The following is a 230,686-nucleotide window of genomic DNA, read 5'->3' as shown; positions in this document are numbered from 1 at the left end:
CGCCGAAACCGCAGTGGCTGGAGTTCGTGGTCACCAGCAAGGCACGCACCGCCATCCGCCACCAGCTCAAGCAGCTGGAACACGAAGATGCCGTGCAGCTGGGCCATCGCATGCTCGACCGTGCGCTGGAAGCCATGGATTCCTCGCTGGAACGGCTGCCGAAGGGGCGCCTGGATGCGTTCCTGGCCGAGCATCGCTTCCCGCGCCTGGAGGCCCTGCTGGCCGAAGTCGCGCTGGGCAACTGGATGCCGACCCAGGCCGCGCAGGCACTGATGGCCTACGCCGAACTGCGCGGTGGCCCGCATTCGCGCCACCACTCGCAGGAAAAGATCCTGATCAACGGCAGTGAGCGTGGCGTGGTCACCTTCGCCGGCTGCTGCCAGCCGATTCCCGGCGACGAGATCATGGGCTACCACACTGCCGGCAAGGGCATCGTGGTGCACCGCATGGACTGCCCGAACCTGGCCGAACTGCGCAAGTCGCCCGAGCGCTGGGTGCCGATCGGCTGGGACACCACCGTCTCCGGCGACTACGATACTTCGCTGGTGGTGGAAGTGGAGAACGGCACCGGCGTGCTGGCGCAGCTGGCGGCCGCCATCGCGCAGAGCCACTCCAACATCGAGCGCGTGGACTACCTGGACCGCGACTTCAACGCCGCCGTGCTGGCGTTCAACATCCAGGTGCGTGACCGCAACCACCTGGCCGAAGTGATGCGCCGCCTGCGCCGCCTGTCGGTCGTGCAATCGGTACGCCGCCAGTAACGCGAACCCGGTAGTGCCGGCCGCTGGCCGGCAACCGCACGATGCCGCCCGGCGTCCATCGGGTTGCCGGCCAGCGGCCGGCACTACCCTCATCTGTGCAGGGTCAAAGCCGCCCCCACCCGGTACAATCACCGCTCTGTTTCCCCCAAGCTCCGGAGCGACCCATGTCCCGCCAGATCATCAACACCGAAAAGGCTCCCGCCGCCATCGGCCCGTACTCGCAGGCCGTGCGCGCCGGCAACACCGTGTACTTCTCCGGGCAGATCCCGCTCGACCCGGCCAGCGGCGACATCGTCGGCGCCGGTGATGTCGAAGCCCAGGCCCGTCGCGCCTTCGACAACCTCAAGGCCGTGGCCGAAGCCGCTGGCGGCTCGCTGGACAAGGTCGTGCGCCTGGGCCTGTACCTGACCGATCTGGGCGAGTTCGCCAAGGTCAACGCGGTCATGCAGGACTACTTCCAGGCGCCGTACCCGGCCCGTTCCACCATCGAAGTGTCCGGCCTGCCGAAGGGCGCCAACTTCGAGGTCGACGCGGTGATGGTCATCGACTGACCGCCACGTGGCACGCAAGGCGGCGGTCACCCCGGTCCTGTCACCGTCCGGCGAAGCATCCCTGGCGATGCTCGCTGGCGTGGGCCCGGCCGTGGCCGCCAAACTGCAGGCGCGTGGCCTGGCCACCCTGCAGGATCTCTGGCTTCACCTGCCGCTGCGCTATGAAGACCGCACCCGGCTGACCCGCATCGAAGACCTGCGCAACGGCGTGCCGGCGCAGGTGGAAGGACGGGTGGTCGCGGTCGAACGCGGCATGCGCTACCGGCCGATGCTGAAGGTGGCAGTGGAGGACGAGGGGCAGGGCACCCTGGTGCTGCGCTTCTTCCATTTCCGCCAGCAGCAGGTCGGCCAGTTCGCGGTCGGCAACCGGCTGCGCTGCTTCGGCACGCCCAAGCCCGGCCATCTCGGCCTGGAGATCGTCCACCCCAGCTACCAGGTGCTGGGCCGCAATGACGATCCCGAACTCGGCGACCGCCTCGACCCGGTGTATCCCACCGTCGAAGGCGTTGGCCCGATGACCATGCGCAAGCTGATCGGCCAGGCCCTGGACCGCCTGCCCGAGGAAAGCACGCTGGAACTGCTTCCCAGTGGCTGGCTTGACGGTCTCAAGCTGCCCTCGCTGCGCAGCGCGCTGCTGACCGTGCACCGGCCGCCGCCGGATGCCGACCTGGCCGCGCTGGCGGCAGGCACCCATCCGGCGCAGCGTCGCCTGGCGATGGAAGAGCTGCTGGCGCACCACCTCAGCCTCCGTCGCCAGCGCATCGCATTGCAGGCGCATCACGCGCCGCCGCTGGCCGGCCCCGGCAAGCTGGCCAAGGCACTGCTGAAGCAGCTGCCGTTCGCGCTGACCGGTGCGCAGGCACGCGTGTTCAAGCAGATCCGCGAGGACCTGTCGCGGCCCAGCCCGATGCTGCGTCTGGTGCAGGGCGACGTCGGTTCCGGCAAGACCGTGGTTGCCGCGCTGGCGGCGATGCTGGCGGTGGAGCAGGGCAAGCAGGTCGCATTGGCCGCGCCCACTGAACTGCTGGCCGAACAACACCTCAACAACCTGCGCGGCTGGCTGGAACCGCTTGGCGTGCGCATCGCCTGGCTGGCCGGCAAGGTCACCGGCAAGGCGCGCGCCAAGGTGATGGAACAGGTCGCCAACGGCGAGGCGCAGGTGGTGGTCGGTACCCACGCGCTGATGCAGGACGCGGTGGTGTTCCAGGACCTGGCCCTGGCCATCGTCGATGAGCAGCACCGATTCGGCGTGCACCAGCGCCTGGCCCTGCGCGACAAGGGCGCGGGCGGCAACAGCGTGCCGCACCAGCTGGTGATGACCGCAACGCCGATTCCGCGCACGCTGGCGATGTCCGAGTACGCGGATCTGGACGTGTCGGCCATCGACGAACTGCCGCCCGGCCGCACCCCGGTGCAGACCGTGGCACTCAACAACGACCGTCGCCCCGAGCTGATCGAGCGCATCGCGCTGGCTTGCCGGGAAGGGCGGCAGGTGTACTGGGTGTGCACGCTCATCGAGGAAAGCGAAGAGCTGGATGCCACGCCCGCGCAGGCCACCTACGAATCACTGCAGGCGCTGTTGCCGGGCGTGCGCGTCGGGCTGGTGCATGGCCGCCTGAAGGCGGCCGAGAAGCTGGCGACGATGGTGGCGTTCAAGGCCGGCGAGATCGACCTGCTGGTCGCGACCACCGTCATTGAAGTGGGCGTGGACGTACCCAATGCCTCGCTGATGGTGATCGAGAACGCCGAGCGGCTGGGCCTGGCCCAGCTGCACCAGCTGCGTGGCCGTGTCGGCCGTGGTTCGGCCGTGTCGCGCTGCGTGCTGCTGTACCAGGCGCCGCTCTCGCAGATGGCGCGCGAGCGCCTGCAGACCATGCGCGAAACCAACGATGGTTTCGTCATCGCCGAGAAGGACCTGGAGCTGCGCGGCCCCGGCGAACTGCTCGGCACCCGCCAGACCGGACTGGCCGGATTCCGCATTGCCGACCTGGCCCGCGACGCCGGCCTGCTGCCCGGCGTGCACGACCTCGCCGAACGCCTGCTGGCCCAGCAACCCGCGTTGGCCGACCGCGTGGTGCAGCGCTGGATCGGCACCGCCGTGCGCTACGCCTCGGCGTAATGCCGCTCAGGTGGGTGTCGACCTTGGTCGACACATCCACGCGGCGCGCGTGAGTCGAGCATGGCTCGACTCTACAGAGAGCCTTTTCGATGAATTCGTAGATGTGTCGACCAAGGTCGACACCCACCAACAGCAGCAGAAATCTGTCGAAGGCGGGGTGGGTCCGGTGGCGGGGGTGTCCGCGGCATGGATGCCGCGGCCAAGCCCCCAGGGATGGGTTTACGGCGTCCCCCGTCATCGGACCCACCCCGCCATCCCCCAGGAAACCAGCTTTTGCCGTTGCTCTGGCGTTTGTCGTTGATTCGGCGGGTGCAGGGCGCAGCCCTGCCAGAACCCCCGTCCCCCCGTACTTGCAACGGTCATCATCCCGGTCCACACTTCGTTGCCGATCTGAAGACGGCAACGATGACCCACAAGATCCCCCTGTTGATCGACACCGACCCCGGTGTGGACGACGCCCTGGCCCTGCTGATGGCCTTTGCCGATGAACGGCATGACGTGGTCGCCCTGACCATCGCCGCCGGCAATGTCGGCCTGCAGTACACCGTCCGCAACGCCCTCAAGCTCTGCGACATCGTTGGCCGCGCCGACGTGCCGGTATTTGCCGGCAGCCCGGATCCGCTGCTGCATCCCTCCGTCGACGCTGCCCACGTGCATGGCCGTGATGGTTACGGCGACGTGGATCTGCCGCCGCCGAGCCGCCAGGCCGAAGCCGAGCACGCTGCGCTGGCCATCCTGCGCCTGTCGCACGAACACGCCGGCGAACTGATGCTGGTGATGCTCGGCCCGCTGACCAACCTGGCGCTGGCGCTGAAGCTGGACCCGACCCTGCCCCAGCGCATCAAGCGCATCGTGGTGATGGGCGGCGCGGTCACCTGCCACGGCAACATCACCCCGGCCGCCGAATTCAACATCGCGTTCGACCCGGAAGCGGCGCATGTGGTGTTCACCTCGTTCAAGCACCTGCTGGTATCGGACTGGGAGGCCACCGTCGCCCATGGCCTGCCGCTGCAGGATGCCGAGAAGTGGCTGCAGGCCGATTCCGATCGTGCCCGCTTCTACGAGCTGATCTCGCGCAAGACCCGTGGCCTGTCCGAAGACAGCAAGGGTGGCCGCTGGTACACCGCCGACGCGGTGGCCATGGCCTGGGCGTTGAACCCGGAAGGGCAGTTGCAGGTCGAGTCGCGGCCGCTGAACGTGGAACTGAACGGCACGTTCAGCCGCGGTGCCACCATCGTCGACTGGAACCGCCAGACCGGCCAGCCGGACAACTGTGATCTGCTGATGGCCTACGACCAGCAGCGTTTCGAGGCCCTGGTACGCCAGGCCCTGGGCGCGGACTGACGTCGATGTCCCGGTACCGGTTGCCCCGGGCGGCAACCGGTGCTTATAATGCCGCTCTTGACCACCAGCCCATTTACGGTGTGAGCCCATGAAGGCCGATATCCATCCGAACTACCGCGACGTCGTCTTCCATGACGTCACCTCCGATTTCAAGATCCTGACCCGCTCGACCATGGCGACGAAGGAAACCATCCAGTGGGAAGACGGCAACGAATACCCGCTGGTCAAGGTTGAAATTTCCTCGGCTTCGCACCCGTTCTACACGGGCAAGCACAAGGTCATCGACACCTCGGGCCGTATCGACAAGTTCCAGAAGCGCTACGCGCGCTGATCTGTCGATCCAGCTTCGAACCGACGGCCGCGCTCTGCGCGGCCGTTTGTTTTTCCCCACCGCCTGCCCAACGGGCGTTTGGATGGACGGAACACTGCGTTCGTGTGACAACGCTTTTGCCGATCCGGGCCGCTCAATGGCCGGGTTCTGGCCGCCTGTCGTCTACGACTTCTGTCTAGCGCCGGGCAAATGCTGCTGTGCGATAATGGCGTGATCCCCGGCACAGGCCGAGGACGTCATTCACGTGCCTGACCAATGCGCTTGGGCAGGCGCCTTCCCATGAAGGAGCGCACACAGTGTCCGATCTTGATCAGGTCACGCTCAACGCCGGCGATAAGTCCGTCGTTCTGCCCGTCATCAAACCCACCCTTGGCAACGACTGCGTCGACATCGCGAAGCTGACCAAGGAAACGGGGTATTTCACCTACGATTCCGGCTTCACCGCGACGGCCAGCTGCAAGTCCGCCATCACGTACATCGACGGCGACAAGGGCGTGCTGCTGTATCGCGGCTACCCGATCGAACAGCTGTCGGAAAAGTCGAGCTACGTCGAAGTGGCCTACCTGCTGATCAACGGCGAGCGCCCGAGCGCCGAGCAGCTGAAGGCCTTCACCGACGAGCTGGCGGCCGAAGCCAATGTCGATGAGTCGATCAACACCCTGATCGGCAGCTTCGCCAAGGATGCCCACCCGATGGCCATCCTGACCGCCGCCATCGCGCAGCTGTCGGGCATCTACCACGCCTCGCTGGACCTGTCCGACGCCGAACAGCGCCGCCAGGCTGCCGTGCGCCTGATCGCCAAGGTGCCGACCCTGTCGGCGCTGATCTACCGCCACGGCAAGGGCCTGCCGGCCAACAAGCCGGACACCTCGCTGGATTACGTCAGCCGCTTCCTGAAGCAGACCTTCGAGTCGGCCGACGGCCAGTACGAGCTGAACCAGGACGTGGTCAAGGCGCTGGACCTGCTGTTCATCCTCCACGCCGATCACGAGCAGAACGCGTCGACCTCGACCGTGCGCCTGGTCGGTTCGACCGGTGCCAACCCGTATGCGTCGGTCGCTGCAGGCGTCACCGCGCTGTGGGGTCCGGCCCACGGCGGTGCCAACGAAGCCGTGCTGAAGATGCTGGAAGAGATCGGCACCGCCGACAACGTCGAGTCCGCCGTGCTCAAGGCCAAGGACAAGGCCTCCGGTTTCCGCCTGATGGGCTTCGGCCACCGCGTCTACAAGAACTTCGACCCGCGCGCCAAGGTCATCGGTGAGATGACCGGCAAGGTGCTCAAGCAGCTGGGCGTGCAGGATCCGCTGCTGGACGTGGCCGTGAAGCTGGAACAGGCCGCGCTGCAGGACGAGTACTTCGTCGCCCGCAAGCTGTACCCGAACGTCGATTTCTACAGCGGCATCATCTACAAGGCGCTGCAGATCCCGACCGAAATGTTCACCGTCATGTTCGCCCTGGGCCGTACCTCCGGCTGGGTGTCGCATTGGCTGGAACAGCAGGTCGATCCGGAAATGAAGATCGGCCGTCCGCGCCAGGTCTACACCGGCAGCGACGTGCGCGACTACCAGGGCTGATCGCCCGCAGTAGGTTGTGCTGAAGACGCCCCGCATCCGCGGGGCGTTTTTTTTATGCGTCGCTATGGCTGGCGCCAACCTTGGTTGGCATATGTCCGGCACAAACCATCCACGCATGGCGTGGATCTACCGACGCCCGCGCTCTGGTAGGTGCCAACCTTGGTTGGTACGCATTCGGCCCAAACCATCCACGCATGGCGTGGATCTACCGATGCCCCCGCTTTGGTGGGTGCCAACCTTGGTTGGCACGCTTTCGGCCCAAACCCTCCACGCATGGCGTGGATCTACCGACGCCCGCGCTTTGGTGGGTGCCAACCTTGGTTGGCACGCTTTCGGCCCAAACCCTCCACGCATCGCGTGGATCTACCGGGCTCGACGGGCGTTGAACCAGCACCGCGCCAAGACCGCGTGATTCAAGGGTCTCATCCGCTTCACAACGGCTCGCGCAGCCTCAGGACGCCAGCTGCATTCGCAGCCCTTGAAATGGAGCGTCCATCCCGATGAGTACCCGATTTGATCCACCCGAGCGCGGACCGCTCGGCCCCGACGTTGCGACCGTCGTCACCGCCCCCATCGTTCCGCCCGCCAGCGAAAGCGCGGTGTCCTGGGGCGCGATTTTCGCTGGCGCCGTCGCTGCCGCCGCACTGTCCCTCATCCTGCTGATTCTCGGCGTCGGCCTCGGCCTGTCGTCGGTGTCGCCGTGGTCGTTCGAAGGTGTCAGCAAGGAAACCTTCGGCTGGTCCAGCATCGCCTGGCTCACCTTCACCGCGCTGGCTGCGTCGGGTCTGGGTGGCTACCTGGCCGGTCGCCTGCGCACCAAGTGGACGCTGATCCACGGCGATGAAACCTACTTCCGCGACACCGCGCACGGCTTCGTGTCGTGGGCCGTGGCCACGCTGCTCACCGCCGGCCTGCTGACCTCGGCCATCGGTGGCGTGCTGGGTGCGGGCGCCAAGGTTGCTGGTGCCACGGCCGGTGCAGCCGCGTCGACGGCAGGCGTGGTCACCGCAGCAGCAGGTACCGCGGCTGCAGGCAATGCGCAGGAAGGCGACCTCAACTACTGGGTCGATTCGCTGTTCCGCAGCGCGGCTCGCCCGGCGCCGGGCGCACCGGACGCAGGCGCGCCGCCGGCACCGGGTGCGATGAACGATCCGGCCGCACCGCCGCCGCCGGCCGTACCGAACGCCGGTCCGCGTCCGGCCGGCATGACGCCGCCGCCGCGCCCGATGGCGGGTGGCCCCGGCGGCGATCGCCGCGAGGTGCGTGCGGAAGTGAACCGCATCATCGTCAACAGCCTGCAGGGCGATGGCCTTGACCCGGCCGATACCCAGTACCTGTCGCAGCTGATTGCCCGCGAAACCGGCATGAGCGAAGCCGAAGCGCAGGCCCGCGTGACCGACGTGCAGACACGCATGCGTGCGGCGCTGGAGAAGGCCAAGACCACCGCCAAGCAGGCCGCCGACGATGCGCGCAAGGCAACGGCGTACGCCGCGTTGTGGCTGTTCATCACCCTGCTGATCGGCGCCTTCTTCGCCAGCCTCAGCGCCACCTGGGGCGGCCGTCGCCGCGACCTGTAATTCCTATTGCTTCAGGAGAACGGATATGAAGATGTTGCTGCTGTGGCTGCTGGGCGTTCCGATCCCGCTGCTGATCCTGTACGCGATCTTCTTCTGATGATTGCGTAGCGCGTGAATCCTCAGGCCGCCGCAGGGCGGCCTGAGCCATTCTGGACTGGGTGTTTCATGATGTTTGCGCAGAGCAATGAGAAATGTTGCAAAAACAGGTTGAGAGATATTGAGTAATTCGCAAACCTTGAGCGGCTTCAAGAATTCTCAACAACGTTCAGCGTTTTAGGAATGCTTGAATGGTTTGTGGGGCAATGGATTCCTAACATTCTCTCCGTCGCCCGCAACCACCTCCGCGGGCGGCGCTTCCCTCCTCTTTCAGGGGAGGGAAGCTTTCACGTTCCCTGTCCGAGAGAGACACGCCCCATGAACGCCATCCTCAAGAAAGCCGCGCTCGCTGCAGCGCTGGCTACCGCTTCACTGTCTGCGCATGCAGTCGAAACCCGAATCTCAGTCTATGCCAATGTCGATTCCACACTCGCCTTCCAGCAGGAAGACGGTACTGCGCTGCCGGATACGATTACCTTGAACTACCACCCCGAATTGACCGGCACTGGCGGACGTGTTGGTGGCCTGCAGGAGTGGAAGCTGGCGACGCGCATCTTCACCAACGACGAAGACAAGGATATTGAAGTCAGCCTGCGTACTGCGCTGGAGCTGGTGCCGACGCTGGGCTTTCCCGGCGCCACGCAGGTGCCGATGACCGTCAGCCTGGACGACGTCGAGCTGACCACGGCAAGCCAGGACTTCAAAGCTGCCGATCTCTTTGATGGCGCAGTTCCGGGTGTGTCGAAGCCGCTGGATCTGAAGATCACACAGACCACCCCGGGCCCCCTTGCTGCTGGCACGTACAACGGCATGGTCGCCATCGTGATGGCCCAGAAGACCGGCACCCCGTAAGCAATCCGCCGGCCTGTGCACACAGGCCGGCCTTCCAACGCGATTTCCCCCAATGAACTTTCCCGCACCCGCCGTGACCCGGCTGGCGATGGCGCTCGCCCTGGCGTTGGCGCCAATGCTGGCCCACGCCCGCAGCGTCCCCGCTGGCTTTGAAGATCTGGTGGAAGGCCAGACCGAGCAGCTGGATGTCAGCCTGTTCGGCCAATCGGCCGGGCTGTCGCCGGTGCGGGTGACGCTGGACGAGGTGCAGCTGCTGGAGCCGCAGCGCGTGGCCCAGGCGCTGGGCCTTTCCACGGAAGCGCAGGCCGCACTGCTGCCGGCGCTGTCGCAGCCGATGCCCCGCAACAGCCATCTGGCGTGTCGCTTTGGCGGCGCTGCGGCCGGCTGCGGCTACATGGCACCGCCGGAAGATCCCGCTGATGTGCGCGCGCTGTATGACGAAGGCGAAGGCGTGCTGCGACTGTTCATTGCCCAGCAGTGGATCCCCGGGCAGACGCCGGATGCGCATCGCTTCCACAACGTCACCGCCAACGCGGAGAACGCCTGGCTGCACCGGCAGACCTTCAACATCAGCGGCGGGCGCGACTATCAATCATTGAGTGCGCAGGGCGCAGGCACGCTGGGCTTGTTCAAGCGCGGCCACGTAGCAGGCGAGTGGAACTACAACCGCCAGCACTACCGCCGCAGCGGCAGCCGCGATGATTTCCAGCTGGACAGCGCGTATTACCGCCACGACCTCGGCCAGGAGCACTACCTGCAGATCGGCCTGATGGACCGGCGCAATCTGTCCAGCACCCAGGGCGGCACCTTTGCGTTCGGCATGCTGCCGCTGGACCGCTTCCGTGGTATGCGTGCCGGCACCACCTACGCCTATGTGGATGCCGACGGTGCGATGCAGGCCTCGCCGCTCACCGTGCTGCTGGCACGCGATGCGCGCGTGGATGCCTTCGAGGGCGAGCGGCTGCTGCAGACCTTCTATCTGCAGGCCGGCGTCAATCAGCTGGATACCCGCAGTTTCCCGATGGGCAGCTACAGCGTCACCCTGCGCATCTACGAAGACGGCGTGCTGGTGCGCAGCGAGGATGCGCCGTTCGACAAGGGCGGTGACTGGACCGATACGCGCCTGCAGTGGTTCGTGCAGGGCGGGCAGCGCGACGAGCGCCGCAGCCGCAGCGGTGACGGCGAGCACGCGCTGCAGGCAGGTGTCCGCTTGCCTCTGGCGCGCGACCTGGCGCTGACCGCAGGCGTAGCCGACATCGCCGGTTTCAGCTATGGCGAACTGCGGCTGGACGTGCGCCGCCAGTTCGCGACCCAGGATCTGCGCGGTGCCTTCAGCGTGCTGCGTGGCAGTGATGGCAGCAGCGGCCAGCAGCATCAACTGTCGTACCGCCGGCGTGCCTCGTGGAATCTGTACCAGCAACGCATGCGCGGCAATGCCTGCCGCTTCCAGGATGACGGCCGGGACCGCCTGGGCTGCAGCGACTCGCTCAGTGGCTCGATGTCGCTGCCGTTGGCCGGAGGCAGTGCCTACGTGGGCTATACGCGCCGCCAGACCTGGCGCCCCGCGCAGGCGTTGCCTGGCTTTGATGAAGATCCCCTGGAGGGCCTGCTGCCGTGGCTGCCGCCCGACCCGCTGCGCCCGCGCCGCGAAGCCCAGCGCAGCCGCACCTGGCAGGCCAGCTACAGCCGTACTGATCGCTGGGGTGAGTTCAGTGTGTCCAGCCGTGCCGGCATATGGCAGCAGCACAACGACGGCAACACCAACACGCCCTCCAGCCGCGACAGGGGCGTGTTCCTCAGCTTCGCCCTGAGCCGCCTGCAGAACGGCGAGCGTGGCAGCTCGCAGCGCCGCTACGCCGTGGATGCGCGCCAGCCCGAACACCAGCGCCCGGACGTGACCTACAGCGTGGCGCAGAGCCTGCGGCAGGAGGTGGATGCCACCTACCGCGAAGCGAACGCCGAACTACGTGCCACCAACAATGAGCGCTACAGCGCAACCGTGGGCGGCCAGCTGCAGAACCCCTGGGGCCAGACCGGCATCACCGTCGGCGGTTATCGCCAGCCGGGCCGCAGCGAGTTTTCCTACAGCGCCAACCATGCCTCCAGCTTCGCGCTGAGCCGTCGCGGTCTCTACTGGGGCGGCGGAGCCACCGCCGATGCCGGCCTGGCCGTGCAGGTGGACGACACCGACGACTTCGACCTGCGTGGCGTGGCTGCCGAACTGCAGGTGGGGGGCTCGCGCCGCCAGCGCCTGAATCTGGGCGAGCGCCGGCTGATGCCGCTACAGGCCTACCAGTCGCACCGTGCCGACCTGCAGGATGCCAGCACCGTGGATGGCATCGCCTCGGTGCGGGTGAGCGGCGTATCCGGCATGCGCCCGTTGTTCCTGTCGCCCGGCCGACTGGTTCGGATGCCGGTGCCGATCGAGGTGACCTACACCTTCGTCGGCAGTGCCCGCGATGTCGCCGGACTGCCATTGGGCGGCGCGCGCATTCTCAACGCACCGGTCGCCGGCACCAGCGCCAACGGCGGCTTCGTGGCCGACTTCCCGCGCAGGGAAAAGATCCTCTACCTGCTGCAGGACGACCGCCTGCTGCAGTGCCCGCTGCAGGTGCGCGAACGCCGCAGCGTGGTGCTGCTGGTGGGCGCGGTGCAGTGCGAGCCGCTTGCGGTGGCGCAGCTGCCGGCGGAGATCCGCCAGCAGGCACGGGTGACCCGTCTGCTGCAGGAACAGGCCTTGATCGCGGTTGTACCGCAGACCGCTGCTACAGGAGAAACGCCATGAACCGGCGTGTGGTGTTTGCTTGGATGTTGGTGAGTGCGTTGGCCGTGGTGGTGCCGAGGGCCTTTGCACAGCGGCCGCCGCAGATGGATCCGCCGACCGGCGTGATCACCCAGGACATCGTGATGAGTTGGGATCGCTCGGCGATACCGGCAAGTATCGAGTTGTGGCCGGAACGAACATTGATTGCGCATGATCATCTTGATCTATCGAAGCAGTATGGCGCGCTGTTCTTTACGTGTGCGTCCGCGAGCGACTCTGTGACGGGGCGGTGCGCGGTTGAGGATACCCACGCTACCGACGTAAGCGTACTCAGCACAGTGCCGACTTCGATGGCGGAGCAGCGGAGTGGTCTGCGACAGGACACCGAGGTATCTGCAGGCTTGCAGCGCATCGATATAAATGGTGCCTGCTCGGCTGGGTATTGGAGCGCGGAAATTCAAACGGCACATTCGTCTTTCGGACATGATTGCTTTGGCACCCCGCCTGTTGGAACGGGCGGGATTCTGAAGTTGGATAGCCGCAGTCTCCAGCGCCTCACCGCAGGCCACTGGACGGGCACCCTCGAACTTCGCTTGCGCCGCCCGCCATCCGAGCACCTTGCCACCTACGTCTTCAACTTCGATTTCACGGTCACCGATTACGACGCGGTCTCGATCTACCTGCCGGCCTTTGAGTACGGCAACGCCCACGTCAACCTGGATCTGCGTTACGACCCGATCGCCAGGGTGATCGGCGGACGCAAGGACGTCGATATGTGCCTGTACGACGGCGTCGGCTCAAGTAGCGAGTACCTGGGCGTTACCGTGCGCGACGCCGGCCCTCACCCGGCCGGCGGTGATGGCTTCTCGGTCTGGCATCCGGACACCACTGGTGACGAGAGCGAGCGCGTGGACTTCGACGTGCTGCTCGACTACGCCGGCAACAAACGGCGCATGCGCAATGGCGTCGAGGAGCAACTGCACGGCGTGGACAGCGTCGCGCTACGCCCGGTGAAGCTGCCCAAGCTCGATCAGCCAGTGTTCTGCGTGCCCACGCCGTTGACCCTGCTCACGCCGCAGTTCCCTTCCAGCAGCAAGCGCCAGGGCGTCTATACCGGCGAACTGAAGGTCGAACTGCGCGTGCCCACGGCTCGCCCCTGATCTCCTCCACGGAATCTCCCATGAAAAAGATTGTTCTCTCCCTGCTGCCGTTGGGCCTGCTGGTTGCACTGCCTGCTCAGGCCAACCTGACCATCCATCCCATGCGCACCTCGATTGAAGGAAAGCGCAGCGCGCAGATCCGCGTGTATTCGCAGTCCAACCAGCCGCAGTACGTGCAGGCCGCGCTGCGGCGCATCGACAACCCGGCCAGTGAGAACGAGCGCGAAGTCGAGGTGGAGCCACACGAGGCCGCCATCACCATCACCCCAGGCAAGTTCGCGCTGTCTGGAGGTGGCAATCGCCTGATCCGCCTGATCCCGCTGCAGAGCGTGGAAAAGGAAACCGCCTACCGCATCTATTTCGAGGGTGTACGCGGGCCGGAAGAGATCGAGCGCGAAGGCGAGGGCACATCACAGGCCAACGTGGGCGTCAGCCTGGTCTGGGGTGCCCTGGTGAACGTGCTGCCCGCCGATGGTGAGGTGGCGCTGCGCCTGCAGGGCAACACCCTGCACAACACCGGCACGCTGCGCGTGGGCATCACCAGCGTGGCTGAGTGCAGCAGTGCCGGCGCCTGCACCGCCCACGACGTCTCGCACAGCCTGTACCCGGATGCCGCGCTGGAACTCCCGTTCCAGCCCAAGCCCGGCAGCACCCTGCAGCTGCGCTATCGCCTCACCCGCGACGGCTACCGCGAGCACGTGCAGACCGTCGCCGGCTCGGCAGGCTGATCCGATCCCATTCCTGGCGCGCGCCGGTGCGTGGGCCATTTTTTCCCGTGTTGTTAAGGAGCTTCAATGAACCGCATCTATCGACGTATCTGGAATGCCACCCGGCGCTGCTGGGTGGTGGCCAGTGAACTGAGTTCACCGCGCGGAAAGCCGGCACAGACACGGGTGCTGATATCAGCGCTCCTGTTGACGGCAGCCAGCACTGCCTCTGCTGCCAACCATGTGGATAACGCTGAGGTATCCATAGAGGAGCCAGAACGCCTTGAAGTACAGAAGGAGCGCATTCTGCTGATGTCGGCTCCGCCCGTGAATGCAATGGTCTCGGCCGCCATCGCACCACGCGGACTGAACTACCAGATGGCGATTGTCACCAGTGGCAACTACGCCGATGCAGTGGTCAGCGGACAAGACACGCTCGCGCTGGGCTCGCGCGCTCGAATCAGCGGTACCGAATCCACCGCAGTGGGAAACTACGCCACGACCAGCGGTGGTTACGCATCCGCGTTCGGGCACGAAGCTCAGGCCACCGGCAGCCATAGTACAGCGGTGGGTCGGTCTTCGCGTGCCACCGTCAAAGGTGCAACAGCGCTCGGCCAGGATGCGCAGGCAAGATCGGAGAATGCAATCGCGATCGGCAGCGGTGCGTATGCCAATGACACGAACTCTGTTGCAATTGGCGCGAACTCTTTGAGCTCCGGTTCCAATACGGTTTCAGTAGGCAGGAGCGGGGGGGAGCGTCGGATTACAAATGTACGTGACGGCAGCAACGGCACTGATGCGGTGAACGTGAATCAGCTTGCCAACACCAATCGCAACGTCGCCACGGCATACGATATGGCGAGTACCGCCAGGAATACGGCAACGTCAGCGCAGACGACGGCGAACGCAGCGCAGACCAAGGCCACCACAGCACAGAACACGGCCAACACTGCGCAGACCACGGCCAATACTGCGCAGACGAAAGCCAACACCGCGCAAACCACTGCCAATGGTGCCAAGACCAGTGCCGATACGGCGCTCGGCAAGGCCAATACCCTCTCGGCGTTGCTCAGCCAGACGGCCAACAACGGCAACGTACGCATCGGCGGTGGCAACAGTGGCACGACCCTTGACGTTCGCAACAGTGGGAACAACAACCGCCAGATCACAGGCGTGGCCAAGGGAAAGGTCGATTCCACCAGTTCTGATGCCGTGAACGGTCAGCAGCTGAACGAAACGCATGGTGTCGCTTCAAGCGCTGCGTCTTCCGCAAAGGCGGCGATGAGCAAGGCGGAGGCTACAGCCACCCAGCTGGGTAGCGCTACGCTCGCGATTGGCCAGAGCGCGGACGCCAGCGCGACATACGGCACTGCGGTTGGCGGCAACGCCAGCGCAGGCGATTACGCCGTGGCCATCGGCAACCAAGCGCAGGCCAAGGAAATGTACTCAACGGCACTGGGCCGCTCTGCCAATGCGGGATCAAGGGCCGCGACTGCGCTGGGCAACAGTAGCGCCGCGGGCGGGTCGGGCAGCACGGCCGTCGGCTACACGGCCAAATCCGCAGGCACCAATGCGGTCAGCCTTGGCTATGACGCCAAGGGCACTGGTGCGTACTCTTCGGCGCTCGGCGCATCTGCAAGTGCCACGCATAGCCGGTCGGTTGCACTGGGTAGTGGTTCAGAAACCACCGGTATTGACCAGGTGTCTGTGGGTAATGCCACTGTGCAGCGCAAGATCGTCAACATGGCAGATGGCCTGGTCGCCTCTGGCAGCATGGAGGCGGTGACGGGCAACCAGCTGTTTGAGACTCACGCCACGGCTGTAAGCGCAAAGACTGCTGCTGATGCCGCACTGGGCCAGGTGAAGGCCTCGACCTATCTGACGGCACACGGAGTTGCGGGCAACGACTCCAACAAAGCGCAGGCGACGGGAGCCGGTGCACTGGCCAGTGGCATCTACACGGAGGCAAAGGGCAGTTCAGCCCTTGCAATGGGCAACTCGGCCAAGGCGCTGGCCAACAACGCGATTGCGCTGGGCGCAGGCGCTTCCGCCCGCCATGCGGGCTCGGTCGCGCTGGGTTCCGGATCGCAGACCACCGCTGAGGATCAGGTCTCCGTGGGCAGTGCCAGCAAGGGGCGCAAGATCGTCAACGTCGCAAAGGGCGACGTGTCCGATACCAGCAACGAGGCGGTGACCGGCGCACAGCTGTTTGCTACCAACGAGATGGCCCGTGGTGCTGAAACCCTGGCTCAGGGCGCGGTAACCGCTGCGGACAATGCGGTGGCCAAGGTTACGGTGCTGGAGGGGTTGGTGCGTGAAGATGGACCGTCGGGCAGTGTTCGCTTGGGTGGGAGCAACTCCGGTTCCGTGCTGGATGTTCGTAACAAGAGCGATGGCAAGCGGAAGATCACTGGGGTTGCGGAAGGCGCGCTTGTCGCTGGAAGTGCGGATGCTGTGACGGGCGGGCAGTTGGCGGCAACCAACGCTAACGTGGCTGGTGCTGAGAGGTCGATTGCCGATGTGGCCGCGCGCGTTGAGGGCGCATCCAGGCATGTTGCGGTGGGCACCCCCATTGATGATGAAAAGGCTCAGGCGGGGCGCCTCGGCGTTGCGATCGGTGACTCCGCATATGCAGCGCCATCAAAGGATGGAGCTGTTGCGCTTGGCAGCTACGCTCGGGCGGAAGGAGAGGACTCAGTAGCGCTGGGGCGGGCGTCGTGGGTGCAGGACGCGGCAAGCCGTGGATTTGCGCTCGGCTCCCGTTCAGTAGTTGAGGAAGTAGGTGGCCTGGCGCTAGGCTCCAGTAGTTCAGTCAGGAAGGGCGCTGCGAACGCAGTTGCTATTGGTGCGGGCTCAAGTGTGTCGGAAAGCGAGACGGTGTCATTCGGCAACGGCACGCTCAAGCGGCGTCTGATCAATGTTGCTCAGAGCACTGTGGATGACAGCGCCGCCACCGTAGGCCAGCTGAAAGGCACTCTCGCCACCCTCGGTGGCGGCGCGAAGCTGGACGCTTCTGGCAACGTGACCGCCCCCACCTACACCGTGCAGAACACCCGCCAGCACACTGTAGGCGACGCACTCACCGTCCTCGATGGCGCGGTGGTGCGCACTTCCTCCCGGATGGACCGCGTCGAAGGCCAGCTTCGCTCAGTCTTCCAGGACACCGCCACCGCCCGTGCCGATGGCTTCAACCAGCTCACCCTTGCCGGTGCGCAGGGCATGGTCATCTCCAACGTGGCCAACGGCCTGATTGCTGCGGGCAGCCGCGAAGCGGTCAACGGCGGCCAGCTGCACGCGGTGCAGCAGCAGCTCAGTGGCCGCATCGACGGGCTGGAACAGCGTGTAGACGGCCAGGGCCCGGCGCCGCAGTCGCGTGCCATGGCGCTGGCATCCACCGAGCAGGACGCAGTGGTACCCACGCCGCCCGCCACGCAGGACGACAAGGTCGTCGCCGATGCCGGCAACGCACCGAAGTCCTCGCCCGCGCCGCAACCCAAGGCTGAAGCGCCGGAATCGCCCGAATCGCCGAAGCCGCAGGTCGACACCGCCGAGCTGGAGAAGATGCTGGCCCGCGCCAACGATTACAGCGATGGCATCGCCCGCGAAGTGGATGCGCGCCTGAACAAGATGGACAAGCGCTTCAACCGCATGGCGGCGATGAGCAGCGCGCAGACCGCGATGGCGATGAACACCGCCGGCCTGGCCACCTACAACCGCCTCGGTGCGGGCGTGGGCTATGCCGAGGGCGAATCGGCGATGGCCGTGGGTTACCAGCGCGTGTTGAACGACAAGGGTTCGGCCACCTTCAGCCTCAATGGTGCGTTTACCAACAGTGGTGAGCGTAGCGTGGGCGTGGGTGTGGGTATCGGCTGGTAAGCCATGGAGCCCCGGCGTGGTGCGCGTAGCGAGCCCTGCCGCGCCGGGGCGCTTGCCGAGGAGAAGGCGATGTACGGATGGGTACGCCAGTTCATCAACTATCGCAGCTTCTACCTGTGGCGCGCGCGCTATCGGTACTACACGCGCAATGTGGACGGCTGGATGCTGTCCAGCGCGCTGTGCCTGGCGTGCCTGGCGATGGTGCTGTGGTACTGCTGGCGGGTGGCGAGCGTGCCGCCCCCACGCGTGCATCCCGAAGCGGCAGCGCTGCGCGTGGAGAACATCACCCATGAGGCCATCCGCCGCATCGTGCGGGTGCGGCACGGTGGCAGCGTGCCTGGCGAGATGTTCAGCACGCCCGAAGAGGTCCGCGCCGGCACACTGCGCACGCTGCAGGTGCGGCAGCTGCTGGACAGTGCAGAGGCATGGCAACTGAAGGCCCACCTGCTGGCCGACATGGCCGACTACATCACCGCCACCGGAAGCTGTTTCCCCTACGAGTGCTGGCGGGTGATCCATCGCCTGGAGCTGCTGCGGACGGCGCAGGCGGAGAACGCGGCGATCAACGAGGCGCTGGCGTCGGTGCTGGCCGAGCCGTTGGACAGGATGCCGAACCTCGATGGCGGTGAGCGCACGCGCGTGCAGAGCGCCTGGTCGGATACGTTCGGAGATGCCTACAACCAGACCTGGTTGCTGGGGGATCTGCAGGCCATGCACGCACGGATGATGCTGGAATACCCGCAACGGGCGGGCGCGCCGTGGCTGGCGCGCTTGCTGACCGGGGATGCGGAAGAGCCGCACCTGTACCCTCTCTAGCGTCGAGCCATGCCCGGCTGCTTTTTGGTCGGGTACCCGGATATCCGAAGCAAAGTGCGGACCGACGGTCCGCACCCACCATAGGCCGCGAGAGACTGCGGCCCCCTTATCCGCCGATGTAGGCGGTGATCTCGGCCTCGGCCAGCACCTGCCGCAGCTGTGCCACGGAGGCACGCCGCATCGGCTTCTCGTCCACCGGCGACAGTGGCGCCTGGCGCAGGGCGTCATAGGGCAGCACCGCCAGGTCGAAGGTCAGCTCTTCGGCACTGAATACCCAGACCGGCACGTCGAGGCTGCGCTCGCGGTCCATGCGCAGCCGGCGCGTGCGCGATTCGGCGGGAATGCCGTGCTCGTCCAGGAAGCGGTGCACGGCCTCCGGGTCGTCGCTGTGCAGGTGCAGCTGCACGGGGCTGTTGGCGTCGGCGGTGCCCTCCAGCACCGGGCCGGCCAGGCGCGGGGCGAAGCCGTGCAGGAACTCCAGGGCGCGCATCGCGGCTTCGCGGCGGCGCTGCAGTTCGTTGCCATGCTGCGGCCCTGAGAACAGCCGCTGGTACTCGCGCAGGGCGTCCTCGATCTCGGTGTTGCGGGGCAGGGAGGCATCGTCGTGGATGCCGAGGCGGCTGGCGGCCTTCAACTTGGCCTGGTGGTAGTCGCGGATGCCGCCTTCGGCCATCAGGCGGGCGGCTTCGTGGGCGAGGCGGTGACGCCGCTCGCGGGTCTGGCTGGCAGCATGCTGGCGCGCGCGATGCATGCGATGACTCCTGTTGCGACCTGGCTACAGACTAGCGCACGGATGTGACATCTGCGTGGGTATTTCGCGGAGGTGCCAACCAAGGTTGGCACCCACCAACGCTCTGGTAGGTGCCGACCTTGGTCGGCACGGGGCGCCAACCAAGGTTGGCAGCTACCAGGGGCGGCATCTGTGCCAACCCAAGGTCGGCACCCACCCGGACCCTTCCTCAGAAGATATCGAACGCGGCGGCGTCGGCCTGCGGCGTATTGAGGTTCAGGTCGTAGTCGGTCAGGCGGTCCATGTCTTCCACCTTCACCCACTCGGTCGCGCCGTTGAGGGTGGCCTGGACCATGCCGCTGGGCGGGTCGTTCTGCGCGATCGGGGTGTCCTTCAGCGCGGTGCGCATGTAGTCGATCCAGATCGGCAGGGCGGCCTTGCCACCGTATTCGCGGTAGCCCAGCGAGCGGAAGTCGTCGCGGCCGACCCACACGGTGGTCACGTACGGGCCGCCGAAACCGGAGAACCAGGCGTCGCGGTGGTCGTTGGTGGAGCCGGTCTTGCCGCCCACGTCCTCGCGGCCGAGCACCTTGGCCTGGACGCCGGTACCGCGCTGGACCACGTCGCGCATCATCGACACCAGCTGGTAAGCGGTGCGGGCGTCGATCGCACGCGGGGCGGTGCGGGCATCGGGGTTGGCCGGTACGGCAGCGGTTTCGGTCTTGGCTTCGGCCTTGGCTGCCGCAGCGGGGTCCACCTTCGGTGCCGGGGCACCGAAGTTGAAGCCGTCCACGACCTGGTTGACCGGCTGGTCGCTGCTGCCGGCGCACTCGCGGCAGGCCAGCGCCGGGTTTTCCTTGAACACCAGGTTGCCGTCACGGTCGTTGACCTGGTCGATCAGCCAGGTGTCCACGCGCGAACCGCCATTGGCGAACACGGCGTAGCCACGGGCCACCGACAGCGGGGTGAGCGAGGCGGTGCCCAGCGACATCGACAGGTTCGGCGGCAGTTCCGATTCGGCGAAACCAAATTCGCTGATGTACTTACGCGCGTAGTCCACGCCCATGCCGTCAAGCAGGCGCACCGAGACCAGGTTGCGCGACTGCACCAGTGCTTCGCGCAGGCGCATCGGGCCGCGGAAGCCGCCGCCGTCGTTCTGCGGGGCCCAGGTCTTGCCGCGGCGGTCGCGGAACACGACCGGGGCGTCGAGCACGATCGAGGCCGGGTTGTAGCCCTTGTCGAAGGCGGCCGCGTAGACGAACGGCTTGAAGCTCGAGCCCGGCTGGCGACGGGCCTGGGTGGCACGGTTGAACTTGTTGCCGGAGAAGCTGAAGCCACCGACCAGCGCCTTCAACGCGCCGCTGTGGGCATCCAGCGAGACCAGCGCGGACTGGCCGCGCGGCAGCTGGTCCAGCAGCCACTCACCGTCCTTGGCGCCGGCACGTACGCGCACGATGTCGCCGCGCTGCACCAGCTTGCCCGGGGTCTTGTTGGTCCACTTGGCGGCGCCGGCCGGCAGCACGATCTCGCTGCGGTTGGCCAGCACCACGGTGGCGCTGCCGTCGGCGCCGGTGCTGGCGACGATCGCCGGCAGCAGGCCGGACTGGCCGAACATGCCGCGCAGGTGCTCGGCGAGGGCGGCGGCATCTTCGCCGGCCCCCACCTGGACCTGCTTCTCCACGCCGTGCCAGCCGTGGCGGTGGTCGTACAGCAGCAGGCCATCGCGGACGGCCAGGTTGGCGGCGGTCTGCAGGGTCGAGTCGATGGTGGTGGTGACGTGGTAACCCTTGTTGACCACGTCGCCGCCGAAGCGGGCGATCATTTCCTGGCGCACCAGTTCGGCCACGTAGGGGGCATCGACCTGCACCGGCGGCTCGTGCGCGCTGGCATGCATCGGCACTGCCTTGGCGGCGTCGGCCTCGGCCTGGGTGACGAACTTCAGGTCGGCCATGCGCTGCAGCACGTAGTTGTCGCGGCGCTGGCGGGCACGCTCCGGGTTGGAGATCGGGTTGCCGGAAGAGGGGAACTTGGGGATGCCGGCCAGCGAGGCCATCTCGTCCAGGTTCAGTTCGCCCAGCTTCTTGCCGTAATAGAACTCGGCGGCGGCGGCCACGCCGTAGGCGCGGTTGCCGAAGAAACTCTTGTTCAGGTACAGCTCGAAGATCTCGTCCTTGCTCAGCTCGGACTCGATCTTCCGCGCCAGCAGGATCTCGGCCAGCTTGCGGGTATAGCTGTACTCGGAGCTGAGGAAGAACTGGCGGGCGACCTGCTGGGTGATGGTCGAACCACCCGGCACGCGCTTGTCGTTGGTGGTGGCCAGCAGCCACACCGCGCGGCCGATGCCCATGTAGTCCACGCCGCCATGCTCGTAGAAGCGGGCATCCTCGGTGGCCAGGAACGCCTGCTTCAGGCGCTCGGGCACGTCCTTCATGGTGACCGGGGTACGGCGGGTCTCGCCGAACACCGCCATCAGCTTGCCGTCGGCGGCATAGACGTACATGGGCTCCTGCATCTCCACGTCGCGCAGGGTCTGCACGTCGGGAAGCTTGGAGGATACGGCGTAGTACAGACCGCCCACGGCGGCCGCGCCGATCAGCGCCAGGACCAGGACAATCAGGAAGATCCAGCGCAGCCAGCGGCGGAGTCGAGTCATCGGGTTCAGATTCCGATTGCGAATTTCGTGGTCGCAGAGTATAGATTACGCAAGGTGGCGGCTGGGGTCGGCACTGGGGAGCGCAAGGGGAACTGCCAGGGGCTGCAACGTGAATCCGTGAGGGACTTCACAGCAGGGCCGTTGCCATTTGCTAAGAATACGTTATTAATGCTCGGACGCAGGTCTTGTGTCCAAGTGCCCGTCGGCAGGGGAGAAACCGTGGGGCTCATCCCAAAAAGTCAGTCGCCGCTTGTAGGCGTCGACATCAGTTCGACTGCGGTAAAGCTTTTGCAGCTGTCCCGCAGCGGCAATCGTTTCCGTGTGGAACACTATGCTGTGGAACCACTTCCGCCGAATGCGGTGGTGGAGAAGAACATCGTGGAGGTGGAAGCGGTCGGTGAGGCCATCCGCCGGGCGATGAACCGTTCAGGCAGCAAGGCCAGACTGGCCGCTGCCGCCGTCGCCGGGTCGGCGGTGATCACCAAGGTGATCCCGATGCCGGCCGAGCTCGACGAGAACGACATGGAAGCCCAGATCGAGCTGGAAGCGGTCAACTACATCCCGTATCCGATCGAGGAAGTGAACCTGGACTTCGAGGTGATCGGGGCGATCCCGAACAACCCCGAGATGGTGCAGGTGCTGCTGGCCGCGTCGCGTTCGGAGAACGTGGAGCTGCGCCAGTCGGCGCTGGAGCTCGGTGGCCTGCAGGCCAAGGTGATGGACGTGGAGGCCTTCGCGGTCGAGAACGCCTACGCCCTGGTCGCCAGCGAGCTGCCGGTGTCCATCGACGGTGTCGTCGCGCTGGTCGACATCGGCGCGACCATGACCACCCTCAATGTCCTGCGCGGCGGCCGCAGCCTGTACAGCCGCGAACAGGTGTTCGGTGGCAAGCAGCTGACCGACGAGATCATGCGCCGCTATGGCCTGAGCTACGAGGAAGCCGGCCTGGCCAAGCGCCAGGGCGGGTTGCCGGAAAGCTACGAGATGGAAGTGCTGGAACCGTTCAAGGAAGCGACGGTGCAGCAGATCAGCCGCCTGCTGCAGTTCTTCTATGCAGGCAGTGAGTTCAACCGCGTCGATCACATCGTGCTGGCCGGCGGCTGTGCCGTGCTGGGTGGCCTGCCGGAGATGGTCGAAGAACAGTTGGGCGTGCCGACCGTGGTCGCCAACCCGCTGGCACAGATGACCCTGGGCCCGAAGGTGAACGCGCATGCGCTGGCCCAGGATGCCCCCGCGCTGATGATCGCCACCGGTCTGGCGCTGAGGAGCTTCGACTGATGGCACGCATCAATCTATTGCCCTGGCGCGCCGAGCGGCGCAAGCAACGCCAGCGTGAGTTCTACGCAATGCTGGGCATGGCTGCGATCGGTGGCCTGCTGCTGTCGCTGCTGATCTGGTTCTACTACGACCGCCAGGTGAGCGGCCAGATGGATCGCAATGCCTATCTGTCGGCCGAGATCGAGAAGGTCAAGGAACAGAACAAGGAGATCGACCGCCTCGATGCGCAGAAGGAACGCCTGCTGGCACGCAAGAAGGTGATCGAGGAACTGCAGGCCAAGCGCTCGCAGATGGTCCATCTGTTCGATGCGCTGGTGCGTACGATTCCCGATGGCGTGGTGCTGACCGCACTGAAGCAGGAAGGCGACGTGCTGACCCTGGAAGGCCGTACCCAGTCCAACGCCCGTGTTTCGGCCTACATGCGCAACCTGGACACCTCCGGCTGGATGACCAATCCGGAGCTGTCGATCATCGAGGCGCGTGAGCCGGAGAAGGACAAGGACGGCAAGACCGGTCCGGTCACCGACATCAAGGCACTGCCGTACGTGTTCGTGGTCAAGGTGAAGCTGCCGGCACAGAGCGAAGAAGTTGCGGCGACGCCGGGCCTGAACGCAGATGGCACGGTTGTTTCGGCACCCTCGGCTGCGGTGACCCCGCTTGCCGCAGGCCCGGACGCCGCCACACCTGCCACGCCTGCCGCCCCGGCTGCGGCTCCGGCCGCGAATGCGCCAGCACCGGCTCCGGCCGCGCCTGCCGCGACGCCGGCCACCGCACCGGCCAAGCCGAACCAGCCGGCAGCACCGGCTGCCAAGCCGGCGCCGAAGCCTGAGGGAAGCCGCCTGGCGCAGCCGCCGCAGGCCTTCATCGCGCTGCTGCAGGGGGACCGCGCATGAGCCAGAAGATCGATCTGAAGAACCTCGATTTCAACGACATCGGTAACTGGCCGCAGAAGGCCAAGATCGTCTTCTGCTCGGTGCTGGCGCTGGTGATCATGTTCCTGGCGTGGATGCTGCTGATCAGCGGCAAGCGCGAGGAACTTGCTGGCCTGGAATCGAAGGAAGTCGAGCTGCGTTCCGAGTTCACCAAGCAGCAGGAACGCGCGGTGAACCTGGCCCCGCTGAAGCAGCAGCTGGCGCAGATGGAGCAGGTGCTGCAGCAGATGCTGCGGCAGCTGCCGAGCAAGACGGAAATGCCCGACCTGATCATCGACATCTCGCAGACCGCGTTGTCCAGCGGCCTGGCCAACGAGCTGTTCGAGCCCGAGCAGGAGCAGGTCAAGGAGTTCTACGCCGAGAAGCCGATCAAGCTGCGGATGGTGGGCAGCTACCACCAGTTCGGCGCGTTCGTCAGCGGCGTGGCATCGCTGCCGCGGGTGGTGATCCTGACCATGCACGACATCAACCTCAAGCCCAAGGACAAGTCCAAGGGCAACGTGCGTAGCGGTGCGCTGGAGCTGTCCGGCACGGTCAAGACCTATCGCTACCTGGACGAGACCGAAGTGCAGGCGCAGCAGGCTGCTGCCGATGCCGAGGCGAAGAAGAAGGGCAAGGGGGGCAAGAAGTGATGCGCACGTACATCGCACGCGGTGCAATGGCGTTGGCGGTCCTGTTGCTGGCCGCCTGCGGCCGCGGCGTGACCAGCACGCCCGGCGACGCCCCCAACCTGGAAAAGTGGGTGGAAGGCGAGCGGGCTCGGCCGGCGCAGCCGCTGGAGCCGCTGCCGGTGATGCAGCAGTTCGAGACCTTCGAGTATTCGGCGCAGGGCATGCGTGACCCGTTCACCGATGCCTGGACCAATCCGCAGCAGGGGAATGGCGGATTGCGTCCGGATCCGAACCGGCGCAAGGAGCCGCTGGAAGGCTTCCCGCTGGACGCACTGGACATGGTCGGCACCATCGGCACGGGTGCAGGCGTCGTCGCGCTGGTGATGGGGCCGGACAAGGTGACCTACCGGGTGCGCCCGGGCGGTTACCTGGGACAGAGCGACGGGCGGATCACGGCGGTCTTTGAAGACCGCGTGGAGCTGATCGAACTGGTGCCGGATGGTGCGGGCGGCTGGCTGGAACGGCCGGCAACGCTCTCGCTTGAAGATCAATGATCGTTTACTGGGGATAGCACGATGACCTTTCACCAAGCCAAGGGGCTGCGTCCCATCCGGCGCTCTACCTTGAACCGTGTCAGCGCGTTGGGAGTCGCGCTGATGCTGGCCTGCGCTCCGGCGCTGGCTGCCACGCCGGCGGAAAAGCCGGCCGGCGCCACCGTGGCCGCGGCCGTCGCACCGACAGGCCTGTCGGTGGCGAAGATTGATTTCAAGCGCGGCGATGATGGTGCCGGTCGCCTGATCGTCCAGTTCGACGGGCAGGGTGCGGTGCCGGACCTGCGCACGCAGGGCAACAGCGTGGTGGTCGATGTCGGCAACGCCCGGTTGCCGGCCAACCTGCAGAAGCCGATGAACGTCACCGACTTCGCAACGCCGGTGCAGCGCATCGACGCCAAGCCCTCCGGCGCGGGTACCCAGCTGGTCCTGAGCACCGGCGGTGCGGTGGATTCGCTGGCCTACCAGAGTGGCAACGAATACGTGGTCGAGATCAGCCCGCGTCAGGCGCCGGCGGCAGTCGGTGCGGTCACTGCGGGCAGCGTTGCGCAGGCCGCCAAGGCCGTGGGCCAGCGCGGTTTCACCGGCAAGCCGGTGACCTTCAACTTCCAGGACGTGCCGGTGCGCACCGTGCTGCAGTTGATCGCCGAAGAATCCAACCTCAACGTGGTGGCGTCCGATTCGGTGCAGGGCAATGTGACCCTGCGCCTGGTCAACGTGCCGTGGGACCAGGCGCTGGACATCGTGCTGCGGGCCAAGGGCCTGGACAAGCGTCGCGACGGCAGCGTGATCTGGGTTGCGCCGCAGGCCGAGCTGGCCAAGTTCGAGCAGGAGAAGGAAGACGCGCGCATCGCCATCGAGAACCGCGAAGACCTGGTTACCGATTACGTGCAGATCAACTACCACAGCGCCACGCAGATCTTCAAGGCACTGACCGAAGCCAAGGGTATCGGCGGCGGTGGCGGCAACGGCAGCAGCGGTGGTTCGGCGTCGCAGGAAGACAGTGGCTTCCTGTCCTCGCGTGGCCGCATCGTGGCCGACGAACGCACCAATACGCTGATGATCAGCGACATCCCGAAGAAGATCGCGCGCATGCGTGAACTGATCGGCGTGATCGACCGGCCGGTCGACCAGGTGCTGATCGAAAGCCGTATCGTCATCGCCACCGATACGTTTGCCCGCGAGCTGGGTGCCAAGTTCGGCATCAGCGGCAGCCGCGACAACGTGTACTTCAGTGGTGACCTGGAATCCAACCGCAAGACCCGCCAGTCGCAGGCGGATACCTCGGCCGCCAATGCCAAGGCCTATCGCGATTGGGAAGCGGGTGGCAGCGTTGGACCGGCACCGGTGCCGCTGCTTCCGGCCATCACCCGTGGCCTGAACTTCAACCTGCCTGCCGCTTCGACCGCCACCCCGGGCTCGTTGGCGCTGTCGATCCTCAATGCCGGCTACCTGCTGGACGTGGAGCTGTCGGCGATGCAGGAAGAGGCGCGTGGCGAAGTGATCTCCAACCCGCGCGTGGTGACCACCAACCAGCGTGAGGCACTGATCAAGCAGGGCAAGGAAATCGGCTACGTCACCATCAGTGGTGGCGGTACCGGCGGCGTCGCCACGCCCAACGTGCAGTTCAAGGAAGTGGTGCTGGAGCTGAAGGTGACCCCGACCATCACCAACGACAACCGCGTGTTCCTCAACATGCAGCTGAAGAAGGATGAAGTGGAGCGCCTGATCCAGCTGCAGGGCTATGGCACCGTGCCGGAAATCAACCGCCGTGAGGTCAATACCGCGGTGCTGGTGGACGATGGCCAGACCGTCGTGATCGGTGGCGTGTACGAGTTCACCGACCGCAGCAGCGTGAGCAAGGTCCCGTTCCTGGGCGACGTGCCGTTCCTGGGCAACCTGTTCAAGAAGCGCGGCCGCAGCAAGGACAAGGCCGAGCTGCTGGTGTTCGTCACGCCGAAGGTGCTGCGCGTGGCCAAGCAGAACTGAGCCGGTAGCACCTGTTGCAGGAAGAAGGGCCGCCTTGTGCGGCCCTTTTTCGTTGAGACCGGTCACGCGGTGCGCGAAGGGCTGTTCAGCCGTTCTTGATGTCAATCGCAGGGCACCCTGCGATGATGTCGGGAACCCGTGCCGTCCTGCGCCGGTCAAAGGCCCCCATGAACCTGCCTCCGCCGATGCCCGAAATCGTCCCGCCGCCGCCCGCGCCGGCCAGCTCCCGCCTGCACGCCGCCTTCAGCCAGCTGCGCGATGCGCTGTCAGCCGAAATCGTCGGCCAGTCCGCGCTGGTCGAGCGCCTGCTGATCGCGCTGCTGGCCGACGGCCACCTGCTGGTGGAGGGTGCGCCGGGACTGGCCAAGACCACGGCGATCCGTGCGCTGGCAGCACGTCTGGAAGCGGACTTCGCGCGCGTGCAGTTCACCCCGGACCTGCTGCCGGCCGACCTCACCGGCACCGAGATCTGGCGTCCGCAGGAAGGCCGATTCGAATTCGTGCCCGGCCCGATCTTCCACCCGATCCTGCTGGCCGATGAAATCAACCGTGCGCCGGCCAAGGTGCAGTCGGCGCTGCTGGAGGCGATGGGCGAACGCCAGGTCACCGTCGGCCGTCATACGTACGCGCTGCCATCGTTGTTCCTGGTGATGGCCACGCAGAACCCGATCGAGCAGGAAGGCACCTTCCCGCTGCCGGAAGCACAGCTGGATCGCTTCCTGATGCATGTGCGCATCGGCTACCCGGACCAGGCCGCAGAATCGGAGATCCTGCGGCTGGCCCGCGAGCGTGCCCGTGGCGCATTGGGCGAAGCCGCGCCGGCGCCGGAGAAGCTGCCGATGCAGGATGTGTTCGCGGCCCGTCGCGAAGTGCTGGACCTGCACATGGCGCCCGCACTGGAACGCTACCTGATCGAACTGGTGCTGGCTTCGCGCGATCCGTCGCGCTACGACGCCGGCCTCGGTCGCCGCATCGCGTGGGGCGCAAGCCCGCGAGGTTCCATCGCGCTGGAACGCTGCGCTCGTGCGCGCGCCTGGCTGGCCGGCCGCGATTTCGTCACGCCCGATGACGTGCGCGCGGTCGCCGCTGATGTGCTGCGCCATCGCGTGCTGCCCAGTTATGAAGCCACTGCCGAAGGCTGGGATGGCGAGCGCCTGGTGCAGGAGCTGCTGGCCCGGGTGCCGGCACCCTGAGCCTACGCATGACCGATCCATCCCCGGAATCCGCATCCATCGCCAGTGAGGGCGACGGGCTGCGCCCACAGTTGGCCGAACTGGTCGCGCTGCGTCGCCTGGCACAGCGACCGCCGCCGCCACGCCGCGGCCGTGCCGGCAATGCCGGGCAGGCGCCGTCGCCGCTGCGCGGGCGTGGCATGGAGTACGCCGAATCACGCGAGTACGTGGCCGGTGATGATGCACGGCATATCGACTGGCGGGTGACCGCGCGCACCGGTCGTGCCCACACCAAGCTGTTCCAGGCCGAGCGCGAGCGGGTCAGCCTGATCGTGGCCGACACCTCGCCGGCGCTGTATTTTGGCACTCGGGTACGCTTCAAGTCGGTACAGGCTGCACGCGCGGGCGCCGTTGCCGCCTGGTCGGCGCAGCGTCGAGGCGATCGCGTGGGCGCCCTGCGTGGCAGCGACCGCGAGCCACCGGTCGCACCCGCAGGCGGGCCGCGTGGTGTACTGCGCGTACTCGATGCGCTCACCCGCTGGTACGCGCAGCCTCCCGCCGATGATCTTGGCCTCGAGCGCGCACTGGACCACGCCAGTCGCGTGCTGCGCCCCGGCGCGCGCATGCTGGTGCTGGCCGATCCGCAGCAGGCGGCGCGTATTGCGCCGGTGCGCTGGAGCGCGCTGGCCCAGCACCATGACCTCAGCTTGATTCTGCTGGTCGATCCATTGGAACTGCAGCCGCCATCGGCGGCGCTGCAGTTCCAGACCGCGCAGCAGCGCGTTGGACTCGACCTGCGCCGCAGCGACGTGCAGGCGCATTGGCACGCGCATTTCGTCGAGCCGCTGCAGGAACTGCGGCGCCAGCTCGGCGCACGCCGCGTCGATGTGCAGGTGCTGTCCACCGATGCGCCCAGCGATGCGTGGCTGGCCCCGGCGCCGACCGAGGTGCCGGCATGAGCGCCAACCTGCCGCTGCGCGACGTGCAGCTGCCGCCGGCCCCGTCGTGGTGGCCACCGGCACCGGGCTATCTGATGATCGGTGCGGCGGTGCTACTGCTGCTGGTGGTCGTCGCATTCGTGTGGTGGCAGCGTCGCCGCCGTCGGCAGCGCTGGTTGCAGCAGTTCGACAAGGAGCTGGCGGCCTGTACGGACGCCGCGGCGGAACTGGCGGCGATCGCCGGCCTGCTGCGCCGTGCCGCGCGCCAGGCACGGCCAGGCAGTGAATCGTTGCGCGACGACGCATGGTGGCAGCGCGTGGACCCGCAGAACACGCTGTCTGACGCACGGCGCAGCCTGCTGGCCGAGGGCGCCTATCGGCCACGCGTGGATGCCAACGAAGCAGCGGCCGTGCGCAGCTGGTCCCGCGCGCGCTATCTGGCAATGCTGCTGGAGCGTCGGCGATGAATCTGCTGGCGAGTTACTGGCCGTGGCCGGACCTGCAGCTGGCATGGCCGCTGGCGCTGCTGGCGTTGCCGTTGCCGCTGCTGATGTACGCGTGGAAGCGTCGCGCTGACCCCGGCGCGGCGCTGCGCGTGCCGTATGCCGCCAGCGAACTGGAAGCGCTGACCGGTGGTGGCCGCGTCGACGTGTCCTGGCTGCGTACCCTGCTGTTGTGGTTGGGCTGGTGCGCGCTGTGCGTTGCGCTTGCCCGTCCACAGCAACTCGGTGAGGCCATCACCCCACCGCAGCAAGGCCGGCAGATGATGCTGGCAATGGACGTGTCCGGCAGCATGAGTGAAGGCGATATGGTGCTGGGCGGGCAGGCCGTGGATCGCCTCACTGCAGCCAAGGCGGTGCTGGCCGACTTCCTCGACCGCCGCGCCGGTGATCGCATCGGCCTGCTGATCTTTGGTGACCGCGCCTACACGCTGACGCCCCTTACCGCCGACCTGGCCAGTGTGCGCGACCAGCTGCGCGACAGCGTGGTCGGCCTGGCCGGCCGCGAAACCGCCATCGGTGATGCCATCGGCCTGGCGGTGAAGCGCCTGCGCAGCCAGCCCGAAGGCCAGCGCGTACTGATCCTGCTGACCGACGGTGTCAGCAATGCCGGCGTACTGGAGCCGCTGCGCGCGGCCGAAGTTGCCCGCGCCGAGGGCGTACGCATCCACACCGTCGCGTTTGGCGGCGACGGCAGCATGCGCGTGTTCGGCATCTCCATTGCCGCCGACCAGGATCCGGTCGACGAGGCCACATTGAAGAAGATCGCGGGCATGACCGGCGGCCAGTTCTTCCGCGCACGCGATACGGCACAGCTGGCCGGCATCTATGCCGAACTGGACCGGCTGGAGCCGATCGCTGCGAAGGGACCGAGCCTGCGCCCGCGCGAGGAACGCTATGTCTGGCCGCTGGGCCTGGCGTTGTTGCTGGGCGGGCTGGCGTGGCTGTGGCCGGAGCGGCGCCGATGATCGCGTTGGCGTCGAATCTTCCCGACTGGAACGCGCTGCATTTCCTGCGCCCGGAATGGCTGTGGGCCCTGCTGGCGCTGCCGATGATCCTCGCGCTGACGCTGTACCGGCAGCGGCGCAGCGATGCGTGGCGGCAGGCGGTGGATCCCCACCTGTTGCCGCACCTGCTGGCGGCAGGCACGCGTCGTCGTACGCGCCTGCCGTGGGCGCTGCTGCTGGGCTGGACGCTGGCCTCGCTGGCGATGGCCGGGCCAAGCTGGCGGCAGCAGGCGCAGCCGATGTTCCAGGCCAGCGCACCGCTGCTGGTCGTACTGGATCTGTCCAGCCGGATCACCGCCACCGACCTGCCGCCGTCGCGGCTGCTGCAGGCGCGGGCCAAGCTGGGCGAGCTGCTGCGCGCGCGCAAGGGCGGCCAGGTCGGCCTGGTCGTGTATGCCGATGACGCCTATACGGTGGCGCCGTTGACCGATGACGGCAGCAATGTCGCGCTGTATCTGGATGCTTTGTCACCCGAGGTGATGCCGCGCGATGGACAGCGTGCCGATCGCGGTATCGACTGGGCGGCGCAACTGATGCGACAGGTGGCGGCGCTGCAGGGACAGATCCTGCTGGTCACCGACCAGGCCGACAGTGAGGCCGCGCTGGCCGCGGCCCAGGCACGCGGCCTGGGCCTGCAGGTTTCGGTACTGGGGCTGGGTACGCCGGCCGGTGCGGCCTATCGCGATGGCAATGGCCAGATCCGCCAGGCGGCGCTGGATGAGGGCAGCCTGCGCGCTGTGGCCACCGCAGGTGGCGGGCGCTATGCACGCATCGCTGCCGACGATAGTGACCTGCGTGCGCTGGGGGTACTGGATGCACGCCAGGGCACGGCGGCGCAGCGGCCGGGCGAAGGCAAGCAGTGGCGCGATGAAGGCTTCTGGCTGCTGCCGCCGTTGATGCTGCTGGCGCTGCTGGCATTCCGCCGCCGCGCGATGCTGGCCGCGGTGCTGGCCGTTGGCCTGCTGCCCTGGATGGGGGATGTGCAGGCGCAGGCGCCAGCAGCGCCCGCACCGCCGCCCGTGCAGGGCACCCTGTGGAAGCGTGCTGACCAGCTGCAGCACCAGCGCCTGGCCGAAGGTGTGCAGGCGTACCGTAACGGCGACTTCGCCGGTGCACGCAAGCAGTTCGAAGGTATCGACAGCGATGCCGGCTGGTACAACCTGGCCAACGCACTGGCGCGCCAGGGCAACTACGATGAGGCCATCGCCGCTTACGACCGCGCGCTGGCGCTGCACCCGGGCATGGCCGATGCAGTGGCCAACCGTGCCGTGGTCGATGCCGCGCGCAAACGCACGCAGTCGGGTGGCCAGGGCCAGGGTCAGGATCAGCGGAAGCCACAGCAGAGCGGCCCGCAGAAACAGCAGAACGATTCGCAGGGCAAGCAGAATCCGCCAGGCCAGCAACCGCAGCAGGGGCAGAAAGACCCCGGGCAGGGCCAGCCGCAATCGGGGCAGCAGGGCCAGCCCAGGCAGGGCGAGGACACATCCACGTCGAGCCCGCAGCCCGGCGAGCGCGGCCGCGATGGCCAGCAGGCAGCCCCGCAGGTGGAAGATGCCAAGGCGCAGGCGCAGGCCGACGAGCAGCAGCGCCAGCGCATGCAGCAGGCAATGCAGCAGGCACGTGAAGGCAAGGGCGAACAGGATGGCAAGCCCGTGCCAGGCAGCGAAGGCACCACCCCGCGCCAACGCGAGGAGCAACAGGCCGTGGAGGCGTGGATGCGACGCGTACCTGATGATCCGGGCGCGCTGCTGCGAGCCAAGTTCCAGCTGGAAAACGAACGCAGGAAGAGGGAAGGGCGATGACGCGGGTGATCAACATGCACGGGCGCTGGCCCCGGCAGGTACTGGCAGCGCTGCTGCTGTGGCTGCCGCTGCTGGCCTGGGCGCAGCCGCGCGCCTGGCTGGACCGCGATCGCATTGCAATGGGCGATACGGTCACCCTCAATGTCGAGAGCGATCAGGGCGCGCCAGACTTCACGCCACTGCGTACCGACTTCGATCTCAGCGCGCAGACCAGCAGCCGCCAGGTGGAGTGGAGCAACGGCAGCATGCAGCAGCGCAACCTGTACGGCGTGGCGCTGACGCCGCGACGCAGTGGTGCGCTGGTGGTTCCAGGCCTGCAGGTGGGCAGTGTGCGTACCGCGCCGCTGACCCTGCAGGTGGACGCGGCCGCCGTGGCGGGCCCGGACAGCACTGCGATGGCTTTCATCGAGATGGTTGTCGATGACGAAACGCCATACGTGCAGCAGAGCGTGGGCGTGGTGGTGCGGTTGTACTTTGCTTCGCAGCTGGCGTCGGGTGAACTGGTGCTGGATACCCCGGCGGGCGCGTCATTGCAGCGCGTGGGCGATGACCGCACCGATGTGCGCCAGGTCAACGGGCGCCGCTACAACGTGGTCGAGCGCCGCTTCCTGCTGATCCCCGAGCGCAGCGGCGCATTGCGGTTGGCCGGTGCGCGCTTCAGCGGGCGCAGTGCCGGTGGCTTCTTCGACGACTTCTTTGGCGGGGGCGACGGCCGCATGAATGCCACCGGCGCCGACCGCACGTTGCAGGTACAGGCACAACCGGCGCAGGCGCCGCAGCCGTGGCTGCCGCTGCAGAGCCTGCAGTTGCGCTATACCAGTGCGCCGACCAGCGCCCGCACCGGTGAGGCCGCCAACGTGGTGGTCGAAGCGGTTGCCGACGGCGCGACGCGCGCGCAGTTCACCGATCTGCCGGTGCCGGATGTCGGCGCCAATGCGCAGGTGTTCGCCGAACCGGCACAGTACGAAGAGACCTTCAACGGCAGCACGCCACGCCTGAAGATCACCCGCCGCTATTCGATCGTGCCGCGGCAGCCGGGTTCGCTGGTGGTGCCCGGCCCGCGCCTGCCCTGGTGGGATGTGCGCAGCGGCAAGGCACAGGAAGCAACGCTGCCGGACCTGACGCTGACGGTTGCGGCGGGCAATGGCGGCGGCAATACCTCGCCGGCTCCGTTGCCGCCGATCGACACCGACGCCGCGCTGCCCGGCACCGATGGCCAGGACAGCCGCATCGCGGCCACCGACCCGCGCGCCAGCGGCATGGCCGAGCGCCCATGGCCCTGGATGGGCGCGGCGATCGGGCTGGCGCTGCTGTGGCTGCTGACCCTGCTGTGGGGCTGGCAGCGTGGCCGTCGCCCGCGTGCAGCGGCGCCTGTCGCAGGCACGTCCGCTGTGCCGACTGTGCCGACTGTGGCGAGCGGACGTGCCGGCCTGGCCGAACTGCGCCGCGTGCTCGATGGCGAGGGCTTCGACCAGGTGGAAGCACAGCTGTGTGCGATGGCCGGTGTCGAACGTATCGAGCAGGTCATCGCGCGTCTGGACGATCCGGAGCAGCGCCAGGTGTTGCAGGACCTGCAGCAGGCGCGCTGGGGCGGGCAGGGTGATCCGGCGGCGCTGCGTACGCGCCTGCGCACGGCCTTCCGTGACGGACCGCACTGGTCGGCAGCTGCGGGAGCCGCTGACACTGGCCTGGCGCCGCTGTATCCACCGCGGCGAACCTGAACCGGCGCCGCTTGCGCGCTTTGTTAGAGTGCATTCATTTTTCGAGGAAACCCGCGTATGACAGCAGCTGCTGCCGACAAGAAGAAGTTGCCCCTGCACTGGAAGATGGGCATCGGCTTTGCGATCGGCCTGGTCCTGGGACTGACCGTGCACGCCCTGGGTGGCAGCGTCGAGGGTCTGCAGGGCGGTGCCAAGTGGGTAATGGACTACGTCACCACCCCGGCTTCGGGCCTTTTCCTCAATCTGATCTTCATGCTGATCGTGCCGCTGATCTTCTCGGCGCTGATCATGGGCGTGTCGGAGATGGGCGACATCCGCGCCCTCGGCCGTATCGGCTGGAAGACGCTGGCCTATACCGTGCTGCTGTCCGGCATTGCGGTGGGCATCGGCCTGGTGCTGGTCAACGTGCTCAAGCCGGGTGCCGGCGTCGACCCGCAGGTCGCGGCGATGATGCTGTCGGAGAACGCCGAACGCAGCAAGGAGATCGTGGCCGGCATCCATGGCACGCCGAAGGGCATGGACATGCTGCTGTCGATCGTGCCGAGCAACGTGCTGCAGGCCGCGTCTGACAACGGCGCGATCCTGTCGCTGATGTTCTTCGCGCTGATGTTCGGCATCGGCATGGTGCTGACCGACAACGAGAAGGTCGCCCCGCTGCGCCGCGCCATCGAAGGCGTGTTCGAAATCTCGATGACCCTGATCAACCTGGTCATCCGCCTGGCTCCGTACGCGGTGGCCTGCTTCATGTTCAACCTGGCCGCGCTGTTCGGCTTCGAGCTGATCATCCGCCTCGGCGCCTACGTGGGCGTGGTGGTGCTGGCGTTGGGCCTGCACATGATCGTGACCTACGGCACCGCCGTGTGGCTGTCGGGCCGCTCGCCGCTGTCGTTCTTCCGCGATACCCAGGAAGCGACGGTGATGGCGTTCTCCACCGCCTCCAGCAACGCCACCCTGCCGACTGCGCTGCGCGTGGCCGACCAGATGGGCCTGCCGCAGCGTGTGTCGCGCTTCGTGCTGACCGTGGGCGCCACCGCCAACCAGAACGGCACCGCGCTGTTCGAGGGCGTGACGGTGATCTTCCTGGCCCAGTTCTTCGGCGTGGACCTGAGCATCGGCCAGCAGTTCATGGTGATGGCGGTGTGCATCCTCGGTGGCATCGGTACCGCCGGCGTGCCGTCGGGCTCGCTGCCGGTGGTGGCGATGATCTGCGCGATGGTCGGCGTGAACCCGCTGGGCATCGGCCTGATCCTGGGCGTGAACCACTTCCTGGACATGTGCCGCACCGCGCTGAACGTGACCGGCGACCTGGCCCTGACCACGCTGGTGGCCAAGGGCGAGTCCCACGACGGCCCGGCGCTGGGTCCGCAGCAGGACTGAGCCCAGATTCCCGCCCCTGGGCTCCGGGGGCGGTAGTGCCGGCCGCTGGCCGGCAACTGCATGATCTTCATTGAGTTCTGCGCAACTACCGGCCAGCGGCCGGCACGACCGGGTAAGCTGGAACTGACCCCTGCCCGGTGACTATGGGACAATAGGCCGCCCGCACGTCCGCGGCCGCCTCCCGATTCCGACAGAACCATGACGCAGCCTACCCGTCGCCAGTTGGCCAACGCCATCCGCTTCCTTGCCGCCGATGCGGTTGAAACCGCAAAGTCCGGCCACCCCGGCATGCCCATGGGCATGGCCGACATCGCCGAAGTCCTCTGGAACGACTACCTCCGCCATAACCCGAGCAACCCGCACTGGTTCAACCGCGACCGTTTCGTGCTGTCCAACGGCCACGGTTCGATGCTGCAGTACGCGCTGCTGCACCTGAGCGGTTACGACCTGCCGATCGAGCAGCTGAAGCTGTTCCGCCAGCTGGGCAGCCACACCGCCGGCCATCCGGAGCGCCACGAGACCCCGGGCGTGGAAACCACCACCGGCCCGCTGGGCCAGGGTTTCGCCAACGCCGTGGGCTTTGCCCTGGCCGAGAAGCTGCTGGCACAGCGTTTCAACCGCCCGGAGCTGGAAGTGGTCGACCACCGCACCTGGGTGTTCATGGGCGATGGCTGCCTGATGGAAGGCGTCTCGCATGAAGCGGCGTCGCTGGCCGGCACCTGGGGCCTGCACAAGCTGGTCTGCTTCTGGGACAACAACCACATCTCCATCGACGGCAACGTCGAGGGCTGGTTCACCGACAACACCCCGGAGCGTTTCGAGGCCTATGGCTGGAACGTGGTCCGCGATGTTGATGGCCACGACCCGGACAGCATCAAGGCCGGCATCGAGGCCGCGCTGTCGCAGAGCGACAAGCCGACCCTGATCTGCTGCCGCACCACCATTGGGTTTGGTTCGCCGAACAAGGCGGGCAAGGAATCCAGCCACGGCGCACCGCTGGGCAAGGACGAGCTGGAAGCCACCCGCAAGCAGCTGGGCTGGGAATACGGTCCGTTCGAGATCCCGCAGGCGATCTACGACGGCTGGCGCGCCAATGGCGCCGGCACCCTGCGCCAGGCCGAGTGGGAACAGCTGTTCGACAAGTACGCCAGTCAGTATCCGGCGGAAGCGTCCGAGCTGACCCGCCGTTCGCACGGCGAGCTGCCGGCCGACTTCGTTGCCAAGGCCGATGCCTACATCGCCCAGGTGGCCGCTGAAGGCCCGACGATCGCCTCGCGCAAGGCCTCGCAGCTGGCCATCGAAGCCTTCGCCCCGCTGCTGCCGGAAATCGTCGGCGGCTCGGCCGACCTGGCGCACTCGAACCTGACCCTGTGGAAGGGCAGCAAGTCGGTCGCCAGCGACGACGCCAACGCCAACTATGTGTACTACGGCGTGCGCGAGTTCGGCATGACCGCGATTGCCAACGGCCTGGCGCTGCACGGTGGCTTCATTCCGTTCGACGCCACCTTCCTGGTGTTCAGCGACTACGCCCGCAATGGCGTGCGCATGAGCGCGCTGATCCCGGCCCATGCCATCCACGTCTACACCCACGACTCGATCGGCCTGGGCGAAGACGGCCCGACCCACCAGCCGGTGGAGCACTTGGCCTCGCTGCGCTACATCCCGAACAACGATGTGTGGCGCCCGTGCGATGCGGTCGAGTCGGCAGTGAGCTGGAAGGCCGCGATCACCCGCCAGGATGGCCCGAGCTGCCTGGTGTTCAGCCGCCAGAACCTGCCGCACCAGCCGCGCAACGCCGAGCAGATCGCCCAGATCGAGCGCGGCGGCTACGTGCTGGCCGATGCCGCCGGTACCCCGGACGTGATCCTGATCGCTACCGGTTCGGAAGTCTCGCTGGCGACCGAAGCCAAGGCCCAGCTGGATGCGGCCGGCCTCAAGACCCGCGTGGTCTCGATGCCGTCCACCGACGTGTTCCTGCGCCAGGATGCGGCCTACCGTGAATCGGTGCTGCCGAACGCGGTGCGCAAGCGCGTGGCCGTGGAAGCCGGCGTCACCGGCTTCTGGCGCCAGTTCGTCGGCCTGGACGGTGCGGTGATCGGTATCGACACCTTCGGCGCCTCGGCCCCGGCCGACCAGCTGTACAAGCACTTCGGCATCACCACCGCCCACGTGGTGGAAGCGGCGAAGTCGCTGTAAACCGCCTCGCGGTGCAACAAGGGAAAGGCCGGCACACGCCGGCCTTTTCTTTGCCGCAAAAAAGGGGACGGAGGGAATTAAGTCGTTTGTGCACAAACGACTTAATTCCCTCCGTCCCCTTTTTTTCAGGCGGTGCGCGCCAGTGCCAGGCGCAGCAGGCGTGCGTCCAGGCGCTCGGCGAAATCCTTCGGTGCCTGCAGGTCCATGCGCTGCAGGTACACCGCATCGCCATCACCGGCCGGTTGGCGCAGCGCTGCCCAGACGGTGCGCAGCTTGTCGCCACGGGTCTGCGTATTGGCCTTCAACCAGCCCAGCGCCTTCACCAGCACCTGCTCGATCTCGTTGAAGTCGCTGCCCAGCGGATAGTCCGGAAGGCTGCCATCGGCGCGGAACGGTGCCAGTGCCGCAGCCAGTGACTGCGGCGTGTTGCGCTGCAGGCGTTCGGGATCCGGCGGCGTGGCCCTCAACAGCTTGCGCGCGGCATGCGCCTGCTGCAGCAGGCCGGCCTGGAACCGTGCCTCGGTGATCGCGGCCATCGCCTGCACGCAGTCCTCGTCGGTCAATCCGCGCAGATCGGCAATGCCGTATTCGTTGAGGTAGATGTCGCGCAGGTGGCGCGGGATGGTGGTGTGGCCATAGTTCCAGCGCACGTTGGATTCGCGCTGGCCCTTGTCGTCGCGCGCGGCGCGGAACATCAGCACGCTGCGGGCTTCCGGCAGGGCATGTGCCATCGCCACGAAGTTGTACTGGCCGCCCACGCCGGATACCACGCGGCCGTCATCCAGCGCATCCGACACCGCCGCGCCCAGCGCGGTGGCCATCATGCAGGAGTTGAAGAAGCGCGCATGGCGGCGCTGCAGGCGCTCCAGCATCTCGTTGCCGCCGTACAGCTGGTTGATCTCGCTGATGCGACGCATGCCGATCGCGCGGCATTCGTCTTCCGGCAGGGTGCGCAGCCATTCGTAGAACTCCGGCGAGCCGAGGTAGAACGCGCCGTGCAGGTACTCGCCCTCGGCAGCCAGCGTGGCATGGTCGATCGACAGCGTGCTGCCGTTCTCGATGCGCTGCATCAGCGCGAGATCGTCGTGCACCTTGCGCTTGATCACCCCGGTCTGCACCAGGCGGCGGAAGCCCTCGTTGAGCATCTCGCTGCAGCCATACAGGCCTACTTCGAACGGATCCAGGCCACCAATCTCCTGCACCAGCGGGTGGCGGGCCAGCTGTGGATCGAGTGCGTGCAGCACGCGGCGGTAGCGTGCGTTGTCGGTATGGCGCAGCACCAGTGCGTGGCTGAGTGCATCGGCCAGCGTGCCGATGCCGATCTGCAGCGTGCCGCCATCGCGCACCAGGGTGCTGGCATACAGGCCAATGGCATAGTCGGCATCGGCAACCGGCTGGCGCGGCAGGCCGAACAGGGCCGGGTACGGCGGCGGCGGGGTGATCACCAGATCGAAGAACGACACATCGACCGTGGCCGAGCCGCCCAGGTAGGGCAGCTGCGGATCGATCTCGGCGACCAGCAGCGGGCGCGGCAGTCCGCGCGCGGCGATGGCATCCAGCGTGTCCTGGGTGATGTCGTTGTTGCATGACAGCGAGAGCCTGCGGTCATCCGGGCGCATCGCCACCTTCTGCACGATCACCTGCGGCGCGCGCTGGGCGACCGCATCGGCGGCGTGGGTATAGTTCAGGCTGGTATAGCTGGACTGCGCCTGCCGCGAACCGAGCAGGGCGCCGGACTGCATGTAGAACTCTTCCACCTGCACATGGGACGGCAACGCGTCGCGCGCGATCGCATCGGCATAGGCCAGGCGCGGGAAATCGTCGCCGAAATGGCGCTGCGCGAACGGGGCCATGAAGCGCGCTTCCAGGCCATTGCCGCGCGCCTTCGGCGGGTTCAGCGACAGCGCGGTATACAGCTGCAGTGGCCGCGACGGATCCTGCTCGACGCGTGCATACAGCGCATTGAGCAGCCGATGCGGCTTGCCCAGTGCCAGTGGCGCCCCGATCCGCAGCGGCCCGTCCACGCGCGCAAACAACCAGTCGACGGCGGCGTCCAGGTCGGTGAGGTGTTCGGTCATGCGCGGTGGTCCTGCGAGTAGGGGAGTGCTGGCATTACAGCATGTCGGGCTTGAACCGCCGTCGACGCGAGATTTCGGCGCCAGACACCATGAACTGCCCATCGCCCCGGTAATGCACCGTGCGCGGCAGCTTTGGGCGTGGTGCAACATGGGCCCGCACGATTTCCCAGATGAACAGGTTGCTTGATTCCACCTGGCTGTCGTCATGAAGGCGGCATTCGAAGCACGAATGACATTGCCCTACCAGAGGTGCACCGACCTCGCGCGCGGGCTGTGCATCGAGCCCGAAACAGGCGAACTTGTCGACCTCGCGGCCGCTGCAGTTGCCGATGTCCACGACCGTATCGAGCAGCTCCACGCCGGGAACATTGATCACGCACTCGCCGCTGCCCCGCGCCAATGCGTGGCTGTGGTTCTCGTGCCACAGGTAGGTGGCGACCAGCGAAGGCGAGAAGCCCATCACCATGTGCCAGCCCATCGTCATCAGGTTGCGCTGGCCGCGCCACGCGGTGCTGACCAGCACGATCGGGCCGGGTTCGAGGAAGCGGCGGGCCTGCTCGACCGGGAAATCTTGCTTGGGCAGCGCTTTCATCCGGGGCCTCGGGCGGGAGGAACCGATGCTGGCGCAGCCGGGATGAACCTGGAGTCGAGGGGCTTGACATGAGGCTCGATTACGCGCGTAATCAGTTCGTCGATTACGGATGTAAACCATGACCCCGATCAGCGAAGCCGAAGCCGTTGTGATGGAGGTGCTGTGGCAGCAGGCACCGCGTAGCGCCGACGAGGTGGTGGCCGCACTGGCCCACCGCGACTGGGCCGAGCCGACCATCAAGACCCTGCTCAACCGCCTGCTGACCAAGGGCGCAGTCGCCGCCGAGCGCGATGGCCGGCGCTATCTTTACCGGCCGCTGCTACAGCGCCAGGCGTGGGTGGAGGCACAGAGCCAGGACTTCATCGGCCGCGTCTTTGAAGGCCGCGTGGCACCGCTGGTGGCGCACTTCAGCGAACGCGGCCAGCTGAGCGCGCAGGACATCGCCGAACTGAAGAAGCTGATCCAGGAGCTGGACCATGACTGAGCTGCTCGACGGACTGTGGCAGGCCAGCCTGTGGCTGGCGGTGGGCGTGGTCGTGCTGGCCACGCTGCGGCCGTTGCTGGTGCGGCTGGGGGGCGCTGGGTTGGCCTATCGCAGCTGGTGGTTGCTGCCCCTGCTGATGGTGGCGCTGCTGCTGCCGCTGCCCCGGGTTGCATTGCTGCAGCAGGTGCCGACGCTGCCGCTGAAGGTGATGCCCGGCGCCCTCGAGGGCGCGAGCGGTCATGCGCTGCCATGGGCCGGTCTGCTGCTGGTGGCCTGGGCACTGGGGATGGGCGTCTGCCTGCTGCGCGAGCTGCGTGCGCAGCGGCGCTTCGAGCGGCATATGGGCCCGCTGCGGCTGCGTGCCGATGGCAGCTGGCAGGCCAGCGGCGATCCCGGTCTGCCGGCGCTGGTTGGCCTGTGGCGGCCACGCATCGTGGTCGGCCCGGCGTTCGACCAGCAGTTCAGCGCACAGGAGCAGGACCTGATCCTGCAGCACGAGCGCAGCCACCGTCGCAATGGTGACCACTGGGCCAATGGTGCGCTGCTGCTGATGCGCACGGTGTTCTGGTTCCACCCGCTGTTGCCCTGGGCCGCAGGCCGTTTCCTGCGCGAGCAGGAACTGGCCTGCGATGCCCGCACCATGGCCCCGCAGCCCGCGCTGCGCGGCCTCTACGCCAGCACGCTGCTGAAGGCGCAGCTGGTCCATCCGGTTGCGCCCGCGGTGTGCCATTGGCGCAGCCAGCCCGTGTTGAAGGAGCGTATCGCCATGTTGAAGCAGTCCAAGCGGAAGGCATTGCCGTGGGTGTCGGGCCAGGTGCTGGTGGTCGGGGTGTGCCTGGGAATGGGAGCGGTGGCGTGGGCCAGCCAGGGCAGTACGGCGGGAGCGCCGAGGATCGGGGTCGAGCCGTTTGAACACGCTCAGGAGGACGCAGCCAGGGCCGGGTTGGACAGGCCCATCCAGGTCGACAAGATGCCGCCGCCGTCCTATCCGAAGTCTGCAATCGAACAGCGCCAGGTGGGCGTGGTGAACCTGCGCGTGGAGGTGGATGCGCAGGGGCAGCCCACCGAGGTGCGCGTGCTCAGCGCCACCAATCCGGGCGTGTTCGATGCCGTGTCGATGGCGGCTGCGCGCAGCTGGACCTATCGTCCGGCAATGAAGAACGGCAAGCCGGTGGCCGCTGCCGTGCGTATTCCGATCACCTTTGCGATGGACGACACCGAGGACACCCAGTGAAGTCTGCATCGCTGCTGCTGGCCGTACTTCTGGTGGGATGCGTGAGCCAGCAACGCCTGACCACGGTCGATACCCGCAATGAGAGTGTCGGCCACCAGCGGCTGCGGCCGGAGGCGGCGGGCGACAGCGGACAGGTGCAGGCGTATTCGCTGGGCGCCAGTGAGGGCTACCGGATGCCGCAGCTGTACGCGGCACCGGACCCGGAGGTCGGTGATCGTGATCCGCGCGCGGAGCTGGCACCCACCACCATCTGCCTGCAGGTGGTGGTGGACGCCGATGGCGGTGTGGAACGCAGCCTGCCATTGACCGATCGTGCTGAGTGCACAGCCGGGGCTGCACCTGAGAACGCGCCCTTGTTGCAGGCGGCTCAGGACGCGGTGGCGATGTGGAAGTACTCGTCCGCGGCGGTCTGCCATTTCGCGGCTGGCAAGGTGCCTGCCGACCGCGGGGATTGCCGGGGCGCCGAGCGCATCGAGCCGGTGGCGGTCACCCTGCAGTACGCCTTCACCTTCGAGATCGTGAAGGGCCAGCATGTGGTGCGGATGCAGGGCAAATGAGGCGCGTGACGCCTGACGGAATCCGGTAGCGCCGGGCCAGGCCCGGCGAGCACCGCAGCGTCGATCAGGCCCCGCCCTGGATGTTGGCCTTCACGGCCGGCTGCATCAGCTTGGGTTCTTCCAGCGTGGCATCGCGGGCCTGGCGCACGCTGACGAACTCCGCCTCGGCCACACCATCGTGCACGTGGATGTTGTGCGCGCGCTGTTCGCCGATGGTGGTTTCGTTGGCGAAATCACGGCCGCCCGGGCCATAGTCGTGGCAGACGAACACGCGGGTGGCATCGGGTAGCGCCAGCAGGCGCTGGATCGAGCGGTACAGCTGCGCGGCATCACCGCCCGGGAAATCGCAGCGGGCGGTGCCGCCGTCGGGCATGAACAGCGAGTCGCCGGTGAACAGCGCATCGCCGATCAGATAGGCGATGCTGTCGCTGGTGTGGCCGGGCACGGCGATCACCTGGCCGCGCAGTTCGCCAAGCGCAAAGGTTTCGCCATCGCTGAACAGGTGGTCGAAGATTTCATCGGCCGCCGGCAGCTGCAGGCCATAGCGCGGTGCGAAGGTGGCCTGCACCGCGCGGATGCCTTCGCCGATCGCCAGCGTGGCCTGCGGGAAGTGCTGCTTGAGCCGGCGCCCGGCCGACACATGGTCGGCGTGGGCGTGCGTTTCCAGCAGCCAGCGCAGCTGCAGGCCCTGCTGTTGGAGGGCCTGCAAGGCAGCGTGCAACGGCGATTCGCTGCTGGCGTCAGTATCCGGGTCGTAGTCCAGCACCGGGTCGATCAGCGCTGCCTCGCCGCTGGCCGGGTCGCTGACCAGGTAGCTGAAGGTGTTGCTGTCACGGTGGAAGAACGACTGCACCTGGACTGACATTGGAACGCTCCTCAGCGCGTGCCGAGCACGCGGTTCAGCAACTGCGCCAGGTTTTCACCGGCCAGTCGCAGCTGCGCTTCGGCCAGCGGCCGATAGCGCTCGGTGTATTCATCTCCGATCTTACGTGAGGCCGGATAAACGCCAGCCTGCATGGAGATGCGGCAGCTGGCCTCGGCCCACGTCTGCGGGTCGCGCTGCGGGTTGGACTGGCGCGCCAGCTTCGGCGCGCGCTGGCTCTGCAGCAGTGGCAGATAGCCGGCGTCGTCCAGCTTGCGGGTATTGAGCATGCCGCTGTCCCACAGCGAGTGCAGGTTGGTACCACGGTTGCCGAACTGCAGCTGGAAATCGTTGCCGCCCTTGTCGTGGGCATAGCCGGCATGCATCGGCTGGTGGATGTCGCCGACCAGGTGCACGACGAACTTCAGTGCCTGCAGGCGCTCGCCGTCGGTCAGGCTGCGGTCGCCGAGGATGGCGCTCTGTGCCTTCAGCGCCTCGACGATGCAGTTGCCGTTCTTGCAGTGCTTCGGGGCTTCGTAGTGGCAGTTGTCTTCGGCGATGTTGACGTAGTGCCAGCCGGCCGAGCGACGGCCGAGGCCCGGGTCCTTGGCGCGCAGCTGGTCGGCCCAGGGCGCGACGCTGGCCAGGGTGGCGCCCGGTTCGGTGGCCAGCAGGCGATCCACTTCGGCGCGGGCGGCAGGGGTGAGTCGGGCGTCTGCGACTTCGGCGACAAGGCGGTGGCCTTGCGCGCCCCAGGCATGGGCGGGGGCGGAGACGGACAGCAGGGCCGGCGCCAGGGCGGCGGCAAGGAAGAAGGAGTGCAGGGCTTTCATGCGCACATTCTAGCGGGGGGAGGTGGATTGAAGAGCGGCGCGTTCCTGTTCCGAAGTGGGAGTACAGCGGGAGGGGTTTACGGCGTGTCCCGGCTCCGCTCCCCGCCTTGCCCCAGCTCCGGAGCCGCTTCAGTCCCAGCAACAAAAAAGCCCCGGCGATCACCGGGGCAACATGCTGCGAGGGTTTTGCGTGTAGCGGGGGAGCGGGGGCGAAGCCCCCGCGCTCAACACACCGCTTAGAACTTGAAGACGTAGGACGCGCCGTAGACCAGCGGATCGATGTTGACCGTGCCGATCTTCTCGCCGTTCAACTTCACCTTGCTGTCGATGTCGATCCAGCGCATGTCCACGCGCAGGGCGCCCTTCTCGCCGATCGCGAAGTCCACGCCCGCATGCGCGGCCAGGCCCCACGAATCCTGCAGCTTCAGGCGGCTGTCCTTCAGCGCACCGGTGGTGTCTTCGCTGAAGAAGGTGGTGTAGTTCACGCCCGCACCGATGAACGGCGACACCTTGCCCTTGCTGTTGAAGTGGTACTGCAGGGTCACCACCGGCGGCAGCTGCTTGGTGCTGCCGACGCGGCCGAGGCCGTTGATGTTGATGTCGTGCTTGAACGGCAGCGCGGCCAGCACTTCGATGCCCAGGTTGTCGGCGATGAAGTACTCACCGGTGATGGTCGGCTTGACGTCGTTGTCGACGTCGACCTTCAGCGTGCCGCCGGCCAGCCAGCCGTTGTTCGACTTCGGCGCCACCTGGTGCACGCCGGCCGAAACGGTCCAGTCGCCCTTGGACTGGGCCATGGCGGGGGCGGCGGCGAGGGACAGGGCGGCGGCCAGGCCGGCCAGGATCAGGGGGGAGGTCTTGCGCATGGGGGGATCTCGTTGCTGGGTGGATGGGCCCAGTGTCGGCCTCACGCCGCGCTAACGCTTTGATCCGGATCAAATCCTGTCCGCCGGCCCTGTCCCGGGGGCGTTGGCCCACGGTGGCCAGCCCCGGTTTGCTAGACTTGTGGGCCCTATCCATCCCGCCGCACCTGTCGCGGCCGCAGGAGCTTGAGAACATGGCAATCAAGGTTGGTATCAACGGTTTCGGTCGCATCGGGCGCAACGTCCTGCGCTCGGCGGTGCTGAACTTCGGCGACGACATCGAAATCGTGGCCATCAACGATCTGCTGGAGCCGGACTATCTGGCGTACATGCTCAAGTACGACTCCGTGCACGGCCGCTTCAAGGCCGAGGTGTCGGTGCAGGGCAACGACCTGCTGGTCAACGGCAAGAAGATCCGCCTGACCCAGGAACGCGACCCGGCCAACCTGAAGTGGGACGAAGTCGGCGCCGACGTGGTGCTGGAAGCCACCGGCCTGTTCCTGACCAAGGAAACCGCGCAGAAGCACATCGATGCGGGTGCCAAGAAGGTGATCATGTCGGCCCCGTCGAAGGACGACACGCCGATGTTCGTGTACGGCGTAAACGACAAGACCTACGCCGGCCAGGCGATCATTTCCAACGCCTCGTGCACCACCAACTGCCTGGCCCCGCTGGCCAAGGTCATCAACGACAAGTGGGGCATCAAGCGCGGCCTGATGACCACCGTGCATGCGGCCACCGCCACCCAGAAGACCGTCGATGGCCCGTCCAACAAGGACTGGCGCGGCGGCCGTGGCATCCTGGAAAACATCATTCCGTCGTCCACCGGTGCGGCCAAGGCCGTCGGCGTGGTCATCCCGGAACTGAACAAGAAGCTGACCGGCATGAGCTTCCGCGTGCCGACCTCGGACGTGTCGGTGGTCGACCTGACCGTCGAATTGGAAAAGGAAGCCACCTACGCCGAGATCTGCGCTGAAGTGAAGGCACAGAGCGAAGGCCCGCTGAAGGGCATCCTGGGCTACACCGAAGACAAGGTGGTGGCCACCGATTTCCGCGGCGAAACCTGCACCTCGGTGTTCGACGCCGATGCCGGCATCGCCCTGGACGGCACCTTCGTCAAGCTGGTGACCTGGTACGACAACGAGTGGGGCTACTCGAACAAGTGCCTGGAAATGGCCAAGGTCATCGCCGCCAAGTAAGGCCGGTGTAGATCGAAGACGGACCCCGGCCTGGCCGGGGTTCGTCGTTTATGGGGCCAGCCCTGTCGTAGCATGGGGCGGTCGACCGCTGCCGCTGGGGCGCGGGATCGCAATGGAAGCACGCAATGGAAGCACTGATAGCCCTGGTCGTACTGGTCCTGCTGGCCATCCCGCTGCTGCTGGTAGTGGCACTGGTGATGATTGCCGGCCTGCGCCGTCGTGTCGCCGCGCTGGAAAGCGCGATGGCCGCCACGCCTGCTGCTGCCAGGCCGGCCGTCGCCACGCCCGCGCCTGAACGGCCGGTGGTCACGCCCGCGGCCAGTGCCGATCCACCGTTCCTGCGGCCGGTCGCTGCGGCTGCACCGCAACCCCCACAACCGCCGGTGCGAGAGGCTGCGCCCATCGAGGCGCCTGTCCCCCGTCCTGCTGCGCCGCCGCCGGTACCGCCGGTGCCGGTGCAGCCGCCGTTGCCGCCGGAACCTGCGCTGCCGAATTTCATCGAGCGCGGCATCGGTGCGGTCAAACGCTGGTTCACCGAAGGCAACGTACCGGTCAAGATCGGCATGCTGGTGCTGCTGGCCGGTGTCGCCGCACTGCTGAAGTACGTCAGCGACCAGGGCTGGTTGGTGCTGCCGATCGAGCTGCGCCTGGCCGGCGTCACCGTCGGCGCGTTGGGCCTGCTGGCGTTCGGCTGGCACCAGCGCGAGCGCCGGCGGATGTTCGCGCTGGCCCTGCAGGGCGGCGCCATCGGCGTGCTGCTGCTGACCATCTTCGCGGCGTTCAAGCGCTTCGAGCTGATTCCGCCGGGCTTCGCCTTCGCCAGCTCGATCGCGCTGGTGGCCGGGCTGTGCGTGCTGGCGGTGGTACAGAATTCGCGCACGCTGGCGGTGCTGGGCATCCTCGCCGGCTTCATGGCGCCGCTATGGCTGTCCACTGGCAGTGGCAACCACGTGGGCCTGTTCAGCTACTACGCGGTGCTCAACGCGGGCATCTTCGCCATTGCCTGGTTCCGCCCGTGGCGCGCGCTGAACCTGCTGGGCTTCGCCTTCACGTTCGGCATCGGTACGTTCTGGGGCGTGCTGCAGTACGCGCCGGACAAGTTCAGCAGCACCGAACCGTTCCTGCTGCTGTTCTTCGCGTTCTACCTGCTGATCCCGCTGCTGTACGCGCGTCGCCAGCCGGCCGGGCGGCGTGACCTGGTCGATGGCAGCCTGGTGTTCGGCACGCCGCTGGTCGCATTCTCGCTGCAGGCGGGCATGTTGCACGAGCAGCCGATGACGCTGGCGCTGTGCGCGCTGGGCCTGGCCGCGATCTATGCGGTGCTGGCGTGGGCGCTGATCAGGCGGGCGTCGTACACCGTGCTGGCGCAGTCGCATGCGGTGCTGGCAGTGGGCTTTGCCACGCTGGCGGTGCCGCTGGCGCTGTCGGCGCGCGCCACCGGCGCGGTATTCGCGCTGGAAGGTGCGGGCCTGGCATGGCTGGGGCTGCGCCAGAAGCGATGGTTGCCACAGGTGTCCGGTGCGCTGTTGCAGATCGGCGCTGCATTCGCCTTCGTGGCCGGCGGCGATCATTGGCACGAGGACCTGCGCTTCCTGATCAATCCCACCGCCATCGGCGCGTTGCTGCTGGCCGTGGCCGGCTTTGCGTCGGCCTGGAGCTACCAGCGCCGGTCGCGCCACGAGATCGCGCTGGTCTACTACCTGTGGGGCCTGTTGTGGTGGCTGGGTGGCCTGGTGCATGAGATCACCCGCTTCTTCCCGTACCGCACCGAAGTGGATGCGCTGCTGGTGCTGGTGGCGGTCACGGCATGGCTGGCCGCCGAAGCACAGCGCCGCCAGCCGGCCCGTGCGCTGGGCGTGACGGCACTGGCGATGCTGGCGTTGGGCTTCCCGCTGGCCCTGTTGCAGAGCGATGCCCACCACCAGCCGTTCGCCGGCTATGGCGCGCTGGCCTGGGCGTTGTTCGCGGTGCTGGGCGTGCGCACGTTGCTGTGCCTGCGCCAGGGTGGCAACACCGTGGCACGCATCGCGCAGTTCCTGTGGTGGCTGCTGTGGCCATCGCTGCTCTCGCTGCTGGCCCTGTGGGGCGGTGGCGAAGCGGGTCTGGCACAGGGCTGGACGACCCTGCTGGTCACGCTGCCGTGGCTGCTGATGGCAGCGCTGTCGTTGTGGCGCTGGAACATGCTGCGCTGGCCGCTGGGCGAAGCGTTCGACCGCGTACGCACGCCGCTGCAATGCGTGCTGTTCGGCCTGCTCTCGATCGGCTGGCTGCTGGGCCAGCTGTTGCCGGGCGACGCTGCCCCGCTGCTGTGGCTGCCGGTGCTGAATCCGGCCGAGCTTGCGCAGTGGCTGAGCCTGCTGCTGCTGGCGCGATGGCTGTACAGCGATCAGGCGCCGCAGGCACTGCTGAACATCCGCATGCCGTTGCTGTCACTGGCCATCTTCGTTGCGCTGACCAGCGTGGTGCTGCATGGCGTGCATCAGTGGGGCGGCCTGTCGTGGGACGCGTCGATGATGCGCTTCAGCCTGGCGCAGACCAGCCTGACCGTGTTGTGGAGCGTGCTCGGCGTGATCGCCTGGGTCTGGGGTTCGCGCCGCGGCCAGCGCGTGTTGTGGATGGTGGGCGCCGTGCTGATGGGGGTGGTGCTGGCCAAGCTGGTCATCGTCGATCGCCAGCACCTGGGCAACCTGCTGGGCATCGCATCGTTCATCGCCTACGGCCTGCTGTGCACGGTCGTGGGCTATCTGGCACCGGCTCCGCCGAGCGCGGCGCCGTCCGTGGAGGAAAAACAATGAGGAAGTGGAGCAGGGCGCTGCTGCCGGTGATGTTCGGCATGCTGGCTGCCGTCGTGGCGCAGGCTGCCGATTACCGCAGCCAGTACGCCGAACAGTGGCCGCTGACGCTGTCCAGCGCACAGTCCGGTGCATACAGGGTGGTCCTGGAACCGGCGATCTATCGCCGTGCCGGCGCTGCCGACCTGGGCGATCTGCAGGTGTTCAATGCGGCGGGGCAATCGTTGCCCTCGGCGCTGCTGGCGCCGGATCAGCCGCTGGCACAGCCGCCGGTGCAGCGGGAGCTGCCGTGGTTCGCACTGCCGCCGTTGGCCGAAGCACAGCGCAACGATCTGCAGCTGCTGACCGAACGCGATACCGATGGCCGCGTACGCCGGGTCGAGGCGCGCGTCGGGGGCGGTGCGGTGACGAACGGGCAGGGCGGTTGGCTGATCGACGCCAGCGTGCTCGGCCAGCAGCCGGTGGCGGCGCTGGTGCTGGACTGGGCCGATAGTGGCCAGCCCTTGCAGGCGCAGGTGCAGCTGGATGCCAGCGATGATCTGCAGCACTGGCGTGCGGTCGGGCGCGACATTCCGCTGGTGGACCTGCAGCGCGCCGGCAAGCGCCTGCTGCAGCGCCGCCTGCAGGTGGACGGTGAGGCACGCTACCTGCGCGTGCTCGCACAGGGCGATGCACGCCTGCCGACCCTGCACAGCGTGCTGGCTGAACTGCCGCCTGCCCCGGCCACGCTGCCGTGGGAATGGCTGTCGCTGGAGCCGGTCTCGAAGGGCAAGGGCGAATACACCTTCGAACTGGACGGGCGCTTCCCGGTCGCGCGTGCGGACGTGGCCAGCGCCGACAACAGCCTGGTGCAGTGGACGTTGTTCAGCCGCGACGATGAAAGCGCGGAGTGGCAGCGTCGCAGTGCGCCGTGGATCGCTTACCAGCTGCAGCAGGGCACGCAGGGCCAACGCCAGCAGTCGGCGGCCCAGTCGCTGGGGGGCGTGCATCGCGACCGCTACTGGAAGCTGGTCGCGAATCCTGCCGAAACAGCTACCGCGCCTACGCTGCGCCTGGGCTACCAGCCGGAGGTGCTGGTGTTCCTGAGCCAGGGCGCGGCGCCGTATGCCCTGGCCGTCGGCAGTTCGACCGCGCGCCGGATGGAGGCGCCGATCGGTGTGCTGATCGAGGAACTGCGTCAGCGCAATGATCCGTCATGGCAGCCGACGCTGGCGCGGCTGGAGGGCAGCCCGGAGCCGCTGGCCGGTGATGCGGCACTGAAGCCGCAGCACGATTGGAAATCGTGGTTGCTGTGGGCGTTGCTGGGGCTGGGTGTGTTGGTGGTGGGTGGGCTGGCGGTCAGCCTGCTTCGGCAGAAGCCAGCGCCTTCGGCGTAGTTGCCGGCGAACGGCGCAGCCCCTCGTGGGTGGCCGTAGCGTCGGTAGAGTCGAGCTTGCTCGACTGCAAAGCTGCGCTTGGCCGGGCGGGTGGGCTGGGCAGGGGACGCCGTGAACCCGTCCCTGGGGGCTTAGCCGCGCCATCCATGGCGCGGATACCCCTTCCCAGCCCACCCGCCCGGCCTCTGACAGTTTCCGGGTGCGTCCACCCACGGAAGAGAAAAAAGAAGAGCAAAAGCAAAAGCAGCTTGGCTGCGCGCTCCTTGTAGAGCCGAGCCCATGCTCGGCTCTCCATTTTTTTCCCGACACCAGAAATCGTTCCTGCTTCTGCCTTTGCCATCCGCTCTGCCTCATGAACCTGTCGAGGCCGGGGCGGTGTGGGCTGGCAGGGGTGTCAGCCGCATGGATGCGGCTGCCAAGCCCCCAGGGACGGGTTTACGGCGTCCCCTGCCAGCCCACACCGCCCCGGCCCACCCACAGCGTTACAAGGCGCCAGCGCTCTGGCTGTTGCTGTTGCCCTGCGCCTCTGCCTGCCGCAGGCATCGGCCCTCCCACCACCCGCACCCGATACAATGGCCGTCTGCCGTACACCGGCACCCCGTCCCCGAGCCAAAGAGTTGCCCATGTCCATCGTCCGCATGACCGACCTCGACCTCTCCGGCAAGCGCGTGCTGATCCGCCAGGATCTGAACGTGCCGATCGAGAATGGCCGCATCACCTCCGAACAGCGCATCACCGCTTCGCTGCCGACGCTCAAGCGCGCGCTGGAGCAGGGCGCGGCGGTGATGGTCACCTCGCACCTGGGGCGCCCGAAGGAAGGCGTGTGGAGCGAGGCCGATTCGCTGGCGCCGGTCGCCGCACGCCTGTCCGAGCTGCTCGGCCGCGAAGTGCCGCTGGTGCGCGACTGGGTCGATGGTGTCGACGTGCAGCCGGGCCAGCTGGTGCTGCTGGAAAACTGCCGTATGAACGTGGGCGAGGGCAAGGATGACGAGGCCCTGTCGAAGAAGTACGCCGCGCTGTGCGACGTGTTCGTGATGGATGCGTTCGGCACCGCGCACCGCGCCCAAGCCTCGACCCATGGCGTGATCCGCTTCGCTCCGGTCGCCGCCGGTGGCCCGTTGCTGATGGCCGAACTGGACGCGCTGGCAAAGGCGCTGGATGCTCCGGCCAAGCCGCTGCTGGCGATCGTCGCCGGCAGCAAGGTCAGCACCAAGCTGGAACTGCTGGCCAACCTGGTCGGCAAGGTCGATCAGCTGATCGTCGGTGGTGGCATCGCCAACACCTTCATCGCCGCCGCCGGCTACAACGTCGGCAAGTCGCTGTACGAACCGGACCTGCTGGACACCGCGAAGAAGATCGTGGCCGATGCCAAGGCGCGTGGCGCCGACATTCCGCTGCCGGTCGACGTGGTCACCGCCAAGCAGTTCCTGCCCGATGCCGTGGCTGAAGTGAAGGCGGTCGACGCCGTGGCCGAGGACGATCTGATCCTGGATATCGGCCCGCAGACCGCGGCGCAGTACGCGCAGCTGATCGAAAAGGCCGGCACCGTGGTCTGGAACGGCCCGGTCGGTGTGTTCGAGTTCGAGGCCTTCAGCAAGGGCACCGAAGCGCTGGCCCGCGCCATCGCCAGCTCGAAGGCGTTCTCCATCGCCGGCGGTGGTGACACCCTGGCCGCCGTCGACAAGTTCGATATCGCTGGCGATGTCAGCTACATCTCCACCGGCGGTGGTGCCTTCCTGGAGTTCCTGGAAGGCAAGACGCTGCCGGCGGTTGCCGCACTCGACGCGCGCGGCGCATGAGCGTCGACCCGCGCAAGGATGTCCTGTTCTTCGACCTGGACGGCACGCTGATCGATTCGCAGGTGGGTATCACCGCCTGCATCGCCTACGCGCTGCAGAAGATGGACCATCCGGTACCGCCGCAGGAGACACTGCTGGGCTGGATCGGTCCGTCGCTGCGCACCACCTTCGCGCCGTTGTTCGTTGAACCGGCGCGGGTGGAACAGGCGGTGGGCTACTACCGTGAGCGCTTCGACGCCGAGGGCTGGCGCGAGCACACGGTGTACCCGCAGGTGGAAGACACCCTGCGCACGCTGCATGGTCGCGGCCACCGCCTGGCGGTGGTCACCGCCAAGAACGAACCGCATGCGCGCCGCATCCTTGCCCACCTGCCGTTCGGCGGGCTGTTCGAGGAGATCATCGGTTCGACCCTGGACGGCTCGCGCAGCCACAAGCCGGAACTGGTCGGCGAGGCGCTGCGCCGGCTGCAGGTGCAGCCCGCACAGTGCTGGATGATCGGCGACCGCCGCATGGACATCGAAGGCGCGCGTCACCACGGCCTGCGCAGTGTCGGTGTACTGTGGGGCTTCGGCGGCGAAGCGGAACTCACCGACGCCGGCGCCGGCCAGTTGGCCCATGAGCCGGCACAGCTGGAAACCCTGCTGGCCTAGCTCCCTGTAGAGCCGGGCACGGGCTCGGCTCTACAGAACGCCCTGCGCCAGCGTATGTCCGGACCATGTCCGTTCCATGACCCGCGAAGTCAGGCAGCACAAGGCTGTAACCGTATACATGCGGCGTGAAGGATGTGCTAATTTCCGTTCTTTATCGGGAGAGGCCCCTTCACCATGTTCGAGCGTCAGCGTCGCACCAAGATCCTTGCCACCCTCGGCCCGGCCACTGATCCGCCGGGCGTGCTGGAGGATCTGTTCCGCGCCGGCGTCAACGTGGTGCGCCTCAACTTCAGCCACGGCGATCCGTCCGGCCAGGCCAAGCGTGCCGCCGAAGTGCGCGCCGCTGCGGCCCGCGTCGGCGTGGAAGTGGGCATCCTGGCCGATCTGCCGGGCCCGAAGATCCGCATCGAACGCTTCGCCGAAGGCAAGGTGCAGCTGAAGGCGGGCGACCGCTTCGACCTGATCGCCAGCGAGAACGCCGGCCCCGGCAGTGCCAGCCAGGTCGGCGTCAGCTACCTGGGCCTGCCGCAGGACGTGGGTCCGGGCGACGTGCTGCTGCTCGATGATGGCCTGATGCAGTTGCAGGTGGTGGAGGTGCAGGGCGAGCGCATCATCAACACCGTGCTCAACGATGGCGCGCTGTCCGACCGCAAGGGCCTGAACAAGCAGGGCGGCGGGCTGTCGCTGGGTGCGCTGACCGAGCGCGACAAGGAACTGATCGGCATCGTTGCCAAGATCGGCGTGGACTTCATCGCCGTGTCGTTCTGCCGCAATGCGCAGGACATGAATGATGCACGTGAGATTGCCGAATCGCACGGCTGCTATGCCGCGCTGGTCTCCAAGATCGAGCGCACCGAAGCCATCGAGAACCTGGAAGAGATCGTCGAAGCCAGCGACGTGGTGATGGTGGCGCGTGGCGATCTGGGCGTGGAGATCGGCGACGCCGAACTGCCCGGCCTGCAGAAGAAGATCATCAAGGCCTCGCTGGCGCAGAACAAGGTGGTGATCACCGCCACGCAGATGCTGCAGTCGATGGTGGAAAGCCCGATCCCGACCCGCGCCGAAGTGCTGGACGTGGCCAACTCGGTCATCGACGGTACCGATGCGGTGATGCTCTCGGCCGAAACCGCCGCCGGTGCCTATCCGGTCAAGGCCGTGGAAGCGATGGCACGCATCTGCCTGGGCGCCGAGCGCCAATTCCAGACCGAGACCGACTTCAACGCCTCGCCGCGCAACCTGGAGCGTGCCGACCAGGCCATCGCCATGGCCACCATGTTCCTGTCGCAGCACGTGGGCGTGCGCGCGATCGTGGCGATGACCGAATCCGGCGGTACCGCACGCTACCTGTCGCGTTTCCGCGCCAAGGCGCCGGTGTTCGCGGTCACCCGCCACGACGGTGCCCGTCGCCAGATGGCGCTGATGCGCGATGTCTATCCGATCAATTTCGACAGCCGCGGCCTGACCCCGCGCGAAGCCGCACGCGGCAGCATCCGCCTGCTGGTGGAATCGGAACTGCTGCAGGCCGGTGACCGCGTGGTGTTCACCAGTGGCGAGCACATGGAAACCCTGGGTGCGACCAACACCCTGCGCCTGCTGGAAGTGGGCGAAGACGGCCGCGCCAGCGGCCTGGGCGATCTGTAAGAGACGCACCGCATCGGGCCGGAACCCTGCGCGGGTCCGGCCCCCGGGGCCGGACGTCAACGTGGCTCTGGCCCGGTCGTGGCAGGTCAACGCCTGTCCTGCGCGGACATTGGAATCGTTTCCAGCCTGGCCTGCACGTCGGGGCAACCAGTGGCGGGGCTATACTTACGTTTTTCCCGCACCCGCCACAGGAAGTACATGAGCATCGAACAGCTGGCTGAAACCGCCCAGGCCATGGTTGCCCCGGGCAAGGGCATCATCGCGATCGACGAATCCACCGCTACCATCGCCAAGCGTTTCGCTGGTGTCGGTATCGAGAACACCGAGGAGAACCGTCGCGCCTACCGCGAACTGCTGCTGACCACGCCGAAGCTCAACGAGCACATTTCCGGCGCCATCCTGTACGACGAAACCATCCGCCAGTCGACCAAGGACGGCGTGCCGTTCGCCAAGTACATGGCCGACCACGGCATGATTCCGGGCATCAAGGTGGACAAGGGTGCGCACCCGCTGGCCGGCTGCCCGGGCGAGCTGGTGACCGAAGGCCTGGACGGCCTGCGCGAGCGCCTGCAGGAGTACTACAAGCTGGGTGCGCGCTTCGCCAAGTGGCGTGCGGTCATCAACATCGGTGAGAGCATCCCGTCGGGCACCTGCATCGAGTCCAACGCCCACGCGCTGGCCCGTTATGCCGCCCTGTGCCAGGAATGCGGCCTGGTGCCGATGGTCGAGCCGGAAGTGATCATGGACGGCGACCACGACATCGAGACCTGCTACGAAGTCACTGAAGCCACCCTGCGTTCGCTGTTCGATGCGCTGTACCAGCAGAACGTGCTGCTGGAAGGCACCATCCTGAAGGCATCGATGGTCATCTCGGGCAAGGGCTGCGACGAGCAGGCCGACGTCGAGGAAGTGGCCGAGTCGACCGTGATGTGCCTGAAGAGCACCGTGCCGGCGATCCTGCCGGGCGTGGTGTTCCTGTCCGGTGGCCAGAGCGACGAGCAGTCCACCGAGCACCTGAACGCGATGAACCAGCTGGGCAACCTGCCGTGGCCGCTGAGCTTCTCCTACGGCCGCGCCATGCAGCAGGCTGCACTGAAGCTGTGGGCCAAGGACATGAAGGGCAACTACGCCGCTGCCCAGAAGACCGTGTACGAGCGCGCCAAGGACAACGGCCTGGCCGCGCTGGGCAAGTGGAACGGCTGATCGGTTCCATCGCTGGATGAAAAGGCAGCGCCGGCATCACGCCGGCGTTTGCTTTTGCGGGTATCTTTTCCGCCCCCGCGTACCCGGCCGGTGCGTGGGCATTACATGGAAGGCCAAGGAGAAACAACATGCGTCTGGCAGCACTTACACTGACCGTTGCCGCGGTCCTGGTCGCCGGCGGTTGCAACCGCATCGGTGCGGGCATGGATGCGGGCAAGGCCGCACCGCTCGAATTCGACAAGCCGGTGTCCGGCGAGATCACCACGCGCAGCGGCATCAATTTCAACGACGGCAGCCATCACCAGCTTTACCAGATCAAGCTGGACGACAAGGACCTGGTCGGCCTGAAGCTGACCGGCAGGCTCAGCGGTTCGATCGCCGTGTTCAACAACGGCAGCCTGGTATCCACCAGCACTACCGTCTACGAGCGCGAAGGCGACGTCTCGCTGGCATTCCGCGCCAACGGTGGCGGCACCTACCAGGTGGCGGTCAATGCCGATGGCCCGTCCGCTTTCGGTCCGTACCGCCTGCGTGCCGAGAAGCTGAAGCCGTATGACGGCAAGCCGCTGGTGGGTAGTGGCGAAATCGTCGACATGCTGGATGGCGACGCGCAGGACTACACCCTGCAGGTGGAGAAGGAAGGCCTGTACGAGATCCGGCTGGTGTCGGATGTCTTCGATCCGGTGCTGAAGGTGTCCGGCCAGGGCGTGGATGCCGAGAACGACGATGGCGGCGACAGCACCAACTCGCGCCTGAGCCTGTCGCTGAAGCCGGGCAAGTACACCCTGAGCGCGCGCGGCCTTGGTGATGGCGTCAATGGCATGTTTACCCTGTCGGCCACCCGCATCGAACTGCCGGGCAATCTGGTCGAGCGCGATGGCACGCCACTGCCGACCTCGGGCAGCGCGTACACCATGCTCGACAACGAAGGTCGCCGCCGCTTCCTGCTGACCCTGGACCGTGCGGCCGACGTGCGCCTGGATGCGATCTCCAGCCAGGTCGACACCGTGCTGCGCGTGGTTGGCGCCAATGTCGAACTGTCCGACGACGATGGTGGCAATGGCACCAACGCGCGTCTGCAGGAAACGCTGCCGGCCGGCCACTACACCGTTGACGTGACCAGCCTGAACAACGGTGCCGGCCTGGTGGAAGTGCGCGTGCAGGTGGATGGCGCAAGCGCCGAGGGCGCCGCTGCCTCGGCGGCACGTGCCGCTGCCGACGCGGCGGCCGTCGCCGACGATGACGCTGCAGTGGAAGCGGCGAGCCGCTGAGGCAGATCCAACCCCTGTGTGGATGACATCGACGATGCAACGGAAAAGGCCGGGCAATGCCCGGCCTTTTCCTTTCCGCGGAATAGTGCGGCTCAATGTGCGGCAGCGAAGCCTGTATCGCCCAGCGGCGGCAGCAGCGGGCTGCGCGACTCGTTCTCCATGCTCTGCCCGGCTGCCGCCAGTGCCTGCTGGTAGGCCTTGGCCGTGGCGGTGTTGAACGCAACCAGCACGATGCGCATCGGCTGTGCATGGCTGCGCTGCCACGCCAGCGTTTCGGTCACCGCAATCTGCGCGGCCTGGTACAGCGGATAGCCGTACACGCCGCAGCTGATTGCCGGGAACGCGATCGACTGCACGCCCAGGGATTCCGCCAGCTGCAACGACTTCCAGTAGCAGTTGGCCAGCAGCGCCGGTTCGTCACGCTGGCCGTCGTGCCAGACCGGTCCCACCGTGTGCAGCACATGCCGCGCCGGCAATGCGTGGGCGCCGGTGGCGCGCACTTCGCCGGTCGGGCAACGCACGCCCGGGCGAAGCTCCGGCAACTGTTCGCATTCGGCCAGCAGTGCCGGGCCGGCGGCGCGATGGATCGCACCGTCGACACCGCCGCCACCGAGCAATGTTTCATTGGCCGCGTTGACGATCGCATCCACCGCCAGGGTCGTGATGTCGCCCTGCCAAACTTCGATCTTCATGCGTCCGTCTCCTGCCTGTGAGGTGATCCGCGCAGCATCTGCGCCGGCTGTTCCCACGGTAGGGGACAGGGCATCGATACTGCGTCATGACCGTCTCACGCGCTGCGATCCGACGGCCTTCACGCACGATGGCGGGCGGCGCCTTCATGCAGGCTGAAGCAGGTGGGGTTTGTGACGGGCGGCAGCGCCGGGCCATGCCCGGCGTTATGCGTCACGGCAGCCCGGCCAGCCAGTCGTCGTCAGACCCTTCGTTCACATCGGCAAACAGCGGCGTGGAGAAGTAGCGTTCACCGGTGTCCGGCAGCATGGCCAGGATCACCGAGCCCGGTTCGGCACGCGCGGCCACATCCAGCGCGCTGGCCACGGTGGCGCCGGCAGAGATACCGACGAAGATGCCTTCCTCGGCGGCCAGGCGGCGCGCGGTGGCGATGGCGCGGTCATCTTCGACCGACACCAGTTCATCCACCACATCGCGGTTGAGCACGTCGGGCACGAAGTCCGGCGTCCAGCCCTGGATCTTGTGCGGCTTCCAGTCATCGCCCTTGAGCAGAGCGGCGCCGGCCGGTTCGGTGGCGATGATGCGGGTCTGCGGGCGCGCGACCTTCAGCACTTCGCCCACACCGGTGAGCGTGCCACCAGTGCCCCAGCCGCTGACGAAGTAGTCCAGCCGCTTGCCGGCGAAGTCGCGCAGGATCTCGGCGGCGGTGGTGTTGCGGTGATACGCCGGGTTGGCCGGATTGGCGAACTGGCTGGCGAGGAACCAGCCATGCTCTTCGGCCAGTTCGCGCGCCCTGCGCACCATGCCGCTGCCACGTTCGGCGGCCGGGGTCAGGATCACCTTGGCGCCATAGGCGCGCATCAGCTTGCGGCGCTCCACCGAGAAGGTCTCGACCATGGTGGCCACGAACTTGTAGCCGCGCGCGGCGGCGACCATCGCCAGCGCCACCCCGGTGTTGCCGGAGGTCGCTTCCACGATCGTGTCGCCGGGCTTGAGCAGGCCACGTGCTTCGGCATCGAGGATGATCGCCAGCGCCAGGCGGTCCTTCACCGAGCCGCCCGGGTTGAACGACTCGACCTTGGCGTAGAGGCTGACCTGCGGTGGCGCCAGGCGCTGCAGCTTGACGATGGGGGTGTTGCCGACGGTATCGAGGATGGAGTCGTACAGGGCCATGGAAGCGCTCCGGAAACGGGGCCACGCCGGGCTTCGGCGGGCGAAGGGGGAGGGCTGGCTGTTCAGGCCAGCGGCTGCCGGCTGACCGTAGCGCCGGCATATGACGCCCGGAAATGACCAGATGCCTTTCTTAAACAACCTTTGGTTATAAGCTGGTGACGGCAATAGACCCTAGAGTGGACCTCCGCCCCCTTGCGCCCCCGCCTCCCATGACGCTGACCCAGCTGCGCTATCTGGTTGCCATCGCCGACGCCGAGCTGAACATCACGCTGGCCGCCTCGCGCGTGCACGCCACCCAGCCGGGCCTGTCCAAGCAGCTCAAGCAGCTGGAGGACGAGCTCGGCTTCCTGTTGTTCGTGCGCAAGGGGCGCAGCCTGGAATCGGTCACCCCGGCCGGGACCGAGGTCATCGCCCGCGCCCGCGCGGTGCTGGCCGAGGCCAACAACATCCGCACCTATGCCGCCAACCAGCGCCGCGAGAGCCAGGGCCAGCTGATCCTGACCACCACGCACACCCAGGCACGCTTCGTGCTGCCGCCGGCGGTGGCGGCGATCAAGCAGGCGTATCCGCAGGTCAGCGTGCATCTGCAGCAGGCCGGTGAAGCCGACGCGCTGGACCGCTTGAACCAGGGTGACGCCGATATCGCCATCATCAGCACGGCCGGTGGTGAACCGACCGATGGCATCGCCGTGCCGTTGTTCCGCTGGCGGCGTCTGGTGGTGGTGCCCAAGGGCCACCCGCTGGATCGTGCCGGCCGCGCGCCGGACCTGGCGGCGCTGGCCCGGCAACCGCTGATCAGCTACGAATCCTCGACGCGGCCGAATTCCTCGCTGCAGCGAGCCTTTGCTGCCCACGGCCTGGTGCCGGACCTGGCGCTGACCGCGCTGGATGCCGATCTGATCAAGACCTACGTGCGTACCGGGCTGGGTGTGGGCCTGTTGGCCGAGATGGCGGTCAGTTCCAATGATGAAGACCTGCGCTCGTGGCCGGCCCCGGCGCCGATCACCGAGTGCATCGCGTGGGCGGTGCTGCCGCGCGACCGCGTGCTGCGCGATTACGCGCTGGAGCTGGTGCATGTGCTGGCCCCGCAGATCGATCCGCGCGACCTGCGTCGGGTGCTGGATGGCAACCAGGCTGCGGCGTGGCCGGTTCCCCCGACCTGGGAGTCACTGACCCAGACCATCACGGTCTGAGGGGTGGGTTTTCGGCAGGGCTTGCAGCCCTGCACCCGCAGAATCAACGGCAACGGCAACGGCAACGGCAACGGCAAAAGCTTGCATTCCGTGGGATGGCGGGGCGGTGTCGGAGTGCGGGGACGCCGTAAACCCATCCATGGGGGCTTGGCAGCCGCTTGCTCGTGCGCGCGTTCCTGCGCACACGGCAAGACCGGGGTTGGGCGTCCTGCCCAACCCGCCCGAGGCATGCCTCGGGCCCATGCGGCTGACACCCCGCACTCCGACACCGCCCCACCTCTGACAGATTTCTACGACTGTCGGTGGGTGTCGACCTTGGTCGACACGGTGGATCCACGCCATGCGTGGATGCTTTTTGATTCCAATTCGAAATATTCGATTCCGATGGAGATTCATCCACGCATGGCGTGGATCTACTGCAGATCGCGGGAAACTGTCGAAGGCGGGGTGGGTCCGGTTGCGGGGGCGTGAGCCGCATGGATGCGGCGACCGAGCCTACATGGACGTATTTACGGCGTCCCCCGCAACCGGACCCACCCCGCCATCCCACGGATTGCGCGCTTTTGACGTTGACGTTGACGTTGATTCTGCGGGTGCAGGGCGCAGCCCTGCCGATACCCCCCTCCTGCGACGGTTCGTCGCACGGGCATCCCTGGACCCGGCTCTACACTAGCGGGGTGACCCGCCTGTCCCGCCCGCAGCGCCTTCTGCTCCAGCTCGCCGTCCTGGCGACGCTGCTGATGGTGCTTGCGCCACTGGTCAGCCGCGCGCTGCAGGCACCGCCGATGGATCATGCGGCAATGGCGGGCATGGACCACGCCGCCATGGGCCATGGCATGCAGGACATGGCCATGCCCGGGCACGATCACCACAGCGCAGCGCCGGCAACGCCCAGCCGCCCGGCCGACCCGCACGCCATGCATGGCGAAGCCTGCGAATACTGCGTGCTGGCCATGCGCCTGCTGCCGTGGCTGGCGGTGCTGGTGCTGCTGTTGCCGCTGCTGTGGCGGCCGCGGCTGGTGTTCCCGTGGTCGCAACGCGTGCTGCCCGCCGCGCGCTGGCCTGCGCATGCCGCGCGTGGCCCGCCGCGCCTCTCCATCGTCCGCTGATGTCCCTATCGAATCTGCCGCACGACGCCTGACCGGGCGCCGTGCGCGCGTGCGTACCCTGGAGCTGTTCCGATGAAAATGACTTCCCGCCCAGCGGGCGCCTGTGCGCGCCTGCCGGTTGCCCTTGGCCTGGCCGTGGCCGCGTCACTGGCCCACGCCGCGCCCGCCGACGAGGCGCGCACCCTCGACACGATGGTGGTGACCGCCGCCGCACCGTCTTCACCCCTGCACTGGGTGACCGATCCGCGCCTGCCGCGGCAGCCGGTACCGGCCAGCGACGGTGCCGATTACCTCAAGACCGTTCCCGGCTTCTCGGCCATCCGCAACGGTGGCACCAACGGCGACCCGGTGCTGCGCGGCATGTTCGGTTCGCGCCTGAACATCCTCAGCAACGACGGCAACCTGATCGGTGCCTGCCCGTCGCGCATGGACAATCCGCTGTCCTACATCTCGCCCGAAAGCTTCGACCGGCTGACCATCATCAAGGGGCCGCAGAGCGTGCGCTGGGGCGCCGGTGCCTCGGCTGGCACCGTGCGTTTCGAACGCGATACGCCGCGCTTCGAGGAACCGGGCCTGCGCGCCGACGCCAGTGCACTGGTCGGTTCGCGCAACCGCAACGACCAGGTGCTGGACCTGACCCTGGGCAACCCGACCGGTTACGTGCGCGCCAGTGGCAACCGTTCCGAAGCCGATGATTACAAGGATGGCCACGGTGATGTGGTGCCGTCGAAGTGGCGCAAGTGGAACGGCGACGTGGCCATCGGCTGGACGCCGGATGCCGACACGCTGCTGGAGATCTCCGCCGGTGCCGGTGATGCGATCGCGCGCTACGCCGGGCGTGGCATGGACGGCGCTGCCTTCGAACGCACCAGCTACGCCGCGCGCTTCGAGAAACGCAACCTGCCCGGCGCCTGGGACACGGTGCAGGCCAACGTGTACTACAACGAGGCCGACCACGTGATGGACAACTACACGCTGCGCACGCCGAATCCGCACAGCATGATGCCGATGCCGATGGCCTCCAATGTGGACCGCCGCACCCAGGGCGGCCGGCTCAGTTCCGAATGGCGCTGGCAGGACGTGCAGCTGGTGGCCGGTGTGGATGGTGAGGACAGCCGCCATCGCGGTCGCATGGGCACGGGCCGCGGCACCTACCGCCAGGCCGCCTGGGAGACCGATGCCAACTTCCGTCGCTATGGCGCGTTTACCGAGCTGACCCTGGGCGCCGGCACCGATCAGCGCTGGATCAGTGGCCTGCGCATCGATCGCGCCAGCGTGCGTGACGAGCGGCAGTCGATCCGCGGGATGATGGGGAACATGCCCAATCCGACCGCGGGCCAGCGTCGCAAGGAATGGCTGGGCAGCGGCTTCCTGCGCTACGAACAGGATCTGGCCGATGGCCTGACCTGGTATGCCGGCCTCGGTCGCAGTGAGCGCATGCCCGACTACTGGGAGCTGTTCTCGCCCGACCATGGCCCGGCTGGCGCGCTGAACGCGTTTGCCGGCATCCAGCCCGAGCGCACCACCCAGCTCGACGTCGGCCTGCAGTACAAGGGGCCGCGCGTGCAGGCGTGGGTCTCTGCCTATGCCGGGCAGATCCAGGACTACATCCTGTTCACCTACCACGGCAGCGGCATGATGGGCATGAGCCAGGCCAGCAACGTCGACGCACGCATTGCCGGCGCCGAGGCGGGGCTGGAAGTGAGCGTGGCCGAACAGTGGAAACTGGGGGGCACGCTGGCCTACGCCTGGGGCGAGAACCGCGACCAGCAGCGTCCGCTGCCGCAGATGCCGCCTCTGGAAGCGCGCCTGAGTGCGAACTGGGAAGGCCAGCGCTGGAGTGCCGGTGCGCTGCTGCGCGCGGTGACCCACCAGCACCGTGTCGCAGATGGCCAGGGCAATGTCGTCGCCCAGGACCTCGGACCGAGCGCCGGCTTCGCAACCTTCGCGCTCAATGCCGCCTACCGTTTCAGTTCGCAGCTGCAGCTCAGCGCGGGCGTCGACAATCTGTTCGACCGGGCCTACAGCGAGCACCTGAACCTGGCCGGCAGCGCCGACTTCGGCTTCCCGGCCGACCCGGTGCGCATCAACGAGCCGGGCCGCAGCGTGTGGATGAAGGTGAATTACCGGTATTGATCCCTTCGTGGCATCGGTAGCGCCGGGCAATCCCCGGCGCTGCAGGCGCGGCTGGATACACCCCGACACATGCCGACACTGCCCGCGGCAGCCTTGCACGGAACGGGTTCAAGGCGCTATCGCGGCCCTGGTTCCACGCCGGTAAACGCTTGGCACATACCGCTTTTGCAGGCGCTTGCCTACACTCGGCGGCCGTGGATCAATCAGGACCGTTCATGTTGGCTCGTATCGCTTCGACCCTGGCCCTTGGCCTCAGCCTGGCCGTGCTGGCCGGGTGCGCAGGCAAGCAGGAGGCCGCCGCGCGTCGGCAGGGCGAAGCGGTGCCGGTGACCGCGCAGGTGGTGCAGCCCACGCAGTGGAACGACACCCTGCAGGCACTGGGCACGGCCAAGGCGCGCGAGTCGATCAGCGTCACCGCCAAGGTCAGCGAGATTGTCGAGAAGGTGCACTTCGAAAGCGGCCAGCACATCGCCGCCGGTGCACCGATCGTGACCCTGCGTGGGCAGGCCCAGGAAGCGGCGCTGGTGCAGGCGCAGGCCACCTTCCACGAGGCCGACCAGCTGTACAAGCGCCAGCGCGAACTGGCCACGCAGCGCCTGGTGTCCAGCGCCACGCTGGATACGCAGAAGTCGATCCGCGATGCCGCTGAAGCGCGCGTGGCGCAGATGCAGTCGGACATCGGTGACCGTCGCGTGCGCGCGCCGTTCGCCGGCGTGCTCGGCATCCGCCAGGTCAGCCCGGGCACGCTGCTGACGCCGACCACGGTGATCGCCACGCTCGACGACATCGAACACATGCACATCGATTTCCAGGTGCCGGAAGTGGAACTGGCCGCGCTGGGCGTGGGTGACAAGGTCAGCGCCACCAGCGTGGCCTGGCCGGGCCGTACCTTCGAGGGCGTGGTCAGCACCATCGACGCGCGCATCGACCCGGCCACCCGCGCGGTGACCGTGCGCGCCGACTTCGCCAACGGCGACCACGCGCTGCGCCCGGGCATGCTGCTGGACGTGCGCCTGTTCCACCCCGAGCGCGCAGCGCTGGTGGTGCCGGAAATCGCCGTGGTGCAGGTCGGGCGCGATACCTTCGTCTACCGCATCAAGGCCGACGACAGCGTCGAACGCGTGGACGTGGTCACCGGGGCGCGCCGTGCCGGCGTGGTCGAGATCAAGCAGGGCCTGGAGGCCGGGCAGCGCATCGTGGTGGATGGCACCGGTAAGCTGCGCCCGGGCCTGAAGGTCGCTGCCAAGGACGCCGCACCGGCCAGTGGTGCCAAGCCGGCTGACGCGCCGGCGCCGTTCGCCGCCGAGGGCCACGGCGGATGAAGCTGTCCGACATCTCCATCCAGCGGCCGGTGTTCGCCGTGGTGATGAGCCTGTTGCTGCTGGTGCTGGGCGTGATGTCGTTCACCCGCCTGACCCTGCGCGAGCTGCCAGCCATCGATCCGCCGATCGTCTCGGTCTCGGTGGACTACACCGGCGCTTCGGCGGCGGTCATCGAAAGCCGCATCACCCAGGTGCTGGAAGATGCGCTGGCCGGCATCGAAGGCATCGATACGATCAACGCACGCAGCACCAACGGCCGTTCGCAGGTCAGCATCGAGTTCACCTCCAACCGCGATATCGAAGCGGCGGCCAACGACGTGCGCGATGCAGTCAGCCGCGTCGCCGACCGCATGCCGGAGGAAGCGCGCCCGCCGGAGATCGCCAAGGTCGAGAGCGATGCCGACCCGATCATCTGGTTCAACATGGTCTCCTCGACCATGGACACGCTGGAACTGAGCGACTACGCCGACCGCTACGTGGTCGATCGCTTCTCCAGCCTCGATGGCGTGGCCCAGGTCCGCATCGGTGGCCGCCAGCGCTACGCGATGCGCATCTGGCTGGACCGTGACCAGCTGGCCGCGCGCGGCCTGACCACCGGCGATGTGGAAACGGCGCTGCGCAACGAGAACGTGGAACTGCCGGCCGGCCGCATCGAATCGACCGACCGTGATTTCACCCTGCGCGTGGAGCGCAACTACATCAAGCCGGAAGACTTCGCGACCATCCCGCTGGGCAAGGGCCGCGACGGCTATGTGGTGCGCATGGGCGACGTGGCGAAGATCGAGCTGGCCTCGGCCGAACGCCGCGCCTACTACCGCAGCAACGGCGAGCCGGGCATCGGCCTGGGCATCGTCAAGACCTCCACCGCCAACTCGCTGGACGTGGCCCGCGTGGCGCGCGCGGAAGCCGAGCGGGTTGCGTTGACGCTGCCCAAGGGCACGCAGATCTTCGTCGCCTTCGACAACACCACCTTCATCGAGGCAGCAGTGGATCGCGTGTACGCCACGCTGGTCGAGGCGATGATCCTGGTGCTGGCGGTGATCTGGCTGTTCCTCGGCAGTTTCCGCGCCGCACTGATTCCTGCGGTGACAGTGCCGGTCTGCCTGGTGGCCGCCTTCATCGCGCTGTACGCGTTCGATTTCTCGATCAACCTGCTGACCCTGCTTGCGCTGGTGCTGTGCATCGGCCTGGTGGTGGACGATGCGATCGTGGTGGTGGAGAACGTGCAGCGCCGCATCGACCTGGGCGAACCGCCGCTGGTCGCCTCCAAGCGCGGTACCGCGCAGGTCGCCTTCGCGGTGATCGCCACCACCGCCGTGCTGGTGGCGGTGTTCCTGCCGGTCGGCTTCCTGGAAGGCAACACCGGGCGCCTGTTCCGTGAACTGGCGGTGGCGCTGGCGGCGGCGGTGGCGTTGTCCGCTTTCGTCGCGCTGACGCTGACGCCGATGATGGCCTCCAAGCTGCTCAAGCCACACACCGGGCAGGCGCCTCGCGGCCTGCATGGCTTCGTCAACCGCAACCTGGAGCGCCTGGCCGGCGCCTATGGCCGTGTGCTGGACCACCACGTCGACCGCACCTGGGTCTACCTGCTGGTGATGGTGGCCGCGCTGGCCGCCAGCTGGGGCCTGCTCAGGCTGCTGCCCTCGGAGCTGGCCCCGGCCGAAGACCGTGGCTCGTTCCAGATCATGATCGATGGCCCGGAAGGCGCCGGCTACGACTACACCGTGCAGCAGGTGCAGCAGGTGGAAGCGATGCTGGCCCCGCACGTGGGCGCGGACAAGCCGATCGTGCGCGCCAACCCGCGCGTGCCTGGTGGTTGGGGCGCCAGCGAGGAGATGCACACCGGCCGTGTCAGCATCTTCCTGCAGCCATGGCGGCAGCGCAGCGAAGGCACGCCGGACGTGGCCAACGAACTGCAGAAGGAACTGGACACCATCCGCGGCGTGCGCGTGCGCACGCAGGTGGGCGGGGGCCTGGTGCGCAGTGGCGGGCAGCCGTTCCAGATCGTGCTGGGCGGGCCGGAATACGCCGAAATCGCCCAGTGGCGCGACCGTATCCTGCTACGCATGGCTGACAATCCCGGCCTGGTCGGCCCGGACTCGGACTACAAGGAAACCCGGCCGCAGATGCGGGTGAACATCGACCGCCAGCGTGCGGCCGACCTCGGCGTGCCGGTCACCGCGATCGGTTCGGCGCTGGAAACCATGATGGGCTCGCGCCGCGTCACCACTTTCGTCGACAACGGCGAGGAGTACGACGTGCTGGTGCAGGCCGGCCGCGATGGACGCACCAGCCCGGCCGACCTGGCCGCGATCCGCGTGCGCGCCACCTCCGGCGAACTGGTGCCATTGTCCAACCTGGTCACGCTGAGTGAAGTGGCCGAGGCCGGCACCCTGAACCGCTTCAACCGCCTGCGCTCGATCACCATCACCGCCGGCCTGGCGCCCGGTTATCCGCTGGGCGAGGCCATCGCCTGGGCGCAGAACGTGGCCCGCGAGGAACTGCCGCAGTACGCGCAGGTGAACTGGAAGGGCGAGTCGCGCGAGTACCAGAGCGCCGGTGGCGCGGTGCTGCTGACCTTCGCCATGGCGCTGCTGGTGGTGTACCTGGTACTGGCCGCGCAGTTCGAGAGTTTCATCCATCCGCTGACCATCATGCTGACCGTGCCGTTGGGCGTGCTCGGCGCGCTGGTCGGGTTGTGGGTGAGTGGGGGTACGGTGAACCTGTTCAGCCAGATCGGCATCGTCATGCTGGTCGGCCTGGCCGCGAAGAACGGCATCCTCATCGTCGAATTCGCCAACCAGCTGCGTGACGATGGGCGCACGGTACGCGAGGCGATCATCGAATCGGCGATGGTGCGCCTGCGCCCGATCCTGATGACCTCGATCGCCACCGTGGTCGGCGCGGTCCCGCTGGTGGTGGCCGGTGGCCCGGGTTCGGCCAGCCGTGGCACGATCGGCATCGTGATCATCTTCGGCGTGACCCTCTCGACCTTCCTGTCGCTGTTCGTGGTGCCGGCGTTCTACGCGCGATTGGCGCCCTATACGCGTTCGCCGGAAGCGGTGAAGCGCGAGCTGGAGAAGCAGGAAGCCGCGTCGCCGTCGGTGGGCGGCCATGCCTGACCCGGCACAGCGCCTGTACGGCGACGGCTTCGTGCTGAGGCCGTGGTGCAGCGACGACCTGGACTCGTTGCTGCGCCACGCCAATGACGCCGAGGTGTCGCGCGGCCTGCGTGATCGCTTCCCGTACCCATACACCCGCGAGGATGGCGAGGCGTTCCTCGCCGGCCGTGTACTGGCGCCCGGAACGTTCAACCTGGCCATCGAGATCGACGGCCACGCCTGCGGCAGCATCGGTGCCCAGCAGGGCAGCGCCGAGCGCGCGCATATGGCCGAGCTGGGCTACTGGCTGGGGCAGGCCTACTGGGGCCAGGGGCTGATGACCCGCGTGGTCGGCCTGTTCGCACCGTGGGTGATGGACGAACTGCGCCTGTTCAGGCTTCAGGCCGGGGTGGTCGATTTCAACCTCGGTTCGGCCCGGGTGCTGGAAAAGAACGGTTTCCAGGAAGAGGGTATTGATCGCTGTGCGGTCTACAAGCGTGGCGTCCTGCACGACCTGCGCCGCTTTGCCCGGGTACGCATGCAGCTGCCCTGAGCGGCGAATTCCTTCTGGCGCTACCGCAGCGGCCTTCGATCAGGGAGAATCGACCGGTCCCCTCCAGCCGACGGGACGTCCTTACAACCCGCCGACTGGAGAGAGCGCGCGTGGAAGCTACCGTACATTTCATCAACAGCATCATCTGGAGCAAGGCACTGATCTTCATGTGCCTGGCCGCCGGCCTGTTCTTCAGCCTGCGCACCCGCTTCATGCAGATCCGTGGTTTCCTCGAGATGTGCCGCCTGACCGTGTCGGGTGAGAAGTCCGACGCCGGCGTGTCCTCGTTCCAGGCGCTGGCCATGTCGATGGCCGGCCGCATGGGCATCGGCAACATCGCCGGCGTGGCCACTGCCATCGCCTTCGGCGGCCCCGGTGCCATCTTCTGGATGTGGGTGATGGGCTTCCTCGGCGCGTCCACCTCGTACGTGGAATGCACCCTGGCGCAGATCTACAAGACCAAGGATGCCGAAGGCCGCTACCGCGGTGGCCCGGCCTACTACATCGAAAAGGCCATGGGCCTGAAGTGGTACGCGCTGGCCTTCGCCATCGCCACGATCATTGCGGCCGGCTTCCTGATGCCGGGCGTGCAGGCCAACGCCATCGCCGACAGCATCATCAACGCCTGCCGTGGCACCGCGCTGTGCGGCCCGCTGGACGGCCAGGCCTTCGGCATGGAATCGGTGCAGGCGCTGAAGCTGGGCATCGGCATCGTGGTGGCACTGCTGCTGGGCGTGGTGATCTTCGGTGGCGTCAAGCGCATCGCCAATTTCGCTGAAGTGGTGGTGCCGTTCATGGCCGCCGGCTTCATCCTGATGGCCATCGTCATCATGATCATCAACTACGATCGCGTGCCGGAGATGTTCGGCATCATCTTCAAGAGTGCCTTCGGCACCCACGCCGCGTTCGGCGCGATGATGGGCCTGGCGGTGGAGTGGGGCATCAAGCGCGGCATCTATGCCAATGAAGCCGGGCAGGGCTCGGGTCCGCACGCGGCAGCCGCTTCGGAAGTCTCGCACCCGGCCAAGCAGGGTTACGTGCAGGCCTTCGCCATCTACTTCGACACCATGATGGTGTGCACCGCCACCGCGTTCCTGATCCTGGCCAGCGGCACCTACAACGTGTACTCGCCGGCAGGCGCCAGCGCCCCGCCGATCTTCCAGGGCCTGGCCGGCATTCCGGAAGGCGCAGGCTATGCGCAGGCCGGCGTGGAAGCGGTGCTGCCGGGCTGGGGCTCGGCCTTCGTCTCGATCGCCATCTTCTTCTTCGCCTTCACCACCATCATGGCGTACTACTACATGGCCGAGACCAACCTCAGCTATGTGAACCACAACAAGAAGCGCCCGCTGACCGTGCTGGTGCTGCGCCTGGGCATCATCGGCATGGTGGTGTTCGGTGCGTTCCACAATGCGACCCTGGCCTGGGCGCTGGGTGACATCGGCGTTGGCCTGATGGCCTGGCTGAACATCATCGCCATCCTCATCATCCAGAAGCCGGCGATGCTGGCCCTGCGTGACTACGAACGACAGAAGAAGCTGGGCCTGGATCCGGTGTTCGACCCTGATGCCCTGGGCATCAAGAACGCCGATTTCTGGCGCCAGCGCAAGCAGGAGAGTGTGTAAGTGAACAACCCTTGGAACAACCGCCGCCCGTCCGCCCGTCCGCCGCGCGCAACACCGTTGCCGCGCCCGGAGGTGCCGGCCACGGGCGGTGGTGGGCGCGGCGGCAGCGACGAGCTGCGCCTGTACGGCCTGAATGCCGTGCTGGCCGCGTTCGACGCGCGGCCGCAGGCGCTGCGCAAGCTGTATCTGCTGGAGGCGCGCATTCCGCGCCTGCAGCCGCTGCTGAAGTGGTGCGTGGCCAACCGCGTGGGCTATCGCGTGGTCGAGGACGGCGATCTGAACAAGCTCGCCGGTACCACCCATCACGAAGGCGTGGTGGCCGATGTGCTGCGCGCACCGGCACTGCCGTTGGCGCAGTGGCTGCAGCAGGTCGGTGACGGCCCGGCGCTGGCGCTGTGGCTGGACGGCGTGGGCAATCCGCACAACCTCGGCGCGATCCTGCGCTCGGCAGCGCACTTCGGTGCCAAGGCGCTGCTGCTGCCCGAAAGCAGCACGCTGGCGCTGTCCGGTGCCGCCGCGCGCGTGGCGGAGGGCGGTGCCGAAGCGGTGCCGCTGGTGCAGCTGCCGGCCACCGCGCAGGCGATGGCACAGCTGCGGGATGCCGGTTTCGGCCTGGCCGCGACTCTGGTCGAGGGCGGTGACGATGTGTTCCGTGCGTCGCTTCCGGCGCGGCTGGTGTATGTGATGGGCGCCGAAAGCGAAGGCATGGACCGCAGCCTGGCAGGCGAATGCGACCTGCAGGTCTCGATCCCCGGCAGTGGTGCGGTGGAGAGCCTCAACGTGGCCTCGGCCACGGCCGTGCTGCTGGCGCAGTGGGCGAGCCGTCGCGACGGCTGATACTGCCGCGATACAGTCTCCTCGACGATCTGGACCCGGCCCTTGTGGCCGGGTTTTCTTTTGCGCGGTGCGGGAACAGGCGTGTCGCGCTGCGGGGCTGGCGCGCCAATCACTTCACCGCGTGTCGCATCAAGCACACTTGATCGATGATCAGATGTTTTTAGTAATTGTCTCATTGTCGAGCCATATCCCGCATCGCACGGTGGACGTCCATCCAACGTCGAACAGGAGTGGTTCCCATGCATCGAGTCAAACACCCCACGATGCGCGCATCCCTGCTGCTGGCCCTGTGTGCGCTCGCCGCACCGGCAGTGCAGGCCGATGAGCGAAGCCTGGACGGCATCAACTTCACCGGACCGCTGATCACCCCGAATCCGGCCGGCCTGCCGCAGGGCAACTGGTACATCGAGCCCTATCTGGTGCGGGTCGACAGCCGCGACCACTATGACGACAACGGTGACCGTCGCCGCAGCGCCGAGCGCAGTGGCGCGTGGGCAACCGTGGTGCCGATCATCTATGGCTTCAGCGACCGGGTGATGGGCCAGGTCAACCTCAGTGCGACACGTTCGGAATCCGGCAGTGCACGCAGCAGTGGATTCCGCGCCGGAGACACCACCGCACGGCTGCAGTACCTGTTGCAGGCGCCGAACGCCGATGGCACCCGCCCCGCCATCTCGGTCGCGCTGGTACAGCGCTTCAGCACCGGCAGCCATGACCGCATCACCGGCAATCCGCTCGATGCGCAGGGCGACGGCGTGCAGCGCACCACCGCTGCCCTGGGCGTGCAGCAGGTGGTGTGGCTGGGCAACGACCGCCCGCTACGGTGGCGGGCCCAGTTCAGTGCCGGCCCCGCTCCCTCGCGTACCGCCATTTCCGGCACCAGCGTCTACGGCACCGACGACAGCTTCCAGGGCCACATCGCGCGTGGCTCGGTGCTGGGGCTGTCGGTGGGCGCCGAGTACAGCTTCAATTCGCGCTGGGTGGGGGTGATGGAAATGTCCGCCAGCCGCGAGACCGGCCAGCGGCTGAGTGGTTTCGCACGCAACGACGCCGGTGTGATCGAACGCATCGATCAACGCCGCCCCGCCAGCCGCAGCGTCAGCCTGGCGCCTGCCGTTGAGTATCACTTCAGTCCCTCGCTGGGATTGATTGCCGGCGTCGAGTTCACCGTGGCCGGGCGCAACACCGGCCGCATCGTCAGCCCCCAGGTTGCCCTCGGCATGTTCTTCTGAGGATCCGCCGATGAGCATCGAATCCATCGTCAATGCGATCCTGGGCGTGGTCTGGAGCCCCTACCTGGTGGTGCTGTGCCTGCTCACCGGGCTGTACTTCAGCGTGCGTACCCGCTTCATCCAGCTGCGCGCGCTGCCGGACATGCTGCGCCTGGTGTTCCGCCACGAACGCTCCGAGTCCGGGGTATCACCGTTCCAGGCACTGTCGATCTCGCTGTCCAGCCGGGTCGGTGTGGGCAACATCGCCGGCGTGGCCATGGCCATCGCCTTCGGTGGCCCCGGTGCGATCTTCTGGATGTGGGTTGTTGCCTTTCTCGGTGCCTCCAGCGCCTTCATCGAATCCACCCTGGCGCAGATCTACAAGGACCGCGATGCCAAGGGCCAGTACCGCGGCGGGCCGGCGTACTACATCGAGAAGGGCCTGGGCCAGCGCTGGTATGCAGTGCTGTTCGCGCTGGTGACCGTGCTCGCCGGCGCCATGCTGGCAGGGACCCAGTCCAATGCCATCACCAGTGCGGTGAACGAAGCCTGGGATGTGCCGGTGATGACCACCACCGTGGTGCTGCTGGTGGTGCTGGGCATCATCCTGATCGGTGGCGTGCGGCGCATTGCACGGGTAGCCGAATGGGTAGTGCCGCTGATGGCCGTGGCCTACCTGATGGTTGCCGCAGTGGTAATGGTGCTCAACGCGGAAAAAGTGCCCGGCGTGATCATGCTGGTGTTGAACAGCGCATTCGGCGTGGACGCGGCCTTCGGCGCGATGATCGGCACCGCCATCCAGTGGGGCGTTCGCCGCGGCGTGCTGTCCAACGAGGCCGGCATGGGCAGTGGAGCGCATGCGGCCGCTGCCGCCGAAGTCTCGCATCCGGTCAAGCAGGGACTGGTGCAGTCGTTCTCGGTCTACATCGACACGATGGTGGTGTGCAGCGCAACCGCATTCCTGATCCTGTCCACCGGCCTGTACAACATCTACGACCCGGCGGTGAACGGCGTTCCCGATGAGGCCCGCCTGCTGCTGGCCCATCTGCCGGGTGTCGAGGCCGGGCCGCGCTTCGTGCAGCACGCCGTGGAATCGGCGCTGCCGGGCTTCGGCCGTTCATTCGTGGCGCTGGCGATCCTGCCATTCGCGTTCACCACCATCCTGGCGCTGTACTACATGGCCGAGACCAACGTCAGCTACCTGTGCCGGGATCGTCCTTCCCGGTGGGTGATGGGGGCATTCCAGCTGCTGTTCCTGGCAGTTGCCGGTTACTCGGCCGTGAACAGCGCAACGGTGGCGTGGTCGCTGGGCGATATCGGGGTGGGCCTGATGAGCTGGCTCAACATCATCGCCATCCTGCTGCTGCAGAAGCCGGCGTTGGCGGCATTGCGCGACTACGAACAGCATCGGCATGCCGGTACGGAACCATTGTTCAATCCACGGCGGCTGGGCGTGCGCAACACCCGTGTGTGGGAGGCCTGACAGGATCGGGTCAGATCCCTCGCCAAGGCGAGGGCTCCTGACCCGCGCCACGCCCTGTGGGTGCGCCATTGCCCGGTGGGTGCGAACCTCGGTTCGCACCGCTCTTCCCGCTGCGCTCGCCGGGCATGGCCCGGCGCCAGCGCATCATTCGTTCGGCGGCGTGGTCGCCTTGGCCTCGCTGCCGAAACCACCATCAGCTTCCGCGGCCAGGTACGCGAATACCGTGTAGGCAGCCACGTTCTGCGCCAGTGCCTTCGGGTCGATCTTGTCCAACGTGTCGTCGGCGGTGTGATGCAGGTGGAAGTAGTCCGAGCCATCCTGCGCCAGCCACGCCCACGCACCGCCCTTGGCCGCCAGCGGGCCGACATCCGGCCCCGGGCCGCCCTTGTCGGCCTGGTACTCGATGCCCAGCGGCTTCATCACTTCGGCGATCTGCCGGGTCGCTTCGCGCGAGCCTTCCGGGTTCGGCGAACCGGTGTTGAAGGCATAGATGCGGCCGGCACCGAAGTCGCTCTCGGCTGCCAGCTGATGCAGGGCCACGTCCTTGGCGTGCGCTTCGGCGTAGGCCTTGCCGCCGTACAGGCCCTGTTCCTCGTTGGCGAAGGCGATCACACGAATGGTGCGCTTCGGCGCCTGCTTGAGCTGGCCGATCAGGTGCCCGGCCGCCATGGTGATGCCCACGCCCGCGCCGTCATCGACCGCGCCGGTGCCCAGGTCCCACGAATCCAGGTGACCGCCGATCACCACCACTTCCTTCGGCAGGCTGCGCCCGGTGATCTCGCCGATCACGTTGTACGAGGTGGCCGTGCCATCCCAGCCGCAATCCAGCGCCACCTTCACCGTGGTGCTGCCACGAGCCAGCAGGCGCGCCAGCTGATCGGCATCGGGCACCGACAGTGCTGCCGACGGCACCGGCGTCAGGCCTTCATCGAAGCGGGTGATACCGGTGTGCGGCACGCGATGCGAGTCGGTACCCGCCGAGCGCATCAGGAAGCCGACTGCGCCCTTGCGGATCGCCTCCGACGGGCCCTTGCTGCGGATCGCGCCGCCACGGCCGTAGTCGCGGCCATCGCGGAACGGCAGCATCTGGTAGTCAACGAAGGCGATCTTGCCCTTCAGCGAGCCGGCCGGAGCCGCCTGCAATGCGGCCAGATCGGCAAAGCGCACCACCTCGGCTTCAACGGTGCCGCCCGGGCTGCCGCCCAGCGCGGTGATCTGCAGCGGCTGCGGGTTCCTGCCGGTCACGGCAGCATGTTCGCTGCGGCGTTCCCACTTCGGGAACGTCACCGGTTCCTTCCATACCTTGTCGAAGCCGAGTGCCTTGAACTTGGCTTCGGCCCAGGCCACGGCGCGGGCATCGGCTTCGCTGCCGGCGATGCGCGGACCGATCTCGGTGGTGAGCGATTCGACCACCTTCCAGCCGGTGTCGTCGGCCAGTGCCTGGTCGCGCAGTTGCGCGGCGGTGGCCAGCGAGGCGGGGGGCAGGGTGGTGGTGCGCGGCGCCGCGAAGGCCGGGGCGGCCAGCAGGGCGAGGGAGGATGCGATGGCAAGCACACGGCGACGCATGGACAACTCCGGGAAGGGACCTAAGCCTTGGAGCTTAACAGTCGTTCAGGCGTGCGCATGGGCGGGAGGTCATGGCTGGCGCGAACGCTGTTTTCCGCCACGTCCGGCAAAACGAAAGCCCCGCCGGGGCGGGGCTTTCGTGCGGTCGCGGTAGTGCCGGCCGCTGGCCGGCTCCCGCATGTTCCGATGTTGCCGGCCAGCGGCCGGCACTACCGTTCTGCGATCTTATTTCTTCAGGCTGTCACGGATCTCGCGCAGCAGCACCACTTCCTCGGCCGGTGCGGCCGGGGCGGCTTCCTGCTTGCGCGACAGGCGGTTGATCGTCTTCACCACCAGGAAGATGGCGAACGCCACGATCACGAACTGGATCAGCGTATTGATGAAGTCGCCATAGCCGATCACCACCGCCGGGATCTCCTTGCCGTCGGCACCGATGCTGGCCGGTGACAACGTCCAGGCCAGCTGCGAGAAGTCCACCTTGCCGATCAGCAGGCCCAGCGGCGGCATGATGATCTTCTCGACCAGTGCGGTCACGATCTTGCCGAAGGCCGCGCCGATCACCACGCCGACGGCGAGGTCGATGACGTTGCCGCGCATCGCGAATTCCTTGAACTCGGTGAGCATTCCCATTGTTGTTTTTCTCCGGTGGGGGAAGTGGACAGCGCGCAGGGTAACGCAGGTGATGTCAGCCGGCGATCACGCCGTGGCGCTCGGCCACGTTTTCCAGGCGGGCACTGAAGCGGTCGCCGGGCTTCAGCGCAGCCACCCCGGACGGGGTGCCCATGAACACCAGGTCGCCGGCGCGCAGCTGCCACAGCTTGGACAGCTCATGCAGGATCTCCGGCACGTTCCAGATCATCTGCTCGAGCAATGCCTGCTGCCGCACTTCGCCGTTGACCTCCAGCGACAGGTTCAGCGCGGCCAGGTCGCCAACCTCCGCGGCGTGCACGATCTCGCTGATCGGCGCGGAGGCATCGAAGCCCTTGGCCGCATCCCACGGATGGCCCTTGTCCTTGGCGGCCGCCTGCAGATCACGGCGGGTCAGGTCCAGGCCGACGGCATAGCCGTAGACCAGTGCATCGGCATCGGCCACGGCCAGCTCGCCGGCCGGCGCGTCACGGCCGATGGCCACCACCAGTTCCACTTCGTGGTGCAGGTTGGCGGTCGCCGGCGGATAGGGAATGGCATCGTCATGGCCGACCACGATCGCATCGGCCGGCTTGCTGAAGAACATCGGGCGGCCGCGGTCATCGGTGGCCGGCACCGCCGCGCCCATTTCACGGGCATGGTCGGCGAAGTTGCGGCCCACGCAGTAGATGCGGTGCACGGGGAAACTGCCGCCGCCCACGACCGGCACACGCGGCAGGGCTGCAGCAGGGATCACATCGGAGACATCGGACATGCGGGCATCCAGGAAGGGCGTGCCCGCAGTCTAGAACGCATGGCGCCCGCCGTCAGCGGGCGCGTAAGGCATGGATCAACGCGAGGCCGGCAACACCGGCTTGCGCACCACGCGGTACTCGCCCTCGACTACGGTCGGATCGACCGGACGGGCGGTGCCCGGCTTGCGCGAGGCCAACAGCTTCCACGCCAGGCCGACCAGGATCATCGCCGCACCGACGAACACGCCGATGAACACCATCGCGGCCAGGATCGCCAGGCCGAGCAGGCCTACGGCAACGCGCACCAACGGATGACGCGGCTTGCGCGGCGCGAACAGGGTGCGGAACTGGGTGAAGGCGGATGCGCGATTGAACATGGCGGCTCGATAGGCTGGGATCAGCGAAAACAGAGTATCGGGACGCGCCACTGTCATTGAGTGAAAAACTCGTTAAATATAGCCTGTGCTTATTACGAATCAATGACTTGCGTTCATCCTGCAGCCAGTCACCTGAGCAGGCGTGCGACAATGCCGCTTTACTGTCCGAGCCTTCGCCATGACTGCCGCTGCTGCCCTGATCGCCCTTGATGCCATTGCCGATGGCGCGTTTGCCGAGGTCGAAGCGGTGGTCGATGGCGATGCCGAGTCGGTGCTGCTGTATCGCGACGGCGCGCAGGTGCGTGCCTTCCTGAACATCTGCCCGCATGCCGGCCGTCGCCTGGACTGGGCGCCCGGGCAGTTCCTGAAGAGCCGCGAAGGCCATCTTGTGTGCGCCGCGCACGGTGCCTCGTTCGCGCTGGACAGCGGCGACTGCATCGCCGGCCCGTGCAAGGGCGACCGCCTGCGGGCGGTGCCGGTGGACGTGCGCGACGGCCAGGTCTACCTGGCCTGAGGCAACCGGCGTGCGAACCAAGGTTCGCACCCACAGGATCAATGGGTATCCAGAGATTCATCCACGCATGGCGTGGATCTACCGTGTCGACCAAGGTCGACACCCACCAGAGCAGGATGCCGCTCTGGCAGACCGCGGAAATCTGTCGGACCCATCCCGCCATCCCACAGGAAGCCAGCTTTAGATGTTGACGTTGCTTCGGCGGGTGCAGGGCGCAGCCCTGCCAACAAACCCAACCCTCAGAACATCAGGTTGATCATCAACACCACCACGCAGGTGTAGATCAGCGACAGTGGGCCGCCGACCCGCCACATCTCGCGCGGGGTGTAGTTGGCCGGACCGGTGATCATCGAGATCACCGGATTGGAGGCCGTCATCAGGTTGTTGGACGCCGACAGCGCAACGATCAGCGCGAATGCGGTCGGGCTGCCGCCGGCAGCCAGCGCCAGGTTCACCGCGATGGGGACCATCACGATGGTCGCGCCCACATGGCTGATCACCAGCGAGAACGCGGTGGTCAGCAACGCCAGCGCCACTTCCAGCACCCACAGCGGAATGCCGGTAGGCAGCTTGTCGATGGTGTGGCCGGCCACCCACGCCGCCGCGCCACTGGAGTCCATTGCCCAGCCCAGCGGAATCAGCCCGGCCATCATGAACACCGTCTTCCAGTTGATCGAGGCATAGGCCTCGTCCATGCGCAGCACGCCGGTCAGCAGCATGCCCGCCACGCCGGTCATCAGGGTCAGCGCCACCGGCAGCTTGCTGGTCAGCGCGATCAGGATGGTCAGCGCGAAGATCGCCATCGCGATCTTGAACTTGTGCGGGCGCTGCTCGCCGGTCGGGTAATCGGTCACCACCACGAAGTCGCGGCTCCTGGCGGCCTGTGCCAGGTCGGTCCAGATGCTGTGGAAGACCAGCATGTCGCCCGCACGCAGCTGCACGTCGCGCACGTCTTCGCGGATCACCTGCTTGTCGCGGTTGATCGCCAGCAGGCTGATGCCGCGCTCCTTGCGCAGGCGCAGGTCGGCCGCGCTCTTGCCGATCACGTTCGAGGTCGGCGGCACCACGGCCTCGGAAATACCGGCGCGGCTGGGATTGAACAGGTCGCCCAGGTGCTTCAGGCGCGAGGACATGCGCAGGAACTGATTCTGCGCGAAGTCGCTGATCTGCTGGCGCGGGCCCATCGCACCGAGCACGCTGCCGACCCAGATGCGCATCTCCGCCGGCGGCGCCAGGCGGGTGTCGTTGCCGGTCTTCAGGGCCAGCAGCAGCGGTGCATCGTGCAGGTTCTCCGCCTCGCCCAGGGTCATGCCGACCAGCGGGCTTTCGGCGCTGACCACCAGCTCGAACACATCGCCTTCGATGCCATAGGTCTTGGCAAAGTAGCTCTCGGTGCGCGCCGGGGTGACCCCGTCGTTGACCAGATTCTCTTCCTCGATCAGCTTGCGGTCGCCGTAATAGCGGAAGTACAGCAGCGAGGCGATCAGCAGGGCCACGCCGATCGGCAGCGGCGCGAACATGCGCAGCGGCTCGATGGTGGCCAGGCCCGAGGGCAGGTTGTTGTTGGCCGAGGCCAACAGGTCGTTCAGCAGGATCAGCGGCGAGTTGCCGACCATGGTCAGCGCGCCGCCCATCACGATCGCCGCCGAGATCGGCAGCAGCAGGCGCTGCAGGGTCAGCCCCGTGCGCGCGGCCAGCCGCGAGGCAACCGGCAGGTACAGCGCCATCACCGACGGGTTCTGCATGAAGGACGAGTTCAGGCCGGCGATGGCCGTGGTCATCATCAGCAGCCGCTGCTCGACGCCATGGCCGCGCCGCAGCAGCCAGGCGGCCAGCCGGTTCAGTGCCCCGGTGCGGTCCAGGCCCGCACCGAGGATGGTGGTGGCGATGATGCTCATCACCGCGTTACCGGAGAAACCGCCGAAGATCTCCTCCGGCGCGATCAGCCCGGTGACACCAAGCACCACCAGCACCACCAGCGCGACCACGTCGGCGCGGATGCGCTCGAACAGGAACATCGCCATCGTGAAGCCGACCAGCCCAAGCACGAGCTTCATGTCGTTGGTCAGCGTCAGCGCGGTATCCATGTGGGGCGCGGCGTCCTCAGGCGATCGTCAGGTGCGGTCGTACAACAGGTCCCAGACGCCGTGGCCGAGCTTCTGGCCACGGGTCTCGAAGTGGGTCTGCGGGCGCCAGTCCGGGCGCGGCACGCTGCCGCGCGGGCCGGCACGGTTGACCAGGCCGGCGGTGGCGTCGAGCACATCCCACATCTGCTCGGCGTAGTCCTCCCAGTCGGTCGCGCAGTGCAGGCGGCCACCCGGGCGCAGCTTGCGCACCAGCAGTTCGGCGAACGCCGGCTGCAGCAGGCGGCGCTTGTTGTGGCGCTTCTTGTGCCACGGGTCCGGGAAGTAGATGCGCACTTCATCCAGCGCGCCGTCGGCGATCTCGTTCTGCAGCACTTCCACCGCATCGTGGTGGTACAGGCGCACGTGGTCGGCGTTGTCGTCGGCCAGCGCGTTCAACAGCCGGCCCACGCCGGGGGCATGCACCTCGATGCCGATGTAATCGCGCGACGGGTCATGCTGGGCCGCGAAGCGCAGCGCGGCGCCGTTGCCGAAGCCGATTTCCAGCACCTTGTGCGCCGGGCGGCCGAAGGTGGCGTCCAGATCGCGCGGCTGGCCGTTGTAGTCGATGCCGAAACGCGGCCAGCGTTCGTCGAACGCACGCTGCTGGGCGGGAGTGAATCGGCCCTGGCGCAGCACGAAGCTGCGCACTTCACGGCGGCCTTCGCTGACGGTGAAGGGCTTGGGCGGGGCCTTGGAGCCGGCGCTGTCGAAAGGATTGGTCATCAGCCGATCAACCCATCCAGCGGGGAGGAGGCGCTGGCGTAGCGCTTGCGCGGGATGCGCCCGGCCAGGAACGCCTCGCGGCCAGCTTCGACCGCCTTGCGCATCGCGCTGGCCATCAGAATCGGGCTGCGTGCACCGGCGATGGCGGTGTTCATCAGCACGCCGTCACAGCCCAGCTCCATCGCGATCGCCGCATCCGAGGCGGTGCCCACGCCGGCGTCGACGATGATCGGCACCTTGGCGTCTTCGATGATCTGCAGCAGGTTGTACTTGTTCTGGATGCCCAGGCCCGAGCCGATCGGCGCGGCCAGCGGCATCACCGCGGCGCAGCCGATCTCTTCCAGGCGCTTGGCCAGGATCGGGTCGTCGGAGGTGTAGACCATCACCTCGAAGCCATCCTTGACCAGCTGTTCGGCGGCCTTGAGGGTCTGCACCACGTCCGGGTACAGCGACTTCTGGTCACCCAGCACTTCCAGCTTGGTCAGGTTGTGGCCGTCCAGCAGCTCACGGGCCAGGCGGCAGGTGCGCACGGCGTCCTCGGCGGTGTAGCAGCCAGCGGTGTTGGGCAGGATGGTGTAACGGTCCGGCGGCAGCACGTCCAGCAGGTTCGGCTCGCCCGGGTTCTGGCCGATGTTGGTCCGGCGGATGGCCACGGTGACGATCTGGGCGCCTGCAGCCTCGGTGGCCAGGCGGGTTTCTTCCAGGTCCTTGAACTTGCCGGTGCCGGTCAGCAGCCGCGAGCCATAGGTCTTGCCGGCGATCACCAGCGAATCGGGGGAGACATGAACGTTCATGGCGCGATTATCGCTTATCCGCCTGAAGATGGGGTCACGCAACCAAAGGTAGTGCCGGCCGCTGGCCGGCAGATGTGAGGCGTCAGGCCGCGTCGGATTGCCGGCCAGCGGCCGGCACTACCCGGAATGGTTTCAACCGCCGCCGAGCGCGTGCACGATCTCCACCACGTCGCCCTCGGCCAGGACATGCTCGCCATGGCGGCTGCGGCTGACGATCTCGCCGTTGACCTCCACCGCCACCCGGCGCTGCAGCAGCTGCTCGGCCTCAAGCAGATCGTGAAGGGTCGCCGAAGCGGGCAGGGTACGGGGTTCGCCATTGAGCTGGATGTTCATCAGCGCATTGTCGCTGATAGCCCTCCGGGATCGGAACCGTTGCAATCTGCGCCAGATGCCACGTCCTGCACAGCACGCTGGCGCAGGGCCGGGCGACAATCCATGCGGCGGCGCAGCGTGAGCAAAAGGCGGCGCGGTGAAACCATTCACCGTGCGCCGGCGTACGTCCGCCGGGTCCTCAACGATTTCCCCACAGGAGTTCTTTACATGCTGCTCAGCAAACGCCCGATCCGCTCCCTGATGGCGGCCGCGATCGCGCTGGCCGCGGTTCCGGCCATGGCAGGCGAATCCCCGTATACCCACGCGGTGTTCTTCGGCGACAGCCTGACCGACGCCGGCTACTTCCGCCCGCTGCTGCCGCCGGGCGTGCAGCCTGTCACCGGCCAGTTCACCACCAACCCGGGCTGGGTGTGGTCGCAGCAGGTGGCTAACTACTACGGTGTCAACGGCGCGCCCAATGGCAACGGCCAGAACGGTGACAACTACGCCGTGGGCGGCGCCCGCGTGTCGGTGGAAGGAAGCGGCGCCCTGGGTCCGATTCCCTCGCTGAAGTCGCAGGCTGCTCGTTACCTCGCCGCAAATGGCGGCAAGGCTGACGCAAATGCCCTGTATACCGTGTGGGGCGGCGCCAACGACCTGTTCGCGGCGGCGGCAGCGCCGGCACAGGCGCAGGCCATCATCGGCGCGGCGGTCACCGACCAGATCGCCCTGGTCGGCGCGCTCAAGCAGGCGGGTGCGCAGTACGTGCTGGTGCCGAACCTGCCCAACGTCGGCCTGACCCCGGCCTTCCGTGGCCCGAACGCCGGTGCCGCCACCGCGCTGTCGGCCGGTTACAACAAGGCCCTGTACGGCGGCCTGAAGCAGGCCGGCATCGAGTTCATTCCGCTCGACACCTTCACCGTGCTGGGCGAAGTGGCCGCCAACCCGGCCATGTACGGCTTCACCAACGTCACCAGTACCGCCTGCAAGATCGATCCGACCAATCCGACGCAGAGCATCCTGACCTGCAACCCGACCAGCTATGTCAGCCCGGATGCGGCCAATACCTATCTGTTCGCCGATGGCGTGCATCCGACCACGGCCGGCCACCAGCTGCTGGGCCAGTACGCGGTCTCGGTGCTGGAAGCCCCGCGTCTGCAGCAGGTACTGAGCCACTCGGCACAGACCATCGGCCGTTCGCGCGCCGACCAGGTCAGCATGCACCTGGGTGGGCGTCCGGCCGACGGCCTGTCCTGGTGGGGCGGCGTACGCGGCGATCTGCAGCGCTACGACCACGCCGACCTGTACGACGGCCTGGCGCCGGCCGGCCTGTTCGGTGTCGACTGGGCGCGTGACGGCATGGTGTTCGGCGGCTTCGCCGGCTTCGGCCGCCTCAATGCCGACTTCGGCAACAGCCGCGGTGACTTCACCCAGAAGGACACCACCGCCGGTCTGTTCGCCGGCTGGTATCACGACCGCATCTGGGTCAACGGCCAGGTCAGCTACACCTGGCTGTCCTATGACGTGAACCGCAAGGTCCAGCTGGGCCCGGCCACCCGCGAGCACGGCGGTTCGCCGGACGGCAGCAACCTGACCGCAGCGCTGAACGCCGGTTACGAGTTCGGCACCGAGGGCGGCTTCCGCCACGGCCCGATCGCCTCGGTGATCTGGCAGAAGGTGAAGATCGACGGTTACACCGAAAGCGCCGCGGCCGGCACCCTGGCCACCGCGCTGGGCTATGACCGCCAGAACGTCGATTCGACCGTCGGCCGCATCGGCTGGCAGGCCCGCTTCGACGGCGGTGCGGTCAAGCCGTACGCGCAGCTGACCTACGACCACGAGTTCGAAGACAACAAGCAGGCCAGCGCCTGGCTGCAGACCCTGCCGGAATTGGGCAGCTACCGCGTGCCAGGCCTGAACTTCGACAAGAACTACGCCACCGTCGTACTGGGTGCCCGTACCGAGATGTTCGGCCTGCAGAGCAACTTCGGCGTGAGTGCTTCGGCCGGGCAGAAACGTGCCCAGGACGCGACGCTGTTCGCCAACTTCAGCGGCAGCTTCTGATCCACGCGTCATCCCGGGCACCGTGCGGTGCCCGGGATGCCTGACAACAGCGCCGGACCGTGTCCGGCGCATGCGGCGCGGCCGACCATTGCGCAACACCGGCCCCAGCGCATAGACTTTCCACCGCAACGCGGGCGTAGCTCAATGGTAGAGCTGTAGCTTCCCAAGCTACTGACGTGGGTTCGATTCCCATCGCCCGCTCCATCGCACCTCCTTCTTTTGCACTGCAGATACGGGCTTTTGATGCCCGCTTTCGTGTGCCTGTCGATCCAACCTTGTGAGCGGCGTGCGGCATCACTAGAGTGAATGCTCCTTCACGCCGGATGATGACGTTGGGACAAGGAATGAGGATGCGGGCCATCTCACGATGGAACGCGGTTCTGCTGGCTCCAGTGCTGGCACTGGCACTTGCAACCACAGCGTGCACGGACAGCACAGCCCCTTCTGAAGCCGGAGATGCAGCGCGCGCCGCAATGGCCCCTGCCATCTCCGCCACAGGAGTCGCGAACTCCGGCATGGCGGCCAAGGGAAATGCGCCCGCCGCCTATCAGAAGTACTACGCCGCGCGGAACGTTCAACCGCTGATGGCGGACCTTGAATTCCTGTCCAGCGGCGGCGACGCAAACGCGAGTTTTGTACTCGGCCGCATTCATGACGACTGCGCCGTCATTCTTGATTGGGGTTCGCTCGCCGGGTTGGACATCGCGCAGGAGAAGAAGATCGCACTCCAGCGCAGCACAGCGTGGTTCAAGGCGCGGTGCGAGGGTATGTCCAAGGACGTTGTGAGTGGCATTCGCAATGCGAGACGCTACCAGGCGCTGGCAGTGAAGCAGGGGAGCCTCGCTGCACAGATCGAGCAGGCGGCGCCAGGGCTTCACCTGGCGGATCAGCATCTGTCGGTGCAGGACCACAAGACGTTTGTCGAAGCCGTGCTCATGCAGGATGACGGCGAAGCCTACATGGCGCTTGCGGCAACCATGGGGGAAGCGGCCTCCCACCGCATCCAGGAAATGAAGCCCTACAAGGTGGGCAGTCCCGTCGAGGAGGCCGCGTGGATGCTGGCGGGCTGCCGGAAGGGCGTGCCGTGCGGCGCCGATTCGCCCATCGTCCAGCGCATGTGCCGTGCCGGCGTGTGTGGTTACAACTCGCTTGAGGAGCTGTACAGCCATGGGGCGCTTGCGCCCGAGCAGATGCAACAGGCGCGCGCACGCATGGACGAGATCATTGCACTGTCGAAAGGTGTCTCCGGCGACGATGGCTCCATCGCCGGAGACGTTGCCGCGGGGCGGCCGATCAGTCGGAATTGAAGCCGGGCGCCAGCGGGCCAGGCAACGTGTGTTCCGGCCACGGCATCAACAAGGTGCAGGCGTCATACAGGCCGCAGAAGTCCTGCCGCAGGTCGGCCGGTACCCAGCCTCCGTAGCTGACCTCGGTCGAGTCGCCGTTGCAGGCATAGGTGACATCGATCCAGCGGGTGTTGGTATGTGAGGCAGCCCCCTGGTGCTGGGTTCTGCCGGTGCAGTAGCGCAGGCTCTGGCCAATCAGTGTGTTGTTGGCGTCGAAATAGAGCCGGGAGACTGCATGGGTGGGCGCGGCATGCACTTCGGTGGCGCCCCCCATCAGGCCAAACAGCAACAACAGCGGAATTCCCATTCGCATCTGTGGTTCTCCTTGGGTTGTGTAAGCCGGCCGTGTTCCTGTCCTGTGGCCGGCGTCGCCATCTTGGCACAGCCTCTGCAGCGGTGCTGGCGCCGGCCGGTGCGACATCATCCGTCCGCCACACGCGCGCGCTATGCTGCGCGCCTGCCGCCCGATCCCACCGCGATGAAGCTCGCCATCCTGTCCCGCAACAGTTCCCTGTATTCCACCCGCCGGCTGGTCGAGGCGGCGCGCGCGCGCGGCCACACCGTGCGTATCCTCGACCCGCTGCGCTGCTACATGCGCATCGCCGCCGATGGCTTCTCGATGCACTACAAGGGCCGGCCGATGACCGGCGTGGACATGGTCATCCCGCGCATCGGTGCCTCGATCACCCGCTATGGCACGGCGGTGCTGCGCCAGTTCGAACTGATGGGGGCGCGCACGCCCAATCCGTCCGATGCGATCCTGCGCTCGCGTGACAAGCTGCGCGCGCACCAGCTGCTGGCCGCCAAGGGCATCGACATGCCGGTCACCGTGTTCGGCGACAACCCCGACGACACCGTCGACCTGCTGTCCATGCTCGGCCCGCCGCCGCATGTGGTGAAGCTCAACGAAGGCACCCAGGGTCGCGGTGTGATCCTCACCGAGAAGGCCAGCGCCTCGCGTGGCATCGTCGAGGCGCTGCGCGGGCTGTACGCCAACTTCCTGATGCAGGAGTTCATCGGCGAGGCCAAGGGCGCGGACCTGCGCTGCTTCGTGGTCGGCGACCAGGTGGTGGCCTCGATGCAGCGGCAGGCGCCCGAGGGCGACTTCCGCTCCAACCTGCATGCCGGCGGTACGGCGGTGGCGGCCAAGGCCAGCCGGGCCGAACAACAGGTCGCGGTGCGCTCGGCCAAGGCGCTGGGCCTGTCGGTATGCGGGGTGGACCTGATCCGTTCCGCGCGCGGCCCGCTGGTGCTGGAGGTCAACTCAACGCCGGGGCTGGAGGGCATCGAAGCGGCGTGTGGGGTGGACGTGGCCACGCGCATCATCGAGCACGTGGAGAAGCTTAAAAAGCCCTGATTATTCAGTTGCTTATAAATCTCATGGGTTGGTGAGGCGAGGTTTAACATGCCTTTAATCGCCCCCGGCGTAGCCTTCAGCGAACCGCAGCTCTGCCTCTCAGCAGGATCGGTATCGGGATACAACTTCAGACCCAGGCGGGGGCACCGCCTGGGTCTTTTTTATGGGCCGGGCGCGGCGCTTGTGGAGGCGCCGTGACGGCCGTAGAGTGGCCTCCATCGTTCCTGGATGGATCGGAGGCAAGCGATGTATCGCGTCACCATGATCGCGTTGTTGCTGGGGCTGGCAGGCACGGCTGTCGCCAAGCCGGAAAAAGCCGTTGTACAGATGGACCGGCAGATGCCGGTGGCCGAACAGGTCCGGAAGGTCGAAAAGGCCCTGGACGACGGCGACTACAGTGAGATCTCCGCGGATGACCGCGCCCAGGTACGACAGGCACTTGCACGCATTACCCAGCGGATGGGGGACCACCAGACGCTGCAGGAACTGCCGCCGCAGGTCCAGAACGACGTCTTCAATGACCAGGAACGGGTCAATACCCTGCTTGCCCGGGCCCATGATGACAGCCGGCAGGTCTGCCAATACACCCGTACCACCGGCAGCAACATGCCCAAAAGCCGCTGCATGACCGTGGCCGAACGGCGGCGCATCGAGGAGAAGGGCAAGGCCCTGCTCCATGACCAGCGCACCTTCACCGACCTCTCGCCTCCCGGCAACCGCTAGGCCGTCCGCCGCCCCTGCGCTTGGCACTTGCTGGCGTGAAGGCGGTGCGAATACAGTCAGCGATCCATTCAAACAAGGATTCGTTTGTCATGAAGTCCCTCCTGATGTCAGCGGTGCTGTTCTCGGGGCTGACCCTGGCCACCGCCGCCTCCGCGTCCAAAGAGGCCGGTGAAGTCTTCATCCCCGGCAAGCCGCTGCAGCAGCAGATCGAGCGCATCGAAATCGAACTCAACGATGGCGAGACCTACAGCGAATTGAAGCAGACCGACCGCAGCCGCGTGCGCGAGGCGCTGGTGCGCATGCGTACGGCCGTCGAGCAGCATCCGAACCGCGATTCGATGCCTGAACAGGTGCGAACCGACGTCTTCAACGACCAGCAGATCGTGAACACGGTTTTGACACAGGCGCGTGAGGATAGTCGTCTAATATGCCAACGTGAAAAGGCGACGGGTTCGAACCGGTCTACGACGCAGTGCACCACCGTCGCCGAGCGCGCCCGGCAGAAGGACAGGGCACAGCGTGATATGAGCCAGGCCCAGCGCACCGGCAAATTCGTCAATTAGAGGTGACAGTGAGAATTCTGGTAATCGAAGACAACAGCGACATTGCGGCCAACCTGGGTGATTACCTGGAGGACCGCGGGCACACGGTGGACTTCGCGGCTGACGGGGTCACCGGCCTGCATCTGGCCGTGGTGCACGAGTTCGACGCGATCGTGCTGGATCTCAACCTGCCCGGCATGGACGGTATCGAAGTCTGCCGCAAGCTGCGCAATGAAGCGCGCAAGCAGACCCCGGTGCTGATGCTGACCGCGCGCGATTCGCTGGACAACAAGCTGGCCGGCTTCGATTCCGGCGCCGACGACTACCTGATCAAGCCGTTCGCACTGCAGGAAGTGGAAGTGCGTCTGAATGCCCTGTCGCGCCGCGGCAAGGGCGTGCAGACCCGCGTGCTGGAAACCGGCGACCTGGAGTACAACCTGGATACGCTGGAAGTGCGTCGCCAGGGCAAGCTGCTGCAGCTCAACCCGACCGCACTGAAGATCCTGCAGGCGCTGATGGAAGCCGCCCCGGCCGTGGTGACCCGCCAGGAGCTGGAAACCCGCGTGTGGGGCGAGGAACTGCCCGACTCCGATTCGCTGCGCGTGCACATCCATGGCCTGCGTGCGGTGGTCGACAAGCCGTTTGAAGTACCGCTGATCCAGACCCGCCATGGCATCGGATACCGCATCGCCACCCCGGAAGCCTGATTCGGTGGCAGCGAAAGGGGAGCGTCGGCGCACGCCTTACCGGCGGCGCCTGCGCAGCCGCATCATCGTCTCGTTCGTGTTGTTGGGCTTCTGCCTGACAACACTGTTCGCGTTCGCCACCAACTGGGCCCGCATGCGGGTGGAAAACCAGTTGGTGGAAGACGTGATCAACCACAACATCGAAGAGTACGCGCGTCGCTTCTACGAGCACCCGGGGCGCAACCCCGCTGTGCCGGTGCAGCAGATTCGCGCATACGCCTACTCGGCAGACAAGTTCGACAAAGCGCGCGAGTCCTGGCCGCAATGGGCCGATCTGCAGACCGGTAACTACAACCTGAGCGGCACCGACGAGCAGGGGCAGCCGTATGCCTACAAGCTGGCGGTGCGCAAGAGCGATGACGCCTGGTTCTTCCTTGCCTATGACATGACCGACAGCGTGCGCGGTGGCAAACAGCTCAACCGCGCGCTGGTGCTGTCGGTGCTGGTGTTCAGCGTGCTGTCGCTGGTGCTGGGCTGGTGGTCGGCGTCGAAGGTGATGAAGCCGGTCTCGGACCTGGCGGCGCGGCTGCGTGCCTATCGCGGCGGCACCAGCGATCCCGAACCGCTGGCGCCGCGCTTCCCCGACGATGAGGTGGGGCAGCTGGCACAGGCGCTGGATGATTACTCGTCGCGGTTGACCGAGGTGGTGCAGCGCGACCGCGAGTTCAATGCCGACGTCAGCCATGAACTGCGCACGCCGCTGGCGGTGATCCGCGGCGCCACCGAGCTGCTGCTGACCCGCCCCGGCCTGGATGAGAAGGTGCTGCAGCGCCTGCAGCGTATCCAGCGCGCCGAACAGCAGTGCAGCGACCTGATTGGCGCGTTGCTGCTGCTGTCGCGCAACGAGCGCGGGCAGGGCACCAGCAACGTGGCGCGGGTGGCCGAGCAGCTGCTGGATGCGCACCGTGCACAGCTGGGTGGCAAGCCGCTGGAACTGGCGCTGGAAGGCGAACGCGATCTGGTGATCGACGCGCCGGAAGCGGCCTTGTCGGTGGCCCTGGGCAATCTGATCGGCAATGCCGTGAAGTACTCGCAGGATGGCGAAGTGCGCGTGCACGTGAGCGCCAACGCGGTCTCGGTGACCGACAGCGGCCCGGGCCTGAGCGAAGAAGACGCGGCCAAGCTGTTCCAGCGTGGCTATCGCGGTACCCATGCCGGCCATTCGCAGGGCGGTGGCATCGGCCTGTCGATCGTCAGCCGCCTGTGCGATCTGTACGGCTGGCAGGTAAGCGTGCGCCCGGGCGGCGAGCGCGGTGTGATCGCCACCCTGACGTTCTCGCCGAAGCCGTTGTAAAGGCCCTTGCTTTGGTAGGTGCCGACCTTGGTCGGCACGAACCCTGCCGACGTTGCATCGCGCCCTGTGTCGCTTGTGCCACCGCATCACCCTCGCAAGGCCATCGATGCTCAGGCCCATCACGACACCATCGTGATCGTTACCGCGCCTGTTGCGTGTTCCAGTGCACGCATCCGCACGCTCGCGCCGCGCCTGCAACTTTCCTTGCAGACCAGCGCGTGCAGAGATGGCTTGATGGCGTGGCCGGGGCAGGTGCCCTGGCCGGGATTGGCGTCCTGAAAAAAACTCTCAACTCAAGCGCTCCGGATGGGCTGTGGACCATCATGGAAAATGCATCCTCTGCCTTTGCTTTGGCGGACGGTGCGTGGGGATTCATCAGAATCCGCTGGAGTCTTTTTCCTCGCGCTTGAGTTGTTGGGTCTCCGGTACGCCAACCCGCACCGTCCGCCACCCCGCATCTGCGGGTGGCCCGCCGACTGCGAGGAACACCACGATGTCTACCCGCCCGCTTTTCCCACAGCTGCACGCCCTGATCGGCGAAGCCGCCGACCTGCTGCCCACCGACGTCGCCGAGCGCGTCGAAGATCTGCTCGATGATCCCAAGGATCTGCTGCCCGCCCTGCTGGCCCGCATGGATGGTCGCGACGGCGCCGACGGCCGCAGGCTGGAAGTGCCGGGTGCCAGCCCGGCGCAGGCAACCACGATGGCAGGCCTCAGCCGCACGCTTGCTGGCCTGAACACCCTCATCCAGATACTCCACGCCGCCGAAACCGCGCGCGAGCAGGGCGGGTCCCGACAGCAGCTCGATCCGGATGTGGTCGATGGCCTGCTGCTGGGCGCCCGCGAACTGGCCCGCTACGCGCGCCTGCAGCTGGAGTAGAGCCACGTCACGCGTGAATCCGCGTTCCGGTAGTGCCGGCCGCTGGCCGGCAATTGAGTCGTCCAGTAGATCCACGCCATGCGTGGATTCGCTTCGGTAGTGCCGGCCGCTGGCCGGCAAACAGGCCTCAGCTCTCGGCCAACCTCAGATACCGCGCATGCAGCTGTTCCACCTGCACCTGCAGATCCTCCGGCGGCCCATCATTGGCCACTACGTCATCGGCCAGCGCCAGCCGCTGCGCACGGCTGGCCTGCGCGGCAATCATCCGGTCGGCCAGTGCAGCGTCGATACCATCGCGCTGCATCAGCCGGGCGTGCTGCACGGCCTCGGGGGCATCCACCAGCAGCACCCGGTCCAGCCATGGGTAGGCCTGCCGCCCGCCGACCTCGGTCAGCAGTGGAATGGCGGCAATCGCATAGGGGCTGGTGGCCTGCTCGCACTGCTCTTGCATCAGCAGGCGGATGGCCGGGTGGGTGATGGCTTCCAGCGCCACCCGTTCGGCCGGGTCGGCGAAGACGTGGGCGCGCAGGCGCGTCCGGTCCAGGCTGCCGTCGGCCAGCAGCATGTCAGCGCCGAAGCGTTCGGCGATGCGGTCCAGCGCCGGGCTGCCGGCGGCCACCACCGCGCGCGCGGCCAGATCGGCATCGGCCACCACGATGCCCAGCGCCTCGAAGCGCCGGGTCACCTCGCTCTTGCCGGCGGCGATGCCGCCGGTCAGGCCAACCACATACCGGCTCATGGGGAATCCCCTCAGCGCAGCCCGCTCAGGACCAGATACTGCTCCACCAACGGCCCGCCCCACATGAAGTACAGCCAGCCGGCGATGGCCAGATAGGGCCCGAACGGGATGGGGGTGGCGCGATCACGGCCCCGGCTGTACAGCCAGATCGAGCCGATGATGGCGCCCAGCACCGAGGACAGCAGGATGATCGGGAGGATGCCCTTCAGCCCGCACCAGGCACCGAGTGCCGCCAGCAGCTTGAAATCGCCGTGGCCCATGCCTTCCTTGCCGGTCAGCTGCTTGAACAGCCACCAGACTGCCCAAAGCGACAGGTAGCCCAACGCTGCGCCGATCAGCGCAGGCTTGGCCGGCATGTACAGGTTGTCGATGCTGCCTATCAATCCCAGCCACATCAGGGGCAGGGTCAACTGGTCCGGCAACAACTGGGTGCGCAGGTCGATGCCCGACAGGGCGATCAGGAAGCAGGTCAGCACGATGGCACCGAAGCCCTGCCAGCCGAAGCCGAACTGCCAGACGCAGGCCAGCACCAGCAGCGAGGTCATGGCCTCCACCAGCGGGTACTGCAACGAGATCGGCGCCTTGCAGTGGCGGCACTTGCCGCCCTGGATGATCCAGCTGAACAGGGGGATGTTCTCGTACCAGCTCAGCTTGTGCTTGCAGTGCGGGCAGTGCGAAGGCTCGACCACGATGCCCGGTGGGGGCGGCTCGTAGTAGTCGGGTTCCTCCAGGACCTCGCGCGCATCGCGCTTCCACTGCCACTCCAGCCGCTTGGGCAGGCGCAGGATGACGACGTTCAGGAAACTGCCCAGCAGCAGTCCCAGGGCGGCCGCGGCGGGGTAGCCGAGGCCGGGATGCTGGTCGAGAAAAGCCATGTATGTGTTATCCGACGACGGAAGCGAGCTTGAAGATCGGCAGGTACATGCCGATGACCATGCCGCCGACGATGGTACCAATGATCACCATGATGATCGGTTCCAGCAGGCTGCTCAGGGCGTCAACGGCATTGTTGACCTCCTGCTCATAGTACTCGGCCACCTTGAACAGCATCGCATCCAGGGCGCCGGCCTCTTCGCCGATACCGGTCATCTGGATGACCATGTGCGGGAACAGGTTGCGCTGCTTCATCGCCACATTCACGGGGTAGCCCACCGAGACATCGTCTCGCATGCGCAGCACGGCCTCCTCGTACACCGTATTGCCGGTGGCGCCGGCCACGATGCCCAAGGCCTCCACCAAGGGGACACCTGCTTTGAAGGTGACGGCGGTGGTGCGGGCAAAGCGCGCGATGGCACTGTTGTGCATCAGCTGCCCGATCACCGGTACCTTCAGGACCAGTCGGTCCATGTTGTGCTGCAGTTTGGGCGAGCGCTTGTAGGCGGCGATGAAGCCGAAGATGGAGCCGATGATGACGATCAGTATCAGCCACCACCACGACACCATGAACCGGGACAGGTTGACGATCATCTGCGTGAAGGCCGGCAGGTCCGCGCCGAAGCCCTTGAACACGTCTTCGAACTGCGGCACAACCCATACCAGCAGGATGCCGCTGACGATCAGTGCGACTGCCAGCACCATGGCCGGGTAGAACATCGCCTTGCGGATCTTGCCCTTCAGGGCTTCGATGTTCTCTTTGTAGGTAGCGACGGTATCCAGCACCGTCTCCAGTACACCGGCGCCTTCACCAGCCTTGACCAGATTCCGGTACAGCTCATCGAACTGAACCGGGTGCTTGCTGACCGCCTCGTAGAGCGACGAGCCGCCTTCGATATCGGTGCGGAGCGAGTCCACCATCTTCTTCATGCGCGGGTTCTTGTGCCCGCTGCCGATGATGTCCAGCGCCGATACGATCGGCACGCCGGATTTCATCATGGTCGCCATCTGGCGGCTGAAGAAGGCGATATCCTTCGGCGATATCCTGCTGCCTGCCGCACCGAAAAGCGGTTTGGGCTTGACCTTGACCTGGCCCGGGTTGATGCCCTGTCGGCGTAGTTCGGCCCTGAGCAGATTGGCGTTCTTTGCCATCTGCTCACCTTTCATCTTCACTCCGCGTTTGTCGGTCCCCTCCCAGACAAACGGCTGCAGCTCCGTGGTGCTGCGCGCCACGGGCTCCTTCTTGATCGCACTGCCACTGACAGACATATAGGCTCCCCAAGACCCGCCATCCCCAGCGGGCGTCTAGCCGTCGATGGTAGCCGGTTCATGGCCGTCTGGGCAGTTGGAAGGCGGCCCCAAGTGCGATTTCGTGCCGAGTGCCGGCCAAAGGTGACGCACTGCGTCACATTGCCGCGTCCATCGCAGATTCGGATATGGGGGGTTCCCATCCGCAGAATTGCTGCCATCATGGGCGCGGGGAAATCCAGGGGGAGGCGTGCCGGGGTTGGCACGCAACCTGCGTTGATCCACCCGCAGGGGGCAGGACCCGCTCAACCGGCCGCTGGCCGGACCGAACCTGTCCGCTGAAATCAACCACCACTATCTTGGGGATGTACCACAATGAAGAACCAGAAGGGCTTCACCCTTATCGAACTGATGATCGTCGTCGCGATCATCGCCATCCTGGCCGCCATCGCTCTGCCGATGTACCAGGACTACGTGGCCAAGTCGCAGGCCACCGCCGGCCTCGCCGAAATCACCCCGGGCAAGACCCAGGCCGAAGTGCTGCTGAATGAAGGCAAGCCTTTCGACAAGACTGCAGCTCAGCTTGGCCTGAAGAACTCGGATCGTTGCACCATTACCGTTGATGGTGATTCTGGCGCTGGCACCGCTTCGATCACCTGCGCGCTTGCTGGTAATGCAAAGGTTGCCAAGGGCTCGCTGGTCCTGGCTCGTGCTGCGGATGGCACTTGGTCCTGCACTGCCAACACTCTGGATGCCAAGTACATTCCGGGTGGCTGCAATGAGGCTAAGGCGCCGTAATCGGCTCGCCATCAGTCACACGTACAGGGGCCCCGCGATGCGGGGCTCTTGTTTATGGGGGCTGCAGCGTGCGGCTTTCGTGCCTGAAGTTGAAGCTTTGACAATCTGTTTTGGGGACAGACTCGTCATGAAACATCCAGATCAAGAGGGATTCACCCTCATTGAATTGATGATCGTCGTCGCGATCATTGCGATTCTTGCCGCAATTGCTGTTCCTCTCTATCAGGACTACATGGCCAAGGCACAGGTTGGCGCAGCGTTGGCAGATGTGCGTCCCGGGAAAACCACCATGGAACACGTGGCCCAAGACAGCAGGGATGCCAGCGTTGTAACGGCAGCCTATATCGGCTTGGTGCCGACACAGCGCTGCCCGACGATCGAAGCGAAGCTGGACAGTGCGGGTATCGGCAGCATTACCTGCACGCTGCAAGGTGGTAGCGCGGTGCAGGGCAAGGATCTGATCCTCCGCCGTGCGGCGGATGGCATCTGGAGCTGCGATGGCAGTGCCTTCGAAGCGCGGTATCGTCCGGCAGGCTGTTGAGTGAAATCCGGCCCGCCAATGGGATGTTGGCGGGTCGTTGACGGGGCTATCATGCCCGGGGGAGTCAGGATCATGCCTGCCGGGCCGGAAGGTTCAGGCATGGCAGTGTTGCTTATGGATGGGCAATGCCGACGGTCACGGGGCCGTGGCAGGTTCTGCTGCCCGGTGCTGCGCCTCTGGAAGGTGCGTGGTACCGCCAGACCCATGAGCCAAGGATTCATATGAATGCTGTAACCACCGCCAACCTCGTCGGCATCACCGGCCTGGCCCGCCGCCTGGTCCAGGACGGCGCCCTGGATGAAGCGGGCGCACGCGATGCCATGGCCAAGGCTGCTGCCGCACGCCAGCCCCTGCCGACCTGGTTCGCCCAGAACAGGGTGGTCGGTGCCGCGCAGCTGGCTGCGGCCAATGCGGTCGAGTTCGGCATGCCGCTGTTCGATGTCTCCACCTTCGACGCCAACCAGAACGCGATGAGCCTGGTCAGCGAGGAACTGCTGCGCAAGCACAACGTGCTGCCGCTGTTCAAACGCGGCGGCAAGCTGTTCGTCGGTACCAGCAACCCGACCCACTCGCTGGATGAGATCAAGTTCCACACCAATCTGGTGGTGGAACCGATCCTGGTGGATGAAGACCAGATCCGCCGTACGCTGGAGCAGTGGCATGCCAGCCACGACACGCTCGGTGACGCGCTGGGCGGTGACGACGATGGCATGGGCAACCTGGATGTAGCGGCGGGTGACGAGGACCTGGGCACCGGCGGTGATTCCGGCATCGATGCCAAGGGCGACGACACCCCGGTGGTGAAGTTCGTCAACAAGGTGCTGGTCGATGCCATCCGCAAGGGCGCCTCGGACATCCACTTCGAGCCCTATGAAGACGACTACCGGGTGCGCCTGCGCATCGACGGGTTGCTGAAGATGGTGGCGCGCGCGCCGGTGAAGTTGAACCAGCGCATCGCCGCGCGCCTGAAGGTGATGGCGCAGCTGGACATCGCCGAGAAGCGCGTGCCGCAGGACGGCCGCATCAAGCTCAACCTGTCCAAGACCAAGCAGATCGACTTCCGCGTGAGCACGCTGCCGACCCTGTTCGGCGAGAAGGTGGTGCTGCGTATCCTGGATGGCAGTGCGGCCAAGCTGGGAATCGACAAGCTGGGCTACGAGCCGGACCAGCAGAAGCTGTTCCAGGATGCCATCCACAAGCCCTACGGCATGGTGCTGGTGACCGGCCCGACCGGCTCGGGCAAGACCGTGTCGCTGTATACGGCGCTGGGCATCCTCAATGACGAGACGCGCAACATCTCCACCGCCGAAGACCCGGTGGAAATCCGCCTGCCCGGCGTCAACCAGGTGCAGCAGAACAACAAGCGCGGCATGACCTTCGCGGCGGCGCTGCGCTCGTTCCTGCGCCAGGACCCGGACATCATCATGGTCGGCGAAATCCGCGACCTGGAAACGGCGGAGATCGCGATCAAGGCGGCGCAGACCGGCCACATGGTGCTGTCCACGCTGCATACCAACGATGCGCCGCAGACCATCGCGCGCCTGATGAACATGGGCATCGCGCCGTACAACATCACCAGCTCGGTGACGCTGGTGATCGCCCAGCGCCTGGCGCGCCGCCTGTGTGGCAACTGCAAGCGCCTGGCCACGCTGCCCGAGCATGCGCTGCTGGCCGAGGGCTTCACCCAGGCGCAGCTGGATGCGGGCATCCAGTTGTACGAGGCGGTTGGCTGCGATGAATGCACCGAGGGCTACAAGGGCCGTACCGGCATCTACCAGGTGATGCCGATGACCGATGAGATCGCCACGATCGTGCTGGCCGGTGGCAACGCGCTGCAGATTGCCGAAGCGGCGCAGCAGATCGGCGTGAATGATCTGCGGCAGTCGGCATTGAAGAAGGCGGCTGCGGGCATTACCAGCCTGGCCGAGATCAATCGCGTCACCAAGGATTGAGGTAGATCCACGCCATGCGTGGATGCCGCGATGCATGAGGTTGCCGGCCAGCGGCCGGCACTACCGCTTGGGTCTGCGTTCGTGATCGGGATTGCGTGGTCCCGGCTCTACTCCATTCCCAGCTTCTTCAGCTTGTAACGCAGCGCACGGAAGGTGATGCCCAGCTGCGCGGCGGTGCGGGTCTTGTTCCAGCGGTTCTCTTCCAGCGCGCGCTGGATGGCGCTGCGCTCGAGCTGCTCGATGTAGGAGGGCAGGGCGGCGCTGCCCGGCTGCAGGTCGGCCACCGCCTCAGCGGGGGCGGCACTGCCGGGCGCGCGCGGCGCGTGCTGCGGCAGGCGCAGGTCATCGGCACCGATGCAGTCTTCCTCGGCCAGTGCCAGCGCACGTTCCAGGATGTTCTCCAGCTCGCGCACATTGCCGGGGAAGGCGTACTGGGCCAGTGCTTCCAGTGCCGACGGCGCCAGCAGCGGGGTAGCACGGCCATGGCTGCGGGCCAGCCGCGCCAGCACCGCGGCAGCCAGTTCCGGCAGGTCCTGGCGGCGCTCACGCAGCGGCGGCACCTTCAGTTCGATCACGTTGATGCGGTAGTACAGGTCGTGGCGGAAGCGCCCGTCCTCGACCAGTTCCGCCAGGTCGCGGTGGGTGGCCGAGAGAATCCGCACGTCCACTGGTTCCTCGTTGGGCGCACCGACCGCGCGCACCGATTTTTCCTGGATCGCGCGCAGCAGCTTCACCTGCATCTGCAGCGGCAGTTCGGCCACTTCGTCCAGGAACAGGGTGCCGCCATGGGCAGCCTGGAACAGGCCCGGCTTGTCGGCGTGTGCGCCACTGAAACTGCCCTTGCGATGGCCGAAGAATTCACTCTCCATCAGCTCGCCGGGGATGGCGCCGCAGTTGACCGGCACGAACGGGCCGGCCGCACGCGCACCCTGGGCGTGGATGGTGCGCGCGACCAGCTCCTTGCCCACCCCGGACTCGCCCAGGATGTAGACCGGCGCCTGGCTGCGCGCGACCTTGCCGATGGTGGTGCGCAGCACGTCCATGGCCGGCGAATCGCCAAGCAGGCGCGCGCCCTGTTCGGCACTGGGGCCGGGCGCGGGGCGTTCGGTGTTGTTGAGTTCCAGTGCGTGCTTGACCAGGCCGCGCAGCACCGAGATGTCCACCGGCTTGCTGACGAAGTCGAAGGCACCGGCCTTCAGCGCTTCCACCGCCAGATCCATGCTGCCGAAGGCGGTGATCATCGCCACCGGCGTGCGCGGATAGTGCTGGGCGATCTCGCTGACCAGTTCGATGCCGTTGCCATCCGGCAAGCGCATGTCGGTGATGCACAGGTCATACGGATTGCTGGCCAGCAGTTCACGTGCTTCGGCCAGGTTGGCGGCGGTACTGATGCGCAGCCCCATGCGGCCGAGGGTCAGTACCAGCAGTTCGCGGATGTCGCGTTCGTCGTCGACGACGAGGGCGCTGCGGGTTTCGTTCATGGGCGTGAAAGATAAACGAGGGGGCTGGATGCGACAAATGTTTGACGCACGGAATCGGAATCAGGTGGGCAACAGTGTGTGCGGACCGGGCAGCACCAGGCGGAAGCAGGAGCCACCGGCCGGCACCGGGATGTAGTCGAGCCGCGCCTGGTTGGCCCGGCACAGCTCGCGGGCGATATACAGGCCCAGGCCGGTGCCGTGCTCGGACGTGGTGAAGAACGGGCGGAACAACTGCGCGGCCACGCTCTCCGGAATGCCCGGGCCGCGGTCCATCACGTCGATCACCGCGCTGCGCTCGTGCTGGGCCACGCGCAGGCGCACCCGCGCCGGCTGCTGGCCGATGCGCCCGTACTTGAGCGCGTTGTGCACCAGCACGGTCAGCACCTGGTACAGGTGGCGGGTATCGACCTGGGCCATCACCGCGCTGTCATTGATGATCGGTTCGATGCTGTCCGTCTCCAGCGTCTGCCCCTGCTTGTACTCCAGCACGAAGCGGCGCACGAAGGCAGCCAGGTCCACGTTCTCGGGCGTGGCACGCTCGCGTCGGGCCAGCCCCAGCACGCTTTCGACGATGCCGTTGGTGCGCTGGCATTGCTGGCGGATGATCTGCAGCAGTCGGCGGTCGCTTTCGTTGAAGCCGGTGCCTTCCTCGAGCAGCTGCACGGCATAGTTGATGGCCGCCAGCGGGTTGCGGATCTCGTGGGCGAGGCTGGCCGAGAAGCGGCCCATCGCCGACAGGGTGAGCGATTCGGCGCGGCGGGACACCACGCTGGAATCGTCCAGGAACACCAGCGCCAGGTCGCTGCCGGCCAGCAGGCGGGCGAAGCGTGGCTGCACTTCCGGCTGGTCGGGGTTGAGCTGCAGCGGCAGTTCGTCCTGTGCCCAGCCATTGCGCCAGCGCTGCAGGCGGCGGGTCAGTTCCGGCGCGGCGCTGGCCAGGTCCAGGCGCCCGCTCTCGCCATTGCCGTCACTGTCGCCCAGCAGCATCGAGGCGGCCTCGTTGGCCAGGGTGATGCGGTTGTCGGCGTCCACCACCAGCACGCCGGTGCGCATGCGGCGGATGATCAGTTCGTTGATCTGGAACAGGTTGGCCACTTCGTCGCCGCGCTGGTTGGCCAGCTGCTGGTTGCGGCGGGCGCGGTTGCCGACCTGGTAGCTGATGAAGGCCAGCGCCAGGTAGCTGGTGGTGAACATCGCCAGCTCGGCCAGGGTGCGGGTGGGGTCGCCGCCTTCCAGCAGCTTCCAGGTGTATTCGACGCCGGTGGCGAGGCTGGCGGCCAGCGCCAGGCCCAGGCCCAGGCTGAGTGGCAGCAGGGTGGCGGCGGCGGCGATGTTGAACAGCAGCGACATCGAGATGCCGGCGCTGGCACCGGGCAGGGCATGTGACAACAGCGTGGCGGCAACGATGTCCACCAGCACGCCGCTGACCACGATCGGCCGCAGCCAGCGTTCGTTACGGCCGATCACCAGGGCCAGCAACGACAACGCCAGATAGATGACCGCGACCACATCGGCCAGCCGCGGGTGATGGGCCTCGCCGACCAGGCCGGACAGAGGGCTGTAGAGCAGGGCGGCGATGACGGTTGCGATCAGCACCCGGTACAGCGCGAAGAAATACAGCTCACGCCGCGGGATCGATTCGATGCGGTCGATCAATGAAGCACTGGGTGACACGCCGGAACTCCCCTTCTGGCTGCCTGGGTCTGGAATCTGCGATGCACCGGTCCGGCGTCCCCTGAAGCCGGGCCGGCGCGTCGCTTCTATGTGGCCCGTGGTGGAAGCGGTCGAGCAGGCTCGACGCTGCACACCCTGGCTGACCAGTATAGGGCCCCGCAAAGCGTGCCGTGGGCGTGGCCCGGATCGCGCATTTGGCCGCCCGCGGACACCGGTGGCCAGCGCGGGCCCGGGCGCAACTGCCTGAATGACGGTGGAAATCTGGCCGGGTCTGGCGTTTTGTACAGACTTCTTTGCGCCCCGGCGCTGGCTCGGCCACAATAGTGGGCCCGCCGCGGTCCATGCCGGCGCCCCGCCGGGGCCCTGAGGAATTGCGTGCGGTCGTTCCTATTCCCACGGTGACGCATGAATTTCCACGAATACCAGTCAAAACAACTGCTTGCCGAGTACGGCATCCCGGTCCCGGCCGGCAAGGTCGCTGCGACCCCGGACGAAGCGGTTGCCGCTGCCAACTCCCTGGGCCAGGGCCCCTGGATGGTCAAGGCGCAGATCCACGCTGGCGGCCGCGGCAAGGCTGGCGGCGTCAAGTTCTGCAAGACCACCGACGACGTGAAGGCCGCTGCGGCCAAGATGCTCGGCACCAAGATGGCCACCTACCAGACCGCTGGCGTTGAACTGCCGGTCAACCTGGTGCTGGTGACTACCGCCGGCGAGATCGTCAAGGAACTGTACCTGTCGGTGCTGGTCGACCGTGGCACCAAGACCATCACCTACATCGCCTCTTCGGAAGGCGGCGTGGAAATCGAGCAGGTCGCTGCTGAAACCCCGGAGCTGATCCACTCGCTGAACGTCGACTTCGTCGAAGGCGTGCAGGGTTACCACGGCCGTGATTTCGGCTTCAAGCTGGGCCTGACCGCCAAGCAGGCCGGCCAGTTCGCCAGCATCATGGTGAACCTGTACCGCCTGTTCAACGAAAAGGACCTGGCGCTGGTTGAAATCAACCCGCTGGCCATCCTGGACGACGGCAACCTGTACGCGCTGGACGGCAAGTTCGACAGCGACGACAACGCCGCGTTCCGCCAGAAGGCGCTGGTCGCCATGCGCGACAAGACCCAGGAAGATCCGACCGAAGTGATCGCTTCGGAACTGGACATCAACTACGTCACCATGGACGGCAACATCGGCTGCATGGTGAACGGCGCCGGCCTGGCCATGGCCACCATGGACGTCATCAAGCTCAACGGCGGCGAGCCGGCGAACTTCCTGGACGTGGGCGGCGGTGCCAACAAGCAGCGCGTGATCGAAGCCTTCAAGCTGATCCTGTCCTCGGACAAGGTCGAAGGCATCTTCGTCAACATCTTCGGCGGCATCGTCCGCTGCGACATGATTGCCGAAGGCATCATTGCCGCCGTGAAGGAAGTGGGCGTCAAGGTTCCGGTCGTGGTGCGCCTGGAAGGCACCAACGTGGAAGAAGGCAAGCAGCTGCTGCGTGACAGCGGCATGGCCATCATCCCGGCTGACAACATCAACGATGGCGCCAAGAAGATCGTTGAAGCTGTCAAGAACGCCGCCTGATACCGACACCAAGGAATTCCAATGTCTGTTTTGATCAACAAGAACACCAAGGTGATCGTGCAGGGCTTCACCGGCCAGCAGGGTACCTTCCACGCCACTCAGATGATCGAGTACGGCACCCAGGTTGTGGGCGGCGTGACCCCGGGCAAGGGTGGCACCACCCATATCGACCTGCCGGTCTTCAACACCGTTGCCGACGCCGTGCAGAGCACCGGCGCCAACGCTTCGGTCATCTACGTGCCGCCGCCGTACGCGGCTGACGCGATCCTGGAAGCCGCTGCTGCCGGCATCAAGGTCATCGTCTGCATCACCGAAGGCATCCCGGTGCTGGACATGCTGCGCGTCAAGAACGTGCTGACCCGTTCGCATCCGGACACCGTGCTGATCGGGCCGAACTGCCCGGGCGTCATCACCCCGGGTGAGTGCAAGATCGGCATCATGCCGGGCCACATCCACCAGCCGGGCAAGATCGGCATCGTGTCGCGTTCGGGCACCCTGACCTATGAAGCGGTCAAGCAGACCACCGAAGTCGGCCTGGGCCAGTCCACCTGCATCGGCATCGGTGGTGACCCGATCAACGGCCTGAACTTCGTCGACTGCCTGAAGCTGTTCAACGAAGACCCGCAGACCGAAGGCATCATCATGGTGGGCGAAATCGGCGGTGACGCTGAAGAAGCCGGCGCCGAGTACATCAAGAACCACGTGAAGAAGCCGGTCGTCGGCTTCATCGCCGGTGCGTCGGCTCCGGCCGGCAAGCGCATGGGCCACGCCGGTGCGATCGCCTCGGGTGGCAAGGGCACGGCGGAAGGCAAGTTCGCCGCCATGGAAGCCGCTGGCGTCGTCACCGTGCGTTCGCCGGGCGACCTGGGCGCTGCCATCGCCAAGCTGGTGAAATAAGAGTGTTGCCGGCCTCGGCCGGCACGCTCTTGTAGAGTCGAGCCATGCTCGACTTGCTCCAACAGAAAGGCCGCCTCCGGGCGGCCTTTCTGCGTCTGGCCCCGGCCATCCAGGCAAGCCCATCCACGCATGGCGTGGATCTACTGGGCAGGGTGCGGACACGGTGCGGCGCTACAATGGGCGCATTGCAACCACAGGCTGGATTCCCATGGCTTCGATCCGCATCGCGATGGCGCAGTTCGACTTCCCGGTCGGCGATGTCGCCGGCAACACCGAGCGCATCATCGAGATGATCGGCCAGGCGCGCGACGAGTACGGCGCCGAGCTGGTGATGTTCCCCGAGCTGGCCGTGAGCGGTTACCCGCCGGAGGACCTGCTGCTGCGCCCGGGCTTCCTGTACGAGTGCGAGCAGGCGATGGGCCGCATTGCTGCCGCCTGCCGTGGCGTGACCGCTGTGGTCGGCTGGCCGCAGGCCGCCGGCGCGGTGGTCTACAACGCCGCCAGCGTGCTGCGCGACGGCCTGGTCGAGCAGACCTACCGCAAGCGCGAGCTGCCCAACTACGCGGTGTTCGACGAGCGTCGCTACTTCGATGTGGACCCGGACGGCGGCAGCTGCGTGTTCGAGGTCAATGGGGTTCCGGTGGGGCTGCTGATCTGCGAGGATTTGTGGTTCGCCGAACCGCTGGCCGATACCGTGCGCGCCGGCGCGCAGCTGGTGGTGGTCCCCAATGCGTCGCCCTATGAGCGTGGCAAGCACGCCCAGCGCGACGCTGTGCTGGCCGCGCGTACCCGCGAGAGCGGGGCGGCGATCGCCTACCTCAACGTGGTGGGGGGGCAGGATGCGCTGGTGTTCGATGGCGCCTCGGTGGTGGCCGATGGCGACGGCACCGTGCACCCGGCGGCCGCTGCCTTCGTCGATCAGTGGCTGGTGGTGGACTATGACGGCCAGAGCCGCCGGTTCCTGCCGCACGTGTGGATGGACGACGGCGACGAGAGCATGGACGCGCTGGCCTGGCGTGCGGTGACGCGCGGCATCCAGGACTACTGCCGCAAGAACGGCTTCAAGAAGGTGTGGCTGGGCCTGTCCGGCGGCATCGACTCGGCCCTGGTGCTGGCGCTGGCGGTGGATGCGATGGGCGCGGAGAACGTGACCGCCGTGCGCCTGCCGTCGCGCTATACCGCTGGCCTGTCCAACGACCTGGCCGCCGAGCAGTGCCAGGCGCTGGGGGTGACGCTGGAAGCGGTGTCGATCGAGCCGGCGTTCAAGGGCCTGATGGAATCGCTGGCGCCGATGTTCGAAGGCACCACGCCGGACGTGACCGAGGAGAACCTGCAGTCGCGCAGCCGCGGCGTGATCCTGATGGCGCTGGCCAACAAGTTTGGCGGCCTGCTGCTGACCACCGGCAACAAGAGCGAGTACGCGGTGGGCTACGCCACCATCTACGGCGACATGTGCGGGGGCTATGCGCCGCTGAAGGACCTGTACAAGACCGAAGTGTTCGGCCTGTCCAAGTGGCGCAATACCGTGGGTGGCGCGCCGGTGATCCCGCCGGCGGTGATCAGCCGCCCGCCGTCGGCCGAGCTGCGCGAGAACCAGCTGGACCAGGATTCGCTGCCGGCCTACGACGTGCTGGACGGCATCCTGTACCGCTACATCGACCAGGAACAGTCGCGCGGGGAGATCGTGGCCGCCGGCTACGATGCGGCCGTGGTCGACCGCGTGCTGCGCCTGGTGCGCATCAGCGAGTGGAAGCGGCACCAGGCCGCGCCGGGGCCGAAGGTCTCGCGCCGCGCCTTCGGCCGTGAGCGTCGCTACCCGATCAGCAACGGCTACAAGGGCTGAGGCAGGGGTGCCGGGCGTGGCCCGGCCGATGGCTGGAGCCGGCCGCTGGCCGGCTGTTCCATGACCCTCGGACAGGCCATCGGGTTGCCGGCCAGCGGCCGGCACTACCGCTACAAAAGAAGAGGGCCCCTTGCGGGGCCCTTTCTCTTATTTCTTTTCCAGTCGCGCGTTGCGCTGGCCGGTGCTGGCGGACTTCTCGCCGGCGAACGGGTTCAGCTTGCGGATCATCCACGGGTACTTCGGCCACTTGCCTTCCAGCCACGGGTGGTCCGGCTGGTTCAGCTGCAGGACGCGGCGGGCGTCGTCGGCCAGGGTCTTGTTGCCCAGGTGGGTGTAGGAATCGGCCAGGACGGCGACGGCATCGTACTGGAACGCGCTCTGCGGGTAGGTTTCCAGCAGGTAGTTGGCGCGGCCGGCCGCCGAGACCCAGGCGCCGCGGCGCATGTAGTACAGGGCGTTGTCCAGCTCGTGCTGGGCAAACACGTCACGCAGTTCCAGCATGCGGCTGCGCGCATCGGCGGCGTAGCGGCTGTTCGGGTAGCGGTCGACCACGATGTTGAAGTCCGAATACGCCTGGTGCGGCGTGGACAGGTCGCGGCGGCTGGCATCCAGCGACCATACGCGGCGCAGGAAAACCGTACTGCGGTTGGAGTTGGCAAGACCGCGCAGGTAGTACAGGTACGCGATGTTGCGGTGGGTCGGGTAGGTACGGATGAAGCGGTCGATGCTGGACACCGCATCGTCGTGCTTGCCGGCCTTGTACTGGGCGTAGGCGGTTTCGATCATCGCCTGCTCGGTATAGGGACCGTACGGATACTGGGCCACCAGGCGGCGGAAGCTGGTCTCAGCACCGCTCCAGTTGCCACCCTGCATCAGCTTGTGGCTCTTCTCGTACAACTGTTCGACCGGCGTCCCTTCATCGGGGCGATCGCCCTTCTTGGCGCCACGGTGGCAGCCGGTGGCGGCGATGACCAGCACCAGCAGCAGGGCGGTGAGGCGGACGGGCGCGGAGAGCATGGCGGAGCGTCGGATCATGGGGTCGAGGCGGGACGCGGCTGGAATACGAAGGGTCGATGATAGCCTAGTGTCCTGTCCAGCGACTGAAACCGGCCGCCGGGACCCCAAAATTTCAAAGAATGCCCCCTGCCATGTCTGAACAACCCTCTGAATCGGCCCGCCAGGCCATCGTCCCCGACACCGCGGCCGGCCGTCGTTTCGACGCCGTCGTGGCCGAACTGTTCCCCGAATACTCGCGTTCGCGCCTGACCGAGTGGATCAAGGCGGGCGACGTCCTGCTGGATGGCGCCCAGGTGCGCCCGCGCGACCCGCTGCGCGGCGGCGAGGTGGTCACCCTCACGGTGGTGCTCGAGACCCAGACCGACGCCCAGCCGGAGGACATCCCGCTGGACGTGCTGTTCGAGGACGAGCACCTGCTGGTGATCAACAAGCCGGTCGGGCTGGTGGTCCACCCCGGCGCGGGCAACCACAGCGGCACCCTGGTCAATGCCCTGCTGTTCCGCGACCCGTCGGTGGCGGTGCTGCCGCGCGCCGGCATCGTGCACCGCCTGGACAAGGACACCAGCGGCGTGATGGTGGTGGCCAAGACCCTGGAGGCGCAGACCGCGCTGGTCGAGCAGCTGGCCGCACGCGACGTGCACCGCCAGTACCTGGCCATCGTGATGGGCGCACTGGTGGCCGGCGGCACGGCCGATGCGCCGATCGACCGCCACCCGCGCGACCGTCTGAAGATGGCCGTGCGCGAGGACGGCAAGGAAGCGATCACCCATTACCGCCTGCGCGAGCGTTTCCGTGCGCACACCGCGCTGGAGTGCCGCCTGGAAACCGGCCGTACCCATCAGATCCGCGTGCACATGGCGCATGTGCGCCACCCGATCATCGGCGACCCGCTGTACGGCGGCGCGCTGAAGCTGCCCAAGGGCGCCAGTGACGAGCTGGTGGCCGCGCTGCGCGGCTTCAAGCGCCAGGCCCTGCATGCCGAAACCCTGGAGTTCACGCACCCGATCACCGGCGAGCCGGTGCGCAACACCGCGCCGGTGCCGGAAGACATGCTGCACCTGATGAAGGTGCTGCGCGAAGACAGCGAAGCCTTCGCCGCACGCGAGCGGGACCGCTGGTGATGGCGGCCGCGCTGCCGTTGCTGCAGGCCGACTGGCCAGCGCCAGCAGGCGTCCATGCGCTGACCACGCGCCGGCATGGCGCGGGCATCTCGCCGGCACCGTTCGCGCAGTTCAACCTGGGCAACCGGCACGCGGCCGATGGTGATACTCCGGCCAATGTCGAGCACAACCGCCAGCTGCTGCAGCAGGGGCTGGCGCTGCCGTCCGCGCCGCATTGGCTGCGCCAGGTGCACAGCAGTACCGTGCTGCGCTTCAACGCTCCACCGGTGCCGGGCGCCAGTGAGCCGGTGGCCGACGCCGCGGTGACCTCGGTGCCGGGCGTGGTGCTGGCGATCCTGACCGCCGATTGCCTGCCGGTGGTGTTCGCCGCTGCCGATGGCAGCGAGGTGGGCGCGGCCCATGCCGGTTGGCGCGGGCTGGCCGACGGCATGCTGGAGGCCACCGTGGCCGCCCTGCAGACCCCGCCTGCGCAGTTGCGGGCCTGGCTGGGACCGGCCGCCGGGCCGGCAGACTACGAGATCGGCGAAGAGGTCTTCCACGCTTTTGTCGGGCATGACCCGGCTGCGGAGGCGGCTTTCGTGGCGACCCGGCCCGGGCACTGGAAGGTGGACCTGTTCGCCCTGGCCCGCCAACGGCTGCAGGCCGCCGGCATGGACCCGGCGCAGGTGCATGGCGGCACGGTGTCGACCATGGCCGACCCGGACCTGTACTCGCACCGGCGCGACCGTCGCACCGGGCGCATGGCGACGCTGGCCTGGATCGCGCGCTGAGTACGCCCCTGTTCGCGCGCGTGCTGGGGCCGGCCTTTGCCACCCTGGCAGCACCGGTACAGGCGCTGCATACCGCTGCGCTGCCCTGCCGCTACGTGGGGCAGGCGCGGATCGAGCGCGGACGGCACTGGCTGGTGCCGCTGCTGGCCGCCCTGGCGCAGTTGCCGAGGGAAGGCGAGGCACTGCCGACCGAAGTGGTGTTCAGTGCACACGGGCAGGGCGAACGCTGGGCGCGCCGGTTCGGCCGCTGGCCGATGGTGTCGCGGTTGTGGGCGCACGAGGGCCATCTGCGTGAGCAGCTGGGCGCGGTGCGTTTCGAGTTCGACCTGCAGGCCCGCGAGGGCGGCATCGATTGGTCGGTGCGCCGGGTGTGGGCGTTCGCGGTGCTGCCGCTGCCCACGCGCTGGTTCGGCGGCGTGCGCTGCCGCGAAGCAGGGCAGGGGCAGCGTTACACTTTCCGGGTTGATGTGACCTTGCCCTGGGCAGGAGCCCTGATCCGCTATGAAGGCTGGCTCGAACCGCAGTGAGACCGCCGCCGACGGCGCGGTGATCGTGTTCGACGGTGTCTGCGCGCTGTGCAACCGGTGGGTGCGCTTCCTGCTGCGTTTCGACCGCAAGGGGCGTTATCGCTTCGCGGCGATGCAGGGCACCCGGGGCAGTGCGCTGCTGCGCGCGCATGGACTGGATCCGCAGGACCCCAGGTCATTCCTGCTGCTGGATGCGCAGGGCGCATGGACCGACACCGATGCGATCCTGCGCGTGCTGGCCGGGTTGGGCGGCGCCTGGCGCCTGAGCGGTGTGCTGCAGTGGGTGCCGCGACGCTGGCGCGACGCGGGCTACCGGGTGCTGGCGCGCAACCGTTACCGCTGGTTCGGGCGCCACGACGCCTGCCTTCTGCCGGCGCCGGAACAGGCCGCGCGCTTCCTGGACTGAACAAAAAGGGGACGGAGGGAATTAAGTCGTTTATGCATAAACGACTTAATTCCCTCCGTCCCCTTTTTTCAGTCGAGCAGCCGGTAGCTGATGCGTCGATTCAGTGCACGACCGTGCTCGCTGCGGTTGTCGGCGATCGGCTGCTCCTGCCCGTAGCCGGTGGGAACCAGTGCGGCCGAGCCCACCCCTTGTTCCTGCAGTGCCTGGGCTACGGCGTCGGCACGCAACTGGCTGAGCTGCTGGTTGCTTGTGGCCGAACCGGCGCTGTCGGTGTGCGCGGCGACCTCCACGCGTGCACCGGCCGGGATTGCGCGCAGTGCGGAGGCAACGGTGCCGATCGTCTGCCGCGAGTCGCCGGTGAGCGTGGCGGTGCCGGCGTGGAACTTCAGGGTGGTCCGGTTCAGTGCTTCAATCCGCTGTGTGGGATCGGCGTGCGCCGGCAGCTGCGCCAGCGCAGCCAGTCCCGGTCCCCACAGGCCCGTCATGTCCAATGCCGCGAAGTCCTGGCGCAACCTGTGCGAGATGGCCAGCCGCTGCGCGTCCTCCATCAGCGAGGTGTCGATGCGCAGCTGCGATCCAGCGAATTCCAGCCGCAGTCCATCGCCCTGCAGCTGCGGAAGATCGGCAATCAGGCGATCCAGCCAGCGCGGCGCGCGTGCGCGTGGGTCCAATGTGATCCCGCCCTGCACGTTCTGCCGGCCGTGTACCGCCAACAGCGCGCTCCAGATACGGCGGCGATCCCCCTCGGTGGGCAGGTTGCCGTGCACCTGCATCTGTGTGCCGTGTTGCTGCAGGGACAGGTAGGCGTCGTGTTCGAGTGGAATGTCCGGCACCGTCCACAGGGGCGTGCGGGCCTTCAGCTGCAGCCACGTGGTGAGGCCGAGGACAACGACGATGGCCAGCAGCCACAACAGGCTGCGCACGGCCATCCCATACATCGCGCGCGATGGCACCGTGCCGGTCATGCGCCGGGGCGATGGGCCCGCGATGCTGCGATGGACAGGGGGGGAAGGCACCAGGCCGCCGGGCGCATCCATCAGCGTGACCACCCCGGGCAGAAGATGGCAGGCGACCACCCTGAAAGCACCGGGTGACATGCCACAGCGGTGCGCGATCATGGCCAGCGTATGTGCCCCCAATGCGCGTTCGAGCTCACTGGCGACGATGGGCAGCCGCAACGTTGCAGGTTGCCGCCAGGAATGAAAACGGGAGGCCAGGCCTGCCTGTTCAAACCGCTGCTGCAGACCGTCCAGGCCCCGGTGATGGGACGTTATCCAGACGCTGATGACTTCCACCATCCAGCGGGTGCGATGGCCCAGCTCCAGGCGTGTTGCGGCATCTTCGATGAAACGGTCGTACGCAGACATGCAGTGACTCCCCGGAATGTGATGTGCGTCGCGCCGCGCAGCAGGCGCGACGGATTGCGATATCTCTGGGGGCGCCACTCTGGGGAGCGCGCGTCAATGCATGGTGAAAGGCTGGCGGTGGTGCATCTTTCGTTCCGGCGGGCGACGCGACAGGGCGTGCGGCAGGGCACGATGAGGCCTTGTGCGACGCGAGCCTTGCGTGCCTGCCCGGGACGGCTGGGACGGGCAGGCGCGCCATTCTGCTGTTCGGCGAATGGTTTCAGGTGCACCTACTTTCGGGCTTAAAGCGACAATCTGCGAGCGCACATGGCGCTCTTCTGTCGCTTCATGGCTGGACTGGTGGCGCAATCCATCAGTTCTCCAGCGCGTCCAGGTAACTGCGCCGCCAGTGGTTGATGTCGTAGGTGCGCAGGTGGTCCATCATCGCGTGCCAACGTTCCTTGCGCCTGCGCAGCGACATCGTCGCCGCGGTGGCGATGGCATCGGCGACGCCGTCCAGGTCGTGCGGATTCACCAGCAGCGCCTGTTTCAGTTCATCGGCGGCACCGGCCAGCAGCGACAGCACCAGCACGCCGGGATCTTCCGGGTCCTGCGAGGCCACGTACTCCTTGGCCACCAGGTTCATGCCGTCGCGCAGGGGCGTTACCAGGCCCACCGCCGCCGCCCGGTAGAAGCCGGTGAGGGTGGCATGGGTGAAGTTCTGGTTGACGTAGCGCAGGGGTGTCCAGTCCGGCTCGGCGTGACCGCCGTTGATGTGGCCGGCGATCTGTTCCAGCTGGCTGCGCAGTTGCCGGTACTCGGTCACGTCGCCACGCGAGACCGGGGCGATCTGCAGGTAGGTCAGCGAGCCGCGCTGGTCGGGATGACGCTCCAGGTAGCGCTCGAAGCCGAGGAAGCGTTCGGGCAGGCCCTTGGAATAGTCCAGGCGGTCGACACCGATCGCCAGCTGGCGGTCTCGCAGGCTGTTGCGCAGATTCTTCACTGCGGCCTTGGTGGCGGCGGTGCCGGCCTGGCGTGCGATCAGGTCGGTGTCGATGCCGATCGGGAAGGCAGCCGCGCGGAAACGGCGCCCACCGGGGGCTTCCAGTTCACCGTTGTCGAGCACGCGGCCACCGCCGAACAGGCGCAGGTAGGTCTGGAAGCGATCGGCATCGCGCTGGGTCTGGAAGCCGACCAGGTCGTAGGCATACAGCGCGGAGAACAGGCGCAGGTGATCGGGCATCGCCTGCAGCAGGTCGGCCGAGGGCATCGGGATGTGCAGGAAAAAACCGATGCGGCAGCCGATGCCGCGTTCGCGCAGCAACGCACCGAGCGGGATCAGGTGGTAGTCGTGGATCCAGACGATGTCGTCCTCGCGCAGCAGCGGAGCGAGCTTGTCTGCGAACAACGCGTTGACCTTGTGATAGGTCTCACGGGTGCCACGGTCGTAGTCGACCAGATCCAGGCGGAAGTGCAGCAGCGGCCACAACGTGCGGTTGGCGAAACCGTTGTAGTAGCCGTCAACTTCGCGCTTGCTCAGGTCCAGGGTGACGAACTCGATGTCGCCGTCCTTCTGCGTGTGCAGCGTGCCACTGCCCTCGCGCACGCTCTTGCCGCTCCATCCGAACCACATGCCGCCGCGTTCCTTCAACGCGGCCAGCAGGCCGACCGCCAGGCCGCCGGCACGGTTCTCGCCGGGCACCGCCACGCGGTTTGAAACCACTACAAGGCGACTCACGATGCCTCCTGCCAGGACCGCGACAGGCGCATCGCGGCCGTGATCAGGCCGACGTGCGAATAGGTCTGCGGGAAATTGCCCCAGGCCTCGCCACTGTCGAAGGCCAGGTCCTCCGACAGCAGGCCCAGATGATTGCGCTGTTTCAGCAGCGTTTCGAACATCGCGCGCGCCTCGTCCAGGCGCCCGATCGCGGCCAGCGCGTCGATGTACCAGAACGTGCAGATGGTGAAGCTGGTTTCCGGCTCGCCGAAGTCATCCGGGGCGACGTAGCGATACAGCGAATTTCCGTGCTTGAGGTCGCGGCCGATGGCGTCGACGGTGGCGATGAAGCGGGCGTCCAGCGCATCGATGAAACCGATGTCGGCCAGCAGCAGCAGCGAGGCATCCAGGCGATGGCCACCGAAGGTATCGGTGAAGTGGCCCAGCTCCTCGCTCCAGGATTCGGCCATGATGCGCGCGTGGATGGTGTCTGCACGTTCGCGCCAGTAGCGGGCGCGGTCGTCGCGCTTCAGGCGCACGGCGATCTTGCACAGGCGGTCGCACGCCGCCCAGCACATCGCGCTGGTGTAGGTGTGCACCTCGGTGCGGCCGCGGAACTCCCACAGGCCCGCATCGGGTACGTCATGCAGGGCAAAGGCCTGTTCACCCAGGGGTTCCAGGCGGGCGAAGGTGTGCGCGTCGCCCGGGTCCTGCAGGCGGCGGTCGAAGAACAGCTGCGTGGAGGCCAGCACCACGCTGCCGTAGACATCGTGCTGGCGCTGCACCCAGGCCAGGTTGCCACGGCGCACCGGGCCCATGCCGCGATAGCCGGACAGGCTGGGCACTTCGTCCTCATCCAGCTTCGCCTCGAAGCCGATGCCGTACAGCGGCTGCAGCGTGCCGTCGGTGGTGGCCAGGTTGAAGATGTAGCCGAGGAACTGTTCCATCGTGCGCGTCGCGCCCAGGCGGTTCAGCGCACGCACCACGAACGCGGCATCGCGCAGCCAGCAGTAGCGGTAGTCCCAGTTGCGCACGCTGCCCGGCGCCTCTGGAATGGAGGTGGTCATCGCCGCGATGATCGCGCCGCTGTCCTCGTACTGGCAGAGCTTCAGGGTGATCGCGCTGCGGATCACCGCGTCCTGCCATTCCAGCGGAATGGACAGGTAGCGCACCCACTCGCGCCAGTAATCGCGGGTGCGCTGGAAGGCTTCCTGCACATAGCCGCTGATCGAGCGGTTGAGTGATTCATCGACACCCAGGATCAGGTGGATGGGATGGTTGAGTACGAATGGCAGGCCCTCGCGAACGAAGCGCACCGGCACATCGGTGGTCAGCCGCAGCACATGCTCGGGCAGGATCCAGCGCACGTGGTTGCTGCCCCAGGTGGATTCCGGCACGCGTGCACCCCAGTCCGCCAGAGGCCGCGCATGCACGGTGATGCGTGGGCTGCCGGCCAAGGGGCGCACCTGGCGGATCAGGCTGACCGGGCGGTAGAAACGGTCGTTCTGGCGCCAGCGCGGGGCGAAATCGAGGATTTCCAGTTCACCACCGTGCGCGTCGCGCAGCACGGTGCGCAGGATCGCGGTGTTGGTCAGGTACTCCTGTTCGCTGCTGGCGAAATCTTCCAGTTCGATGGCGAAGTCGCCACCGGTCTGCTGGTTGGGGCCGAGCAGCGCGCAGAAGGTGGGGTCGCCGTCGAAGGTGGGCAGGCAGCTCCAGACAACGCGGGCATGTTTGTCGACCAGGGCGCCGAAGCTGCCGTTGCCGACCACGCCCAGATCAAGATCGGGTTGGGTCATCACGCGGTACATCTCGTCGGTTGCGGCCGTGGGGGGGCCGGGTCAATAGGCATTCTCACGCAGCCAGGCGTGCACGCTGCGTATGTCGGGCAGCGCGAACACCGCCGCGCTGGGTTCACGTTCGCCCACCAGTACGCTCCAGCCATGCTGGCCGTTGGCGGCATCGAAGCCGAATTCGTCGGTGAGGTCATCGCCGAGGAACACCGGCAGGCGGCCGCGGAAGGGCAGGTACTGCATCATGCGGCGCACCGCGCGGCCCTTGTCGGTACCCACCGGGACGAACTCGACCACATGGTCGCCCGGTTGCAGGCGATAGCTGGTACGGCCGCGCACGTGGCGGTCGGCGAAGGCACGCACCTCGCTGGCCGCGTGCGGAGCGCCGCGCCAATGCAGCGCCAGGCCGACGCCCTTGTCTTCCACCAGTACGCCGGGATGGCCATGGGCGAAACGCATCGCCTGCTGGTGCAGTGCATGCAGCCACTCGGCGGTGTCATCGTCATGTGCGTCGCGCAGCACGCGACCATCCTCGCCGCGCAGCTCGTGGCCATGCAGGCCGGCGGCAGGCAGTTGCAACGGTGCAAACAGCTGGTCCAGCTGTTCGAGCGGACGACCACTGACCAGTGCCACGGCACCTTCCAGGCGGTCGCTGATGCGGCCGATGGCTTCACGCACATCCGGCAGCAACTGCACGGCGTCCGGGCGTGCAGCGAATTCGATCAGGGTGCCATCGACATCGAGGAACAACGCACAGGCGTCGTCCAGCAAGGGCGGTGGCGGACGCAGGGGGAGCGGTTCAGCCATGACGCCCAGCTTGCCAGCGCAGGCGTGTACGTGGGGTCGAGGTCAGGCTACGGCCTTGCTTCGGTGGGTGCCGACTGTTGGCCGGCACTGCAGGTCGGCCTGCATGGAACCCGGGCAGTGCGGACCAACGGTCCGCACCTACCCAAGGCAATCACCCGCAGAGCAATCACACCCCAGGCAATCAGAAGGTATAGCGGACGCGACCGTAGTAGTACGCGCCGTTGCTGCCGATCGGCGACAGCACGTCATACGGCAGGTTGCCGAAGTAGTGGATATCGCTGTTGGATCGATCCGGGTAGTTGTCGGTCAGGTTCTGGCCGCCGATGGCCACGCTCCAGCGCGGGTTGATGCGGTACTCCACTTCCGCATCCAGCTGCCATTCGGCCTGGTAGGTCTGGCGCGGGATGTAGCCATCACCGAAGTTGAACACGCGGGTAGCGCTGCCATAGCGGTTCACCCGCGTGCTCAGCGACCAGTGGTCGTTGCTCCACGCCGCCGAGACGCTGCCACGCGTACGCGGCGTGGCGTCGGTGAGCGTGTTGGTCTCTTCAATGCCGAACAACACGTAGTCCGGGTTCAGTGCACGCAGCTGTGCCGGCGTGGCCAGCACGTTCTTCAGCGTGGTCTTCGTGTACGCATAGGTGCCGGTCAACAGCAGCTGGCCATCGCCCAGCGACTGGCGCCAGTTGCTCACCAGTTCCGCGCCGCGGGTGCGGGTGTCGGCGGCGTTGACGAAGAAGCTGGCGCTCTGCAGGCCGCTGACACCGTAGTTGGCCGCCACGTAGTCGGTCAGCGCATCACCGGTGATGCTCTCCGACAATGCGATGCGGTCGTCGATGTCGATCTGGAAGAAGTCCAGCGACAGGTCGAAGTGCTCGCCGATGCGGCTGGTGAAGCCCAGCGAGGTGTTGATCGACTTTTCCGGCTTCAGGTTCTGCGCACCCAGGCCGCGCGCGATTGGATTGTTGACCGACAGCAGGCGGCCCTGCACCAGCTGGCCGCCTGCGTTGTAGCCGGTGGAGGTGGATTCGTAGCCGATCTGCGCCAGTGACGGTGCACGGAAGTTGTTGGAGATCGCGCCGCGCAGCGCGAAGGCCGGCGTGAATTCGTAGCGCAGGCCGAGCTTGCCGGTCAGTTCGCCGCCGAAGTCGTCGTTATGCTCGTAGCGCGCAGCCAGGTCGGTGGAGAACTTCTCGCCGAACTGGCTGGACAGGCTGGCATAGGCGCTGGCCACGTCGCGCGACAGGTTTGCCGCGTCCTGCGGGGTCAGGCCGCCACCGGCCTGCGAACCGGTCGGGCGGTCGGTGTAGGGGCCGGCAGCGTAGCTGGCCGGGTCACCCGGGCGGGTCTGGTAGCGCTCGTGGCGCGCTTCCACGCCCAGGCCGAGCGTGTGGCTGATGCTGTCGCTCTGGGTGAACACACGGCTCAGGTCGAGGTTGCCCACGGTCTGCGCGTACTCGTAATCAGCGGTCTTGAAGCGGGTCGGGCTGGTCGGGCCCAGCGACGCGTTGAGCGAATCACGCAGGCGGTAGGTGAAGTCGTTCTGGCCGTAATCCAGGCTGCCGTCATAGCTCCACTCTCCCCACTGGCCGCGCACGCCGGCCACCGCCTGCACATCGCGGTTTTCGCCTTCGGAGATCGGCCGGTAGCCGTTCGGATAGACCTGCTTCCAGTTGGCATCGCCATCGGGATAGCGGAAGTAGTTCGCGCCTTCGGTGTCACGCTGGTTGAAGGTGCCGAACGCGTAGAACGTCGAGGTCTGGCCGACCGGAATCTCGGTGTTCAGCCACAGGTTGATGTCCTTGCTCTTGCCATCGCCCAGCACGTAGTTGCGCTTGCCCTGCAACGCCAGGTTGTCCGGGGTCTGGTCCCACGGCGGAATCTGGTCGAAGCCGGCGCGGTTGGTGCCGTTGCGGTGCTTGTACTCGAGGCCGACGCGCAGGAAGCCACCGTCCTGGCCCAGCGCGGTGCCGACCTTGGCACTGATGTTGCCGGTCTGGCCATCGGTGAGGGTGCGTCCGATCGGCTTGAGGTCGGTGTGGTTGGCGCCGTAGCTGGCTTCGATCTCGCCGCCGTCGCCGCCGTTGTCGAGGATCACGTTGATCACGCCGGCCACGGCGTCCGAGCCGTACAGCGCTCCGGCGCCGTCACGCAGCACTTCGATGCGCTTGATCGCGCTGACCGGAATCGAGTTGAAGTCGACCGGGGTGGTGCCCTTGCCGATCTTGCTGTCGGTGTTGACCAGCGCGGTGTGGTGGCGGCGCTTGCCATTGACCAGGACCAGCACCTGGTCCGGCGACAGACCGCGCAGCTGCGCGGCGCGCACGTGATCGGCGCCGCCGGAGTTGGACTGGCGCGGGAAGTTGAACGACGGCAGCAGCGCCTGCAGCGCGCTGCCCAGTTCACCGTTGACCACGCCGGCCTTGCGGATGTCCTCGGCAGTGAGCACGTCAACTGGCGAGGTGGATTCGAGCACGGTGCGGTCGGCGGCACGGGTGCCGGTGACGATCACCGTATCGAGGTTGGTGGCGTCCTGGGCCAGGGCCGGGACGGCGGCGGAGGAAAGCGCGAGGGCGATGGCGAGGCCGAGCGGCGACGCGGGCAGGCGGGCGGACATGGGGGCTCCAGCAACAACGACGACGGGGAAGGGGGAGATAGTTTCACTTACATCCATCCGGATGAAGCGATATATTATCTTCGCGTGATGACCGCTGCCGATGCAAGCCCCTGCCGGTCCGGCATGAGCTGATGCCCCGCCGGCATCAGCACGCCGGGCCGGAGGCGCTGTACGCTGCCGGCTCGCCTTGCCCCCCCTCTTGTCCGGAGCTGTACCGATGAAACACCTTGGCCTCGTCTTTGCCGTGCTGCTGGCCACCAGCGGCTGCGCCAGCCTGTCCTCGCAGGCGCCCAGTGCGTATGCCACGGCCACCACCGCCGAACTGCAGGGCGATGCGGCGCGCCCGTCCGACGGCCACGGCTGGGTGCGCAGCGAGCTGTATTTCGGCGTGGGCGAAGAGCAGGGCGCAGGCAGCCGTCCGCAGGCCGACACCATCAGCGAGGCGCAGTGGCGCGCGTTCCTGGACAAGGAAGTGACCCCGCGCTTCCCGGATGGCCTGACCGTGTTCGATGCCTACGGCCAGTGGCTGTTCCGCGGCGATGCCTCGCCCAACCGCCTGCGCACCAAGGTGCTGGTGGTGCTGCACGAGGACACCCCACAGCGCCGGGCCGACATCGAGGCGATCCGCCTGGCCTGGAAGCAGCAGACCAAGCATCAGTCGGTGCTGTGGTCGCGGCAGCCGGTCGAGGTATCGTTCTGAGTTGAAGGTGCCGCCGCGGTGCCGCAGGGAGCGATGATGGATTACAGGGAGTGGGTGCTGGGCGTGGTGCTGGCAGGCGTGCTGGCCCCGGCCGCGCAGGCGGGCGGGGACGGCAGCGAAACGCTGCGGTTCCAGCTGGCCGCCCACGTGCAGGCGCACGCCGATCCGCAGCAGGATGGCAGCATCGCGGTGCAGCTTTCGCCGTCGGGCAAGCGCCAGGCGCTGGCGGGCGCAGCGGACGCCGACGGCAATTCGAAGTGGGGTCTGGAGGACGTCGACTTCGATGGTTACCCGGAGTTGATCGCACGCGCATCGGTGGGCATGGTCAATGAAGCGGTGGCGGTGTACCGCTTTGATCCGGCAAGTGGCGGGTTCCGCGCGCTGCAGGCTGAAACCCACGGCAAGGACAGCTGCGGTGACCTGATGGGGCTGACGGTCGATCGTGCGAGCCGCACCCTCACCAGCAGCTGCCGCAGTGGCCCGATGTGGTACGCCGACCAGTACCGGTTTGCAGGTTCAAAGCTCTATCTGTACCGCGCCGAGAGCGTCTTGATGCTGGGCGACACGCTGAACGCCGCGCTGCGTTGGGAGCAGAGCGACGAGCAGGGCCCGCTGGCGGTCTGGCGGACCTATGACCCCGCTGGAAAGGTGCTGGAGACCGCCATCGCCGATGGCCTGGGCGCACCGCCTGGCGGGCCGCTGCGTGGTCAGCAGGCGACCGTGGTGCCCGCGCGCCTGTTCCTGTTCGACAAGCCCGGCGCGTCCAGCACCCAGCGTTACCTGGTGCAGGGCGACCGTGTGGAAATGCTGGATGAACAGGATGGATGGATGAAGCTGCGCTACCAGAATCCGAAACACGGTGCGGTGCTGGGCTGGATCAACGTCAGCGATTGAAAAAAGGGGACGGAGGGAATTAAGTCGTTTGTGCCGCAAACGACTTAATTCCCTCCGTCCCCTTTTTTTGCGGAAGCATCACTTCACTGGGTCTAGCCTCGGACGTTCCCCCGTTCGAGGATGTATCCGATGAGCAAGCGCGTGGCCGAAATCGTGGTGGACACCCTGCAGCAGGCCGGTGTCCGCCGCTGTTATGGCATCGTGGGCGATACGCTCAACCATGTGACCGATGCGATGCATGGCAGCGAGATCGCGTGGGTGCATGTGCGCCATGAAGAAGTGGCAGCGTTCGCAGCAGGCGCCGATTCGCTGGTGAGTGGCGAACTGACCGCCTGCGCCGGCTCCTGCGGCCCCGGTGGCCTGCACTTCATCAACGGCATCTTTGAGAGCAATCGAAATCGTGCGCCGATGGTGCTGATCGCCAGCCAGATCGTCACCAGCGAGCTGGGCATGGAGTTCCCGCAGGAAGTGGATTTCAAGGCGGTCTATGGCAGCTGCACGGTGTTCTGCGAACAGGTGCACAGCCCTGCGCAGGCGCGGCGCGTGGTGGCACTGGCCTGCCAGGCCGCGATCAGCCGCCGAGGCGTGGCGGTGGTAATCCTGCCGGCCGACATCAGCGAGGCCGAAGTGAAGCACGATGTGCCGTTTTCGGTGCATTACACCCAGCCGGTGCTGCGCCCGTCCGACGCTGAACTGCAACGCATCGCCGAGCTGCTGGGGCAGGGCAAGCGCATCGGCATCTATGCCGGTGCAGGCTGCCAGGGCGCACACCCGCAGCTGCTGGAACTGGCGCGGCGGCTGCAGGCGCCGGTCGCGCATACCTCGCGGGCCAAGGACTTCGTCGAGCCCGACAACCCCTACAACATGGGCATGACCGGGATCTTCGGCATCGAATCGGGCTTCCACACGCTGATGGAGTGCGACACGCTGCTGCTGCTCGGTGCCGATTTCGCGTGGGGCCAGTTCTATCCGGACAAGGCCACGATCATCCAGGTCGATCGTGACGGCAGCCACCTGGGCCGCCGCCATCCGGTGAACCTGGGCGTGGTCGGTGACATCGCGCCGACGCTGGACGCCTTGTTGCCGATGCTGCCGCCACGCGAGGACAGCAGCTTCCTGGACGAATGCATCGAGCGCCGCGACAAGGCACTGAAGAAGCGCGAACAGGAAGAGCAGCCGGGCGAGGGCGAGTTGATCCATCCGCAGCACCTGACCGCGTTGCTGTCGAAGTACGCGACGGACGACGCGCTGTTCACCGCCGACGGTGGCTCACCGATGGTGTGGGTACTGCGGCATATCCGGGTCAACGGCCGCCGCCGCACGCTGACCAGCCTGTTGCACGGCACGATGGCCAATGCGATGCCACAGGCGCTGGGCCTGCAGAAGGCGTTCCCGGGGCGGCAGGTGATCTCGTTGTCCGGCGACGGTGGCCTGGCGATGCTGCTGGGCGACCTGCTGACCGCCGTGCAGGAAAACCTGCCGATCAAGGTGGTGGTATTCAACAACGGCTCGCTGAATTTCGTCGAGCTGGAGCAGAAGGTGGAAGGCCTGCTGGACAACTACACCGACCTGAAAAACCCGGATTTCGGCCGTCTGGCCGAGGTGATCGGCTTCCATGGCCGAACCGTCACCCGCAGCGAGGATCTGGAGGAAGCGGTGCAGGACTTCCTGTCCCAGCGCGGCCCGGCGTTGCTGGATGTGCATACCAGCCGCGCGGAGCTGGTGATGCCGCCGCAGATCGAGGCGAAGCAGGTGGCGGGTACTGCGCTGTATGCGGCCAAGGCGGTGTTGAACGGCCGCTTCGACGATGTGAAGCATCTGCTGGTGGACAACTTTCTGAAGAAGTAGGGTGGGCGATGCAGGGCTGCGCCCTGCACCCGCTACGAGCCGGAGCCAGAGCAGAAGCGGGTTTCCTGAGGGATGGCGGGGTGGGTCCAGTTGCGGGGGACGCCGTAAACCCATCCCTGGGGGCTTGGCCGCGGCATCCATGCCGCGGACACCCCCGCAACCGGACCCACCCCGCCTTCGACAGTTTTCCGCGATCTGTCGGTAGATCCACGCCATGCGTGGACAGCGTGGAAATGATCGAATTGTTCGTGTAGAGCCGAGCCATGCTCGGCACAGAGCGAAGCGACCCGCTTTTGCTTTTGATCTTTTGATTCTCTTCCGTGGCTGGCACGCGCAGGAAACTGTCAGGGGCCGGGCGGGGTGGGCTGCGCAGGACCGTTGGCGCCATGGATGGCGCCATCGAGCCCCCAGGGACGGGTTTACGGCGTGTCCTGCGCAGCCCACCCCGCACGGCCCACTACGATAAGGCTGCTTTTGGCGACCCACCCCCAGCCACGAGGGGCTCCGCCGTTCGCTGGAACCCATCATTCCATGACGGAATTGGCGCGCCGGCCCCGCTGGGCCTACCATCGGCGGTCCCCACCCCCACCGCCCCTTCCATGTCCGCTCCCGCTTCCGCCGCACCGCGTCGCTGGTTCGTTGCCGGCGACTTCAACGGCTTCTTCGGCCTGGTCGTCGACAACCTCTCCATCCTCGGCTTCATCGCCATGGCCCTGGTGGGGATCTTCCAGTTCCCCGCCGAGGTAGTGTTCGGCCGCATGTTCCCCGGCACCGCCTTCGGCGTGCTGGTCGGCAACCTGCTGTACACCCTGATGGCGCGGCGGCTGGCTGCGCGTACCGGCCGCGACGATGTCACCGCCATGCCGCTGGGCCTGGATGCGCCGACCAGCATCGGCATGGCCCTGCTGGTGCTCGGCCCGGCCTTCATCGCCTTCAAGCAGCAGGGCCTGGACCCGCATGCCGCCGGCATCGCCACCTGGCAGCTGGGCATGGCCGCGCTGGTCATCATGGGCGTGCTGAAGTTCGTGCTGTCGTTCTTCGGCGAAGCGGTCACCCGCGCGCTGCCACGTGCCGCGCTGCTGGGGTCCATCGCCGGCATCGCGCTGGTGCTGATGGGCCTGCTGCCGCTGCTGGAAACGCTGCGCTCGCCGCTGGTCGGCTTCACCACGCTGGGCCTGCTGCTGTACGTGCTGATCGCCAAGGGCAAGCTGCCGGTGCGTGGCCCGGGCGTGCTGCTGGCCTTCGTGTTCGGCACCGTGCTGTATTACGGCCTGGGCCTGGCCGGGTTGGGCGCGCCGGGCTTCCATGTGCCGGCGTGGGTGCCGCCGCAGGTGGTGCTGCCACTGCCGACGCTGGGCTTCCTCGAGGGCCTGCCCACGGCGATGACCTACCTGCCGCTGCTGCTGCCGTTCGGCCTGCTGATGGTGGTCGGCGGCATCAACGTTTCCGAAAGCGCACGCGCGGCCGGTGATGACTACCGCACCCGCGACATCCTGCTGGTGGAAGCGGTGGCCACGCTGGTGGCCGGTGTCTGCGGCGGCGTTGCGCAGACCACGCCGTACATCGGCCAGCCGGCCTACAAGCACATGGGTGCACGCAGCGGCTATACGCTGCTGACCGGCCTGTTCGTGGGCATCGGCGGCATGCTCGGCATCATCTCCGGGCTGGTGCAGTGGCTGCCGCTGGCAGTGCTGGCACCGATCATCGTGTACGTGGCCATCGACATCACCACCCAGGCGTTCCAGGCCACGCCGCGCCACCACACCGGTGCGATGGTGTTCGGCTTCCTGCCGTCGGTGGCGTACCTGCTGGCGATCAAGGCGCCGGGCTGGATCGCGCCGGACCAGCTGCCGCAGTTGCTGACCAAGCTGGACGGCCACGGCCTGCCGGAACTGGCGGTGATCTTCACTCTCGGCAACGGCTTCATCATCACCTCGATGCTGTGGATCTCGGCAGTGGCGGCGATGGTTGATGGTCGCCTGCGCCGCGCCTGCGGTTTCCTGCTGGTGGCTGCGCTGTTGACCCTGTTCGGCCTGATCCACTCGGTGGACCCGCGCGGTGGCATCTACCTGCCGTGGGACCTGGACGGGCTGGCGCGCATCATCAGCTGGCAGTTCGCCGGCGCTTACGTGGCGCTGGCGCTGCTGCTGGGGCTGTTGTCGTTGCAGAAGCAGGCGGTGAAGCCGCTGGGCGGGGGCAGCTGACCGCACGGTGATGCCGGCCAGCAGCCGGCACTACCGTTCTGCGTCGAGTTCCGGGTAGTGGCGGAAGATGCCGTTGGTATTGAACGCCAGCCGCCGTTCCGAAGTGAGGTAGGCGGCGATGTTCGGCCGCTTCGCCACACGCTCCTGCAGCGCACGCAGCAGGGGCAGGGTGGGCGCCAGCGCCTGCATCCGCCGCGGGAACATGTAGTCCAGCCCGCTCAGCAGCTGGAACAGCGACAGATCCACATAGGAATGCTCGCGCAGGGCATGGCGGCCGCCATTGGCGGCCAGTACCTGTTCGAAATGGCCGAGGAACTTCGGCAGTCGTTCGCCACGCAGTGAAGCCGCACGCGCCTTGGCCTCGGTCTTCTGCTCTTCGTAGTATTTCGATGCGGCGATCGGATGGTGGGTGTCATGCACCTCGGCCACCAGGTCGGCGATGGTCAGCTGCAACTGCAGCGCCTGCATCCGCCGCGACGCGGCCTGCGGCACCAGATCCAGGGTCGGGCCGAGAAAATCCAGGATGGCCGCCACCTGCGCGATCACCTGGCGGCCCGCCTTCAGGAACGGCGGTGCGAACGGCAGTGCTCCCTCGCTGTTTCCATCGAGGAACGGCTGCATCACCGCATCGCCATGCACCCGCGCCATGTCGATGTAGTCGGCGCCGGCATCTTCCAGCGCCAGCCGCACGAATTCACCCCGGCCCTGGATGCCGGTCCAGTAGTACAGCGCGTACTGCATGGCAGCGTCTCCGCACGACAAGACCCCCAGCCTCGCGCACGCTGTGCAAAGCAGGCGTGAGCGTGGCGCATGCGCAGGCGCCAACCCCAACGGCAGCGGAACAGGCGGGGAACCCATCGCAATCAATCCGGTCACACCTTGTCCATGCAGGTGAACAACGAGGGACTGCATCATGCAGAGTGGAAAGGCGGTATGGCCCTGGGTGCTGGGCGTGGTGGTGATCGGTGGCGCGGGGGGCTGGTTGTTCCGCGATCAGCTGAAAAGCCTGGCAGACGGTGTGTCGGTGCCGGTGCAGTCCCCTCCCGCCAGCAGCGGTGCACCGCCACAACCGAAGGCAGCCACAGTGCCCGCGTCAGCCCCCCCGCCGATCAAGCATCCGCTGGATACCGGGGCCGCCGCCGACCCGGCGCTGCCGAAGCTGGCTGACAGCGATGCCGCCGCCTGGGGCGCGCTGAGCCAGCTGTTCCAGGGCGAGGGGCCGTTGACCCTGCTGCTGCGCGACCACCTGATCCAGCGCCTGGTCACCCAGGTCGACAACCTGGACAAGCCCAGCGTGCCGCCGACCGCACTGGCTGCGCGCCCGCTGCCCGGCAGCCTGCAGGTGGAACCCGGTGAAGGCGGTGAGCGCATCGCCGCCGGCAACGCGGCGCGCTATGCGCCCTATGTGCAGGCGTTCACTTCGCTGGACCCGGCGGCAACGGCGGCTGCGTACAAGCGCTTCTATCCGCTGATCCAACAGGCCTACGTCGATCTTGGCCGGCCCGAGGGCTATTTCAATGACCGCCTGGTCGCGGTGATCGACCACCTGCTGGACACGCCGGAACTGGCGCAGTCGCCGCAGGTGGAACGCGATGAACGCGGCCGCTACCGCTTCGTTGATCCGACCCTGCAGTCGAGGTCCATCGGCCAGAAGGCGCTGCTGCGCATGGACCCGGCACAGGCACGGGCGGTCAAGCAGCAGCTGCAGGCGATCCGCAGCGCGATCACCCGCGGCTGAAGGCTGAAGGCTGAAGACGGCAGGGGCAGGTGTCATCGCCAGCGTGATACGGTCGGGGTCAGGTAGACAGGAGTGACCTCGATGCATCGAATGTGGTTGGGCGTGAGTGCGTTGTTCGCCACGACAGTGGCCTCGGCTGCGGCCGTCGAGACGCGCGATGGCGAACTGGGCGATCCCTACGGCTACACCCGCAGCGTGCGCCTTGCCGAACTGACCCGGCTGCAGACGTTGGGCAAGTCACCCGGTGTGAAGGGCAAGCTGGGCCAGGCAGGCTTCTACCGCGTGCGTGGCGAGCTGGACCGCTCCAGCCAGGCGGCCCAGGAGTGCCTGAAGGCCGTGGCCAGCGAGGCGGCCGACAGTGTGAAGGGGGTCGAGTACCTGTGTTCGGCCACCCTGGCCGGCAATCTGCTCCTGCGGGGCGATATCGCGGGTTGGGCGACGCAGATGCTCCAGGTCCGCACGCTGATGGAGCGCGATATCCGCCCCATGCTGAGCCCCAGGCTGCGCGACATCCATCTTGCCGGCCTCAGCGAGCCGCATTTCGAGCGGTTTACCGCATGGCCGCGCAACGCGATGGCGGCGCAGGCACCTGCCCGCGACATCCGTGTCCCCCTACAGTTGGACAACGAACTGCCGACGCTCAGCCTGAAGCTGCGCACCGCAGCCGGTGAACGCGAGCTGCGCGTGCATCTGGACAGCGGCGCCGCACACTCGCGCATCGGCCGAGCGCTGGCGACCGAGCTTGGCTTGACGCTGACCGAGGGCTTCATGGCGGTCGATGGCAGGCCTGGCACGTTGTATGCGCTGGCGGCACCGGTCGAACTGGACATCGGTGGTGTCGCCGTGCGCGATGTGTCCTTTGCGGTACTGGGCCAGGACGACCTGCCGCGCATCGGCCTGGACGTGCTGCGTGCGTTGGGCCGGGTGCGGGTCAACAAGGATGCGCTGGTGATCCAGGCCACGGCCAGTCCGGTGCCGTGCACGCGGCGGATGGCCACGCTGTCCTCGCTATGGGCGGATGCGTACGACGTCCGCTATCCGATCCGCGCTGGCAAGCAGAACGTGCTGGTCAAGGTGGATACCGGCTTCAATGGCGCCTTCCAGGCCCGCGGAACGTTGCCGGCCACCCCACCCGCGTCGGCGATCCGGCGCAAGAACGTGATCACCACCGAAGGCAGCGAAGACATCCAGTTCGTGGAGGCGACCACGCCGGTCATGATCGGGGAGGAAGTGCTGAACCTGCCGATGGACCTGGGGCTGTCGCCCGGGCCCAACCCGCTGTTCAACCCGGACTGGCGCGTGGGCTTTGCCGCGACCCAGCGCTACAGCCTGTACATGGATGTTGAAGGCACCTATGGCTGCCCGGTGGCCGTTGCGGCGGCGCCACCGCTGTTGCCGCCCAAGCCGGCTCCCACGCTGCCTGCAGGCGGCTGATCCGCGGCTACAGGCTCTGCAGGAACGCCTCGATGTCCTGCAGATCCTGGCGGCCCAGCCCGCGCGGCCGCAGCAGTGGATCCGGCTCCGGGAATGGCGCCGCATCAGCCGGCAGCGAGCCCGGTGCGCGCGGGCGCGCGCCGCCCACGTTGTAGAACGCCAGCACGCCCGACAGGCGCGGGATCAGGCCGTTGTGCATGTACGGTGCCGTGTTGGCCACGCCTCGCAGCGAGGGCGTGCGGAAGCGCCCGCTGTCGGCCGGATCGCCGGTGACTTCGTAGCGGCCCAGATCCTGCCGCGGGCGGCCGTGGAAATGCAGGCCCAGGTTGTGGAAGCCGTTGTCGGTGAGTGCTGCCCCGCTGTGGCAGTTCATGCAACCGGCCTGCGTGCGGAACAGGTGCAGGCCGCGCAGCTGGGCGTCGTCCAGTGCTCGCGTATCGCCGCGCAGGAAGCGATCGAAGCGGCTGTTGCGCGGCGACAGGCTGCGCTCGAACGCGGCGATGGCCTGGCCGAGCTGCGCGGCATCGATGCGCGGCTGCGCGAACACCGCGACGAAGTCAGCGCGATAGGTCGCATCGCGGCGCAGGCGACGCACGGCGCCGCCGGCACTGAACCCCATCTCGATGGGATCGGCGATGGGATGCAGCGCCTGCGCTTCCAGCGTGGCCGCGCGTCCATCCCAGAACAGCGGTGCCACGTGCGCGCTGATCGCAACGCTGGGCGCATTGCGGCGGCCGGGCTGGCGATCATGACCGAAGGACACGCGGCGACCATCGGCCCAGCCCAGGTCCGGATCGTGGCAGCTGGCGCAGGCCAGTTGCCGCGACTTCGAAAGAGCCGGATCGAAGAACAGCCGCCGTCCCAGCGCCACCTTGGCTGGCGTGGAAGGATTGTCCGGTGGATCGACGGGCGACGGCAGCGGGGCCAGTTCCTGCCAGAGGACGCCGGCTTCCACGTCGGGCGCGGGCCAGCCTGCGCTGGGCCCGCTGTACAGGGCGCGCAGGCAGGCGCCCTCCCAGCGTTCCGCCTTGCCCGGAGCCGGCGCGCAGACCGGCTGGGAAGGACGTGGCTGTGCAGCGCTGGCCAGCACGGCGCTGAGCAGCACCACCATCCAGCCAAGCCTGCGGCGGCGCGCGGGCTTCAGAACCGGTAGCCCACTTCGAGCCAGAACGAGCGTCCCATTTCGTAGTACGGCGCGCGGCTGACGCTGCTGGATACGCCATTCACCGCGCGCCGATCCAGCACGTTGAACACATCCACGTTGGCGAACACCGTGCCCATCGTCGACAACGGCTGCTCCCAGCCAATGCGCATGTCCCAGATCAACGAGGGGGCAAACCGCCGTCTTTCCCAGACCGCAACACTCTGGCCGTCATGGACATCCTTCAGTCCGGTGTCCCGTATCGCGCGATAGCCGGCCCGGTAGCGCAGCGTATTGCCCCAGGTCAGCCGAGCTGCCGGGATATGCGTGGTGGTGGCCAGTCGCGCGGTCCATGGGCGGTTGAAGTTGTCTGCCGGACGATCGCGGTAGCGGATGTAGCTGCCGTCGTAGCGGATGATCGGATTCTCGTAGTACGCGGTGCTGAAGTCGTCCTCGTAGTCGGGTGCAGAAGAGCGGCTGTCGGTCCAGTCCAGCGCCAGCAGGCCCGTGGTGCTGGTTCCGCCGAACTGCAGGCGGTGCAGGGGGCGCACGGTAAGGCTGATGATCTGTGTCTCGCTGCGGCCGTCGTTGCTCCAGGTTTCGTAGTGGGTGGCCAGCGAAGGGTCATCCGCGCGTTCGTCCTGCACCCGGCTGCTGGAACGCACGACCTGGTCACGCCCCTTGCGGTTGACGACCTTGCCGAGGAACTCCCAGCCCTTCCATTGCTGCTTGACGCCCAGCATCAGCTCATCGTCGTAGGCGATTCTCAGGCGATCGAAATGCAGCCCGTTGGCGGTCTGCGTACCTGCGGTCCACTCGCTGTCGAGGGTGGGGCGGCGCTGGTTCCTGTATTGCAGCCGATCAAGGCCATCGCGCAGCCGCCACGTGGCCGCGTTACGGCCGTAATAGCGGTTGGCGCCCGCGATCAGCTGAGTGTCGCCGGCGGTGTCGAGATCCAGTGACATCGCCAGGCGCGGTGCGACCGTGGTGTGCTGCATGTAGCTGTCATGGTCGATGCGCAGGCCGGGGCGCAGCGACAGGCGCCCCGCGCGGATGCTGTCTTCGGCGTAGGCGCTCCAGCTGTCGATCTGGAAGTCCAGCCGGCCGCGCGTGTAATAGGTGCGGCTGGTGAAGAACTGTCCGGGCCAGTTGCTGGTGTTGGCGCGGCCGGTGCGGGTCAGGCCAATCCAGCAGGTCTGCGTGTCGGTGATGCCGGCCTTGTTGGTGCAGCTGGTGGTGCGCGCCGGCGAGACATAGATGTAGGTGTCGTCCAGGCGCTCGTAGTCGACATCCTGGTGCTGGTACTGGACGCCTGCCGCGAAACGATGCTCCATGCCCAGCCAGCGCTGCGGTGCCAGTATCAGATCGGCACGGTACTGGAGCGTCTTCTGCGCCTGGTCAATATCGCCGAATTCACCTTCCAGCGAGCTGCCTGAGGTTCCCCAGTCCTTGCCCTCGGCCCAGTACCAGCTCATGTAGTCCGCAGACTGTGGATGGCGGGACTGCTCGGTAGAACTCCAGCCCACCTGCTGGGTCAGAGTGCCCCATTGCGGCGACCACGTCGCCTTGAGCATCGCCTGGCGGCCGCCGCCAATGATGTCGATGCCGGCACCGGGGACGTTGGAGCGGAAGTAGTGGGATTCCTCCGGCGCACGGGTAAAGCTCGCCTCGATGTCGAGCGTGTCGCTCGCTTCCCAGATCGCCTTGACGAACAGATTGTCGATGCTGCGCCGCTGGATCTGTTTCTCCGGATGCGCGTCGTCGACCAGGTGCGACTGCAGGTTGTAGGTGGGAATGGTCGAGCGTTTGCGGGTGAAACTGGCCAGGACGCCGATGCGGTCGGTCAGATAGCCCTCCAGATCGGCGCGCGTGGTGGTCTTCTTGAATTCCGGCTGCCCGTCATTCGCGCCGGACGCCTTCTGGTAGCTGTCTGCGACGGCGGCGTCCAGGTGGTAGCGCGTCCACGAAGATCGCGAGGACTGGGTGGACAGGCGGCCGCTGAAGGTGCGTGATGGTCGCCGGGTGCTGGCTTCGACAACGCCGCCGTTGAATCCACCATAGGCGGCCGAAACGTTGCTGTCATGCACGGTGACGTCTTCCAGCAGGCTGCTGTCCAGTGCCAGCGCCTGCGAGCCACCTGGAACGGAGAACAGCCGGTACACCTCCGGATCCGCGCCAGGGTCGATGTCGTTGTTGAAGTTCATGCCATCGACGATGAACGCGTTCTGATAGAACTTCGCACCATTGATGCTGATTTCCGCAGGACGGATCTCGCCGGGGCTGAAGCTGCCCTGGTCGGCATTGTCGAACTGCACGGCGGGATGGATGCGCAGCAGCCGGGTGATGTCACCGTTGCCGGCGGCCTGCGCCGCGACGTAGCTGCGGTCCAGTTGCAGGCTGCCTCCGAAGGTCGAACCGGTGTCCTGGCCCGGCACGTGCAGGGTACTGGTGCGTCGTGCGCCTGCCGAGAGCTGCGCACGCTGCAAGGTGTAGCTGCCATCGGCGCGGCGCACCGCGCGCAGCCCGCTGCCGTGCAGCAGTGCGTCGAATCCTGCGTCCACGTCCAGCCCCGTGGCAATCGGGGGAGCCTGGCGGCCACGGGTCAGCGCGGGGTCGAAGGACAGGGCCACGCCATGCTCGGCGGCGAACGCGCCCAGTGCACTGCCCAGCGAGACGGTGCTGCGCTGGACGTGCAGGGATTCATCGGGCGGTGATTGAGCCAGCGCGGGTGTGGCGGCGAGCGCGGTGGCGAGGAGGCTCAGTCGAAGCCGGGGCAGGTTCACGGTCATGGGGAGGAAAGTGAGGGGTTCATACCCTCTGCCACGCGACGCGCGGAAAAGTGTCAGCCGCGATGCCCCGCAGCCGACACGTGGATCCACAGCCCCTGCTCGATCCGCAGCGCATGGGTGGCGGCAAGCATCGACAGGCTGCGCTGCAGGTCGTCCAGCGGGAATGCGCCGGACACCGGCAGGCCGGCGATGCGCGGGTCCACGCGCAGCCAGCGGTGCTGGTAGCGCCCCAGCTCCTGCAAGACCTGCTGCAGCGGCATTGCATCGGCGACCAGCATGCCCCGGACCCACGCGTCAGCGCCGGGCGGCGCAGGCATGGGCCGTGGCAGCCGGGCCAGGTTCCAGCGCACCTGCTGCCCGGCGTCGACCTGGCGCTGTTGACCCGGTGTGGAGATCCGCACCGCGCCGTGCTGGACGACCAGCAGGGCGTCCTCCCCGAACAGGCGCACGCTGAAACGGGTGCCAAGTGCCTGCAGCGTGCCGTAGGGGGTCGTGACCCGGAACGGCCTCGCCGGGCGTTGTGGATCAGCGGCTGTCTCCACCAGCATCTGCCCATGGCGCAGCCGCAGAAGGCGCGCATGCGCATCGAATGCGATGTCGACCGCAGTGCCGGTATCCAGGTGCAGCACGCTGCCATCGTCCAGCACCTGCTGGGCGCGCTCGCCCACGGCCGTGCGCGCACTGGCATCCCACGCTGCGTCGTCCCACAACCGCCAGGCCAGCCATCCACCGAGTGGCGCCACCAGCAGAGCGGCGACGCTGCGCAGTACGGCGCGGCGCCCAGCCGACGCGGGCGGCTGCAGGGTGCGCTGGGCCAGCGCTGTGGGCACCTGAGCGGTCAGCGCCAACAGACGTTCCGCGCGCTGCCAGGCGTGGGCGTGTGCCGGATCGGCATCGTGCCAGCGTTGCCATTGCGCGCGCTGCGCCGCGCTGTCGTCCTCGTGCAGGCGCATCAGCCAGTCGGCGGCCTGTTCCAATACGCGCGGCGGAAGGGCCGGTGCGGCGGCGGTCTCAGCCGGCATGCGCCAGGCAGCCCAGCAGCGCCCGCTTCATGTGCCGCTTCACCGTCGACAGTGACAGCCCCAGCTGTTCGCTGATGGCCTCATAGCGAAGCCCATCGAACTGCGCCAGCAGGAACACCCGGCGTGCCATCGCGGGCAGGCCGTCGAGCATCGTGTCGATCTGCTGCAGGGCCTCGCGCACCAGCGCCTGCTCTTCCAGTGAGGGCAGCACCGGCTCTGGAAACTGCGCCAGGTACTCCAGGTAGGCGCGCTCCAGTGCCTGGCGCCGGAACCAGTTGGCGGCCAGCCCGCGCGCGACCGTGGTCAGGAACGCACGCGGCTCGCGCAGTGCGGCCAGGTCGCGCCTCTGCAGCAAGCGGGCGAAGGTGTCCTGGGTGAGGTCATCGGCCACATCGCGATTGCCCACGCGACCGCTCAACCAGCCCTGCAGCCAGGCGCGGTGATCGCGGTACAGCACGCCCAGTTGTTCGTGGTGGGGAGGCATGGACGGGGTGCGCGGCCTTGATCGAAATGAGAATGATTCGCAAGTATCGCATCCGTGATGCGCCGATTCCAGTGCCACGTGCGCACTGGCTTGCGCAGGATCAACGCGGCGGCAACATGCGGTGCGGCATGCTGGCCGCGGGCTGACTGGCCTCCGGATGCAGTCGCAGTCACCCTTGAAACCGGGTGGGGCAACCGCATCTTTCCAGCATCGCCGGCAGTGGCCGGCCCTGATCACCGATGAGGTTCTGCAATGCGGATGGACAAGCTCACCTCGCGTTTCCAGCAGGCGCTGGCAGACGCACAGTCGCTGGCCGTGGGCCGCGACAACAGCATCATCGAACCGGTTCACCTGTTCAGTGCGCTGCTGGACCAGCAGGGTGGCAGCACGCGCCCGCTGCTGGCCCAGGCCGGGGTGAACGTGCCGGTACTGCGCGAGCGCCTGACCGAGGCGCTGGACGCGCTGCCGAAGGTGTCCGGCCAGGCCGGCAACGTCTCGATGGGCAACGACCTTGGGCGCCTGCTGAACCAGACTGACAAGCTGGCCCAGCAGCACGGTGATGCCTTCATCGCCAGCGAGTGGTTCGTGCTGGCCGCGCTGGAGGATGGCGGCACGCTGGGCATGGCGCTGCGCGCCGCCGGTGCCGACAAGGCGCGCCTGCAGACCGCCATCGACAAGCTGCGTGGCGGCGAGAACGTTCAGTCGGAGAATGCCGAAGAGCAGCGGCAGGCGCTGGAAAAGTACACCATCGACCTGACCGCGCGCGCCGAGAGCGGCAAGCTCGATCCGGTGATCGGCCGTGACGAGGAAATCCGCCGCACCATCCAGGTGCTGCAGCGTCGGACCAAGAACAACCCGGTGCTGATCGGCGAACCCGGCGTGGGCAAGACTGCCATTGTCGAAGGCCTGGCCCAGCGCATCATCAATGACGAGGTGCCCGAGGGCCTGCGCGGCAAGCGCGTGCTGTCACTGGACATGGGTGCGTTGATCGCCGGCGCCAAGTTCCGCGGTGAGTTCGAAGAGCGCCTGAAGGGCGTGCTCAACGACCTGGCCAAGAGCGAAGGCCAGATCATCCTGTTCATCGACGAGCTGCACACCATGGTCGGTGCCGGCAAGGCCGATGGCGCGATGGATGCCGGCAACATGCTGAAGCCGGCACTGGCGCGCGGCGAGCTGCACTGCGTGGGTGCCACCACGCTGGATGAGTACCGCAAGTACATCGAGAAGGATGCCGCGCTGGAGCGCCGTTTCCAGAAGGTATTCGTGGGTGAGCCGTCGGTGGAGGACACCATCGCCATCCTGCGTGGACTGAAGGAGAAGTACGCGGTCCACCACGGCGTGGAGATCACCGACCCGGCCATCGTCGCCGCTGCGACGCTGTCCAACCGCTACATCACCGACCGCCAGTTGCCGGACAAGGCCATCGACCTGATGGACGAGGCCGCCTCGCGCCTGCGCATGGAAATCGACTCCAAGCCGGAGGAACTGGATCGCCTGGAACGTCGTGTGATCCAGCTGAAGATCCAGCGCGAGATGCTGAAGAAGGAAAAGGACGAGGCTTCGCGGCAGCGCCTGGCCGATCTGGAAAACGACATCGATGCGCTGGAGCGCGAGTTCTCCGACCTCAATGAAATCTGGAAGTCGGAGAAGGCCGCGCTGCAGGGGGCAACCAAGATCAAGGAGCAGGTCGAGCAGGCCAAGCTGGAGCTGGAATCGGCGCAGCGCCGCCAGGATTTCGCCAGGATGAGCGAGATCCAGTACGGCCTGCTGCCGCAGCTGGAAAAGCAGCTGGTCGCTGCGCAGGAGGCCGAACACAAGGACTTCAAGCTGGTGCAGGACCGGGTCACCGACGAGGAAATCGCCGAGGTTGTGTCGCGCTGGACCGGCATTCCGGTCAACAAGATGCTCGAAGGCGAGCGTGACAAGCTGCTGCGCATGGAAGAGGTGCTGCACAACCGCGTGGTCGGCCAGGAGGAAGCGATCAAGGTCGTCTCCGATGCGGTGCGCCGTTCGCGTGCGGGCCTGTCCGATCCGAACCGCCCGGCCGGCTCGTTCCTGTTCCTCGGCCCGACCGGCGTGGGCAAGACCGAGCTGTGCAAGTCGCTGGCCGAATTCCTGTTCGACAGTGCCGACGCGATGATCCGCATCGACATGAGCGAGTTCATGGAGAAGCACAGCGTCGCCCGCCTGATCGGTGCCCCTCCGGGCTACGTGGGTTACGAAGAGGGTGGTTACCTGACCGAGGCCGTGCGTCGTCGCCCATACTCGCTGATCCTGCTGGACGAAGTGGAGAAGGCGCATCCGGATGTGTTCAACATCCTGCTGCAGGTGCTGGACGATGGCCGGCTGACCGATGGCCAGGGCCGCACCGTGGACTTCCGCAATACCGTCATCGTGATGACCTCGAACCTGGGCTCGCACCAGATCCAGGACATGAGCAGTGATGACAGCCCGGAGGCCTACACGCAGATGAAGGCGGCGGTGATGGGCGTGGTGCAGGCGCACTTCCGCCCGGAGTTCATCAACCGCCTGGACGACATCGTGGTGTTCCACCCGCTGGACAAGCAGCAGATCAAGCAGATCGCGCGCATCCAGATGCGCGGCCTGGAGAAGCGCCTGGCCGAGCGTGGGCTGAAGCTGATGGTGTCCGATGCAGCGTTCGACCTGCTGGGCAACGTCGGCTTCGATCCGGTGTATGGCGCACGCCCGTTGAAGCGCGCGATCCAGGCACAGCTGGAGAATCCGCTGGCACAGAAGATCCTTTCCGGCGCCTTCGTCAACGGTGACACCATCGAAGTCGGCAACGACGGCGGTCACCTGGTGTTCGCCAAGGCGTGAGTCCATCGGGGCGCTGCCTGAGCGCAGCGCCCTGTTTTCCGTGAGCAACGCCGGGTCGGGCCCGGCGCGCCCTCAGAAGCGGTGCGTGTAGCCGCTCATCAGGCCGAACTGGTTCGGCTTCTGCACGATCGGGCTGTCGGCGGCGTCGCCGAGCAGGCGCGTGCCTTCGGCCGAGATGTACCAGTTGCCGTTGCGGCCCACGCGATGGCTCCACTTCAGGCCGAGGCCGGCGCTCACCAGGCCGGCTTTCGGCGTGTGCCGGGCAAAGCCGGTACGCGCGGCCTGCTCCGGGCTGACGCCGTACCAGGTCTGCATGTAGCCGCGGTTGCCATACTCGGTGGAGACGCTTCCGCTGACCACGCCACCGGCCAGGTCGAACAGGGGCAGGGCCAGGCTCAGGTGCATCTGCTGGGTGGCCAGGCCGTTGTCGCCACGGTCTTCGTCCTTGCGCGTGAATTGCCAGGTGCCGCTCAGCACGGCTTCTCCCAGCGTATAACCCGCCGAAAGGCCGACCAGGGGACGGGTACGGATATCACCCATGCCGCGCAGGACGTCGGAACCGCCGAGAGCGGAGTCCTTGTCACGGCGGCTGCCGCTGGCGCCGATGTAGGCGCGCAGGTGGGTATGCTCGCCAATGGCCGTGCCCCAGCCGATGCCGCTGGTGCCCAGAAACCAGCCGCCGGGTGACCGGGCGTCGAAGGACAGCATGGGCGAGGCCTGGAAGTCCTTGCTGCCGCTGTAGCGCGGGGTCACGCCGGCACCGGCGGCCACCTCGAAGGTCCAGTGGTCATCCTTGGCATGGGCGATCGGGGCGGCGAACAGCGGCAGCAGGGCCAGGCAGAGCAGGGACGGGGTACGGTGACGCTGGGACATGGGCACTCTCGACAATGGGAGGAATGCAGCACGCGCATCCGGCGCGCGCTGCAGGGTCGACAGCGTGGCGATTGGCCGTCGACTGATCCGTCCGCAGTTGTGCGGGAGTTGTAAGCAACTGTAATCACGCCTGTTGGCGTTCAGCTGGCAGCCAGCGGCCAGTGCATTTCCAGGCGAGCGCCGCCCAGCGTGGCGCGGCTGATGCGCAGTTCGCCACCGTGACGCGCCGCGATGCGGTTGACGATGGCCAGGCCCAGGCCGAAACCACCGGTATCGCGGCTGCGACTGTCATCCAGCCGGGTGAACGGGCGCATCACTTTTTCGCGGTCGGCCTCGGCGATACCGGGGCCGTCGTCATCCACGCGCAGGCAGGCGCGGCCGCCTACGCCCACCAGCGAGACTTCCACCTGCGAACGCGCGTGGCGCAGCGCGTTGCCCACGAGGTTGCTCAGTGCCAACTGCAGCAGGCGCGGTTCGGCATCCACCCGCGGCAGCGCGCTGGGCTGCACATGCAGTACCAGGCCCGCCCGTTCGGCGTCGCGGCGCGCATCGGCCAGGCAGGCCTGCAGCCAGTCGTTGGCCTCGATGCGCTGCAGCGGCTCTCCTGCACTGGGGTGCTCCAGGCGTTCATAGGCCAGCAGTTCGCTCACCAGCCGGTTGAGTTCAGCCAGGTCGCCGTGCAGTCCCTGCGCCAGATTCGCGCGACGCGCGCGATCGTCGCTGTCCTGCATCAGGTCCAGCCCGAATGCCACGCGTGCAATCGGCGTGCGCAGTTCATGCGAGATCGCGTGGGTCAGGTCACGCTGGCGCTGCACCAGCTCGGCCACGCGCGCGGCCATGCGGTTGGAATGGTCGACGATGACCCGGATCTGTGAGCGCGGCGACACCTGCGCCCGCGCCTGCAGGTCGCCGGCGCCGATGCGGTCGGCATGCAGGCGCAGCGCTTCCAGGTCGCGCCACAGCAGCCGGACCCAGGCATACAGGCTGGCCCCGACCAGCAGCAGGATGCTGAGGTAGGCGGCGATGGACATGTAGGTGGTCATCAGCACCTCGCCGGGCAGGCGCAGGTGCAGCCAGCGGCCGCCGGCATCTTCGATGGGCAACAGGATCTGCTGGTAACGATCGCGGACGATGAAGCCCTGTGCCTGCAGATGGGCCTGCTCCTGCGCGTCGAGCACGGGAGGCGTCTCCAGCAGGGTCAGCGCAATGCCATAGTGAGGTTGCCACTGCTGCACGCGCGCGCGCTGCTGTGCAGCGTCCAGGCCGGCCAGCCCGGTGCGCAGGGCATACACCTGCCCGCGCACCTGCTCGGCGAACACACGATCCTGTACCGGTAGGTAGATGCCGTCCAGGATGTGGTTGAGGACGAACACCGACACCAGGAAACAGGCACTGGTGACGAACCACAGCCACAGGAACAGGCGCTTCATGCTGACCAGGCCGAGGGATTGAACTGGTAGCCGCGGCCCCACACGGTCTTGATCCGCCGGGGTTCGCGTGCGTCGTCGCCAAGCTTGCGGCGCAGCTTGCCGATGCTGACATCGACGCTGCGGTCCAGCCCATCGAAGCCGATGCCGCGCACCGCCTGCAGGATCTGGTCGCGCGACAGGATCTGCCCAGGCTGGCTGGCCAGCAGCCACAGAATCTCGAATTCGGTTGTGCCCAGTTCCACCGGCTGACCGTGCAGGTGTACTTCGCGCTGCATGCGGTCGATCAACAGTTCGCCATGCATCAACCGGCACGGCGTACCGGAAGTGCTGCTGCCATGACGGCGACGCAGCAGGGCGCGCAGGCGGGCCAGCAGCAGGCGTGGTTCGACCGGCTTGTGCACGTAGTCGTCGGCGCCCGATTCCAGCCCCAGTACCTGCTCGATATCGTCCTCGCAGGCGGTCAGCATCAGGATCGGCACATCGGAAAAGCTGCGGATCTGCCGGCACACATCGATGCCGCCCAGGCCCGGCAGCATCAGGTCCAGCACCACCAGTTCCGGTGCATGCTGGCGGCACGCCGCGCCGGCCAGGTCGCCGCGGGCAACGTGCTGCACGGCAAAGCCATGTTCGCGCAGATAGTCGCTGACCAGCTCGGCCAGGCGGCGATCGTCTTCCACCAGCAGGACCAGGGTCGGCGCGCCGCTGGCGGCGGGTGTCCAGGGAGAGGGCTGCATGCGTATTGGGCCTCCATGCCCGGGCAGGATCGCCCGGCGGCGAAGCCTAGCAACGGGCCATGACGGCTGCCTGAATCGCGGCCAACCTGATAACCGGCGGTATGGGCGTCATCGCCAGCGGCATTCAGCGACTGGCCGCGCTTGGCCTATGTTGGCGGTTTCCCCGGATGGAGCCTGGTGCAATGAGCGACCCGCAGTGGCAACTGGAAACCCTGGCCGTGCACGGCGGCTACCGTCCCGACCCGACCACCCGCGCGGTAGCAGTGCCGATCTACCAGACCGTGGCCTATGCCTTCGATGACACCCAGCACGGTGCCGACCTGTTCGACCTGAAGGTGCCGGGCAACATCTACACGCGCATCATGAACCCCACCACCGACGTGCTGGAGCAACGCCTGGCCGCGCTGGAAGGCGGTATCGGCGCATTGGCACTGGCCTCGGGGCAGGCCGCGATCACCTACGCGATCCAGACCATCGCCGAGGCCGGTGACAACATTGTGGCGTCCAGCGCGCTGTACGGTGGCAGCCTCAACCTGCTGGCGCACACGCTGCCGCAGTACGGCATCCAGGCGCGCTTCGCCGATCCGGCCGATCCTGCTGCGTTTGCCGGGCTGATCGACGAGCGCACCAAGGCGGTGTTCGTCGAGTCGATCGGCAACCCGCGCGGCAACGTCACCGACATCGCGGCGATCTCCGACGTCGCGCATGCCGCCGGCGTGCCGCTGATCGTCGACAACACCGTGGCCACCCCGTTCCTGCTGCGCCCGTTCGAGCACGGTGCCGACATCGTGGTGCACTCGCTGACCAAGTACCTGGGCGGCCACGGCAACAGCCTCGGCGGCGCGATCATCGACTCCGGCCGCTTCGACTGGGCGGCGCAGCCAAAACGCTTCGCCCGCCTCAACCAGCCCGACCCGAGCTACCACGGCGTGGTCTACACCGAAGCGCTGGGGCCGGCCGCCTACATCGGCCGCGCGCGGGTGGTGCCGCTGCGCAACACCGGCGCGGCGTTGTCGCCGTTCAATGCGTTCCTGATCCTGCAGGGTATCGAGACCCTGGCCCTGCGCATGGAGCGCATCAATGCCAATGCGCTGGCTGTGGCGCAGTTCCTGAAATCGCACGCCAAGGTGGCCTGGGTGCGCTACGCCGGGTTGGCTGACGACCCCGAGCATGCTGGCGCGCAGCGCTATCTGCGCGGACACGGCTCGGGCGTGCTGACCTTCGGCCTGCCGGGCGGCCGCGAAGCCGGCGCGCGCTTCCTCGATGCGCTGAAACTGTTCACGCGTCTGGTCAACCTGGGCGATGCCAAGTCGCTGGCGACTCATCCCGCCTCGACCACCCACCGCCAGCTGGACGCGGCCGAGCTGGCCAAGGCCGGCGTCAGCGAGGACACCGTGCGGCTGTCGATCGGCATCGAGCACATCGCCGACCTGCGCGCGGACCTGGAGCAGGCATTGGCCAACGCCTGATAGCCGCACGCTTGGTTGTCATCGCCACAGGCGATCACCACGGGCGCTGCGATGCGCTACGGTGGGATTGCCTCTCCAAGGCAGTGGCAACGTGGCGATCCAGATCCCCGGTCGATGCGGGTCGACCGGGGATTTTTTTGTGCCGCCGTGTCGACCAAGGTCGACACCCACCAACAGCAACTGGACACACCCCGCCATCCCACGGAATGCCAGCTTCTGCTTTTGCCGTTGCCGTTGCCGTTGCTTCGGCAGGTGCAGGGCTGCAAGCCCTGCCGCCCCCCTCACACCACCGGAACGCTGTGCTGCCCCAGGTTCCGGTACGGCGGCGTCGACATGATCATCTCCGCCAGCGAATAGGCCAGCTCGCGCTCGGCCATCACCGTGCCATCGGCACCGTGTTCCAGCAGATGCTTAACCTCGGCATCGCTGTGCGCACGCGCCAGCAGGGTCAGGTCCGGATTGATCGCGCGCAGCTTGGCCAGCGCCTCGCCGGCTTCCAGCGGCTGCGGAATCGCCAACACCGCGATCTTCGCGCGCTCCGGGTGGGCCTCGGCCAGCACCCGATCAGCGGCGGCGCTGCCACGGATCGCCGCCAGGCCCTTGGCGTGGGCCTGCTCGACGTGCTCCTTGTTGTCATCGATCACCAGCACCGGCACGCCACGGTCACGCAGCACCTGCGCCAGTTCGCTGCCGACCCGGCCGTAACCGATCACGATGGCGTGGTCATGCAGGTCCCGGGACGGGCCAGTGGCTTCTTCCGGCTCGGGCGGCTGTGGCAACTGCTCCTGCTTGGCCTGCCAGCGGTCCAGCAGGCCGAACACCAACGGGTTGAGCATGATCGAGACCAGCGCGCCGGCCAGGACCAGCGACTGGCCTTCCTTCGGCAGGATCTGCAGGGCCACGCCGAGGCCGGCGATGATGAAGGCGAATTCGCCGATCTGCGCCAGGCTGGCCGAGATGGTCAGCGCAGTGCTGGTCGGGTGCCCGAAGGCGCGCACGATGAAGAATGCCGCCGCTGACTTGCCGAACATGATGATCAGCACCGTGGCCAGTACCTGCCACGGGTGTTGGATGAGGATGTTCGGGTCGAACAGCATGCCGACCGAGACGAAGAACAGCACCGCGAACGCATCACGCAGCGGCAGCGAATCATGCGCGGCCTTGTGGCTCAGTTCCGATTCGTTGAGCAGCATGCCGGCGAAGAACGCGCCCAGCGCGAATGAAACGCCGAACAGCATCGCCGAGCCGAACGCCACGCCCAGCGCGATCGCCAGCACCGACAACGTGAACAGTTCGCGCGAACCGGTGCCGGCAATGCGTTCCAGGATCCACGGAATGACCCGGCGCCCGACCACCAGCATCACTGCCACGAACAGGCCCAGCTGCACGAAGGTCCAGCCGATATCGGCCAGCACGCTGCCCAGCGAGTGCGATTCCTTGGCCGCGTCGGGGCCGAACACGCCGGCCATCACCGGCATCATCACCAGCGCCAGCACGCAGGCCAGGTCTTCCACGATCAGCCAGCCGACCGCGATCTTGCCGCGCATGGTTTCCAGCAGGCGGCGTTCCTCCATGGCCCGCAGCAGAACCACGGTACTGGCGGTGGCCAGCGAGAATCCGAAGATGACGCCATGGATGGCGGGCCAGCCCATCAGCGAGGCCACACCCCAGCCGAGCAGCGTGGCCACCGCGATCTGGCCGATGGCGCCGGGAATGGCGATCGCCTTGACCGCCATCAGGTCCTTCAGCGAGAAGTGCAGGCCAACGCCGAACATCAGCAGCATCACGCCCAGTTCGGCCAGCTGGTTGGCCAGCGCCTGGTCGGCGACGAAGCCGGGAGTGAACGGGCCTACACAGATGCCAGCAACCAGATAACCGACCAGCGGAGACAAGCGGAGCTTGTTGGCCAGCGCGCCGAAGATGAAGGCGAGCCCCAGGCCAACGGCCACGATGTTGATCAGGTCGGTGTCATGGTGCATCGGCTCTCGCAGAAATCGGGGGGATGTCCCGATTTTCACCGATGAGGCCAGATACGGCAAACCCGCCGGCCACATGCCGTGGCCGGCGGGTTTGCCCACGCATTTCTCCTCCACCCCCGCCTTCGGCGCGCCCCTTCAACACGAAGGGGCTTTGCTCCAGATGCGGCGAGGGGTTGCCGGCCAGCGGCCGGTACTACCGCTTACCAGGTGTACTTGATGCGGCCGTACACATACGCGCCGTTGAAGCCGAACGGCGAGTAGTTGCTGTAGGGCAGCATGCCGAAGGTGGAGTTCTGCAGGTCTTCGGTGCGGTCCGGGTACTTGTCCAGCAGGTTGTCCGCGCCCACGGTCAGGGTCCAGTTGCTGCTCGGCTTGTAGCTGGCCGAGGCATCCACCACCCAGGCGTCGCCGTAGGTCTGGTCGCGCAGCGCGGTGGCCGAGTTGCGCACGGTGAATTTGCCGTAGCGGGTTGCGGCCAGGCCCAGTTCCCAGTGGTCCGAACGCCAGGTGCCGCTCAGGATCGCCTTGTCGCGCGGGTAGCTGTCTTCGATGCGGCCGATTTCATCGCGGCCGATCAGCGACTGGGTCAGGCCCAGCGTGCCGAACACTGCCGGGGTGCCGCCGACGCGACGCACTTCGGTGTCGTTGTAGCTGTAGGCCGCGGTCAGTTCCAGGCTGCTGGCTGCGAAGGGCACGGTGTAGCTGGACACGAAGTCGACACCCCGGGTGCGCGTATCCAGGCCGTTGGTGAAGTACGAGAACGCGGTCACCTGCGCCAGGCCGAGGCTGGTCAGCAGCGCGCTGCTGGCGGCGTTGGTGGTGATGCTGGACGACAGCGCGATGCGGTCATCGATGTCGATCTGGTACGCGTCGACGGTGATGTACAGGCGGTCGACCGGCTGCAGCACCAGGCCCAGGCTGTAGGAGGTGGAGGTCTCGGCCTTCAGCGGCGAGGCACCCAGTGCCTGCGCAGCGGCGCTGGTGGTCGGGAAGGTGCCGCGCTCGACGAACACGCCGTTGGTGAACTGGCTGGTGACTGCCTGGTAGCCCTGCTGCGCCAGCGACGGTGCACGGAAGCCGCTGGAGGCGGTTGCCCGCAGCGCGACCTTGTCGGTGAACGCATAGCGCGCCGACAGCTTGCCGGAGAAACGGTCGCCGAAGTCCGAGTAGTCCTCGTAGCGGCCGGTGATGCCGGCCGAGAACTTCTCGGTCAGGTCCGCTTCCAGGCCGGCGTAGACCGCGTAGTTGTGGCGGTCGGCATGCACCTCGTTGGTCGGGGTGAAGCCGCCGAAGCCCTGCGCGCCACTGCCGGTGTACGAGTTCAGCTCACCGGGATTCTGGTCCCACTTCTCCTTGCGGTACTCACCGCCGAAGGACAGCGTGACCGGATAGGCCAGGCCCCAGTCCAGCGACTTGGTCAGGTCGGCGTTGAAGATGTCCTGCTGGTACTTCAGCGTGCCGTCGTAGAACGAGCGCGGGCTGGTCGCACCCAGGCTGTAGTTGATGCTGTTGCGGGTGTGGAAGTCCAGGGTGTTCTCGCCATGGTTCAGGCTCAGGTCCCAGGTCCAGCCGTTGTCGGTGTTGCCCTTGACCCCGGCCACCAGCGAGCGGTCCTTGGAGTACTGGTTGATCTCCGGCACGAAGCCGTCCGGGTAGGTCTGCGCCAGCAGCGCGCTCTGCCCGTTGTGGTTGCGCGAGCGGTAAAACGCGAACGAAGTGATGTCGCGGTTGCTCAGCAGCGCGCTGGCGTAGCCGGTCACGTGGTCGCTGAAGTCGAAGCTGGCGTTGGCCGAGGCGGCGGTGGCATCCACGCGCGGGTCGCCGACGATGAAGGTGGTCTGGCCGATGCTGGGGAAGTTGCCGGTGTTCGGGGTGGTGCCGCGGTACGGGCCGGCGCGGTTGCTCTCGTCCTGCTGGCTGATCTGGCCGGCCACGTGCACGCGGCCGCGGCCATTGCCGAACTCGACGCCGGTGTCGCCGGACAGCTGGTACTTGTTGCCGTCACCGGCCGAATACTGGCCGTAGTCCACCGCCAGGCTGCCACCGCGGCCGCTGCCTTTGAGCACGATGTTGATGACGCCGGCGATGGCGTCCGAGCCGTACTGCGCCGAAGCGCCGTCACGCAGCACTTCCACGCGCTCGATGGCAGCGATCGGGATCGCGTTGATGTCCACCGCCGACGAGCCACGGCCGATGCTGCCGTTGACGTTGATCATCGCCGAGGTATGGCGGCGCTTGCCGTTGACCAGCACCAGCACCTGGTCCGGCGACAGGCCGCGCAGCTGCGCCGGGCGCACGCCGCTGGTGCCGTCGGTCAGGGCCGGGCGCGGGAAGTTCAGCGAGGGCAGGGCGCGCGACAGCGCGGTGGCCAGTTCACCGGTGCCGGTGGACTGCAGGATTTCCGGGGTGATGATGTCGATCGGCGACTGTGATTCGGCGACCGTGCGGTCGGCCACGCGGGTGCCGGTGACGATCACCGTGTCCAGGGTGTTGGCGGCGGTGCCGGCCTGCTGGGCAGCGGCGACGAACGGAGAGCCACCGAGTGCGACAGCGACGGCGGCGGCGATCAGGCGGGTCTTGCGGGTCATCGGGATGGGGCTCCGGTTGGCGGGGGCGGCACCGGAATCGACATCACGGGGGTGAGGCGGACGGCGGTTGTTGCGGTGCGCAAGACAGGAATTAACGGGATATTCAGTGGCTGTCAAATGCCGGTCATCGAAAAAAACGTTGCAGCAGCAACTATTTAGCTCGCACAGGCACAGGCGGGGAGGGGAGCCCGGGAGGCGCGCGGCGAGGACGTGGGAGAGAGGAACGTCGGCCGCCGCGCATCCCGGGACGCGTCAAGTATTCGTTAACGCTAGAATTGCGTCGCAGGAACAGTGCTCACCAGCACATTCCATCCGGTTATATGGACCCCTCCCCCGATGATTTCCCTTCGTAATTTCGCCTTGCGCCGCGGCGAGCGGCTGCTGTTGTCCAATGTCGACCTGACCCTGCACGCCGGTTACCGGGTGGGTGTGGTCGGCCGCAACGGTGCTGGCAAGTCCAGCCTGTTCGCGGCGGTGAAGGGCGAGCTGGAGGCGGACAAGGGCGACGTCGACCTGCCCGGCAAGGTGCGCATCGCCAGCGTGGCCCAGGAAACGCCGTCGCTGCCGGATCCGGCGCTGAGCTTCGTGCTGGGCGGTGATACCGAAGTGGCCGCGGTGCTGGCTGCCGAGGCCGACGCCACCGCCCGCGAGGACTGGGAAGCGGTCGCAGAGGCGCATACGAAGATGGCCGAGCTCAACGCCTACGACGCCGAAGCGCGCGCGGGCAAGCTGCTGCACGGCCTCGGCTTCCCGGCCGAGACCCACCACCGCGCGGTGTCCTCGTTCTCCGGCGGCTGGCGCGTGCGCCTGAACCTGGCCCGCGCGCTGATGATGCCCAGCGACCTGCTGCTGCTCGACGAACCGACCAACCACCTGGATCTGGACGCGGTGTACTGGCTGGAACAGTGGCTGCTGAAGTACCCGGGCACCCTGCTGCTGATCTCGCACGACCGCGAGTTCCTCGACAACGTGGCCACCCACACCCTGCACCTGCACGGTGGCGGCGCCAAGCTCTACCCGGGCGGCTACACCGATTTCGAGCGCCAGCGCGCCGAACAGCTGCGTCAGCAGCAGATCGCGCACGAGAAGGAACAAGCCGAACGCGCGCACCTGCAGAGCTTCATCGACCGCTTCAAGGCGCAGGCCAGCAAGGCCGCGCAGGCACAGAGCCGCATGAAGCGCCTGGCCAAGCTGGCCGGTACCGAAGCGGTGCGTGCCGAGCGCGAGTTCCGCATCGAGTTCGCGCCGCCGGCCAAGCTGCCGTTCTCGCTGATCCGCCTGAATCACGTCGAGGCCGGCTACGGCAAGGACGCGGTGATCCTGCACAACGTAGGCTTCGGCCTGGAAGCGGGCCAGCGTATCGGCCTGCTCGGCCCGAACGGTGCGGGTAAGACCACCCTGGTCAAAACCCTGGTGGGCGAGCTGGCGCCGATCGTCGGCGAGCGCATGGCCCACCCGGACCTGAAGATCGGCTACTTCGCCCAGCACACGGTGGAGTCGCTGCACGAAGGCCAGTCGCCGATGGAGCACTTCCGCGAAATCGCGCCGGATGCACCGAACCAGTCGTTCCGCGATTTCCTCGGCAAGTGGAACTTCCCTGGCGACCGCGCGTTCGAGCCGGTCGATGGCTTCTCCGGCGGCGAGCGCGCGCGCCTGGCACTGGCGCTGATTGCCTGGCAGCAGCCGAATGTGCTGCTGCTGGACGAACCGACCAACCACCTTGACCTGGAAATGCGCGAAGCGCTGGCCGAAGCCCTGGCCACCTTCGAGGGCGCGATCGTGATGGTCTCGCATGACCGCCACCTGATCGGCCTGGTCTGCGATACCTACTGGCGCGTGGCCGATGGCGTGGTCGAGCCGTTCGACGGCGACCTCGATGCGTATGCCGCGTGGCTGCGTACCCGTCCGCAGGCGCAGGGCACCAAGGCGCGCATGGAACAGGTGGAAGAGCCGGTGGTGGTCAAGACCGCACCGGTGGCGCAGGTGGTGCAGAAGAAGCCGGTGAACCCGCACAAGCTGGCCGCTGCCGAAGCCAAGGTGGCCGAACTGGAAGGTGCACTGGCCGAGCTGGACCGCCAGCTGGCGGACCCGGCCAACTACGCCGATGCCACCCGCATGGCGGTGATCGGCCGCGACCGCGAAACCGCGGCCGCGCAGCTGGAAAAGGCCGAAGCGGCGTGGATGGAGCTGCTGGAGTCGTAACTCCGCAAAAAAGGGGACGGAGGGAATTAAGTCGTTTATGCACAAACGACTTAATTCCCTCCGTCCCCTTTTTCATCCCTGCGCCTGCAGCCATTCGCGGAAGCGCCTGGCGGGCTCACGCTCGGCACGCGAGCGCAGCCGGGTCAGCCAGTAGCGGCCCAACTCCAGCGTGGTGGCGAACGGCTGCAACAGCCGTCCTTCGGCCAGTTCCTGCTCGAACATGCGCAGCGGCAGCAGGGCCACGCCCGCGCCCCCGGCGGCGGCCATCGCCACCGTCAACGAAGAATCGAACACCGGCCCGCGCGCTTCCACGCCACTGACCCCGGCCGCCTGCAGCCAGCGCGGCCATTCGTCGCCGCGGTAGGAGCGCAGCAACCGCAGCGTCGCCAGATCGCGCGGTTGCTTCAGCCGTCGTGCCAGTGCCGGTGCGCACAGCGGCGCGAACGGCGCCTCCAGGATCGCGGTGCATGCCTGGCCCTGCCAGTCGCCGTCGCCGAAGCGGATCGCCAGGTCCAGGCCTTCGCCGGCCAGATCGATGCGGTTGTTGTGGGTCTGCAGGCGCAGCTCGATGTCCGGGTGCGCGGCCTCGAATGCGGCCAGCCGTGGCAGCAGCCAGCCGGTGGCGAAGGTGCCGACCACGCCCAGCGTCAGTACTTCGCGCGCCGGTCCGCCGGTGTAGCGCGCAATGCTGGCCGAGATGCGTTCGAAGGATTCGTTGAGCACCGGATACAGCGCCGCGCCCTCGTCGGTCAGCGCGACACCACGCGGCAGGCGATGGAACAGGCGGATGCCGAGCCGATCCTCCAGGCCACGGATCTGATGGCTCAGCGCCGCCTGGCTGACGCACAGCTCCAGCGCGGCACGGGTGAAGTTCTGGTGGCGGGCGGCGGCTTCGAAGGCGCGCAGCGCGTTCAGCGGCAGGGTAGGGTGCAGCATGGCGCAGCCGTGAGCTGGGGTGATGGGTGATCCTAACGCTTCACTGGCCGGTTTCGGGAAATTAAGGGGTTAATTGCGACAGGCATGAATAAATCTCATGTCAGATGCTGATTTTTTGCGCTGGTCGCCCCCGCAGGCGGCGTCAATAATCGAGCGGTCACCAGGAGAACCCCCATGCTCGCCCGTCGCCGATTCCTGCAGTTCAGTGGTGCTGCCGTTGCTTCCTCGCTGCTTGCCCCTGCGCTGGCGCGGGCCGTTGTACCTGCGTCCGGCACATCCGGCGCGAACGCCGCCATTGCCGGCGCCGCCGATTTCGCCGCCCTGGAAAAAGCCAGTGGCGGCCGCCTGGGCGTGACCGTGCTGGACACCGGTAGTGGCCGTCGCATCGGCGGGCATCGGCAGGACGAACGCTTCCCGATGTGCAGCACGTTCAAGTCGATGCTGGTGGCCCACGTGCTGAGCCTGGCGGATGCAGGCCGCGTTTCGCTCGATACCCGCGTACCCATCGCCGGGAAGGATCTGCTGTCCTACGCCCCGGTGGCACGCCGCCATGTGGGCAAGGACCTGACGGTGCGCGACCTGTGCCGGGGCACGCTGACCACCAGCGACAACACCGCGGCCAACCTGCTGCTGGACGTGGTGGGCGGGCCGCCGGCGCTGACGGCATTCCTGCGCGGGCAGGGCGACAGCGTTACCCGCAATGACCGCAACGAGCCGGACGTGAATCTGTTCGCGAAGGGAGACCCGCGCGATACCACCAGCCCGGCCGCGATGGCCACCAGCCTGGCCCGCTTCGCGGTGGGCAATGGCCTGCAGCCGGCATCGCGCCAGCAGTTCGCCGATTGGCTCATCGACAACCAGACTGGCGATGCCTGCCTGCGCGCCGGGCTGGGCAAGCGCTGGCGGGTGGGCGACAAGACCGGCAGCAACGGTGATGACACGCGCAACGACATCGCCGTGCTGTGGCCGCATGCGGGCGGCCCGGCGTGGGTGGTCACCGCCTATCTGCAGGGCGCATCGGTCGATGACGACCAGCGCGCAGCGGTGCTTGCACGGGTGGGGGCGCTGGCCGATGCGATGATCGGATGAGGTAACCGGGGTCATTCGAAAATGGCTTGCCGGATCGGTCGGGCACGCGCATCCTGCGCGCGTTCGAACGCCACGGAAGACCCCGATGAGTCATGAGTTGATCTACCTGCTGCTGATCTTCGCGCTGCTGGTGATCCCACGCGCGCTGCAGCGCTTCAGCCTGCCGGCGCCGCTGACCTGCCTGCTGTTCGGCATCATCGGCATGCTCTGGCTGGGTGACCAGGCGCATGACGCGGTGATTGGTCTGCTGGCCACGCTGGGCATTTCCTCGCTGTTCCTGTTTGCCGGCCTGGAAGTGGATCTGCGGGCGCTGCGTCGTGGCATGTGGCCGCTGCTGGCGCATCTGGTGATCCGTACCGGCACGCTGTTCGGCGTGGGCTGGTTGGCCTGGCGCTATGCGGGGCTGCCGTGGCAGGCCGCGGGCCTGCTGGCGCTGGCGCTGCTGACGCCGTCCACCGGCTTCATCATGGATTCGCTGTCGCGGCTTGGCCTGAGCGAAGACGAGCGGTTCTGGGTGACCAGCAAGGCCATCGCCGGCGAACTGCTGGCGCTGGCGGCCTTGTTCATCGTGCTGCAGGCCGGTGACCCGGGCCATATGGCGCTGTCCAGCCTGGCCCTGCTGGCGATGATGATCGGCCTGCCGCTGCTGTTCATCGCGTTGGGCCGCTGGGTGGCACCGCACGCGCCCGGCTCGGAATTCTCGCTGCTGGTGATGGTCGGCATGGTTGCGGCCTACATCACCTACCTGCTGGGCGTGTACTACCTGGTCGGCGCCTTCATCGCCGGCCTGGTCGCGCGCCTGCTGCACCAGCGCATGCCGCTGCTGGCCTCGCACGAGAACCTGCACGCGCTGCGCCTGTTCGCCTCGTTCTTCGTGCCGTTCTACTTCTTCAACGCCGGCACCAAGGTGCCCAGCGAAGCGCTCAGCTTCGAGGCGCTGGGGCTGGGCATCGTGATCACCCTGGTGGTGTTGCCGCTGCGCATCGGCGTGGTCTGGCTGCAGCGGCGGGTGATGTTCGGCGAGAGTTTCCGCAGCAGCCTGCGGGTCTCGCTGGCGCTGGCGCCGACGCTGATCTTCACCCTGGTGCTGGCGGCGATCATGCGCGAACGCTTCCAGATTCCGGCGGTGCTGTTCGGTGCGCTGCTGCTGTACGCGGCCCTGACCACGCTGCTGCCGTCGCTGGTGTTCCGTACGCCATTCGATGTCGATCCGGTGGAACAGGAGCCGGCAGGCGAGGGCGAGTCCGCACCGGTAGCGGCCACCGAAGTCATCCACGCCGAGCCCCTGAAGGCGCCGCTGCCACCGCAGGGCTGAGCCGCAGCCACGCGCAATGGCTTGCACTCGCGTGCGCCAGCGCAGACACTGCGCGCCCGTGAAGCGCGCCCTGCCGTGGGCGGCCACCGACAGGAGCAACAGGCGTGACCCAGGAAAGCAACCCAGACCGCAGCCTCCTGCCAGGCAAGATCCTGTTGTGGTTTTCGGCGATCACGCTGCTGATCCTGCTGGCCTGCAGCTGGTCGATGCCACCGGTCGATGCCTCCGGTTTCCGGCAGACGCAGACCGCGCTGTCGATCGACTGGTTGCTGCGCGGCGGTCCCTGGCTGGACTACGTGACCCCGGTGCTGGGGGCGCCCTGGTCGATTCCCTTCGAGTTCCCGCTTTACCAGTGGCTGGCAGCCCTGTTGTCCAGCATCACCGGCATGAGTGCCGACAACAGCGGGCGGTTGGTGTCCACGGTCTTCCACGTCGGCAGCATCTGGCTGGTTTACCGTACGCTGCTCGCCTGGCGCCCTGACCGCACGCTGGCGCTTTGCGTGACGGGCGCGTTCGCTGTCTCGCCGTATGCCCAGTTCTGGGGGCGTTCGGTGATGATGGAATCCAGTGCCGTGTTCTTTGGCCTGCTCTTCGTCTGGGCGATGGCACAGCTGCGCAACGGGCCGCGGGTCTGGGTGGGGCTGGTTGCCATCTGCGCGGCAGTGCTGTCGGCGGCCATCAAGGTCACCTCATTCTTCGGTTTTGCCGCGTTCGTCGCGCTGGTCTTCCTGTGGCTGGCCGTGCGTGAACATGGCTGGCGCCCGCAGTGGCTGCAGCAGCATTGGCGCCTGATGTTCTGGGGGGCGCTATCCGCGTTTGCCGTGCTGGCCACACTCAGCCTGTGGCTGCAGCATGCCGATGCGCTGAAGGCGCAGTCCGCGCTGGGCCGGCAGATCACCTCTGACGCACTGTCCACCTGGAATTACGGCACCCTGCAGCAGCGCCTGGACCCGGCCACCTGGTGGGGCACGGTGTTCAAGAAGCGCTTCTCCGGTGCGATCGGCTCCAACTGGATCTTCCTCATCTTCATCATCGCCGGGCTGTGGCAGAAGCGCACGCGCGCGGCGGTGGGGATCCTGCTGCTGGCCTACCTGGCGCCGTTCCTGGTCTTCACCAACCTGCACATCGCCCATCCTTACTACCAGGCGGCCAACATCGTGTTCGCCACATCGATCATCGGCCTGGTGCTGTGGTCGACGGTGCGGGCGGCCGAAGCGGCGGGCAAGCCGCGACGTGGTGTCGCGCTGGCGATCTTCCTGTGCGTTCTTTCGGTGGGATTTGGCCTGGTGAAGTCCCTGAAGGACATCAAGCAAGCGCGCGAGCCGACACCGGTATCGCAGATCGCAGAGGCCATCCGTACCGGCACGACCGAGCAGGGCGTGGTCGTCGCGTTCGGGCAGGATTGGTCCTCCGAACTGCCGTACTTCTCCGGCCGCCGTGCCGTGATGATTCCGGACTGGGCATCGGACGCCGTGCTGGCATCGCTGGCTGCAGATGACGCGGCACTGGGTGGGCTGCCGCTGGCCGCACTGGTCAGCTGCCCCAACGCGATTGCGAGCAGCCCCGAACGTGCGCAATGGCTGGCCGGGATCACCCGTCGCTATGCTGCCGGTGGCCAGAAGCAGGACGTGGGCGGCTGCGAGGTCTGGCTTCACCGCTGAGGTGCCACGGTCGTTCCGCGCGGTTTGCGCCCATCGGCGCAGGCCGTTAGGGTTGAGGCATGAAACTGCCTGCCGTGGTCACTGCTTCCGCCCTCCTGCTCGGCCTCGCGGCCTGTTCGCAGCGCTCCGATACGGTCGCCCATGATCTGGCGACCGCACCGGCCGATGCCTTCATGGCGGCCATTGCCGCGCACTGCGGCCAGGCCTACGCCGGCAAGGTGGTGGAGGACACGCCGGCACCCACCGGCAAGGACCCGTTCGCGGGCCAGCGCCTGGTCATGCACGTGCGTGGCTGTGCCGACCCGGCGCACGAGCTGCGCATCCCGTTCCATGTGGGCGACGACCATTCGCGCACCTGGGTGCTGACCCGTACGCCGAATGGCCTGCGCCTGAAGCACGATCATCGCCACCAGGACGGCAGCCCGGATGCGATCACCCTGTACGGCGGCGACAGCACGCCGCCGGGAACCGCCGAGCGCCAGCAGTTCCCGGCCGATGCCGATTCAGTGGCGATGTTCCGTCGGGCCGACATGCTGGCCTCGACGTTCAATACCTGGGCGATGGAAATCGACCCCGACCAGGCGTTCGTCTACGAACTGACCCGTCCCGACGGGCGCCGTTTCCGCGTGCAGTTCGACCTGAGCAAGCCGGTCGGCCTGCCGCCGGCACCCTGGGGTGACGAGAAGGCACCCCAGTAGCACCAGGTCACGCGTGGATGCCCGGCCGGCGCTCGCCACGCAGGGGCGCGCCCGCGCCCAGTTCCTTATCGCGTTCCAAAGCGCGCGCGGCAGCCGTTGCTCACCCACACCTGCCCGCGCGCGTAGCCCCAGCTGCGGCCTTCCTGGCAGGCGCTGCCGGACAGCTGCTGCTGCAGCACCGGCCGGCCCTGGCGGTCATCCCAGTCGCAGGTCTGCGAGCGATTGTTGTTGCTGCTGCAGGTGACCGAGTAGTTGCTGTTGCCACCGCCCCAGCCACCGCCGCCGCCGCCCCAGCCGCGGGCCTCGGCGAATTCGGCGCGACAGCCGTTGCTGACCCAGACCGCGCCGTTGCGCACGCCCCAGGTGCGGCCTTCCTGGCAGGGGCTGCCGGACAGCTGGCGCACCAGGCGGGCATTGCGCCAGCCGACCGGGCAACTGCGCTCCCGGTTGTTCTGGCTCTCGCAGCGGATCGTCTGGCCCGAGCCGCCATTGTTGCCGCCCCAGCCACCCCCATTGCCGCCGCCCCAGCCGCCACGGGCCTCGACGAACTCAGCACGGCAGCCATTGGTGACCCAGATGCTGCCGTTGCGGCTGCCCCAGGTGCGACCCTCCTCGCAGGCCGAGCCGGACAGCTGGCGGACCAGCTGCGCGCCGCGCCAGCCGGTATTGCAGACCCGTTCGCGGTTGCTCTGGCTCTCGCAGCGGACCACGCCGTTCTGCGCGTGTGCGGCGGGCGCGGGCAGGGCCACGCTGGCAAGGCAGCCCAGGCTGAGGGTCACGGCCAGGCTGGCCAGGGACGGCATGTTCATGGCAACTCCCCATACGGTAGGTGGTGCGCGACTATAAGGACCAGACGGATAAAGCCGGTGTGACTGAGCACATTTGCCCCGGCCGGGGCCTCGGCCGCAGAATACGAGGCTTTCCGGCCCCCATCCGGTGCCGGCGTTCTCCAGCGGAGCTTCCCCCATGCGTACCCACTTCTGCGGCCTGGTCGATGAGACCCTGATTGGCCAGACTGTCACCCTCGCCGGCTGGACCGACGTGGCCCGTAACCAGGGCGGCGTCTGCTTCATCGATCTTCGAGATCATGAAGGCATCGTGCAGGTGACGGTGGAGGTGGACAACGCCGAAGTGTTCGCCGTGGCCGCGTCGCTGGGCTACGAGGACGTGCTGCAGGTGGAAGGGGTGGTGCGTGCCCGCCATGCGGTGAACGACAAGATGCGCACCGGCAAGGTGGAAGTGATCGCCACCGCCATCACCGTGCTGAACAAGGCCGCGCCGCTGCCGTTCCACGCCCATGAGAACCCGGGCGAGGAAACCCGCCTGAAGTACCGCTACCTGGACCTGCGCCGCCCGGAAATGCAGCGCATGCAGCGCACCCGCATCAAGCTGGTGCAGGCGCTGCGCCGCCACCTGGACGAAAAGGGCTTCCAGGACATCGAGACCCCGATCCTGACCAAGGCCACCCCGGAAGGCGCGCGCGACTTCCTGGTGCCGGCGCGCATGCACCCGGGCGAGTTCTACGCCCTGCCGCAGAGCCCGCAGCTGTTCAAGCAGATCCTGATGGTGGCCGGCTTCGACCGCTACTACCAGATCGCGCGCTGCTTCCGCGACGAAGCCCTGCGTGCCGACCGCCAGCTGGAATTCACCCAGCTGGACATGGAGTTCGCCTTCGTCCGCGAACGCGACGTGCAGGATTTCGTCGAGAACATGATCCGCGCCATCTTCAAGGAAGTGGTCGACGTCGAACTGGACGCCAGCTTCCCGCGCATGACCTGGGCTGAAGCCATGCGCCGCTACGGCTCGGACAAGCCGGACCTGCGCATCGCGCTGGAACTGATCGATGTGGCCGACCTGGTCAAGGACAGCGAGTTCCCGGTATTCACCGGCCCGGCCAATGATGCCGAGGGCCGCGTCGCCGCGCTGCGCATCCCGGGCGGCGCCTCGCTGTCGCGCAAGCAGATCGACGAGTACGCCGCGCACGCCGCCAAGTACGGCGCCAAGGGCCTGGCCTACATCAAGATCGCCGACAACGGCGAAGTCAGCTCGCCGATCCAGAAGTTCTTCAGCGAGGGCTCGTTCGCTGCGCTGGTCGCCCACGTCGGCGCCGGCAACGGCGACATCGTGTTCTTCGGCGCCGGTGGCTACAACAAGGTTTCCGACTTCATGGGCGCGCTGCGCCTGAAGGCCGGCAAGGACTTCGGCCTGGTCGCCGACGGCTGGGCGCCGCTGTGGGTCACCGACTTCCCGATGTTCGAGTGGGACGAGGAAGAACAGCGCTACGTCGCCCTGCATCACCCCTTCACCGCACCGGCCGTGGACGACATCGCCGACCTGCGCGCCAACGCCCGTACCGCCGTCTCGCGTGGTTACGACATGGTGCTAAACGGCAATGAAATCGGCGGCGGTTCGATCCGTATCCACCGTCCGGACATGCAGAGCGCGGTGTTCGAACTGCTCGGCATCGGCGCCGAAGAGGCCCGTGCCAAGTTCGGCTTCCTGCTCGACGCGCTGAACTACGGCGCGCCGCCGCACGGTGGCATCGCCTTCGGCATCGATCGCATCGCCGCGCTGATGGCCGGCACCGAATCGATCCGCGACGTGATCCCGTTCCCGAAGACCACCGGTGCACAGGATCTGATGACCGACGCGCCGTCGCCGATCGTCGACGTGCAGCTGGCCGAAGTGCACATCCAGGTTCGCCCCAAGACCAACTGATCAGGAGATCCAGGCAATGACCGAGTTTGCGTTTTCGCTGGAGTGGGAAAAGCTGGGCAATGAAGGCTCCGAGGCCAACCTGGTCACCGAGCGTGCGCGCGTGTTCGGGGGTTGGCTGGTCCGTGTCGGTACCAACCCGGCGGCGATGGCCCTGACCTTCGTCGCCGACGGCGAAGGCCGTTGGGATGGTGAGGACTTCGGCGTCGAGGATTACGAGGACGACGAAGAGGAAGAGTACGACGAGGACGAAGAGGGCGAGGAAGAAGAGGACGAGGACGAAGAGGAATACGAGGAAGAGGACGAGGAAGACGAAGCCGCCGAAGCGCCGGAAAAGGCTTGACCCGCGCTTCACCCTGACGTCAACTTCCTGCATGTATTCCATCCGCCGCGCCACCGTGGACGACGCGCCGACCCTGTCGGCGCTGGCCGCCCGCACGTTCACCGAGACCTTCGGCCATCTGTACCCGCCGCAGGACCTGCAGGCCTTCCTCGACGAGGCCTACACGGTCGAGCGCCAGCGCGTGATCCTGGCCCACCCGGATTACGCGGTGTGGCTGCTGGAACTGGACGGGGAGGCGGTCGGCCATGCCGCCGCCGGCCCCTGTGGCCTGCCGCATCCGGAGGTGAAGCCGGGTGATGGCGAACTCAAGCGCCTGTACCTGATCAAGACCCAGCAGAGTTGTGGCTGGGGCAGCCGCCTGCTGGAAACCGCGCTGGCCTGGCTGGAGCACGAAGGCCCGCGCACGCTGTGGCTGGGCGTGTGGTCGGAGAACTTCGGTGCGCAACGCTTCTACGCCCGCTACGGGTTCGAGAAGGCCGGCGAGTACCTGTTCCCGGTGGGTGACACCCAGGACCTCGAATTCATCCTGCGCCGCGCGCCGCGCGCGGCCTGACGTTCACCGCCGCTTGCTGCGCGCGCGTGTTCAATTGCAGTACGTTCCTGCCCCGCTGACCGCCAGGCTGTTTGCATGACTCCCCCCGTATTGCTGCTGCATGGCATCTGGAATGCCCGTGCCTGGGTCGGGCCGCTGGCCTGGCGCCTGCGCGCGCGCGGTTTCCAGGTGCACGCCTTCGGTTATTCCTCGGTGTTCGGCGGCCCCGACGTGGCCGTGCCACAGCTGTTGGAGCGCCTGACCGACGCCGGGCCGTTGTCGCTGGTCGGCCACAGCCTGGGTGGGTTGCTGGCGCTGGAAGCCTTGCGCCGCCAGCCGCAGCTGGATGTTCAGCGCGTGGTCTGCCTGGGCTCGCCGCTGCGTGGCAGCGGCACCGCGCGGTCGCTGTCCGACCATGGCTGGGGCCTGGCGCTGGGGCGCAGCAGCGAGCTGCTGCTGGATGGCCTGCCGGACTGGCAGGGCAAGGCCGAGGTCGGGCTGATCGCCGGCTCGGTGCCGCATGGGCTGGGTAGCCTGCTGGGCGCGATGGACGACGCCTCCGATGGCACGGTGGCGCTGGCCGAGACCCGCCTGCCGGGCCTGTCCGACCATTGCGTGGTGCGCACCAGCCACAGCGGCCTGGTGGTATCGCCGGATGCCGCGCGGCAGACCGCGTATTTCCTGCGCCACGGCCAGTTCGACCACAGCCGCGACGCCGCTGCTGCATGATTGAGTGGGTGCGGCCTGCTTTGGTGGGTGCCACCGGCTTGCTTTGGTGGGTGCGAACCGTTGGTTCGCACGCTCTCCGCTCTCCACCGGGCATGACCTGGCGGCATCCTCCGCCCTAGACACGGTTGCAGCGCGTGATCAGGTAGAATCCGCGCCTTGATCCTGAAGCAGCCAGACGGTAGCACCCATGGGTAGAGGCCCCTCCATCGAAGCCCGCAAGAACGCGTCCGACGCGAAGCGTGGCAAGATTTTCACCAAGATCATCCGCGAGATCGGCGTGGCCGCGCGCGGCGGTGGAGGCGACCCCAACAACAACCCGCGCCTGCGCGTGGCGATGGACAAGGGCCTGGCCGTGAACATGTCCAAGGACGTGATCGAGCGCGCCATCAAGAAGGCCACCGGTGAGCTGGAAGGCGTCGACTACGAGGAAATCCGCTACGAGGGCTATGCCCCGGGCGGCGTGGCCGTCATCGTCGACTGCCTGACCGACAACCGCGTGCGCACCGTGGCCGATGTCCGCCATGCGTTCAGCAAGTGCGGCGGCAACATGGGCACCGAGGGCTCGGTGGCCTTCATGTTCAAGCGCCTGGGCGTCATCAGCTTCGCCCCGGGGGCCGACGAGGACGCCATCACCGAAGCCGCCATCGAGGCCGGCGCCGATGACATCGTGGTCTACCCGGACGACGGCTCGATCGACGTGGTCACCAGTCCTGACGCGTTCAACGCGGTCAAGGACGCGATGGCCGCCGCCGGTCATGTCGCCGGCCACGCCGAGATCACCTTCCGCGCGGACAACGACATCAAGGTCGAGGGCGAGGTCGCCCTGCAGGTCAAGAAGCTGCTGGACATGCTCGAAGACCTGGACGACGTGCAGGACGTGTACTCCAACGCCGAACTCGGCGCCGACGCCTACGCCTGAGCCGTCCTGACGGCCTGGGCGCGGGCCGTTGAACGGTCACCGCGGACAGACATGAGCCCATACGCCTGCCAGCGCTTCCCGTTCCGTCCCGCCAGGAGTGCGGCATGACCCGCATCCTCGGCATCGACCCCGGTTCGCAGCGGACCGGGGTCGGCATCATCGATGTCGACGCCGCCGGCCGCGTCAGCCACGTGCACCACCAGCCGCTGGTGCTGCTGGGCGCCGACGACTTCCCGCAGCGCATGAAGCTGCTGGTGCTGGGCCTGGCCGACCTGTGCCGGGAATACCAGCCCAACGAAGTGGCCATCGAAAAGGTCTTCATGGCGCGCAACCCCGATTCGGCGCTGAAGCTGGGCCAGGCCCGTGGCGCGGCGATTTCCGCCGTGGTGCTGCGCGACCTGCCGGTGCACGAGTACGCCGCCAGCGAGATCAAGCTGGCGGTGGTCGGTCGCGGTGGCGCCGAAAAGCAACAGGTTCAACACATGGTCGGGCTCATGCTCAACCTGAAAACCAAGCTGCAGGCCGACGCGGCCGACGCGTTGGCGGTGGCGATCACCCATGCCCACGTAAGGGCAACGGCCAACCGCCTGGGGCTCAGCGCCCGCCAGGCGTGGGGCCGCAAATGAGGAGCTGCACGCAATGATCGGTCGACTGCGCGGCATCGTCGCCTACAAGGCGCCGCCGTGGCTGGTGGTGGACGTGAACGGGGTGGGCTACGAGCTGGAGGCGCCGATGAGCACCTTCTACGACCTGCCCGAGCTCGGCCGCGAGGTCACCCTGTATACCCATTATTCGCAGAAGGAAGACAGCGTCTCGCTGTACGGCTTCCTGCGCGAGGGCGAGCGGCGCCTGTTCCGCGACGTGCAGAAGGTCAGTGGCATCGGCGCGAAGATCGCGCTGGCCGTGCTGTCCGGGGTGACCGTCGAGGAGTTCGCGCGCATGGTCCAGGCCGGTGACATCACCGCGTTGACCCGCATTCCGGGCATCGGCAAGAAGACCGCCGAGCGCATGGTGCTGGAACTGCGCGACCGCGCCGCCCAGTTCGGCGCGGGCGGGGCATTGCCCACCGGCAGTGGCCCGGCCCCGGCCGACCCGCTGTCCGACGCCACCGTGGCGCTGCAGCAGCTGGGCTACAAGCCGGCCGAAGCGGCGCGCATGGCGCGTGACGCCTTCAACGAGGGCGACGAAGTGGCCACCGTGATCCGCAAGGCGCTGCAGTCGGCACTGCGCTGAGCCGTCCTTCTTTTCCCCAACGAACCGCCTGAGCCCCGCCAGGAGTCCCATGTCCAGCAGTCAAACCCCGCACGCAGCCGCCCCCGGTGGCCACGGTCACGCCCCTCCCGCGGGAGGCATGGCGCTGATCATCGGTGCGATCGGCGTGGTCTTCGGCGATATCGGTACCAGCCCGCTGTACACCCTGAAGGAGGCGTTCTCGCCGCACTACGGGCTCAACAGCGACCATGACACCGTGCTGGGCGTGCTGTCGCTGGCGTTCTGGGCGCTGAACATCGTGGTCACGCTGAAGTACGTGACCATCATCATGCGCGCCGACAACGACGGCGAGGGCGGCATCATGGCGCTGATGGCGCTGACCCAGCGCACATTGCGCAACGGGTCGCGCTCGGCCTATGTGGTCGGCATCCTCGGTATCTTCGGCGCCTCGCTGTTCTTCGGCGACGGTGTGATCACCCCGGCGATCTCGGTGCTGGGTGCGGTTGAAGGCCTGGAGGTGGCCGCGCCCGGGCTGCATGCCTTCATCGTGCCGATCACGGTGGTGGTGCTGCTGATGGTGTTCGCCGCGCAGCGCTTTGGCACCGAGAAGATCGGCAAGGCGTTCGGCCCGATCACCTCGGTCTGGTTCATTTCGCTGGCCGCGATCGGCATCTACAACATCGTGGACGCGCCGGAAGTGCTCAAGGCCTTCAACCCGTGGTGGGCGATCCGCTTCTTCATGGAGCACAGCTGGCACGGCATCTTCATCCTGGGCGCGGTGGTGCTGGCGGTGACCGGTGGCGAGGCGCTGTACGCCGACATGGGCCACTTCGGCGCCAAGCCTATTCGCCACGCCTGGTATTTCTTCGTGCTGCCGTGCCTGGTGCTGAACTACCTGGGGCAGGGCGCACTGGTGCTCAACCACCCCGAGGCGCTGAAAAACCCGTTCTTCGAGGCAGTACCGCCGTGGGCGCTGTACCCGATGATCATCCTGGCCACGATGGCGGCGGTGATCGCCTCGCAGTCGGTCATCACCGGTGCGTTCTCGGTCTCGCGCCAGGCCATGCAGCTGGGTTACATCCCGCGCATGCGCATCAAGCACACCTCGCACGACACCATTGGCCAGATCTACATCCCGGGCATCAACTGGGGCATCGCGGTGATGGTGATCGGCCTGGTGCTGGCCTTCCGCAGCTCGTCGAACCTGGCCGTGGCCTACGGCATCTCGGTATCGGCCACCATGCTGATCGATACCCTGCTGCTGGCGCTGGTGGCGCGTTCGCTGTGGCCGAAGGCGCGCAACTGGATCCTGCCGCTGTGCGTGGTGTTCTTCATCATCGACCTCGGCTTCGTCATCGCCAACGGCGCCAAGCTGCTGCAGGGCGCCTGGTTCCCGGTGGTGCTGGGCATCTTCCTGTTCACCATGATGCGCACCTGGCGCCGTGGCCGCGAGCTGCTGCGCGATGAAATACGCAAGGACGGCATCCGCCTGGATACCTTCCTGCCCGGCCTGATGCTGGCGCCGCCGGTGCGCGTGCCGGGCACCGCGGTGTTCCTCACCGCCGACCCGACCGTGGCCCCGCACGCGCTGATGCACAACCTCAAGCACAACAAGGTGCTGCACGAGCGCAACGTGTTCCTGCACGTGGAAACCCTGCCGATCCCGTATGCGATGGAAGGGCAGCGGCTGAAGATCGAATCGGTGGGCGACGAGTTCTACCGGGTCTACGTGCGCTTCGGCTTCATGGAAACCCCGGACGTGCCGCTGGCGCTGATGCGCTCGTGCGACCACGGTGGCATCTACTTCGACCCGATGGACACCACCTTCTTCGCCAGCCGCGAGACCATCGTCGCCACTGCCAACCGTGGCATGCCGATCTGGCGCGACAAGCTGTTCGCGCTGATGCACCGCAACGCCGCGCCGGCGACGGGGTTCTTCCGGATTCCGGGCAACAGATTGGTGGAATTGGGCGCCCAGGTGGAGATCTAGGGCCGCTTCCTTCCTCGATACCGCCATGCTTCCATCCACGCATGGCGTGGATCTACTGTGTCGACCAAGGTCGACACCCACCAAGAGCAGCCATGTCATCCCGACAGATCGCGGCGATCTGTCGAAGGCCGGGTGGGTCCGGTTGCGGGGGTGTGAGCGGCATGGATGCCGCGACCAAGCCCCCATGGATGGGTTTACGGCGTCCCCCTCAACCGGACCCACCCCGCCATCCCGCAGGAAACCGGCTTTTGAAGTTGACGTTGCCGTTAGCGGGTGCCGGGCGCAGCCCGGCCGAAATCCGTACTTTTGCCGCATAATCAGCACATGACCGACGACCGCATCATCGGCGCCGGCGCCACCCGCGAGGATGACGCCGCCGACGCCAGCATCCGCCCCAAGCGGCTAGCCGACTACCTCGGCCAGGTGCCGGTGCGCGAGCAGATGGAAATCTACATCCAGGCGGCCAAGGGGCGTGGCGACGCGCTGGACCACGTGCTGATCTTCGGGCCGCCCGGCCTGGGCAAGACCACCCTCAGCCACGTCATCGCCAACGAGCTGGGCGTGGCGCTGCGGGTCACCTCCGGCCCGGTGATCGAGAAGGCCGGTGACCTGGCCGCGCTGCTGACCAACCTGCAGCCGCACGATGTGCTGTTCATCGACGAGATCCATCGCCTGTCGCCGGTGGTGGAAGAAGTGCTGTACCCGGCCATGGAAGATTTCCAGATCGACATCATGATCGGCGAGGGCCCTGCGGCCCGTTCGATCAAGATCGACCTGCCGCCGTTCACCCTGATTGGCGCCACCACCCGCGCCGGCCTGCTGACCGCGCCGCTGCGCGACCGCTTCGGCATCGTCCAGCGCCTGGAGTTCTACAGCGTCGAAGAGTTGACCCGGATCGTGCGCCGCTCGGCCAGCATTCTCGGCATCGACTGCACCGCCGATGGCGCTGGCGAGATCGCGCGCCGCGCGCGTGGCACGCCGCGTATCGCCAATCGCCTGCTGCGCCGCGTGCGCGACTATGCCCAGGTCAAGGCCGGCGGCCACATCGACGAGGCTGTCGCGCAGGCCGCGATGCAGATGCTGAAGGTTGACCCGGAGGGCTTCGACGAGCTCGATCGGCGCCTGCTGAAGACCATGGTGGACTACTTCGATGGCGGCCCGGTGGGCATCGAATCGCTGGCCGCGGCGCTGTCGGAGGAACGTGGCACGCTGGAAGACGTGGTCGAGCCGTACCTGATCCAGCAGGGCTTCCTGGTGCGCACCGCGCGCGGCCGCATGGCCACCCACAAGGCTTACCGGCACATGGGCCTGAAGCCGAAGAACCCGCCGCAGGACCTGTTCGCGGAGGTTCCCGATGTCGGTTGAGCCGCGATTCAGTTGGCCGACACGCATTTACTGGGAAGATACGGACGCTGGCGGGGTGGTCTACCACGCCCGCTACGTGGCCTTCATGGAACGGGCCCGGACCGAATGGATGCGTGCGCTGGGCTACGGCCAGGAGCGCATGCGCGCCGAGCACGGCATGGTCTTCGCGGTGCGCTCGATGCAGATGGATTTCATCAGGCCGGCACGGCTGGATGACACCCTGCAGGTGAGCGCCACGCTGGTCCAGCTGAAGAAGGCCAGCATGGTCTTCGACCAGCAGATCCTGCGCGACGGCGAGCTGCTGCTGTCGGCCCAGGTCCGCATCGCCGCACTGGAAGCGGCCAGTTTCCGCCCGCGCGGCATGGACGAATCCGTCCTTGCGGTGCTGCAACCCCACCTCCACCCCGAATCCGAACACTGAGGAACAACGGATGATCGCAACGCTCCTGGCCCTGCAGGCCACGGTCACCGAGGCACTGCCGGCCGACGTCAGCAACGCCGCGACACAGACCCTTGCCCAGGCCACCACCGGCGGCGGCATCAATTACCTCGAACTGATGGCCAAGGCCAGCCTGCCGGTGAAGATCATCGTGCTGCTGCTGCTGGTCGGCTCGTTCGTCAGCTGGGTGATCATTTTCCGCAAGGCCCGCGTGTTCAAGCAGGCCACCCGCGAAGCCGACGAGTTCGAGAACCGCTTCTGGTCCGGCGCCGACCTGGGCAAGCTGTACAGCTCGGCCACCGACCGCAGCCGCAACGTCGGCGGCCTGGAGGCGATCTTCGAAGCCGGTTTCCGCGAGTACACCCGCCTGCGCGACAAGCGCCGGCTGGACGGCCGTGCGCAGCTGGAAGGCGCGCAGCGTGCCATGCGCACCACCTACACCCGCGAAGTGGACCAGCTCGAGCGCAACCTGGAACTGCTGGCCAACATCGGTTCGACCGCCCCGTACGTGGGTCTGGTCGGTACCGTGTTCGGCATCATGGTGACCATGCACGACATGATCAGCAGCGGCGCGCAGGCCGGCATCGCCGCCGTTGCGCCGGGTATTTCCGAAGCACTCTTTGCCACCGCCATCGGCCTGTTCGTGGCGATTCCGGCGGTGTGGGCCTACAACCGCTTCACCACCCGCGTGGAGCGCATGTCGGTGCGGTTCGAGACCTTCGCCGAAGAGTTCAGCTCCATCCTGCAGCGCCAGAGCGCTGGCGACGAGTAAGCGCCTGACCCGGGAGTCCAAGCCATGTCCGCTGCCATCGGTCGCCGCAAGCGCCGCAAGCTGAAATCGGAAATCAACGTCGTTCCCTACATCGACGTCATGCTGGTGCTGCTGATCATCTTCATGGTCACCGCGCCGCTGCTCACCCTGAGCTTCGACGTCGACCTGCCGCAGTCCAACGCCAAGGCGCTGGAAAGCAAGCAGGACCCGGTGATTGTCTCGGTGCGCCAGGACGGCCAGCTCAGCCTGAAGCTGCCCGACGCCAAGGAACCGGCCGCGGTGTCGGCCGAGGAACTGGAAGGCCGCCTGGCCGGCATCGCCGCCCAGGACAAGGGCGTGCGCGTGATCGTCGCCGCCGACCGTGCGGTGGCCTATGAAAAGGTCATCGCCGCGATGGATGTGATCAAGCGCGCCAAGGTAGACAAGGTAGGCCTGGCCACCGATGCACGCTGACGCCCTGCCACCTCCGCATCAGCGCGAACCCGGCTGGGGCCTGCCCCTGGCACTGGCGCTGCTGGTGCACCTGCTGGTCGCGCTGGTCTTCATCGTGGCCTGGCTGTGGTCGCCACAGCGCAACACCGATGCCGCCGCCGGCGATCCCTCGGTCGAGGCCAGCCTGGCGCTGTCCGCGTCCGAAGCATCCGCTGCGCGCCAGGCCCTGCGCCAGTCCGAGAAGCTGGAAGACCTGCCGCCGCCGGTCGCCGAACCGATCCCGGTGCCTGAAGACACCATCCCGCCGCCGCAGCCCATTCCCGAGCCGCGCCCGCAGGACGCGCCGACGCCGCAGCAGCAACAGGCGCAGGAGCGTGTCGCGCAGCCCGATACCAAGGACCAGGAAGCGGTGAGCGCGCTGGCCATCTCGCAGGAGAAGGCCAAGCAGGAACAGGAAGCCAAGCGCCGCCAGGAGCAGATCGACCTGACCGAACGCAAGCGCCAGGAAGAAGCGGAGCAGAAGCTGCGCCTGGCCAAGCAGCAGGAAGCGGACGAGAAGAAGAAGCAGGCCGAGCAGGAGCGCGTGGCGGCTGACAAGGCCGAGGCCGAGAAGCAGAAGAAGATCGCCGAGATCCGTGCCAAGCGCGAGCAGGCCGAGAAGGAAGCCAAGCTGGCCGAGCAGAAACTGCGCCAGGTCGCCGCCGCGCGCAATGCCGCCGGCAGTGCGGCCGCCGGTGCCAGCGGCGCATCCCAGCCGGCTGCCGGCGGTGGGGGCAACAGCGAAGATCTGTCCGCCAAGTACGCTGCGGCGATCCAGGCCAAGGTGCTGTCGCAGTGGGTGCGTCCGGATACGGTGCCGCTGGGCCAGCGTTGCCAGATCACCATCACCCAGATTCCGGGTGGCACGGTGATGCAGGCCAAGGTGAGCCCGAACTGCCCATACGACGAGGCCGGCAAGCGTTCGATCGAGGCCGCCGTGCTCAACGCGCAGCCGCTGCCGTACCGCGGGTTCGAGTCGGTATTCGCACGCACGCTCAACTTCACCTTTACCGCCCAGGATCGCTGAGGCGGGCAGGGCGGCCCCCGGGCCGTCCGTTGCCCCTGCCGCCGCGAAGTTGGCCGCGACGTTAACGGTATGTGAGAGCACGGGCTGGAACTGACCCGGAATTCACGTACCCTTGGTTCATGATTGCGAAGCGGTTCACTTCCGCTTTGCTATCCCTCGTTCCGGTTTCCCCCTATTGAGCGCTCCATGAAAAAGATGCCTCGCTGGCTTGCCGTGTTTGCGGCCCTGTTGCTGCCTTTCGCTGCCGTCGCGCAGCAGAAGGGGCTGGATATCGACATCATCGGCGGCAATGCCTCCGCACTGCCGATCACCATCGTGCCGATGCCCTACCAGGGTTCGGCGGCTGCACCGCAGACCGACGTCGCCGGCGTGGTCCGCGCCGACCTCGAGCGCTCCGGCCAGTTCCGCACGCTGCCGGAAGCGCAGATCGTCGAAAAGCCGGTCCGCGGCGGTGACATCCAGTTCGCCACCTGGCGCGCGCTGAAGCAGAACTACATCGTGGTCGGCCGCGTGCTCGACGCCGGTGCCGGCGCCTACCGCGTCGAGTACGAACTGTTCGACGTGCCCAAGGGCGAGCGCCTGCTGGGCCTGGCGATGACCGCGCGCGGCAATGCCATGCGCGACGTCGCCCACCAGATGGCCGATGCCATCTACGAGAAGATCACCGGTGTGCGCGGCGCCTTCTGGACCCGCATCGCCTACGTGACCGCCAGCGGCAAGGGCGACGCCATGCGCTATGCGCTGATGGTGGCCGACTCCGACGGCTACAACCCGCAGACCATCGTGCGTTCGGCCGAGCCGCTGCTGTCGCCGTCGTGGAGCCCGGATGGCGGCAAGCTGGCCTACGTCAGCTTCGAGCGCGGCAACTCGGCGATCTACATCCAGAACATCGCCACCGGCGCACGCGAGCTGGTCACCAGCTTCCGTGGCATCAACAGCGCCCCGGCGTTCTCGCCGGACGGCCGCAAGCTGGCCCTGACCCTGTCGCGTTCGGGTAATCCGGAAATCTACGTGATGGACCTGGGCAGCAAGCAGCTGACCCAGCTGACCAACCACTTCGCCATCGACACCGAGCCGACCTGGGCACCGGACGGCAGCGCGGTGTACTTCACCTCCGACCGCGGCGGCCGTCCGCAGGTCTACAAGGTCGGTGCGGGCGGCGGCAGCGCCGAGCGCGTGACCTTCCAGGGCAACTACAACGCCAAGCCCACCGTGTCCTACGATGGCAAGAAGATCGCCGTGGCACAGGGCTCGGGCAACAGCTACAAGATCGCGATGATGGACAGCTCGCTGGGCTCGCCGCGCTGGAGCACGCTGTCGCCGGGTTCGCTGGATGAATCGCCGAGCTTCGCGCCCAACGCAAGCATGGTGTTGTACGCCGCCCGCGAAGGTGGCCGTGGTGTGTTGTATGCCGTTTCGGCCGATGCGCGGGTTCGCCAGCGCCTGGTCCTGGCCGATGGCGATGTGCGCGAACCGGCATGGTCCCCATACCGTACCCAGCGCTAAAAGAGTGTTAACATTTTGCTGTCTTGAACCCCTCATCGGCCTAGGAGCCACAAAGGTATCGCCATGAACAAGTCCACCCGCGTTCTGCTTGTTTCCCTGCTGTCTGTGGCCGTCCTGGCCGGTTGCTCGAAGAAGGTGAAGGAAGAGCCGGCAGCCCCGGTTGATACCGGCACCTCGACCACCACCCCGACCGGTCCGTCCACCTCCGGCCTGTACGGCCCGGGCGACCTGGACACCGACGCTTGCCTGCGCCAGCGCGTTGTCTACTTCGACCTGGACAAGGAAGACGTGAAGCCGGAATTCCAGGCCATCATGGCGTGCCACGCCAAGTACCTGCGTGACCGTCCGTCCTCGCGCATCACCCTGCAGGGCCACACCGACGAGCGCGGTTCGCGCGCGTACAACCAGGCCCTGGGCGAGCGTCGTGGCAACGGCGTCAACTCGGCCCTGCAGGCCAACGGTGGCTCGGCTTCGCAGCTGACCGTCGTGTCCTACGGCGAAGAGCGTCCGGTCTGCACCGAGTCGAACGAGTCCTGCTGGTCGCAGAACCGTCGCGTCGAAATCGTCTACACCGCGCAGTAATCCATGCGCATTGGCATCAAACTGATGCTGGTCGTTGCGGCAGCCCTCGTGGCTGCCGCACCGGCGCATGCACAGCGACAGAGCCTGGCTGATCGTGTCGGCGCGCTCGAGCAGCAGATGTACAACAACAGTGCCAACCAGGACCTGTTGAACCAGATCAATCAGCTGCGGCAGCAGGTCACCAGCCTGCAGGCCTCGATCGAGCAGTTGCAGCACGACAACGCCCAGCTCAAGCAGTCCGCCCAGGACCAGTACCTGGATCTGGACAGCCGCCTGAACCGGTTGGAAGGGGGCAACGCCGCCCCGGCCCTGCCGCCCGTTCCGGCGAGTGCGCCGAAGGCCGCTCCGGCCCCGGCAACCCCAGCAGCAGCGGCCACTTCCGAGCGGCCGCCTTCGGTCCATGGTGATGCGGGCAGCCTGGCCGCCACCGGCGACGAGCGCACCTCGTACAACGTGGCCTTCGAATCGCTGAAGGCCGGCAAGTACGACGATTCGGCGCAGCTGTTCCTGAGTTTCCTGCAGCTGTACCCGAATGGTGTCTACGCGCCCAACGCGCTGTACTGGCTGGGCGAGAGCTACTACGCCACCCGCAATTTCCCGATGGCCGAGACCCAGTTCCGTGAACTGCTCTCACGCTATCCGACCCACGACAAGGCCGCTGGCGGCCTGCTCAAGGTCGGCCTCTCGCAGTATGGCGAGGGCAAGGTCGACCAGGCCCAGCAGACGCTGGAGACCGTTGTGGCGCAGTACCCCGGCTCGGACGCCGCGCGCACCGCGCAGGACCGCCTGCAGTCGATCCGGCTGGGCAAGCAGATCCGCTGATCCGGCGTACAATACGTTCCCTGTAGAGCCGAGCCCCCGCTCGGCTGTTTGCGTTTCCGGTTTCCGTAAACGCCGGCCAGGCCATGCCGCCCGGTCGCTGCTGTAGAGCCGGGCCATGCTCGGCTGCTTTCGTTACCGGCCACGGTAGCCCACCCGCCACGTGCCCCACCAAGACGTACCCGCCATGACCGCCGTTACCCCGTCCAATGCCGTCGCCACCCCCAGCGACATCGTGCAGTCGCCGCTGCCACGCCTGAAGATCACCGAGATCTTCACCTCGCTGCAGGGCGAAGCCGATACCGCCGGCTGGCCGACCGTGTTCGTGCGCCTGACCGGCTGCCCGCTGCGTTGCCAGTACTGCGACACCGCCTATGCCTTCCACGGCGGCACCTGGTGGGACATCGACGACATCGTGGCCGAGGTGCTGGCCCAGGGCGTGCGCCATGTCTGCGTGACCGGTGGCGAGCCGCTGGCGCAGAAGCGCTGCCTGGTGCTGCTGCAGAAGCTGTGCGATGCCGGCATGGACGTCTCGCTGGAAACCTCCGGCGCGCTGGACGTCAGTGCGGTGGACCCGCGCGTATCGCGCGTGGTCGACATCAAGACCCCGGGTTCGGCCGAAGTGGCGCGCAACCGCTGGGACAACCTGCCACTGCTGACCGCCCGCGACCAGATCAAGTTCGTCATCTGCAGCCGCGAAGACTACGACTGGGCCAAGGCCCTGCTGGCCGAGCAAGAGCTGGTGAAGCGCTGCACGGTGTTTTTCTCGCCCAGCAAGGGCGAGATCACCGCGCGCCAGCTGGCGGACTGGATCGTCGAAGACCGGCTGCCGGTGCGCTTCCAGATGCAGTTGCATAAAATCCTGTGGAACGACGAGCCGGGCCGATGAGCCCGGGCAGCGTTCCCTGATGTAGCTCCGGCGCGGGACAGCGTGCTGGCTTTCCCCTCCCAACCGGACGTTTTACCCATGAAGAAGGCAGTCGTGCTTCTCTCCGGCGGCATGGATTCAGCCGCCGTCATCGCCATGGCCCAGGAACAGGGCTTCGCCGTGCATGCACTGAGCGTGCGCTATGGCCAGCGCCATACCTCCGAACTGGATGCCGCCGCGCGCGTGGCCAAGGCGCAGGGCGTGGTCGCGCACAAGACCGTGGACGTGGACCTGCGCAGCATTGGCGGCTCCGCACTGACCGACGACATCGACGTGCCCGAGGCCGGCGGTGCCGGCATCCCGGTCACCTATGTGCCGGCGCGCAACACCATCATGCTGTCGCTGGCCCTGGGCTGGGCCGAAGTGCTCGGCGCCAACGACATCTTCTGCGGCGTCAACGCCGTGGACTACTCCGGCTACCCGGACTGCCGCCCCGAGTTCGTGGCTGCGTTCCAGGCACTGGCCAACCTGGCCACCAAGTCGGGCGTGGAAGGCGCCGGCATCAAGGTGCACGCACCGCTGCAGTTCCTCAGCAAGGGCCAGATCGTCAGCGAAGGCGTGCGCCTGGGCGTGGACTTCGGCTTGACCGTGTCCTGCTACAACGCCGACGCCAACGGCGCCGCCTGTGGCCACTGCGACGCCTGCCGCCTGCGCGCGCAGGGCTTCGCCGAAGCCGGCGTGGCCGACCCGACGCTGTACGCCTGAGATGGTGGGGGCGATGCCCCCAATGGTGGGTGCCAACCTTGGTTGGCACTGTGCGCGGGGCATGGCCCGGCGCGGCCGGGGAGGTCTGACTCTGGTAGGTGCCAACCTTGGTTGGCACTGTGCGCGGGGCATGGCCCGGCGCGGCCGGGGAGGTCTGACTCTGGTGGGTGCCAACCTTGGTTGGCACTGTCCGCCAGGCACAGCCCAGCGCTACCGCTGCCGCTGCCGCAACCACCCCGACGCTTCAATAAACCCTCGCACCGCCCCTGCATCGGCGTAGTCCAACTCGATCATCCGCGCGATCGCCGCCTTCTCATCCGCTTGCTGCCGCATGTACTCCTGCGCGATGCGATACCCGGCGTAATAGCCCACATCACTCACCCCGAACGGGTTGCGGGCGCTGTTGTACAGCCAGTTGTCCAGGTCATCGCCGTCCATCTCGGCGATGAAGCGCGTGCGGATGGCCGCTTCATGCGCTGCACCGTAGCCATAGAAGGGTAGTGCCGGCCGGCGCCCGCTGATGCGTTCGGCCACGTACTCCGCCACACCTTCGCGTACCGCGTACTGGGCCAGGCTGCCGGTGGTCTCGCGCTGCTGGGTATGCACGTATTCGTGCAGGTTGTTCTGCGCGTTGTTCGCCCCCGGACGGCTGTCGTAGAAGATCCGCAGGCGGCTGCGCATCGGCTCCGGCAGCTCGCTCACGTCCACGCGCTCGTCGCCCAGCGCCATCTCCGCGCCGATCAGCACCTTGTCGCCCAGCGTGGTGCCACCGGTGCGAAGCACGCCCATCGCATAGGTGATGGTGGCCGGGCGCAGCGCCGGGTAGAGCGCCCGGAACGCGGCCAGATCCCGCTCCAGCGTGGCACTGGCCTGTTGTGCGTTGGCGGTCAGCGGTCGCACCGAGGCCCAGAAGCGCGGCCACGCCTGCATGGCCTCGGCGTACTCGCGGGCGGTGTAGTGGCGCACCTGCATCAGTGCATGCAGGCCAGGGCTGCCCGGATCGATGTAGCGCTGCTGGACCAGCGCGACCTGGCGTTCGGCGTCGGGCTCGGCGCGCACCGCGTCAAAGGTGGCCCAGAAGCGGGCGATATCATCGGTGACGACCTGGGAAGGGGCGGCCAGGGCCGCACAGGGCAGCAGGGCGGCAAGCAGGCTGACGATCAGGCGCATCCATGGCTCCGGGGAAGGATCACAGATGGGATGCGACGGTGGCCCCAAAGGTTTAAGCCCGCTGGTAGTGCCGGCCGCTGGCCGGCAACCCCGACACACCAGGGTTTCGCGCGACCTGCCAAAGTAGGGTAGAATGCCCACCCCGCCGAAAGGCTGGGGCAGTGCAATGGGCCGTTAGCTCAGTCGGTAGAGCAGAAGACTTTTAATCTTTTGGTCGAAGGTTCGAATCCTTCACGGCCCACCAATTGCACCAATGGCCCAGGTCATTCGAAAAGGCACCGCCAAGCGGTGCCTTTTTTGTGCCGCTCGTCCAGGGCAACTACTTCGTCCGCGCAGTCTTCGCTTTAGCCGCCGCCGCGTCGGCAGCCTCCTGTGCGGCCGTTGCTGCCGCATTCGCAGAACGTGCCGCCTCCGCCTTTGCCGCCTCGAAATAGGTGAGCCGCTGCAGACTGGTTCTGCGTTCCAGTTCCATCGCTGCGGCGAAGCTCTCCGGATGCTTTGCAGCACAGGCCTCCTGCACCAGTTGCACGGCACGATCGGACAGCCCGGGCTGGATGTTGCCGAGCAGGCAGTCGGCATACGGTACGGGCGCGGCCGGACTGGCGGCCAGCGCGGCGATGAGCACGGCATTCAACATGCAAACCTCCTTGTAGGTTTCGAAGGGACTGGCGAACAGTCCACCCCAAGTATGGACCGGTTATGGGTGCAACGGCGGCTACGCCGGGCGGATATCCCGGCACACCAGTTCCGCCAGCCCGCGGCAGGCGAAGAACAACCCATCGATCACCCCTTCATCCAGATGGCGGTCGGGCGTGGCGATCGACCGGCAGCGTTCGGCGGCATGCAGCATTTCCGCCACCGTCAGCATGCCGACGGCGGCACGCTCCGCGCGTGCCATCGCTTGATCACGGCCGGGCGGCAGATTGGTTTCCGGCCAGAGCAGGCCGTCGGCGCCGTCGCCATCGCGGATGCGCTTGAGGCATCCCCAGAACGTGCTGAGATCCGGCGCGGGGTTGTCATCGTCATTGACGCTGTCGGGGGTGCAGTAGGGCGCTTGGGGCGGACGTCGGGTCATCTCGGATTCATCGGCTCTTGGGCAATAGCGCCACCGTGCAGGACGGGTGGCGGACGGTGCATGGCTGCAAGCCGGAAGACATCACGCAGTAACCGGCGGGTCCAAAGACCCCCACGCACCGCCCGCCATGAAGGCCGACGGATCACCCGCCGGCACAGTCCGGAGATAGTGCCGACGGATGAGCGCAAACAACAGCGTGAATGTCATTACGGGCTTGCAGGCCCGGTGCCACCCGTTGTCGGTGGCGCTGCATAGTGGTTACGCCCGCGCGCGGATTTCAATCTGAAATGTGGGAAAAAATTCCTGCCAACCGCAGCGCGACACTATTGTCACAGAGGGCTCCGATGCAGCGAGCGACAGGGCGCGACGTATCTGTTCTGCTGGCCTGGCGAATCGCGTTGTGGAATGGCGCAAACCACGTCGGATAACGCATTTGCTGTGAACCGGCGCGTGTAAAGCTGGCTGCACTTCCATGCTCCGTAGCAGCGGCGCGAGCGCGTCACGCGGCAAAGTTACTGTGCGAACGCGACATATTCGTGCAGGTTCCCTGTAGAGCCGAGCCATGCTCGGCTGCGGTTCGCGTGGGGTGCTGAGCCGAGCGTGGGATCGGCTCCACATTGATTCATCCATGCAGGGCGTGGATCTACGCATCTGGCAGGGATGTTGAGCGTGCCGAAGCCGCCGATCCCTGTGGCGGAGCGCTATGCTCGGCATCTTTCCCAGGATGGGCCGCCCATGCGCTTGATCGTGCTGTCGCTGTTGTTGTCTGCCGTCTCTGCCGCGCCGTTGATGGCCGCCGAGCCGGTGCCGTCCGCGCAGGCCACTGCAGCAACCCCACTGGTCATCGGCGAGACCTTCACCATCCAATCGAAGGCGCTGGGCGAGACCCGCCGCATCAATGTCTATCGCCCGCAGCCGTGGGGCCTGGACCCAAAGGCGCCGCTGCCGGTGCTCTACATGCCCGATGGCGGTATCGGCGAGGACTTCCTGCACGTGGCCGGGCTGGTGCAGGTACTGAGCGGCAACGGCAGCATGCGTCCGTTCCTGCTGGTCGGCATCGAGAACACCGAACGCCGCCGTGACATGACCGGCCCCAGCAAGGATCCGCAGGACCAGAAGATCGCGCCGCGCATCGGCGGCTCGGCAGCCTACCGCGCGTTCCTGCGCGATGAACTGATGCCGCAGGTGCGCCAGCGCTACCCGACCACCGACGAGCGTGCGCTGATCGGCGAATCGCTGGCCGGCCTGTTCGTGGTCGAGACGCTGCTGCAGGAACCGACGCTGTTCAACAGCTACATCGCGCTGGACCCCAGCCTGTGGTGGAACCGCGGCACGATGCTGGCATCTGCGGCCAAACAGCTGCCGGCGGTGGCGCGTGCGCAGCCGCGCGTGTTCCTCGCCAGTAGCGGCCAGCCGGAACTGGCCAAATCCACGGCACAGCTGGCAACGCTGCTGGAACAGGCCTCGCCGTCGCCGCTGGTGAAGTACCTGCCACTGCCGGAGGAAACCCACGCCACGATCTATCATCCGGCGGCATTGCAGGCGCTGCGCACGCTGTTCCCGGCACCGCCGCCGGCCTCGCCTTGACCGCACTGGCACCGCGTCGCCCGCCATGCAAGGATGCGGCAGCGGCGCCATCCGGCGCGCCGCCCGCAACGGGAGCGTGTGGATGCAGCGTGTGCGTGGATGGAGTGTGGCGGCCTGCCTGGCCGTGAGTGGCTGTGCGATGTCGGTGGCACCGCCGGCAACGCAGAGTGAAGCGAACGAAAGCGCGGCCACCGCTGCGCCGGGTGTGGTGTTGCCGGATACCGAAGCGTTGCGCGTGCACGATCCGGTCGGCCGCGATTATCCGGTATGGGTGGCGTTGCCGGCCGACTACGCCGCGCATCCGGAGAAGCACTACCCGGTGCTGTATGTGACCGACGCGCTGTACAGCTTCCCGCTGGTGCGCAGCGTGCGCAACATGGTGGGGCAGAAGGGCGTCAACCTGGAGGATTTCATCCTGGTCGGGCTGCCGCCGCAGGAAGGCCTGACCTCCAAGCAGAGCCGCTCGCGGGACTACACGCCCAGCGATCCGGCGCGCACCGATCCGCGTGACTACAGTGATGACGTCAGCTATGGCGGCGCCGCGCATTACCGCGATTTCCTCGCCGAGCGCGTGCTGCCGATGATCGATGCGCGCTACCGCACCGATCCGGCACGGCGCGCCTATGCGGGCCATTCCTACGGCGGCCTGTTCGGCGCCTACGTGCTGACCACGCGTCCGGACATGTTCCGTACCTACATCCTGTCCAGCCCGTCGCTGTGGTTTGACGACCATCTTGTACCGCGCCTGCAGGCCGAGGCCAGGGCGCCGACGCAGCCGACCACGGTGGTGCTGTCAGTGGGCAGCTTCGAAACGGTCAAGCCGGAACCGCGCTACTTCACCCGCAACGACATGCTGCGCCACAACGCCGACTTCGCCGAGCAGCTGCGCCGCAGCGGGCGTTCGGTGAAGGTGGAGAACATGGTGATCGATGACGAGGACCACTTCACGGTCTACCCGGACATGATCACCCGCGCGTTGTTGAAGGTGTTTCCGGGTACGGGGCCATACAGCAGCGGTTGATCGGCGGTTGCAGCCACGCCGATGAGACGCGGATTCAGTAGATCCACGCCATGCGTGGATCAATGCCTCAGGCCGCCTGTGCGTCCGGCCCGGTCAGCACGCCCACATCGGCGTGCCGGAAGCACAGGCGGATGGCATCGAGCAGTTCGCTCATGTTGTAGGGTTTGGGCAGGAAATGGATGCCGTCGCGCAGCTGTGGCAGCACGCGGTGCTGATCCATGCCCGAAGTGACCAGGATCGGCAGGTACGGATAGAGGTCGCGCACCTGGTTGGCGGCTTCAATCCCGCTCACGCGGCCCAGGTTGACGTCGGTGAACAGCAGGTCGAAACGCTCACCGGCGGCCAGCAGGCCCAACGCGGCTTCGGCCGAGCTGACGCCCACCACGTGGCAGGCCTGGCTTTCCAGCGCCAGCCGGCTCAGTTCGCGGGTTTCCTCCGCGTCCTCGATCAGCAGGACGCGGGGCTCAACGTGGCGCTTGGACAGCAACATGACGCGACAACTCCGGACAGCAACGGTGAAAAGGCGCGCAAGTATGCGCAAGCCGGTAGTGATCCCGGCGTGCACGGCAGGCTAAGTGGGCGTTACAGGCGCGCCGGGCGCCGACGACGCCTGTGCCAGGCCAGCGCGGCCACCGCCAGCAGGGCCGTGCCGATGCGCAGGCTGGTGGCCTGCCAGCCCAATGCAATGGCGTCATCGAGGCTGAACACATTCCAGGCCAGGTTCATCGAAACGTGCAGCACCAGGCCGCACCACAGGGTGTCGCCGTCGAGGTGGTCGAGCCAGGCGAAGATGAAGCCACCGAAGGCGATCACCGCACCGATGAACAGCGCGGTGCCACCGCCCTCGAAACCGCCGAAGCCGAGCCAGTGCACCCAGCCGAACAACAACGCCTGCGGCAGTGCGAGCACGGGCCACGGGCCGCGCACGATCTTCACCAGCAGGATGAAACCCAGGCCGCGGAACAGCACCTCTTCAGCCACGGGGAACAGTACCGCGAGCATCGTTGCGTCCAGGACGGTCAGTGCGGTGTTAGGTGTGCCCAGCAGGGCCAGGCCGAGCCAGCAGGGCAGGCTGGCCAGCAGCACGCACAACGGTCCGCTCCAGCCGTTGCCATGCAGCCCGAGACTGGCCAACAGGCCCATGCCGCGGGGGCGCAACAGCGCGGCCAGCAACAGCGCCAGCAGTACGGCCAGTGCATTGTCGAGCAGGCTGCCGCCATAGGGGATGGGCAGCGCAGGAATCGGCGCACCAATGGACGCGGCGATATCGCGCAGGTTCAGGCCAAGGCCAACGCCCAGCAGCACCAGCAACAGGCGCACCGGGTTGGGCAGGCGGGACAGCATGGTCATGCGCGCACTCCCTGCGGGACAAGGCCGCAGTGTCGGGCCGGCCGCTTCCGCCGGCACGCGCCGGAAGTCCCTGTGCCATCGGTCATGTGTTGCCGCACAGTCATCGCAGGGCAGGTACAGTCGATGCCAGACCGAGAGGAGCAATGCCCATGCTGTGCCCCGTATGCACGACCCAGACCCTGCAGATGGCCGAACGCCATGGCATCGAGATCGATTACTGCCCGGGTTGCCGTGGCGTGTGGCTGGACCGTGGCGAGCTGGACAAGATCATCGAGCGCGCCGGTGCCGGAGCGGCGGTGCCGCCACCTGCGCCTGTGCAGCAGCCGGCTTCCACGCCGCCGCCGGTGATGCACCGTGACACGCGCCATCTCGGCCAGCGCTACGAAGACAACCGTGGCCAGCAGCATGGGCACGGCTACAAGAAAAAGAAGAAGGACAGCTTCCTGTCGGAGCTGTTCGACTTCTGAGCAGTTCGCTCTTCGTAGAGTCGAGCTTGCTCGACTGGCTGTTCCGACAGTAGTCGAGCAAGCTCGACTCTACGGGGCCGTGATCACGGCCGACACAGGATGAACTCGCGGTCGTGGGTGTCGCCGACGATGAATTCATACTCGCCCACCCTGCTGCAGCCATAGCGTGCGTAGAAGCGCTGCGCACCGAAGTTCTCTTCCCACACGCCCACCCACAGGGTGCGGCGCTGCGGGTGGTCCAGCCACGCCATGAACGCGTCCATCAGGCGCGCGCCATGGCCGCCGTTCTGGTACGCGCCCAGGATGTAGAAACGCTTCAGTTCAATGTCGCCCTCGCGTGCCTCGGCATGCGGCAGGGTGTTGGCACCGGCGGCCAGGTAGCCGACCACGTTGTCGCCATCCATCAGCAGCCATACCGCACTGCGTGGGTCGGACAGCTCGGCGCGCTGGGGGACGCTGCTGTAGTGCGCCTGCAGGAAATCGTGCAGTTCCTGCGGCGGGTACGAGTCACCCCAGGTCTCGTTGTAGGTAGTGATGGCGATGGCCGACAGCGCTTCGACATCGGCCAGGGTGGCGCGGCGGATCTGCAACGACATGGTGGAGCCTGCATTGGAACGTGGCGCAGTGTAGCCGGCCCCGGCGGCTGCCGGGGCTGGCGGTTGCTCACACTCCGCTGCTCAGAACCACATGCGCACGCCGGCCACCCAGCGCGTGTCGCGTGCGTGGTCACCGGCGTAATCGGCGGTGTCGCCAAACGTGCGTTCGTGGCTGATGCCGATGTACGGCGCGAAGCGACGGCTGAACTCGTAGCGCAGGCGCAGGCCGGCTTCCACCTTGTTCAGGCCGCGGCCGATGCCGTACTGCGGTTCGTCCTTGGCTGCCACGGTGGCTTCCAGCAACGGCTGCAGGATCAGGCGATTGGTCAGCAGCACGTCGTACTCGACTTCGGCCTTGGCCAGTACCTGGCCGCCGGAACCCATGTACAGCGTGGCCGAGCTCTCGAACTTGTACGGCGCCAGGCCCTGGATGCCGAGCGCGGCCCAGGTACGCGAGTCGGCCGGCCGGAAGTCCTGGCGCACGCCCACCAGCACGTCCCACCACGGCGACACGCTGCGGCCATACAGCGCTTCCAGCGATGACGACTCGGTGCGGCCACGGCTGCGTTCGCCATCGGTGCGCAGCCACAGGCGGTTGATGTTGCCGCCGATCCAGCCGGTCGCTTCCCAGGCCTGGCCGTTGCTGCTCTTGCCGTCCCAGTGTTCGAGGCGGTCGATCAGCAGCAGGCTGTTGATCTCCGGCGCATGTTCCATCGCGCCGTGTGCGATCGGCGGGAAGGCGGCGGCGCGGTCGGCGTCGGTCGGGAGCGGGATCGGCTCGCGTGGCTCGGTCGGAGCGGACGTGCCGTGGCCCATCGCGACGTGGTCCATCGTTGAATGATCCATCGAGGAATGGTCCATCGAGGAATGGTCCATCGTCACCGGCTGCGTCGCACCGTGATCCATCCTCGAATGATCCATCTTCGAGTGATCCATCTTCGAATGATCGACCGGTTCGACTGGCGTCTTCGCTGCCTTCGCGGGCGCATCCATCGCGGCCATGTCATGCCCGGCGTGCGACTGCGCGAACACCGGCAGTGCAGCCACCAGGCCCAGCGCCAGCAGGCTGGGGGAAAGCAGTGAGCGGCTCATTCTTCGATCCTCACTTCGCGCATCATGCCTGCTTCCATGTGGTACAGCAGGTGGCAGTGGTAGGCCCAGCGACCGAGTGCGTCGGCGCGCACGCGATAGCTGCGGCGGGTGCCCGGCGGCATGTCGATGGTGTGCTTGCGCACCTGGAATTCGTTCTGCGCGTTTTCCAGATCGCTCCACACCCCGTGCAGGTGGATCGGATGCTGCATCATGGTGTCGTTGACCAGCACGATGCGCATGCGCTCGCCGTAGTTCAGCCGCAGCGGCTCGGCGCTGGCGAACGGGATGCCATCGAACGACCAGGAGAATTTCTCCATGTGGCCGGTCAGGTGCAGCTCGATCTCGCGGCCTGGCTCACGCCCATCCGGGTCCTCGAACAGGCTGCGCATCGCGCCGTAGGTCAGCACCTGGCGGCCGTTGTCGCGCAGGCCGATGCCGGGGTCGTCCAGCTTCGGCTCTGTGGCTGAGCTCTGCATGTCCACCAGCGGGTTGTTGCGCTCGCTGGCCGGGTGCCTGGGTGCCTTGTTGGCGGCTTCGCCAGAGCCATGTGCGCCGTGGCCCATGCTGGCACCGCAGCCGCCTTCCATGCTTTTCATCGCGGCCATGTCGTGGCCAGCGTGGCCGCCCATGTCATGCCCTGCCATGCCGTGCCCCATGTCGGACATCGTCAGCAACGGGCGCGGGTCACGCGCCGGAATCGGTGCCTGCAGGCCATGGCGCACCGCCAGCGTGCCGGCGGCAAAGCCGGTGCGGCCCATGTCCTGGCAGAAAAGGGTGAACGCATCCTGGCCAGTGGGCTCCACCAGCACGTCATAGGTCTCGGCCGGTGCGATGCGGAACTCGTCGATGCTGACCGGATGGATGTACTGGCCGTCGGCGGCGACCACGGTCATCTTCAGGCCGGGGATGCGCACGTCGAAGTAGGTCATCGAGGCGCCGTTGATGAAGCGCAGCAGCACCTTCTCGCCGCTGCGGAACAGCCCGGTCCAGTTGCCGGCCGGTGCGGTACCGTTCATCAGGTAGGTGTAGGTGTGCGCGTTGATGTCGGAGATGTCGGTCGGGGTCATCCGCATCCGGCCCCACATGCCCCGGTCGGACAGCGCGGCCGACCAGCCATCGCGCTTCACGTCGCGCAGGAAGTCCGGCAGCGTGCGCTTGTAGTAGTTGTCGTGCTCGGCGAGCTTCTTCATGCGCCGGAACAACGCGCCCGGGTCCATGTCGGTCCAGTCCGACAGCAGGATCACGTGCTCGCGGTCGTGGTGGTACGGCGCCGGTTCGGCCGGGTCGATGATCAGCGCGCCGTACAGGCCAGCCTGCTCCTGGAACATCGAGTGGCTGTGGTACCAGTACGTGCCCGACTGCTTGAGGTCGAAGTGATAGTGGTAGGTCTCGCCAGGGCCGATGCCGTTGAAGCTCAGGCCGGGCACGCCGTCCATGTTGGCCGGCAGCAGGATGCCGTGCCAGTGGATCGAGGTCGGGTGGCGCTGCAGCGTGTTGCGCACGAAAAGGTCCACGCTCTGGCCTTCCCGCCAGCGCAGGATCGGTGCCGGCAGCGAGCCGTTGACGGTGATCGCCGGGCGGGTGCGGCCGGTGAAGTTGGCCAGCGACTCGCCGATGGACAGTTCGACGCGGGTGTCGCTGAGCACGGCGGGGGCGCCGGCCAGGCGCGGCGTGGACGTGGCGGCGGCGAGCGCGCGCTGCGGCACGCCGACGGCGGCGATGCCGGCGACGACGCCACCGGCTGCCAGGCCCTGCACGAACAGGCGGCGCGACGGCATGGGTACGGCGCCCGGGCCGGGGGGGATGCGGGTATTCATGGTGGTGACTCCAGACACGGATAGATGCCGGCAAACAGCCGGCTCTGGTGCGCAGCGCGCACGGTACGCGTGGAATCAGCCGATGGGAGGGCGCGAAATCGGTGGTAGGGGCGGCGCCGGGCGGCCATTGGCCGGCATCGGTTGCGGTGCCAGCGACAATGCCGGGCCAGCCAGGTACGGCAGGGGTTGCACCACCAGCAACGGGTGCTGCGCGCAGCTGCGCACGCAGTCCTTGATCTGGCAATGGGCGTCGTGGGCGGGGGCCTTGGCCTGCGGAGCCTGTTCGGCCTGCACGCCGGCGTGGTGGTGGCAGTCGGCCTCGCCGTCTTCGGCGGCCACGGCCACGGCATGGGCCATCCGGCCCATCTCCTCGTGACCACTGGCCATGGCCGCGTTCAGCCCGTTGAGCAACAGGCTGAGCATGAGCACGACACGGAGCAGGGTCGAAGCGAGGGACATGGCGTCAATTTAGCCGCAAGCGGGCGCGGATGCACTTCCGGCTGAACAGCCGGTTCAAGGTTGGAGCAGCACCAGGGTGGGCATCGCCAGGTTGGCCCGGCGTTACCCTTCCTCGCGCACGATCTCCACCAGGCGCGGGCCGTAGCGGCTGAGCTTGGTGCCGCCGATGCCGCCGACCCGGGCCAGTTCGTCCAGGCTGGTCGGACGCTGCTCGGCGATGTTGCGCAGGGTGCTGTCGTGGAAGATCACGAAGGCGGGCACGTTCTGTTCACGCGCCAGTTCGGCGCGCAGGCCGCGCAGGGCGTTGAACAGGGCCAGGTCCTGCGGCAGCACCGACAGCCCGGTGCGCTGCGCGCTGCGTTCGCGGCCGCCGCTGGTGCCGGCGGCATCGCGGCGCATGCTGATCTGGCGGCGGCCGGTCAGCACGGCGCGGCTGGCATCGGTCAGGCGCAGGCCGCCGTGGCCCTCGCTGTCCACTTCCAGCAGGCTGGCGGCCACCAGCTGGCGGAACACGCTGCGCCAGGTGCGCGCATCGAGGTCGCGGCCGATGGCATAGGTGCTCAGCTTGTCGTGGCCCTGCTGCTTGACCTTCTCGTTCTCGCTGCCGCGCAGGATGTCGATCAGGTGGCCGACGCCGAAGCGCTGGCCACTGCGGTAGACGCAGCTCAATGCCTTCTGCGCGGGGACGGTGGCGTCCCAGGCGGCCGGCGGGGTCAGGCAGTTGTCGCAGTTGCCGCAGGGCTGGGGGTAGGTCTCGCCGAAACCGGCCAGCAGCACCTGGCGCCGGCACTGCATGGATTCACAGTAGCCCAACAGGTGGTCGAGCTTGGAACGCTCCAACTGCTTGCGCTCCTCGCTGGCTTCGGACTGCTCGATCATCTGCTTGAGCAGCACCACGTCGCCCAGGCCATAGCACAGCCAGGCCTCGGCGGCCTCGCCATCGCGGCCGGCGCGGCCGGTTTCCTGGTAGTAGCCTTCCATCGACTTGGGCAGGTCGGTATGCGCTACAAAGCGCACGTCCGGCTTGTCGATGCCCATGCCGAAAGCGATGGTGGCGCACATCACGATGCCGTCTTCGCGCAGGAAGCGGCGCTGGTTGTTGGCACGCACTTCCGGCGGCAGGCCGGCGTGATAGGGCAGGGCATTGAAGCCCTGGCTGCAGAGGAATTCGGCGGTCTCTTCAACCTTGCGCCGTGACATGCAGTAGACGATGCCGGCCTCGCTGCGATGGCCGCGCAGGAAATCGGTCAGCTGCTTGCGGGCGTTGTCCTTCTGCACCACGGTGTAGCGGATGTTGGGGCGGTCGAAGGAGCTGACGAAGTGGCGGGCTTCGGCCAGGTCCAGGCGCTCGGCGATCTCGCGCTGGGTGGGCGGGTCGGCGGTGGCGGTCAGCGCAATGCGCGGAATGTCCGGCCAGCGTTCGTGCAGGACGGTGAGCTGGCGATATTCCGGGCGGAAGTCGTGGCCCCACTGCGACACGCAGTGCGCTTCGTCGATGGCGAACAGGGCAATGTGGCTGCGCGACAGCAGCGACAGGAAACGGCCGGTCAGCAGGCGCTCGGGCGCGACATAGAGCATGTCCAGTTCGCCGGCCAGCAGTTCGCGCTCGACGCGACCGGCGGTTTCGGCGTCCAGGGTCGAATTCAGGTACTCGGCCCGCACGCCCAGCTGGCGCAGCGCCTCGACCTGGTCCTGCATCAACGCGATCAGCGGGGAAATGACAATGCCGCAACCGTCACGCAGCAGGGCCGGCACCTGGTAGCACAGCGACTTGCCGCCGCCGGTGGGCATCAGCACCAGGGCATCGTGACCGGCAGCCACGTGCTCCACGATGTCCTGCTGCGGACCACGGAAATCGTCGTAACCAAAGACGCGTTGGAGCAGGTCGTGCGCGGGACGGGAAGCCATCCGGCTAGTTTACCCCGACGGGGGTGTCTCGGCAGGGCTGCGCCCTGCACCTGCAGAAGCATTCAAGCCAAGGCAACGTCAACGGCAACTGCCGGCTCTGGGGTGTCTGCTGGTTGGGCGGGGCGGTGTGGGCTTGCAGGACACGCCGTAAACCCGTCCATGGGGGCTCGATGGCGCCATCCATGGCGCCAACGGTCCTGCAAGCCCACACCGCCCCACCCCCGACAGTTCCCCGCGCCTGTTGGTAGGTGTCGACCTTGGTCGACACATCTTTCAGATATCGACAAACGAAATGGGGTCAGAGCCGTTTTCCTGCGGAAAACGGCTCTGACCCCAGGCTTTGCCGACAGATCGCGGAGAACTGTCGAAGGCGGGGTGGGTCCGGTGGCAGGGGTGTCCGCGGCATGGATGCCGCGGCCAAGCCCCCATGGACGGGTTTACGGCGTCCCCTGCCACCGGACCCACCCCGCCTACCCACAGGAAGCCAGCTTTTGCTGTTGCTGTTGCCGGCCAGCGGCCGGCACTACCGCGGGTGCAGGGCGCAGCCCTGCCGAGCCCCCCAAACCCTTACTGGAGCAGGGAACGCAGCATCCAGGCGTACTTCTCGTGAGTCTGCAGGCGCTGGGTCATCAGATCCTCGGTCGGGGCATCGTCACCCTTGGCCGCCACGTCCAGCACTTCACGTGCCGTACGGCAGACCGCTTCGTTGGCGACCACCAACTGGCGTACCATTTCACGCCAGTCCGCACTGTCGGTCAGGCCCGGTTCCTCGGCGATCGAGGTCAGCGCAGCAAATTCCCGGTAGGAGCCCGGGGCATTGAAGCCCAGCGCGCGGATGCGCTCGGCCACGTCGTCCAGTGCCGCCCACTGCTCGGTGTACTGCGTCTCGAACATGGTGTGCAGCGAGTTGAACATCGACCCGGTCACGTTCCAGTGGAAGTTGTGCGTCTTCAGGTAGAGCGTGAACGCATCGGCCTGGAAGCGCGACAGACCGTCGGCGATCTTCTTGCGGTCGCCCTGGGTGATCCCGATATCGATGTTCGGTGCCGACGGTGCCGCCGCTGCAAGCTTCTGCTTGCCGGTCTTGGCCTTGGTCGTGCTCTTGGTCTTCGCCATGGGGTTCCTCCTTGTGGAATCGTTGGCCTTCACAATAAACCGGTCGTGATGACTGGTCGCTTTCAAAGTTTTGAACGAACCGATTGATGAACTCTATCGATAAAAATCCATCGCCCCGCCTGCGCCAGCAGCGTGCCGCCATCGACGGCGCCATGAGCCGCGACCGGGGCCGTCTGCTGGGAATGCTCTCGCGTTGCCAGGCCAAGCCACAGGATGCGGCGCTGGCTGCCACCTTCGAGCAGGCCTTGCAGGCATCGGTGCAGCGCCGGCAGATGCGGGCGCAACAGCAGCCATCCATTACTCTGGACCCGCAGCTGCCGATTGCGCGTGAAGCCGACGCGATCATCGAGCTGATCCGCGACCACCAGGTGGTGGTGATTGCCGGCGAAACCGGTTCGGGCAAGACCACCCAGCTGCCGAAACTGTGCCTGGCCGCAGGTCGTGGCCAGGCCGGCATGATCGGTTGCACGCAGCCGCGACGGATTGCCGCACGTGCGGTGGCCAGCCGCGTGGCGCAGGAACTGCAGAGCGAACTGGGCCAGCTGGTCGGCTACCAGGTGCGCTTCAACGACAAGGTCAGCGACGACAGCCGCATCAAGTTCATGACCGACGGCATCCTGCTGGCGGAGATCGCCAGTGACCGCTGGCTGTCGAACTACGACACGATCATCGTTGACGAGGCGCACGAACGCAGCCTCAACATCGACTTCCTGCTGGGCTACCTGAAGCAACTGCTGCGCAAGCGCCCGGACCTGAAGCTGATCGTCACCTCGGCCACCATCGACACCGGACGATTCGCCGAGCATTTCGACAATGCGCCGGTGATCAGCGTCGAGGGCCGCACCTTCCCGGTGGAAGTGCGTTACCGCGCGCTGGAAGGCGAGGGCGAAGACCAGGGCGAGCGCACCGTCAACGATGCCATCGTGTCGGCCATCGACGAGATCACCCGCCTGGATGCGCGCGGCGACGTGCTGATCTTCCTGCCTGGCGAACGTGAGATCCGTGACGCGCACCAGTCGCTGGAGCGCCGCAAGTACCGCAATACCGAAGTGCTGCCGCTGTACGCGCGGCTGTCCAACCAGGATCAGGACCGGGTGTTCAACCCCGGCCCGAACCGGCGCATCGTGCTGGCCACCAATGTGGCCGAAACCTCGCTGACGGTCCCGCGCATCCGCTACGTGGTCGACCCCGGTTTCGCCCGCGTCAAACGCTACAGCCCGCGCAACAAGCTGGACCGCCTGCACATCGAGCCGATCTCGCAGGCCAGCGCCAACCAGCGCAAGGGCCGTTGCGGTCGTATCGCCGAGGGCATCTGCTACCGCCTGTACGCCGAAGCTGATTTCCTGGCACGGCCGGAGTTCACTGATCCGGAAATCCGCCGCTCCAGCCTGGCGGGTGTGATCCTGCGCATGCTGCAGCTCGGCCTGGGCCGCATCGAGGACTTCCCGTTCCTGGAAGCACCCGATGAGCGTGCGGTGGCCGATGGCTGGCAGCAGCTGGCCGAGCTGGGCGCGATCGATGCCGAGCGGCGCATGACCACCGTCGGCAAGCAGATGGCACGCCTGCCGGTGGACGTGAAGCTGGCGCGCATGCTGGTCGCCGCGCAGGCCGCCGGCTGCCTGCGGCCGATGCTGGTGATCGCCTCGTTCCTGGGCATCCAGGACCCGCGCGAACGCCCGCCCGAAGCCCGTGGCGCGGCCGACAGCGCGCATGCGCAGTTTGCCGATGGACGCTCCGAATTCGTCGGCGTGCTGCGGCTGTGGGATGCCTACCGGCAGGCGCATGAAGACCTGACCCAATCGAAGCTGCGCGACTGGTGCGGCCGTCATTTCCTCGGTTTCCTGCGCATGCGCGAGTGGCGCGAGCTGCATCGCCAGCTGCGCCTGCTCTGCGAGGAGCTGGGCTGGAAGGAAGAGGCCAACGAGGCGTCGATGGCGCCGCTGCTGGCCGGCAGCAGTGCGCCGGCGCCGGCGCGTGATGACGCGGCGGCAGTCAAGGCCACCCGTGGCCAGTTGCACCGCGCCGCGCGGCTGGCCCGCGAGGGCAAGGCCGAAGCCGCGTCGGTGCCGGTGGCCGTGCGTGCGCAGAAGGAACAGGCACCCGCCGGGGGTGGTTTCAGCGAACGCGCGCGTGCTGCGGCCTACCAGACCCTGCACCGCGCACTGGTGGCGGGCCTGCCGACGCAGATCGGCCACCGCACCGAGAAGGGCGATTTCCAGGCCCCGCGCCAGCGCCGGTTCCTGCCGTTCCCGGGCTCGGCGCTGTCCAAGCGGCCGCCGCCGTGGCTGCTGGTGGCCAACCTGCTGGATACGCAGAAGGTGTGGGGCATGACCCTGGCCGCGATCGAGCCGGACTGGGTGATCGCCGAACTGCCGCACCTGCTGCTGCGCAAGCACTTCGATCCGCACTGGTCGCGCGCGCAGGGCCAGGTGCTGGCGTCCGAGCAGATCAGCCTGTTCGGCCTGGTGCTGGCGCCGAAGAAGCCGGTCCACTATGGCCGCATCGAGCCGGGCGAAGCGCACGATATCTTCGTGCGGCAGGCGCTGGTGACTGGCGAGATCAACACCCGCGCCAGCTTCGTGGCCGACAACCAGAAGGTGCTGGAGGTCGCGCGCGAGGAAGAAGCCAAGCTGCGCCGCGCCGGCATCGTTGCCGACGAGGACTGGCAGGCGCGCTGGTACCTGGACCGGGTGCCGCCACAGATCCATTCGGCGGCGGGCCTGGACACGTGGTGGAAGGGGCTGGCGCCGGAACAGCGCAAGACCCTGCACTGGTCGCTGGCCGACCTGCTGCCCGGCGAAGGCAGCGAACAGGAGCGCTACCCGAAGTACCTGGCGCTGGGCCAGGCGCGGTTGCCGCTGCATTACCGCTTCGAACCGGGCGCCGACGATGACGGCGTGACCCTGGACGTGCCGCTGCACCTGCTCAATGCACTGGACCCGGTGCAGCTGGGCTGGCTGGCGCCGGGCTTCGTGGTGGACAAGGCCTCGGCGCTGATCCGCAGCCTGCCCAAGGCGATGCGCCGCAACTATGTGCCGGCGCCGGACTTCGGCCGCGCGTTCTTCGAGGCGTTCCCGCAGCCCAGCGCCGATGCCCTCACCGGTGAGCTGGCACGCTTCCTGTCACGCGCAACCGGTGCCACGGTGACCGCGCTCGATTTCGAGCCCGGTGCGATCGAACCGCACCTGCACATGAACCTGCGCCTGCGCGACGAGCACGGCAAGGTGCTGGCCACGTCGCGTGACCTCGATGCGCTGCGCGCGAAATTCGGTGGTCGTGCCGGCGACGCCTTCGCGGCGCGTGCCGGGCGCGAGATGGCGGCCGATGGCCTGCGCACGTTCCCGGCCACGCCGATTCCGCTGCAGGTTCCCGGCGAAGCGGGTGTGCCGGCCTATCCGGCATTGCTCGATGAAGGTGACAGCGTGGCGCTGCGCATCTTTGCCGATCGACAGCAGGCGCAGGAGGCCCATCCGCTGGGCGTGCGCCGCCTGCTGGAGATCGCCCTGGCCGAGAAGGTGAAGCAGGCGCGCAAGCAGTTGCCGGTGGGTGCCAAGACCGGCCTGTTGTACGCGGCCATCGAATCGCAGGAGCGCCTGCGCGGCGATCTGGTCGATGCGGCGATGAATGCCGTGCTGGCCGAAGGCCTGGAGGACATCCGCGATGCGGCGGCTTTCGAGCAGCGTCGCGACCACGCCGCCAAGGCGCTGTTCGGCGAGGCGATGTCGCGGCTGAAACTGGCCGAGTCCATCCTGGCGCTGGTGGCCGAGCTGAAGCCGATGCTGGAGGCGCCATTGATGGGCTGGGCGCGCGGCAACCTGGACGACATGGAAGCGCAGCTGGCCGGACTGATCCACCCCGGCTTCCTGCGCGACACGCCGGCCGACGCGCTGGCGCAGTATCCGCGCTACCTGAAGGCGATGATCCTGCGCACCGAGCGGGCCAAGCGCGATCCACCGCGCGACCAGGCACGCATGCTGGAGCTGCATCCGTTCCTGGATGCACTGCGCGATGGTGAGGCACAGGGCCTGCGTGAACGCCCGCAATGGCAGGCACTGCGTTGGGACCTGGAGGAACTGCGGGTGTCACTGTTCGCGCAGGAGCTGGGTGCGCGCACCGGCATCTCGGCGAAGAAGCTGGCGCAGCGGGTAACCGCACTGCGCCAGGCGTGAGTCCGATCCGGTAGAGCCGAGCCGGTGCCCGGCTCTACCTCCAGGACGCGCCGTTACTTGGTACGGCGGACCTTGGGCTGGGTGTTCACGCCGTCAACCTTCATGTACCAGACGCCCATCACCCCGGGCTTGATGCTTACCCGGGGCGACGCCTTGCGCACACCGGCCAGGGTCGTGGCATCGGTCTGTTCCCATTCCTGGCCGTTGTCCAGCGCGTAGATGCGGCCCTTGCCGAAGCCGCGGAACTCGCCCTGCAGCACGCCGGTGATGGGTTCGCTGCTGCCGAAATCGAAGAAGCCCCGGTTCTTCACGATCACTTCCTGGCGTCCTTCCTCGCGCGCCTCCTCGCGGACGGCGGCCACGGCCTGGGTGGTGGCCGCCTCGACCTTGCCCTGCAGCCAGCGGTTGAGCGTGGCCAGTTCCGCCGCATCCAGCTTGTCCAGCCCGGCGGCCTTGAACTCGGCGGGCGACATCTGCTGCTGCAGGTCGCCTTCCACCACGCGCTGGGCCAGCGCAGGCGCCGATACGGCCAGCAGCAGCGCGGCGCAGGCCAGCAGTCGTGGATGGAGGTGCGGAACGATCGAGGGCATGGCGGGACTCTCCTGGGTTTGCCCGCGAGTGTAGCGGCATGTCCACATGCCGGGCGATGGTGGCCGCGGCGATTGTCCCTGAACGGCGCCGGCGCTAGTGTAGGGGCCTCTGTCTTGCCTGCTCGATGCTGTGAACCGCGCTTCCGTCCCCGGCCTGGATGCCTTGTTGAACCGTCCCTCGGCAGCGGTGCTGCCCGCTCCGCTGCGCCAGGCCCTGCGCGGGTACTGGGATGCCCCGGAGTGCGACCACCAGATGCGCGCCAGCTGGTCGGTGCTGGGTGACACCCTTGATGCGCTGTCGATGCTTTCAGCCGACGAAGGTGCAGTGGTCGCAGCCCTGCTGTTCGACCTTCCCGGGTTGCGTGCCCACCTGGACGCGTTGCCGCTGGGCAACCACAAGGCGGCGGTGATCGGCCTGCTCGATGGCCAGGACGCGGCTGATCCGGTATGGGCGCTGCACGCTGGCCGCGAGGCCGGGCGCAACAGTGAGGGCCTGCGCCGCCTGCTGCTGGCGATCATCCGCGACCTGCGCGTGGTGCCGATCCTGCTGGCCCGGCAACTGGCGCGGATGCGCGCGGCCGACAAGCTGGATGACGAACAGCGCCGCGCGCTGGCCCAGCTGACCCGCGATATCCATGCACCGCTGGCCAACCGGCTGGGCATCTGGCAGCTGAAGTGGGAGCTGGAGGATCTGGCTTTCCGCCATCTGGAGCCTGAGACCTACCGGCGCATCGCCCGTGAGGTGGATGAGACCCGCATCGCGCGCGAGCGCTACGTCGAGAACGTCAAGAAGGTGCTGTCGCGCGAACTGGTCGCGCAGGGCATCAAGGCCGAGGTCAGTGGCCGCCCGAAGCACATCTACAGCATCTGGCGGAAGATGCAGAAGAAGCGGCTGGCGTTCGACCAGCTGTACGACATCCGCGCGGTGCGGGTGATGGTCGACGACGTCGCCGCCTGCTACGCCGCGCTGGGCGTGGTGCACGCACTGTGGGCGCCGGTGCCGAGCGAATTCGATGACTACATCGCTCGTCCCAAGGCCAACGACTACCGCTCGCTGCATACCGCCGTGGTCGGCCCGGAAGGGCGCACCATCGAAGTGCAGATCCGCACCCACGAAATGCACTCGCAGGCCGAGCTGGGCGTGGCCGCGCACTGGAAGTACAAGGAAGGCGGGAAGGGCGCGGAGAAGGCCTTCGACCGCAAGATCACCTGGATGCGGCAGCTGCTGGAGCAGGCGCAGGACGGGCAGGGCAACGAACTGGCCGGGGCGCTCGATGCCGAGCTGACCGAGGACCGGGTCTATGCGCTGAGTCCGAAGGACGAGGTGCTGGACCTGCCGCAGGGCGCAACGCCGCTCGATTTCGCCTACCAGGTGCACACCATGGTCGGGCACCGTTGCCGCGGCGCCAAGGTCAATGGCCGCATCGTGCCGCTGACCTACCGCCTGCGCAGCGGCGACCGCGTCGAGATCCTGACCGGCAAGGAGGCCGACCCGCGCCGCGACTGGCTGATGCCGGCCAATGGCTTCCTGGCCAGCAACCGCTCCCGCGAGAAGGTGCGCAGCTGGTTCCACAAGCTGGACCGTGCGCGCAACGTGCAGGCCGGGCGTGAGCTGCTCGAGCGCGAGCTGAAGCGGCTGGGCCTGCAGCATTCGGATCTGGCGGTGGCGGCGAAGAAATTCCACGCCGACAGCGTCGATGACCTCTACATCCAGGTGGCGCTGGGCGACACCGGGCCGAACCAGGTCAGCCGCGCCCTGCTGGAAGCCGAGCGCGCGGCCAGCCAGCCTGCAGCCGCGCCGGCATTGCCGCGCCCGACCGCGCGCCGGGAGAACCTTGGCAAGTCCAAGTTCACCGTGCAGGGCGTGGGCAATCTGCTGGTGCAGCTGGCGCGCTGCTGCCAGCCGGTGGCGGGCGAGCCGATCGTCGGCTACCTGACCCGTAGCCGTGGTGTCACCGTGCATCGGGCAGACTGTGCAGCGCTGGCCCGCCTGGCCGCCACCAGCCCGCAACGCATCCTGCCGGTGGAATGGGGCCAGGCCGGTGGCGGCTACGAAGTGGACGTGGTGGTCACCGCGGTTGATCGCCGCTGGCTGCTGAAGGACATCACCAACCTGATCGCCCAGGAAGACGCCTACGTGCTCGACATCCACAGTGACAACGTGCGCAACAGCGGCCGTGCCCATCTGCGCCTGCGGTTGAAGGTGAGCGACTACGGCCAGCTGTCGACCCTGCTGGGCAAACTGGACGCGCTGCCCGGCGTGAGCGAGGCACGTCGCCTCGGCTGAGCTTCACGCTGCCCCGGCTACCCTGCACGCATGGAACGCGAGCCCCCGCATCGCCCGCATGGCGCTGAACATCCTGCGCTGGACCGCGTCCGCCGCGAAGGCCGTTGGTGGTGGCTGCAGGCACGCCACGCGCGCCGGGTCTGGCGCTGGGCGCTGGTCGCCGCGCTGGCCGTGTTCGTGCTGCTGGTGCTGCTGCGCAAGCCGCTGGCCGACTGGTTCTGGGATGAACCGCAGATCGAACAGTTGCTGGCCGAGGGTGACCACGCACTCGCCGCGGGCCGGTTGAGCGCGGCCGATGGCAGTGGCGCACGCGAGCGCTACCAGGCGGTGCTGGCACTGGACGGTGATCGGCCGCAGGCGCGCGAAGGCCTGGCCCGAACGGCTGCGGCGGCACTGCAGCAGGCACGCGACAGGCTGCAGAACAACGACCTCGACGGCAGCGCGCAGGCGCTGGCGTTGGCCCGCGAGCTGCAGGTGCCGCAGAGCGAAGCCGAAGCGGTTGCCCGCCAGCTGCAGGCGCGACGCAACGCGGGGGCTGGCATCGGCGCGCTGCTGGCACAGGCGCGCAATGCCTTTGCGGCGGGGCGGCTTGATGATGGCGACAGCAGTGCATTGCCGCTGTTCCAGCGCATCCTGGCAGTGCAGCCGGACAATCTGCCGGCGCTGGAAGGGCGCGAGGATGCCCTGAGCGATCTGTTGCAGCAGGCACGCACGCTGGCCGGGCGAGGGGAGCTGGCCGAGGCGGCTGCGATCGTGCAGCGCGCCCGCCAGTTCGATGCCGGCCATGCCGACCTTCCGGCCAGCCAGGAGGCGCTGGCACGTGCGGTGGACCTGCGCCTGAGGCAGGCGCAGCGCGCGTTGCAGCGCCAGCAACTTGAAAATGCGGCGAAGGGATTCCTGGCCGTGCTGGCGGTGGCGCCGGAGGATCCCACGGCCCTGCGTGGCCGCGAGCAGGTGCTGCAGGCCGTGCTGGCGCGCAGCCAGAGCCAGGCCGATGATTTCCAGTTCGACGCAGCACAGCGTGATGCAGCGCTGGCCGAAGCGCTGGGCGCGTCGGCTGCGGCGCGCCAGCTGCTGGCGCAGCGCCTGCAACGTGCGCATCAGGCGCAGCGGTCGTTGCAGCAACCGGCGGCCAGCAACGCGCAGCGCGAGCGGCTGTTGCGCGAGCTGCTGCGCAGGATCGAGCGCGCCGAGCGCGCCGGGCAGTGGATCAGTCCGCCGGGACACAGCGCGTTCGACGCGCTGCGTGAAGCGCAGGCCCTGGCGCCGCGCGATTCCCGGGTGAAAGCCGCCGCCGCGCGCCTGCTGCCCGCCAGCCGTGCCTGCTTCGATGACAACCTGCGGCAGAACCGGGTGCAGGCCGCGGGTGCCTGCCTGCAGGCCTGGCAGACCCTGTCGCCCACCGCGAACGGCCTGCCTGCTGCCCGTCAGCGCCTGGCACAGCGCTGGCTTGCGATCGGCAGCGAACGGCTTGGCAACGGCGACCTGGATTTTGCCGCGCATGCCGCCGGACAGGCGCGGGTGCTGCAGCCGGAACTGGCGGAGCTGCCGGCATTCGAAGACCGCCTGCGTCGCGCCGGTGGACGGGCGGATTAGGCGAAGAACACGCGCTGCACGGTCGCACGAGCGGCATCGAGCGAAAAATGCTCGGCGACATTGGCCAGGCCGGCATCGGACAACTGCTGCCACAGATGCGGGTCCTGATACAGGCGGACCACTGCATCGGCGAAACCGAGCGCGTCGTCAGCCACCAGTACATCCCGGCCCGGATGCAGGTGCATGCCTTCCACTGCGCAGGTGGTACCGACCACCGGCTGGCCATGGGCCATGCTCAGGTTGATCTTGCCCTTCACTCCAGCGCCGAACCGCAGCGGCGCGATGGCAATGCGTGCGCCGTCCATGTAGGGCGTGATGTCTTCGACGAATCCGTGCATCTCCACGCCGGGCTGGCGTGCGGCCAGCGCCAGCAACGACTCCGGGGCTGCGGCGCCAATGCAGTGCAGGTGGACCTCCGGCAGCCGGGCGCGGATGTTGGCGAAGACCTCGCCGATGAACCATTCCATGCCATCCAGGTTCGGCGGGTGGCGGAAGCCGCCGACAAACACCAGGTCGTGGCGCTGCTCGAACACGGCACCTGCACCGGCAACCTCGTGCAGGTTGGAGATCAGCTCCACCTGCACCCGTGGTGCATCGGCCTGCAGCTGCTCACGCTCGGCTGCACTGACCAGCACGGTGATGTCGCACTGCTCCATCACTGCCAGTTCGCTGCTGCGGGTACGCTCGGCAGCGCGCAGGAGAGTCGCGTCGCCGGCTACCTCGGCACCGCGGCGTTCGCGCAGGTAGTGCAGGTCGACGGTGTCGAACACGGTGCGTGCCTGCGGGGCGTAGCGCTTGAGCAGCGGCAGGCACTCATGGGCGACGTGGTGACGTACCAGCATTGCCACGTCGAAACGCGATCCGTGGCTGCGCAGCCAGCCGGCCACGCCGTCCAGGAAGGGCGCATACCAGACTTCCACGCCCATCCGCTGCAGCGCTTCGGTCGCCACACCGGCATGCTCGCGCCGGGTCGGTACGAATACCACGTGGGCACCGCCCTGCAGCAGCAGGCGGATCAGGTTGACCTGGCGCAGCGACCCGGAGTCGCGATCCGGTTGTGGAACTTCCTCGTCCAGGATCAGCACCTGGCGCCGGCCGCGCAGCAGCAGCGCCGGAGACGGTACTTCGCCGACCGCCGGATGGCGGGCCAGTTCGCTGGCCCAGCGGGCGGCAAAGATGGCCTGGTTGCGCACCTGGTAGGCCTTTACCCCACTACCGGTGTCGGTGCCGTTGCTGGTGCCCTCGTCGTGGATCACCCGGCTGGCCGGCTGCACCAGCACGCGCAGGCCCTGGGCACGCACGCGGAAGGCCAGGTCGGTGTCCTCGTAGTACGCCGGTTTGTAGCGGGTATCGAAGCCGTCCAGCTGCTGCCAGAGGGCGCGCGGCAGCATCAGCGCCGCACCCGAGCAGTAGTCGACATCGCGCAGGCTGGCAAAGCGCGGATCATCGGCGGCCTCGAAGCGGCCGTAGCTCCAGCCACTGCCATCGGCGAAGATCACCCCGCCCGATTCCTGCAGGCGGCCATCCGGGTACAGCAGCTGGCTGCCGACCAGGCCGGCGTCGGGCGTGTTGTCGAAGGTGTCCAGCAGGGCATCGAGCCAGCCCGGCTGCGGCACCGTGTCGTTGTTGAGCAGCACCACGTAGCGGCCACGGGCACGCGACACCCCATCATTGCAGGCTTCAATGAAGCCGCCGTTGTGCTCGCGCACTTCATAGCGCAGCCCGGCCACCTGCGGCATCCATTGCACGGTGGCGTCGCTGCTGCCGTCATCCACTACCAGGATCTCGCAGGCTGCCGCCGGCGGGTGCGCCGCCAGGGCGCGCAGGCAGGCCAGGGTGTGCTCGACGTGGTTGTAGACCGGGATGACGATGCTCACCTCCGGCGACTCGCTGAACGGCACCGTGAAGGGGGCAAACGCCTGTGCCGGCGGCAGGTACAACGGCGTGCGCGGAGCAGGAACGGCGCGCTGGGTATGAACGCGGATGCGCTGCCAGGTGGCCCGCCAGCCACGGGTGCGCAGGCTTGCCAGGCTCCGCCGGGCCAGGCCCGTCAGGCGGTTGATCAGGTATCGGATCTCGGCCAGCGACATCACCATCCGGTTGCAACTCCAGCTTAAGCAGGGGGACCCGGGAGAATTCGCCAGCCGCAGCGGCTGGGGTAGACTCGCCAGACCCTACATTCTCGCATTCCCGTGCCCCGACGCTACGATTCCGACGACATCGACGATTTCGACGACGACGACCAGCAGGACAACGGTCCGCTGTGGCGGCGCCGGCTGATCACCTGGAGCATGGCTGCGGTCGCGTTGGGATTGGGTTTCCTCATTCCCTACACGCTGTACCTGAACCAACAGGTGACGCAGCGTTTCGGCGAGCTGCGCTGGCAGATCCCGACGCGTGTGTACGCGCGCCCGCTGGTGCTTGCGCCCGGCAAGGCAATGGATGCGGCCACCCTGAAGACCGAGCTGGCCGCTTCGGCCTACCGCGACGACGGGCAGGGCAAGGAACCGGCCACCTATGCGGTGAACGGCGGTCGCTTCGTCATCTCCAGCCGCGGCTACAACGACGTCGACGGCCGGGTTGCCCCACGCCGGGTGGAGCTGTCGTTGGCCGATGGCGGCGTGGCCTCGCTGCGCGATGCAGACAACCGCAAGGCGCTGAAGGCTGCGCGGCTGGATCCTGCGCGCATTGCCACCCTGTACGGCCAGAAGCAGGAAGAGCGCCGCCTGATCCGCATGGATGAGGCGCCGGACCTGCTGGTGACCGGCCTGCAGGCGGTGGAGGACAAGGATTTCAACCGTCACCACGGTATCGATCTGTCCGGCATCGCGCGCGCGGTGTGGGTGACCATCCGCTCCGGTGGCCAGAGCCGCCAGGGCGCGTCCACGCTGACCCAGCAGCTGGCCCGCAGTGGCCTGCTCGGCATCGGCAAGGAACAGACAGTCACCCGCAAGTTCAACGAAGTGTTGTACGCGCTGATCATGGAAGCGCGTTACGACAAGCGCACCATCTTCGAGGCCTACCTCAACCAGGTGTACCTGGGCCAGCGTGGCAGCCAGGCCATCCACGGCATGTCCTCCGGCGCCGAGTTCTGGTTCGGCCGTGACCTGTCGTCGCTGGAAACCGAGCAGATCGCGCTGCTGATCGGCCTGGTCAAGGGGCCGTCCTTCTACGACCCGCGGCGCAACCCGGAACGCGCGCTGGACCGCCGCAACTTCGTGCTGGGCAAGCTGCACGAGGCCACGTTGATCGACGATGCCGAGTACCAGCGTGCATTGAAGGCACCGCTGGGTGTGCCGAAGACACCGGGCCTGGTGGCGGCCAACCGCTTCCCGGCCTACGTCGACCTGGTCCGCCGCCAGCTGGGCCATGACTATCCGGAATCGGCGCTGCAGGGCGCCGGCCTGAGCGTTATGACCGGCATGTCGCCGTCGGCGCAGGCCTACGCCGAAGGCGCGGTGACCCGCACCATCAAATCGCTGGAGAGCAAGCGACGCCCCGAACTGCAGGCCGGCATGGTGCTGACCGACGTGCACAACGGCGATGTGCTGGCGGTGATCGGCAGCCGCGAGGTCTCCGAGGTCGGCTTCAACCGCGCGATCGAGGCACAGCGTCCGGTCGGTTCACTGCTCAAACCGTTCGTGTACCTGCTGGCGCTGGCACAGCCGGATCGCTACTCGCTGGCCAGCTGGGTCGATGATTCCCCGGTGACGGTGCAGCTCGGCCGCGGCCGCAACTGGACCCCCGGCAACGCGGACAACCGCAGCCACGGCACCGTGCGCCTGATCGATGCACTGGCCCATTCCTACAACCAGGCCACCGTGCGCGTCGGCATGCAGGTCGGTCCCGAGCGCGTGACCCAGCTGATCCACGTGCTGGCCGGCATCAAGGCCGAGGCCAATCCGGCGGTGATCCTCGGCTCGACCGACCAGAGCCCGTATGCGATGGCGCAGCTGTACCAGTTCCTGGCGTCCGGCGGCGAGATCCAGCCGCTGCACGCGGTGCGTGGCGTGCTCGATCCGCAGGGCAAGCTGCTCAAGCGCTATGACAAGACCCCGGCGCCGGCACAGGAGGGCGACTCGATCGCCGCCAACCTGATCAGCGTCGGGCTGCAGCAGGTGGTCGCCAGTGGTACCGCGCAGCGCCTCAACGCCGACGGCCTGGGCCGGCTGCAGCCGGCCGGCAAGACCGGTACCACCAATGATGGCCGCGACAGCTGGTACGCCGGTTACACCGGCGATCATCTGGCGGTGATCTGGATCGGCAACGACCAGAACGAGCAGGCGGGCCTGTACGGTGCCACCGGTGCGATGAGGGTGTGGTCGGGTGTTTTCCAGCGCCTGCCAAGTGCTCCGCTGCGTGTCAGCAACAAGGGCCTGGACTGGCAGTCGGTGGCACCCACCGGCATCAACAGTACCGATGAAGGCTGCCCGGGCGCGCGTCGCTTCCCGTTCGTGGTGGGCTACGCGCCGGCCTATGCACCGTGTGCGCCGGCGGTATCGCCGGATGGGCAAGGCGGAGCCGAGGGCGAAGGCGGGGGCTGGCGCAGCTGGTTCGGCCTGGACCGCAAGCCGGAAGCTCCAGCGGAACCCGCCGCGGCACCCGCTGCCGCCACACCTCCTCCAAGCCGATGATGCCGATGAACATGCGATCCCTGCTGCAGCCCCTGGCCCTGAGCGGTCTCAGCCTCGCCCTGGCCGCCTGCGTGAGCAGCGCACCACCGGTGGCCAAGCCGCCGGTTGATACCACCACCCCCGCGCAACGCCTGGCCGCCGTGGACGCGGCCGCGGGGCCGGACGACAAGGAACTGTCGGTGCAGCCACTGCGCGATTCGCAGGTGGAAGACCTGCGGGTGACCGCGCAGGCGCAGCGACAGGCCAATGATCTGGCCGCCGCGGCCAGCAGTCTGGACCATGCGCTGGAGATCGTGGCGGGTGATCCGTCGGTGCTGCAGGAACGTGCCGAGCTGGCGCTGCTGCAGGGCCAGTGGGCGCAGGCGGAGACGTTCGCACGCAAGGCGATCGATCTGGGGTCGAAGACGGGGCCGCTGTGCCGCCGGCACTGGGCCACGATCGAGCAGTCGCGCCTGGCGCGCGGCGAGAAGGAGAATGCGGTGTCGGCGCATGCGCAGCTGGAAGGCTGCACCGTGCCGGGGATCAAGCGGTACTGAGTTTCCTGCCAACGGCGCAGCCCCTCGTGGCTGGCTGCTTGGCCGCGTAAGGCAAAAGCCGTGCTTGGCCGGGCGGGGTGGGTTCGCGGGGGACGCCGTGAACCCGTCCTTGGGGGCTTGGCCGCGGCATCCATGCCGCGGACACCCCCGCGAACCCACCCCGCCCGACCTCTTACAGATTCCGTGCGCTGCCAGCCACGGAAAAGAAAAAGAAGATCAAAAGCGGGTCGCGCGCTGCGCGCGCTCGCTGTCATTTCTTTTCTTCTTCCCCCGCTTCCTCCACCGCTTCTGACATCCAAGTCGAGCAAGCTCGACTCTACGAAGCATGTCCCTCCGTCACCGGGAAACTGTCGAGGGTGGGGCGGGAGGGGCAGGCAGGACCGTTGGCGCCATGGATGGCGCCATCGAGCCCCCAGGGATGGGTTTACGGCGTGTCCTGCCTGCCCCTCCCGGCCCGCCCAGCACGTAGAAGCCCAGAGCCATGAACAAGCGACGTTGCCTTTGCCTTTGCTTGTGCTCTGGCTTGAAACGGGTGCCGGGCAGCGCCCGGCCGGGTATCCTTTGCCTCTGATGTCCGACCTTGTCCATGCCAGCCGCGAAGCCCTCAGCGACGGCGGCGCGCTCGCCTCGCACCTGGATGCCTTCGTCCCGCGTCCGGCCCAGTTGCGCCTGACCGAGGCCATCGCCGATGCGTTGCAGCAGCGCGATCTGCTGCTGGCCGAGGCCGGTACCGGTACCGGCAAGACCTTCGCCTATCTGGTGCCGGTGCTGCTGTCCGGGCTGCGTACCATCATCTCCACCGGTACCCGCGCGCTGCAGGACCAGCTCTACCACCGCGATCTGCCACGCGTGCGCCAAGCGCTCGGCGTCGGCCTGCGCAGCGCGCTGCTGAAGGGGCGTGCGAACTACCTGTGCCGTTATCGCCTGCAGCAGGCGCGTGGTGAGCCACGATTCTCCAGCCCAGAGCAGGCGGCGCAGTTCCAGCGCATCCTGGCCTGGTCCGGCCGCTCCGAATTCGGTGACATCGCCGAGCTCGACGGGCTGGCCGACGACTCACCACTGCTGCCGATGGTCACCTCCACCGTCGACAACTGCCTGGGCACCGATTGTCCGTTCTGGGACGACTGCTTCGTAGTGCGTGCGCGGCAACGCGCACAGGCGGCCGATGTGGTGGTGGTCAACCATCACCTGCTGCTGGCGGACCTGGCATTGAAACAGGATGGCTTCGGCGAACTGCTGCCAGGGGCGCAGGCGTTCGTCATCGATGAAGCGCATCAGCTGCCCGAGTTGGCCGCGCAGTTCTTCGGCGAGGGGTTCGGCATGCGCCCATGGCAGGAGCTGGGCCGCGACTGCCTGGCCGAAGCGCGAGGCGTAGGCGGTGCGCAGTCGGCCCTGCAGGAGCCGGTCGACCAGTTGCAGCAGGCGCTGCTGGCGTTGCGTGCAGCGATGGAGGGCCTGCCATCGCGCGGCACACAGTGGCGGGCACTGGCAATGCCGCAGGTGCGCGACGGCTTCGATACGGTGATGGCGGGGCTGGTGACGCTGGAGCAGGCACTGCAACCACTGCGCGAAGCTGCCGCTGGCCTGGATGCCTGCCATGCGCGGGCGCGCGAAGCGGTCTCGCGGCTCAGCCGCTGGCTGGGCGATGACGAGCCCAGCCTGGATTTCGACACCGACCCTGCGGACGTGGCGGGTGCGGCCGATGTGCTCTGGTACGAGCTGACGCCGCGTGGTTTCCGCTGCCAGCGCACGCCCATGGATGTGTCCGGCCCGCTGCGCGAGCACCGTGAACGCAGCCGGGCAGCATGGATCTTCACCTCCGCCACGCTGACCGTAGGCGGTGGCTTCGATCACATCGCCACGCGACTGGGCCTGGACGATCCGCATACCCTGGTCCAGCCGAGTCCGTTCAACTGGCCCGAGCAAGCGTTGTGCTACCTGCCCGAAGGGCTGCCCGATCCGGCCGCGCGTGGCTTCGGCACCGCGTTGATCCAGACCCTGCGGCCGGTGCTGCAGGCGTCGCAGGGCAGGGCATTCCTGCTGTTCGCGTCGCATCGCGCCCTGCGCGAGGCCGCCGAAGCGCTGCGCGACGGGCCGTGGCCGTTGTTCGTGCAGGGCGAGGCGCCGCGCGCCACGTTGCTGCAGCGCTTCCGCGAATCGGGCAATGGCGTGCTGCTCGGCTCGGCCAGTTTCCGCGAGGGCGTGGACGTGGTCGGCGAAGCGCTGAGCGTGGTGATGATCGACAAGCTGCCCTTCGCCGCTCCGGACGACCCGGTGTACGAGGCGCGGCTGGAGGCGATCCGCAGCCAGGGCGGCAACCCGTTCCGCGACGAGCAGCTGCCGCAGGCGGTGATCGCGCTGAAGCAGGGCGTCGGCCGCCTGATCCGCAGCGAGAGCGACCGCGGGGTGCTGGTGCTGTGCGACCCGCGCCTGCTCAACCGCGGCTATGGCCGGGTCTTCCTCGATTCGCTGCCGCCGTTCCGGCGCACCCGCAGCCTGGCCGATGTGCAGGCCTTCTTTACGCCACAATGGGCACCCGGGGCCGATGATGCCGTTCCGGCCACCGCTGCGGCGGGCCCGGATCTGGCGCCCGGCGCCACGTTTCCCCTGTTCTGACCTGATCCGATGAAACTGCTCGCCTTTGAAACCGCCACCGAAGCCTGTTCCGTTGCCCTGCATGTCGATGGGCAGGTGCTGGAACGTTTCGAGATCGCCCCGCGCCGGCATGCCGAGCTGAGCCTGCCGTGGGCGGAGGCGCTGCTGGCCGAAGCCGGCATCAGCCGCCGCCAGCTGGACGGCATCGCGCTCAGCCGGGGCCCCGGTGCGTTCACCGGCGTGCGCCTGGCCATCGCCATTGCCCAGGGCATCGCGCTGGCGCTGGACCGCCCGCTGCTGCCGGTGTCGACGCTGCAGGTGCTGGCGCTGCGGGCGCCGGCAGAAGAAACGCAGATCCTGTCGGCGATCGATGCGCGGATGGGCGAACTGTACGTCGCACGCTTCGAACGCGTGGACGGCCTGCCGGTCGCACGCGATGCCGAACGCGTGTGCGCACCGGCTGCGGTGGTGCTGCCGGAAGGGCTGTCGGCCTACGGCATCGGTACCGGATTTGGTGCGGCCGAGGGCGCTCTGGTGGCACAACTCGGTAACAGCCTGCGTGGCTTCGACGCTACGGCGTTGCCGCGGGCATCGGATGTGCTGGCGCTGGCGGTGCCGGCCTTCGCGCGCGGCGAGGCCATTGCACCGGAGAAGGTCGAACCGGCGTACCTGCGCGACAACGTGGCGCTGACCCTGGTCGAGCAGCAGGCCGCGCGCGAGGCGAAGGCGAAGGCCAACGGCTGAGCCCCTCGTGGCGGGGTTGGTTGATCGCGTAAATCAAAAGCCGCGCTTGGCCGGGCGGGGTGGGTTCGCGGGGGACGCCGTGAACCCGTCCCTGGGGGCTTAGCCGCGCCATCCATGGCGCGGATACCCCCGCGAACCCACCCCGCCCGGCCTTTGACAGTTTCCGTGTGCGTCCGCCACGGAAAATCAAAAAAGAAAATCAAAATCAAAAGCCGATCGCTTCGCTCGCATCCACGCGTGGCGTGGATGTGTGTCGACCAAGGTCGACACCCACCAACAGCGATGAGGCGCCGCGATCTGTCGGAGGTGGGGCGGTGTGGGCTTGCAGGACCGTTGGCGCCATGGATGGCGCCATCGAGCCCCCATGGGTGAGGGCGCTTTGCTTGCGAAGCACTGCTTCGCAAGCGCCCGAACGCACAGCCGCCAGCGGCTGGGCCGGACCCCGGAGGGGGGTTCACGGCGTGTCCTGCAAGCCCACACCGCCCCGCCAAGCCCAACATCCCGACCGCTGCTGTTGACGTTGACGTTGACGTTGACGTTGCTTCGCAGCGGGTCCCGGGCCGCAGGCCCGGGCAGCAAAACCCTACCGGTCGTCGTGCAGGGTGCCACCGGGCAGGAACACCCACGTGCGGGTGACCTGCAGGATGTCGATCTCGTCGTCGGTCTTCGGCAACGGCGGGAACGGCTGCGCCAGCTTCACCACCCGCAGTGCCGCCTCATCCAGCAAGGGCGTGCCACTTGAACGCAGGATCCGGCTGCTTTCCACGCTGCCATCGCGGCGCACGCCCACGCTGATCACCACCTGGCCACCGAGGCGGCGCTGCCGGGCCTCGTCCGGATAGTTCAGATTGCCCACCCGCTCGGCACGGTCAACCCATGCGCGCAGGTAATTGGCATAGGCATACTCACGCGTGCTGGCCGACACGAACTTGCGGTTCGGACGCTTGGCGTACTGCGCCGAACGCAGGTGCACCTCGGCCGCCAGCCGCGCCATTTCCACGTCGCGCTGCTCGCGTGCGCTCAGCGGCGCATCCGGTTCGGGCTGCTCCGGCGTGGGCCGCGCCTGTGCCTGCGCCACCGTGTCCTGGCCATTGCGGCTGCTGACCACGCGTGCCTGCGGCGGCGGCGCCGGCGCGGCCGATTGCTGCTGCTGTGGCACCGGGCTCACCCCGGCCTGCGCCTGCGGCACGATGCCGGCCTGGTTGTCGCGCGGGCGCTGTGCACGGTCATGCTCGCCGCCGCCTTCCTGGCTCGCCGCGGCCAGAAAGTCGGCCTGCTTCGGGGTCAGCGCGGTGCGGGTCTGGCTGAAGATCACCTCCAGCGTCGGTACCAGCGGCGCATCGCCCTTCACTGCAAAGCCCACGCCCAGGATCAGCAGGGCGTGGACCACGACCGACAGCGCGATGGTCGCTCCCAGCCGCTGCGCTTCGCGCGGTGGCGGGGGCAGCACGGCAGGTGCGGCAGCCATCAGCGCAGGCCGGCCTCGAGCGCGTCGAACAGGGTGCCGGCGATGTTCAGGCCGTACTGGGCGTCCAGTTCGCGCACGCAGGTCGGGCTGGTCACGTTGACTTCGGTCAGGTAATCGCCGATCACGTCCAGGCCGACGAAGCGCATGCCGCGGCGCTTCATTTCCGGTCCGACCTGGGCGGCGATCCAGCGGTCGCGCTCGCTCAGCGGGCGGCCCTCGCCGCGGCCGCCGGCGGCCAGGTTGCCGCGGAACTCGTCACCCTGCGGAATGCGCGCCAGGCAATAGTCGACCGGCTCGCCGTCGACAAGCAGGATGCGCTTGTCACCGGCCGTGATGTCGGGAATGAACTTCTGGGCCAGCGCCAGCTTTCGGCCGCCGTCGGTCAGCGTTTCCAGGATCACGTTCAGGTTCGGATCGCCCTGGCCGCTGCGGAAGATCGAGCGTCCACCCATGCCGTCCAGCGGCTTCAGCACGGCCTGGCCGTGTTCCAGCGCGAAGGCCTTCAGCGCCTTGGCGTCCCGGCTGACCAGGGTCGGCGGGCAGCACTGCGGGAACAGCAGGGCGGCCAGCTTCTCGTTGTAGTCGCGCAGGCCCTGCGGGTTGTTGACCACGCAGGCGCCGGCCGAGGCCGCCACGTCCAGTACCTGGGTGTCGTAGATGTACTCGGCGTCGACCGGCGGGTCCTTGCGCATCAGCACGATCTGGCCGGGCCCGAACTCGGTACGGCTGAACGTGCCCAGCTCATACCAGCCGGACGGGTCGTCGCGCACCTGCAGCGGTGCGGTCTGGGCCACCGCCACACCTCCTTCCAGGGCCAGGCCGCCCGGGCGCACGTAGTGCAGGGCATGGCCGCGGCGCTGGGCTTCCAGCAGCATGGCGAACGTGGTGTCCTTGGCGATCTTGATGTGGGCGATGGGGTCCATCACCACGATGACGTTCAACGGCATGGGCGCACCTGTCAGGCAAGGCGTTGATGGTAGCGGCAACGCCGGTCGCGCGCCTCCCTGCCGTACTGCAACGCAGCGTCCGCCCGGCGGCGGCGCAATCATTGCGAACCCCGTCACGTTCAGCCGGCTGCCACCCCCTGCGCCGTGGGCTGGCCTTGAAGCGGGCGCGGAAAGTGCGATATAGATACGCTTTCGTAGCGGCCCCCGCCAGAGATCGGGCCGTGCGCTTGGGGATAGGCAATGACTGAAAACACGACTGCGGGCGGGGAACTCGCAGGACTCCGGGTGATGGTCATCGATGATTCGAAGACCATCCGCAGGACTGCGGAAACGCTGCTCAAGCGCGAAGGCTGCGAGGTGGTCACCGCCACCGACGGCTTCGAAGCGCTTGCCAAGATCGCAGACCAGCAACCGCAGATCATCTTCGTCGACATCATGATGCCGCGCCTGGACGGGTACCAGACGTGTGCGCTGATCAAGGGCAACCAGCTGTTCAAGGCGACCCCGGTCATCATGCTGTCGTCCAAGGATGGCCTGTTCGACAAGGCGCGGGGACGCATCGTCGGCTCGGAGCAATACCTGACCAAGCCTTTCACGCGTGAAGAACTGCTGGGTGCCATCCGCACATACGTCAACGCCTGACCAGGGGGGAAAGGCACAATGGCTCGTATCGTTCTGATCGAGGATTCACCGACCGACCGCGCGGTGTTCACCCAGTGGCTGCGCCGTGCCGGCCACGAGGTGCTGGAGGCGGACAACGCCGAGGATGGACTGCAGCTGGTCCGCGACCAGGTGCCGCAGCTGGTGCTGATGGACGTGGTGTTGCCCGGCATGAGCGGCTTCCAGGCGACCCGGGCGATGGCCCGTGACGCAGCGATCAAGCACATCCCGGTGATCATCGTCAGCACCAAGGCGATGGAAACCGACAAGGCATGGGGCCTGCGCCAGGGCGCGGCCGATTACATCGTCAAGCCGCCGCGCGAGGATGAACTGATCGCGCGGATCAACGAACTGGTGGCCTGATGCGCTCGCCCTTCGACATCCTTGAAGCCTACGAACGGCGGAGCCTGGCCCATGCGGTGCAGCTTCCCGAACGGCAGTTCGCGCTGGACCTGTGGCGTGGCGTCGGTTACCGCGTCGGCCAGCGCCGGCTGGTATCCGATTTCCGCGAAGTGGTGGAAATCGTGCCGATGCCGCCGGTGACCCCGGTGCCATGTGCACAGCCGTGGCTGCTGGGCGTGGGCAACCTGCGCGGCAACCTGTTTCCGGTGGTCGACCTGAAATACTTCCTGGAAGGCACACGCACCGTGCAGCAGGAAGGCCAGCGCGTGCTGATCATGCGCCAGGCCGGCGGCGACGTCGCGCTGACCATCGATGAACTGTTCGGCCAGCGCAGCTTCGAACTCGACCAGCAGATCGCGGCCGGCACGCTGGCCGAAGGGCGCTACGGCCATTTCGTCGACCGCGCCTTCCATGCCGACGGCCACGACTGGGGCGTGTTCTCGCTCTCGCTGCTGTCGCGTACCCCTGAATTCCGGCAAGCCGCGGCCTGAGGCCGGGCATCGCCCCCTGCATTGAAGATCGAGGTTGAACGATGAGTACTGCTTCGGACGCCACCAAATCCGGCAAGCTGCGGCTGGGCGGCAGCAACCTCTGGCTGTTCCTGCTGCTGGCATCGATGATCCTGTTCGGCGTCAACACAGGCGTCGCCACCTGGCAGGGCAGCCGCCTGGCGGACGCCGGTTCCAAGGCCGCCGACCTGCAGGTGCTGTCACAGCAGCTGGCCAACCAGGGCCGTGACGCCGTCGGCGGCAACGCGCAGGCGTTCACCGCCTTCAAGGCGACCCGCAACGCAATCGAACAGAACGTATCGACCCTGCAGGGGCGCTACGGCAAGGAGCCGGGCGTATCCGGTGCCATTGCCACGCTGGGTGAAACCTGGGCGCCGCTGGGCAAGCAGGCCGGGCAGCTGGTCGCCAGTGAGCCGGCGGTGCTGGCCCTGGCCGGCAACGCCAACAACTTCACCGGGGCGGTGCCGGGCCTGCAGGCCCAGCTGAACGAGCTGGTGCGCGCGATGTCCGCCTCCGGCGCTCCGTCGGCGCAGGTGTACAGCGCGCTGCAGCAGGTGGTGGTGGCCGGCTCGATGGCCCGCCGCGTGACCGAAATGCGGGCTGGTGGCAGCGCCGCGGCCACCGCCGGTGACGCGCTGGCCCGCGACATCACCGTGTTCTCGCAGGTGCTCGACGGCCTGCGCAACGGCAACGACGAACTGGGCATCACCGCCGTACGTGGTGCCGCCGCCATCGCCGCTCTGGAACAATCGCAGCAGAAGTGGGAGGCGATGAAGCAGGACGCCGACGCGATCCTGGCCAGCTCGCGCCAGCTGTTCGCCGCGCAGTCGGCCGCCACCGCGCTGGGCCAGGGTTCGGCGCACATGCTGGATGACAGCCGCAAGCTGTTCGAAGCGTTCTCCTCGTTCGGCTCGGTATCCGATACCCGCCTGTTCCCCAACTTCTGGATCGGCGTGGTGTCCGGCGCGCTGTCGCTGATCGCGATCATCGGCTTCGTTTCCACCAACGTGCGCAGCCGCTCGCGCGAGCAGGAACTGCGTTACCAGACCCAGGTGGAGTTCAACAGCCGCAACCAGCAGGCGATCATGCGGCTGCTGGATGAAATCTCCTCGCTCGGTGAGGGTGACCTGACGGTGAAGGCCTCGGTGACCGAGGACATGACCGGCGCCATCGCCGACGCGATCAATTACGCGGTCGACGAGCTGCGCCACCTGGTGACCACCATCAACGACACCTCGGCCAAGGTCGCGCTGTCCACCCAGGAAACCCAGGCGACCGCCATGCAGCTGGCAGAGGCGGCGGGCCACCAGGCCAATCAGATCACCTCGGCGTCGGACCGCATCGGCGAAATCGCAGCGAGCATCGAGCAGGTGTCGCGCAACTCGGCCGAATCGGCCGACGTGGCACAGCGCTCGGTGGTGATCGCCGCCGAGGGTGCCGGCGTGGTGCGCGAGACCATCCAGGGCATGGACCAGATCCGCGACCAGATCCAGGAAACCTCCAAGCGCATCAAGCGCCTGGGTGAGTCGTCGCAGGAAATCGGCTCGATCGTGGAACTGATCAACGACATTTCCGAGCAGACCAACATCCTGGCGTTGAACGCCGCCGTGCAGGCCGCCTCGGCGGGCGAGGCCGGTCGCGGTTTCGCGGTCGTGGCCGACGAAGTGCAGCGCCTGGCAGAACGTACCTCGGGTGCGACCCGACGCATCGAAAACCTGGTGCAGGCGATTCAGGCCGACACCAACGAAGCGGTCACCTCGATGGAACAGACCACCGCCGAAGTGGTGTCCGGTGCGCGCCTGGCCGAGGATGCGGGCACTGCGCTGACCGAGATCGAGCGCGTGTCCAATGCACTGAACACCCTCATCAAGAACATCTCCATCGCCGCCCAGCAGCAGTCCGCGGCCGCCTCGGACATCACCCGCACCATGGGCGTGATCCGGCAGATCACCGGCCAGACCTCGCAGGGTGCCGGGCAGACCGCCGAATCGATCGGCCACCTGGCGCAGCTGGCGGCCGACCTGCGTCGTTCGGTCGCCGACTTCAAGCTGCCGGCGTGACGCGGGCAGGGCGGCGAGCAAGGAACCCCTCGATGAAGCATTTCCATTTCCCACGCCAGAGTTCGCGCGGCTTCCGCGCGGCGGCGACCGGAGCGCATCCATGAGCAGTCTGCGCGATGCGATGAGCCACGCGGCGCTGGGCTGGGTCAAGCCCGAGCTGGACGAGACCCTGCGCCAGGTGCGCAACGAGGTCGAGTACTACGCGGAAGACCCGAGCGATGCCAGCCGCATGCGCATCTGCGCCGGCTTCCTGCACCAGGTGCAGGGCACCCTGCGCATGGTCGAGCTGTACGCCCCGGCGATGGTGGCCGAAGAGCTTGAACAGCTGGCCAATGCCATTGGTGCGGGCCGCGTCGCCGATCGTGACGAAGCCTGCGCGACGCTGATGCGCGGCAGCGTGCTGCTGCCCGATTACCTGGAACGCCTGCAGAACGGCCATCGCGATATTCCGATCGTGCTGATGCCGCTGCTCAACGAGATCCGCGCCGCGCGTGGCGAGGACGGCGTGCATGACAGCGTGCTGCTGGCGTTCGCACCGGACAGCGTCACCGCCACCGAGGCCGAGCTGGACCATGCCCGTGGCAGCCTGAGCGGGCGCAACCGCGAACTGCTGGATACCGTCGGCAGCGCGGTGAAGGAAGAACTGCTGCGCATCAAGGACGCGCTGGACCTGCACCTGCGTACCGGCGGTGCACCGGAGCAGCTGCAGACCCAGGCCAACGAACTGGGCGCGGTGGCCGATACCCTGGGCATGATGGGCCTGGGCGTGGCCCGTGGCGTGGTCGTGCAGCAGCGCGACGCGCTGCGCGGCGTGGTCGAGGGCCGCCAGCAGATCGACGAGAACCTGCTGCTGGATATTGCCGGCGCGCTGCTTTACGTGGATGCCTCGCTGGACGACCAGGTGGCCCATCTGGGCGCCGGCGGCAGTGGCGAGGACGACCCGAGCGCGGTCGAGAACCGGCGCACGGTGGAAGTGCTGGCGCATGAAGCGATCGCCAACTTCGCGGCGGCGCGCGAACACTTCGTCGCCTTCATCGAAACCAGCTGGAACCATGCCGAGCTGCAGGATGTGCCGCGCCTGCTGGGCGATGTGGCCGGTGCACTGCGCATGCTCGACCTGGGCACGGCTGCCGACTACCTGCGCGGTGTGCAGCAGTACATCGAGGCCGAGCTGATCGGACGCCAGCGCGTGCCCAGCGGTCGTCAGCTGGACACCCTGGCCGACGCCATGGCCAGCCTGGAGTACTACCTGGAAGCGCTGCGCGACCGCCGTCCGGGTCGCGAGGACATCCTCGACATCACCCGCAGCAGCCTCGAGGCGCTGCGCTACTGGCCGCTGCCGGACCGCAACGCGATCGAGCCGGCACCGTTCGCGGCACAGCCGGTCCAACGTGAGCCGGTTGCGCTGCAGGCCGAGGCCCTGCAGCCGGAGCGCATCGAGATTCCGGTGCAGCCGGCCGCGCCTGCGGCAGGCACCGTGCCGGTGCCGCTGCCGGACTTCACTTTCGATCCGCCACCGGTCGCACCCGCGGCAGAGGCTGTCGACAGCCGCCTGATGTTCGGCGCGCTCGGCTCTGCCGCGATCGACGCCGCTGCCGCGCCGCTGTCGCTGCAGGACGACGTGGAGACGCCGCTGGTCTTCGCCGCTTCCAGTGCGCCCGCCCCCGACGTCCCGCAATGGGATCTTGCGCCGTTCCATCCGGATGCCGACCCGCTCGCATCTGCCGATGATGAGCGCAGCCCGACCTTTGCCAGCTTCGATCCGGTCAGCTTCGAACAGGTCGATGCAGGGCAGGGCGCTGCGGCACAGTGGACGCTTCCGGAGGCCATGCCGTCGGCGCTGGTGGAGACGGTCGCTGTCGACGCCGACGACGGCGCAGACAGGACGCCAGGTATCGACCCCGATGCGTTCGCAGCACCCGTGTTCGATCCAGTGGCCGCCGAGCACGACGCCATTGTGGCCGACGACGACGTGGTGTTCCGCTTCGACACCGACGCGTTGGACAACGCCGACGATGTGCTGTCGCTGCATGCGATGGAGACGTTGTCGCTGGACGACGATGCCGGGCTGCACCCGTCGCTGGAGATCGTCGATGCCGGCCCGGCAACGCTGTCGGACGAGGTTCCGGTGGTCACCGGGCTGGACGTCGCGCCTGCGGATGCACCCGCAGTCTCGGTGATCGACATCGACACCATCGCACCGATCGATTTCAGCGAAGCCGACGCGCAGTTCTTCGCCGAGCTGAGTGTGGCCGCCGCAGACTTCAATCCGCAGGCCGTGGCTGCACCGACCGTTGCCGAAGCGCCCGTTGCGACGGAGGCCGAGGCCGGTTTCGAAGCAGGCTTCGACGATGACGCCGAGAACATCGACGAGGACATCCGTGAGGTGTTCCTGGAAGAGTTCGACGACGAACTGGCCAATCTCGGCACCTTGCTGCCGGCATGGCGCATGCAGCCGGACAACATGGACCGGCTGCGGCCGATCCGCCGCATCTTCCACACCCTCAAGGGCAGTGGCCGCCTGGTCGGTGCACGCACCCTGGGCGAGTTCGCGTGGAAGATCGAGGGCATGCTCAACCGCGTGCTCGATGGCAGCCGCCCGGCCTCGCCGGCGGTGCTGGCCATGGTGGACAACGCGCATGCCGCGCTGCCGCAGCTGAACGCCGCGCTGCGCCACGGCCAGCGCATCAGCGTGGATCTGCAGGCCATGCAGGCCATCGCCGATCGTGTCGGCGCCGGTGAAGAGACCTACTACGTGCCGCTGCCGGTTGCAGCCGCACCGGTGGCAACCGTGCTCGAGACCGGGGCGGAAGGCGAGGACGAGATCAGCCGCATTCTCGAAGCCGAAGCGAGCGCGTCGGTACACGCCGACGCTGAAGCGGTGCCCGAGGCCGTGGGCACGCCCGCCAACATCGACAGCGTGCTGCGCGAGATCCTCGAAGCCGAAGTGGAAGTGCACCAGGCGACCCTGCAGGACTGGCTGCGCTCGGCGCAGCAGGCACCGCAGCCGGTCAGCGACGCGCTGCTGCGCGCGGTGCACACCATGAACGGCGCCTTCGCGATGACCGAAGTGCCGGAAATCACCGCCGTCACCGGTGGGGCCGAGTCCTACATCAAGCGCGCACTGGCCGCCGATGTGGTGCCGGGTGACGAAGGCGTGGCCGCACTGGATGCGACCGCGCAGGCGATCACCGCGACCATGGAAGCCTTGCAGGCCGAGCAGCCGCGGATCGCACCGCAGGAAGCACTGGTGCAGCGCCTGCTGGCGCTGGCCGGCGAGCTGCCGGAAGCGCGTTGGCCGATGGTCGGGCTGGAAGAGGAAGACGACGATCTGGCGCTGGAGGCCGAAGCGGCGTCTGACGCCGCGGCCGATACGCACGCTGCCGCGGTGCCGGATGCTGCCGCAGCCGGGGCTGACGAGCCCGTGCTGGAACCGCTGGCCGCCGAAGTGCAGGCAGCGGAGAGCACGGACATGATCGGCACGGGCCTGGAGGCCGCTGAGCTGACCGGCAGCGATGATCTGTCGCGCTACTTCGATGCCGGATGGCCGGCGGTGCCGGCTGAGGGCGAAGCCGCCAGTGCGGATATCGGGTCGATTGAATCGATCCAGCCGGTCGTGAGTGCGCCGGTTGCAGCGGCGGCCGAAGCGTATGTTGCACCGACGCCGGTCGCCGAAGCCGATCTGACCGCCGCAGACGATCTGTCGCCGTACCTCGACGCCAGCGCACTGCCGGTGGATGACCGCGACACCGATGAACTCCCTGCGGCCGCAGAAGTTGTCGCAATCGACCTGAATACGCAGTCGTCCGCCAACGTACTGGACAGCGAAGACCGCTTCATTGACGAAGCTGCTGCACTGCCACTCGACAGCGGGCTGTCCAGCCTGCAGGATGAAATGGCTGCGCCGGGTTTTGCAGAACCGGTCACACTGGCAGCCGCGCTCGAGGCCGGCCTGCACGTGATCGACGAAGAGCAGACCCTGGACGACGACGGGCAGTGGCCCGTGCTCGGCCTCCAGGCCAGCGAACTCGCGCCGGGCGAGGCAGATGCCTTTGCCGAGGATGCGGACGTCGGCGGGGAGGCGGCGGTCGGTGAAGGAGAGAGCGCCGACCAGCCGTCCCCGGCGACGGTGGATGAGCCCCCCCAGGTGGATGCCGCCGCGCCGGTGCGCTTCTTCGAACTCGAAGACGCACCGGGCCAGGCGACTGCGCCTGCCGCCACCGAGCCGGTCGAGATCGACGGCGCGCCCAGTGCGCCGACCCATGATGAAGTGGTTGCCGGGGAAGAAGGCACGGACAGCGCCGATGCACTCGACTTCAGCGTGTATGACCGCGAGCTGGTCGACATCTTCGTCGAGGAAGGCAAGGACCTGCTGGATCATTGCGATGGTCTGATCAGCGAACTGCGCGATGCGCCGCAGGACCGCGAGGTGCTGGCCGGCCTGCAGCGCGACCTGCATACCCTGAAGGGTGGCGCACGCATGGCCGGCATCAATGCCATCGGCGACCTTGGCCACAGCATCGAGTCGCTGCTGGAAGCGGTGGCCGCCGGTCGCACCGAGATCGAGCGCCGTGATGTGCAGCTGCTGGAGCGTGGCTTCGATCGTCTGCACCAGCTGCTCACCCGTACCGGTGCCCATCGCGTGGTCGAGCCGGCGCAGGACCTGGTCGAGGCCTTCGACGTCCGCACCACCACCGATATCGCTGCCGCCGCGGCGGCCGTCCATGCGATCAGCGTGGGCGAGAGCGTACCCGCGCCGGCCGACGGGCCGTCGACCGCCGTGGTTGATGCCCCATTGTCGGCACCGCTGCCGATCGAAGGCGGGGTCGACGAGGATCCGCTGGTCCGTCCGCAGCAGGAACAGGTGCGCGTGCGCGCGGACCTGCTCGACCGCCTGGTCAACCACGCTGGTGAAGTGGCGATCTACCGTTCGCGGCTTGAACAGCAGCTCGGTGCCTTCCGCGGCGCCATGGGCGAACTGGAGCGCACCAATGCGCGACTGCGCGACCAGCTGCGCCGCCTTGACCTGGAAACCGAGGCGCAGATCGTGGCCCGCTACCAGCGCGAGCAGGACCAGGCCGACCAGAAGTTCGATCCGCTGGAGCTGGACCGCTTCTCCACGCTGCAGCAGCTCAGCCGCGCACTGAACGAGTCAGCGGCCGACCTTGGCGGCCTGCAGGGCGTGCTCGACGACCTGTCGCGCCAGTACGACTCGCTGCTGCAACAGCAGTCGCGCGTCAGTTCGGAACTGCAGGATGGCCTGATGCGCGCGCGCATGGTGCCGTTCGACGGCCTGGTGCCTCGCCTCCGTCGCGTGGTCCGCCAGTCCGGCATGGACACCGGCAAGCAGGTTCACCTGACCCTGGAAGGCACCCACGGCGAACTGGACCGCAACGTCCTTGATCGCATGGTCGCGCCGCTGGAACACATGCTGCGCAACTCCGTGGCCCATGGCCTGGAAGCACCGGAACAGCGCCGCGCCGCCGGCAAGCCGGAGGAAGGCGAGATCGCCATCCGCCTGCACCGTGAAGGTTCGGAAATCGTGCTGGAAGTGGCCGATGACGGCGCCGGCCTGGACCGCGAGGCGATTCGCCGCCGCGCCATCGACCGTGGCCTGCTGGCCGCCGATGCGCAGCCGAACGAGCAGGAACTGGACAACCTGATCTTCGCTTCCGGCTTCACCACCGCCGACCAGGTCAGCCAGCTGGCGGGCCGCGGCGTGGGCATGGACGTGGTGCGCAACGAAGTGCGCCAGCTCGGTGGCTCGGTCGACATCCAGTCGGTACGCGGGCAGGGCGTGCGCTTCACCCTGCGCCTGCCACAGACATTGGCCGTCACCCAAGCAGTGTTCGTGCAGATCGGCGAAACCACCTTCGCGGTGCCAGTCGCCTCGGTCAGTGGTATCGGCCGCCTGTCGCGCGAGCGCTTTGAAGCGGCCGACAGCAGCTACCGCTACAGCGGCGAAGACTACCCGCTGTACGACCTCGGCACCCTGGTCGGCCAGGCCCCGGCGCGTGCCGATGGCCAGGACCAGGTACCACTGCTGCTGGTCCGCGCCGGCGACCTGCGTGCCGCCGTGGCGATCGACCAGGTGCTGGGCAACCGTGAAATCGTGGTCAAGCCGGTCGGCCTGCAGATTGCTTCGGTACCAGGCATCTACGGCGCCACCATCACCGGCGATGGCCGCGTGGTGGTGATCCTCGACGTTGCACCGCTGGTGCGTCGTTTCCTGGCCAACCCGACGCTGCCGGTGCTGGCCAACGCACCGCGCCAGGAGCGCCAGGTGCCGCTGGTGATGGTGGTCGACGACTCGCTGACCATGCGCAAGGTCACCGGCCGCATCCTCGAACGCCACAACTTCGAGGTCAGCGTTGCCCGCGACGGCGTGGAAGCGCTGGAGCGCCTGGAAGAGCGCGTGCCCGACCTGATGCTGCTGGACATCGAGATGCCGCGCATGGATGGCTACGAGCTCGCCACCGCCATGCGTGCCGACCCGCGCTACAGGGAGGTGCCGATCGTGATGATCACCTCGCGTAGTGGCGACAAGCACCGCCAGCGCGCCTTCGAGATCGGTGTCCAGCGCTACCTGGGCAAGCCTTACCAGGAACTGGACCTGATGCGTAACGTGTACGACCTGCTGGGGATCGCCCGTGTCCGTGAGTGAAGTCCATCCGGCCCCGGCCGTCGCCCTGCTGGCCCGCCCGGGTGCGGCGCGTGAGCGCCTGCGCGAGGCACTGTCGCACGCCGATGTGCAGCTGGTGCTGGAAGACGACCCGAACGGCCTGGAGCCACAGCAGCTGCAGGACGCCCGTCCGCAGATCGTGGTGATCGCCCTGGAGGCGGCCATCGAGGATGCGCTGGAGCGCCTTGAGCCCGTGCTGTCCGCGCCGGGCCTGACCCTGGTATTCGACGAGGCCGAACTGGCGGCGCGCCGGGATGGCTGGGACGCGCAGCGCTGGGGCCGGCATCTGGCGGCCAAGCTGCATGGTCACCAGCAGGTGCTGCCGCCCGGCGCCGAGGAAGAACCCAGCCTGCAGCTGGAGCCGGGCCATCCGTCACCGGCCCCTGCGCCGCAGGAGGAAGCCCTGCAGCCGCACCTGGAGCAGGCCCTGAGCTGGGCCGACGCCGTGCCGGCTGACACCCTGTACTCGCCACCGGCGCACCTGCATGAGCCGGTCGCCCTGGAGCAGGCGCTGGCCGCGTTGCAGCCGGTACTGCCCGAGCCGCTGGAGGTATCGCCGCTGCCGTCGCCTCCGGTGGCCGCACCTGTGGCCGCGGCCGCACCGCCTATGTCGTTCGACCACACGGCATGGTCGCTGGTCGATGATGTGGCGGATGCTCCGGCCGCCGCCGCCCAGAGCGTTGCGGTGGAAGCGCCGTTGCCTTCGTTCGATACCGATCACCTGAGCCTGGTCGACCTCGATGCTGCAGCACCGGCCGGCGCGCGCGCCGGTTCGCTGCTGGTGCTGGCGGGTATCGGCGGGCCGGATGCCCTGCGCCGCCTGCTCGGTGCGCTGCCGCCTTCGCTGAGCGTACCGGTGCTGGTGCACATGCGCCTGGATGGCGGTCGTTACGGCAACCTGGTCAAGCAGATGGCGCGCGTGTCGCCGTTGCCGGTGCAGTTGGCCGAAGCCGGCCAGCGCGCCGTACCTGGTGAAGTACACGTGCTGGCTGACGACATCGGTGTGCAGGCGGCCAGTGACGGCCTGCATTTCCTCAGCGATGCCGCCGGTATCTCGATTGCAGCGCTGCCGGCCGAATACACCGCGCTGGTGCTGCTCAGCGGCGCCGACCTGGCCCACGTCGGACCGGCGCTGGACCTCGCCGCTGCCGGGGCCTGGGTGGCCGGGCAGGTGGGCGAGGGCTGCTATGACCCGGCGGCGGCCACGGCCGTGGTTGCCGCCGGCATGGTTGCCGGTGAACCGCAGGAACTGGCGCAGGCCATCGCCGCGCGCTGGGGCGAGCAGGATGACAACGGAGAGGCACCATGAGTTACGCCAGCAATGATGAGATCCGCGGCGTCCTGATCCAGGCCGGCAGCGAACGCGTGCTGCTGCCCAACGCCACGGTGGCGGAAATGATGTCGCGCGTGCCGGTGCAGCCGATCGCCGATGCACCGCGCTGGCTGGTCGGCGAGATCGGTTGGCATGGCTGGCAGGTGCCACTGGTATCGTTTGCGCGGCTTTCCGGGCTGGGCGAGGAAGCCGTGGGCGGCCACAACAAGGTGGTGGTGCTGAAGGCGCTGTCCGGCAACGCGCAACGCCCTTATTACGCGCTGCTGACGCAGAACTTCCCGCAGCTGATCTCGGTGCCGCGTGACGGCCTGCTGGCCGATGCCTCCGAGGAAACCCTGCCGCAGATCGTGCACATGCGCGTGCTGCTGGGGGAGCAGAGTGCGCTGCTGCCGAACCTGGACGCGCTGGAAGCCGCGTTGGATTCGCTGGCGGCCTGATCGGGAATCCGCCGGGCAATCTGAATTCCCGGTAGTGCCGGCCGCTGGCCGGCAACCGCATGATCCCGTGGATGCCGGCCAGCGGCCGGCACTGCCACGAATCAGCCTTATCCCAGATCGCCCAACCGCGCCTGCAGTGCCGCGATCGCGGCCAGGCCGGCGGTTTCCGTGCGCAGGATGCGCGGGCCCAGCTGCAATCCCTGGAACCCGGCCGCCGCCAACTGGTCTCGGTCACGCGGCGACCAACCGCCTTCCGGACCGATGGCAATCACGATGCCGCCGATGGGCGCGGCATCCAGCGTCGACAGCCGATGCGCGCCCTGCGGGTCCAGTGTCAGCCGCAATGTATCGGCAGGCAGTGCCGCCGCAGCCTGCGCCAGTGACAGCGGCGAACCGACCTGCGGAATGCGCGCACGCCCGGACTGGCCGCAGGCCGAAGTCACCACATTGTTCCAGTGCGCCACGCGTTTCTCGGCGCGGGCCGCATCGAGTTTCACTTCGGTGCGCTCGGCGTTGACCGGAATGATCGCTGCCACGCCCAGTTCCGTGGCCTTCTGCAGGATAAGGTCCATTTTCTCGCCACGGGCGATACCCTGCAGCAGGGTGATGGCCAACGGTGATTCGTTGGCCACTCTCTCCACTGCGTCGATGCGGACCTGAACCTCGCGCTTGCCGGCCACGGTGAGGGTGGCGCTGTAGTCATGGCCGTCGCCGTTGAACAGCACACAGGCATCGCCTTCGCGCAGGCGCATCACCCGCACCAGGTGGTTGGCGGTCTCTTCCGGCAGGGTCAGGGTCTGGCCGCTGTGCAGCGCCAGGTCGATGGGGCAGCGGGTCACGCGCATGCAATCGCCTCGTCAATCGCTGCCAGCGTGGTATGTGCCAGCAGCTCCAGTTGTTCGTCGTCCACGCAGTAGGGTGGCATCCAGTACAGCACGTCGCCCAGCGGGCGCAGCACCACGCCACGCTTCAATGCAGCCTTGTAGGCGTGCAGCCCCAGCCGCAGGCCCGGGTCGAACGGCGTGCGCTTGTCGCCGTCACGCGACAGCTCGAACGCCACCACCATGCCGGCCTGGCGCACGTCGGCCACGTGCGGGTGGTCGGCAAACGGTGCCGCCAGCGTGCCCATCACCGAAGCGATCCCGCGGTTGCGGGCGATCACATCGTCGTCGCGGAAGATGTCCAGCGTTGCCAGGGCGGCCGCGCAGGCCAGCGGATTGCCGGTGTAGCTGTGCGAATGCAGGAACGCGCGCTCGCGCGAGTCATCGAGGAAGGCGTCGTACAGGGCCTGTGTTGCCAGCACCGCGGCCAGTGGCAGGAAGCCGCCGGTCAGGCCCTTGGACAGGCACATCAGGTCCGGCATTACCCCGGCCTGTTCGCAGGCGAACAAGGTGCCGGTGCGGCCGAAGCCGGTGGCGATCTCGTCGGCGATCATGAACGCACCATGTGCATCACACAGTTCGCGCACGCGCTGCAGGTAGACCGGGTCGTACATGCGCATGCCGCCCGCGCACTGCAGGCGCGGCTCCAGGATCACCGCGCAGATCTCGCCCGGGTGCTGGTCGAACAGCGTGGCCAGCCCATCGGCGGCGTGGCGCGCACGTTCGGCCGGGCTCTGGCCCGGCTCGGCCAGATAGGCATCGGGCGAGGGCGCGAACAGGCCTTCGGCCAGCAGCGGCGCATAGACACGGCGGTACAGCGGAATGTCACCCAGCGCCAAGGCGCCCAGGGTCTCGCCGTGGTAGCCGTTCTCCAGTGAGATGAAGCGGGTGCGGCGGGACTCACCGCGGTTCTGGAAATACTGGAACGCCATCTTCAGCGCCACTTCCACGCCGGCCGAACCGTTGTCGGCGTAGAACACCTTGGACAACGGCTCGCGGCCAGCCTGGGTCGGTGCCAGCGCCAGCAGGCGCTCGGCCAGGATGATGGCCGGTTCATGGCCGAAGCCAGCCAGCATCACCTGCTCCAGTTGCATGGCCTGCGCCGCAATGGCGCCGCCGATGCGTGGCTCGGCGTGGCCGAACAGGTTGGTCCACCAGCTGCTGACCGCATCCAGGTAGCGATTGCCGTCGTGGTCGATCAGCCATGCGCCTTCGCCGCGGGCGATCGGCACCAGCGGCAGGGTGTGCGGATGCTCGCGCATCTGCGTGCAGGGGTGCCACAGCACCTGCAGGTCGCGCTGCCGCCATTGGCGGGCCAGCGGGGAGGGGGTTGGGTCTGCTAGCATTTCGGGCTCATGAACATGTTGCTGCCTGCACATTCTATCGGCCCCGGCGCAGACGCCGGCCGCCGCGGAGATTCCGCATGAACGATGACCGTGCCGGCCGTCGCTTGCCGATCATCCATCGGATCACCGATGAGGAAAACGGCCCCTTCCAGCGCCAGCATCTGGACCTGGAGTTCTCCAACGGCGAGCGCCGTCGCTTCGAGCGCCTGGTCAGCCGTGGCCATGGTGCGGTGGTGGTGGTGCCGATGCTCGACGAGGAGACCGTGCTGCTGGTACGTGAATACGCGGCTGGCATGCATCGCTACGAGCTGGGCCTGGTCAAGGGCCGGATCGACGCCGGCGAGACGCCCGAGCAGGCGGCAGACCGCGAGCTGAAGGAAGAGGCCGGCTATGGCGCGCGCCGGGTCGACGTGCTGCGCGCGATGACCCTGGCCCCGACCTACATGAGCCATCAGTCGTGGCTGGTGGTGGCACGCGACCTCTACCCGGAGAAACTGCCCGGCGACGAGCCGGAGGAACTGGAAGTCGTGCCGTGGAAACTGGCCGAGCTGGACCAGCTGATGCTGCGCGAGGACTTCTCCGAAGGGCGCTCGCTGGCGGCGCTGTTCATCGCCCGCCAGTGGCTGCAGGGAGCGCGATGATCAAGCTGACCACGGACCTGCGCGAGACGGCCATCGCCATCGCCCAGGAAGCCGGACACGCCATCATGCAGGTCTATGCCGATGGCTTTGACGTGCAGTTCAAGGCTGACGACAGCCCGGTCACCGCGGCCGACCTGGCCGCCAACCAGGTGATCGAACAGGGCCTGCAGCAGCTGACCCCGGACCTGCCGATCCTGTCCGAGGAATCGGCGCAGGTGCCGTGGGAGCAGCGTCGCCACTGGAGCGCGTACTGGCTGGTCGACCCGCTCGACGGCACCCGCGAGTTCGTCAAGCGCAACGGCGAGTTCAGCGTCAACATCGCGTTGATCTACCAGGGGGCGCCGGCCTTCGGCGTGGTCCTGGCCCCGGTCACCGGCATCCTCTGGCATGCCATGCGTGGCGAGCTGGCCTACCGGCGCCAGGGCCTGCACGACACCGTGCTGCGCACGCGTACGCCGGCCATCGCGCCGCTGCGGGTGGCCGCCAGCCGCTCGCACCGTTCAGCGCAGACCGAGGCGCTGCTGGCCCGCATGGGCCGCATCGAGACCATTGCCCAGGGCTCGTCGCTGAAGTTCTGCCGGATCGCCGAAGGCGGCCTGGACGTCTACCCGCGGCTCGGCCCGACCTCCGAATGGGATACCGCCGCCGGCCAGTGCGTGCTGCACGCCGCGGGCGGCGCGGTACTGTCGGCTGCGACCGGCAAGCCCTTCCGCTACAACCGCCGCGAAACCCTGTTGAACGGCGATTTCATTGCCCTTGGTGACACCAGCCTGCCGTGGCGCGACTGGTTGTCCGATTGACCCTGGAGGCCGCATGAGCGCGCATGACACCCCCACCCAGCGCAGCGCTGCCAGCACCGAACTGGAGCGCCTGCTGTCGATCATGGCGCGCCTGCGCGATCCGCAGGGCGGCTGCCCGTGGGACCTGGAGCAGAACTTCGCGACCATCGCGCCGTACACCATCGAGGAAGCCTACGAGGTCGCCGATGCGATCGACCGGGGCGACCTCGACGATCTCTGTGACGAGCTGGGCGACCTGCTGCTGCAGGTGGCGTTCCATGCGCGCATGGCCGAGGAGCAGGGCGCTTTCGCCTTTGCTGACGTCGCCCGCGCGATCAGCGACAAGATGCAGCGTCGCCATCCGCATGTGTTCGCCGACGTCAGCGTCGATGATGCCGATGGGGTGATGCGCAACTGGGAGGCGATCAAGCGCGCCGAGCGCGCCGCCAAGGGCGAGCAGGACACCTCCGCGCTGGCCGGCATCTCGCGCGGCCTGCCGGAATGGCAGCGGGCGGTGAAACTGCAGTCGCGTGCGGCCAAGGTCGGTTTCGACTGGCCGGGGCCGCTGCCGGTGCTGGACAAGGCGGCCGAGGAGCTGCAGGAACTGCGCGAGGAATTCGAACGCGGCGACCTTGCCGGCAACAAGGCGCGGCTGCAGGAAGAGCTGGGCGACCTGCTGTTCGTCTGCGCGAACCTGGCCCGTCACGCCGAGATCGACCTCGGCGCCGCGCTGCGCGGGGCCAATCACAAGTTCGAGCGTCGCTTCCGTTCGATGGAAGCGCAGGCCGAAGCGCAGGGCAGCACGTTGGCGGCGATGGACCTGGACGCGCAGGAAGGCTTGTGGCAGCGCGCCAAGGCGGCGGAAAAGGCGTGAAGACACTCGCCCTGTTCCTGCTGACTGCGCTGGCCGAGATCGTGGGCTGCTACCTGCCCTGGTTGTGGCTGCGCAAGGGCGGGAGCGTCTGGTTGCTGCTGCCGGCGGCGGCCAGCCTGGCCCTGTTCGCGTGGCTGTTGACCCTGCATCCGACCGCCAGCGGCCGCGTCTATGCCGCCTACGGTGGCGTCTACATCGGCACCGCGCTGTTCTGGTTGTGGCTGGTCGACGGCATCCGTCCCAGCCGCTGGGATCTGATCGGTGCAGCCCTGTGCCTGGCCGGCATGGCGGTGATCATGTTCGGGCCGCGCACCCCTTCTGTGTAGCGTCGAGCGTGCTCGGCTGCTCCGGCCTTCTGTAGAGTCGAGCCATGCCCGGCGGATTCCGCTCTTCTGTAGAGTCGAGCCATGCTCGACTGCTTTTGCGAGGGCCAGTCGAGCATGGCTCGACTCTACAAAGGCGGCGCCACCGGATCATGCACTGCCGCTTTCCCTCCCAGGAAGGCGCATGATGGCGGTGACCACGGCCCCGGAGCACGTGCATGTCCCGTTTCGCCAGCTTCCGCGAGTTCTATCCGTTCTACCTCAGCGAGCACCGCCATCCGGTGTCGCGCCGGCTGCACTTCATCGGCAGCTGCGGGGTCCTGCTGCTGCTCGCCGCAGCGATCCTGCGTGGACAGCCGGCTCTGCTGCTGGCCGCGCTCGCCTGCGGTTATGGATTCGCCTGGGTCGGCCACTTCTTCTTCGAGAAGAACCGCCCGGCCACCTTCCGGCATCCCCTGTATTCGTTCGTGGGTGACTGGGTGATGTTCGCCGACATCCTGCGCGGACGGGTGCCCTGGTAGCCCTGGCTGTGCATGCCGCCTTCACGCGCTATGCTGGGGCCTGGACGTCATAGATAAGGAAAGCGCGATGTTCCCCACCATGTTCTTTACCGTGGTACTGGCCTTCGTGGCCGTGGTCATTCTGTTCAAGGCAGTACGGATGGTGCCGCAGGGATACGAATGGACCGTCGAGCGCTTCGGGCGCTACACGCACACCATGACCCCCGGCCTGCACTTCCTGATTCCGATCGTCTACGGCGTCGGGCGCAAGGTGAACATGATGGAGCAGGTGCTGGACGTACCCAGCCAGGAAGTGATCACCAAGGACAACGCGGCCGTGCGCGTGGACGGCGTGGTGTTCTTCCAGGTCCTGGACGCGGCCAAGGCTGCCTACGAGGTGGCCAATCTGGAAGTGGCGATGATCGCCCTGGTGCAGACCAACATCCGTACCGTGATCGGTTCGATGGACCTGGACGAATCGCTGAGCCAGCGCGAGGTGATCAACGCCCAGCTGTTGAGCGTGGTCGATCATGCCACCAACCCCTGGGGCGTGAAGGTCAACCGCATCGAGATCCGCGACATCCAGCCACCGCGTGACCTGCTGGATGCGATGGCCCGGCAGATGAAGGCCGAGCGCGAGAAGCGCGCGCAGATCCTCGAGGCAGAAGGCTCGCGGCAGTCGGAGATCCTGCGCGCCGATGGCGAGAAGCAGGCCACCGTGCTGGAAGCCGAGGGTCGCCGCGAGGCCGCGTTCCGCGATGCCGAGGCGCGCGAGCGCCTGGCCGAAGCCGAGGCCATGGCCACCAAGGTGGTGTCGGCGGCGATCGCCGAGGGCGACGTGCAGGCGATCAACTACTTCGTCGCCCAGAAGTACGTGGAGGCGTTCAAGGAACTGGCGAGCTCGCCGAACCAGAAGCTGGTGCTGATGCCGATGGAAGCCAGTGGCGTGATCGGTTCCATCGCCGGCGTGGCCGAGCTGGCCAAGCAGGCGCTGGCGTCCCAGGGCAATGCACCGGCGGGCAAGCGACCCCCGCCGATCGGGGGCTGACATGCGCTGGGAAGTCGTAGGCTGGGGCGCACTGGCATTGCTGCTGTTTGCCGCCGAGGCACTGGCGCCAGGCGCGTTCATGTTGTGGATCGGCATCGGCGCGGCGGCCGTGTTCGTACTGGTGGCCGTGTTCAGTGGCATTCCCCTGTTGTGGCAGGTGGTGGCGTTCGTGCTGCTGAGCATTGTTTCGATCCAGTGCTACCGGCGCTGGGGCAGGGCGAGGGCGCGGCCCAGCGATGCGCCGTTGCTCAACCGCCGCGCCGAGCAGCTGGTCGGACGGGTGGTGCCGTTGCAGCAGGGCATCGTCGGCGGGCAGGGCCGGGTCAGCATCGACGACGCGTACTGGCAGGTCAGCGGCCCGGAACTGCAGGCCGGCAGCCTGGTGCGGGTGGTGGCGGTGCAGGGCAGCACGCTGCAGGTCGAGGCAGCAGACCGCCCCCTGTAGCCGCTGCGCTGCGGCGCGCCTGCGGGCGACCGATCTGGGATAATGGGGATTCTTGTTTCCTCTGCTGCCGGACCCGGTCATGACCCAGAAGACGCTGCTCAACGATACCCACCGCGCCCTTGGCGCCAAGATGGTCGATTTCGGGGGTTGGGACATGCCCATCCACTACGGCTCGCAGCTGGATGAGCACCACCTGGTGCGCCGCGAGTCGGGTGTGTTCGACGTCAGCCACATGACCGTGGTCGACCTGCGCGGTGACCAGGTCAAGCCGTTCCTGCGTCGCCTGCTGGCCAACTCGGTCGACAAGCTGAAGGTGCCGGGCAAGGCGCTGTACTCGTGCATGCTGAATCCGCGCGGCGGCGTCATCGACGACCTGATCGTCTATTACCTCGGCGACGACTTCTTCCGCATGGTGGTCAACGCCTCCACCCGCGAGAAGGATCTGGCCTGGCTGCGCGAGCAGGCCGCGCCGTTCGGCGTTTCCGTCGAGCAGCGCCCGGATCTGGCCATCCTCGCCGTGCAGGGTCCGCAGGCGCGCGACATCGTGATCGGCCTGGCCCGCGAAGCCGACCGTGCAGCGCTGGCCAAGCTGGGCCGCTTTGCCGCCCTGCAGGTGCAGTCTGACGAGGGCGTCGAGCTGTTCGTTGCCCGCACCGGCTACACCGGCGAGGACGGTTTCGAAATCCTGCTGCCGCAGGATGCCGTGGTCGCGTTCTGGAACCGCCTGCTGGCCGCGGGCGTGAAGCCGGCGGGCCTCGGTGCGCGCGACACGCTGCGCCTGGAAGCCGGCATGAACCTGTACGGCCAGGACATGGACGAAGAGATCAGCCCCTATGAAGCGGCACTGGCCTGGACCGTGTCGCTGGACGAAGGCCGCGACTTCATCGGCCGCGACGTGCTGGAAGCGCAGAAGGCTGCCGGCACCGCGCGCCAGATGATCGGCCTGGTGATGGACGAGAAGGGCGTGCTGCGCCACGGCCAGGCGGTGACCACCGCCAGCGGCCAGGGCGAGATCCTGTCCGGCACCTTCTCGCCAAGCCTGGCCAAGGGCATCGCGTTTGCCCGCGTGCCGGCCGGCGAACTCGGCGAGGTCACCGTCGATATCCGTGGCCGGCAGGTGCCGGTGCGCGTGGTCAAGTTCCCCTTCGTGCGCGAAGGCCAGGCCCAGCCCGGCGTGCTTGCCGACGCCTGATCCGAACATGCCCGCCGTCACTGACAGCAGTGGCGGCCGGTTGGTTACACTAGCCCCGTTTTTTCCACCCCTGCATATCTCTGGAGCAGTCCCATGAGCGAGATCCCCGGCGACCTCAAGTTCCTCAAGTCCCATGAGTGGGCCCGTGTCGAAGGCAACGGCCGCGTCACCGTCGGTATTTCCGACCACGCACAGGGCCTGCTCGGTGACCTGGTCTACGTCGAACTGCCGGAAGTCGGCGCCGACGCCAAGGCCGGCGAACAGATTGCCGTCGTCGAGTCGGTGAAGGCCGCCTCGGACGTCTACAGCCCGATCAGCGGCAAGGTCGTCGAGGTCAACTCGGCGCTGTCCGACAAGCCGGAAACCATCAACGAAGATGCCTACGGCGAAGGCTGGATGTTCGTGGTCGAACTGACCAACGCCGAAGAGGTCAACGAACTGCTGGACCCGGACGCATACGCCGAAGCCCTGGAAAACGAAGACCACTGAGTCGTCGCTTCCGGGTTCGGACACGGCCACCTTCGGGTGGCCGTTTTTGTTTTGGCGAACGCGTCGGACTCATGACGCAGGGTTCGCTGCGCACCCTCGGCGCGGCATCAGCGGGCCTGTGGGCGGTACCGACGGGCATGCGCAGTTTTGCGCAAATCCGCGTTTCCACCCTGCGTCGGCACGTCCGGATGTGAAAACTTTTCGCCCCCCGTTGCGGTGCCGTTGTGCTGGCGTTGGCGCTGCCGACGACCGCTGTTGGCGATGTACACCGGTCATTGCCAATCTCATGCATGCATCTGCGCGGAGTGCTTATTTCAAGTGGTTTTTGTACAACGCATGCGTTGCTGGTGTTGTCGCCGGCGCGCGTGCATCGTGCTTTGCGGGTCGTTGCGGGCGGAGCGCAACGGCCGTGCAGGTGCCACCGGGAATGGCGCGGATGTGAAAATTTTTCGCGGGGGTTGTTGACAGTAAAAAAAACCGTGATTAGGTTTCGCCTCAGCAGACCTTGCCTGCCCAACCGAGTGCGCAGAATCAATCGTCCGATGCGAAGCAGCCCCTTCAAGACCACCGCGACCCTGATGACGGTGGACATGGCCCCGCTTCCCCCGGAGAAATGCAAGGCACCTCCCGTTCCGATGCCCGCTCCGCCGATCGAGGCGGGCATTGCCGCATCCGTAACGGCGCGCCTGACGCGCCGGCGGTCCCCGCACGCAGCACCCGCGGGTTTGATCCACCTGGGCGTTTCAACTCCCTATCACTGACGAGGAGCCATCCCATGGCAACCAAGAAAGCTGCGAAGAAGAAGCCCGCCGCCAAGAAAGCGGTGAAGAAGGTCGCGAAGAAGGCCGCTGCCAAGAAGGCAGTGAAGAAGGTCGCGAAGAAGGCGACCGCCAAGAAGGCAGTGAAGAAGGCTGCGAAGAAGGTCGCCAAGAAGACCACTGCGAAGAAGGCAGTGAAGAAGGCGGCGAAGAAGGTAGCCAAGAAGTCCACTGCCAAGAAGGCCGTCAAGAAGACCGCGAAGAAGGCCGTCAAGAAGGTAGCCAAGAAGGCCACCAAGAAGACTGCCAAGAAGGCCACTGCCCGCAAGCCGGCCAAGAAGGTCGCCAAGAAGGCAGTAAAGAAGACTGCAAAGAAGGCGGTGAAGAAGACCGCCAAGAAGGCAGTCAAGAAGACCGCGAAGAAGGCGACCAAGAAGGCTGCCCCGAAGAAGGCAGCGAAGAAGGTTGCCAAGCGCAAGCCGGCCGCCCGCAAGAAGAAGGCCGCTCCGGTCGCTCTGCCGGCAACCCCGGCGCCGCTGATCTAAGTATTTCCCGATAGCCGTACCCTGAAACCCCCTTCCCTGTTGCCCAGCAGGGAGGGGGTTTTTTTATGGGTGCTCGCTGGCGTGGGCAACGGTAGAGTCGGCTGTCAGTCGACTGCGTCCCCGCACTTGCAGGGTCGAGCGTGCTCGACTCCACCGATCATCGGCAGTCGGGCACGGCTCGCTGCAGACGAACAAAAAGGGCGGCCCGCAGGCCGCCCCTCATGCTTACGGCACAGCTCGCCAGATCAGCGCGGAGAGGCCACCGCGCGGTTGCTCGAAGCACCCTTGCCCTTGCGCTTGTCCTGCTGTGCGGGGCTCGCGCCCTCGGCCATCAGGTTGTCGCTGCCGAAGTCGGTGTCCACGTCCAGCCAGCGCTGCGCCGGCAGGCCGAGCGCGGAATCGAGCACGGTCGGCAGCAGGCCACTGGGCAGGCCGCTTTCGCCGTTCCACATGATGGCGATGCCGAGATCGCGTTCCGGCACCAGCGCGACCAGGCCGCGGTAGCCCTGCACCGCGCCGGCATGGAACACCACGTCGTGGCCGGCGTAGTCGAAGGTGCGCCAGCCCAGTGCGTAGCCGGCAGAATGCAGGCGCTCGCGGCGCCAGCCCGAACGCATCTCGCCGGGGGTGTTGATCAGGCTGGAGTGCAGCGTGGCCAGCAGCGGTGCCGGCAGTACGTCCGGGCGGTGCCCGGTGTGGGCCAGCAGCCACTGCGCCATGTCACTGGCGCTGGCGTTGACGCCGGCGGCCGGGGCGACGCGGTAGTAGGTCGGCTTCGGCGTCAGCGACACCCAGCCGTTGCGGCTGCGCACGTGCGGACGCGCCCAGCGCGAGCTCGCCTGGATGCCGGCCAGGCCGAGGCTGGCATCGTTCATGCCCAGCGGCTTGAAGATGCGGCGCTCGACCGACTGCTCGTAGAAGCTGCCCGAGGCGGCATAGACCACGTCGCCGATCAGGCTGAAGGCCACGTTCTGGTACGCGTAGCAGTCGCCCGGCAGGCACTTGAGGCTGGTATTGGCCAGCTTCTGGGTCAGCGCGTAGTACTCGGCGTTGCCTTCGATGTCGCGGTCGTAGGCGTTGTACGGCAGGCCGACGCGATGGCTGAGCACGTCGGCGACGGTCAGGCGATCGGTGGCCTCCGGTGAATTCAGGCGGAAGCCTGGCACGTAGTCGGTGACCTTGCTGTCCCAACGCAGGGTGCCGTCGTTGACCAGCAGGCCGGCCATGGTGCCGGCGAATGCCTTGGACAGCGAGGCCAGACGGAACACGGTGTGCGCATCGACGGGCAGCGGATTGTTGACGTCGGTGACGCCATAGCCGCGTGCGCTGAGGATGCGGCCGCCCTGCACGATCGCCACCGCCATGCCCGGCACGCGCTCGCCATAGGTGAGCTGCTGTGCCATCGACTCGATGTTGGCGACATTGAAGCCTGCGGCCGGCGCCTGCACCTGCGGCACCAGGCCGGTGCGGTAAGCCGCCGGCTGGGTGTGGGCGACGGCGGTGGCGGCGGCCGATTCGATGTTGGCCGGCATCGGTGGCAATGCCGGCGGGGTCTGCGCGGTGGTGGACAAGGCAACGGGCATCAACATGCCCAGCAAACCGGTGGCCGCCGAACGGATCGGACGACGCAGGCTGTTCTTTTTCATCGGTTGGACCCGTGCGCGACTGCTGATGGCGATTCTAGCGCCGCTTTTCCCCTGTGCACAAACAAAGCGAAGATGAATGCGCATCTCGTTGAAAAAGTTGAAATTTTGACGCCAGGAAATCGTGTGTCGCAGCGTGTCATCCGGACCCTCCGCAGACCTGGCTAGATGTCCGACCGCGGTCGCCTGCTGGCGATGTTGCAGTGCATTGGCTAACGTACGCGCTTCACCGCGCCCGGAGCCTGCGATGCCACTGTCCAACCGCCGTCTGTGGGCGAGGGACGCCGCGTGAGCGCGGCATCGGGCAAGGGGCCGCTGGAGGGCCTGATCGCGGCGCTGCGCGAGTCACCGGCGCTGTGGTGGTCCTTCCTGTATTTCTTCTGCCTGCTCAGCGGTTACTACGTGCTGCGTCCGGTGCGCGAGGCGATGGCGGCCTCGGCAGACCTGGAAACGGTGTTCCCGCCGATCCTGATCGGCTGGTTCGACCGTCATGGAATCGCGTTGAAGGACTTCGTCCTGCAGTTCCTGTTCACCTGCGTGTTCGTGATCATGCTGGTGATGCAGCCGGTGTACGGCTGGCTGGTCAGCCGTTTCCCGCGCCGGGTGTTCCTGCCGGCGGTGTATGGCTTCTTCATCGTCACCCTGCTGGGGTTCTACGCGCTGTTCGACAGCGGGGTACCTGGCCGGGGCATGGCCTTCTTCCTCTGGGTCATGGTGTTCAACCTGTTCGCGGTAGCGGTGTTCTGGAGCTTCATGGCCGACGTGTTCTCCAACGTGCAGGCACGCGCGTACTACGGCTACATCGGCGCAGCCGGCACCGTCGGTGCCTTCCTCGGCCCCATCATCACCAGTGCGCTGGTGCAGCGCGTGGGTATCGCCAACCTGATGCTGGTCTCGGCCGGCTTCCTGCTGGTGTGCCTGCTGTGCATCTGGCGGCTGCGGCACTGGGCGGTGCTGCGCGAACGCGAGCAGCAGCTGGTGTCGGGCGAGCAGCCGATGGGCGGCAGCGTGCTCGATGGCCTGAAGCTGATCGTGCGTGAGCCGCTGCTGCGCTGGCTGGCGGTCATGGTGGTGTTCGGGGTGGGCGTGGGCACGCTGCTGTATAACCAGCAGGCCAGCATCGTGCGTGCGGCCTTCACCGACCCGGCGGCCAGTACCGCGTTCTTCTCACGCATCGATCTGGCGGTGAACGCGCTGGCGCTGTTGATGCAGCTGGGCCTGACCCGCTGGCTGCTGTCACGCCATGGCATTGCGCCGGCGCTGCTGATCCCGGGCTTCGCGATCCTGATCGGCTTCTCGGTGCTGGCTGCCTCGCCGATGCCACTGATGGTTGCGGTGGTGCAGGTGATGACGCGCGCCAGTGAATTCGCGCTGGCCAAGCCGGCGCGCGAAACCATCTACACCCGCGTGGACCGCCAGTGGCGCTACAAGGCCGGCGCGGCCATCGATACGGTGGTTTACCGTGGTGCGGACCTGAGCTTCACCTGGGTGCACAAGGCGCTGTCGTTGTTTGGTTCGCATGTGGTGTTCATCGGCGGTGTCCTGGTTGCCGGCTTCATGACCCTGGCCGCGTTCGGCGTGCTGCGCGAGGAAAAGAAGCTGCCGCGCGACCGCTGAGCCGGTCCGGTTTTTTCGAGGAGAGGAACGATGTTGATGATCGCGCTGTTGCTGACCGTGCTGGTCGCGGTGCTGCACCTGTACTTCCTGGTGCTGGAGATGTTCCTGTGGACGCGCCCGCTGGGCCTGAAGACCTTCCGCAATACGCCGGAGAAGGCCGAGACCACGCGGGTGCTGGCGGCCAACCAGGGGCTGTACAACGGCTTCCTGGCGGCAGGGATCGTGGTGGGGCTGGTGATCGATCAGCCGGTGCTGGTGACGTTCTCGCTGGCCTGCGTGGCGGTGGCGGGGTGCTATGGCGCGTACAGCGTGAGCCGTCGCATTTTCATGATCCAGGCGGTGCCGGCGATCCTGGCGTTGGTGTTTCGCGCGGTAGCGTAGTTTCCAGCCAACGGCGCAGCCCCTCGTGGGTTGGTCGCGTAGAGCGGGTCATGTGTTGGGTGTGGCGGGTGGGCCGTGCAGGGGACGCTGCAAGTACGTCCATGTAAGCTCGATGGCGCCATCCATGGCGCCAACGCCCCTGCACGGCCCACCCGCCACACCCCTGACAGTTTCCGTGCGCGGCCAGCCCACGGAGAAGAAAAAGAAGATCAACAGCAACAGCAACAGCAAAAAGCGGCCGGAGGGCCGCTTTTGCTTTTGCTCTTCTTTTTTCTCTTCCGTGGCTGGACGCCGCAGAGATCTGTCAGAGGCCGGAGGGGTGGGGCCGGGCGGGGTATCCGCGCCATGGATGGCGCGGCTAAGCCCCCAAGGATGGGTTCACGGTGTCCCCGCCCGGCTTCACCCCTCCGGCCCAACCGATAAACCGCTTTCAGCGTCCACCCACGAGGGGCTGCGCCGTTCGCGGGAACCTCACTTCGCCGGCGACATCCACATGTCGATGACCGCGCTGAACACCTCCGTCCCCGCACGGTCGCGCACGCTCACCGTCACCGGCAGTGTGTAGCCTTCAGCGGCCGCCACGATCGGCTGTGCCGGCAACGCCACCGCCTGCAGCGTACCGCGTGCCTTGGCCAGGTACTGCACCTGCATGCCCTTCGGAATCCAGCGCATGCCCTTCGGCAGCGAGGCATCCACCATCAGCCCGGCGGTCAGCTCGGCCAGATTGCACATCGCGATCGCGTGCACCGTGCCGATGTGGTTGCGCACGCTGCGGCGGTCGGCCAGCGTGCCTTCGCAGCGGCCATGCTCCAGGCGGGTGATGCGCGGCGCGATGCTGGCGAAGTAGGGCGCCTTGAAACACACCGCGCGCGAGAACAGCCAGCTGCCGGCGGGCCAGCGCTGCAGGCGGCGGTAGAGCGAGAGCAGGGGTGTGGACATGGTGGGATTCCGGTCGGCGGATAAAGCGACGGCGGGCCGAGGCCCGCCGTCGAAGACAACGCGTGTCGCGGGCGGTCAGGCCGCCTGCGAATGCGGGTCCTTGTGCTGGCGGTCGTAGTAGCTGGCCGCGCGCAGTTCGTGGGTGTCGAAGTCGTCCACGGTGATGGTGTCCAGCGTCAGGGTGCGCAGCTCTTCCAGCAGGCTGCGCTCGTCCTGGGTGATCACGCCTTCGGCCACGGCTTCGTCCAGCTGCGCCTTGAAGTCCAGCGCCTCGATGCCCTTGCTCTTCAGCGCCTTCAGGAACTTGCGCTCCACCGGCTCGGCCATGATCGCCTTGCTCAGGTAGCTGTTGATGCGGCCACCCGGGTTGTTCTCGCACGGGGTCAGGAACACGCCATCGGCCAGGCGGTCACGGGCTTCGTTCGGCGCCATCAGCAGCGCGGCGACGCGGCGGCTCAGGCGGTCGCCCGGAGCCTCGGCACGACGGCCCAGCGGGAAGATCAGCGCCCACATCAGCCAGCCGATCGGACGGATCGGGAAGTTGCGCAGGGCGGCCGACAGCGATTCCTCGATCTTGTGCACGCTGTCATGGAAGGCCCAGGCCAGCAGCGGCTGGTCGGCCTGCGGTGCGCCTTCGTCGTGGTAACGCTTGAGCATGGCGCTGGTCATGTAGACATGGCTCAGCACGTCGCCCAGGCGGCCGGACAGCGATTCCTTGAACTTCAGCTTGCCGCCGAGGGTCATCATCGAGATGTCGGCCATCAGCGCCAGGTTGGCCGAGTAACGGTCCAGCTTGCGGAAGTAGCGGCGGGTGTAGTCATCGCCCGGAGCGGCACCGAAGCGCGCGCCGGTCAGGCCGAACCAGAACGAACGCACGGCATTGGAGATGCCGAAGCGGATGTGGCCGAACAGGCTGCGGTCGAACTCCTGCAGGCCGGCACGGGTGTCCGGATCCTGCGCCGCCTTCATTTCCTTCAGCACCCACGGGTGGCAGAGGATCGCACCCTGGCCGAAGATCAGCAGGCTGCGGGTCATGATGTTGGCGCCTTCCACGGTGATCGCGATCGGCGCAGCCTGCCAGCTGCGACCGGCGAAGTTGCGCGGGCCCAGGATGATGCCCTTGCCGCCGATCACATCCATCATGTCCGAGATCACTTCACGGCTCATGGTGGTGCAGTGGTACTTGGCGATGGCCGAGGGTACCGACGGCACGTCGCCACGATCGACCGCCGCAGCGGTGGCCTGCGACAGCGCGCTGATCTTGTACGCCTTGCCGCCGATGCGGGCCAGCGCTTCTTCCACGCCCTCGAAGCGGCCGACCGACAGGCCGAACTGCTTGCGGATTCGCGCGTAGGCGCCGGTGACGGCCGCACCGGCCTTGGCACCGCCGCTGGCGGTGGAGGGCAGAGTGATCGAGCGGCCCACCGCCAGGCACTCGTTGAGCATGTTCCAGCCCTTGCCGGCCATCGCGGCGCCACCGATCAGCTGGGTCAGCGGGATGAACACATCCTTGCCCTTGATCGGTCCGTTCTGGAAGGTCGAGTTGAGCGGGAAGTGGCGACGGCCGATTTCCACGCCGGCGGTGTCGCGCGGCAGCAGGCCCAGGGTGATGCCGATGTCGCGGGTGTCGCCGATCAGGCCATCCGGGTCGTACATGCGGAAGGCCATGCCGATCAGGCTCGCGACCGGGGCCAGGGTGATGTAGCGCTTGTCGAAGGTCAGGCGCACGCCGAGCACCTGCTCGCCGTTCCACTCGCCCTTGCAGACGATGCCGTAGTCGGGAATCGAGGTGGCGTCGGAGCCGGCGAACGGACCGGTCAGGCCGAAGCACGGCACCTCGCGGCCATCGGCCAGGCGCGGCAGGTACTGGTCCTTCTGTTCCTGGGTGCCGTAATGCACCAGCAGTTCACCCGGGCCCAGCGAATTCGGCACGCCGACGGTGGAACTGACCACCGAGGACACCGAGGCCAGCTTCTGGATCACCTTGTGGTGGGCCAGCGCGGAGAAGCCCAGGCCGCCGTATTCCTTCGGAATGATCATGCCGAAGAACTTGTTCTTCTTGATGAAGGCCCACAGTTCCGGCGGCAGGTCGGCATGGACATGGGTGATTTCCCAGTCGTTGACCATGGTGCACAGCTCTTCGACCGGGCCATCGAGGAAGGCCTGCTCTTCAGCGGTCAGCTGCGGCTTGGGGTAGTTCAGCAGGATGTTCCAGTCAGGGTCACCGGTGAACAGCTCGCCTTCGAAACCGACCGAGCCGGTTTCCAGCGCGATGCGCTCGGTCTGCGACAGCGGTGGCAGCACCTTGCGGAACACCTTCATCATCGGGGCGGTCAGCAGCGGCTTGCGGATGAACGGCAGCAGCAGCGGCACGGCGATCACCGCCAGCACCGCGGCCGCGACGATCGTGGCAGTCTGGTTGACGTAGGGAATGAACCAGCAGGCGACCAGCAGGGCCACGCTGATCAGCGTCCAGGTAACCAGCCGCATGCGGTGGTAGGCGACGAACGCGCCTGCCAGCAGCAGGGCGAGGAAGGGAAGAACGATGCTCATGAGCGTGCTCCGGTGACGTGCTCGTTTGTGGCGGACGAAGCTGCAGCATCCGCTGCGGGCAACACGTCCAGATAGTCCAACACAGTAGCGGTAAAGGCGTCGTTGTCATCGCCGGCGACCATATGCGTGGCCTGCGGCAGCTGTACATGGCGCGCGTGCGGCGCCAACGCGAGGAATTCGGCCACGGTCTGTGGCGTGACCAGGTCGCTGCGGCCGCCGCTGACCAGCAGCAGGGGGCATTTCACCTGGCGTGCGGCTTCGGCCAGCGCATCCTGGTGCTGCTCGCTGTCGCGGGCCAGCTCGGCCACCAGGCGCGGATCCCAATGCCAGCGCCAGCGGCCGTGGCCGTCCTCGCGCAGCAGCGCACGCAGCGACTGCTCGGATTTGCGCGGGCGGTGCGGCATGTAGGCCGAGATCACATCGGCGGCCTGGGTCAGCGACGCGAAACCGTCCGGGTGGGCCGTCATGAACGCAAGGATGCGTTCGACACCGGCGGTATCCCAGCGCGGGGTGATGTCGACCAGCACCATCGCCGAGAACAGGCCGGGCCAGCGCGATTCGGCCAGCAGCCCGAACAGGCCGCCCATCGACGCGGCAACCAGCACGGGCGGGCGCGGTTGCTCGCCGGCCAGGACGATCAGGTCATCGGCGAACTGTTCGCCGTGATACGGCAGGTCGGCGGCATTCCAGTCCGAATCACCATGGCCGCGGGCATCGTAGGCCAGGGTCTGCAGGCCGGCCGCGTTCAGTGCGCGCGCAGTGGCATTCCAGGCGTGGCGGGTCTGGCCAAAGCCATGCGCGAACAGCACCCGGCCGCGGCGGCCGTGGTCACTGGCGGTCGCCGCCAAACGCGCGCCATGGGCAGCGTCCAGGCGCAGGTCATGGAACGCAGCGGGAGTAGGGGACGTAACCATACCGGATAGTATGGATTGCCTGAGGGGGAAGTCAATACTGCAGGGTATGGTGCA

The 230,686-nt window shown here is 67.2% G+C and carries 188 protein-coding genes and 2 tRNA genes (1 of these 190 cut by a window edge); 128 read left to right on the top strand and 62 right to left on the bottom strand.

The genetic code is table 11. The features are described from left to right. The 13 genes from N440_RS14175 to N440_RS14115 all read left to right on the top strand — a co-directional run. Positions 1 to 761: the 3' end of a bifunctional (p)ppGpp synthetase/guanosine-3',5'-bis(diphosphate) 3'-pyrophosphohydrolase gene (locus tag N440_RS14175; protein ID WP_133935466.1), read on the top strand. The gene continues 1,402 nt to the left of window position 1, outside the view; only the last 761 of its 2,163 coding nucleotides appear in the window; its start codon lies beyond the left edge, outside the window; the stop codon is at positions 759 to 761. A gap of 164 nt (positions 762 to 925) precedes the next feature. Next, a complete protein-coding gene (locus N440_RS14170; protein ID WP_133935465.1) occupies positions 926 to 1,312 on the top strand; it encodes a RidA family protein in 387 nt (128 codons plus the stop codon). 7 nt (positions 1,313 to 1,319) lie between these two features. Next, entirely contained in the window at positions 1,320 to 3,431 is a 2,112-nt protein-coding gene (gene recG, locus N440_RS14165; RefSeq protein WP_133935464.1) for an ATP-dependent DNA helicase RecG, read from the top strand. A gap of 405 nt (positions 3,432 to 3,836) precedes the next feature. Further along, positions 3,837 to 4,775 carry a nucleoside hydrolase gene (locus N440_RS14160; protein WP_049457374.1) on the top strand — a complete coding sequence of 313 codons (939 nt, stop codon included), beginning with the start codon at positions 3,837 to 3,839 and terminating at the stop codon, positions 4,773 to 4,775. An 88-nt stretch (positions 4,776 to 4,863) separates the two neighbouring features. Further along, entirely contained in the window at positions 4,864 to 5,106 is a 243-nt protein-coding gene (locus N440_RS14155) for a type B 50S ribosomal protein L31 (RefSeq protein ID WP_005410871.1), read from the top strand. Between the two features lie 296 nt (positions 5,107 to 5,402). Continuing rightward, positions 5,403 to 6,680, top strand: coding sequence for a citrate synthase (locus N440_RS14150; protein ID WP_133935463.1), 1,278 nt, complete (start codon positions 5,403 to 5,405; stop codon positions 6,678 to 6,680). A gap of 500 nt (positions 6,681 to 7,180) precedes the next feature. Beyond that, positions 7,181 to 8,257 carry a hypothetical protein gene (locus N440_RS14145; protein ID WP_133935462.1) on the top strand — a complete coding sequence of 359 codons (1,077 nt, stop codon included), beginning with the start codon at positions 7,181 to 7,183 and terminating at the stop codon, positions 8,255 to 8,257. Positions 8,258 to 8,671: 414 nt separating this feature from the next. Beyond that, positions 8,672 to 9,205: a CS1 type fimbrial major subunit gene (locus N440_RS14140; RefSeq protein ID WP_133935461.1), complete on the top strand. Its 534-nt coding sequence runs from the start codon at positions 8,672 to 8,674 to the stop codon at positions 9,203 to 9,205. 52 nt (positions 9,206 to 9,257) lie between these two features. Next, positions 9,258 to 11,990, top strand: a complete 2,733-nt coding sequence (locus N440_RS14135; RefSeq protein ID WP_133935460.1) for a TcfC E-set like domain-containing protein — start codon at positions 9,258 to 9,260, stop codon at positions 11,988 to 11,990. Next, on the top strand, positions 11,987 to 13,129 hold the full coding sequence (locus N440_RS14130; protein WP_166671560.1) for a CfaE/CblD family pilus tip adhesin: 1,143 nt from the start codon (positions 11,987 to 11,989) through the stop codon (positions 13,127 to 13,129). The genes N440_RS14135 and N440_RS14130 overlap by 4 nt, the downstream gene beginning before the upstream one ends. A 20-nt stretch (positions 13,130 to 13,149) precedes the next feature. Then, entirely contained in the window at positions 13,150 to 13,857 is a 708-nt protein-coding gene (locus N440_RS14125; protein WP_133935459.1) for a pilus assembly protein, read from the top strand. 66 nt (positions 13,858 to 13,923) lie between these two features. Beyond that, positions 13,924 to 17,712 (top strand): ESPR-type extended signal peptide-containing protein, encoded by a 3,789-nt coding sequence (locus N440_RS14120; protein ID WP_133935458.1) that lies wholly within the window; start codon positions 13,924 to 13,926, stop codon positions 17,710 to 17,712. A 69-nt stretch (positions 17,713 to 17,781) separates the two neighbouring features. Continuing rightward, positions 17,782 to 18,528, top strand: a complete 747-nt coding sequence (locus tag N440_RS14115; protein ID WP_133935457.1) for a hypothetical protein — start codon at positions 17,782 to 17,784, stop codon at positions 18,526 to 18,528. Positions 18,529 to 18,634: 106 nt separating this feature from the next. Here N440_RS14115 and N440_RS14110 read toward each other — a convergent pair whose 3' ends face one another. Together N440_RS14110 and N440_RS14105 are read right to left on the bottom strand one after the other, a co-directional pair. Then, positions 18,635 to 19,279 (bottom strand): hypothetical protein, encoded by a 645-nt coding sequence (locus N440_RS14110; protein ID WP_006466035.1) that lies wholly within the window; start codon positions 19,277 to 19,279, stop codon positions 18,635 to 18,637. Between the two features lie 208 nt (positions 19,280 to 19,487). Further along, on the bottom strand, positions 19,488 to 21,911 hold the full coding sequence (locus N440_RS14105; protein ID WP_133935456.1) for a penicillin-binding protein 1A: 2,424 nt from the start codon (positions 21,909 to 21,911) through the stop codon (positions 19,488 to 19,490). A 219-nt stretch (positions 21,912 to 22,130) separates the two neighbouring features. On the opposite strand from N440_RS14105, the gene N440_RS14100 reads away from it, so the two are divergent. The 13 genes from N440_RS14100 to tkt all read left to right on the top strand — a co-directional run bounded on the left by N440_RS14100 (position 22,131) and on the right by tkt (position 37,985). After that, a complete protein-coding gene (locus N440_RS14100; protein WP_133935455.1) occupies positions 22,131 to 23,189 on the top strand; it encodes a pilus assembly protein PilM in 1,059 nt (352 codons plus the stop codon). Continuing rightward, entirely contained in the window at positions 23,189 to 24,082 is an 894-nt protein-coding gene (locus N440_RS14095) for a PilN domain-containing protein (RefSeq protein WP_133935454.1), read from the top strand. Before N440_RS14100 ends, N440_RS14095 begins: the two co-directional genes overlap by 1 nt. Continuing rightward, positions 24,079 to 24,753, top strand: coding sequence for a type 4a pilus biogenesis protein PilO (gene pilO, locus N440_RS14090; protein WP_006465991.1), 675 nt, complete (start codon positions 24,079 to 24,081; stop codon positions 24,751 to 24,753). The genes N440_RS14095 and pilO overlap by 4 nt, the downstream gene beginning before the upstream one ends. After that, positions 24,753 to 25,286 carry a pilus assembly protein PilP gene (locus N440_RS14085; RefSeq protein WP_006465989.1) on the top strand — a complete coding sequence of 178 codons (534 nt, stop codon included), beginning with the start codon at positions 24,753 to 24,755 and terminating at the stop codon, positions 25,284 to 25,286. The genes pilO and N440_RS14085 overlap by 1 nt, the downstream gene beginning before the upstream one ends. 21 nt (positions 25,287 to 25,307) lie before the next feature. Beyond that, positions 25,308 to 27,272 (top strand): type IV pilus secretin PilQ family protein, encoded by a 1,965-nt coding sequence (locus N440_RS14080; RefSeq protein ID WP_133935453.1) that lies wholly within the window; start codon positions 25,308 to 25,310, stop codon positions 27,270 to 27,272. Between the two features lie 167 nt (positions 27,273 to 27,439). Then, positions 27,440 to 28,465 (top strand): MoxR family ATPase, encoded by a 1,026-nt coding sequence (locus N440_RS14075; RefSeq protein WP_133935452.1) that lies wholly within the window; start codon positions 27,440 to 27,442, stop codon positions 28,463 to 28,465. Positions 28,466 to 28,473: 8 nt separating this feature from the next. After that, the gene (locus tag N440_RS14070; RefSeq protein ID WP_133935451.1) at positions 28,474 to 29,403 is read left to right on the top strand and encodes a DUF58 domain-containing protein; all 930 of its coding nucleotides are present in this window, start codon (positions 28,474 to 28,476) and stop codon (positions 29,401 to 29,403) included. Further along, positions 29,400 to 29,849 (top strand): DUF4381 family protein, encoded by a 450-nt coding sequence (locus N440_RS14065; protein ID WP_133935450.1) that lies wholly within the window; start codon positions 29,400 to 29,402, stop codon positions 29,847 to 29,849. Before N440_RS14070 ends, N440_RS14065 begins: the two co-directional genes overlap by 4 nt. Continuing rightward, positions 29,846 to 30,850, top strand: a complete 1,005-nt coding sequence (locus tag N440_RS14060) for a VWA domain-containing protein (RefSeq protein WP_133935449.1) — start codon at positions 29,846 to 29,848, stop codon at positions 30,848 to 30,850. The genes N440_RS14065 and N440_RS14060 overlap by 4 nt, the downstream gene beginning before the upstream one ends. Then, positions 30,847 to 32,691 (top strand): tetratricopeptide repeat protein, encoded by a 1,845-nt coding sequence (locus N440_RS14055; RefSeq protein ID WP_133935448.1) that lies wholly within the window; start codon positions 30,847 to 30,849, stop codon positions 32,689 to 32,691. Before N440_RS14060 ends, N440_RS14055 begins: the two co-directional genes overlap by 4 nt. Then, positions 32,688 to 34,412, top strand: a complete 1,725-nt coding sequence (locus tag N440_RS14050) for a BatD family protein (RefSeq protein ID WP_133935447.1) — start codon at positions 32,688 to 32,690, stop codon at positions 34,410 to 34,412. The genes N440_RS14055 and N440_RS14050 overlap by 4 nt, the downstream gene beginning before the upstream one ends. A gap of 57 nt (positions 34,413 to 34,469) precedes the next feature. Next, positions 34,470 to 35,789: a dicarboxylate/amino acid:cation symporter gene (locus N440_RS14045; RefSeq protein WP_006465816.1), complete on the top strand. Its 1,320-nt coding sequence runs from the start codon at positions 34,470 to 34,472 to the stop codon at positions 35,787 to 35,789. Positions 35,790 to 35,987: 198 nt separating this feature from the next. Continuing rightward, positions 35,988 to 37,985 (top strand): transketolase, encoded by a 1,998-nt coding sequence (tkt, locus tag N440_RS14040; RefSeq protein WP_133935446.1) that lies wholly within the window; start codon positions 35,988 to 35,990, stop codon positions 37,983 to 37,985. A gap of 125 nt (positions 37,986 to 38,110) precedes the next feature. Here the strand turns inward: tkt and N440_RS14035 are convergent, their stop codons facing one another. Both N440_RS14035 and N440_RS14030 read right to left on the bottom strand, forming a co-directional pair. Continuing rightward, positions 38,111 to 40,063 (bottom strand): acetyl-CoA hydrolase/transferase C-terminal domain-containing protein, encoded by a 1,953-nt coding sequence (locus tag N440_RS14035; protein ID WP_133935445.1) that lies wholly within the window; start codon positions 40,061 to 40,063, stop codon positions 38,111 to 38,113. A gap of 34 nt (positions 40,064 to 40,097) precedes the next feature. After that, positions 40,098 to 40,655 carry a flavin reductase family protein gene (locus N440_RS14030; protein WP_133935444.1) on the bottom strand — a complete coding sequence of 186 codons (558 nt, stop codon included), beginning with the start codon at positions 40,653 to 40,655 and terminating at the stop codon, positions 40,098 to 40,100. A gap of 118 nt (positions 40,656 to 40,773) precedes the next feature. Here N440_RS14030 and N440_RS14025 point away from each other — a divergent pair, with 118 nt between their 5' ends. From N440_RS14025 to N440_RS14015, 3 genes are read left to right on the top strand one after another with little or no spacing between them, the layout of a single operon-like run. Further along, positions 40,774 to 41,139, top strand: coding sequence for a BlaI/MecI/CopY family transcriptional regulator (locus N440_RS14025; RefSeq protein WP_133935443.1), 366 nt, complete (start codon positions 40,774 to 40,776; stop codon positions 41,137 to 41,139). Further along, positions 41,132 to 42,373, top strand: a complete 1,242-nt coding sequence (locus N440_RS14020) for a TonB family protein (protein WP_133935442.1) — start codon at positions 41,132 to 41,134, stop codon at positions 42,371 to 42,373. The genes N440_RS14025 and N440_RS14020 overlap by 8 nt, the downstream gene beginning before the upstream one ends. Continuing rightward, entirely contained in the window at positions 42,370 to 42,930 is a 561-nt protein-coding gene (locus tag N440_RS14015) for a hypothetical protein (protein ID WP_133935441.1), read from the top strand. The genes N440_RS14020 and N440_RS14015 overlap by 4 nt, the downstream gene beginning before the upstream one ends. A gap of 64 nt (positions 42,931 to 42,994) precedes the next feature. Here N440_RS14015 and N440_RS14010 read toward each other — a convergent pair whose 3' ends face one another. The 3 genes from N440_RS14010 to N440_RS14000 form a co-directional block, all read right to left on the bottom strand. After that, positions 42,995 to 43,795 carry an MBL fold metallo-hydrolase gene (locus N440_RS14010; RefSeq protein ID WP_133935440.1) on the bottom strand — a complete coding sequence of 267 codons (801 nt, stop codon included), beginning with the start codon at positions 43,793 to 43,795 and terminating at the stop codon, positions 42,995 to 42,997. Between the two features lie 11 nt (positions 43,796 to 43,806). Beyond that, on the bottom strand, positions 43,807 to 44,625 hold the full coding sequence (locus N440_RS14005) for a S1/P1 nuclease (RefSeq protein WP_133935439.1): 819 nt from the start codon (positions 44,623 to 44,625) through the stop codon (positions 43,807 to 43,809). Between the two features lie 236 nt (positions 44,626 to 44,861). After that, positions 44,862 to 45,491, bottom strand: coding sequence for an OmpW family outer membrane protein (locus tag N440_RS14000; protein WP_006465709.1), 630 nt, complete (start codon positions 45,489 to 45,491; stop codon positions 44,862 to 44,864). Between the two features lie 191 nt (positions 45,492 to 45,682). On the opposite strand from N440_RS14000, the gene gap reads away from it, so the two are divergent. The 8 genes from gap to N440_RS13960 all read left to right on the top strand — a co-directional run bounded on the left by gap (position 45,683) and on the right by N440_RS13960 (position 57,419). Next, on the top strand, positions 45,683 to 46,687 hold the full coding sequence (gene gap / locus N440_RS13995; RefSeq protein WP_006465708.1) for a type I glyceraldehyde-3-phosphate dehydrogenase: 1,005 nt from the start codon (positions 45,683 to 45,685) through the stop codon (positions 46,685 to 46,687). 125 nt (positions 46,688 to 46,812) lie between these two features. Then, the gene (locus tag N440_RS13990; RefSeq protein ID WP_133935438.1) at positions 46,813 to 49,482 is read left to right on the top strand and encodes a DUF2339 domain-containing protein; all 2,670 of its coding nucleotides are present in this window, start codon (positions 46,813 to 46,815) and stop codon (positions 49,480 to 49,482) included. Beyond that, on the top strand, positions 49,479 to 50,855 hold the full coding sequence (locus N440_RS13985; RefSeq protein ID WP_133935437.1) for a DUF3999 domain-containing protein: 1,377 nt from the start codon (positions 49,479 to 49,481) through the stop codon (positions 50,853 to 50,855). The genes N440_RS13990 and N440_RS13985 overlap by 4 nt, the downstream gene beginning before the upstream one ends. A 623-nt stretch (positions 50,856 to 51,478) precedes the next feature. Next, positions 51,479 to 52,654, top strand: a complete 1,176-nt coding sequence (locus N440_RS13980; RefSeq protein ID WP_053450652.1) for a phosphoglycerate kinase — start codon at positions 51,479 to 51,481, stop codon at positions 52,652 to 52,654. After that, positions 52,651 to 53,304, top strand: a complete 654-nt coding sequence (locus N440_RS13975) for an HAD hydrolase-like protein (protein ID WP_133935436.1) — start codon at positions 52,651 to 52,653, stop codon at positions 53,302 to 53,304. Before N440_RS13980 ends, N440_RS13975 begins: the two co-directional genes overlap by 4 nt. Positions 53,305 to 53,478: 174 nt before the next feature. Further along, positions 53,479 to 54,945 (top strand): pyruvate kinase, encoded by a 1,467-nt coding sequence (pyk, locus tag N440_RS13970; RefSeq protein ID WP_008265283.1) that lies wholly within the window; start codon positions 53,479 to 53,481, stop codon positions 54,943 to 54,945. A gap of 198 nt (positions 54,946 to 55,143) precedes the next feature. Beyond that, positions 55,144 to 56,148, top strand: coding sequence for a class I fructose-bisphosphate aldolase (locus N440_RS13965; protein WP_006465625.1), 1,005 nt, complete (start codon positions 55,144 to 55,146; stop codon positions 56,146 to 56,148). 128 nt (positions 56,149 to 56,276) lie between these two features. Then, on the top strand, positions 56,277 to 57,419 hold the full coding sequence (locus tag N440_RS13960; protein ID WP_133935435.1) for an ABC transporter substrate-binding protein: 1,143 nt from the start codon (positions 56,277 to 56,279) through the stop codon (positions 57,417 to 57,419). A gap of 92 nt (positions 57,420 to 57,511) precedes the next feature. Here the strand turns inward: N440_RS13960 and N440_RS13955 are convergent, their stop codons facing one another. Both N440_RS13955 and cysK read right to left on the bottom strand, forming a co-directional pair. After that, the gene (locus N440_RS13955) at positions 57,512 to 58,111 is read right to left on the bottom strand and encodes an O-acetyl-ADP-ribose deacetylase (protein ID WP_133935434.1); all 600 of its coding nucleotides are present in this window, start codon (positions 58,109 to 58,111) and stop codon (positions 57,512 to 57,514) included. A 211-nt stretch (positions 58,112 to 58,322) separates the two neighbouring features. Beyond that, a complete protein-coding gene (gene cysK, locus N440_RS13950; protein ID WP_008266373.1) occupies positions 58,323 to 59,282 on the bottom strand; it encodes a cysteine synthase A in 960 nt (319 codons plus the stop codon). A gap of 209 nt (positions 59,283 to 59,491) precedes the next feature. Here cysK and N440_RS13945 point away from each other — a divergent pair, with 209 nt between their 5' ends. The 10 genes from N440_RS13945 to N440_RS13895 all read left to right on the top strand — a co-directional run bounded on the left by N440_RS13945 (position 59,492) and on the right by N440_RS13895 (position 73,849). Next, complete coding sequence (locus N440_RS13945) at positions 59,492 to 60,475, top strand: LysR family transcriptional regulator (RefSeq protein ID WP_006465618.1); 984 nt, start codon at positions 59,492 to 59,494, stop codon at positions 60,473 to 60,475. 677 nt (positions 60,476 to 61,152) lie between these two features. After that, positions 61,153 to 61,584, top strand: coding sequence for a DUF2946 family protein (locus N440_RS13935; RefSeq protein WP_133935433.1), 432 nt, complete (start codon positions 61,153 to 61,155; stop codon positions 61,582 to 61,584). Positions 61,585 to 61,656: 72 nt separating this feature from the next. After that, the gene (locus N440_RS13930) at positions 61,657 to 63,720 is read left to right on the top strand and encodes a TonB-dependent copper receptor (protein ID WP_133935432.1); all 2,064 of its coding nucleotides are present in this window, start codon (positions 61,657 to 61,659) and stop codon (positions 63,718 to 63,720) included. A 215-nt stretch (positions 63,721 to 63,935) separates the two neighbouring features. Next, the gene (locus tag N440_RS13925; protein WP_133935431.1) at positions 63,936 to 65,042 is read left to right on the top strand and encodes an efflux RND transporter periplasmic adaptor subunit; all 1,107 of its coding nucleotides are present in this window, start codon (positions 63,936 to 63,938) and stop codon (positions 65,040 to 65,042) included. Beyond that, positions 65,039 to 68,164, top strand: coding sequence for an efflux RND transporter permease subunit (locus N440_RS13920; protein ID WP_133935430.1), 3,126 nt, complete (start codon positions 65,039 to 65,041; stop codon positions 68,162 to 68,164). The genes N440_RS13925 and N440_RS13920 overlap by 4 nt, the downstream gene beginning before the upstream one ends. Next, positions 68,157 to 68,696, top strand: a complete 540-nt coding sequence (locus N440_RS13915) for a GNAT family N-acetyltransferase (RefSeq protein ID WP_133935429.1) — start codon at positions 68,157 to 68,159, stop codon at positions 68,694 to 68,696. The genes N440_RS13920 and N440_RS13915 overlap by 8 nt, the downstream gene beginning before the upstream one ends. Before the next feature lie 110 nt (positions 68,697 to 68,806). Beyond that, a complete protein-coding gene (locus N440_RS13910; RefSeq protein ID WP_133935428.1) occupies positions 68,807 to 70,318 on the top strand; it encodes an alanine/glycine:cation symporter family protein in 1,512 nt (503 codons plus the stop codon). After that, on the top strand, positions 70,319 to 71,155 hold the full coding sequence (locus N440_RS13905; RefSeq protein ID WP_133935427.1) for a TrmH family RNA methyltransferase: 837 nt from the start codon (positions 70,319 to 70,321) through the stop codon (positions 71,153 to 71,155). It begins immediately after the preceding gene. A gap of 239 nt (positions 71,156 to 71,394) precedes the next feature. Next, on the top strand, positions 71,395 to 72,387 hold the full coding sequence (locus N440_RS13900) for a hypothetical protein (RefSeq protein ID WP_133935426.1): 993 nt from the start codon (positions 71,395 to 71,397) through the stop codon (positions 72,385 to 72,387). A 10-nt stretch (positions 72,388 to 72,397) separates the two neighbouring features. After that, positions 72,398 to 73,849 (top strand): alanine/glycine:cation symporter family protein, encoded by a 1,452-nt coding sequence (locus N440_RS13895; RefSeq protein ID WP_133935425.1) that lies wholly within the window; start codon positions 72,398 to 72,400, stop codon positions 73,847 to 73,849. A 144-nt stretch (positions 73,850 to 73,993) separates the two neighbouring features. Here N440_RS13895 and N440_RS13890 read toward each other — a convergent pair whose 3' ends face one another. The 4 genes from N440_RS13890 to N440_RS13875 form a co-directional block, all read right to left on the bottom strand. Continuing rightward, positions 73,994 to 75,415 (bottom strand): M28 family peptidase, encoded by a 1,422-nt coding sequence (locus N440_RS13890; protein ID WP_004154383.1) that lies wholly within the window; start codon positions 75,413 to 75,415, stop codon positions 73,994 to 73,996. A gap of 225 nt (positions 75,416 to 75,640) precedes the next feature. Continuing rightward, a complete protein-coding gene (gene mscL / locus N440_RS13885) occupies positions 75,641 to 76,045 on the bottom strand; it encodes a large-conductance mechanosensitive channel protein MscL (RefSeq protein ID WP_004154386.1) in 405 nt (134 codons plus the stop codon). A gap of 55 nt (positions 76,046 to 76,100) precedes the next feature. Then, positions 76,101 to 76,817, bottom strand: coding sequence for a fumarylacetoacetate hydrolase family protein (locus N440_RS13880; protein ID WP_133935424.1), 717 nt, complete (start codon positions 76,815 to 76,817; stop codon positions 76,101 to 76,103). A gap of 75 nt (positions 76,818 to 76,892) precedes the next feature. Next, positions 76,893 to 77,174, bottom strand: a complete 282-nt coding sequence (locus tag N440_RS13875) for a hypothetical protein (RefSeq protein ID WP_049457686.1) — start codon at positions 77,172 to 77,174, stop codon at positions 76,893 to 76,895. A 178-nt stretch (positions 77,175 to 77,352) separates the two neighbouring features. Between N440_RS13875 and N440_RS13870 the strand changes: the two genes are divergently transcribed. Continuing rightward, positions 77,353 to 77,688 carry a Rieske (2Fe-2S) protein gene (locus tag N440_RS13870; RefSeq protein WP_004154391.1) on the top strand — a complete coding sequence of 112 codons (336 nt, stop codon included), beginning with the start codon at positions 77,353 to 77,355 and terminating at the stop codon, positions 77,686 to 77,688. Between the two features lie 239 nt (positions 77,689 to 77,927). On the opposite strand, the gene N440_RS13865 is transcribed toward N440_RS13870, so the two are convergent. The 4 genes from N440_RS13865 to thiS form a co-directional block, all read right to left on the bottom strand. After that, positions 77,928 to 79,775 (bottom strand): SLC13 family permease, encoded by a 1,848-nt coding sequence (locus tag N440_RS13865; protein WP_133935423.1) that lies wholly within the window; start codon positions 79,773 to 79,775, stop codon positions 77,928 to 77,930. 27 nt (positions 79,776 to 79,802) lie between these two features. After that, positions 79,803 to 80,537 (bottom strand): tRNA (guanosine(46)-N7)-methyltransferase TrmB, encoded by a 735-nt coding sequence (gene trmB, locus N440_RS13860; protein WP_010481468.1) that lies wholly within the window; start codon positions 80,535 to 80,537, stop codon positions 79,803 to 79,805. Further along, on the bottom strand, positions 80,537 to 81,331 hold the full coding sequence (locus N440_RS13855) for a thiazole synthase (protein ID WP_133935422.1): 795 nt from the start codon (positions 81,329 to 81,331) through the stop codon (positions 80,537 to 80,539). Before N440_RS13855 ends, trmB begins: the two co-directional genes overlap by 1 nt. A 132-nt stretch (positions 81,332 to 81,463) precedes the next feature. Continuing rightward, on the bottom strand, positions 81,464 to 81,664 hold the full coding sequence (gene thiS, locus N440_RS13850; RefSeq protein WP_008265079.1) for a sulfur carrier protein ThiS: 201 nt from the start codon (positions 81,662 to 81,664) through the stop codon (positions 81,464 to 81,466). Positions 81,665 to 81,871: 207 nt separating this feature from the next. Here thiS and N440_RS13845 point away from each other — a divergent pair, with 207 nt between their 5' ends. The 3 genes from N440_RS13845 to N440_RS13835 all read left to right on the top strand — a co-directional run bounded on the left by N440_RS13845 (position 81,872) and on the right by N440_RS13835 (position 85,014). After that, positions 81,872 to 83,707, top strand: a complete 1,836-nt coding sequence (locus tag N440_RS13845) for an autotransporter domain-containing protein (protein WP_133935421.1) — start codon at positions 81,872 to 81,874, stop codon at positions 83,705 to 83,707. A 130-nt stretch (positions 83,708 to 83,837) separates the two neighbouring features. After that, a tRNA-Gly gene (locus N440_RS13840) sits at positions 83,838 to 83,911 on the top strand. A 269-nt stretch (positions 83,912 to 84,180) separates the two neighbouring features. Next, positions 84,181 to 85,014 carry a hypothetical protein gene (locus tag N440_RS13835; protein ID WP_133935420.1) on the top strand — a complete coding sequence of 278 codons (834 nt, stop codon included), beginning with the start codon at positions 84,181 to 84,183 and terminating at the stop codon, positions 85,012 to 85,014. On the opposite strand, the gene N440_RS13830 is transcribed toward N440_RS13835, so the two are convergent. Then, entirely contained in the window at positions 85,001 to 85,366 is a 366-nt protein-coding gene (locus tag N440_RS13830; protein WP_243831352.1) for a hypothetical protein, read from the bottom strand. The genes N440_RS13835 and N440_RS13830 overlap by 14 nt on opposite strands. Positions 85,367 to 85,531: 165 nt before the next feature. Between N440_RS13830 and rimK the strand changes: the two genes are divergently transcribed. The 6 genes from rimK (at position 85,532) to N440_RS13800 (ending at position 90,595) form a co-directional block, all read left to right on the top strand. After that, positions 85,532 to 86,410 (top strand): 30S ribosomal protein S6--L-glutamate ligase, encoded by an 879-nt coding sequence (rimK, locus tag N440_RS13825; RefSeq protein WP_005410807.1) that lies wholly within the window; start codon positions 85,532 to 85,534, stop codon positions 86,408 to 86,410. A gap of 246 nt (positions 86,411 to 86,656) precedes the next feature. Beyond that, a complete protein-coding gene (locus N440_RS13820; protein WP_133935419.1) occupies positions 86,657 to 87,133 on the top strand; it encodes a hypothetical protein in 477 nt (158 codons plus the stop codon). A gap of 89 nt (positions 87,134 to 87,222) precedes the next feature. Then, on the top strand, positions 87,223 to 87,696 hold the full coding sequence (locus N440_RS13815; protein ID WP_133935418.1) for a hypothetical protein: 474 nt from the start codon (positions 87,223 to 87,225) through the stop codon (positions 87,694 to 87,696). A gap of 8 nt (positions 87,697 to 87,704) precedes the next feature. Then, positions 87,705 to 88,382, top strand: coding sequence for a response regulator transcription factor (locus tag N440_RS13810; RefSeq protein ID WP_005410804.1), 678 nt, complete (start codon positions 87,705 to 87,707; stop codon positions 88,380 to 88,382). Then, entirely contained in the window at positions 88,345 to 89,715 is a 1,371-nt protein-coding gene (locus N440_RS13805) for a HAMP domain-containing sensor histidine kinase (RefSeq protein ID WP_040007217.1), read from the top strand. The genes N440_RS13810 and N440_RS13805 overlap by 38 nt, the downstream gene beginning before the upstream one ends. A gap of 493 nt (positions 89,716 to 90,208) precedes the next feature. Beyond that, entirely contained in the window at positions 90,209 to 90,595 is a 387-nt protein-coding gene (locus N440_RS13800; RefSeq protein WP_133935417.1) for a hypothetical protein, read from the top strand. A gap of 127 nt (positions 90,596 to 90,722) precedes the next feature. Here N440_RS13800 and coaE read toward each other — a convergent pair whose 3' ends face one another. The 3 genes from coaE to N440_RS13785 are packed head-to-tail and all read right to left on the bottom strand — an operon-like array spanning position 90,723 to position 93,476. Further along, positions 90,723 to 91,334, bottom strand: coding sequence for a dephospho-CoA kinase (coaE, locus tag N440_RS13795; protein ID WP_133935416.1), 612 nt, complete (start codon positions 91,332 to 91,334; stop codon positions 90,723 to 90,725). An 11-nt stretch (positions 91,335 to 91,345) separates the two neighbouring features. Then, complete coding sequence (locus N440_RS13790; protein WP_008268831.1) at positions 91,346 to 92,209, bottom strand: A24 family peptidase; 864 nt, start codon at positions 92,207 to 92,209, stop codon at positions 91,346 to 91,348. 7 nt (positions 92,210 to 92,216) lie between these two features. Beyond that, positions 92,217 to 93,476: a type II secretion system F family protein gene (locus N440_RS13785; RefSeq protein ID WP_040007221.1), complete on the bottom strand. Its 1,260-nt coding sequence runs from the start codon at positions 93,474 to 93,476 to the stop codon at positions 92,217 to 92,219. Between the two features lie 354 nt (positions 93,477 to 93,830). On the opposite strand from N440_RS13785, the gene N440_RS13780 reads away from it, so the two are divergent. The 3 genes from N440_RS13780 (at position 93,831) to pilB (ending at position 96,746) form a co-directional block, all read left to right on the top strand. Next, complete coding sequence (locus N440_RS13780) at positions 93,831 to 94,253, top strand: pilin (RefSeq protein WP_133935415.1); 423 nt, start codon at positions 93,831 to 93,833, stop codon at positions 94,251 to 94,253. A gap of 127 nt (positions 94,254 to 94,380) precedes the next feature. Further along, positions 94,381 to 94,794 (top strand): pilin, encoded by a 414-nt coding sequence (locus N440_RS13775; protein ID WP_008265158.1) that lies wholly within the window; start codon positions 94,381 to 94,383, stop codon positions 94,792 to 94,794. Between the two features lie 221 nt (positions 94,795 to 95,015). Then, positions 95,016 to 96,746, top strand: a complete 1,731-nt coding sequence (gene pilB / locus N440_RS13770) for a type IV-A pilus assembly ATPase PilB (RefSeq protein ID WP_133935414.1) — start codon at positions 95,016 to 95,018, stop codon at positions 96,744 to 96,746. Positions 96,747 to 96,853: 107 nt separating this feature from the next. Here pilB and N440_RS13765 read toward each other — a convergent pair whose 3' ends face one another. After that, the gene (locus N440_RS13765) at positions 96,854 to 98,227 is read right to left on the bottom strand and encodes a sigma-54 dependent transcriptional regulator (protein ID WP_008265059.1); all 1,374 of its coding nucleotides are present in this window, start codon (positions 98,225 to 98,227) and stop codon (positions 96,854 to 96,856) included. Between the two features lie 60 nt (positions 98,228 to 98,287). Continuing rightward, positions 98,288 to 99,901: an ATP-binding protein gene (locus N440_RS13760; RefSeq protein ID WP_053450609.1), complete on the bottom strand. Its 1,614-nt coding sequence runs from the start codon at positions 99,899 to 99,901 to the stop codon at positions 98,288 to 98,290. 405 nt (positions 99,902 to 100,306) lie between these two features. On the opposite strand from N440_RS13760, the gene sucC reads away from it, so the two are divergent. The 3 genes from sucC to N440_RS13745 all read left to right on the top strand — a co-directional run bounded on the left by sucC (position 100,307) and on the right by N440_RS13745 (position 104,216). Continuing rightward, positions 100,307 to 101,476, top strand: coding sequence for an ADP-forming succinate--CoA ligase subunit beta (gene sucC, locus N440_RS13755; protein ID WP_004154430.1), 1,170 nt, complete (start codon positions 100,307 to 100,309; stop codon positions 101,474 to 101,476). Positions 101,477 to 101,497: 21 nt separating this feature from the next. Continuing rightward, complete coding sequence (gene sucD, locus N440_RS13750; protein WP_005410793.1) at positions 101,498 to 102,373, top strand: succinate--CoA ligase subunit alpha; 876 nt, start codon at positions 101,498 to 101,500, stop codon at positions 102,371 to 102,373. A 208-nt stretch (positions 102,374 to 102,581) separates the two neighbouring features. Continuing rightward, entirely contained in the window at positions 102,582 to 104,216 is a 1,635-nt protein-coding gene (locus tag N440_RS13745) for an NAD+ synthase (RefSeq protein WP_133935413.1), read from the top strand. A 147-nt stretch (positions 104,217 to 104,363) separates the two neighbouring features. On the opposite strand, the gene N440_RS13740 is transcribed toward N440_RS13745, so the two are convergent. Then, a complete protein-coding gene (locus N440_RS13740) occupies positions 104,364 to 105,251 on the bottom strand; it encodes an outer membrane protein assembly factor BamD (RefSeq protein WP_004154436.1) in 888 nt (295 codons plus the stop codon). Between the two features lie 113 nt (positions 105,252 to 105,364). Between N440_RS13740 and rluD the strand changes: the two genes are divergently transcribed. Genes rluD through N440_RS13720 form a run of 4 tightly spaced genes read left to right on the top strand, consistent with a single transcriptional unit; the run spans position 105,365 to position 108,057 of the window. Next, the gene (gene rluD, locus N440_RS13735) at positions 105,365 to 106,354 is read left to right on the top strand and encodes a 23S rRNA pseudouridine(1911/1915/1917) synthase RluD (RefSeq protein ID WP_080357259.1); all 990 of its coding nucleotides are present in this window, start codon (positions 105,365 to 105,367) and stop codon (positions 106,352 to 106,354) included. Beyond that, a complete protein-coding gene (gene pgeF / locus N440_RS13730; RefSeq protein ID WP_133935412.1) occupies positions 106,354 to 107,124 on the top strand; it encodes a peptidoglycan editing factor PgeF in 771 nt (256 codons plus the stop codon). The genes rluD and pgeF overlap by 1 nt, the downstream gene beginning before the upstream one ends. A 20-nt stretch (positions 107,125 to 107,144) precedes the next feature. Beyond that, positions 107,145 to 107,651: a DUF4166 domain-containing protein gene (locus N440_RS13725; protein WP_133935411.1), complete on the top strand. Its 507-nt coding sequence runs from the start codon at positions 107,145 to 107,147 to the stop codon at positions 107,649 to 107,651. Beyond that, positions 107,626 to 108,057 carry a thiol-disulfide oxidoreductase DCC family protein gene (locus N440_RS13720; RefSeq protein ID WP_004154443.1) on the top strand — a complete coding sequence of 144 codons (432 nt, stop codon included), beginning with the start codon at positions 107,626 to 107,628 and terminating at the stop codon, positions 108,055 to 108,057. The genes N440_RS13725 and N440_RS13720 overlap by 26 nt, the downstream gene beginning before the upstream one ends. Positions 108,058 to 108,125: 68 nt before the next feature. Here N440_RS13720 and N440_RS13715 read toward each other — a convergent pair whose 3' ends face one another. The 5 genes from N440_RS13715 to N440_RS13695 form a co-directional block, all read right to left on the bottom strand. Then, positions 108,126 to 109,424 (bottom strand): OmpA family protein, encoded by a 1,299-nt coding sequence (locus N440_RS13715; protein WP_133935410.1) that lies wholly within the window; start codon positions 109,422 to 109,424, stop codon positions 108,126 to 108,128. A gap of 352 nt (positions 109,425 to 109,776) precedes the next feature. Beyond that, positions 109,777 to 111,141, bottom strand: coding sequence for an alpha,alpha-trehalose-phosphate synthase (UDP-forming) (otsA, locus tag N440_RS13710; protein ID WP_040007228.1), 1,365 nt, complete (start codon positions 111,139 to 111,141; stop codon positions 109,777 to 109,779). After that, positions 111,138 to 112,919, bottom strand: coding sequence for a glycoside hydrolase family 15 protein (locus tag N440_RS13705; RefSeq protein ID WP_133935409.1), 1,782 nt, complete (start codon positions 112,917 to 112,919; stop codon positions 111,138 to 111,140). The genes otsA and N440_RS13705 overlap by 4 nt, the downstream gene beginning before the upstream one ends. Before the next feature lie 42 nt (positions 112,920 to 112,961). Next, positions 112,962 to 113,720, bottom strand: a complete 759-nt coding sequence (gene otsB, locus N440_RS13700) for a trehalose-phosphatase (RefSeq protein ID WP_004154453.1) — start codon at positions 113,718 to 113,720, stop codon at positions 112,962 to 112,964. A gap of 181 nt (positions 113,721 to 113,901) precedes the next feature. Beyond that, positions 113,902 to 116,337 carry a TonB-dependent receptor gene (locus tag N440_RS13695; protein ID WP_133935408.1) on the bottom strand — a complete coding sequence of 812 codons (2,436 nt, stop codon included), beginning with the start codon at positions 116,335 to 116,337 and terminating at the stop codon, positions 113,902 to 113,904. Positions 116,338 to 116,554: 217 nt separating this feature from the next. On the opposite strand from N440_RS13695, the gene N440_RS13690 reads away from it, so the two are divergent. From N440_RS13690 to N440_RS13675, 4 genes are all read left to right on the top strand, one after another. Next, on the top strand, positions 116,555 to 117,037 hold the full coding sequence (locus tag N440_RS13690; protein ID WP_133935407.1) for a DUF3574 domain-containing protein: 483 nt from the start codon (positions 116,555 to 116,557) through the stop codon (positions 117,035 to 117,037). A 36-nt stretch (positions 117,038 to 117,073) separates the two neighbouring features. Beyond that, positions 117,074 to 117,931 (top strand): SH3 domain-containing protein, encoded by an 858-nt coding sequence (locus N440_RS13685; protein ID WP_133935406.1) that lies wholly within the window; start codon positions 117,074 to 117,076, stop codon positions 117,929 to 117,931. 129 nt (positions 117,932 to 118,060) lie between these two features. Then, positions 118,061 to 119,779, top strand: coding sequence for a thiamine pyrophosphate-dependent enzyme (locus N440_RS13680; protein WP_133935405.1), 1,719 nt, complete (start codon positions 118,061 to 118,063; stop codon positions 119,777 to 119,779). A 599-nt stretch (positions 119,780 to 120,378) separates the two neighbouring features. After that, positions 120,379 to 121,983: a hypothetical protein gene (locus N440_RS13675; protein WP_133935404.1), complete on the top strand. Its 1,605-nt coding sequence runs from the start codon at positions 120,379 to 120,381 to the stop codon at positions 121,981 to 121,983. A gap of 30 nt (positions 121,984 to 122,013) precedes the next feature. On the opposite strand, the gene N440_RS13670 is transcribed toward N440_RS13675, so the two are convergent. Then, positions 122,014 to 122,724: a glutathione S-transferase gene (locus tag N440_RS13670; RefSeq protein ID WP_053450599.1), complete on the bottom strand. Its 711-nt coding sequence runs from the start codon at positions 122,722 to 122,724 to the stop codon at positions 122,014 to 122,016. A 172-nt stretch (positions 122,725 to 122,896) separates the two neighbouring features. Between N440_RS13670 and N440_RS13665 the strand changes: the two genes are divergently transcribed. Continuing rightward, positions 122,897 to 123,721: a DUF3014 domain-containing protein gene (locus N440_RS13665; protein ID WP_133935403.1), complete on the top strand. Its 825-nt coding sequence runs from the start codon at positions 122,897 to 122,899 to the stop codon at positions 123,719 to 123,721. Positions 123,722 to 123,802: 81 nt separating this feature from the next. Further along, positions 123,803 to 125,155 carry an aspartyl protease family protein gene (locus tag N440_RS13660; protein ID WP_243831351.1) on the top strand — a complete coding sequence of 451 codons (1,353 nt, stop codon included), beginning with the start codon at positions 123,803 to 123,805 and terminating at the stop codon, positions 125,153 to 125,155. Between the two features lie 7 nt (positions 125,156 to 125,162). Here N440_RS13660 and N440_RS13655 read toward each other — a convergent pair whose 3' ends face one another. The 4 genes from N440_RS13655 to N440_RS13640 are packed head-to-tail and all read right to left on the bottom strand — an operon-like array spanning position 125,163 to position 130,591. Next, on the bottom strand, positions 125,163 to 126,266 hold the full coding sequence (locus tag N440_RS13655; protein WP_243831350.1) for a cytochrome c peroxidase: 1,104 nt from the start codon (positions 126,264 to 126,266) through the stop codon (positions 125,163 to 125,165). A gap of 29 nt (positions 126,267 to 126,295) precedes the next feature. Further along, the gene (locus tag N440_RS13650) at positions 126,296 to 129,085 is read right to left on the bottom strand and encodes a secretin and TonB N-terminal domain-containing protein (protein ID WP_133935402.1); all 2,790 of its coding nucleotides are present in this window, start codon (positions 129,083 to 129,085) and stop codon (positions 126,296 to 126,298) included. A 53-nt stretch (positions 129,086 to 129,138) separates the two neighbouring features. Then, entirely contained in the window at positions 129,139 to 130,107 is a 969-nt protein-coding gene (locus N440_RS13645; RefSeq protein ID WP_133935401.1) for a FecR domain-containing protein, read from the bottom strand. Continuing rightward, positions 130,097 to 130,591, bottom strand: coding sequence for a sigma-70 family RNA polymerase sigma factor (locus tag N440_RS13640; RefSeq protein WP_133935400.1), 495 nt, complete (start codon positions 130,589 to 130,591; stop codon positions 130,097 to 130,099). Before N440_RS13640 ends, N440_RS13645 begins: the two co-directional genes overlap by 11 nt. A gap of 252 nt (positions 130,592 to 130,843) precedes the next feature. On the opposite strand from N440_RS13640, the gene clpB reads away from it, so the two are divergent. After that, positions 130,844 to 133,429, top strand: a complete 2,586-nt coding sequence (gene clpB / locus N440_RS13635) for an ATP-dependent chaperone ClpB (protein WP_133935399.1) — start codon at positions 130,844 to 130,846, stop codon at positions 133,427 to 133,429. Between the two features lie 72 nt (positions 133,430 to 133,501). Here clpB and N440_RS13630 read toward each other — a convergent pair whose 3' ends face one another. From N440_RS13630 to N440_RS13620, 3 genes are all read right to left on the bottom strand, one after another. Beyond that, entirely contained in the window at positions 133,502 to 134,302 is an 801-nt protein-coding gene (locus N440_RS13630; RefSeq protein ID WP_133935398.1) for a MipA/OmpV family protein, read from the bottom strand. Positions 134,303 to 134,442: 140 nt separating this feature from the next. Next, positions 134,443 to 135,732 carry an ATP-binding protein gene (locus N440_RS13625; protein WP_133935397.1) on the bottom strand — a complete coding sequence of 430 codons (1,290 nt, stop codon included), beginning with the start codon at positions 135,730 to 135,732 and terminating at the stop codon, positions 134,443 to 134,445. Then, a complete protein-coding gene (locus N440_RS13620; protein WP_133935396.1) occupies positions 135,729 to 136,466 on the bottom strand; it encodes a response regulator transcription factor in 738 nt (245 codons plus the stop codon). Before N440_RS13620 ends, N440_RS13625 begins: the two co-directional genes overlap by 4 nt. A 182-nt stretch (positions 136,467 to 136,648) precedes the next feature. Here N440_RS13620 and N440_RS13615 point away from each other — a divergent pair, with 182 nt between their 5' ends. Then, positions 136,649 to 137,935, top strand: a complete 1,287-nt coding sequence (locus tag N440_RS13615) for an aminotransferase class I/II-fold pyridoxal phosphate-dependent enzyme (protein WP_133935395.1) — start codon at positions 136,649 to 136,651, stop codon at positions 137,933 to 137,935. 281 nt (positions 137,936 to 138,216) lie between these two features. Here the strand turns inward: N440_RS13615 and ybaL are convergent, their stop codons facing one another. Both ybaL and N440_RS13605 read right to left on the bottom strand, forming a co-directional pair. Then, a complete protein-coding gene (gene ybaL / locus N440_RS13610) occupies positions 138,217 to 139,914 on the bottom strand; it encodes a YbaL family putative K(+) efflux transporter (protein ID WP_133935394.1) in 1,698 nt (565 codons plus the stop codon). Positions 139,915 to 140,114: 200 nt separating this feature from the next. Further along, positions 140,115 to 142,502, bottom strand: a complete 2,388-nt coding sequence (locus tag N440_RS13605) for a TonB-dependent receptor (RefSeq protein ID WP_133935393.1) — start codon at positions 142,500 to 142,502, stop codon at positions 140,115 to 140,117. A gap of 336 nt (positions 142,503 to 142,838) precedes the next feature. Between N440_RS13605 and N440_RS13600 the strand changes: the two genes are divergently transcribed. Continuing rightward, a complete protein-coding gene (locus N440_RS13600; protein ID WP_008265043.1) occupies positions 142,839 to 144,704 on the top strand; it encodes an ABC-F family ATP-binding cassette domain-containing protein in 1,866 nt (621 codons plus the stop codon). Positions 144,705 to 144,776: 72 nt separating this feature from the next. Here the strand turns inward: N440_RS13600 and ampR are convergent, their stop codons facing one another. After that, positions 144,777 to 145,640 carry a LysR family transcriptional regulator AmpR gene (gene ampR, locus N440_RS13595; RefSeq protein WP_133935392.1) on the bottom strand — a complete coding sequence of 288 codons (864 nt, stop codon included), beginning with the start codon at positions 145,638 to 145,640 and terminating at the stop codon, positions 144,777 to 144,779. 174 nt (positions 145,641 to 145,814) lie between these two features. Between ampR and blaL2 the strand changes: the two genes are divergently transcribed. The 4 genes from blaL2 to N440_RS13575 all read left to right on the top strand — a co-directional run bounded on the left by blaL2 (position 145,815) and on the right by N440_RS13575 (position 150,403). Further along, the gene (gene blaL2 / locus N440_RS13590; protein ID WP_133935391.1) at positions 145,815 to 146,729 is read left to right on the top strand and encodes a L2 family extended-spectrum class A beta-lactamase; all 915 of its coding nucleotides are present in this window, start codon (positions 145,815 to 145,817) and stop codon (positions 146,727 to 146,729) included. Positions 146,730 to 146,814: 85 nt separating this feature from the next. Beyond that, the gene (locus tag N440_RS13585) at positions 146,815 to 148,044 is read left to right on the top strand and encodes a cation:proton antiporter (RefSeq protein WP_006438475.1); all 1,230 of its coding nucleotides are present in this window, start codon (positions 146,815 to 146,817) and stop codon (positions 148,042 to 148,044) included. A gap of 104 nt (positions 148,045 to 148,148) precedes the next feature. After that, a complete protein-coding gene (locus tag N440_RS13580; RefSeq protein ID WP_133935390.1) occupies positions 148,149 to 149,705 on the top strand; it encodes a hypothetical protein in 1,557 nt (518 codons plus the stop codon). A 59-nt stretch (positions 149,706 to 149,764) separates the two neighbouring features. After that, a complete protein-coding gene (locus N440_RS13575) occupies positions 149,765 to 150,403 on the top strand; it encodes a hypothetical protein (protein WP_133935389.1) in 639 nt (212 codons plus the stop codon). 65 nt (positions 150,404 to 150,468) lie between these two features. Here N440_RS13575 and N440_RS13570 read toward each other — a convergent pair whose 3' ends face one another. After that, complete coding sequence (locus tag N440_RS13570; protein ID WP_049456812.1) at positions 150,469 to 151,212, bottom strand: DUF3011 domain-containing protein; 744 nt, start codon at positions 151,210 to 151,212, stop codon at positions 150,469 to 150,471. 157 nt (positions 151,213 to 151,369) lie between these two features. Here N440_RS13570 and aspS point away from each other — a divergent pair, with 157 nt between their 5' ends. From aspS to queC, 18 genes are all read left to right on the top strand, one after another. Next, entirely contained in the window at positions 151,370 to 153,121 is a 1,752-nt protein-coding gene (aspS, locus tag N440_RS13565) for an aspartate--tRNA ligase (RefSeq protein ID WP_133935388.1), read from the top strand. Positions 153,122 to 153,137: 16 nt separating this feature from the next. Next, positions 153,138 to 153,461: a hypothetical protein gene (locus N440_RS13560; protein WP_006438575.1), complete on the top strand. Its 324-nt coding sequence runs from the start codon at positions 153,138 to 153,140 to the stop codon at positions 153,459 to 153,461. A 31-nt stretch (positions 153,462 to 153,492) separates the two neighbouring features. Then, positions 153,493 to 154,014: a GNAT family N-acetyltransferase gene (locus tag N440_RS13555; protein WP_006438577.1), complete on the top strand. Its 522-nt coding sequence runs from the start codon at positions 153,493 to 153,495 to the stop codon at positions 154,012 to 154,014. Positions 154,015 to 154,089: 75 nt separating this feature from the next. Continuing rightward, positions 154,090 to 154,722: an alpha/beta fold hydrolase gene (locus tag N440_RS13550; protein WP_053450578.1), complete on the top strand. Its 633-nt coding sequence runs from the start codon at positions 154,090 to 154,092 to the stop codon at positions 154,720 to 154,722. Positions 154,723 to 154,909: 187 nt separating this feature from the next. Then, positions 154,910 to 155,641 (top strand): YebC/PmpR family DNA-binding transcriptional regulator, encoded by a 732-nt coding sequence (locus N440_RS13545; RefSeq protein WP_008268284.1) that lies wholly within the window; start codon positions 154,910 to 154,912, stop codon positions 155,639 to 155,641. Positions 155,642 to 155,745: 104 nt separating this feature from the next. Next, positions 155,746 to 156,267 carry a crossover junction endodeoxyribonuclease RuvC gene (gene ruvC, locus N440_RS13540; RefSeq protein WP_008268142.1) on the top strand — a complete coding sequence of 174 codons (522 nt, stop codon included), beginning with the start codon at positions 155,746 to 155,748 and terminating at the stop codon, positions 156,265 to 156,267. A 13-nt stretch (positions 156,268 to 156,280) separates the two neighbouring features. After that, positions 156,281 to 156,874 carry a Holliday junction branch migration protein RuvA gene (gene ruvA / locus N440_RS13535; RefSeq protein WP_005410756.1) on the top strand — a complete coding sequence of 198 codons (594 nt, stop codon included), beginning with the start codon at positions 156,281 to 156,283 and terminating at the stop codon, positions 156,872 to 156,874. 118 nt (positions 156,875 to 156,992) lie between these two features. Further along, positions 156,993 to 158,843: a potassium transporter Kup gene (locus N440_RS13530; protein WP_168356094.1), complete on the top strand. Its 1,851-nt coding sequence runs from the start codon at positions 156,993 to 156,995 to the stop codon at positions 158,841 to 158,843. Between the two features lie 324 nt (positions 158,844 to 159,167). Next, positions 159,168 to 160,208, top strand: coding sequence for a Holliday junction branch migration DNA helicase RuvB (ruvB, locus tag N440_RS13525; RefSeq protein WP_008264609.1), 1,041 nt, complete (start codon positions 159,168 to 159,170; stop codon positions 160,206 to 160,208). Beyond that, the gene (ybgC, locus tag N440_RS13520; RefSeq protein WP_006438800.1) at positions 160,198 to 160,629 is read left to right on the top strand and encodes a tol-pal system-associated acyl-CoA thioesterase; all 432 of its coding nucleotides are present in this window, start codon (positions 160,198 to 160,200) and stop codon (positions 160,627 to 160,629) included. The genes ruvB and ybgC overlap by 11 nt, the downstream gene beginning before the upstream one ends. 10 nt (positions 160,630 to 160,639) lie before the next feature. After that, positions 160,640 to 161,419, top strand: coding sequence for a protein TolQ (tolQ, locus tag N440_RS13515; protein WP_006438802.1), 780 nt, complete (start codon positions 160,640 to 160,642; stop codon positions 161,417 to 161,419). 24 nt (positions 161,420 to 161,443) lie between these two features. Further along, positions 161,444 to 161,872, top strand: coding sequence for a protein TolR (gene tolR, locus N440_RS13510; protein ID WP_006438804.1), 429 nt, complete (start codon positions 161,444 to 161,446; stop codon positions 161,870 to 161,872). Then, entirely contained in the window at positions 161,862 to 162,917 is a 1,056-nt protein-coding gene (gene tolA, locus N440_RS13505; protein WP_133935387.1) for a cell envelope integrity protein TolA, read from the top strand. The genes tolR and tolA overlap by 11 nt, the downstream gene beginning before the upstream one ends. A 186-nt stretch (positions 162,918 to 163,103) precedes the next feature. Beyond that, positions 163,104 to 164,423 carry a Tol-Pal system beta propeller repeat protein TolB gene (gene tolB / locus N440_RS13500; RefSeq protein ID WP_006438808.1) on the top strand — a complete coding sequence of 440 codons (1,320 nt, stop codon included), beginning with the start codon at positions 163,104 to 163,106 and terminating at the stop codon, positions 164,421 to 164,423. Between the two features lie 63 nt (positions 164,424 to 164,486). After that, positions 164,487 to 165,005: a peptidoglycan-associated lipoprotein Pal gene (gene pal, locus N440_RS13495; protein WP_005410748.1), complete on the top strand. Its 519-nt coding sequence runs from the start codon at positions 164,487 to 164,489 to the stop codon at positions 165,003 to 165,005. Positions 165,006 to 165,008: 3 nt separating this feature from the next. Continuing rightward, positions 165,009 to 165,827 carry a tol-pal system protein YbgF gene (ybgF, locus tag N440_RS13490; protein ID WP_008266258.1) on the top strand — a complete coding sequence of 273 codons (819 nt, stop codon included), beginning with the start codon at positions 165,009 to 165,011 and terminating at the stop codon, positions 165,825 to 165,827. Between the two features lie 184 nt (positions 165,828 to 166,011). Further along, the gene (gene queE / locus N440_RS13485) at positions 166,012 to 166,713 is read left to right on the top strand and encodes a 7-carboxy-7-deazaguanine synthase QueE (RefSeq protein ID WP_133935386.1); all 702 of its coding nucleotides are present in this window, start codon (positions 166,012 to 166,014) and stop codon (positions 166,711 to 166,713) included. Positions 166,714 to 166,791: 78 nt separating this feature from the next. Beyond that, complete coding sequence (queC, locus tag N440_RS13480) at positions 166,792 to 167,457, top strand: 7-cyano-7-deazaguanine synthase QueC (protein WP_014038216.1); 666 nt, start codon at positions 166,792 to 166,794, stop codon at positions 167,455 to 167,457. A 210-nt stretch (positions 167,458 to 167,667) separates the two neighbouring features. On the opposite strand, the gene N440_RS13475 is transcribed toward queC, so the two are convergent. Beyond that, on the bottom strand, positions 167,668 to 168,627 hold the full coding sequence (locus N440_RS13475; protein WP_133935385.1) for a DUF2268 domain-containing putative Zn-dependent protease: 960 nt from the start codon (positions 168,625 to 168,627) through the stop codon (positions 167,668 to 167,670). Positions 168,628 to 168,795: 168 nt separating this feature from the next. Between N440_RS13475 and N440_RS13470 the strand changes: the two genes are divergently transcribed. Then, positions 168,796 to 168,871 (top strand) — tRNA-Lys (locus N440_RS13470). Between the two features lie 75 nt (positions 168,872 to 168,946). Here the strand turns inward: N440_RS13470 and N440_RS13465 are convergent. Together N440_RS13465 and N440_RS13460 are read right to left on the bottom strand one after the other, a co-directional pair. Further along, complete coding sequence (locus N440_RS13465) at positions 168,947 to 169,264, bottom strand: hypothetical protein (protein ID WP_049457294.1); 318 nt, start codon at positions 169,262 to 169,264, stop codon at positions 168,947 to 168,949. A gap of 78 nt (positions 169,265 to 169,342) precedes the next feature. Continuing rightward, positions 169,343 to 169,702: a hypothetical protein gene (locus N440_RS13460; RefSeq protein ID WP_133935384.1), complete on the bottom strand. Its 360-nt coding sequence runs from the start codon at positions 169,700 to 169,702 to the stop codon at positions 169,343 to 169,345. A 735-nt stretch (positions 169,703 to 170,437) separates the two neighbouring features. Here N440_RS13460 and N440_RS13455 point away from each other — a divergent pair. Next, a complete protein-coding gene (locus N440_RS13455; protein ID WP_133935383.1) occupies positions 170,438 to 171,289 on the top strand; it encodes an alpha/beta hydrolase-fold protein in 852 nt (283 codons plus the stop codon). An 82-nt stretch (positions 171,290 to 171,371) separates the two neighbouring features. Next, positions 171,372 to 172,310: an alpha/beta hydrolase-fold protein gene (locus N440_RS13450; RefSeq protein ID WP_133935382.1), complete on the top strand. Its 939-nt coding sequence runs from the start codon at positions 171,372 to 171,374 to the stop codon at positions 172,308 to 172,310. A gap of 67 nt (positions 172,311 to 172,377) precedes the next feature. On the opposite strand, the gene N440_RS13445 is transcribed toward N440_RS13450, so the two are convergent. Further along, complete coding sequence (locus N440_RS13445; RefSeq protein ID WP_006438906.1) at positions 172,378 to 172,800, bottom strand: response regulator; 423 nt, start codon at positions 172,798 to 172,800, stop codon at positions 172,378 to 172,380. 92 nt (positions 172,801 to 172,892) lie between these two features. Further along, positions 172,893 to 173,660 carry a CPBP family glutamic-type intramembrane protease gene (locus N440_RS13440; RefSeq protein WP_133935381.1) on the bottom strand — a complete coding sequence of 256 codons (768 nt, stop codon included), beginning with the start codon at positions 173,658 to 173,660 and terminating at the stop codon, positions 172,893 to 172,895. A 149-nt stretch (positions 173,661 to 173,809) separates the two neighbouring features. Here N440_RS13440 and N440_RS13435 point away from each other — a divergent pair, with 149 nt between their 5' ends. After that, complete coding sequence (locus tag N440_RS13435) at positions 173,810 to 174,127, top strand: zf-TFIIB domain-containing protein (RefSeq protein WP_133935380.1); 318 nt, start codon at positions 173,810 to 173,812, stop codon at positions 174,125 to 174,127. Between the two features lie 83 nt (positions 174,128 to 174,210). Here the strand turns inward: N440_RS13435 and N440_RS13430 are convergent, their stop codons facing one another. The 6 genes from N440_RS13430 to N440_RS13405 all read right to left on the bottom strand — a co-directional run bounded on the left by N440_RS13430 (position 174,211) and on the right by N440_RS13405 (position 181,115). Beyond that, on the bottom strand, positions 174,211 to 174,723 hold the full coding sequence (locus tag N440_RS13430) for a GNAT family N-acetyltransferase (RefSeq protein WP_133935379.1): 513 nt from the start codon (positions 174,721 to 174,723) through the stop codon (positions 174,211 to 174,213). A gap of 81 nt (positions 174,724 to 174,804) precedes the next feature. Next, positions 174,805 to 175,815 carry a copper resistance protein B gene (locus N440_RS13425; protein WP_133935378.1) on the bottom strand — a complete coding sequence of 337 codons (1,011 nt, stop codon included), beginning with the start codon at positions 175,813 to 175,815 and terminating at the stop codon, positions 174,805 to 174,807. Continuing rightward, positions 175,812 to 177,632: a copper resistance system multicopper oxidase gene (locus N440_RS13420; RefSeq protein WP_133935377.1), complete on the bottom strand. Its 1,821-nt coding sequence runs from the start codon at positions 177,630 to 177,632 to the stop codon at positions 175,812 to 175,814. Before N440_RS13420 ends, N440_RS13425 begins: the two co-directional genes overlap by 4 nt. A gap of 75 nt (positions 177,633 to 177,707) precedes the next feature. Next, positions 177,708 to 178,091 (bottom strand): CopL family metal-binding regulatory protein, encoded by a 384-nt coding sequence (locus N440_RS13415; RefSeq protein ID WP_133935376.1) that lies wholly within the window; start codon positions 178,089 to 178,091, stop codon positions 177,708 to 177,710. 102 nt (positions 178,092 to 178,193) lie between these two features. Continuing rightward, a complete protein-coding gene (gene recQ / locus N440_RS13410) occupies positions 178,194 to 179,999 on the bottom strand; it encodes a DNA helicase RecQ (protein WP_133935375.1) in 1,806 nt (601 codons plus the stop codon). A gap of 567 nt (positions 180,000 to 180,566) precedes the next feature. After that, positions 180,567 to 181,115 carry a Dps family protein gene (locus N440_RS13405; protein ID WP_006439098.1) on the bottom strand — a complete coding sequence of 183 codons (549 nt, stop codon included), beginning with the start codon at positions 181,113 to 181,115 and terminating at the stop codon, positions 180,567 to 180,569. Positions 181,116 to 181,201: 86 nt separating this feature from the next. Here N440_RS13405 and hrpA point away from each other — a divergent pair, with 86 nt between their 5' ends. Then, positions 181,202 to 185,284, top strand: coding sequence for an ATP-dependent RNA helicase HrpA (gene hrpA, locus N440_RS13400; protein ID WP_133935374.1), 4,083 nt, complete (start codon positions 181,202 to 181,204; stop codon positions 185,282 to 185,284). Between the two features lie 53 nt (positions 185,285 to 185,337). Here the strand turns inward: hrpA and N440_RS13395 are convergent, their stop codons facing one another. Continuing rightward, positions 185,338 to 185,874, bottom strand: coding sequence for a hypothetical protein (locus N440_RS13395; protein WP_133935373.1), 537 nt, complete (start codon positions 185,872 to 185,874; stop codon positions 185,338 to 185,340). Between the two features lie 130 nt (positions 185,875 to 186,004). Between N440_RS13395 and N440_RS13390 the strand changes: the two genes are divergently transcribed. After that, positions 186,005 to 188,161 carry a bifunctional (p)ppGpp synthetase/guanosine-3',5'-bis(diphosphate) 3'-pyrophosphohydrolase gene (locus N440_RS13390; RefSeq protein WP_133935372.1) on the top strand — a complete coding sequence of 719 codons (2,157 nt, stop codon included), beginning with the start codon at positions 186,005 to 186,007 and terminating at the stop codon, positions 188,159 to 188,161. Positions 188,162 to 188,191: 30 nt separating this feature from the next. Next, on the top strand, positions 188,192 to 189,757 hold the full coding sequence (locus N440_RS13385; protein WP_133935371.1) for a hypothetical protein: 1,566 nt from the start codon (positions 188,192 to 188,194) through the stop codon (positions 189,755 to 189,757). On the opposite strand, the gene N440_RS13380 is transcribed toward N440_RS13385, so the two are convergent. Next, the gene (locus tag N440_RS13380) at positions 189,754 to 191,853 is read right to left on the bottom strand and encodes a glycosyltransferase (protein ID WP_133935370.1); all 2,100 of its coding nucleotides are present in this window, start codon (positions 191,851 to 191,853) and stop codon (positions 189,754 to 189,756) included. The genes N440_RS13385 and N440_RS13380 overlap by 4 nt on opposite strands. 96 nt (positions 191,854 to 191,949) lie before the next feature. On the opposite strand from N440_RS13380, the gene mrcB reads away from it, so the two are divergent. The 4 genes from mrcB to tsaB all read left to right on the top strand — a co-directional run bounded on the left by mrcB (position 191,950) and on the right by tsaB (position 198,266). Beyond that, positions 191,950 to 194,391: a penicillin-binding protein 1B gene (mrcB, locus tag N440_RS13375; protein ID WP_133935369.1), complete on the top strand. Its 2,442-nt coding sequence runs from the start codon at positions 191,950 to 191,952 to the stop codon at positions 194,389 to 194,391. Positions 194,392 to 194,402: 11 nt separating this feature from the next. Then, entirely contained in the window at positions 194,403 to 194,927 is a 525-nt protein-coding gene (locus N440_RS13370; RefSeq protein WP_166671579.1) for a hypothetical protein, read from the top strand. Between the two features lie 570 nt (positions 194,928 to 195,497). Next, entirely contained in the window at positions 195,498 to 197,543 is a 2,046-nt protein-coding gene (locus tag N440_RS13365) for an ATP-dependent DNA helicase (RefSeq protein WP_133935367.1), read from the top strand. A 9-nt stretch (positions 197,544 to 197,552) separates the two neighbouring features. Then, entirely contained in the window at positions 197,553 to 198,266 is a 714-nt protein-coding gene (tsaB, locus tag N440_RS13360) for a tRNA (adenosine(37)-N6)-threonylcarbamoyltransferase complex dimerization subunit type 1 TsaB (RefSeq protein WP_133935366.1), read from the top strand. 583 nt (positions 198,267 to 198,849) lie between these two features. Here tsaB and N440_RS13355 read toward each other — a convergent pair. Beyond that, complete coding sequence (locus tag N440_RS13355) at positions 198,850 to 199,734, bottom strand: energy transducer TonB (RefSeq protein ID WP_133935365.1); 885 nt, start codon at positions 199,732 to 199,734, stop codon at positions 198,850 to 198,852. Further along, positions 199,734 to 200,681: a glutathione synthase gene (gene gshB, locus N440_RS13350; RefSeq protein WP_133935364.1), complete on the bottom strand. Its 948-nt coding sequence runs from the start codon at positions 200,679 to 200,681 to the stop codon at positions 199,734 to 199,736. Before gshB ends, N440_RS13355 begins: the two co-directional genes overlap by 1 nt. 240 nt (positions 200,682 to 200,921) lie before the next feature. Here gshB and pilG point away from each other — a divergent pair, with 240 nt between their 5' ends. From pilG to N440_RS13315, 7 genes are all read left to right on the top strand, one after another. Next, entirely contained in the window at positions 200,922 to 201,323 is a 402-nt protein-coding gene (gene pilG / locus N440_RS13345; RefSeq protein WP_005418455.1) for a twitching motility response regulator PilG, read from the top strand. 18 nt (positions 201,324 to 201,341) lie between these two features. After that, a complete protein-coding gene (locus N440_RS13340; RefSeq protein WP_005410717.1) occupies positions 201,342 to 201,704 on the top strand; it encodes a response regulator in 363 nt (120 codons plus the stop codon). After that, on the top strand, positions 201,704 to 202,234 hold the full coding sequence (locus N440_RS13335) for a chemotaxis protein CheW (protein ID WP_006464979.1): 531 nt from the start codon (positions 201,704 to 201,706) through the stop codon (positions 202,232 to 202,234). Before N440_RS13340 ends, N440_RS13335 begins: the two co-directional genes overlap by 1 nt. Positions 202,235 to 202,275: 41 nt before the next feature. Beyond that, positions 202,276 to 204,312: a methyl-accepting chemotaxis protein gene (locus tag N440_RS13330; protein ID WP_008266837.1), complete on the top strand. Its 2,037-nt coding sequence runs from the start codon at positions 202,276 to 202,278 to the stop codon at positions 204,310 to 204,312. 100 nt (positions 204,313 to 204,412) lie between these two features. Continuing rightward, complete coding sequence (locus N440_RS13325) at positions 204,413 to 210,976, top strand: Hpt domain-containing protein (RefSeq protein ID WP_133935363.1); 6,564 nt, start codon at positions 204,413 to 204,415, stop codon at positions 210,974 to 210,976. Beyond that, positions 210,963 to 212,303, top strand: coding sequence for a chemotaxis protein CheB (locus N440_RS13320; RefSeq protein WP_133935362.1), 1,341 nt, complete (start codon positions 210,963 to 210,965; stop codon positions 212,301 to 212,303). Before N440_RS13325 ends, N440_RS13320 begins: the two co-directional genes overlap by 14 nt. Next, a complete protein-coding gene (locus N440_RS13315; protein WP_006464650.1) occupies positions 212,300 to 212,764 on the top strand; it encodes a chemotaxis protein CheW in 465 nt (154 codons plus the stop codon). Before N440_RS13320 ends, N440_RS13315 begins: the two co-directional genes overlap by 4 nt. A gap of 107 nt (positions 212,765 to 212,871) precedes the next feature. Here the strand turns inward: N440_RS13315 and N440_RS13310 are convergent, their stop codons facing one another. After that, a complete protein-coding gene (locus N440_RS13310) occupies positions 212,872 to 213,609 on the bottom strand; it encodes a 16S rRNA (uracil(1498)-N(3))-methyltransferase (RefSeq protein ID WP_133935361.1) in 738 nt (245 codons plus the stop codon). Next, positions 213,600 to 214,991, bottom strand: coding sequence for an adenosylmethionine--8-amino-7-oxononanoate transaminase (gene bioA / locus N440_RS13305; protein WP_243831349.1), 1,392 nt, complete (start codon positions 214,989 to 214,991; stop codon positions 213,600 to 213,602). Before bioA ends, N440_RS13310 begins: the two co-directional genes overlap by 10 nt. Before the next feature lie 77 nt (positions 214,992 to 215,068). On the opposite strand from bioA, the gene nudE reads away from it, so the two are divergent. The 10 genes from nudE to N440_RS13255 all read left to right on the top strand — a co-directional run bounded on the left by nudE (position 215,069) and on the right by N440_RS13255 (position 222,585). After that, on the top strand, positions 215,069 to 215,632 hold the full coding sequence (gene nudE, locus N440_RS13300; protein WP_133935359.1) for an ADP compounds hydrolase NudE: 564 nt from the start codon (positions 215,069 to 215,071) through the stop codon (positions 215,630 to 215,632). Then, complete coding sequence (gene cysQ / locus N440_RS13295) at positions 215,629 to 216,432, top strand: 3'(2'),5'-bisphosphate nucleotidase CysQ (RefSeq protein ID WP_133935358.1); 804 nt, start codon at positions 215,629 to 215,631, stop codon at positions 216,430 to 216,432. The genes nudE and cysQ overlap by 4 nt, the downstream gene beginning before the upstream one ends. Positions 216,433 to 216,445: 13 nt before the next feature. Next, positions 216,446 to 217,285, top strand: a complete 840-nt coding sequence (gene mazG, locus N440_RS13290; RefSeq protein WP_133935357.1) for a nucleoside triphosphate pyrophosphohydrolase — start codon at positions 216,446 to 216,448, stop codon at positions 217,283 to 217,285. Then, positions 217,282 to 217,611 carry a YnfA family protein gene (locus N440_RS13285; protein ID WP_049458045.1) on the top strand — a complete coding sequence of 110 codons (330 nt, stop codon included), beginning with the start codon at positions 217,282 to 217,284 and terminating at the stop codon, positions 217,609 to 217,611. The genes mazG and N440_RS13285 overlap by 4 nt, the downstream gene beginning before the upstream one ends. 215 nt (positions 217,612 to 217,826) lie before the next feature. Beyond that, positions 217,827 to 218,129: a DUF962 domain-containing protein gene (locus N440_RS13280; RefSeq protein ID WP_006464557.1), complete on the top strand. Its 303-nt coding sequence runs from the start codon at positions 217,827 to 217,829 to the stop codon at positions 218,127 to 218,129. Between the two features lie 67 nt (positions 218,130 to 218,196). Beyond that, positions 218,197 to 219,156 (top strand): SPFH domain-containing protein, encoded by a 960-nt coding sequence (locus N440_RS13275; protein ID WP_008268117.1) that lies wholly within the window; start codon positions 218,197 to 218,199, stop codon positions 219,154 to 219,156. Between the two features lies 1 nt (position 219,157). After that, a complete protein-coding gene (locus N440_RS13270; RefSeq protein WP_049458043.1) occupies positions 219,158 to 219,601 on the top strand; it encodes an NfeD family protein in 444 nt (147 codons plus the stop codon). Between the two features lie 79 nt (positions 219,602 to 219,680). Beyond that, a complete protein-coding gene (gene gcvT, locus N440_RS13265) occupies positions 219,681 to 220,793 on the top strand; it encodes a glycine cleavage system aminomethyltransferase GcvT (RefSeq protein WP_133935356.1) in 1,113 nt (370 codons plus the stop codon). A gap of 93 nt (positions 220,794 to 220,886) precedes the next feature. Beyond that, complete coding sequence (gcvH, locus tag N440_RS13260) at positions 220,887 to 221,282, top strand: glycine cleavage system protein GcvH (RefSeq protein WP_006464497.1); 396 nt, start codon at positions 220,887 to 220,889, stop codon at positions 221,280 to 221,282. Positions 221,283 to 222,057: 775 nt separating this feature from the next. After that, entirely contained in the window at positions 222,058 to 222,585 is a 528-nt protein-coding gene (locus N440_RS13255) for a hypothetical protein (RefSeq protein ID WP_049458041.1), read from the top strand. 245 nt (positions 222,586 to 222,830) lie between these two features. Here N440_RS13255 and N440_RS13250 read toward each other — a convergent pair whose 3' ends face one another. After that, positions 222,831 to 224,231, bottom strand: coding sequence for a serine hydrolase domain-containing protein (locus N440_RS13250; RefSeq protein ID WP_006464418.1), 1,401 nt, complete (start codon positions 224,229 to 224,231; stop codon positions 222,831 to 222,833). 285 nt (positions 224,232 to 224,516) lie between these two features. Between N440_RS13250 and N440_RS13245 the strand changes: the two genes are divergently transcribed. Continuing rightward, a complete protein-coding gene (locus N440_RS13245; RefSeq protein ID WP_133935355.1) occupies positions 224,517 to 225,845 on the top strand; it encodes an MFS transporter in 1,329 nt (442 codons plus the stop codon). Between the two features lie 30 nt (positions 225,846 to 225,875). Beyond that, on the top strand, positions 225,876 to 226,226 hold the full coding sequence (locus N440_RS13240) for a DUF1304 domain-containing protein (RefSeq protein ID WP_133935354.1): 351 nt from the start codon (positions 225,876 to 225,878) through the stop codon (positions 226,224 to 226,226). A gap of 471 nt (positions 226,227 to 226,697) precedes the next feature. Here N440_RS13240 and N440_RS13235 read toward each other — a convergent pair whose 3' ends face one another. The 3 genes from N440_RS13235 to N440_RS13225 form a co-directional block, all read right to left on the bottom strand. Continuing rightward, the gene (locus N440_RS13235; RefSeq protein ID WP_133935353.1) at positions 226,698 to 227,165 is read right to left on the bottom strand and encodes a hotdog fold domain-containing protein; all 468 of its coding nucleotides are present in this window, start codon (positions 227,163 to 227,165) and stop codon (positions 226,698 to 226,700) included. A gap of 75 nt (positions 227,166 to 227,240) precedes the next feature. Then, on the bottom strand, positions 227,241 to 229,718 hold the full coding sequence (locus N440_RS13230; RefSeq protein WP_006464326.1) for an acyl-CoA dehydrogenase: 2,478 nt from the start codon (positions 229,716 to 229,718) through the stop codon (positions 227,241 to 227,243). Next, on the bottom strand, positions 229,715 to 230,632 hold the full coding sequence (locus tag N440_RS13225; protein WP_133935352.1) for an alpha/beta hydrolase: 918 nt from the start codon (positions 230,630 to 230,632) through the stop codon (positions 229,715 to 229,717). The genes N440_RS13230 and N440_RS13225 overlap by 4 nt, the downstream gene beginning before the upstream one ends. Positions 230,633 to 230,686 lie beyond the last annotated feature (54 nt).

This window comes from Stenotrophomonas sp. CC22-02, assembly GCF_004365115.1.
Taxonomy (GTDB): Bacteria; Pseudomonadota; Gammaproteobacteria; order Xanthomonadales; family Xanthomonadaceae; genus Stenotrophomonas; species Stenotrophomonas forensis.
The sequence above is the reverse complement of the archived record's forward strand: the minus strand, read 5'-3'. Positions and strand labels throughout refer to the sequence as shown.

What these genes read in the sequence shown, in the direction of transcription:
- queE (WP_133935386.1), top strand. Translation starts at nt 166,012, where the DNA reads ATGACCGCCGTTACCCCGTCCAATGCCGTCGCCACCCCCAGCGACATC.
- N440_RS13685 (WP_133935406.1), top strand. Translation starts at nt 117,074, where the DNA reads ATGGATTACAGGGAGTGGGTGCTGGGCGTGGTGCTGGCAGGCGTGCTG.
- tolA (WP_133935387.1), top strand. Translation starts at nt 161,862, where the DNA reads ATGCACGCTGACGCCCTGCCACCTCCGCATCAGCGCGAACCCGGCTGG.
- mscL (WP_004154386.1), bottom strand. Translation starts at nt 76,045, where the DNA reads ATGGGAATGCTCACCGAGTTCAAGGAATTCGCGATGCGCGGCAACGTC.
- N440_RS13330 (WP_008266837.1), top strand. Translation starts at nt 202,276, where the DNA reads ATGAGTACTGCTTCGGACGCCACCAAATCCGGCAAGCTGCGGCTGGGC.
- N440_RS14050 (WP_133935447.1), top strand. Translation starts at nt 32,688, where the DNA reads ATGACGCGGGTGATCAACATGCACGGGCGCTGGCCCCGGCAGGTACTG.
- N440_RS13780 (WP_133935415.1), top strand. Translation starts at nt 93,831, where the DNA reads ATGAAGAACCAGAAGGGCTTCACCCTTATCGAACTGATGATCGTCGTC.
- N440_RS13270 (WP_049458043.1), top strand. Translation starts at nt 219,158, where the DNA reads ATGCGCTGGGAAGTCGTAGGCTGGGGCGCACTGGCATTGCTGCTGTTT.
- N440_RS13355 (WP_133935365.1), bottom strand. Translation starts at nt 199,734, where the DNA reads ATGGCTGCCGCACCTGCCGTGCTGCCCCCGCCACCGCGCGAAGCGCAG.
- N440_RS13450 (WP_133935382.1), top strand. Translation starts at nt 171,372, where the DNA reads ATGCAGCGTGTGCGTGGATGGAGTGTGGCGGCCTGCCTGGCCGTGAGT.
- N440_RS13460 (WP_133935384.1), bottom strand. Translation starts at nt 169,702, where the DNA reads ATGACCCGACGTCCGCCCCAAGCGCCCTACTGCACCCCCGACAGCGTC.
- blaL2 (WP_133935391.1), top strand. Translation starts at nt 145,815, where the DNA reads ATGCTCGCCCGTCGCCGATTCCTGCAGTTCAGTGGTGCTGCCGTTGCT.
- N440_RS13625 (WP_133935397.1), bottom strand. Translation starts at nt 135,732, where the DNA reads ATGAAGCGCCTGTTCCTGTGGCTGTGGTTCGTCACCAGTGCCTGTTTC.
- N440_RS13230 (WP_006464326.1), bottom strand. Translation starts at nt 229,718, where the DNA reads ATGAGCATCGTTCTTCCCTTCCTCGCCCTGCTGCTGGCAGGCGCGTTC.
- N440_RS13800 (WP_133935417.1), top strand. Translation starts at nt 90,209, where the DNA reads ATGTCTACCCGCCCGCTTTTCCCACAGCTGCACGCCCTGATCGGCGAA.
- N440_RS14155 (WP_005410871.1), top strand. Translation starts at nt 4,864, where the DNA reads ATGAAGGCCGATATCCATCCGAACTACCGCGACGTCGTCTTCCATGAC.
- N440_RS13600 (WP_008265043.1), top strand. Translation starts at nt 142,839, where the DNA reads ATGATTTCCCTTCGTAATTTCGCCTTGCGCCGCGGCGAGCGGCTGCTG.
- N440_RS13430 (WP_133935379.1), bottom strand. Translation starts at nt 174,723, where the DNA reads ATGTCGTTGCAGATCCGCCGCGCCACCCTGGCCGATGTCGAAGCGCTG.
- N440_RS13310 (WP_133935361.1), bottom strand. Translation starts at nt 213,609, where the DNA reads ATGCGCGTGACCCGCTGCCCCATCGACCTGGCGCTGCACAGCGGCCAG.
- N440_RS13380 (WP_133935370.1), bottom strand. Translation starts at nt 191,853, where the DNA reads ATGGTGATGTCGCTGGCCGAGATCCGATACCTGATCAACCGCCTGACG.
- N440_RS13875 (WP_049457686.1), bottom strand. Translation starts at nt 77,174, where the DNA reads ATGTTCAATCGCGCATCCGCCTTCACCCAGTTCCGCACCCTGTTCGCG.
- N440_RS13415 (WP_133935376.1), bottom strand. Translation starts at nt 178,091, where the DNA reads ATGTCCCTCGCTTCGACCCTGCTCCGTGTCGTGCTCATGCTCAGCCTG.
- N440_RS14085 (WP_006465989.1), top strand. Translation starts at nt 24,753, where the DNA reads ATGCGCACGTACATCGCACGCGGTGCAATGGCGTTGGCGGTCCTGTTG.
- rimK (WP_005410807.1), top strand. Translation starts at nt 85,532, where the DNA reads ATGAAGCTCGCCATCCTGTCCCGCAACAGTTCCCTGTATTCCACCCGC.
- N440_RS13670 (WP_053450599.1), bottom strand. Translation starts at nt 122,724, where the DNA reads ATGCAGTACGCGCTGTACTACTGGACCGGCATCCAGGGCCGGGGTGAA.
- N440_RS13405 (WP_006439098.1), bottom strand. Translation starts at nt 181,115, where the DNA reads ATGGCGAAGACCAAGAGCACGACCAAGGCCAAGACCGGCAAGCAGAAG.
- N440_RS14095 (WP_133935454.1), top strand. Translation starts at nt 23,189, where the DNA reads ATGGCACGCATCAATCTATTGCCCTGGCGCGCCGAGCGGCGCAAGCAA.
- N440_RS13665 (WP_133935403.1), top strand. Translation starts at nt 122,897, where the DNA reads ATGCAGAGTGGAAAGGCGGTATGGCCCTGGGTGCTGGGCGTGGTGGTG.
- N440_RS14035 (WP_133935445.1), bottom strand. Translation starts at nt 40,063, where the DNA reads ATGACCGAACACCTCACCGACCTGGACGCCGCCGTCGACTGGTTGTTT.
- N440_RS13560 (WP_006438575.1), top strand. Translation starts at nt 153,138, where the DNA reads ATGACCGAGTTTGCGTTTTCGCTGGAGTGGGAAAAGCTGGGCAATGAA.
- N440_RS14025 (WP_133935443.1), top strand. Translation starts at nt 40,774, where the DNA reads ATGACCCCGATCAGCGAAGCCGAAGCCGTTGTGATGGAGGTGCTGTGG.
- N440_RS14005 (WP_133935439.1), bottom strand. Translation starts at nt 44,625, where the DNA reads ATGAAAGCCCTGCACTCCTTCTTCCTTGCCGCCGCCCTGGCGCCGGCC.
- ruvC (WP_008268142.1), top strand. Translation starts at nt 155,746, where the DNA reads ATGACCCGCATCCTCGGCATCGACCCCGGTTCGCAGCGGACCGGGGTC.
- N440_RS13455 (WP_133935383.1), top strand. Translation starts at nt 170,438, where the DNA reads ATGCGCTTGATCGTGCTGTCGCTGTTGTTGTCTGCCGTCTCTGCCGCG.
- N440_RS14170 (WP_133935465.1), top strand. Translation starts at nt 926, where the DNA reads ATGTCCCGCCAGATCATCAACACCGAAAAGGCTCCCGCCGCCATCGGC.
- cysK (WP_008266373.1), bottom strand. Translation starts at nt 59,282, where the DNA reads ATGGCCCTGTACGACTCCATCCTCGATACCGTCGGCAACACCCCCATC.
- N440_RS13925 (WP_133935431.1), top strand. Translation starts at nt 63,936, where the DNA reads ATGTTGGCTCGTATCGCTTCGACCCTGGCCCTTGGCCTCAGCCTGGCC.
- N440_RS13975 (WP_133935436.1), top strand. Translation starts at nt 52,651, where the DNA reads ATGAGCGTCGACCCGCGCAAGGATGTCCTGTTCTTCGACCTGGACGGC.
- ybaL (WP_133935394.1), bottom strand. Translation starts at nt 139,914, where the DNA reads ATGCACCATGACACCGACCTGATCAACATCGTGGCCGTTGGCCTGGGG.
- N440_RS13235 (WP_133935353.1), bottom strand. Translation starts at nt 227,165, where the DNA reads ATGTCCACACCCCTGCTCTCGCTCTACCGCCGCCTGCAGCGCTGGCCC.
- N440_RS13630 (WP_133935398.1), bottom strand. Translation starts at nt 134,302, where the DNA reads ATGTCCCAGCGTCACCGTACCCCGTCCCTGCTCTGCCTGGCCCTGCTG.
- mazG (WP_133935357.1), top strand. Translation starts at nt 216,446, where the DNA reads ATGAGCGCGCATGACACCCCCACCCAGCGCAGCGCTGCCAGCACCGAA.
- N440_RS14055 (WP_133935448.1), top strand. Translation starts at nt 30,847, where the DNA reads ATGATCGCGTTGGCGTCGAATCTTCCCGACTGGAACGCGCTGCATTTC.
- N440_RS14140 (WP_133935461.1), top strand. Translation starts at nt 8,672, where the DNA reads ATGAACGCCATCCTCAAGAAAGCCGCGCTCGCTGCAGCGCTGGCTACC.
- N440_RS13900 (WP_133935426.1), top strand. Translation starts at nt 71,395, where the DNA reads ATGCATCGAGTCAAACACCCCACGATGCGCGCATCCCTGCTGCTGGCC.
- N440_RS13615 (WP_133935395.1), top strand. Translation starts at nt 136,649, where the DNA reads ATGAGCGACCCGCAGTGGCAACTGGAAACCCTGGCCGTGCACGGCGGC.
- N440_RS13640 (WP_133935400.1), bottom strand. Translation starts at nt 130,591, where the DNA reads ATGCCTCCCCACCACGAACAACTGGGCGTGCTGTACCGCGATCACCGC.
- N440_RS13785 (WP_040007221.1), bottom strand. Translation starts at nt 93,476, where the DNA reads ATGTCTGTCAGTGGCAGTGCGATCAAGAAGGAGCCCGTGGCGCGCAGC.
- N440_RS13645 (WP_133935401.1), bottom strand. Translation starts at nt 130,107, where the DNA reads ATGCCGGCTGAGACCGCCGCCGCACCGGCCCTTCCGCCGCGCGTATTG.
- cysQ (WP_133935358.1), top strand. Translation starts at nt 215,629, where the DNA reads ATGATCAAGCTGACCACGGACCTGCGCGAGACGGCCATCGCCATCGCC.
- N440_RS14115 (WP_133935457.1), top strand. Translation starts at nt 17,782, where the DNA reads ATGTACGGATGGGTACGCCAGTTCATCAACTATCGCAGCTTCTACCTG.
- N440_RS13255 (WP_049458041.1), top strand. Translation starts at nt 222,058, where the DNA reads ATGGCAACCAAGAAAGCTGCGAAGAAGAAGCCCGCCGCCAAGAAAGCG.
- N440_RS13440 (WP_133935381.1), bottom strand. Translation starts at nt 173,660, where the DNA reads ATGACCATGCTGTCCCGCCTGCCCAACCCGGTGCGCCTGTTGCTGGTG.
- N440_RS13830 (WP_243831352.1), bottom strand. Translation starts at nt 85,366, where the DNA reads ATGCGAATGGGAATTCCGCTGTTGTTGCTGTTTGGCCTGATGGGGGGC.
- thiS (WP_008265079.1), bottom strand. Translation starts at nt 81,664, where the DNA reads ATGAACATCCAGCTCAATGGCGAACCCCGTACCCTGCCCGCTTCGGCG.
- N440_RS13585 (WP_006438475.1), top strand. Translation starts at nt 146,815, where the DNA reads ATGAGTCATGAGTTGATCTACCTGCTGCTGATCTTCGCGCTGCTGGTG.
- N440_RS13570 (WP_049456812.1), bottom strand. Translation starts at nt 151,212, where the DNA reads ATGAACATGCCGTCCCTGGCCAGCCTGGCCGTGACCCTCAGCCTGGGC.
- N440_RS13275 (WP_008268117.1), top strand. Translation starts at nt 218,197, where the DNA reads ATGTTCCCCACCATGTTCTTTACCGTGGTACTGGCCTTCGTGGCCGTG.
- N440_RS13945 (WP_006465618.1), top strand. Translation starts at nt 59,492, where the DNA reads ATGACGCTGACCCAGCTGCGCTATCTGGTTGCCATCGCCGACGCCGAG.
- N440_RS13315 (WP_006464650.1), top strand. Translation starts at nt 212,300, where the DNA reads ATGAGTTACGCCAGCAATGATGAGATCCGCGGCGTCCTGATCCAGGCC.
- N440_RS13960 (WP_133935435.1), top strand. Translation starts at nt 56,277, where the DNA reads ATGCGTCTGGCAGCACTTACACTGACCGTTGCCGCGGTCCTGGTCGCC.
- N440_RS13365 (WP_133935367.1), top strand. Translation starts at nt 195,498, where the DNA reads ATGTCCGACCTTGTCCATGCCAGCCGCGAAGCCCTCAGCGACGGCGGC.
- pyk (WP_008265283.1), top strand. Translation starts at nt 53,479, where the DNA reads ATGTTCGAGCGTCAGCGTCGCACCAAGATCCTTGCCACCCTCGGCCCG.
- N440_RS13765 (WP_008265059.1), bottom strand. Translation starts at nt 98,227, where the DNA reads ATGAACGAAACCCGCAGCGCCCTCGTCGTCGACGACGAACGCGACATC.
- N440_RS13575 (WP_133935389.1), top strand. Translation starts at nt 149,765, where the DNA reads ATGAAACTGCCTGCCGTGGTCACTGCTTCCGCCCTCCTGCTCGGCCTC.
- gshB (WP_133935364.1), bottom strand. Translation starts at nt 200,681, where the DNA reads ATGCCGTTGAACGTCATCGTGGTGATGGACCCCATCGCCCACATCAAG.
- tolB (WP_006438808.1), top strand. Translation starts at nt 163,104, where the DNA reads ATGAAAAAGATGCCTCGCTGGCTTGCCGTGTTTGCGGCCCTGTTGCTG.
- pgeF (WP_133935412.1), top strand. Translation starts at nt 106,354, where the DNA reads ATGGCGGCCGCGCTGCCGTTGCTGCAGGCCGACTGGCCAGCGCCAGCA.
- N440_RS14000 (WP_006465709.1), bottom strand. Translation starts at nt 45,491, where the DNA reads ATGCGCAAGACCTCCCCCCTGATCCTGGCCGGCCTGGCCGCCGCCCTG.
- N440_RS14120 (WP_133935458.1), top strand. Translation starts at nt 13,924, where the DNA reads ATGAACCGCATCTATCGACGTATCTGGAATGCCACCCGGCGCTGCTGG.
- sucC (WP_004154430.1), top strand. Translation starts at nt 100,307, where the DNA reads ATGAATTTCCACGAATACCAGTCAAAACAACTGCTTGCCGAGTACGGC.
- pilB (WP_133935414.1), top strand. Translation starts at nt 95,016, where the DNA reads ATGAATGCTGTAACCACCGCCAACCTCGTCGGCATCACCGGCCTGGCC.
- pilG (WP_005418455.1), top strand. Translation starts at nt 200,922, where the DNA reads ATGACTGAAAACACGACTGCGGGCGGGGAACTCGCAGGACTCCGGGTG.
- N440_RS13815 (WP_133935418.1), top strand. Translation starts at nt 87,223, where the DNA reads ATGAAGTCCCTCCTGATGTCAGCGGTGCTGTTCTCGGGGCTGACCCTG.
- N440_RS14105 (WP_133935456.1), bottom strand. Translation starts at nt 21,911, where the DNA reads ATGACTCGACTCCGCCGCTGGCTGCGCTGGATCTTCCTGATTGTCCTG.
- N440_RS13955 (WP_133935434.1), bottom strand. Translation starts at nt 58,111, where the DNA reads ATGAAGATCGAAGTTTGGCAGGGCGACATCACGACCCTGGCGGTGGAT.
- N440_RS13705 (WP_133935409.1), bottom strand. Translation starts at nt 112,919, where the DNA reads ATGACCCAACCCGATCTTGATCTGGGCGTGGTCGGCAACGGCAGCTTC.
- N440_RS13680 (WP_133935405.1), top strand. Translation starts at nt 118,061, where the DNA reads ATGAGCAAGCGCGTGGCCGAAATCGTGGTGGACACCCTGCAGCAGGCC.
- ybgC (WP_006438800.1), top strand. Translation starts at nt 160,198, where the DNA reads ATGTCGGTTGAGCCGCGATTCAGTTGGCCGACACGCATTTACTGGGAA.
- pilO (WP_006465991.1), top strand. Translation starts at nt 24,079, where the DNA reads ATGAGCCAGAAGATCGATCTGAAGAACCTCGATTTCAACGACATCGGT.
- N440_RS13890 (WP_004154383.1), bottom strand. Translation starts at nt 75,415, where the DNA reads ATGCGTCGCCGTGTGCTTGCCATCGCATCCTCCCTCGCCCTGCTGGCC.
- N440_RS13880 (WP_133935424.1), bottom strand. Translation starts at nt 76,817, where the DNA reads ATGTCCGATGTCTCCGATGTGATCCCTGCTGCAGCCCTGCCGCGTGTG.
- N440_RS13420 (WP_133935377.1), bottom strand. Translation starts at nt 177,632, where the DNA reads ATGAATACCCGCATCCCCCCCGGCCCGGGCGCCGTACCCATGCCGTCG.
- N440_RS14060 (WP_133935449.1), top strand. Translation starts at nt 29,846, where the DNA reads ATGAATCTGCTGGCGAGTTACTGGCCGTGGCCGGACCTGCAGCTGGCA.
- recQ (WP_133935375.1), bottom strand. Translation starts at nt 179,999, where the DNA reads ATGGCTTCCCGTCCCGCGCACGACCTGCTCCAACGCGTCTTTGGTTAC.
- N440_RS13225 (WP_133935352.1), bottom strand. Translation starts at nt 230,632, where the DNA reads ATGGTTACGTCCCCTACTCCCGCTGCGTTCCATGACCTGCGCCTGGAC.
- N440_RS14075 (WP_133935452.1), top strand. Translation starts at nt 27,440, where the DNA reads ATGAACCTGCCTCCGCCGATGCCCGAAATCGTCCCGCCGCCGCCCGCG.
- N440_RS13650 (WP_133935402.1), bottom strand. Translation starts at nt 129,085, where the DNA reads ATGACCGTGAACCTGCCCCGGCTTCGACTGAGCCTCCTCGCCACCGCG.
- hrpA (WP_133935374.1), top strand. Translation starts at nt 181,202, where the DNA reads ATGAACTCTATCGATAAAAATCCATCGCCCCGCCTGCGCCAGCAGCGT.
- N440_RS14065 (WP_133935450.1), top strand. Translation starts at nt 29,400, where the DNA reads ATGAGCGCCAACCTGCCGCTGCGCGACGTGCAGCTGCCGCCGGCCCCG.
- coaE (WP_133935416.1), bottom strand. Translation starts at nt 91,334, where the DNA reads ATGAGCCGGTATGTGGTTGGCCTGACCGGCGGCATCGCCGCCGGCAAG.
- N440_RS13690 (WP_133935407.1), top strand. Translation starts at nt 116,555, where the DNA reads ATGAAACACCTTGGCCTCGTCTTTGCCGTGCTGCTGGCCACCAGCGGC.
- N440_RS13920 (WP_133935430.1), top strand. Translation starts at nt 65,039, where the DNA reads ATGAAGCTGTCCGACATCTCCATCCAGCGGCCGGTGTTCGCCGTGGTG.
- tkt (WP_133935446.1), top strand. Translation starts at nt 35,988, where the DNA reads ATGACGCAGCCTACCCGTCGCCAGTTGGCCAACGCCATCCGCTTCCTT.
- N440_RS13790 (WP_008268831.1), bottom strand. Translation starts at nt 92,209, where the DNA reads ATGGCTTTTCTCGACCAGCATCCCGGCCTCGGCTACCCCGCCGCGGCC.
- tsaB (WP_133935366.1), top strand. Translation starts at nt 197,553, where the DNA reads ATGAAACTGCTCGCCTTTGAAACCGCCACCGAAGCCTGTTCCGTTGCC.
- N440_RS14135 (WP_133935460.1), top strand. Translation starts at nt 9,258, where the DNA reads ATGAACTTTCCCGCACCCGCCGTGACCCGGCTGGCGATGGCGCTCGCC.
- N440_RS13745 (WP_133935413.1), top strand. Translation starts at nt 102,582, where the DNA reads ATGGCTTCGATCCGCATCGCGATGGCGCAGTTCGACTTCCCGGTCGGC.
- N440_RS13715 (WP_133935410.1), bottom strand. Translation starts at nt 109,424, where the DNA reads ATGTCTGCGTACGACCGTTTCATCGAAGATGCCGCAACACGCCTGGAG.
- N440_RS13335 (WP_006464979.1), top strand. Translation starts at nt 201,704, where the DNA reads ATGCGCTCGCCCTTCGACATCCTTGAAGCCTACGAACGGCGGAGCCTG.
- trmB (WP_010481468.1), bottom strand. Translation starts at nt 80,537, where the DNA reads ATGACCAATCCTTTCGACAGCGCCGGCTCCAAGGCCCCGCCCAAGCCC.
- N440_RS13740 (WP_004154436.1), bottom strand. Translation starts at nt 105,251, where the DNA reads ATGATCCGACGCTCCGCCATGCTCTCCGCGCCCGTCCGCCTCACCGCC.
- N440_RS13445 (WP_006438906.1), bottom strand. Translation starts at nt 172,800, where the DNA reads ATGTTGCTGTCCAAGCGCCACGTTGAGCCCCGCGTCCTGCTGATCGAG.
- N440_RS13985 (WP_133935437.1), top strand. Translation starts at nt 49,479, where the DNA reads ATGAGGAAGTGGAGCAGGGCGCTGCTGCCGGTGATGTTCGGCATGCTG.
- N440_RS13240 (WP_133935354.1), top strand. Translation starts at nt 225,876, where the DNA reads ATGTTGATGATCGCGCTGTTGCTGACCGTGCTGGTCGCGGTGCTGCAC.
- N440_RS13325 (WP_133935363.1), top strand. Translation starts at nt 204,413, where the DNA reads ATGAGCAGTCTGCGCGATGCGATGAGCCACGCGGCGCTGGGCTGGGTC.
- ruvA (WP_005410756.1), top strand. Translation starts at nt 156,281, where the DNA reads ATGATCGGTCGACTGCGCGGCATCGTCGCCTACAAGGCGCCGCCGTGG.
- N440_RS13980 (WP_053450652.1), top strand. Translation starts at nt 51,479, where the DNA reads ATGTCCATCGTCCGCATGACCGACCTCGACCTCTCCGGCAAGCGCGTG.
- N440_RS13835 (WP_133935420.1), top strand. Translation starts at nt 84,181, where the DNA reads ATGGCCCCTGCCATCTCCGCCACAGGAGTCGCGAACTCCGGCATGGCG.
- clpB (WP_133935399.1), top strand. Translation starts at nt 130,844, where the DNA reads ATGCGGATGGACAAGCTCACCTCGCGTTTCCAGCAGGCGCTGGCAGAC.
- tolQ (WP_006438802.1), top strand. Translation starts at nt 160,640, where the DNA reads ATGATCGCAACGCTCCTGGCCCTGCAGGCCACGGTCACCGAGGCACTG.
- ybgF (WP_008266258.1), top strand. Translation starts at nt 165,009, where the DNA reads ATGCGCATTGGCATCAAACTGATGCTGGTCGTTGCGGCAGCCCTCGTG.
- N440_RS13425 (WP_133935378.1), bottom strand. Translation starts at nt 175,815, where the DNA reads ATGAGCCGCTCACTGCTTTCCCCCAGCCTGCTGGCGCTGGGCCTGGTG.
- N440_RS14080 (WP_133935453.1), top strand. Translation starts at nt 25,308, where the DNA reads ATGACCTTTCACCAAGCCAAGGGGCTGCGTCCCATCCGGCGCTCTACC.
- N440_RS13545 (WP_008268284.1), top strand. Translation starts at nt 154,910, where the DNA reads ATGGGTAGAGGCCCCTCCATCGAAGCCCGCAAGAACGCGTCCGACGCG.
- N440_RS13620 (WP_133935396.1), bottom strand. Translation starts at nt 136,466, where the DNA reads ATGCAGCCCTCTCCCTGGACACCCGCCGCCAGCGGCGCGCCGACCCTG.
- N440_RS13845 (WP_133935421.1), top strand. Translation starts at nt 81,872, where the DNA reads ATGCTGCTCAGCAAACGCCCGATCCGCTCCCTGATGGCGGCCGCGATC.
- N440_RS13550 (WP_053450578.1), top strand. Translation starts at nt 154,090, where the DNA reads ATGACTCCCCCCGTATTGCTGCTGCATGGCATCTGGAATGCCCGTGCC.
- N440_RS13915 (WP_133935429.1), top strand. Translation starts at nt 68,157, where the DNA reads ATGCCTGACCCGGCACAGCGCCTGTACGGCGACGGCTTCGTGCTGAGG.
- N440_RS14045 (WP_006465816.1), top strand. Translation starts at nt 34,470, where the DNA reads ATGACAGCAGCTGCTGCCGACAAGAAGAAGTTGCCCCTGCACTGGAAG.
- N440_RS13695 (WP_133935408.1), bottom strand. Translation starts at nt 116,337, where the DNA reads ATGTCCGCCCGCCTGCCCGCGTCGCCGCTCGGCCTCGCCATCGCCCTC.
- N440_RS13965 (WP_006465625.1), top strand. Translation starts at nt 55,144, where the DNA reads ATGAGCATCGAACAGCTGGCTGAAACCGCCCAGGCCATGGTTGCCCCG.
- N440_RS13870 (WP_004154391.1), top strand. Translation starts at nt 77,353, where the DNA reads ATGACTGCCGCTGCTGCCCTGATCGCCCTTGATGCCATTGCCGATGGC.
- gcvH (WP_006464497.1), top strand. Translation starts at nt 220,887, where the DNA reads ATGAGCGAGATCCCCGGCGACCTCAAGTTCCTCAAGTCCCATGAGTGG.
- N440_RS13395 (WP_133935373.1), bottom strand. Translation starts at nt 185,874, where the DNA reads ATGCCCTCGATCGTTCCGCACCTCCATCCACGACTGCTGGCCTGCGCC.
- aspS (WP_133935388.1), top strand. Translation starts at nt 151,370, where the DNA reads ATGCGTACCCACTTCTGCGGCCTGGTCGATGAGACCCTGATTGGCCAG.
- N440_RS13555 (WP_006438577.1), top strand. Translation starts at nt 153,493, where the DNA reads ATGTATTCCATCCGCCGCGCCACCGTGGACGACGCGCCGACCCTGTCG.
- ampR (WP_133935392.1), bottom strand. Translation starts at nt 145,640, where the DNA reads ATGCTGCACCCTACCCTGCCGCTGAACGCGCTGCGCGCCTTCGAAGCC.
- N440_RS13340 (WP_005410717.1), top strand. Translation starts at nt 201,342, where the DNA reads ATGGCTCGTATCGTTCTGATCGAGGATTCACCGACCGACCGCGCGGTG.
- N440_RS13530 (WP_168356094.1), top strand. Translation starts at nt 156,993, where the DNA reads ATGGCGCTGATCATCGGTGCGATCGGCGTGGTCTTCGGCGATATCGGT.
- bioA (WP_243831349.1), bottom strand. Translation starts at nt 214,991, where the DNA reads ATGCTAGCAGACCCAACCCCCTCCCCGCTGGCCCGCCAATGGCGGCAG.
- N440_RS13250 (WP_006464418.1), bottom strand. Translation starts at nt 224,231, where the DNA reads ATGAAAAAGAACAGCCTGCGTCGTCCGATCCGTTCGGCGGCCACCGGT.
- N440_RS13475 (WP_133935385.1), bottom strand. Translation starts at nt 168,627, where the DNA reads ATGCGCCTGATCGTCAGCCTGCTTGCCGCCCTGCTGCCCTGTGCGGCC.
- N440_RS13605 (WP_133935393.1), bottom strand. Translation starts at nt 142,502, where the DNA reads ATGACCCGCAAGACCCGCCTGATCGCCGCCGCCGTCGCTGTCGCACTC.
- N440_RS13775 (WP_008265158.1), top strand. Translation starts at nt 94,381, where the DNA reads ATGAAACATCCAGATCAAGAGGGATTCACCCTCATTGAATTGATGATC.
- N440_RS14020 (WP_133935442.1), top strand. Translation starts at nt 41,132, where the DNA reads ATGACTGAGCTGCTCGACGGACTGTGGCAGGCCAGCCTGTGGCTGGCG.
- queC (WP_014038216.1), top strand. Translation starts at nt 166,792, where the DNA reads ATGAAGAAGGCAGTCGTGCTTCTCTCCGGCGGCATGGATTCAGCCGCC.
- N440_RS13280 (WP_006464557.1), top strand. Translation starts at nt 217,827, where the DNA reads ATGTCCCGTTTCGCCAGCTTCCGCGAGTTCTATCCGTTCTACCTCAGC.
- N440_RS13805 (WP_040007217.1), top strand. Translation starts at nt 88,345, where the DNA reads ATGGCATCGGATACCGCATCGCCACCCCGGAAGCCTGATTCGGTGGCA.
- pal (WP_005410748.1), top strand. Translation starts at nt 164,487, where the DNA reads ATGAACAAGTCCACCCGCGTTCTGCTTGTTTCCCTGCTGTCTGTGGCC.
- N440_RS13465 (WP_049457294.1), bottom strand. Translation starts at nt 169,264, where the DNA reads ATGTTGAATGCCGTGCTCATCGCCGCGCTGGCCGCCAGTCCGGCCGCG.
- N440_RS14010 (WP_133935440.1), bottom strand. Translation starts at nt 43,795, where the DNA reads ATGTCAGTCCAGGTGCAGTCGTTCTTCCACCGTGACAGCAACACCTTC.
- N440_RS13655 (WP_243831350.1), bottom strand. Translation starts at nt 126,266, where the DNA reads ATGGTGGTGCTGCTCAGCGCCGTGCTGGCCAGCGCTGCACAGCCACGT.
- gap (WP_006465708.1), top strand. Translation starts at nt 45,683, where the DNA reads ATGGCAATCAAGGTTGGTATCAACGGTTTCGGTCGCATCGGGCGCAAC.
- N440_RS13385 (WP_133935371.1), top strand. Translation starts at nt 188,192, where the DNA reads ATGGAACGCGAGCCCCCGCATCGCCCGCATGGCGCTGAACATCCTGCG.
- N440_RS13370 (WP_166671579.1), top strand. Translation starts at nt 194,403, where the DNA reads ATGCGATCCCTGCTGCAGCCCCTGGCCCTGAGCGGTCTCAGCCTCGCC.
- N440_RS13895 (WP_133935425.1), top strand. Translation starts at nt 72,398, where the DNA reads ATGAGCATCGAATCCATCGTCAATGCGATCCTGGGCGTGGTCTGGAGC.
- sucD (WP_005410793.1), top strand. Translation starts at nt 101,498, where the DNA reads ATGTCTGTTTTGATCAACAAGAACACCAAGGTGATCGTGCAGGGCTTC.
- N440_RS14160 (WP_049457374.1), top strand. Translation starts at nt 3,837, where the DNA reads ATGACCCACAAGATCCCCCTGTTGATCGACACCGACCCCGGTGTGGAC.
- N440_RS14125 (WP_133935459.1), top strand. Translation starts at nt 13,150, where the DNA reads ATGAAAAAGATTGTTCTCTCCCTGCTGCCGTTGGGCCTGCTGGTTGCA.
- N440_RS13855 (WP_133935422.1), bottom strand. Translation starts at nt 81,331, where the DNA reads ATGAACGTTCATGTCTCCCCCGATTCGCTGGTGATCGCCGGCAAGACC.
- tolR (WP_006438804.1), top strand. Translation starts at nt 161,444, where the DNA reads ATGTCCGCTGCCATCGGTCGCCGCAAGCGCCGCAAGCTGAAATCGGAA.
- N440_RS13990 (WP_133935438.1), top strand. Translation starts at nt 46,813, where the DNA reads ATGGAAGCACTGATAGCCCTGGTCGTACTGGTCCTGCTGGCCATCCCG.
- N440_RS13930 (WP_133935432.1), top strand. Translation starts at nt 61,657, where the DNA reads ATGAAAATGACTTCCCGCCCAGCGGGCGCCTGTGCGCGCCTGCCGGTT.
- N440_RS13435 (WP_133935380.1), top strand. Translation starts at nt 173,810, where the DNA reads ATGCTGTGCCCCGTATGCACGACCCAGACCCTGCAGATGGCCGAACGC.
- otsB (WP_004154453.1), bottom strand. Translation starts at nt 113,720, where the DNA reads ATGGCTGAACCGCTCCCCCTGCGTCCGCCACCGCCCTTGCTGGACGAC.
- N440_RS13820 (WP_133935419.1), top strand. Translation starts at nt 86,657, where the DNA reads ATGTATCGCGTCACCATGATCGCGTTGTTGCTGGGGCTGGCAGGCACG.
- N440_RS14110 (WP_006466035.1), bottom strand. Translation starts at nt 19,279, where the DNA reads ATGCATCGCGCGCGCCAGCATGCTGCCAGCCAGACCCGCGAGCGGCGT.
- nudE (WP_133935359.1), top strand. Translation starts at nt 215,069, where the DNA reads ATGAACGATGACCGTGCCGGCCGTCGCTTGCCGATCATCCATCGGATC.
- N440_RS13660 (WP_243831351.1), top strand. Translation starts at nt 123,803, where the DNA reads ATGCATCGAATGTGGTTGGGCGTGAGTGCGTTGTTCGCCACGACAGTG.
- N440_RS13720 (WP_004154443.1), top strand. Translation starts at nt 107,626, where the DNA reads ATGAAGGCTGGCTCGAACCGCAGTGAGACCGCCGCCGACGGCGCGGTG.
- N440_RS13675 (WP_133935404.1), top strand. Translation starts at nt 120,379, where the DNA reads ATGTCCGCTCCCGCTTCCGCCGCACCGCGTCGCTGGTTCGTTGCCGGC.
- gcvT (WP_133935356.1), top strand. Translation starts at nt 219,681, where the DNA reads ATGACCCAGAAGACGCTGCTCAACGATACCCACCGCGCCCTTGGCGCC.
- rluD (WP_080357259.1), top strand. Translation starts at nt 105,365, where the DNA reads ATGTCTGAACAACCCTCTGAATCGGCCCGCCAGGCCATCGTCCCCGAC.
- N440_RS14130 (WP_166671560.1), top strand. Translation starts at nt 11,987, where the DNA reads ATGAACCGGCGTGTGGTGTTTGCTTGGATGTTGGTGAGTGCGTTGGCC.
- N440_RS14145 (WP_133935462.1), top strand. Translation starts at nt 7,181, where the DNA reads ATGAGTACCCGATTTGATCCACCCGAGCGCGGACCGCTCGGCCCCGAC.
- N440_RS14030 (WP_133935444.1), bottom strand. Translation starts at nt 40,655, where the DNA reads ATGAAAGCGCTGCCCAAGCAAGATTTCCCGGTCGAGCAGGCCCGCCGC.
- N440_RS13865 (WP_133935423.1), bottom strand. Translation starts at nt 79,775, where the DNA reads ATGGATACCGCGCTGACGCTGACCAACGACATGAAGCTCGTGCTTGGG.
- N440_RS14070 (WP_133935451.1), top strand. Translation starts at nt 28,474, where the DNA reads ATGACCGATCCATCCCCGGAATCCGCATCCATCGCCAGTGAGGGCGAC.
- ruvB (WP_008264609.1), top strand. Translation starts at nt 159,168, where the DNA reads ATGACCGACGACCGCATCATCGGCGCCGGCGCCACCCGCGAGGATGAC.